This is a genomic window from Sedimentibacter sp. zth1 (assembly GCF_017352195.1).
Lineage (GTDB): Bacteria > Bacillota > Clostridia > Tissierellales > Sedimentibacteraceae > UBA1535.
Window position 1 is genome coordinate 2,537,544 of sequence record NZ_CP071445.1, and the last position, 230,686, is coordinate 2,768,229.

Annotated in this window: 208 protein-coding genes, 3 rRNA genes, 4 pseudogenes, 1 riboswitch and 2 other annotated features (2 of these 218 only partly in view); of the genes and pseudogenes, 163 read left to right on the forward strand and 52 right to left on the reverse strand. The window is 29.3% G+C overall.

The annotated features are described in order from the left end of the window. The 7 genes from JYG23_RS12120 to JYG23_RS12150 form a co-directional block, all read right to left on the reverse strand. Window positions 1-602 carry the beginning of a YfcC family protein gene (locus JYG23_RS12120; protein WP_207235930.1) on the reverse strand. It extends 817 nt beyond the left edge of the window, so 602 of the gene's 1,419 nt are visible here — the first part of the coding sequence; it begins with the start codon at window positions 600-602; the stop codon falls past the left edge of the window. A 117-nt stretch (window positions 603-719) separates the two neighbouring features. Further along, window positions 720-1,667 carry a carbamate kinase gene (arcC, locus tag JYG23_RS12125; protein WP_207235931.1) on the reverse strand — a complete coding sequence of 316 codons (948 nt, stop codon included), beginning with the start codon at window positions 1,665-1,667 and terminating at the stop codon, window positions 720-722. A gap of 15 nt (window positions 1,668-1,682) precedes the next feature. Continuing rightward, entirely contained in the window at window positions 1,683-2,675 is a 993-nt protein-coding gene (argF, locus tag JYG23_RS12130; protein WP_207235932.1) for an ornithine carbamoyltransferase, read from the reverse strand. Between the two features lie 24 nt (window positions 2,676-2,699). Continuing rightward, a complete protein-coding gene (gene arcA / locus JYG23_RS12135; RefSeq protein ID WP_242631570.1) occupies window positions 2,700-3,911 on the reverse strand; it encodes an arginine deiminase in 1,212 nt (403 codons plus the stop codon). 247 nt (window positions 3,912-4,158) lie between these two features. Further along, window positions 4,159-4,899: an AIR synthase related protein gene (locus JYG23_RS12140; protein ID WP_207235934.1), complete on the reverse strand. Its 741-nt coding sequence runs from the start codon at window positions 4,897-4,899 to the stop codon at window positions 4,159-4,161. Window positions 4,900-5,095: 196 nt separating this feature from the next. Then, window positions 5,096-7,252, reverse strand: a complete 2,157-nt coding sequence (locus tag JYG23_RS12145) for a heavy metal translocating P-type ATPase (protein ID WP_207235935.1) — start codon at window positions 7,250-7,252, stop codon at window positions 5,096-5,098. A 23-nt stretch (window positions 7,253-7,275) separates the two neighbouring features. After that, window positions 7,276-7,614, reverse strand: coding sequence for a metalloregulator ArsR/SmtB family transcription factor (locus tag JYG23_RS12150; RefSeq protein WP_207235936.1), 339 nt, complete (start codon window positions 7,612-7,614; stop codon window positions 7,276-7,278). Between the two features lie 160 nt (window positions 7,615-7,774). On the opposite strand from JYG23_RS12150, the gene JYG23_RS12155 reads away from it, so the two are divergent. After that, a complete protein-coding gene (locus JYG23_RS12155; RefSeq protein ID WP_207235937.1) occupies window positions 7,775-8,785 on the forward strand; it encodes an aldo/keto reductase in 1,011 nt (336 codons plus the stop codon). Window positions 8,786-8,839: 54 nt separating this feature from the next. On the opposite strand, the pseudogene JYG23_RS12160 reads toward JYG23_RS12155, so the two are convergent. After that, a pseudogene (locus JYG23_RS12160) lies at window positions 8,840-9,019 on the reverse strand (manganese catalase family protein); the annotation flags it as partial. 65 nt (window positions 9,020-9,084) lie between these two features. Here JYG23_RS12160 and JYG23_RS15055 point away from each other — a divergent pair. The 13 genes and pseudogenes from JYG23_RS15055 (at window position 9,085) to JYG23_RS14905 (ending at window position 23,578) form a co-directional block, all read left to right on the forward strand. Beyond that, complete coding sequence (locus JYG23_RS15055; protein WP_256440256.1) at window positions 9,085-9,207, forward strand: hypothetical protein; 123 nt, start codon at window positions 9,085-9,087, stop codon at window positions 9,205-9,207. A gap of 323 nt (window positions 9,208-9,530) precedes the next feature. Next, the gene (locus JYG23_RS12165) at window positions 9,531-11,285 is read left to right on the forward strand and encodes a peptidoglycan DD-metalloendopeptidase family protein (protein WP_207235939.1); all 1,755 of its coding nucleotides are present in this window, start codon (window positions 9,531-9,533) and stop codon (window positions 11,283-11,285) included. A 63-nt stretch (window positions 11,286-11,348) separates the two neighbouring features. Then, window positions 11,349-12,494 carry a DUF5050 domain-containing protein gene (locus JYG23_RS12170; protein ID WP_207235940.1) on the forward strand — a complete coding sequence of 382 codons (1,146 nt, stop codon included), beginning with the start codon at window positions 11,349-11,351 and terminating at the stop codon, window positions 12,492-12,494. Between the two features lie 436 nt (window positions 12,495-12,930). Continuing rightward, window positions 12,931-13,134 (forward strand): hypothetical protein, encoded by a 204-nt coding sequence (locus JYG23_RS12175; protein WP_207235941.1) that lies wholly within the window; start codon window positions 12,931-12,933, stop codon window positions 13,132-13,134. A 58-nt stretch (window positions 13,135-13,192) separates the two neighbouring features. Then, window positions 13,193-14,335 carry a hypothetical protein gene (locus JYG23_RS12180; protein ID WP_207235942.1) on the forward strand — a complete coding sequence of 381 codons (1,143 nt, stop codon included), beginning with the start codon at window positions 13,193-13,195 and terminating at the stop codon, window positions 14,333-14,335. 1 nt (window position 14,336) lies between these two features. Further along, a complete protein-coding gene (locus tag JYG23_RS12185) occupies window positions 14,337-14,882 on the forward strand; it encodes a class I SAM-dependent methyltransferase (protein ID WP_207235943.1) in 546 nt (181 codons plus the stop codon). After that, on the forward strand, window positions 14,846-15,439 hold the full coding sequence (locus tag JYG23_RS12190) for a hypothetical protein (protein ID WP_207235944.1): 594 nt from the start codon (window positions 14,846-14,848) through the stop codon (window positions 15,437-15,439). The genes JYG23_RS12185 and JYG23_RS12190 overlap by 37 nt, the downstream gene beginning before the upstream one ends. A 13-nt stretch (window positions 15,440-15,452) precedes the next feature. Then, window positions 15,453-16,523, forward strand: coding sequence for a hypothetical protein (locus tag JYG23_RS12195; protein WP_207235945.1), 1,071 nt, complete (start codon window positions 15,453-15,455; stop codon window positions 16,521-16,523). A gap of 17 nt (window positions 16,524-16,540) precedes the next feature. Continuing rightward, on the forward strand, window positions 16,541-18,592 hold the full coding sequence (locus tag JYG23_RS12200; protein ID WP_207235946.1) for a VirD4-like conjugal transfer protein, CD1115 family: 2,052 nt from the start codon (window positions 16,541-16,543) through the stop codon (window positions 18,590-18,592). A 47-nt stretch (window positions 18,593-18,639) separates the two neighbouring features. Next, window positions 18,640-20,724 (forward strand): DNA topoisomerase III, encoded by a 2,085-nt coding sequence (locus JYG23_RS12205; protein WP_207235947.1) that lies wholly within the window; start codon window positions 18,640-18,642, stop codon window positions 20,722-20,724. Window positions 20,725-21,081: 357 nt separating this feature from the next. Beyond that, window positions 21,082-21,564 (forward strand): hypothetical protein, encoded by a 483-nt coding sequence (locus JYG23_RS12210; RefSeq protein ID WP_207235948.1) that lies wholly within the window; start codon window positions 21,082-21,084, stop codon window positions 21,562-21,564. A 247-nt stretch (window positions 21,565-21,811) separates the two neighbouring features. Beyond that, window positions 21,812-22,810 (forward strand): annotated as a pseudogene (locus JYG23_RS14900) (DNA cytosine methyltransferase); the annotation flags it as partial. A 15-nt stretch (window positions 22,811-22,825) separates the two neighbouring features. Next, window positions 22,826-23,578: an Eco47II family restriction endonuclease gene (locus JYG23_RS14905; RefSeq protein ID WP_242631680.1), complete on the forward strand. Its 753-nt coding sequence runs from the start codon at window positions 22,826-22,828 to the stop codon at window positions 23,576-23,578. Between the two features lie 241 nt (window positions 23,579-23,819). Here the strand turns inward: JYG23_RS14905 and JYG23_RS12220 are convergent, their stop codons facing one another. From JYG23_RS12220 to JYG23_RS12250, 7 genes are all read right to left on the reverse strand, one after another. Further along, a complete protein-coding gene (locus JYG23_RS12220; RefSeq protein WP_207235950.1) occupies window positions 23,820-27,149 on the reverse strand; it encodes a reverse transcriptase domain-containing protein in 3,330 nt (1,109 codons plus the stop codon). Then, window positions 27,136-27,726 carry a hypothetical protein gene (locus JYG23_RS12225; RefSeq protein WP_207235951.1) on the reverse strand — a complete coding sequence of 197 codons (591 nt, stop codon included), beginning with the start codon at window positions 27,724-27,726 and terminating at the stop codon, window positions 27,136-27,138. The genes JYG23_RS12220 and JYG23_RS12225 overlap by 14 nt, the downstream gene beginning before the upstream one ends. A 468-nt stretch (window positions 27,727-28,194) precedes the next feature. Continuing rightward, complete coding sequence (locus tag JYG23_RS12230) at window positions 28,195-28,356, reverse strand: hypothetical protein (RefSeq protein ID WP_207235952.1); 162 nt, start codon at window positions 28,354-28,356, stop codon at window positions 28,195-28,197. A 139-nt stretch (window positions 28,357-28,495) separates the two neighbouring features. Then, window positions 28,496-28,798: a helix-turn-helix transcriptional regulator gene (locus JYG23_RS12235; RefSeq protein WP_242631571.1), complete on the reverse strand. Its 303-nt coding sequence runs from the start codon at window positions 28,796-28,798 to the stop codon at window positions 28,496-28,498. 327 nt (window positions 28,799-29,125) lie between these two features. After that, complete coding sequence (locus tag JYG23_RS12240; RefSeq protein ID WP_207235953.1) at window positions 29,126-29,281, reverse strand: hypothetical protein; 156 nt, start codon at window positions 29,279-29,281, stop codon at window positions 29,126-29,128. Further along, the gene (locus JYG23_RS12245; RefSeq protein WP_207235954.1) at window positions 29,259-29,786 is read right to left on the reverse strand and encodes a hypothetical protein; all 528 of its coding nucleotides are present in this window, start codon (window positions 29,784-29,786) and stop codon (window positions 29,259-29,261) included. Before JYG23_RS12245 ends, JYG23_RS12240 begins: the two co-directional genes overlap by 23 nt. 367 nt (window positions 29,787-30,153) lie before the next feature. Further along, window positions 30,154-30,678 (reverse strand): GNAT family N-acetyltransferase, encoded by a 525-nt coding sequence (locus JYG23_RS12250; protein WP_207235955.1) that lies wholly within the window; start codon window positions 30,676-30,678, stop codon window positions 30,154-30,156. Window positions 30,679-31,146: 468 nt separating this feature from the next. Here JYG23_RS12250 and JYG23_RS12255 point away from each other — a divergent pair, with 468 nt between their 5' ends. Beyond that, a complete protein-coding gene (locus JYG23_RS12255; protein WP_207235956.1) occupies window positions 31,147-31,569 on the forward strand; it encodes a MarR family winged helix-turn-helix transcriptional regulator in 423 nt (140 codons plus the stop codon). After that, window positions 31,570-31,779 (forward strand): DUF2798 domain-containing protein, encoded by a 210-nt coding sequence (locus JYG23_RS12260; RefSeq protein WP_207235957.1) that lies wholly within the window; start codon window positions 31,570-31,572, stop codon window positions 31,777-31,779. It begins immediately after the preceding gene. Window positions 31,780-32,689: 910 nt separating this feature from the next. Here JYG23_RS12260 and JYG23_RS12265 read toward each other — a convergent pair. Both JYG23_RS12265 and JYG23_RS12270 read right to left on the reverse strand, forming a co-directional pair. Beyond that, window positions 32,690-32,833 (reverse strand): hypothetical protein, encoded by a 144-nt coding sequence (locus JYG23_RS12265; protein WP_207235958.1) that lies wholly within the window; start codon window positions 32,831-32,833, stop codon window positions 32,690-32,692. 122 nt (window positions 32,834-32,955) lie between these two features. Next, window positions 32,956-33,333 (reverse strand): helix-turn-helix domain-containing protein, encoded by a 378-nt coding sequence (locus JYG23_RS12270; RefSeq protein WP_207235959.1) that lies wholly within the window; start codon window positions 33,331-33,333, stop codon window positions 32,956-32,958. 139 nt (window positions 33,334-33,472) lie between these two features. On the opposite strand from JYG23_RS12270, the gene JYG23_RS12275 reads away from it, so the two are divergent. Next, complete coding sequence (locus JYG23_RS12275; protein ID WP_207235960.1) at window positions 33,473-33,736, forward strand: helix-turn-helix transcriptional regulator; 264 nt, start codon at window positions 33,473-33,475, stop codon at window positions 33,734-33,736. A 49-nt stretch (window positions 33,737-33,785) separates the two neighbouring features. Here JYG23_RS12275 and JYG23_RS12280 read toward each other — a convergent pair whose 3' ends face one another. After that, entirely contained in the window at window positions 33,786-34,025 is a 240-nt protein-coding gene (locus JYG23_RS12280; protein ID WP_207235961.1) for a helix-turn-helix domain-containing protein, read from the reverse strand. Window positions 34,026-34,111: 86 nt separating this feature from the next. Between JYG23_RS12280 and JYG23_RS12285 the strand changes: the two genes are divergently transcribed. The 34 genes from JYG23_RS12285 to JYG23_RS12450 all read left to right on the forward strand — a co-directional run bounded on the left by JYG23_RS12285 (window position 34,112) and on the right by JYG23_RS12450 (window position 64,567). After that, the gene (locus JYG23_RS12285; RefSeq protein WP_207235962.1) at window positions 34,112-34,333 is read left to right on the forward strand and encodes a helix-turn-helix domain-containing protein; all 222 of its coding nucleotides are present in this window, start codon (window positions 34,112-34,114) and stop codon (window positions 34,331-34,333) included. Window positions 34,334-34,441: 108 nt separating this feature from the next. After that, window positions 34,442-34,666 carry a hypothetical protein gene (locus tag JYG23_RS12290; protein WP_207235963.1) on the forward strand — a complete coding sequence of 75 codons (225 nt, stop codon included), beginning with the start codon at window positions 34,442-34,444 and terminating at the stop codon, window positions 34,664-34,666. Window positions 34,667-35,213: 547 nt separating this feature from the next. After that, complete coding sequence (locus JYG23_RS12295; RefSeq protein ID WP_207235964.1) at window positions 35,214-35,645, forward strand: single-stranded DNA-binding protein; 432 nt, start codon at window positions 35,214-35,216, stop codon at window positions 35,643-35,645. Between the two features lie 16 nt (window positions 35,646-35,661). Continuing rightward, the gene (locus tag JYG23_RS12300) at window positions 35,662-35,907 is read left to right on the forward strand and encodes a hypothetical protein (protein WP_207235965.1); all 246 of its coding nucleotides are present in this window, start codon (window positions 35,662-35,664) and stop codon (window positions 35,905-35,907) included. 91 nt (window positions 35,908-35,998) lie between these two features. Next, the gene (locus JYG23_RS12305) at window positions 35,999-36,448 is read left to right on the forward strand and encodes a RadC family protein (RefSeq protein ID WP_207235966.1); all 450 of its coding nucleotides are present in this window, start codon (window positions 35,999-36,001) and stop codon (window positions 36,446-36,448) included. Window positions 36,449-36,525: 77 nt separating this feature from the next. Continuing rightward, entirely contained in the window at window positions 36,526-36,960 is a 435-nt protein-coding gene (locus JYG23_RS12310) for a DUF5348 domain-containing protein (RefSeq protein WP_207235967.1), read from the forward strand. Window positions 36,961-37,370: 410 nt separating this feature from the next. Next, the gene (locus JYG23_RS12315) at window positions 37,371-38,105 is read left to right on the forward strand and encodes a hypothetical protein (RefSeq protein WP_207235968.1); all 735 of its coding nucleotides are present in this window, start codon (window positions 37,371-37,373) and stop codon (window positions 38,103-38,105) included. 6 nt (window positions 38,106-38,111) lie between these two features. After that, window positions 38,112-38,627, forward strand: coding sequence for a DUF5697 family protein (locus JYG23_RS12320; protein ID WP_207235969.1), 516 nt, complete (start codon window positions 38,112-38,114; stop codon window positions 38,625-38,627). Between the two features lie 73 nt (window positions 38,628-38,700). Further along, entirely contained in the window at window positions 38,701-39,480 is a 780-nt protein-coding gene (locus tag JYG23_RS12325; protein ID WP_207235970.1) for a ParA family protein, read from the forward strand. Between the two features lie 10 nt (window positions 39,481-39,490). Next, window positions 39,491-40,489 carry a ParB N-terminal domain-containing protein gene (locus JYG23_RS12330; protein WP_207235971.1) on the forward strand — a complete coding sequence of 333 codons (999 nt, stop codon included), beginning with the start codon at window positions 39,491-39,493 and terminating at the stop codon, window positions 40,487-40,489. Window positions 40,490-40,491: 2 nt separating this feature from the next. Continuing rightward, a complete protein-coding gene (locus JYG23_RS12335) occupies window positions 40,492-40,782 on the forward strand; it encodes a hypothetical protein (protein WP_207235972.1) in 291 nt (96 codons plus the stop codon). Then, complete coding sequence (locus JYG23_RS12340) at window positions 40,772-41,008, forward strand: hypothetical protein (protein ID WP_207235973.1); 237 nt, start codon at window positions 40,772-40,774, stop codon at window positions 41,006-41,008. Before JYG23_RS12335 ends, JYG23_RS12340 begins: the two co-directional genes overlap by 11 nt. Before the next feature lie 20 nt (window positions 41,009-41,028). Next, entirely contained in the window at window positions 41,029-41,343 is a 315-nt protein-coding gene (locus tag JYG23_RS12345) for a PrgI family protein (RefSeq protein WP_207235974.1), read from the forward strand. Window positions 41,344-41,376: 33 nt separating this feature from the next. Further along, window positions 41,377-42,093, forward strand: coding sequence for a hypothetical protein (locus JYG23_RS12350; protein WP_207235975.1), 717 nt, complete (start codon window positions 41,377-41,379; stop codon window positions 42,091-42,093). 17 nt (window positions 42,094-42,110) lie between these two features. Then, window positions 42,111-43,958 (forward strand): VirB4 family type IV secretion system protein, encoded by a 1,848-nt coding sequence (locus JYG23_RS12355; protein WP_207235976.1) that lies wholly within the window; start codon window positions 42,111-42,113, stop codon window positions 43,956-43,958. A gap of 21 nt (window positions 43,959-43,979) precedes the next feature. Continuing rightward, complete coding sequence (locus JYG23_RS12360) at window positions 43,980-45,656, forward strand: hypothetical protein (protein WP_207235977.1); 1,677 nt, start codon at window positions 43,980-43,982, stop codon at window positions 45,654-45,656. A 1-nt stretch (window position 45,657) separates the two neighbouring features. Beyond that, window positions 45,658-47,082, forward strand: a complete 1,425-nt coding sequence (locus JYG23_RS12365) for a M23 family metallopeptidase (RefSeq protein ID WP_207235978.1) — start codon at window positions 45,658-45,660, stop codon at window positions 47,080-47,082. 26 nt (window positions 47,083-47,108) lie between these two features. Further along, a complete protein-coding gene (locus JYG23_RS12370) occupies window positions 47,109-47,303 on the forward strand; it encodes a hypothetical protein (protein WP_207235979.1) in 195 nt (64 codons plus the stop codon). A 61-nt stretch (window positions 47,304-47,364) separates the two neighbouring features. Then, entirely contained in the window at window positions 47,365-47,553 is a 189-nt protein-coding gene (locus tag JYG23_RS12375) for a hypothetical protein (protein ID WP_207235980.1), read from the forward strand. Between the two features lie 34 nt (window positions 47,554-47,587). Further along, the gene (locus JYG23_RS12380) at window positions 47,588-48,175 is read left to right on the forward strand and encodes a DNA methyltransferase (RefSeq protein WP_207235981.1); all 588 of its coding nucleotides are present in this window, start codon (window positions 47,588-47,590) and stop codon (window positions 48,173-48,175) included. Between the two features lie 64 nt (window positions 48,176-48,239). Beyond that, on the forward strand, window positions 48,240-49,544 hold the full coding sequence (locus JYG23_RS12385; RefSeq protein ID WP_207235982.1) for a hypothetical protein: 1,305 nt from the start codon (window positions 48,240-48,242) through the stop codon (window positions 49,542-49,544). Window positions 49,545-49,546: 2 nt separating this feature from the next. Further along, complete coding sequence (locus JYG23_RS12390; RefSeq protein ID WP_207235983.1) at window positions 49,547-50,194, forward strand: SAF domain-containing protein; 648 nt, start codon at window positions 49,547-49,549, stop codon at window positions 50,192-50,194. A 16-nt stretch (window positions 50,195-50,210) separates the two neighbouring features. After that, window positions 50,211-51,344: a hypothetical protein gene (locus JYG23_RS12395; RefSeq protein ID WP_207235984.1), complete on the forward strand. Its 1,134-nt coding sequence runs from the start codon at window positions 50,211-50,213 to the stop codon at window positions 51,342-51,344. A gap of 18 nt (window positions 51,345-51,362) precedes the next feature. Beyond that, on the forward strand, window positions 51,363-52,805 hold the full coding sequence (locus JYG23_RS12400) for an ATPase, T2SS/T4P/T4SS family (protein WP_207235985.1): 1,443 nt from the start codon (window positions 51,363-51,365) through the stop codon (window positions 52,803-52,805). 31 nt (window positions 52,806-52,836) lie between these two features. Then, window positions 52,837-53,787 carry a hypothetical protein gene (locus tag JYG23_RS12405; protein ID WP_207235986.1) on the forward strand — a complete coding sequence of 317 codons (951 nt, stop codon included), beginning with the start codon at window positions 52,837-52,839 and terminating at the stop codon, window positions 53,785-53,787. A gap of 8 nt (window positions 53,788-53,795) precedes the next feature. After that, window positions 53,796-54,503: a hypothetical protein gene (locus JYG23_RS12410; protein WP_207235987.1), complete on the forward strand. Its 708-nt coding sequence runs from the start codon at window positions 53,796-53,798 to the stop codon at window positions 54,501-54,503. Window positions 54,504-54,532: 29 nt separating this feature from the next. Continuing rightward, entirely contained in the window at window positions 54,533-54,691 is a 159-nt protein-coding gene (locus JYG23_RS12415; protein ID WP_207235988.1) for a hypothetical protein, read from the forward strand. A 10-nt stretch (window positions 54,692-54,701) separates the two neighbouring features. Then, a complete protein-coding gene (locus tag JYG23_RS12420) occupies window positions 54,702-54,848 on the forward strand; it encodes a hypothetical protein (protein WP_207235989.1) in 147 nt (48 codons plus the stop codon). A gap of 59 nt (window positions 54,849-54,907) precedes the next feature. Beyond that, on the forward strand, window positions 54,908-55,324 hold the full coding sequence (locus JYG23_RS12425; RefSeq protein WP_207235990.1) for a hypothetical protein: 417 nt from the start codon (window positions 54,908-54,910) through the stop codon (window positions 55,322-55,324). Beyond that, window positions 55,321-55,851 (forward strand): hypothetical protein, encoded by a 531-nt coding sequence (locus JYG23_RS12430; RefSeq protein ID WP_207235991.1) that lies wholly within the window; start codon window positions 55,321-55,323, stop codon window positions 55,849-55,851. Before JYG23_RS12425 ends, JYG23_RS12430 begins: the two co-directional genes overlap by 4 nt. Before the next feature lie 318 nt (window positions 55,852-56,169). Beyond that, window positions 56,170-57,420: an S-layer homology domain-containing protein gene (locus JYG23_RS12435; protein WP_207235992.1), complete on the forward strand. Its 1,251-nt coding sequence runs from the start codon at window positions 56,170-56,172 to the stop codon at window positions 57,418-57,420. Between the two features lie 12 nt (window positions 57,421-57,432). After that, complete coding sequence (locus JYG23_RS12440; RefSeq protein ID WP_207235993.1) at window positions 57,433-62,673, forward strand: Athe_2463 domain-containing protein; 5,241 nt, start codon at window positions 57,433-57,435, stop codon at window positions 62,671-62,673. Between the two features lie 94 nt (window positions 62,674-62,767). Beyond that, the gene (locus tag JYG23_RS12445; RefSeq protein ID WP_207235994.1) at window positions 62,768-62,938 is read left to right on the forward strand and encodes a hypothetical protein; all 171 of its coding nucleotides are present in this window, start codon (window positions 62,768-62,770) and stop codon (window positions 62,936-62,938) included. A 54-nt stretch (window positions 62,939-62,992) separates the two neighbouring features. Then, complete coding sequence (locus JYG23_RS12450) at window positions 62,993-64,567, forward strand: recombinase family protein (RefSeq protein ID WP_242631572.1); 1,575 nt, start codon at window positions 62,993-62,995, stop codon at window positions 64,565-64,567. Between the two features lie 34 nt (window positions 64,568-64,601). Here the strand turns inward: JYG23_RS12450 and JYG23_RS12455 are convergent, their stop codons facing one another. The 4 genes from JYG23_RS12455 to rsgA all read right to left on the reverse strand — a co-directional run bounded on the left by JYG23_RS12455 (window position 64,602) and on the right by rsgA (window position 66,986). Then, the gene (locus JYG23_RS12455) at window positions 64,602-65,039 is read right to left on the reverse strand and encodes a manganese catalase family protein (RefSeq protein WP_207235995.1); all 438 of its coding nucleotides are present in this window, start codon (window positions 65,037-65,039) and stop codon (window positions 64,602-64,604) included. A gap of 22 nt (window positions 65,040-65,061) precedes the next feature. Further along, complete coding sequence (locus JYG23_RS12460) at window positions 65,062-65,571, reverse strand: spore coat protein CotJB (RefSeq protein ID WP_207235996.1); 510 nt, start codon at window positions 65,569-65,571, stop codon at window positions 65,062-65,064. Between the two features lie 3 nt (window positions 65,572-65,574). Next, window positions 65,575-65,772: a spore coat associated protein CotJA gene (locus JYG23_RS12465; protein ID WP_207235997.1), complete on the reverse strand. Its 198-nt coding sequence runs from the start codon at window positions 65,770-65,772 to the stop codon at window positions 65,575-65,577. A gap of 149 nt (window positions 65,773-65,921) precedes the next feature. After that, window positions 65,922-66,986, reverse strand: coding sequence for a ribosome small subunit-dependent GTPase A (gene rsgA / locus JYG23_RS12470; RefSeq protein ID WP_207235998.1), 1,065 nt, complete (start codon window positions 66,984-66,986; stop codon window positions 65,922-65,924). Between the two features lie 453 nt (window positions 66,987-67,439). Between rsgA and JYG23_RS12475 the strand changes: the two genes are divergently transcribed. From JYG23_RS12475 to JYG23_RS12485, 3 genes are read left to right on the forward strand one after another with little or no spacing between them, the layout of a single operon-like run. Next, the gene (locus tag JYG23_RS12475) at window positions 67,440-68,438 is read left to right on the forward strand and encodes a nucleoid-associated protein (protein ID WP_207235999.1); all 999 of its coding nucleotides are present in this window, start codon (window positions 67,440-67,442) and stop codon (window positions 68,436-68,438) included. A 36-nt stretch (window positions 68,439-68,474) separates the two neighbouring features. Further along, window positions 68,475-69,254: a YdcF family protein gene (locus JYG23_RS12480; protein WP_207236000.1), complete on the forward strand. Its 780-nt coding sequence runs from the start codon at window positions 68,475-68,477 to the stop codon at window positions 69,252-69,254. A gap of 59 nt (window positions 69,255-69,313) precedes the next feature. After that, entirely contained in the window at window positions 69,314-71,005 is a 1,692-nt protein-coding gene (locus JYG23_RS12485; protein ID WP_207236001.1) for a methyl-accepting chemotaxis protein, read from the forward strand. A 65-nt stretch (window positions 71,006-71,070) separates the two neighbouring features. On the opposite strand, the gene JYG23_RS12490 is transcribed toward JYG23_RS12485, so the two are convergent. Genes JYG23_RS12490 through JYG23_RS14915 form a run of 3 tightly spaced genes read right to left on the reverse strand, consistent with a single transcriptional unit; the run spans window position 71,071 to window position 72,473 of the window. Continuing rightward, a complete protein-coding gene (locus tag JYG23_RS12490; RefSeq protein WP_207236002.1) occupies window positions 71,071-71,460 on the reverse strand; it encodes a hypothetical protein in 390 nt (129 codons plus the stop codon). Window positions 71,461-71,508: 48 nt separating this feature from the next. Beyond that, on the reverse strand, window positions 71,509-72,252 hold the full coding sequence (locus tag JYG23_RS14910; protein WP_242631573.1) for a TldD/PmbA family protein: 744 nt from the start codon (window positions 72,250-72,252) through the stop codon (window positions 71,509-71,511). A 17-nt stretch (window positions 72,253-72,269) separates the two neighbouring features. After that, window positions 72,270-72,473 carry a hypothetical protein gene (locus JYG23_RS14915; protein WP_242631574.1) on the reverse strand — a complete coding sequence of 68 codons (204 nt, stop codon included), beginning with the start codon at window positions 72,471-72,473 and terminating at the stop codon, window positions 72,270-72,272. Window positions 72,474-72,959: 486 nt separating this feature from the next. On the opposite strand from JYG23_RS14915, the gene JYG23_RS12500 reads away from it, so the two are divergent. From JYG23_RS12500 to JYG23_RS12545, 10 genes are all read left to right on the forward strand, one after another. After that, window positions 72,960-73,640: a peptidoglycan-binding protein gene (locus JYG23_RS12500; RefSeq protein WP_242631575.1), complete on the forward strand. Its 681-nt coding sequence runs from the start codon at window positions 72,960-72,962 to the stop codon at window positions 73,638-73,640. A 746-nt stretch (window positions 73,641-74,386) separates the two neighbouring features. Then, window positions 74,387-76,135 carry a methyl-accepting chemotaxis protein gene (locus tag JYG23_RS12505; RefSeq protein WP_207236004.1) on the forward strand — a complete coding sequence of 583 codons (1,749 nt, stop codon included), beginning with the start codon at window positions 74,387-74,389 and terminating at the stop codon, window positions 76,133-76,135. Between the two features lie 189 nt (window positions 76,136-76,324). Further along, window positions 76,325-76,858, forward strand: coding sequence for a class IV adenylate cyclase (locus JYG23_RS12510; RefSeq protein WP_207236005.1), 534 nt, complete (start codon window positions 76,325-76,327; stop codon window positions 76,856-76,858). A gap of 192 nt (window positions 76,859-77,050) precedes the next feature. Beyond that, window positions 77,051-77,341 (forward strand): hypothetical protein, encoded by a 291-nt coding sequence (locus tag JYG23_RS12515; protein ID WP_207236006.1) that lies wholly within the window; start codon window positions 77,051-77,053, stop codon window positions 77,339-77,341. A gap of 57 nt (window positions 77,342-77,398) precedes the next feature. Further along, window positions 77,399-77,650, forward strand: coding sequence for a hypothetical protein (locus tag JYG23_RS12520; RefSeq protein WP_207236007.1), 252 nt, complete (start codon window positions 77,399-77,401; stop codon window positions 77,648-77,650). A gap of 548 nt (window positions 77,651-78,198) precedes the next feature. Continuing rightward, window positions 78,199-79,710: ribosomal RNA gene (locus JYG23_RS12525) — 16S ribosomal RNA — on the forward strand. 462 nt (window positions 79,711-80,172) lie between these two features. After that, window positions 80,173-83,103 (forward strand): 23S ribosomal RNA (locus JYG23_RS12530). 309 nt (window positions 83,104-83,412) lie between these two features. Further along, window positions 83,413-83,529 (forward strand): 5S ribosomal RNA (rrf, locus tag JYG23_RS12535). The 16S, 23S and 5S rRNA genes sit together here, the layout of an rRNA operon. An 868-nt stretch (window positions 83,530-84,397) precedes the next feature. Beyond that, complete coding sequence (locus JYG23_RS12540; RefSeq protein WP_207236008.1) at window positions 84,398-86,311, forward strand: zinc ribbon domain-containing protein; 1,914 nt, start codon at window positions 84,398-84,400, stop codon at window positions 86,309-86,311. Window positions 86,312-86,341: 30 nt separating this feature from the next. Beyond that, window positions 86,342-86,836, forward strand: a complete 495-nt coding sequence (locus JYG23_RS12545; RefSeq protein ID WP_207236009.1) for a zinc ribbon domain-containing protein — start codon at window positions 86,342-86,344, stop codon at window positions 86,834-86,836. 6 nt (window positions 86,837-86,842) lie between these two features. Here the strand turns inward: JYG23_RS12545 and JYG23_RS12550 are convergent, their stop codons facing one another. Next, the gene (locus JYG23_RS12550; protein WP_207236010.1) at window positions 86,843-88,225 is read right to left on the reverse strand and encodes a PLP-dependent aminotransferase family protein; all 1,383 of its coding nucleotides are present in this window, start codon (window positions 88,223-88,225) and stop codon (window positions 86,843-86,845) included. 150 nt (window positions 88,226-88,375) lie between these two features. Here JYG23_RS12550 and JYG23_RS12555 point away from each other — a divergent pair, with 150 nt between their 5' ends. The 13 genes from JYG23_RS12555 (at window position 88,376) to JYG23_RS12615 (ending at window position 102,929) form a co-directional block, all read left to right on the forward strand. Next, entirely contained in the window at window positions 88,376-89,068 is a 693-nt protein-coding gene (locus tag JYG23_RS12555; protein ID WP_207236011.1) for an RluA family pseudouridine synthase, read from the forward strand. Between the two features lie 17 nt (window positions 89,069-89,085). Further along, on the forward strand, window positions 89,086-89,739 hold the full coding sequence (locus tag JYG23_RS12560; RefSeq protein WP_207236012.1) for a YitT family protein: 654 nt from the start codon (window positions 89,086-89,088) through the stop codon (window positions 89,737-89,739). Window positions 89,740-89,827: 88 nt separating this feature from the next. Continuing rightward, entirely contained in the window at window positions 89,828-90,094 is a 267-nt protein-coding gene (yabP, locus tag JYG23_RS12565; protein WP_207236013.1) for a sporulation protein YabP, read from the forward strand. A 46-nt stretch (window positions 90,095-90,140) separates the two neighbouring features. Then, window positions 90,141-90,746: a spore cortex biosynthesis protein YabQ gene (yabQ, locus tag JYG23_RS15175; protein ID WP_371818644.1), complete on the forward strand. Its 606-nt coding sequence runs from the start codon at window positions 90,141-90,143 to the stop codon at window positions 90,744-90,746. Next, window positions 90,655-91,107: a septum formation initiator family protein gene (locus JYG23_RS12575; protein WP_242631576.1), complete on the forward strand. Its 453-nt coding sequence runs from the start codon at window positions 90,655-90,657 to the stop codon at window positions 91,105-91,107. The genes yabQ and JYG23_RS12575 overlap by 92 nt, the downstream gene beginning before the upstream one ends. A 149-nt stretch (window positions 91,108-91,256) precedes the next feature. Continuing rightward, entirely contained in the window at window positions 91,257-93,554 is a 2,298-nt protein-coding gene (locus tag JYG23_RS12580) for a SpoIIE family protein phosphatase (protein ID WP_207236016.1), read from the forward strand. Between the two features lie 88 nt (window positions 93,555-93,642). Continuing rightward, entirely contained in the window at window positions 93,643-95,049 is a 1,407-nt protein-coding gene (tilS, locus tag JYG23_RS12585; RefSeq protein WP_207236017.1) for a tRNA lysidine(34) synthetase TilS, read from the forward strand. Continuing rightward, complete coding sequence (hpt, locus tag JYG23_RS12590) at window positions 95,018-95,557, forward strand: hypoxanthine phosphoribosyltransferase (RefSeq protein ID WP_207236018.1); 540 nt, start codon at window positions 95,018-95,020, stop codon at window positions 95,555-95,557. Before tilS ends, hpt begins: the two co-directional genes overlap by 32 nt. A 47-nt stretch (window positions 95,558-95,604) precedes the next feature. Beyond that, on the forward strand, window positions 95,605-97,428 hold the full coding sequence (ftsH, locus tag JYG23_RS12595) for an ATP-dependent zinc metalloprotease FtsH (protein WP_207236019.1): 1,824 nt from the start codon (window positions 95,605-95,607) through the stop codon (window positions 97,426-97,428). A gap of 50 nt (window positions 97,429-97,478) precedes the next feature. Beyond that, complete coding sequence (locus tag JYG23_RS12600) at window positions 97,479-97,859, forward strand: thioesterase family protein (protein WP_207236020.1); 381 nt, start codon at window positions 97,479-97,481, stop codon at window positions 97,857-97,859. A gap of 153 nt (window positions 97,860-98,012) precedes the next feature. Then, on the forward strand, window positions 98,013-98,924 hold the full coding sequence (locus JYG23_RS12605) for a chemotaxis protein (protein WP_207236021.1): 912 nt from the start codon (window positions 98,013-98,015) through the stop codon (window positions 98,922-98,924). A 209-nt stretch (window positions 98,925-99,133) separates the two neighbouring features. Beyond that, the gene (locus JYG23_RS12610) at window positions 99,134-102,307 is read left to right on the forward strand and encodes an efflux RND transporter permease subunit (RefSeq protein WP_207236022.1); all 3,174 of its coding nucleotides are present in this window, start codon (window positions 99,134-99,136) and stop codon (window positions 102,305-102,307) included. Window positions 102,308-102,320: 13 nt separating this feature from the next. Continuing rightward, on the forward strand, window positions 102,321-102,929 hold the full coding sequence (locus JYG23_RS12615) for a TetR/AcrR family transcriptional regulator (RefSeq protein WP_207236023.1): 609 nt from the start codon (window positions 102,321-102,323) through the stop codon (window positions 102,927-102,929). Between the two features lie 50 nt (window positions 102,930-102,979). Here the strand turns inward: JYG23_RS12615 and JYG23_RS12620 are convergent, their stop codons facing one another. Together JYG23_RS12620 and JYG23_RS12625 are read right to left on the reverse strand one after the other, a co-directional pair. After that, complete coding sequence (locus JYG23_RS12620; protein WP_207236024.1) at window positions 102,980-105,418, reverse strand: ABC transporter permease; 2,439 nt, start codon at window positions 105,416-105,418, stop codon at window positions 102,980-102,982. Continuing rightward, window positions 105,419-106,123 (reverse strand): ABC transporter ATP-binding protein, encoded by a 705-nt coding sequence (locus JYG23_RS12625; protein WP_305848854.1) that lies wholly within the window; start codon window positions 106,121-106,123, stop codon window positions 105,419-105,421. Between the two features lie 162 nt (window positions 106,124-106,285). Here JYG23_RS12625 and JYG23_RS12630 point away from each other — a divergent pair, with 162 nt between their 5' ends. The 5 genes from JYG23_RS12630 to mce all read left to right on the forward strand — a co-directional run bounded on the left by JYG23_RS12630 (window position 106,286) and on the right by mce (window position 110,653). Further along, the gene (locus JYG23_RS12630; protein ID WP_207236025.1) at window positions 106,286-106,753 is read left to right on the forward strand and encodes a MarR family winged helix-turn-helix transcriptional regulator; all 468 of its coding nucleotides are present in this window, start codon (window positions 106,286-106,288) and stop codon (window positions 106,751-106,753) included. 264 nt (window positions 106,754-107,017) lie between these two features. Further along, window positions 107,018-108,676 (forward strand): methylmalonyl-CoA mutase, encoded by a 1,659-nt coding sequence (locus tag JYG23_RS12635; protein WP_207236026.1) that lies wholly within the window; start codon window positions 107,018-107,020, stop codon window positions 108,674-108,676. A gap of 140 nt (window positions 108,677-108,816) precedes the next feature. Then, complete coding sequence (locus JYG23_RS12640) at window positions 108,817-109,215, forward strand: cobalamin B12-binding domain-containing protein (RefSeq protein ID WP_207236027.1); 399 nt, start codon at window positions 108,817-108,819, stop codon at window positions 109,213-109,215. Between the two features lie 63 nt (window positions 109,216-109,278). Beyond that, window positions 109,279-110,226: a methylmalonyl Co-A mutase-associated GTPase MeaB gene (meaB, locus tag JYG23_RS12645; RefSeq protein ID WP_207236028.1), complete on the forward strand. Its 948-nt coding sequence runs from the start codon at window positions 109,279-109,281 to the stop codon at window positions 110,224-110,226. A gap of 16 nt (window positions 110,227-110,242) precedes the next feature. Next, window positions 110,243-110,653, forward strand: coding sequence for a methylmalonyl-CoA epimerase (mce, locus tag JYG23_RS12650; RefSeq protein WP_207236029.1), 411 nt, complete (start codon window positions 110,243-110,245; stop codon window positions 110,651-110,653). A 104-nt stretch (window positions 110,654-110,757) separates the two neighbouring features. Here the strand turns inward: mce and JYG23_RS12655 are convergent, their stop codons facing one another. Continuing rightward, window positions 110,758-111,852, reverse strand: a complete 1,095-nt coding sequence (locus JYG23_RS12655; RefSeq protein WP_207236030.1) for an aldo/keto reductase — start codon at window positions 111,850-111,852, stop codon at window positions 110,758-110,760. A 201-nt stretch (window positions 111,853-112,053) separates the two neighbouring features. On the opposite strand from JYG23_RS12655, the gene JYG23_RS12660 reads away from it, so the two are divergent. Continuing rightward, the gene (locus JYG23_RS12660) at window positions 112,054-112,704 is read left to right on the forward strand and encodes a hypothetical protein (protein ID WP_207236031.1); all 651 of its coding nucleotides are present in this window, start codon (window positions 112,054-112,056) and stop codon (window positions 112,702-112,704) included. Window positions 112,705-112,793: 89 nt separating this feature from the next. Here JYG23_RS12660 and JYG23_RS12665 read toward each other — a convergent pair whose 3' ends face one another. Then, entirely contained in the window at window positions 112,794-113,417 is a 624-nt protein-coding gene (locus JYG23_RS12665; RefSeq protein ID WP_207236032.1) for a flavodoxin family protein, read from the reverse strand. Next, window positions 113,398-114,069 (reverse strand): tRNA pseudouridine(38-40) synthase TruA, encoded by a 672-nt coding sequence (gene truA / locus JYG23_RS12670; RefSeq protein WP_207236033.1) that lies wholly within the window; start codon window positions 114,067-114,069, stop codon window positions 113,398-113,400. Before truA ends, JYG23_RS12665 begins: the two co-directional genes overlap by 20 nt. Before the next feature lie 185 nt (window positions 114,070-114,254). On the opposite strand from truA, the gene JYG23_RS12675 reads away from it, so the two are divergent. After that, window positions 114,255-114,440, forward strand: a complete 186-nt coding sequence (locus JYG23_RS12675; RefSeq protein WP_207236034.1) for a hypothetical protein — start codon at window positions 114,255-114,257, stop codon at window positions 114,438-114,440. Window positions 114,441-114,607: 167 nt separating this feature from the next. Then, complete coding sequence (locus tag JYG23_RS12680) at window positions 114,608-116,098, forward strand: IMP dehydrogenase (protein WP_207236035.1); 1,491 nt, start codon at window positions 114,608-114,610, stop codon at window positions 116,096-116,098. Window positions 116,099-116,213: 115 nt separating this feature from the next. On the opposite strand, the gene JYG23_RS12685 is transcribed toward JYG23_RS12680, so the two are convergent. Next, on the reverse strand, window positions 116,214-116,333 hold the full coding sequence (locus tag JYG23_RS12685) for a transposase (RefSeq protein WP_242631577.1): 120 nt from the start codon (window positions 116,331-116,333) through the stop codon (window positions 116,214-116,216). A gap of 480 nt (window positions 116,334-116,813) precedes the next feature. Between JYG23_RS12685 and JYG23_RS12690 the strand changes: the two genes are divergently transcribed. After that, entirely contained in the window at window positions 116,814-117,692 is an 879-nt protein-coding gene (locus JYG23_RS12690; protein ID WP_207236036.1) for a stalk domain-containing protein, read from the forward strand. A gap of 206 nt (window positions 117,693-117,898) precedes the next feature. Here JYG23_RS12690 and JYG23_RS12695 read toward each other — a convergent pair whose 3' ends face one another. After that, on the reverse strand, window positions 117,899-119,272 hold the full coding sequence (locus JYG23_RS12695) for an aldehyde dehydrogenase (RefSeq protein WP_207236037.1): 1,374 nt from the start codon (window positions 119,270-119,272) through the stop codon (window positions 117,899-117,901). A gap of 22 nt (window positions 119,273-119,294) precedes the next feature. Continuing rightward, window positions 119,295-120,107, reverse strand: coding sequence for a TraX family protein (locus tag JYG23_RS12700; protein WP_207236038.1), 813 nt, complete (start codon window positions 120,105-120,107; stop codon window positions 119,295-119,297). Window positions 120,108-120,294: 187 nt separating this feature from the next. Between JYG23_RS12700 and pepF (JYG23_RS12705) the strand changes: the two genes are divergently transcribed. Further along, entirely contained in the window at window positions 120,295-122,094 is a 1,800-nt protein-coding gene (pepF, locus tag JYG23_RS12705) for an oligoendopeptidase F (protein WP_207236039.1), read from the forward strand. A gap of 63 nt (window positions 122,095-122,157) precedes the next feature. On the opposite strand, the gene JYG23_RS12710 is transcribed toward pepF (JYG23_RS12705), so the two are convergent. The 3 genes from JYG23_RS12710 to JYG23_RS12720 are packed head-to-tail and all read right to left on the reverse strand — an operon-like array spanning window position 122,158 to window position 124,017. Further along, a complete protein-coding gene (locus JYG23_RS12710; RefSeq protein ID WP_207236040.1) occupies window positions 122,158-122,961 on the reverse strand; it encodes a hypothetical protein in 804 nt (267 codons plus the stop codon). Then, window positions 122,961-123,656: an ABC transporter ATP-binding protein gene (locus JYG23_RS12715; RefSeq protein WP_207236041.1), complete on the reverse strand. Its 696-nt coding sequence runs from the start codon at window positions 123,654-123,656 to the stop codon at window positions 122,961-122,963. The genes JYG23_RS12710 and JYG23_RS12715 overlap by 1 nt, the downstream gene beginning before the upstream one ends. Further along, complete coding sequence (locus JYG23_RS12720) at window positions 123,649-124,017, reverse strand: GntR family transcriptional regulator (RefSeq protein ID WP_207236042.1); 369 nt, start codon at window positions 124,015-124,017, stop codon at window positions 123,649-123,651. The genes JYG23_RS12715 and JYG23_RS12720 overlap by 8 nt, the downstream gene beginning before the upstream one ends. A 222-nt stretch (window positions 124,018-124,239) precedes the next feature. Between JYG23_RS12720 and pepF (JYG23_RS12725) the strand changes: the two genes are divergently transcribed. From pepF (JYG23_RS12725) to JYG23_RS12745, 5 genes are all read left to right on the forward strand, one after another. Further along, window positions 124,240-126,036, forward strand: coding sequence for an oligoendopeptidase F (gene pepF, locus JYG23_RS12725; RefSeq protein ID WP_242631578.1), 1,797 nt, complete (start codon window positions 124,240-124,242; stop codon window positions 126,034-126,036). 27 nt (window positions 126,037-126,063) lie between these two features. Further along, window positions 126,064-127,089, forward strand: coding sequence for a dipeptidase (locus JYG23_RS12730; RefSeq protein ID WP_207236044.1), 1,026 nt, complete (start codon window positions 126,064-126,066; stop codon window positions 127,087-127,089). 151 nt (window positions 127,090-127,240) lie between these two features. Further along, on the forward strand, window positions 127,241-127,561 hold the full coding sequence (locus JYG23_RS12735; protein ID WP_207236045.1) for a PadR family transcriptional regulator: 321 nt from the start codon (window positions 127,241-127,243) through the stop codon (window positions 127,559-127,561). A 2-nt stretch (window positions 127,562-127,563) separates the two neighbouring features. Beyond that, entirely contained in the window at window positions 127,564-128,175 is a 612-nt protein-coding gene (locus JYG23_RS12740) for a DUF2812 domain-containing protein (protein ID WP_207236046.1), read from the forward strand. A gap of 50 nt (window positions 128,176-128,225) precedes the next feature. Continuing rightward, window positions 128,226-128,612 carry a PPC domain-containing protein gene (locus tag JYG23_RS12745; protein ID WP_207236047.1) on the forward strand — a complete coding sequence of 129 codons (387 nt, stop codon included), beginning with the start codon at window positions 128,226-128,228 and terminating at the stop codon, window positions 128,610-128,612. A gap of 112 nt (window positions 128,613-128,724) precedes the next feature. Here JYG23_RS12745 and JYG23_RS12750 read toward each other — a convergent pair whose 3' ends face one another. Continuing rightward, window positions 128,725-131,106, reverse strand: a complete 2,382-nt coding sequence (locus JYG23_RS12750; protein ID WP_242631579.1) for an ATP-dependent Clp protease ATP-binding subunit — start codon at window positions 131,104-131,106, stop codon at window positions 128,725-128,727. A gap of 295 nt (window positions 131,107-131,401) precedes the next feature. On the opposite strand from JYG23_RS12750, the gene JYG23_RS12755 reads away from it, so the two are divergent. Next, the gene (locus JYG23_RS12755) at window positions 131,402-132,712 is read left to right on the forward strand and encodes an aspartate kinase (RefSeq protein WP_371818603.1); all 1,311 of its coding nucleotides are present in this window, start codon (window positions 131,402-131,404) and stop codon (window positions 132,710-132,712) included. Window positions 132,713-132,767: 55 nt separating this feature from the next. Here the strand turns inward: JYG23_RS12755 and JYG23_RS12760 are convergent, their stop codons facing one another. Next, window positions 132,768-133,304 carry a DUF2179 domain-containing protein gene (locus JYG23_RS12760; RefSeq protein ID WP_207236048.1) on the reverse strand — a complete coding sequence of 179 codons (537 nt, stop codon included), beginning with the start codon at window positions 133,302-133,304 and terminating at the stop codon, window positions 132,768-132,770. A 137-nt stretch (window positions 133,305-133,441) separates the two neighbouring features. Between JYG23_RS12760 and trmB the strand changes: the two genes are divergently transcribed. After that, a complete protein-coding gene (gene trmB / locus JYG23_RS12765) occupies window positions 133,442-134,080 on the forward strand; it encodes a tRNA (guanosine(46)-N7)-methyltransferase TrmB (protein ID WP_207236049.1) in 639 nt (212 codons plus the stop codon). 1 nt (window position 134,081) lies between these two features. Next, window positions 134,082-134,354: a DUF1294 domain-containing protein gene (locus tag JYG23_RS12770; protein WP_207236050.1), complete on the forward strand. Its 273-nt coding sequence runs from the start codon at window positions 134,082-134,084 to the stop codon at window positions 134,352-134,354. Between the two features lie 104 nt (window positions 134,355-134,458). Here the strand turns inward: JYG23_RS12770 and JYG23_RS12775 are convergent, their stop codons facing one another. After that, complete coding sequence (locus tag JYG23_RS12775; RefSeq protein ID WP_207236051.1) at window positions 134,459-135,349, reverse strand: DMT family transporter; 891 nt, start codon at window positions 135,347-135,349, stop codon at window positions 134,459-134,461. Between the two features lie 183 nt (window positions 135,350-135,532). Beyond that, a riboswitch (purine riboswitch) is annotated at window positions 135,533-135,635 on the forward strand. A 12-nt stretch (window positions 135,636-135,647) separates the two neighbouring features. Between JYG23_RS12775 and JYG23_RS12780 the strand changes: the two genes are divergently transcribed. The 4 genes from JYG23_RS12780 to JYG23_RS12790 all read left to right on the forward strand — a co-directional run bounded on the left by JYG23_RS12780 (window position 135,648) and on the right by JYG23_RS12790 (window position 139,784). Then, the gene (locus JYG23_RS12780; protein WP_207236052.1) at window positions 135,648-137,057 is read left to right on the forward strand and encodes an NAD(P)/FAD-dependent oxidoreductase; all 1,410 of its coding nucleotides are present in this window, start codon (window positions 135,648-135,650) and stop codon (window positions 137,055-137,057) included. A 147-nt stretch (window positions 137,058-137,204) separates the two neighbouring features. Further along, entirely contained in the window at window positions 137,205-137,339 is a 135-nt protein-coding gene (locus tag JYG23_RS15060; RefSeq protein WP_256440261.1) for a hypothetical protein, read from the forward strand. Between the two features lie 200 nt (window positions 137,340-137,539). Next, on the forward strand, window positions 137,540-138,568 hold the full coding sequence (gene tdh, locus JYG23_RS12785) for an L-threonine 3-dehydrogenase (protein ID WP_207238028.1): 1,029 nt from the start codon (window positions 137,540-137,542) through the stop codon (window positions 138,566-138,568). A gap of 25 nt (window positions 138,569-138,593) precedes the next feature. Further along, window positions 138,594-139,784 (forward strand): glycine C-acetyltransferase, encoded by a 1,191-nt coding sequence (locus JYG23_RS12790; RefSeq protein WP_207236053.1) that lies wholly within the window; start codon window positions 138,594-138,596, stop codon window positions 139,782-139,784. 105 nt (window positions 139,785-139,889) lie between these two features. On the opposite strand, the gene JYG23_RS12795 is transcribed toward JYG23_RS12790, so the two are convergent. Continuing rightward, window positions 139,890-140,510, reverse strand: coding sequence for a TetR/AcrR family transcriptional regulator (locus JYG23_RS12795; RefSeq protein WP_207236054.1), 621 nt, complete (start codon window positions 140,508-140,510; stop codon window positions 139,890-139,892). 476 nt (window positions 140,511-140,986) lie between these two features. On the opposite strand from JYG23_RS12795, the gene JYG23_RS12800 reads away from it, so the two are divergent. From JYG23_RS12800 to JYG23_RS12810, 3 genes are read left to right on the forward strand one after another with little or no spacing between them, the layout of a single operon-like run. Next, window positions 140,987-142,174: a M20 family metallopeptidase gene (locus tag JYG23_RS12800; protein ID WP_207236055.1), complete on the forward strand. Its 1,188-nt coding sequence runs from the start codon at window positions 140,987-140,989 to the stop codon at window positions 142,172-142,174. A gap of 4 nt (window positions 142,175-142,178) precedes the next feature. Further along, window positions 142,179-142,877 (forward strand): DUF5058 family protein, encoded by a 699-nt coding sequence (locus tag JYG23_RS12805; RefSeq protein WP_207236056.1) that lies wholly within the window; start codon window positions 142,179-142,181, stop codon window positions 142,875-142,877. A 12-nt stretch (window positions 142,878-142,889) separates the two neighbouring features. Continuing rightward, window positions 142,890-143,597, forward strand: coding sequence for a hypothetical protein (locus JYG23_RS12810; RefSeq protein ID WP_207236057.1), 708 nt, complete (start codon window positions 142,890-142,892; stop codon window positions 143,595-143,597). 627 nt (window positions 143,598-144,224) lie between these two features. Here JYG23_RS12810 and ade read toward each other — a convergent pair. After that, window positions 144,225-145,949 (reverse strand): adenine deaminase, encoded by a 1,725-nt coding sequence (gene ade, locus JYG23_RS12815; protein ID WP_207238029.1) that lies wholly within the window; start codon window positions 145,947-145,949, stop codon window positions 144,225-144,227. Between the two features lie 419 nt (window positions 145,950-146,368). Here ade and JYG23_RS12820 point away from each other — a divergent pair, with 419 nt between their 5' ends. The 7 genes from JYG23_RS12820 to fabZ are packed head-to-tail and all read left to right on the forward strand — an operon-like array spanning window position 146,369 to window position 151,866. Then, window positions 146,369-147,322: a beta-ketoacyl-ACP synthase III gene (locus JYG23_RS12820; protein ID WP_207236058.1), complete on the forward strand. Its 954-nt coding sequence runs from the start codon at window positions 146,369-146,371 to the stop codon at window positions 147,320-147,322. 40 nt (window positions 147,323-147,362) lie between these two features. Then, complete coding sequence (locus JYG23_RS12825; RefSeq protein WP_207236059.1) at window positions 147,363-147,584, forward strand: acyl carrier protein; 222 nt, start codon at window positions 147,363-147,365, stop codon at window positions 147,582-147,584. A 4-nt stretch (window positions 147,585-147,588) separates the two neighbouring features. Next, window positions 147,589-148,533 carry an enoyl-[acyl-carrier-protein] reductase FabK gene (gene fabK / locus JYG23_RS12830; protein ID WP_207236060.1) on the forward strand — a complete coding sequence of 315 codons (945 nt, stop codon included), beginning with the start codon at window positions 147,589-147,591 and terminating at the stop codon, window positions 148,531-148,533. Continuing rightward, on the forward strand, window positions 148,521-149,438 hold the full coding sequence (gene fabD / locus JYG23_RS12835; RefSeq protein ID WP_207236064.1) for an ACP S-malonyltransferase: 918 nt from the start codon (window positions 148,521-148,523) through the stop codon (window positions 149,436-149,438). The genes fabK and fabD overlap by 13 nt, the downstream gene beginning before the upstream one ends. Further along, window positions 149,431-150,165 carry a 3-oxoacyl-[acyl-carrier-protein] reductase gene (gene fabG, locus JYG23_RS12840; RefSeq protein WP_207236066.1) on the forward strand — a complete coding sequence of 245 codons (735 nt, stop codon included), beginning with the start codon at window positions 149,431-149,433 and terminating at the stop codon, window positions 150,163-150,165. The genes fabD and fabG overlap by 8 nt, the downstream gene beginning before the upstream one ends. Before the next feature lie 28 nt (window positions 150,166-150,193). Continuing rightward, entirely contained in the window at window positions 150,194-151,420 is a 1,227-nt protein-coding gene (gene fabF, locus JYG23_RS12845; RefSeq protein ID WP_207236070.1) for a beta-ketoacyl-ACP synthase II, read from the forward strand. Window positions 151,421-151,449: 29 nt separating this feature from the next. Beyond that, window positions 151,450-151,866, forward strand: a complete 417-nt coding sequence (gene fabZ, locus JYG23_RS12850; RefSeq protein WP_207236076.1) for a 3-hydroxyacyl-ACP dehydratase FabZ — start codon at window positions 151,450-151,452, stop codon at window positions 151,864-151,866. An 84-nt stretch (window positions 151,867-151,950) separates the two neighbouring features. Here the strand turns inward: fabZ and JYG23_RS12855 are convergent, their stop codons facing one another. From JYG23_RS12855 to JYG23_RS12870, 4 genes are read right to left on the reverse strand one after another with little or no spacing between them, the layout of a single operon-like run. After that, entirely contained in the window at window positions 151,951-152,889 is a 939-nt protein-coding gene (locus tag JYG23_RS12855) for a M48 family metalloprotease (RefSeq protein ID WP_207236082.1), read from the reverse strand. Between the two features lie 12 nt (window positions 152,890-152,901). After that, window positions 152,902-153,456 (reverse strand): LemA family protein, encoded by a 555-nt coding sequence (locus tag JYG23_RS12860; protein WP_207236084.1) that lies wholly within the window; start codon window positions 153,454-153,456, stop codon window positions 152,902-152,904. A gap of 10 nt (window positions 153,457-153,466) precedes the next feature. Next, a complete protein-coding gene (locus JYG23_RS12865; RefSeq protein ID WP_207236085.1) occupies window positions 153,467-153,796 on the reverse strand; it encodes a hypothetical protein in 330 nt (109 codons plus the stop codon). Next, window positions 153,797-154,507, reverse strand: coding sequence for a PspA/IM30 family protein (locus tag JYG23_RS12870; protein ID WP_207236086.1), 711 nt, complete (start codon window positions 154,505-154,507; stop codon window positions 153,797-153,799). A gap of 205 nt (window positions 154,508-154,712) precedes the next feature. On the opposite strand from JYG23_RS12870, the gene JYG23_RS12875 reads away from it, so the two are divergent. From JYG23_RS12875 to JYG23_RS12885, 3 genes are read left to right on the forward strand one after another with little or no spacing between them, the layout of a single operon-like run. Continuing rightward, window positions 154,713-155,336: a histidine phosphatase family protein gene (locus tag JYG23_RS12875; protein WP_207236088.1), complete on the forward strand. Its 624-nt coding sequence runs from the start codon at window positions 154,713-154,715 to the stop codon at window positions 155,334-155,336. Between the two features lie 14 nt (window positions 155,337-155,350). Continuing rightward, window positions 155,351-156,385, forward strand: a complete 1,035-nt coding sequence (gene mnmH / locus JYG23_RS12880) for a tRNA 2-selenouridine(34) synthase MnmH (protein WP_207236090.1) — start codon at window positions 155,351-155,353, stop codon at window positions 156,383-156,385. Window position 156,386: 1 nt separating this feature from the next. Next, window positions 156,387-157,001 (forward strand): histidine phosphatase family protein, encoded by a 615-nt coding sequence (locus JYG23_RS12885; protein ID WP_207236091.1) that lies wholly within the window; start codon window positions 156,387-156,389, stop codon window positions 156,999-157,001. 464 nt (window positions 157,002-157,465) lie between these two features. On the opposite strand, the gene JYG23_RS12890 is transcribed toward JYG23_RS12885, so the two are convergent. Then, the gene (locus JYG23_RS12890) at window positions 157,466-158,413 is read right to left on the reverse strand and encodes a helix-turn-helix domain-containing protein (RefSeq protein WP_207236093.1); all 948 of its coding nucleotides are present in this window, start codon (window positions 158,411-158,413) and stop codon (window positions 157,466-157,468) included. A gap of 250 nt (window positions 158,414-158,663) precedes the next feature. On the opposite strand from JYG23_RS12890, the gene JYG23_RS12895 reads away from it, so the two are divergent. From JYG23_RS12895 to JYG23_RS12945, 11 genes are all read left to right on the forward strand, one after another. After that, complete coding sequence (locus tag JYG23_RS12895) at window positions 158,664-160,283, forward strand: hypothetical protein (protein ID WP_207236094.1); 1,620 nt, start codon at window positions 158,664-158,666, stop codon at window positions 160,281-160,283. 42 nt (window positions 160,284-160,325) lie between these two features. Continuing rightward, window positions 160,326-160,484 (forward strand): hypothetical protein, encoded by a 159-nt coding sequence (locus JYG23_RS12900; protein ID WP_207236095.1) that lies wholly within the window; start codon window positions 160,326-160,328, stop codon window positions 160,482-160,484. 125 nt (window positions 160,485-160,609) lie between these two features. After that, window positions 160,610-162,241, forward strand: coding sequence for a hypothetical protein (locus JYG23_RS12905; RefSeq protein ID WP_207236096.1), 1,632 nt, complete (start codon window positions 160,610-160,612; stop codon window positions 162,239-162,241). Between the two features lie 211 nt (window positions 162,242-162,452). Then, the gene (locus JYG23_RS12910) at window positions 162,453-162,608 is read left to right on the forward strand and encodes a hypothetical protein (RefSeq protein WP_207236097.1); all 156 of its coding nucleotides are present in this window, start codon (window positions 162,453-162,455) and stop codon (window positions 162,606-162,608) included. Window positions 162,609-162,702: 94 nt separating this feature from the next. Further along, entirely contained in the window at window positions 162,703-164,061 is a 1,359-nt protein-coding gene (locus JYG23_RS12915) for a radical SAM/SPASM domain-containing protein (RefSeq protein WP_207236098.1), read from the forward strand. Between the two features lie 42 nt (window positions 164,062-164,103). After that, window positions 164,104-165,030, forward strand: a complete 927-nt coding sequence (locus tag JYG23_RS12920) for a M55 family metallopeptidase (RefSeq protein ID WP_207236099.1) — start codon at window positions 164,104-164,106, stop codon at window positions 165,028-165,030. A 13-nt stretch (window positions 165,031-165,043) separates the two neighbouring features. Further along, the gene (locus JYG23_RS12925) at window positions 165,044-166,741 is read left to right on the forward strand and encodes an ABC transporter ATP-binding protein (protein WP_207236100.1); all 1,698 of its coding nucleotides are present in this window, start codon (window positions 165,044-165,046) and stop codon (window positions 166,739-166,741) included. Beyond that, a complete protein-coding gene (locus JYG23_RS12930) occupies window positions 166,716-168,050 on the forward strand; it encodes a radical SAM/SPASM domain-containing protein (protein WP_207236101.1) in 1,335 nt (444 codons plus the stop codon). The genes JYG23_RS12925 and JYG23_RS12930 overlap by 26 nt, the downstream gene beginning before the upstream one ends. A gap of 106 nt (window positions 168,051-168,156) precedes the next feature. Beyond that, entirely contained in the window at window positions 168,157-168,303 is a 147-nt protein-coding gene (locus JYG23_RS12935) for a hypothetical protein (RefSeq protein ID WP_207236102.1), read from the forward strand. 87 nt (window positions 168,304-168,390) lie between these two features. Next, complete coding sequence (locus JYG23_RS12940) at window positions 168,391-169,752, forward strand: radical SAM/SPASM domain-containing protein (RefSeq protein ID WP_207236103.1); 1,362 nt, start codon at window positions 168,391-168,393, stop codon at window positions 169,750-169,752. Between the two features lie 302 nt (window positions 169,753-170,054). Continuing rightward, window positions 170,055-171,674: a hypothetical protein gene (locus tag JYG23_RS12945; protein ID WP_207236104.1), complete on the forward strand. Its 1,620-nt coding sequence runs from the start codon at window positions 170,055-170,057 to the stop codon at window positions 171,672-171,674. A 263-nt stretch (window positions 171,675-171,937) separates the two neighbouring features. Here JYG23_RS12945 and JYG23_RS12950 read toward each other — a convergent pair whose 3' ends face one another. Further along, entirely contained in the window at window positions 171,938-176,188 is a 4,251-nt protein-coding gene (locus JYG23_RS12950) for a 2-hydroxyacyl-CoA dehydratase (protein WP_207236105.1), read from the reverse strand. A 220-nt stretch (window positions 176,189-176,408) separates the two neighbouring features. On the opposite strand from JYG23_RS12950, the gene JYG23_RS12955 reads away from it, so the two are divergent. The 7 genes from JYG23_RS12955 (at window position 176,409) to JYG23_RS12985 (ending at window position 183,140) form a co-directional block, all read left to right on the forward strand. Beyond that, a complete protein-coding gene (locus JYG23_RS12955; RefSeq protein WP_207236106.1) occupies window positions 176,409-178,211 on the forward strand; it encodes a methyl-accepting chemotaxis protein in 1,803 nt (600 codons plus the stop codon). A 150-nt stretch (window positions 178,212-178,361) separates the two neighbouring features. After that, window positions 178,362-179,039, forward strand: coding sequence for a metal-dependent hydrolase (locus JYG23_RS12960; protein ID WP_207236107.1), 678 nt, complete (start codon window positions 178,362-178,364; stop codon window positions 179,037-179,039). Window positions 179,040-179,060: 21 nt separating this feature from the next. Beyond that, window positions 179,061-180,215: a YibE/F family protein gene (locus tag JYG23_RS12965; protein WP_207236108.1), complete on the forward strand. Its 1,155-nt coding sequence runs from the start codon at window positions 179,061-179,063 to the stop codon at window positions 180,213-180,215. Window positions 180,216-180,315: 100 nt separating this feature from the next. Then, a complete protein-coding gene (locus JYG23_RS12970; protein WP_207236109.1) occupies window positions 180,316-181,164 on the forward strand; it encodes an alpha/beta hydrolase in 849 nt (282 codons plus the stop codon). A gap of 152 nt (window positions 181,165-181,316) precedes the next feature. Next, window positions 181,317-181,670, forward strand: a complete 354-nt coding sequence (locus JYG23_RS12975) for a hypothetical protein (RefSeq protein ID WP_207236110.1) — start codon at window positions 181,317-181,319, stop codon at window positions 181,668-181,670. 114 nt (window positions 181,671-181,784) lie between these two features. Further along, window positions 181,785-182,225, forward strand: a complete 441-nt coding sequence (locus JYG23_RS12980; RefSeq protein ID WP_207236111.1) for a MarR family winged helix-turn-helix transcriptional regulator — start codon at window positions 181,785-181,787, stop codon at window positions 182,223-182,225. 75 nt (window positions 182,226-182,300) lie between these two features. After that, complete coding sequence (locus JYG23_RS12985) at window positions 182,301-183,140, forward strand: DegV family protein (protein WP_207236112.1); 840 nt, start codon at window positions 182,301-182,303, stop codon at window positions 183,138-183,140. 8 nt (window positions 183,141-183,148) lie between these two features. On the opposite strand, the gene JYG23_RS12990 is transcribed toward JYG23_RS12985, so the two are convergent. Further along, window positions 183,149-183,928 (reverse strand): sugar phosphate isomerase/epimerase, encoded by a 780-nt coding sequence (locus JYG23_RS12990; RefSeq protein ID WP_207236113.1) that lies wholly within the window; start codon window positions 183,926-183,928, stop codon window positions 183,149-183,151. A 202-nt stretch (window positions 183,929-184,130) separates the two neighbouring features. Here JYG23_RS12990 and JYG23_RS12995 point away from each other — a divergent pair, with 202 nt between their 5' ends. Continuing rightward, the gene (locus JYG23_RS12995; RefSeq protein ID WP_207236114.1) at window positions 184,131-185,396 is read left to right on the forward strand and encodes a M28 family metallopeptidase; all 1,266 of its coding nucleotides are present in this window, start codon (window positions 184,131-184,133) and stop codon (window positions 185,394-185,396) included. Between the two features lie 124 nt (window positions 185,397-185,520). Here the strand turns inward: JYG23_RS12995 and JYG23_RS15180 are convergent, their stop codons facing one another. Further along, window positions 185,521-186,468 (reverse strand): CAP domain-containing protein, encoded by a 948-nt coding sequence (locus JYG23_RS15180; protein ID WP_371818604.1) that lies wholly within the window; start codon window positions 186,466-186,468, stop codon window positions 185,521-185,523. A 344-nt stretch (window positions 186,469-186,812) separates the two neighbouring features. Continuing rightward, window positions 186,813-187,014 (forward strand) — a binding site (T-box leader). Between the two features lie 50 nt (window positions 187,015-187,064). Between JYG23_RS15180 and tyrS the strand changes: the two genes are divergently transcribed. The 19 genes from tyrS (at window position 187,065) to JYG23_RS13095 (ending at window position 216,428) form a co-directional block, all read left to right on the forward strand. Continuing rightward, window positions 187,065-188,297 carry a tyrosine--tRNA ligase gene (gene tyrS, locus JYG23_RS13005; protein WP_207236115.1) on the forward strand — a complete coding sequence of 411 codons (1,233 nt, stop codon included), beginning with the start codon at window positions 187,065-187,067 and terminating at the stop codon, window positions 188,295-188,297. A gap of 155 nt (window positions 188,298-188,452) precedes the next feature. Continuing rightward, complete coding sequence (locus JYG23_RS13010) at window positions 188,453-189,163, forward strand: uracil-DNA glycosylase (protein WP_207236116.1); 711 nt, start codon at window positions 188,453-188,455, stop codon at window positions 189,161-189,163. A 227-nt stretch (window positions 189,164-189,390) separates the two neighbouring features. Then, complete coding sequence (gene nrdJ, locus JYG23_RS13015) at window positions 189,391-191,745, forward strand: ribonucleoside-triphosphate reductase, adenosylcobalamin-dependent (RefSeq protein ID WP_207236117.1); 2,355 nt, start codon at window positions 189,391-189,393, stop codon at window positions 191,743-191,745. A gap of 426 nt (window positions 191,746-192,171) precedes the next feature. Further along, window positions 192,172-193,881 (forward strand): phosphoenolpyruvate--protein phosphotransferase, encoded by a 1,710-nt coding sequence (ptsP, locus tag JYG23_RS13020; protein WP_207236118.1) that lies wholly within the window; start codon window positions 192,172-192,174, stop codon window positions 193,879-193,881. 2 nt (window positions 193,882-193,883) lie between these two features. Next, window positions 193,884-194,459 (forward strand): flavodoxin family protein, encoded by a 576-nt coding sequence (locus JYG23_RS13025; RefSeq protein ID WP_207236119.1) that lies wholly within the window; start codon window positions 193,884-193,886, stop codon window positions 194,457-194,459. Window positions 194,460-194,471: 12 nt separating this feature from the next. Then, on the forward strand, window positions 194,472-194,975 hold the full coding sequence (locus tag JYG23_RS13030) for a PaaI family thioesterase (protein ID WP_207236120.1): 504 nt from the start codon (window positions 194,472-194,474) through the stop codon (window positions 194,973-194,975). A 28-nt stretch (window positions 194,976-195,003) separates the two neighbouring features. Further along, the gene (rlmD, locus tag JYG23_RS13035) at window positions 195,004-196,392 is read left to right on the forward strand and encodes a 23S rRNA (uracil(1939)-C(5))-methyltransferase RlmD (RefSeq protein WP_207236121.1); all 1,389 of its coding nucleotides are present in this window, start codon (window positions 195,004-195,006) and stop codon (window positions 196,390-196,392) included. Window positions 196,393-196,586: 194 nt separating this feature from the next. After that, window positions 196,587-198,011: a Wadjet anti-phage system protein JetA family protein gene (locus tag JYG23_RS13040; RefSeq protein WP_207236122.1), complete on the forward strand. Its 1,425-nt coding sequence runs from the start codon at window positions 196,587-196,589 to the stop codon at window positions 198,009-198,011. Further along, window positions 198,012-198,659 carry a DUF4194 domain-containing protein gene (locus tag JYG23_RS13045; protein WP_207236123.1) on the forward strand — a complete coding sequence of 216 codons (648 nt, stop codon included), beginning with the start codon at window positions 198,012-198,014 and terminating at the stop codon, window positions 198,657-198,659. Further along, a complete protein-coding gene (locus JYG23_RS13050; RefSeq protein ID WP_207236124.1) occupies window positions 198,656-201,952 on the forward strand; it encodes an SbcC/MukB-like Walker B domain-containing protein in 3,297 nt (1,098 codons plus the stop codon). The genes JYG23_RS13045 and JYG23_RS13050 overlap by 4 nt, the downstream gene beginning before the upstream one ends. A gap of 3 nt (window positions 201,953-201,955) precedes the next feature. Continuing rightward, complete coding sequence (locus JYG23_RS13055; RefSeq protein ID WP_207236125.1) at window positions 201,956-203,173, forward strand: Wadjet anti-phage system protein JetD domain-containing protein; 1,218 nt, start codon at window positions 201,956-201,958, stop codon at window positions 203,171-203,173. Window positions 203,174-203,767: 594 nt separating this feature from the next. Beyond that, a complete protein-coding gene (locus JYG23_RS13060) occupies window positions 203,768-205,351 on the forward strand; it encodes a restriction endonuclease subunit S (RefSeq protein ID WP_242631580.1) in 1,584 nt (527 codons plus the stop codon). Between the two features lie 133 nt (window positions 205,352-205,484). Continuing rightward, window positions 205,485-206,966, forward strand: coding sequence for a class I SAM-dependent DNA methyltransferase (locus JYG23_RS13065; RefSeq protein ID WP_207236126.1), 1,482 nt, complete (start codon window positions 205,485-205,487; stop codon window positions 206,964-206,966). After that, on the forward strand, window positions 206,956-208,170 hold the full coding sequence (locus JYG23_RS13070) for a restriction endonuclease subunit S (RefSeq protein ID WP_242631581.1): 1,215 nt from the start codon (window positions 206,956-206,958) through the stop codon (window positions 208,168-208,170). Before JYG23_RS13065 ends, JYG23_RS13070 begins: the two co-directional genes overlap by 11 nt. Continuing rightward, entirely contained in the window at window positions 208,171-211,365 is a 3,195-nt protein-coding gene (locus JYG23_RS13075) for a type I restriction endonuclease subunit R (protein ID WP_207236127.1), read from the forward strand. A 963-nt stretch (window positions 211,366-212,328) separates the two neighbouring features. Then, window positions 212,329-213,363, forward strand: coding sequence for a nucleotidyltransferase (locus JYG23_RS13080; protein ID WP_207236128.1), 1,035 nt, complete (start codon window positions 212,329-212,331; stop codon window positions 213,361-213,363). Between the two features lie 3 nt (window positions 213,364-213,366). Further along, window positions 213,367-215,118, forward strand: a complete 1,752-nt coding sequence (locus JYG23_RS13085) for a ThiF family adenylyltransferase (RefSeq protein ID WP_207236129.1) — start codon at window positions 213,367-213,369, stop codon at window positions 215,116-215,118. Further along, window positions 215,108-215,611 carry a Mov34/MPN/PAD-1 family protein gene (locus JYG23_RS13090; RefSeq protein WP_207236130.1) on the forward strand — a complete coding sequence of 168 codons (504 nt, stop codon included), beginning with the start codon at window positions 215,108-215,110 and terminating at the stop codon, window positions 215,609-215,611. The genes JYG23_RS13085 and JYG23_RS13090 overlap by 11 nt, the downstream gene beginning before the upstream one ends. After that, window positions 215,592-216,428: a hypothetical protein gene (locus tag JYG23_RS13095; RefSeq protein ID WP_207236131.1), complete on the forward strand. Its 837-nt coding sequence runs from the start codon at window positions 215,592-215,594 to the stop codon at window positions 216,426-216,428. Before JYG23_RS13090 ends, JYG23_RS13095 begins: the two co-directional genes overlap by 20 nt. Window positions 216,429-216,520: 92 nt before the next feature. Here the strand turns inward: JYG23_RS13095 and JYG23_RS13100 are convergent, their stop codons facing one another. Then, a complete protein-coding gene (locus tag JYG23_RS13100) occupies window positions 216,521-217,009 on the reverse strand; it encodes an integrase core domain-containing protein (RefSeq protein ID WP_207236132.1) in 489 nt (162 codons plus the stop codon). A 95-nt stretch (window positions 217,010-217,104) separates the two neighbouring features. On the opposite strand from JYG23_RS13100, the gene JYG23_RS13105 reads away from it, so the two are divergent. From JYG23_RS13105 to JYG23_RS13135, 8 genes and pseudogenes are all read left to right on the forward strand, one after another. After that, window positions 217,105-217,590 (forward strand): flavodoxin, encoded by a 486-nt coding sequence (locus JYG23_RS13105; RefSeq protein WP_207236133.1) that lies wholly within the window; start codon window positions 217,105-217,107, stop codon window positions 217,588-217,590. A 325-nt stretch (window positions 217,591-217,915) separates the two neighbouring features. Beyond that, a complete protein-coding gene (locus tag JYG23_RS13110) occupies window positions 217,916-219,202 on the forward strand; it encodes an RNA-binding domain-containing protein (RefSeq protein WP_207236134.1) in 1,287 nt (428 codons plus the stop codon). A 241-nt stretch (window positions 219,203-219,443) separates the two neighbouring features. After that, window positions 219,444-219,557, forward strand: a pseudogene (locus JYG23_RS14925) (transposase); the annotation flags it as partial. 400 nt (window positions 219,558-219,957) lie between these two features. Further along, window positions 219,958-222,426: an AAA family ATPase gene (locus JYG23_RS13115; protein ID WP_207236135.1), complete on the forward strand. Its 2,469-nt coding sequence runs from the start codon at window positions 219,958-219,960 to the stop codon at window positions 222,424-222,426. Further along, window positions 222,419-223,453, forward strand: coding sequence for a 5-methylcytosine-specific restriction endonuclease system specificity protein McrC (mcrC, locus tag JYG23_RS13120; protein WP_207236136.1), 1,035 nt, complete (start codon window positions 222,419-222,421; stop codon window positions 223,451-223,453). The genes JYG23_RS13115 and mcrC overlap by 8 nt, the downstream gene beginning before the upstream one ends. Before the next feature lie 500 nt (window positions 223,454-223,953). Beyond that, complete coding sequence (locus JYG23_RS13125) at window positions 223,954-224,157, forward strand: hypothetical protein (RefSeq protein WP_207236137.1); 204 nt, start codon at window positions 223,954-223,956, stop codon at window positions 224,155-224,157. 82 nt (window positions 224,158-224,239) lie between these two features. Further along, window positions 224,240-224,386 carry a hypothetical protein gene (locus JYG23_RS13130; protein ID WP_207236138.1) on the forward strand — a complete coding sequence of 49 codons (147 nt, stop codon included), beginning with the start codon at window positions 224,240-224,242 and terminating at the stop codon, window positions 224,384-224,386. A 473-nt stretch (window positions 224,387-224,859) separates the two neighbouring features. Then, window positions 224,860-225,786, forward strand: coding sequence for a radical SAM protein (locus tag JYG23_RS13135; RefSeq protein WP_207236139.1), 927 nt, complete (start codon window positions 224,860-224,862; stop codon window positions 225,784-225,786). Between the two features lie 36 nt (window positions 225,787-225,822). Here the strand turns inward: JYG23_RS13135 and JYG23_RS13140 are convergent, their stop codons facing one another. Continuing rightward, entirely contained in the window at window positions 225,823-227,256 is a 1,434-nt protein-coding gene (locus tag JYG23_RS13140; RefSeq protein WP_207236140.1) for a hypothetical protein, read from the reverse strand. Between the two features lie 222 nt (window positions 227,257-227,478). Beyond that, window positions 227,479-227,718 (forward strand) — a binding site (T-box leader). Between the two features lie 141 nt (window positions 227,719-227,859). Between JYG23_RS13140 and JYG23_RS13145 the strand changes: the two genes are divergently transcribed. The 5 genes and pseudogenes from JYG23_RS13145 to JYG23_RS13165 form a co-directional block, all read left to right on the forward strand. Beyond that, window positions 227,860-229,179: a dicarboxylate/amino acid:cation symporter gene (locus JYG23_RS13145; RefSeq protein ID WP_207236141.1), complete on the forward strand. Its 1,320-nt coding sequence runs from the start codon at window positions 227,860-227,862 to the stop codon at window positions 229,177-229,179. Between the two features lie 337 nt (window positions 229,180-229,516). After that, a pseudogene (locus JYG23_RS13150) lies at window positions 229,517-229,936 on the forward strand (YoaP domain-containing protein); the annotation flags it as partial. A 65-nt stretch (window positions 229,937-230,001) separates the two neighbouring features. Beyond that, on the forward strand, window positions 230,002-230,211 hold the full coding sequence (locus JYG23_RS13155; RefSeq protein WP_207236142.1) for a hypothetical protein: 210 nt from the start codon (window positions 230,002-230,004) through the stop codon (window positions 230,209-230,211). 151 nt (window positions 230,212-230,362) lie between these two features. Further along, a complete protein-coding gene (locus JYG23_RS13160; RefSeq protein WP_242631582.1) occupies window positions 230,363-230,572 on the forward strand; it encodes a MerR family transcriptional regulator in 210 nt (69 codons plus the stop codon). Between the two features lie 12 nt (window positions 230,573-230,584). After that, window positions 230,585-230,686 carry the 5' portion of a GNAT family N-acetyltransferase gene (locus JYG23_RS13165; RefSeq protein WP_207236143.1) on the forward strand. The gene runs 681 nt beyond the window's last position, so the window shows 102 of its 783 coding nt (coding positions 1-102); the start codon lies at window positions 230,585-230,587; the stop codon falls past the right edge of the window.

Consider the following 230,686-nt stretch of genomic DNA (forward strand, 5'->3'; position numbering starts at 1 on the left):
AACTGTATTATCCTTATAATTATACCATCGCCAAGTGAAATGCCTGCAAAACCAGAAGCTATACCAGTTGCGAATGGGTTAACGGTTGAGCCTAAAACACCAACACCGGCACCTAACAAAATTACAGCAACTGCTGAGAGTGCATCATATCCAGCTGCAATAAACACCGGTATTAGTAAAGGATAAAAAGCTATTGTTTCTTCAGCCATTCCATATGTTGTTCCACCTAAACCAAATAAAGTCATTAGAATGGCTATCATATATTTCTCTTTACCCTTTAGTTTGTTAATTACGTTAGAAATACCAGCATTTATAGCACCAGTTTTCATAACAACACCTAAAAAACCTCCAACCATAAGTATAAATACAGCTATATCTACTGCATTGTAGAAACCCTCAAATGGAGATAATAAAACATCAGCTATACCTTGCTGATTAGGTTCTACTTCATGATATGTCCCTGCTATTGGTTCATTACTAGAACCATCAGACTCAACATAGTCATATTGTCCAGGAGGGATGACCCAAGTTAAAATAGCCATAACTATAATTATGATAAATAAAACGGTATATGCGGTAGGCATTTTAAATTTACTTTTCATTTTTATTCCTCATTTTTTTTTATGATTATCCCCCTTAAAAGTTACCACAAAGATTACTGTTAATAATGTTTATAAAAACTATCATACATGTAATCTCTGTGGATACATATTTTAAATTTAGCAACTGATAATAGTACCACTATTACCAGATAAAGAATCTTGTGCTTTGTTTAGTGATGTAATAACAGCTTTTCTGCCTGACTTAGATTCTGCAAATTTTATAGCAGCTTGAACCTTTGGTAACATGCTACCTGGAGCAAAATGACCTTCTTCCATGTATTTTTTTGCTTCCTCACAGCTTAAATTAGCTAATTCTTTTTGGTCTGGTTTATTAAAGTTTATACAAACTCTATCTACTTCTGTTAAAATCATCAAAATATCAGCATTTATATCTTCTGCTAATCTTTCAGCAGCTAAGTCTTTATCTATAACAGCTGCAACTCCTTCTAAACAACCATCTTGTTTCTCTATGACTGGAATACCACCACCGCCACAAGCGATTATTATTGTTGTATCCCAAAGTTGTTTGATTGTTTCTAATTCAATAATTCTCTTTGGCATAGGTGAAGGTACAACCCTTCTATAACCTCTGCCAGCATCTTCTTTAACTGTATATCCTTTTTCTTGTTCTATTTTTTTTGCTTCTTCTTCAGAATAAAATGGGCCAATAGGTTTTGTAGGATTCTGAAACGCTTTGTCGTTTTTATCAACAACTACTTGTGTTATTATACTGACAATAGGAACTTTTCTGTCTTTTTTACTCATTGCTTCTCTTAAACCTTGTTGAATATGATAACCTATATAACCTTGACTCATTGCACCGCATACATCAAAAGGCATAATTGGTGTAATATCCTTAGCTGCTTCAGAAGCAAGTAAAATTCTACCTACTTGAGGTCCATTTCCATGAACAATAGCAATCTCATAACCTTGACTACTTAAATCTGCAATATATTCTGCTGTTTTTTTTACTACTATTAATTGTGACTCAGCGGTTGAAGGCAATCCTTTATCTTCTAGGGCATTTCCGCCAAGAGCTACAACAACCTTTGTTACATTAGTCATAATTATTGTTCTCCTTTAACTCATCATAGAAACCAATACAGCTTTAATTGAATGCATTCTATTTTCTGCTTCATCAAATACAACTGATTGTTTACATCTAAATACTTCATCAGTAACTTCCATTTCATTTATTCCAAACTTTTTAGCTATGTCTTCACCAACTTTAGTATTAGTATCATGAAATGAAGGTAAGCAATGCATGAATATGGCATCTTTTTTAGCGTTTTTCATTGCATCTGAATTAACTTGATATTTAGACAATAATTTAATACGTGTTTCCCAAACTTCTGGAGGTTCACCCATAGATACCCAAATATCAGTATAGATTACATCTGCATTTGTAGTTCCTTCTTTAACGTCTTCAGTTAAAGTTATTGTGCAATCACTTTCGGATGCTATTTTTTTACATTTAGCAACTAACTCGTCTGTAGGCCATAGTTCTTTTGGTGCACAAGCTGTAAAGTTTAGCCCAAGTTTAGCGCAAGCAATCATCAATGAATTACCCATGTTGTTTCGGGCATCTCCCATATATGTGAAATTAATGCCTTTTAATTTTCCGAATTTTTCTTCTATAGTCATCATGTCTGCTAACATTTGTGTTGGGTGATATTCATCTGTTAGTCCATTAAATACTGGTACTCCCGAATGTTTAGCAAGCAATTCAACAACATCTTGGTCAAATCCTCTATATTCAATACCATCAAAAAATCTTCCAAGTACTTTAGCTGTATCTTCTAAAGATTCTTTTTTACCCATTTGTGAACTGCTAGAATCTAAAAATGTTACACTTGCACCTTCGTCATGGCATGCGACTTCAAATGCACATCTAGTTCTTGTAGATGTTTTTTCAAATAACAAGACAACATTTTTGTTTTTCAGCATTTGTTCGTGAACACCTGCTCTTTTTTTAGCTTTTAAATCATGAGATAAATCAAGTAAATATCTTATTTCGTGTGGAGTGAAATCTAATAATGTTAAAAAACTTCTTCCTTTTAAATTGACTGCCATTTTTTCTCCTTTTTTACAAATTAATTATTCTCTAATAAGAGGCATGCTCATACATCTTGGTCCACCACGACCTCTTGAAAGTTCGCAACTAGGCATTACGTGAATTTTAATACCATTTTCCTCTAATACAGCATTAGTTACATTATTTCTTGAATAAACTACAACTTCACCTGGTGCAATTGCTAAAGTGTTTGAACCATCATTCCATTGCTCACGAGCAGCATCAATGATATTATTTCCACCACATTTAATCAATTTCACATTATCAAGATTCAAGTGTTTCTTTAAAATATCCTCTAGACTACCATGTTCTTCATTTATAGATAATTTATTTCCATCCATTTGTAAAACATGTAAATTCATATCATTCTTTATATTAGGATGCATTGTAAATTTATCATAATCAACCATTGTAAATACTGTATCAAGATGCATAAATGTTCTTTGCTTTGGTATATCAATTGCTAAAATCTTTTTAAAATTTGAATCTTCTGTCAATATGTTTTTTGCAAGTTTTTCAATTGCATTTGGATGAGTTCTCTGTGAAATACCAACTGCAATAGTTTCCTTGTTTAAAATTAGGATATCTCCACCTTCTAAATGAGCATCTTCGGTTCTGTCGTACCATAGCTTAGTACCTTTATATAAAGGATTATAATTAAAAATATATTTGGCAAACAAAGTTTCTCTGTTTCTAGTTACTGTAAGCATTTTGTGTACAGATGCACCATGCCCAATAGATGCAAATGGATCTCTTGTAAAATATAAATTTGGTAGAGGGTCAGTAACAAATGGATAATCGTCTTCCAAAAAGTCCATAAGGTTGCTTTTTTCGTAGTCTTTTAGTTCTGATTTGCGAATACCTTCTATCATTTTTGCAATCATTTCCTTAGTATCTAAGGATTTAAAAAGCTCATATAAAATTTGTGATTTTGATGCGCTATTTACACCAGCTTCTTTAATAAATTCTTTAATAAATTGGTCTTTTATATCTTCATTAGAAATAGATTCCGCCACTAAGTCAGTTAAATAAACAACTTCTACACCGTTAACTTTTAAAATTCCTGCAAAAGCATCATGTTCCTCTTGTGCGATTTTAAGAAAGGGTATATCATCAAATAATAGCCTTTCTAAATATTCAGGCATTAAGTTTTCAAGCTCTTTACCAGGACGATGAAGTAATACTTTTTTTAGTTTACCTATCTCTGAGTAGATATTAATTGCATTATTGTTCAAAAACACACCACCTTTTAAATATAGTAAATTAATAATGCTAAAAATGTGTAGATAATATTGTCGTATTTTAGATAACATTATCGATAGTATTTTTTCTATAAAAGAATTTTTTATGCAAAAAATTAAACTCCAATAAGTGGATGAATTATATTTATATAATAAAAAAAGCAAAATAATTAATATACATATAATTATTTTGCTTTTAAAATTTTATGTTGTGATTTCATTGTGAATTCTCAAATTATAATTAATAAAATTTACCTAAAACTTCAATATTTATAGATATTAAAGCTTTTAATTTGTCTAAATTTTTTTCGCTTATACTTACTATACAGCTACATGAAGGACCGCCAGATTTATTTAAATCAATAGATATATAATCTGAGTATTTAAATTTTAAACTATTGCATTGACATAATGTATCCAATTCGTAAGAAATTCCTTTTGAACCAACAGGTACAATTTCATTTGTAAAGTCGCAATTTTTAAGTGTTTCATAATCTGTTATAGTCATTATTTTATCAGGATTTGCTATAACATCAGGACCTACAAGTGGAAGTCCAATAGAAACACATATATCGTTTTTTGATGTTTTTTTATATTTTAATTTAGCCTTGTCTATTATTCCAACTCCAGTTGTACCAATAGATGTTTGAACTGTCTTTGCATTTTCTTCCGTACTTCCTGTTAAGTGTACATTAGTGTTTTTTAATAAATTTATAGTATTATTAAAGCCCTTTATGATATTTTTACCAGTATCATTCATTTCAACTGCTAAACCATCAGATAAAACTAACGGTTGAAATCCCATACTTAAGAGTTCTGCAAGTACAACCTTTGCAGTCTGTTCTCCAACTATAACTGAGGAAGCTTTAATAGTGTCATGTTCTTTTTCTCCTATACCGCCACAAGAATCACATGAAATACCAATGTATCGTTCTTCGTCTATATCTATAAGTGTTAAATCTCTAACTTGTTTTATATTCATATTTTCCTCCATAATAACAATTATATTTATATTTTATGATAAAAATTGGTATAATACAATAAGTTTATTTTATATTAATCTTGTATACTTTTATATCAAATGTGCATAATAATAATATTAGATAATACTTTTTTAATTATCCTTCCAAAATTAATAATGTAAAGCAAACCCACACTATTGTGTGGGCTTTGTCATTTCATTTAAATTTTATTTTTAATAATCTCGATGCATTTAAAACTGCAAGTATTGCAACTCCAACATCAGCAAATACAGCTAAAGGCATTTTAACGTTACCGTAAACAGTAAAAATCATTACTAAAAGCTTAACACCAAGACAGAAAATTATATTTTGCCAAACAATTGATTTTGTTTTCTTTGCAATTTCTATACTTTGAATAACTTTAGAAGGCTCATCGTTCATTATTACAACATCGGCAGATTCAATAGCAGCATCTGAACCCATACCACCCATAGCAAATCCTATATCAGCTCTTGTTAGAACTGGAGCATCGTTTATACCATCGCCAACAAATAATAATTTAGCTTTTGGATGTTTGTTTTTGAATAAATCTTCAACTATATCAACCTTGTTAGTTGGAAGTAAATCGCTATATACTTCATCAAGACCAATTTGTTCTTTCACATAGTTAGCAGTTATTTTGTTATCTCCTGTAAGCATTATAGTTTTCTTTATACCTGCTAATTTTAAGTTTTTAACTAAATCTTTAGCATCTTCTTTAATTTTATCACTAATAACAATATAACCTACATAAACATTATCGTGAGACACATAAAGAACTGTACCAGGCTTATCTTTAGCTTGCTCATACTTAATATTATTTTTTATCATAAGTTTTTCATTGCCAAGCAAAGTAGCTTTATTGTCAATATCAGCGCTTACTCCATATCCAGCTATTTCTTTATAATTAGAAATGTTTTGTCGTAGTATGTTATCACTATATTTTTCTTTAATTGATTTTGCTATTGGATGATTAGAGTAATACTCTCCATATGCAGCAATTTTCAATAAATCATTTTCATTAAAGCCATTAGTAGCTTTAATTTCTGATACATTAAATTTTCCTTCTGTCAATGTACCAGTTTTGTCGAAAACTGCGATTTCAGCTTTTGATAATGCCTCTAAATAATTTCCACCCTTTACAAGTATACCGTATTTAGATGAAGTACCAAGTCCGCTAAAATAAGTTAATGGTATCGATAAAACTAATGCACATGGGCAAGAAACAACCAAGAATGTAAGTCCTATATAAAGCCAATCGTATAATGGCTGTTTTAAAACAATTGGAGGAATAATAGCTATCAAAGCTGCAACAAATACAACAATAGGAGTATAATACTTAGCAAACTTAGTTATAAAGTTTTCAGTCTGAGATTTTTTATTTGATGCTTTTTCAACTAAATATAAAATCTTAGAAACTGTAGATTCTTTAAACGTTTTAGTAACACTCATTGTTAATACACCAGTTTGATTTATTGATCCACTTAGAACTTCATCACCTGTAATTTTATCTATAGGCATTGATTCACCTGTTAAAGCTGATGTATCAATACTAGATGCTCCTTCTGTAATAATTCCATCAAGAGGAATTTTTTCTCCTGGTTTAACAATTATAATGTCGTTTATTTTAACTAAATCGGGTTTAACTTTTCTAATGCTATCTCCCATTTTTAAATTTGCAAATTCAGGCTTTATATTTAATAAGCTTTTTATTTGATTTCTAGATTTGTTAACTGCAATATCTTGAAAATATTCACCTACTCTGTAAAAAAGCATTACGCCTGCTGCTTCAGGATACTCACCAATAAAAATAGCACCTAGAGAAGCTATAGCCATTAAGAAATTCTCATCGAAGATTTGTCCGCTTATTAGATTTTTGAATGCTCTAATAACAATGTCATAACCAATAATTATATAAGAGGAAATTAAAAGCACCATAGATAACATTTTGTTAGACTCTAAAAATACTGCTGGTAAAAATAAAATTGTTGCAACTATTATTCTTACTAATTCCTTATTTACTTTTTTAATTGGATTTACTACTTCGGTTGAGTGATTGTCACATGCACAATCGCATTCGCAAACACAACTACATTCAGTATCAATGTTATCATCTTTTGATACTTGCACATCAGGCTCAAGCTTATGTACAATTTTTTCTATATCATTAAATATATTATCTTCAGATACATTACTGTATTCTACAGTTATTTTTTTATTAACAAAATTCAAGAATGCATTTTCAACATTCTCATGTTTATTTGCTAATGCTTCTATTTTTGATGCACAATGTGCACAATTTAATCCATCAAGGTTTATAATTAATTCTTTCATAAGGTCCTCCTTAAAAGTTGCTTTTAGTTATGATTTATATGTTCAAAACCTTGCTCAAATATTTTTTCAACATGGTCATCTTCAAGTGAGTAATATACTGTTTTACCATCTTTTCTGTTTTTAACTAGACGTAAATTTTTCAATGTTTTTAGTTGATGTGATACATTTGATTGAGTTAAGTTCAATTTATTAGCTATATCCTGTACACAAAGTTCGTTATGAAAAAGCGAAAATAAAATTTTTATTCTAGTGGCATCGCCAAAAGCTTTGAATAGTTCAGATAGATTATATAAGTCTGATTCAGTTGGTTGAGTATTGCATATGCTACATTTATTACAACCATATTTTTTACAATCAGTCATTATTTGACCTCCTTTATTATCACAAACATATGAACATATGAAATAATGTTCATATGTTCATGATAACATAATTGAATAATATGTCAAGTTTATATTTGATTTTTTTTATAAATATAATATAATTGATTTATAAAATATTTGAATTGAGAGGACAATAGATATGTTAAAAAACACTTTAGGTAAAACTGGTCTTAATGTTTCTAAAATAGGTTTTGGTGGAATACCAATACAAAGGTTAACTCAAGAACAAGCTACTTCAGTTATAAAAGAACTGAAAAATCAAGGAATAAATTTTATTGATACAGCCAATGGATACACAGTAAGTGAAGGATATATAGGAAATGCTTTAAAAGAAGTAGGTAGAGAAAATTTCTATTTAGCGACAAAAGCTATGGGTTATACATATGAATCAATGAAGGCATTTATAGAAAAAAGCTTAAATGATTTAGGCGTTGAATATATTGACTTGTATCAAATTCATAATTGTAGTAAAGAAGAACAATTTGCAAATGTAATATCAGAAAATGGAGCTTTCAAGGCATTGAAAGAAGCAAAGGATAAGGGACTTATCAAACATGTGGGGGTTACAAGTCACAATGTTACAATGTTAGAGAAATTTTTGGAGTATGATATAATTGAAACAATTCAATTTCCGTTTAATATAGTTGAACAACAAGCAATAGAATTATTTCAAAAAGCAAAAGCTAAAAATGTAGCTGTTATAGCTATGAAGCCTTTAGCAGGTGGTGCTATCACAGATGGAGAGTTAGCACTTAAATATATATTGAACTCAGGACTTGTAACGATTGCAATTCCAGGTATGGATAGTGAAGAACAGGTCATCAAGAATGCTTCTGTAGCTAATAACTTAGAGCCATTAACAGATGAAGATAATAAAAATATCGAACGAATAAGAAAAGAATTAGGCAATGATTTCTGTAGAAGATGCGGATATTGTATGCCATGTCCTCAAGGTATAGATATTCCAGGAATGTTTTTGTTTGAAGGATATGCTACAAGATATAATCTAAAAGATTGGGCTATGTCAAGATATAATGCACTTAAAATAAAAGCAGATGCATGTGTTAAATGTGGTCTATGCGAGACAAAATGTCCTTATGAATTACCAATCAGAAAAAAACTTGAAAATGTAGTAAAAGTAATGAAATAATTATAAATTTAAAAGCAATGATAAGTGATAAATATCATTGCTTTTTTTTGTTGTCTAAAAATATCTTTTCCTCTGATCCACTTCTTCTGCAAGTCTTAAGCCTTCACCAAATCTTTGGAAGTGAACTATTTCTCTTTCTCTTAAAAATTTCAATGTATCTTTAACCAATGGATCATCAGTTAATAAAATTAAATTTTCATAAGTAACTCTTGCTTTTTGTTCTGGTGCGATATCGTAAAGGCAACTGGAAAAATATTTGAGATAAAACAAAATCAACTACATAAATTAGAGCAGTTACAATGGAAGTAGCTGTTTTTTTTATTGCAAAATTAGGATTTTATCTAGATGGAATTAAATATGCAATTGCACAGTTGATGGTGTCCATAGTTAAGTGTTTGAATGCTAATGAACTTAATATGTAATATTATGTTGAATTATGTATTAATTTGTAGTAATAATCAAATTGCAAATTATGACAAAAGTGTTATAATTAAGATGTAAATTTACAATAATAATTTTGTATTATATATTACCTTATCTATTTGCTTCAATATTTAGTTACATTTAAAATCTTTTATTTCCCAGAATATTTTTGTACTAGATGAATTTTTATACATCAAATTTTAATTACACAATTTTATAATTTTCGGTATTTTAATATCTTCTAGGGGAGAAGAAGATTGTGATATTTTATTGTTTAGCATAGATATAAAATATATATTACATCATAAAAATGGAGGATAATATGAAAAATACAAACAAACTGACAAATTATTTGATTACTGTATTAACAATAGTTATTTTATTTTCAAATCTATCTGTTTATGCCAATACATCACCACAAAATGATATAGATACAAGCATAGATGCAGTAGAGGCTAATGAAGCAGAATACTTAAATATTCAAATGAATTTAACTGGATTAAACTTTTTTAACCCTATTTCTTTTGATTCTATTGGAGAAAATTTGTATCAAACTTCTTTATACAACAAATTTTTTACTAACGGTGATGTTAAACTATTAATAGTAGAAAATTACAATGGTGAACCAAGAGAAAATGAAGATAATACCGTATTTAATAGCACTATAAACAGCACTGATAGTATAATATTACAACTAGAAGATGACAAAGATTACTTATATAATATATTTATTACTAAAGATAATAAAGTAGTATCAACACATTATGGTCAAATGCAGGTTAAAGACGGAATTGTTAAGTGTAGTTCTGAATTTATTAGCGATGATAAAACTATTCAAACACAACAAAAGGTGCAAGAAAAAGAACACGAATTATCAATTCAATCAACTGCAACTGTTGTTAAAACTTATTCTTATTATGAAAAAGAAAGTAACAATACAAGAAGTGCTGCTAATACAATAAAAAGTGGTATGGATGTTTATGGAAGAATGGCTTCTACCAGTGACTATGATTTTTATAAGATAACTCTTGATAGAGCAGGATACGTTAACTTTTGGTTAGGTGATATATACAAAAACTGTGATTATGATTTATTTGTATATGATTCATTATATGGTGATGATTATATATACTCATCAACTAATAATGATCAAAGTCAAGAGCTAATAAAAAATAAATATTTAAGTGCTGGTACTTATTATATAAAAGTTGTGGTAAAAAAGAATACAAGTAAAGTAAATTGGGAATATTATTATTTTCTAAGAGCAAGAATTACTTCTGATAACTCAACTGGAATTGCATGGCCAACAATTGAAACAAAAATAAATGCTTGTTATCAATGTGATAATTATAAAATTGAATATGACGTTCTACATGGTGGAGTTGATATAGCTGGAAGTAATGCAAATCCAATAGTAGCTATGTCAAGCGGAACAGTATCTCATGCTGGTACATTTACAACTTATCCATCAAGTACATATGGAAAAGTTGTATTTATAAATCATGATACTGAAAATCCATATAAAACTGGTAGTAGCAACGCAAAATTTCAGTCAAGATATGCACATATGTGTGAAATATTAGTAACCAATGGTCAACAAGTTCAACGTGGCAAAATACTAGGATATATAGGTAATACTGGCGCTTCAGATGGAGAACATTTGCACTTTGAAATTCGCACTGGTTCTTCTTTCAGTTCATTAGCTAAAATTAATCCACTTACATTTTATCCAGGTTCATGGACATGTTCATGGTGTGGTAAAAGTTGCGGTGGACCTAATGGTGGTAGTACACAAAGCACAAATTCTGTTAAGTACTTTAGTGAAGAACCTATCAATGATTTATTAGTACAAACAACTATAAAACAAAATGGTTTTTATAATAATATAGAAATAAGAATTAATGATGAATATATATTAGATTATGAAACAATAATTTCTATGTCACCAGATGAATTGGAAAATTACGGTATAACAAAAGAAATAATTAAAAAATTAATAAGCAGAATAAATGAAAATAGTGAGCAAACCAAATACTGTGAAATAATAGATAATCTAAATAATATTTTCAATCAGTAGTATATATAATATAATATAGTTGATTTATGTAGGTATAAAATACACTTGAAAGGATTTAATATAATGTTAAAAAAAATATGTATCATTCTTTTATGTTTGATTGTTATTCTATTTTCATCTTGCAATACAGAACAAATTGACAACAATATTGAAGATAATGAAGCTGTAAGTAGTGAAAACAATAATAATCAGAATGTAAATAATAACAATACTACTCAAGATAAACATGAAGATACTTCTAATGAGGATACTGACACTCAAGATGAGATTTGCACTATAAATTATAGTCCAAACCAAGCTAATGGTGGTAATTTCAGTTATGATAAAGAAAATATATATTATTTATTAGATAATAAACTTCATTGTATGAGTAAAGAAAATAAAGAACAAAAAATATTATTTCCTAATTATAAGATTAGAGATTTTATGCTATACAAAAATAAAATTTATATAAAATACAATAAAGACAGTGAAACAAAATATTCAATTATAGATAAAGATGGAACCAATGAAAAACAGATTAACATAAAAGCCACAGGTTTTTTATGTACACCGATAATTTACAAAGATTATTTATACTTTACGAGGGAAACTAATGAAGATTTTTTATATGAAGTATTAAAATTTGATATTGAAAGTGGAAAACACCAAATTGATGATATTTTTAAAGATATAAGAACAAGTTTAATTTTGCCGATAACTTATAATGACAATTTGTTTCTTGTTGACTTTTTACAGCCGTATAATTTAATATCATATGATGGAGATAAAATCAAAAACCTTGAATTTAACGGAGCTATAAATAATGAAGGTGATTTTATAAGTAATATACAAATTGTTGATGATTATATATATTATTATTCAAAAAATTGTATAGCAAAAGAAAAACTAGGTGATCCAACAAGTGCGCAAGTGCTTTTTAGTGAAAAAGATTATATTATATCTAGAATAAATGTAACTAGTGATTATATATTCTTTACACACATAATTAATAATTATGATCAAGATAATGTAGTTGTAGAAATAAATAGAATAGATCATGATGGAAATAATTTAAAAAAAGTTTTTGAAGATAAAGTAAATCATTCTACAAATATGTCTAGTTCAGGAATATACATTATTGATGATGTTATATATTATAAATCAGTTGAAACTGGTAAAATTAATGCTTTTGATATTGATGGTAATATTGTTGAATTTAATAATTAATAATTAATAATTAATAATATTACCAATATGTCAGACTGCAGACTAAAGACACTTTATATAAGTTTTAAAGTGTCTTTCTTGTTGTTTATTAAAAACTAGGGGCTATGTTTGTATTTTTGGAGAGCTTATAGCTATTAGTAAAAGTAAAAAATTCTTTGTAGAATAATTTATTATAATATAATATGAAAGTCCAAATGGACAATTAATGTAAAAACAGCTGCTTAAATAGCTGTTTTTTTATTGCAAAAATGAGAAAGTAATGTTTAAAACTTCAGAGTATATTAAAACTTAACATTAAAAAAACATGAAAAATTCATAGTAAGAATAACAAAGGGATTTTTTTGAATAGTAAACATATATGTACCATATATTTACTATTCGAAAAAATTCCTAATACCGCATAGCGGTAACAATTAATTTAAAGGGGAGAGATTATTTGAATTATATAAATTATAAAGAGATTGATAAAGTAGTTGAAAAATACAAAAATAAAGGAAATTTCACACATAAACAGCTAAAAGAAATAAGAAGAGGTATTGAAGCAGAAATTAAAGTAGATGAGTATGCAAAAGATAGTATTTCCTCTAAGGATATGTTTGATAAACGTTGGGAGCTTATATTTAAAAAATTTAATAATTAATTATTTAAGGCATTTTATATGCCTTTTTATTATCTAAATAACTAGGAGGATGATCTACATGAAACAATTAAAGCGTGTAGTATTAAAAGAGGAATTAGTAGTATTAACAGGTGGTTATAAAAAAGCAATCATACTAAATCAGTTTATATACTGGTCAGAACGAGTATCAGACTTTGATAAATTTATATTAGAGGAAAAAGAAAGATGTAGCAAAAATGACATAGAAAATAACCAGGTACTAACAAACGGATGGTTATATAAGTCAGCAGAAGAACTATCAGAAGAAACTATGTTAGGACTATCAAAGTCTAATATGGGAACACATATAAAGTATCTAATAGAAAAAGGTTGGATTAGTGAAAGAAATAATCCAGTATTCAAGTGGGACAGAACAAAACAATATAGAGTAAATATTACAAAAATACAACAAGATTTAATTGAGTTAGGATATGCACTAGAAGGATATCCATTAATGAGAGATATAGAAAGTGTAACACCAAGTTATAAAACAGAACATGCAGAAAATACAGAAAATTTACCAAGTTCTAAAACAGAACATCGAAGTTCTGAAATAGAACATGCAAGTCACGAAACAGAACATCAAAATTCTAATATAGAACATCGAAGTACACAAAACAGAACAGCAATACCAGAGATTACTACAGAGATTACTACAGATATATTTAGTCAGTCAGTCAAGAAAGAAATAGATGGACAGACGGATGAAGAACTAAGCAATATATTAAACAAAGCAATAAGCTATATAAAAAATTACTACACGGGAGAAGAACAGCAGATACTTGAACAGTCCATGATAGATATAGCAACATCTGATAAGCTTATAAAGGATCATGATAAGCACGAAAGACTAAAAAATATAACAAGGCTGCTAGACAAAAACATAATAAACTATGCATTAGAAAAATTTAAAATAACTTGTACAAAATCTATAAAAAATCCTCAGGGATATTTTACAGCTATACTTTACAATATGCTATTTGAATACAGTGCAGTAAATATAGCAAAGAATAGCGAGAACAATAAACATTCCACATGCAATAAACCTAGTACAAATAAATTTCATAATTTTGATCAAAGAACTGATAAATATACTCCTGAAGAATTAAAGCAAATAGGCAAAAAGAATTTTGAAAGAAAACTAAAACAAATAGGCATAAGCATACCTAGGACAGAGGTATAACATGAAAAATCTAAGGGATGAAGAACTAAGATTTCCTCAACTAATACACTATTATTCAGACTTTATATTCTTTTTCCTAAAAAGATACTACAAAGAGCTTAATAATGAAATGACTGTACTAGATGCAGGATGTGGACATGGTAGAAATTTAAAACTATTATATAGTCTTGGATTTAAAAACATAACGGGCATAGACATCGTAAAACGACAAAATTTTAAAATATGTAATTATCATGAGCTAGACCTAGCCAAAGACAAAATAATCGGTAAATATGACATAGTACTTTGTAACTTTGTATTAATGTTTATAGACACAAAATATCAACTATCTGTAATTGATAAATTGATAAATACTACAAACAAATACTTGCTTATAGAAACAAGTCATTTAGATGGACAGTACAGCTACACATGCTATATACAAAACTTTTACAATTACATATTAGGAGCAAGAAAAGACGTTCAAATAATCTACTATAATAAAAGCAAAGAGAGGTTAATAATTAAAAAATGGCAAAGCAACCAAACGGATATATCAGACAAATAACAAAAAGAGATAAAAAACTACTTGTACAACTTGCAAAAACAGGTATGGCAACCGTGGAGCAATCAGAAAAATATGCAGAAGTTAAAATTAAAAGACTAAAGAGACTAGAACGTTCAAAATATATAAAACTAACAACACTTATAAACGGTGGAAAAGAAACAACAATTATACAACTAAATAAAAAAGGTAAAAATTATATAAGAGAAACATTAATGTATGATCAAAAGTTAGCAGTTGCAAGCCCAGATCATGTTAGTCATGATATACAATTAGCAGAAACATATTACAGATTAGAACCTGAATTTCAAGCGACATTTATATGTGAGCATGAGTTAATAAGTCAGATATACGAAGATAAACCATATCTAACAAATAAACTAGAAACATGTATAGATGCAGCCATAATTACAGTTACCGGAGAAACTATAGGCATAGAAGTTATAGGAAAAACATATACACAGTCAGATATAAACTCAAAAATACAAATTGCAAAGTCGCACTTAAATTGCACAAAAATAAACTGGATAAATAACACAGGAAAAATATTTAAATACTAAGGGAGTTGACAATTTGATAAAAAAAGTAAGAGACGATGTAATAAAATTAGAATCATATGTAGCAGCTGCATTTAAATACGATGAGGAATTAACAAAGATATTTGAAGTAGGAGGTTATTGTCTGGTATCACAGCTAAAAAGCAACTATGGAGAATCAAAAGCAAAGCGGATAATAGAAGATATGCAACAACATAAACTATTAGCTACAGAATACTACTCAAATTCAAAATATGCATATATAACACAAAACACACTAAAATACCTAGCGAATAAAGATAATCAAACAGAACAAATAAATATAAAAAAAAGGAATATAGAAAAGTACCCAGCTGAAAAAGTGTTAATAGCATCTATTCTAAAGTATCAAGTAGAACCAGGATATCCTGAAATAAGACGAACAGAATATATAAAACAAATGCAACAAAAAATTATTGAAATAAAAGGAATCAATAAACCAATACCACAAGAAGCATTAGAAAAAAGCAAAGAGAAATATATTAAAAGCAAAGAAGGAGTAACTAAGCTAATAAATCTAATTACCCAATGTGAGCCGGAAAATGAAACATTAAAAAATATAATACGTATGACACAAGATAAATATCAAGAGACATTAGTAAAATATGATGATCAAATAAAACAAGTAAAAAAAGCAGAGCAAAAGCTTGAAACATATACAAAAGGCTTAATAAACCTATATGATATATCAAAACAAATATTATTACCAGTAGACAACGAAACATTAAAATACTATATCATAGATTATACCAAGATAAAATCATTATCAAAATATTTTAGCAATATATACAAATTTGAAAAAACTATAGGCAAAATATTTAAAAACATAAATATATATGTCATAAGCTATAAAAGAGAAAGATATAGAAAATTTGCAAATAAGCTAAAGAAATATCTCAAGGAAAATAAAACAATTAGGAACATAGAAATAATAGAAATAGATACTTGCTATCATTTAGAAAGAATAATTGAAAGAACAAACTACATAGAAAAAGAAACACTAAAAATAAAACCAAAAGATAAACAAGCATACAAAAAAATAAAAGCAGAATTAAATAAAAACGACTAAAAGGAGAAAGTAAAAAAGTGAAGAAAAAAATTACAATAGTTACGATATTAATTATTTTGGCTCTGATATACGGAGCTATTTTTTATGTCATTGGAACAGTATCAAGTATACAAATAAGTAAAATACCAATATCACAATATATGAGCAATATATTGCTAAATAAAATTAAACCTTTAGATATAATTCAGAACAAATCAGAGTTGATACATATAATAAAAAATCCACTATTAGCAATAAAACAAGCATTTAGTATAAACAAAACTGTGTTTTTAATCATAATGATTATTGTAACTATCCTGGTACTTTATAGACTAGCAATGATAACAATATTTAATGAACAAATTTTTAATTATTTAGGATTTAATAAATTAATAAAGGATAAGAAGGGGACATTTGGTACATCAAAATTTGCAGATGCAAAAGATATAAACAAAATGAAAAAACAAAAAACACTAGAAAACGAGAAAGGCATAATACTAGGCAGTATAAAAAAGCCATACACATTAGAATCGCTAAAAAAATACAATACAAAATATAGAATAACCATAGGACCAAAAGTTAAAATGCTAAATGGACATGCAATAGTAGTAAGCGGATCAGGAGCTGGTAAAACATTTAACTTTGTACTAACCAATGCCATCAATGCTATACGAGATGGTGTAAACGTACTATTTACAGATCCAAAAGGAGAACTGTTTAAAACGCTTAGTAAATATTATGAGCAAAATGGATATACAGTAAGAGTATTAAACTTAATAAACACAGAAAAAAGTGATAGATTTAATCCACTTAGTATAGTAGAAAATGAGCTAGACGTAGTAACATTTATAGATGTACTATTTGAAAACGCACGTTCACTAGAATCAACAGGAGTAAATGACTTTTGGGACACAGGAGCAAAAGACTTACTAAAAGCAGTTATATTGTACATAAAAGCAACATATTCTGAAGAAAAACAAAACATGGGTGAAGTATATGACTTAATCATAGAATCAGCAAATATAGAGCAAATGGACTTGCTGTTTGATGATATAGATGATGACACAGCTATGAAAAGAGCATACAAGTTATTTAGAAATAGTGAAGATAAAGCAAGAGAAGGTATAATACTAGGATTGGGACTTAAACTACAAATATTTCAACATAAGGATATAAGAAAACTAACGCAATCGAATGATATAAATATGTACGATTTAAAAACAAAAAAATCAGCTTTTTTTATTATCATGCCAGATACACATAATTCATATAACTTTATACCAAGCATATTCATGAACTTTCTATTTATTAAATTACCATATTTACATGACAATACATCAGATGAAAAAATAAAAAATACTAAGCTTAGAATATTTGCAGATGAGATAGCAAATGTAGGTAAAATAGCAAACCTAAAAAATGTTATAACAACACTTAGAAGTAGAAAAATAGACTTTTTCCCTATATATCAAAACATAGCACAAATAAAAGAAGTATTCGGAAAAGGATGGGAGACTATAACAGGAAACTGTGACACGTTCATAACGCTAGGAGTAAATGACGAAGAAACATCAGAGTATATATCAGAAAAATTAGGAAAACAAACAATAAAAACAATATCTAAAAATAAGACTGATGGACTGACAAAAATAGCAAGTGTAAAACGCTGGAGCATATCAGAGCAACAAAGAGATTTAATGCAGCCATCAGAAGTAAAAAGGTTAAATAAATTCAAATGCATAGCATTTATTAGAGGTGAAAATCCACTACTACTATACAAATATCCATTTAGTGCATTAGACGAATACAAAGAGATAAAAAAGTTAGAAATAAATATAAATGACTATGTACCAGTATATCAGAGACAAAAAGAACCAGAAGAAACAAAACAAGAAAACAAACAATTCGTACTATCAAAGCAACCAGCAGAACCTACAGAAGTTATAGAAAAAGAAGACCAAAATCAAGAACAGCAGAAAAATCATACAGAACAAGAACAAGAAAAAGAAACACATCAGGAGCAACAAGAAAAGACAAATGAAGAAATAATATTAGACATCATGGAAGATGATGACGAAGATATAATATAAAAATTATTCTGTCCCCACTGGGGACAGTAATTATTTAGGAGGATAAAATGAAAGTAGTAATAGCAGAAAAACCAAGTGTAGCAAGAGATATAGCAAGAACAATAGGAGCGACAAAAACAAAAGATGGATATATAGAAGGCAATAATTATATAGTAACCTGGTGTATAGGGCATTTAGTTGGATTAGCATTTCCATCAAGCTACAATGAAAAATATAAGCAATGGAACATAGAAGACTTACCAATTATACCAGAACAATTCAAATTTGAAGTATTTAAAAATACAAAAAAGCAATTCAATATCATAAAAGACCTAATAAATAGTTCGAATACAACAGAAGTTATATTTGCAGCAGATGCAGGAAGAGAAGGAGAACTAATAAACAGACTAGTATACAGTCAAGCAAAATGTACAAAACCAATAAAAAGGCTATGGATAAGTAGTATGACAGAAGAAGCCATCAAACAAGGATTTAAAAACTTAAAAGATGGAAAAGAATACGAAAACCTATACAAAAGTGCAGAATGTAGAGCAATAGCAGATTGGTTAATAGGCATAAATGCAAGTAGAAAATACAGCATAGAGTACTCTAAACTAACATTAGGCAGAGTACAAACACCAACACTAGCTATGATAGTGCAAAGACAAGACGAAATAGACAACTTTGTATCAACACCATACTATGAAATAGAAGCAGAATATGACACATTTACTGGCAAATACGTAGATGAAAACGGAAAATATAAATTTACTGATGAAAAAGCAGTAGAAAATATACTAAACAAAACAAAAGGATTTAATGGCATAGTAAAAAACTTATCTAAAAAGCAAAAGAAAAACTATGCACCGCTACCATTTGACTTGACAGAACTACAAAGAGAAGCAAATAAAAGATATGGATATACAGCACAAAAAACACTAAATATAGCACAAACATTATACGAAAAACACAAAGCAACAACTTATCCAAGAACAGACAGTAGATACCTAAGCGATGATATGATAAGTACTTTTAAAGGTGTACTGGAAGCAGTAAAAAATAACTATCATGAACAAATAATAGATACAATCAAATGCTACAACAAACTAAAATGTATCAATAATTTAAAAATCAGCGATCATCATGCAATCATACCAACCAATAAAAAAGTAGATATAAACAATATGACAGAAGACGAAAAAAATATATATCAAATGGTCTGTACAAGATTTGTAGTACAATTTTTAGAACCATATCAGTATGAAGAAACAATATTAAACATAGATATTCAAAAGCATATATTTGTGTCAAAAGGTAAAATAGTACTAGCACAAGGATGGAAAGCTATTGAGTGTGACAGCAAACAAATAGAAGAAATGACACTACCAAAACTTAATAAAAACGATACAGTTGCAGTAAACAAAACATACAGAGTAGACAAAAAAACAACACCAAAAAAACAATTCACAGAAGCAACACTACTAACAGCTATGGAGAATGCAGGACAGTATGTAAAAGATGAGGAACTAAAAGAACAGTTAAAAGAAAAGGGTATAGGAACACCGGCAACAAGAGCAAGTATCATAGAAAAAATAATAAAAGAACAGTATATAGATAGAAAAAGAAAAAACCTAGTACCAACAGAAAAAGGTATAAATTTAATAACTATAGCACCAACAGAACTAACAAGTGCAGAGCTAACAGGAGAATGGGAGCAAAAGTTAAACAAAATTGCAAAAGGAGAAATAAACACTAATACTTTTTTAGATGAAATAAAAAACTTAACAAAAAAAATAGTAGAAACAAAAGCAACAAAACAAATAGAGTTCAAAACCAAAAATCATGAAAAAGAAGTTATAGGCATATGTCCAAGATGTAAAAGAAACATATACGAAGGAAAGAAAAACTTCTACTGTGAAGGATATAAAGAAGAACCAAAATGTACATTTGCTATTTGGAAAGACAATAAATTTTATGGTAAAGTTACCAAAACACAAGCAAAAAAGCTTCTAAAAGGTGAAAAAGTTCTATTTCAAAAATTAAAAAGTAAAAAAGGAAAAGAATACGAGGCATTTTTAAAGCTAGAGGATACAGGAAAGTATGTTAATTTGGTGTTTGATAGTTATAACACGTTGAAGAAAAATAGTAAATAAAAAATATGAAGACTAAAAAAATGACCTGTCCCCAGTGGGGACGGGTTTAAAATTGTGGTTTAACATTTTAGAATTAACAAAAATAAACCAAAACTAGAACTTATAAACTAAATTATTTATTACATAGTAAAATTTATAGTAATTGCATATCTGATTATTTGGTGTTAGTATACATATATAACATATATTAGCATAATGTAATCAAAAATAGATAAGTATTTAAAGCTGATTATTTGACAGAAGATGCTGTTAAAGTTCTTTATGCTGCAAAAACTAATCCGTCATATTAGCAAAGACTTGTAGATGATGCTATAGAACAAAATACAATAATAAAAATACATACGAGGAATTTTAAATATGAAAAAACTAAAAAAACTAAGCGTTATAATAATAGTAGCATTTATTATTTTTACTAGCTTATACCTTTATAAATTGATAAACAAGCCATATATTATACTGAAACAAGTATCAAATAGCTATATATATCAAATAGAAATTAAAGATAACGATAAACTTGTAACAAAAGATTTTTCTATAGATATGGCTGATAATAAGCAAAGTGAATCTATAATAGAAATTATTTACGACAATCTATTTAAGAAAGTTATTTTTATTAATGAAAAGAAAGTAGAAACAAATAATATACGCATTAAAGTTGCGGATATACCATTATCTAGTAGTGAAAAAATACATTCATCATTTGTAATCACTATTTATGAAAATGGATATGTTTATATTGAAAGTTCAGATGATGTTGGTTTAGAAACAGGTTATTATAAAATTTTCAAAAATAATTATAACAAAATTTATGAAAAATTAAAGGAAACTTGCTACAACTGACTGTCAGGTCAATTTGAGGTGCTATTTTAAATATGTATACTAGGCATTCAAATGGGTATATCTGTGTATTATTACCAGAAACTAGTTGTGAGGAATATAATATTTTATTAGATAGAGTTACGTTAGTAGGAACATTAGAAAATGATAAAATGGTTTTTTTTAGTTCTTATATATAGAATAATTTTATTACAAATAGTATTTATACGTGGTATAATAAAAAGGATATTTTATATAGGAGGAGCAAAAAGTGGCGTATAAATCATTAGAATTATTTGCAGGTGCAGGTGGACTAGCACTTGGACTTGAGCAGGCAGGATTTGAGCATATTGGATTAATTGAATTTGATAAATATGCTGCTGAAACATTAAGGTATAATAGACCTACATGGAATGTGTTATGTGAAGATGTTGAAGTTGTAGCTAATAGAGACTTAGAAAAAGAATTTGACGTTAAAAAAGGTGAGTTAGATTTATTATCAGGAGGAGCACCATGTCAGAGTTTTAGTTATGCTGGTAAAAGATTAGGTCTAGAAGATATTAGAGGTACTATGTTTTATCATTATGCGACATTTTTAATGAAACTTCAACCAAAGATGTTTTTATTTGAAAATGTTAAAGGGCTATTAACTCATGATGGTGGAAAAACGTATGAAACAATCTTAAACATATTCGAAGACGAAGGGTATAAGACGGTATATAAAGTTTTGAATGCTTGGGATTATGGAGTTGCACAAAAAAGAGAGCGATTGATAACAGTAGGTATAAGAAATGATTTATCTAATAAAATTAGTTATTCTTTTCCTCAAAAACACAAATACAAACCTGTTTTAAGAGATGTTTTGCAAGATGTTCCAAATAGTGAGTGTGCAAAATATTCTAAGTCAAAAGAAGCAATATTTGCTTTAGTACCACCAAGCGGATATTGGAAACATATAGATCCAGTTATTGCTAAAGAATATATGAAAAAATGTTGGGATATGGGTGGAGGTAGAACTGGTATCCTCAGACGACTTAGTTATGATGAACCATCATTAACAGTCTTAACTACTCCTCAAATGAAACAGACTGAAAGATGTCATCCAGAAGAGAATAGACCTTTTAGCATAAGAGAAAATGCTAGAATACAATCATTTCCGGATGAGTGGGAATTTAAAGGTAACATAAGTGCGAAATATAAGCAAATAGGTAATGCTGTACCATGCAATTTAGCAAAAGAAATAGGCATTTCGATAATAAGTAAGTTAAAAGAGGTTGAAGAAAATATGTATGATTTAGATTTTATTTCTCAAGAAAATTTTGAAAAACATGTAGCAAATACAATTAAAGAATATAAGGATGTTCTTAAATCAATTGACATAACAAAGTTTAATAGAAATATAATTGACCCAATTAAATTGTTATTTGATAAAAATGTTTTTAGGACAAGTTTCGAAGAAATTATTGATATAGAGCTCCATAGACAAAGAGATAAATCAAATAATAATTCTATAGGTTATTTTCATCAAAATATTTTTAAATATATAAATAATTGTACAGTGCCCAAACAAGGCTGGGATGTAATAGTTAAAATTCCTAATGAACCTATAATTTATGTTGAGATGAAAAACAAACATAATACTATGAACTCATCTTCTGCTCAAAAAACATATTTGCAAATGCAAAATCAAATATTGCATAGTCCAAATGATATATGTTATTTAGTAGAAGTTATTTCAAAATGTTCTAGAAATATTTCATGGGGGTGTTCTGTAAATCATAACCACCTAGAAGATGAAAGAATAAGAAAAGTTTCTATAGATAAATTTTATGAAATTGTTACTGGTGATAAAGATGCATTCTGTAAATTATGTATGCAATTACCTAAAACAATAGAAAAACTAATTAGCAATAGTAATGATTTATCAGTTCAGCAAGATACTGTGGTTGATGGATTGAAAAATATAAATCCAGATATGTTAAAAGCACTTTATTTACTTGCATTTAATACTTATGAAGGATTTAATTCACTAGGATAATTAAAAATATACGGTTTGAAAAATTAAAAGAACTATGTTAATATAAATAGCTCTTTATTATGGTTCTATAATAAATGCTGAGATGATGAAATTATTTTTCATGCACCCCAACATTTATTATAGACCCTTATATTTGTATAGTTGTCTTTTGTTTGACACTTACTATTAAATAGCAATGCTATTGGGCTTGGCTTGATGTTTACATATATAAAATAAACATTATGCTAAATTGGTGATTTGTTTATTTTATATATTCAAAAACAGTATCAAGATATTTTTGTGATATAGCGCCTGTATTTTGCATATGAATTTTCAAATATATATCAGTATCAAAATTGTTATCTTGATTTCGTGATAAATATTTGCTTATTGCTTGAAGTTCGTTAATCAACCATTCATTTTTGTTACACATCCATTTACACATAAAATTACATTGCCCTTTGCATTCTGATACTGCATTTTCCATTTTGCTAAGCATTTTCAAGCTTATTTCGTCTTTGCCACTGCTTAATTCATACTCTATATTCTTGCATTTTTTTGCATTTTCAATGGACATTAAATTCTGTGAATTCAGATACAAATGTACTTCTATTTTTTCATTAAAAAAAGATTTATTTAAATAAGTTACAATTTCATCATTCTTTTCTGGATTATAATAATATTTGCTTCTTATATTACAAGTATCAATTGCTGCATGAGAAATCCAATGAAATTGTGAAGTTTCATTCATTTGCTCTATATTAAGTTTCATAATATTTAAACTTACCCTATCCTTTGACATATCCATAAGATCTGCAAGTCTCAATAAAATCATTAAGAACTTAATATTAATAGCTTCACTTTGTCCTTTTGATTTTAGTCCATAAACATCATTTTCATCAAATCCATGTGCTGCTGATACGTTAGCAACAATATTTTTGATTGCACAGTCAATGTAATCCAAATCGCAAGTTTTTTTTATGAAATAAGCACTATTATTAGCATGCTTCGAGCGTATATCATTTTCAAAAAATGAATCTACTTTTTTATAGCAATCTAATATAAATTTCTTAACTAATAAATTTTCCGGAATATTCTTTTTTTCTTCTTGGATATTTTTGTATCTTTCTTTCCATTCTGTAAACAATACCTCTGCATCATATTCATTTATAATAAATGAATTAAAGTTAGGTTGCAATATCATTGATATGTCATGTAGATAGCAAGCCAAAAATAAAACATAATAGTCTATTGATTTAATTTTTAAAAAATCTATTGATTTACATATTGATACAGTGAAACGTATCAGTTCAACTGAATGTTCTTGATTATGCAAAGTATAAAAATATAAATGTTTTGAACCATTTTTCCAAACACTCATTATATATTTATGTGTAATGATTAATTGATCAATATAGTCAGGGTCTTTTACATAAGTTCTAAATATTGTTAGTACTTCCATTATTGAATAATCAATTTTATCGTAAGTATGATACTTTTTTGTGTCAATCATAATTGTTTCTATAAAAGATATTATTTTATTGAAATTCGAATATTTATTGCGCACATACATTAAAATTCTTAATTCATAATACTCCAAAGTTCTATTATCTAATTTGAGCATAATAGGTTTATTGGAAATACCAACAGAAAATATCTTCGAGAACAAACAATTCAAAGCTATTCTTTTAAATTCATTAGAATTATTTATGATAAATTTGGTATATTTATTAAAAGAATATCCAAAAAACATAATTGTATTATTCTTATCGGTAGTATAAATATCTTTTTTATCTTGTCTATCTTTTTTATCTTGTCTAATCATTTCTAAGACATCATCTAAAATACGTTCTCTAGAATATTTTCTATATTTTTTTATATATTTACAATCCATATATTGTAAAGAAGTATACTCATTATAAATTTCTGTAAGCTCAATATTAAATTTTAAAGTGTTAGAATAATATAAATTTTCTTCTGGTATTGTTTTTGACAGTTTATTTTCAAAATCAGATATAGATTTATATATTTCTTGCTTGTCAGAATTTGTGTTGGCGAATTTTAAAAACAAACTAGCTTCTGCAGCAAATATATCTTCATCAAATTTATTAAAAATATTTTTAACTTCTTCATCCGTAAAATCACTTTGTTTGTTAATATTATATTTTTTATAGTAATCATCCAAATCTGTATTTTCAAAATCATCGTGACTAAATTTTATTATTTTTAAGCGATACAAAAAAAATTTTTTATATCTTTTTAGCAATTTCAAATATGAAGTTAATGACTCAATTTCATTGGTAACTAAGGTAGTCGACTTAATATTATTAATTTTCTCATTTATAAATTCTATTTCTTTTTCAATTGCTTGCGAAAATAAATGCGTTTTTTCACGAATAGTCTCATCTTGCAATTCGTCTATTGCAGTTGCAATATCAAAAGAAACTGTAGATGTACCTAAATTTATTTGTTTCAAAAATCTTCTTCCATATTTTTTATCATGTTGCATGTCTGATGATATACTTTTACCGTTTTCATGTATTTTAATTTTATAATGATTGAAAGTATTTTCTTCACAATGTTCTTTAATAGTTTTTGTAAATATCTCATTAATTTTAGTATTAAGTGTAATAATAACACTTTCAAAATTTTTGCTTTTTGCATTTTCGTTGTTTGTATATATTACAGAGTCATCAACATAATAGAAAGCTTTGCCATCAAATTTTTTGCTAATTTCTTTTGCAATTTCAGCCATGCAAATATTTCCAAAATAATATGCTTGAGGTAGTCCTTGCGGTATACCTAATGAGGGATAAACCTTTTTTTTGATCAAGATATTCAGATTCGCAAGTTCATCTTCAAAATATGTTTCTCCTAGCGGGTAATAAGATTTGTAGCTTCTCTTAATATTTTTGATATTAAAAAATAGCAATTTTTTCAATATGGTTTTGAGGTCTTCAGCATCATCTTGAAACACTACTGATAGCTTATTAAAAAGAATATTATATATAATTTCTGGATTTATTGAAGGAAAAAAGTTTTCTAAATCTAAACAAACTTCATACTTATATTCACCTGTTTTTTCATAAGTGTTATAAGCATCAATAACATCTTGACTATATTCTTTATATTTAGCATGCCAATCATAGAATATATTTTTTACGTCAGTTGACGGTATATTACCATAAAAGTTTGATGGTAATAACTCGCTAATATCAGATAATTTTCTTTGACCTTTGGAATCATCAAATGCTATTATATTAAGCAAAGATACAATGCAGATTTGTGTTGTCAAATCTGCAGTATGAATTGGTCTATATTCGATTTTTTTGTCTTTATATTTTTTCATTTTAAAATATATTTGTATATCAAAAAGTTTGCCCGTATTTAATATCTCTTTTAGTTGATTTTTACAATTATTTATAACTGTGTCAATAAGATCAAAATTATATTTATCCTGTAATTGTTCAAATAGCTTTCTATCTGTTTTAGACATCAATCCCTTTTCAAAAACATATGAATTAAGTGAATAGATTGCATTATAGATATTTTGAGAAGATGTTACACTTTTAAAAAGTTTATTCTCTTTCATTATTTTTCATCCTTTCTATAATTTCATCACAATCATCTATAAAAAGTTGTATCTTTTTCCTCATTTGATTTTGTTCATCAGTATTGTAGAACAACATGTGAAAATTATTATAAAATAACCTTATAGTACTTGCTTTTTTAATACTATATAAATCATTGCAAATAATATATTTACTTGTTTTATTTTTTATTTCATTTAGCTCTGATTGTATTATTTTAGTTGATTGCAATAAACTACACAATTCAGCATAGCTAAATCCTTTGTTTTTAAACAATGATGTAGTGATGATATAGTCATCAATGACAGCAAACCAATACCCATTTTTATATTTTAGAGTTTTAAAACCATTGATCAAGCTATTACATACATCAAATTTATTTTTCAACACATCGATATTATTTTTGAACTTGTCTAACAAATCCAAAATATATGTTTTATTATAAAAATAATTAGGGTTTGATGTAAGAAATAAGTTAAACAATTTAATTATGGTATCATCAGATAAGTCTAATTTCATTCCATTATCAATTATTTTACAATCAATTGCTTTTGCATCAATACCATTTGTTTTATCCATTTTTATTTCCTCCTGATAACAATGATGTAAACAACACAATTACCTTTATGTTACTACTATATACATTTTTTAACAATAAATTATTTGTTAGAAATATGATTGTACATTCTAAAACAAGTAAAGAATTTAAAGTTGTCAAGTGCCACTGGGGATGCATACCTTTAGTTGTGTGAATAATTTTGTAAAACTTTAAGCTATTGAATATGTAATTTAATATTTATTTTGCTTTTTCAATTGCTTACAATGAATTAATATCATTTATGTCTAAATCAATTTTATTACCACCTATATGTCTCATGTAATATTTTTTCATATTTTCACTCATTAAATCATAAAGTATTTCATCTGGATCATCTACAACATAATTTCTACTTTGTATAGGATGATTTACTATATCTTAATTATATATTTTTATAGTTTTTTGCGTGCAAATAGTGTTTTCTATTTTCTATTTTCTTTTTTGTTTCTTTAATTTTTTCTCCATCCTATATTTATCCAACAGCACAATGTTTTCACATTTTGAAAATTTTCTTCAGTTTTTAGTATTTCTAGATATTCTAATAATTTTTTTTTATTTTCTTCAGTTAAATTATCAATATCATTAAGTAGTAAGTGGTCATTTTTCTTCATATATGCCCCTGATTTTGCAAAATGTGACATTGATAAGCGAAAAATAAACCTACAGCTTCTATTAGATGTAGGTAAAAATACGTTATGTTAAAGTATAAGCTATCAAATATATGTTTAAAACTTTATTTTGCTTCTTTATCTAAGTTTTTGTTATTTTCTTCTTTGGTTGAATTAATAATAAATTTATGTATTTAATAAATCTATCCTGACTCTTATCTGAAAAGTTTTCAAATTCTGATACTATTTTATCAGTATCGTATTCAACTGGTTGTTTATTTACTTCAGGATTATCTGTTCTGCCAAGCAAATAATCAACAGAACACTCAAGATAGTTGGCGATTTTAGCAAGATTTTCAGATTTAGGAGTTGAACCTCCAGATTGTATAGAAGATAATGTATTTTTGCTTAAATTACATCTATCTAAAAGTAATTTAATTTGCATATTCTTTTGTTTAGCAATAGCTTTAATTCTATTAGCAATAAAATTTGATTCATGTATAATAAACTCCTGTTCAAAATCCCAAAAAATTTGGATAAAATATAATTGTAATCAAACTAAACAATCATGTGATGCTATTATAAAACCACAAAAAATTTTCTATAAATCTATTGACTGTCTGCTGGAACAGATAGTTGATAGATAAAAATACAATCATTACCAAAAGTATAACAGAAAAATACTCAAAAGTGAATTATTTTTATTGACAAGTAATAATAAAAACTAACACTGTCCCCAGTGGGGACAGATAAAAAATTTATTTTTTTGCTTCTATGTTGTTTGCTTTTTCAAAGTTGATAGTTCTGTAATTGGGTAAAATTTTAAAGTTTTCTTTTTTATAGTTTCTTTTAAACTAGTTGAAAAATCAGTATCTTCTATTGTGCTGTGATTGAATTTTATAAACCTAAAAACTAAAAAAATCGACAAACGCTTCATTTTCTTTCTCACTCTCTTTCCTTCTAATTTCAATTGAAGAAAATACATTCTGTGTTTGTTGCGATGTTAATAATTCCTCAGGAGAATAAGATGTAATATCACCTTCATCATCTCTACAATATATATACTTATCATCAATATTAAATACTGATAGTTTAGGAGGAGATGGCAACTTCTCTTTAGATTTTAAAATCACTATGTCACCTTTATTAAATTTATTAATATTTTCATTTGGTGGGTTTTTATATGTATCAAATTCCTTTTTTAGTTTACTATGTTTTTTAATTAGTATAATTAAATTCCATAAAACAACTATACTTATTATTAAAAAGAAAATTATTATTGGTAAACTTATTGTGATACTTATAGTAGATATACTTTTAAATAAACTAAGTATTCTTGTTATAATAAAACCTACTATAATTAAAATTATATTTTTAAAATTATCTTTCACTAAATCTCTGACACTTTCACCTAGCAATTTTTTAATCTTCACATTTTACCTCCTTCACTACACTTAATGTTTAGTTCATATATGAATTGATATGAAATATTAATAATTAGTTTTAAAATTAAAGTATATTACCACTAAATAGTGCTCAATTTCACCTAACGGTCTGGTGTTCACGACGTTTCCCAACGTTACAGGTAGTTCTCAAACCTTAGATAACTCTTATCTTAGGTTTGAGACTGCCGACTCGGTTAGCTGGGGAATGTGGTGCTGACTTACCTTATCAACGTTCTTCTCGGCACCCTTGCGTGAACATATTGTTAGATGTTGGACTAATGTAAACTTCTTGACTCTCTATCATTTTTTATTTAATAGATTAACTTCATATTATGCTCATATATCGTATCAATAATTAAAACTCCTTCTTATAAATCAACATTCCATTTCCATAGGGATCATCCTCAGCTCCAAATTCTTTATCCACGAATTTGTATCCGTTTTTTTCTAAAACTCTAACAGAAGACTTATTACCATTCATTACACGACCATATAAAACATTTATTCTAAATGTCTCAATTATATATTCTGTCATTGCTTTTAAAACTTCTGTGGCATAGCCTTTCCCACTATACTTTTTACAAATTGTATAGCCGATCTCAACCTCTTCATTATTTCCTTCAACTTCGTTTACACCTGTATCTCCTACCAAGTCTCCTGTTTCTTTTAACTCAACAGCTAATACATATGGCAAATGCTTATTATTCACACAATTTATATAAAAATCAATAGCATCTTTCGCCTCAATAATATCCGCATAGCTTTCGTTTGGGATCCATTTCTTTACTTCATCTTCCATATGATTTTTATATAAAGATTGTGCATCCTCTATTTTGAATTTCCTAATTTTCAAATGCTCTGTTTCAAATATATAATCCATCTTTCTTCTCCTTAAAACTCTATTCTTATTATTTATAAATAATCTTTGCTAACTTAATAGCTATTTTAAATACTATAAACTATATTTAATTTATCCCTAAAAATACACTCTGAAATTACATTAGTCTTTCGTCTAACGGTCTGTGTTCACGACGTTTCCCAGCGTTACAGGTGTTCTGCGACCCTAGATAACTCCTATCTTGGGTTGCAGGGCACCGACTCGGTTAGCTGGGGAATGTGGTGCTGACTTTCCCCTAGCTGGCTTGTCTACTTTGACTTTCTCTACCAGGTGACGCTCCCTCTGGCACCCGTAGCTGTAACATGTTGTTAGGTGTTGAAATAGTATAAGCTACCTGACTATCATCCAATCAAAAAGTATTATCTTTTAACTTTTTATTTTTTAATTGACTTGTCAACTCAATTAAGATAAAATAATAATTGACTAGTCAATTCAATTGGAGGTTTTATTATGAATTACGTTAGTGCAAAACAAATTTCTATGTTATACAGAAAATTTCAAAAATATATAAACAATAATTTAAAGAAATATGATATTGGATCATCTGAATATTCATATCTTTTACTGCTTTATGAAAACAATAATATGTTATCTCAAGATGATCTACACAAACTATCTAATATTGATAGAGCAGCAGTTACTAGAGCTATTTCTTCATTAGAGAAAAAAGGTTATGTTATTAAAAGTTCAAGTAAAACTAATTCAAGACACAATATTATAGAATTAACTGATAAAGCAATTTCAATAAAAACCAACATATTTGATGTCATAAATAAATGGAATAAGCTTATTCACAGTGACATTTCAACAGAAAAACTTAATATTACTATTGATTCACTAAATAAAATGTTAAAAAACACGGAGGAAAATTAAATGAAAAAAAAATTACTTGTAGCATTTATAACTTCAATTTTAATGGCTATGCTTATGTCATTTGTAATGACTGTGTCTAAAATTGGTTTTAATAAAAACCTTATCACAGCATGGCTAAATTCTTGGTTTATCGGAATCATTGTAGCATTTCCTTTATCTTTCTTTTTACCACCTTTTATAAATAAGATAATTAACAAATTCATTGATTAACTAAATAGCAATAAGGATAGTGATATTTTGACTTAAAGTATTGCTATTTTATTATACTATTTTTTCACCTAACGGTCTTGTGTTCCCGACGTTTCCCAGCGTTACAGGTGTTCTGCGACCCTAGATAACTCCTATCTTGGGTTGCAGGGCACCGACTCGGTTAGCTGGGGAATGTGGTGCTGACTTTCCCACTGCTGGCTTGTCTACTTTGACTCCCTATCCAGCTAACGTTCCTCTAGCACCCGAAGCGGGAACATATTGTTAGATGTTGTAATTACAAGTGACCCTAGCAAAACCTTGTTAATGCAACTAACTCATATTTGTATATGTTTATAAATCTTTTTTTGAAAATTTACATTTCTTCCGTTTATTATATATTTTCTTCTAACTCATTTAACACTTTTTAACTAAAATATATAATTTCTTCTTTTATCACAGAATTTTAAAAAATTTCTTTTAAAGTTTGTAATTCCGCAATAACTTTTTTAATCATAAGTTTTATATTTCAATTTCTTTTCATTTTCCTTATTCTATGTTGAAATATAAATACTTATCGCTTCTTTCAAACAGCTAACTAACTAGTTTCAAACTTTATTATCCTTTTTGATACATAATATAATTTCATGTTCTTTCGAAATTCTATTATACTTTTTTAAAATTCATATAATCAAATTAGATCAATTCAATAAATTTTCAAAATCTATTATATCTGCTTTTATTTATAAACATCACTCTTCTATCTTTCTTTTACAAATATGTGTTTCGTTATACATGCCACTACCTTTAAATATTAAATTAAAGTATATACTTTTGTTGCCTAAAAGATTGTAATTATGTCATCTAACTACTACTTTCACAAACCAATGGTTCGCTAAAGTGGCTTAAATTATATTTATTGTGAATAATAGTTTCATAACTCATTATCGTTCTTATTATTTAATTCTTGAAAATTTTCTTCTTTTTCAAGTAACTTCAAGTATTTTAATAATTTTTTTTTATTTTCTTCAGTTAAATTATCAATATCATTAAGTAGTATGTGGTCATTTTTCTTCATATATGAACCTAATTATGCAAAATGTGACATTGATAAGCGAAAAATAAACCTACAGCTTTTATTAGATGTAGGTAAAAATACGTTATGTTAAAGTATAAGCTATCAAATATATGTTTAAAACTTTATTTTGCTTCATTATCTATGTTTTTGTTATTCTCTTCTTTTTGTTGAATTAATAGTAAATTCATGTATTTAATAAAACTATCTTGACTCTTATCTGATAAGTTTTCAAATCTTTCTATTATTTCATCAGTATCATGTTCAACTGGTTGGATATTTACTTCAGGATTATCTGTTCTGCCAAGTAAATAGTCTACAGAGCAATCAAGATAATCGGCGATTTTAGCAAGATTTTCAGATTTAGGAGTTGAACCTCCAGATTGCATGGAAGACAATGTATTTTTGCTTAAATTACATTTATCTAAAAGTAATTTAATTTGCATATTCTTTTTTTTAGCAATAGCTTTAATTCTATTAGCAATGAAATTCGATTCATACATAATAAACTCCTGTTTTAAATCCCAAAATATTTGGATAAGTTCTTGACAATCCCAAAACATTGGGATAAAATATAATTGTAATTAAAAGTAGCCATCAATTATATTGTAAAAATTGTTTAGTTGCTTTTAAGGTGGTGATATGTTGCATAATAAAATAAAAATAGAACGAAAAAACATATGTTTAACTCAATATCAAAAGGCAGATATGTTAAAAGTGTCATTAAGAACATATCAAAGGATAGAGAGTAATCAAACTAAACCATCATGTGGTGCTATTAAAAACTACAAAAATTTTTCAACAAATCTATTGACTGTCTGCTGGAACAGACAGTTGATAGATAAAAATATAATCGTTATCAAAAGTATAACAGAAAAATACCCAAAAGTGAATTATTTTTATTGACAAGTAATAATAAAAACTGACACTGTCCCCACTGGGGACAGATAAAAATTTATTTTTTTAGATTAGGATTATCTGGTTTATCAGAACGACCAGTTAGATAATCTAAAGATACATTAAAGTAGTCGGCTATTGAAATAAGTACATCAACTGAAGGTGTTGAAAGTAATTTTTCGTATTGACTAATGGCTTGCTTTGATACACCTACACTATTTGCTAAATCTTTAGCTAAAACATTATTGTCAGTTCTTAGTTTTATTAATTTACTTGAAAAAATATTTCTATTAAACAAAAATAGCCCCCTTGACAATCAAGTGAGAATTGACTATAATAAACATAGGTCAAGTGACACTTGACTAAAGTTTGAAAGGATAAAAAATGAAGTTATTAAAAATTAGACAAGAACGCATTAAAAAATGTTGGACTTTGAGTTATGTTGCTAAGCAAATAGGTACAACAAAACAAACTGTTCAATATTTTGAAACAGAAAAAATTAAACCATCGTATGAAGTTCTTGTAAAACTTGAAAATTTATTTAACCTTTCTCATAGGGATTTGTTCGAGCAAGTCCCTAATGAAAACATTTTATCAGAAAAATAGAAAAATTGAAAGAACAAAAAGTGTTAATGATTTTTATATCAACATATAGAAAAATAATTTCGACAATATATTACATCAAATGAGTATAAGAAAAAAGGAGTATGAAAATTGAAAAAAGAAAAAACATTAAGATATAACATATTACTTTTGAATTGCTTTAATTCATTAAAAAACAAAATGAAATCTAATACACATAAACATGAAATAGTTATTGGTGGGCTTGGTACAGGAAAAACATACAAAAATGTCAGAGTAGAGGAAGATCAATTTTTATTTGCAAATAAAAACAAAAACATACACTGTCCCCACTGGGGACAAGTAAAAATTATTTAACTTAGTTGCAATATTTCAATAAAATTACTTCGCATAGCTCCCCCAAATATTATTGCAATTAAATTAAACCTTTTTAAGTAAGTAATATAAAAAGGGTTAAGAGGACATTGATAATTTAATAGTTGTTTTAAATACGTTCTGCATGTAGCCTGCAAGATGGGAAGCTGTGTAGTAATTACGCCAATGGCACTTTTAGTACTGCGAATAAATGATTAACTACTAACCACATTTGACAAAGTGGTGCGATGATCTACATGTGGAAATAATGATACTTCCGTTTAGTCATGCTCTTTTAAAAGGATGAAATGAGGACGGCTCGGCATAAGAATGCAGAGAATGCTGGTTATAACGACTGACAGACGTTATAACCGGTGTTATGAAGTCAAGTCAAAGACTGTTTAAAACATTGATTATGTATTATCAACATAAATATTTCCTAAAACTATGCATTTAGCAAATATTTATGTTGATAAGTCTTAACTAAATTATTTATTAAAATACACTCTTATATTTAAGAGAAAACAACAAAACAAAGGAGTTAAGAATTATGAATAATGTACAATTAAGTGGAAGATTAACTAAGGATGTGGATTTAAAGTATTTACAAGATGGAAAAGCCGTATCAAAATTTAATTTAGCAGTTGATATGGGACTATCTAAGACAAAGAAAAAAGAATTAGAAAAAAAGAATAAGGCAACAGCAGAATTTATACCAATAATAGCTTATGGTAAAATTGCTGAAAACGTAGCAAATTATTTAGAAAAAGGTTCACAAGTATTAATTAATGCGAGAATTCATACAGCAAGATATGAAAAAGATGGAGAAAACAGATTTATAACACAAATAATAGCGCAGAATGTTGAGTTCATCGGTAGTAAAAAGAAGGATAACAATACATCAGATGATGTGCCTTCAATATTTGAAAGTAATGATGGATGTTTCTTGGACAATCCCAATGATGAAGGTTTTACGGAATAAATTGAAGGAGTAAAAAATGAAAAGAATTAATCTAGAGTGTAGCAATTGTGGGAGTAATGATTTTGAGGTAGAAATACAAGATATGATACCTACTGGATTAGCAATTTCTTGTAACGTTTGCGGTTGCATTACTCCTTTGGTTGTTAAAGGTAAACGTGAAATACTAGCAATAAACAATGAGAAAGCGTCTGATTTGTACGATTTATCATTTCGTGAAGATATTACAGATAAAATGATAAACAATATTAAAAATAATAAGTAGACAATAAGCACAAGCTCTATAGTTAAATTATACTATAGAGCTAATTTTTTTAAGAAAAATTACAACTCATAGATGAGGAAGGAAATTGAAAATGATGGAAATTACAAAATATAGAATAGAATTAGTAAGAGAAAATAGTAAGTTATATGATATAGCTAATGACAAAGCAACAACACCAGAAAGTGTATACGAAATAATAAAGGATAGGTTTAATATTAGTAGTTTGGCAGAAGAAATATTTGGGATATTATGTTTAGACACAAAAAATAACATTGTTGGAACATTTCAAGTGTCTCATGGTAATTTGGATGGCTGTACAGTACATCCAAGAGAAATATTCAAAAGGGCAATGTTAGTGAACTCGGCATCCATTATATTATTTCATAATCATCCAAGCGGTGAACCTGAGCCCTCTAAAGAGGATAAAAATGTAACCAATAGACTCATTGAAGCTGGAAAAATCTTAGGAATTAGAATTCTAGATCATATTATAGCATGTGATAGTTATTTTCTAAGCTTCAAAGAGCATGGATATTGTTAATAAACATAAAATTAGGCTCTTATATATAAAGATATGTAAGAGCTTTTCAACTTATTAAAATAAGGAAGGTTAATATTATGAAATCAAAAGAAGTTATGAATGATTTAAGTAAAATAGCTATATGTATAAATAATCTTTTTGAAAAAACTACTAGTAGTAGTTTTGATGATTTGGATGAAAATATTCAGTATGAAGATGATCCAAATGATAGAATGTTGAGCTGTGAAATATATTATATATTAGAGAAATTAGATGATGTTAAGCATACATTAGATTACATAAATAAGAATGTAAAATCTGAAGGCTGTCTAATGAAAAATTCAAATGATAGATACGAGTTAAATAATTTTGAATTTCATTGTGGTTATTCTATAGAAGCTTTAATATATGATAGTGACATCGAAAAAGATTGTTGGGTGCATAGTAGAATTGAACATGATGGAGAAAGATATTATTTAGTTGGACATAATGATTTAGTACTAGATGGAGTAAGAGCTAGAATAAGATACTAAATAATTTAGAGCAAATAAATAACACTTGTGTTATAATAAAGAAAAAGTGACGAAGTCACGTAGTCCAGAAGAAACGGAAACCATCACCCAGTGAACCGAGTTTGGGAGGTTCACGAAAAAGGGTGATAGGTTTTGAGCAAAAAAAAGTAAGTGAGGAACGAGCGGAACTTTTTAAGCGAATAGTTTCTTATGGACTACGGTATATTTTTGAAGGAACTGAAAAAAATAATATTTAAATTTTAACAAAATTTAAACAAAGACCAGTGTAAAAAGATGAACCGAACCCCTGCAAGGTACATGGTTCATTTTTTTACACTGGTTTTACTATAAAAGTAGCTCATAAGAACTGCTTTTTTTATTATAAAATACAATGTCTCCAAAGGAGACAATAGAAAAGGGAGTAAAGGTTTATGGAAAAAGTTAAAGAGAAAAAGAAAAAAATACTTAAAGGAATAATCATTGGTAAAGAAATCATCGGAGAAAAAATATATGCACATGTTTCATGTGTAGACGGATTTATAGGAAAGGTTTTAATAGAAGAAAATGAGTTACACGATTTTGATGTAAGAGACAAAGTTGGCTTATTATTAGGTGCAGAAATAGAATTTAAAATTGATAATAATTATGATGAAGAATTAGGAGCATATATAGGAAGTAGAAAACAAGCTAATGAAATTTTACAAAAACGACTTGAAAAATTATCCGTTGGTTATGAAACTAATGCATCAATAATTATTGTTGCAAAAAATAATATTATAGTAAATATATATGGTAATGATGTAAAAATAAAAGCGAAAGATTTAAAATTAGGTTGGATTGAAGATTTAAGAGAAAGGCTGAAAATCGGACAAGATATAAAAGTAAAAATAGTATCTATAGAACCTTTAAAATTAGAAGTAATTAATAAAAAGAAAACATTTCATGCTGATAAATATAAAATAGGAAATGAATACGTTGCAAAAATAGTAGGTGCACCTGAATTTGGCATTATAGCAGAAATAGAAAACAATAGACAAGTTTTGTGTTATCACGTTGACTGGAAGGATGAACCTAAAGTAGGTGAATATATTGTTATTCAGATAAGTGATGTAAAACCAGAAGAAGAAAAGACATATGGTTATGTTAAAAGAAGAATAAGGAGATAATTCTTTATGGAACTTACTAAAAAAGAAGGAGAAATACTGGATTTTATAAAAAAATATAAGTGCTGCAAAAAAGAGCATATACAAGCTTTTATTGATGTAGCACAACTTGATAAAAGGTTAATTCGTCTTGTATGGAGAAATGAAATAATTATTGAAGACGAAATAATCAAACTGAAAGAAAATAATGTTGATTTAGAAGGAATGCGTGAACAGCTAAATATGATAAAAGTTCTTGATGTTGTTACTCTTCTAAAAAATGAAGGTAGAATTAAAGAAATAGAGATTATGGATCTTCCATATTACATAATGGCTCGTTCTGCAAAAAAAGACGTTTATATGTATTTTACTTTCGTTAATAAGGGTTTAGAAATGATAAAATTAAAACTTATTGATAATGAAAATAAAGGAAATACAATGTTAATTCTAGAAAATAGCACACAGATAGAATATCTTAAAATACTTACAACAAAAGTAAAAAAGGTTATTATTTACGAGGATTTTTTAAAAACAAATCAAATATAACAACTCAAAAACATCCCTGCTTGGGACAGCAGAAGAGGAAAAAGTATAAGTATAATATAAGGAGATATAAAATATGAGTAAAATAATAAGCATTATTAATCAAAAAGGTGGAGTAGGAAAAACAACAACAACTATTAACTTAGGAGTAGCATTAGCAAAGTTAGATAAAAAAGTTTTATTAGTGGATTTTGATCCTCAAGCAAATTTAACAATTGGTCTTGGATTTGATCCAGATGAAATAAAAAATACAATATCAAGCATGATAAGAAAAAGAATTGCAGATGATAACTGTGAAATAAACATAGTTGATTACATATTAAAAGCTGAAAATTTAGATATAATACCTAGTGATATAGGTTTATCAGGAATTGAGATGTTGTTATTTAATACAATGAATAGAGAAAATGTTTTTAAAAATATCATAGAGGAAATAAAAGTTAACTACGATTACATACTGATAGATTGTATGCCTAGCTTGAACATATTACCAATAAATGCTTTGGTTGCATCTGACAGTGTTATAATACCTGTTCAAGCGCATTTTTACTCACTTACAGGTATGGAACAACTTTTTGAAACAATAAAAAAAGTTAGAAGGCAAATAAATAGAAATTTGGAGATAGAGGGTGTACTACTAACCATGTATGATAGTAGAACTAGCCTAAGTCGAGAAGTTGAAAAAACACTTAAAAGCATATATGGAGAAACAATAAACATATTCAAAAACAAAATAGTCATATCAACAAAAGCAGCAGAAGCACCATCACAAGGGAAAAGTTTATTAAGTTATCAACCAAGAGCAGAAGCAGCAAAAAATTATCATATGCTTGCAGAAGAACTGCTAAGTATATAGAGGTGTTAAAATGGAAGGTAAATTAGGATTAGGAAACAGATTAAAAAAAATAAATCCATTAGATGATGTGTTTGGTATAGAAAACAATCAAAGTGAACAAATAGAGCAAATACCTATTGATATGCTTGTACATTATATAGAACATAAATTCAAACTATATTCTGGACAAAGAAAGCAGGATTTAGTTCAAAGTATAAAAACTCATGGGATTTTAACACCAATAATTGTAACGCCAAGTCAAAATGAACAGTACATGATACTAGCAGGACACAATAGAACAGAATGTGCAAAAGAAGCAGGATTAAAAGAAATTCCAGCTAAAATAATTAAAAACATAACAAAATTACAAGCTAAGCAAATAGTGATAGAAACAAATCTATTTCAAAGGTCGTTTAGTGAACTACCAACATCAGAAAAAGCGGAGATAATCTCAGACTATTACGAACTAAAAAAAGAAAATGGCGAAAATATATCAGATATAGAAACGGAAATACAAAAACTATCTGAATTGTCCCCAGTGGGGACAGAAGATAAAAAAGCTAGTGTGTCCCCACTGGGGACAAGACAAATTGGACAAAAATACAGTTTGTCAAAAAATACAATAGCTAGACTTTTAAGAATACATAAATTAGTAGCAGAACTAAAAGAAAAAATAGATGCAGAAGAAATATCACTAAGAGCAGGAGTTGACTTATCATATCTTTTACAAAATGAACAACACATAGTAGTAGAAATAATAAATCAACATGATATAAAAATTGATATGAAAAAATCAGCACAATTAAAAATGCTAAAAAAAGAGTTGCAGCAATTAGAAGAACAGGATATAAAAACTATATTGCTAGCAAGTAGTAGCAATCAAAGTAATGTACAAAAAAAGATAAAACCTATAAAAATAAAAAGAAAGTTGATAGAAAAATACTTTAAAAAAGAACAAGATGAGGATGAAATACAGAACATAGTAGAAAAAGCATTAGAAAAATATTTTGAAGAAGGTGATATTTATTAGCAATGATATACGTAAAAAAACATGCAATTAAAAGGTACATAGAACGTATACAAAATACAGATGAAAGCACTGTTAGAAGGGAAATCCTTCAAACGGTGCTTTTTAGTACTAAAAAGATTAAACACAAAAAAGCAAATTGCTATGCTTATATAAAACAAAATGCAGTAGCAATAGTAAAATTAGCGGACAATGGGAAAGACAAAATAGTATTAACAATATTAAAAACAGAATATAAAGACTGTTGGTGGAGCGAAAATAATAAAAAACGAGAGGATAAAAAACATGTTAAATAATTCATTTACATTTGATGCATTTACAAACTTAACTGACACTGTAACAACAGTTATAGTGTGTATTGCATTTATGGTATCTATTATTACAGCAGGTATAGCAGCATATTTGAATAAAAAAGACTCAGACAAACGTGCTGATTATATGACAGAAATAATATGGACGATAGTAATATCGTTTGTAATAGGTGCATCGGTTACTATAGTTAAATTAATATTTGGAATATAAAGTAGGAGAATGATAATTGTATGAGAAGCTTTAAAGTACCTTATGGTAAAATATTGCCGGATAAAATAATTTATGGGAGACTGACACCAAAAGAAGCTATATTTTTAGGAAGCATTGTGCTTGTGTTTTTTTTCTTGTTTATGATGGATATAACATACATAGAAAAAGGCTTAGGAAATATAATCCTTAGGATTATATTATTGCTTATTTATTCAACCATAGCACTTGTTTTAGCATTTAAGAAAAAAGATATATATGATTTAGATGAATACTTAATACTTAGAATTAAATACAAATTTAGAAAATATAAAAATACAATTTATGAAAAGTATTAAAGCTTATACTTTTATAAAGAAAGGGAGAGGTAAATGTTTATAATCATTTTCTTTGCAATGCTTACAATAATTATAATGTTAGTAGGTTATATAATATTAGAGAAAACAGTTGGAAATAAGACAGAAAATAAACCATGTAGAAATAATACAGAGACATATGATCCAAATTCTCAACTGATTAAGGTAGTTAACTTAAAGAAAACATTGGGTATTAAAAGTATTAAAAATAATCTTATAACAACAGAGGATAGTAACTTAACATGCTTAATTGATGTCTCAACACCAGAATTTAATTTAATGACAGAGGAAGATCAGACATTATATGAGAATAGAATGATAGAACTTGTTTTTAAATTAAATTTTAGTATTAAAATTTTAACCATTATAAGAAATAAAAACTTGAAAAGTGTAATAAAAAACCTAGAACTAAATAGAGCTGATGTTAAAAATGAAAATTTAAATAGCTACAGCATGAGTTTTCAAAATGAATTAATTAAAGAACAAAATAATAAAACAATAAAAAAATATTATGCTATATACACAAAAGAGAAAGGAACATATGAACAAAAATTAAAAGAATTGCAAAAGAAAGCCAGCACTTTTATAAAAGGTATGCAGGCAACAGGTTGCAGAACACAAATTTTAACTACAAATGAATCTTTAGAACTTCTAAATACAGTAATAAAAAAATATGAAAAACTTGATATTCAGTCTTTAGAAGAAAATAACGTGTTTGATATAGCCATATAAAAAGATAGGTGATGATATTGAAAAAAAAGAAAAAGAAAATCAATATATTAGAAGAGAGTGATAATTTTTTAATTGAAGGTACTATTGGAAACTTGGATCTAATTCTTCCAGATGGTGTACTCGATTATGACGATTATATAAAACTTTCAAGTGATAAATTTGTGAGAATATTTGCTGTTTTAGTACATATGCATGAAAGTTATGTAGGATGTTTTGATTTTTTATTTGAAGAATTAGGCGAGAATATAGATTCTACAGATCATATTGAGCCAATAAGTAGTTCAAAAGCTATAAATGCATTAACACGAGAGATAACAATTGTAAAAAGTAATGAAAATCTAAAAAATAACAGTAATATGGATAACGATGAAGGAGCATTACAAGTTATATCAGACCTTGAAAATTTGAAAAAGCAAATACAACTCGGAACAGAAAAATTATTTTTTGTAAGAAAAATATTTAGAGTTTGGGGAAAATCTAAGCAAGAGTTAGAAGACAACTGTAAAATTTTTAAAGAAAAATGTGAAGGACGTTCTTTGATAGTAAAAGAGCTATTATTAAATCAAGCAGAAGGATTGAAGACATCATTGCCAAGCCCATATTTAGGAGTAATACCGAGTAAATTTAAAAAGAATTTTTCAGCAGCTTCACTAGCAGGAATACTTCCTGAAGGGATGACAGACTTTGGACATAAAAGAGGTATACCGTTAGGCAGCCTTGCAAAAAAAAATTCACCGTTTATATATAATTTCTTTGAAGGTCCACCAACATTACCAAATCCAATGGCAGTATTGATAGGCACATCTGGAAGTGGTAAATCTACATTAATGAAATTGATTAGAGCAAGAAGTTCAATACTAGGAGCTTGGAACATAGGACTAGACTTGGAAGGAGAATTTGAAAAAATAACAGAAAGAACAGGAGGACATTATATAAACATAAGAGCCGGAGAAAAAACTGGTATAAATCCTATGGACTTAGAAGTAGAAGAAGATGAAAAAGGCAGAAAATTTATAGATATACAAGGAAAAGTAGCAGAGATAAGAGAACTTTTAAATATATTTTGTACAAAATTTAATAATAAACCACTAGATGGTATGGAAATAGCCAGAATAGAAGATGTAGTGAGAGAGCTTTATTATAAAAGAGATATCAGATCCAATGAGCCAGATAGCTTATATATAAAAAGTACAGTAAATACAAATGAAGGTTTTATAATAACAGGCGCTAAAAAAGAAATGCCTATACTATCAGATGTAAAAAAAGAATTAGAAAAATATGATGAAACAAAAAAACTAGCAATTTTGATGAAGATGATAACAGGAGAAGGAAGCTTGGCATTATTTGATTGCCAAACAAGTATAGTAATAGAACCAGGAGTTGGTCTAACCTTTGGATTGAAAAACATAAAAGATAATTTCACAAAATTCTTTTCATTAATGAATATTATGACCTTTCTTTGGGCTACACTGTCAAAAGTTGAATATAAAACAATTGAGAAAATAGTTGAAATTGATGAAGGCTGGTTTATAGTTTCATACGAGGAAATAGGTGCAATACTTGAAAGCTTTGATAGAAGAGGTAGAAAATATAAAATATCACTTATAATAGGATCACAATTGGCAGATGAGTTTATATCCAGTAAAGCAGGAAAAGTAATAATAAGCATAGCAGAAACAAAAATACTCTTAAGACAGACGGAAACGAGTGCAAAGGGTATCATACAACAGCTAAATTTACCAAGTAACTATGCTTCATACTTACAAAGCTTTGATCCTGGAGATGCAATCTTTATATCTGGTGGTAAAAAAGTTTTAGCAGACATTCAATACTATGACTTTGAAAAAGAATATGTAGAAACATAAAATTATGAAGAAGGTGATTTGTTGAATACCGGAATAATAAAATACTTTAAAGCAGGTGGTACATTTCCGTTATTAGCAGTAGTAACAACTGTGTTTTTTATAATACTAATTACACTCGGTGTTCTTGCATACTTTGATAAAAAAGAAGGACATAGAGAAAAATTTATAAAGTCAATAATTATTTTGATAGTTTCTGCATTTGTAATTTCATCTGCTTATGCAATTTCAATGACATTTCATAAAGTAATAGAGGAACAAGCAACAATTGGGAATGTAAGTATAGGGGAAGCATTGCAAACTACTATAGGCGAATTTGGCAAAGCGGTAGGATTTTGGGAAAGAGCATTATACTCTTTCTTAGATATATTTGCAGAATCAGCTATATGGATTAGAGATTTTATAATAGGACAAAATGTTGGTATAAGACAAATACTAAATAAATGTGCTTCAAATCCAATAGTTAGTTTTAATGTTGAATATGGTGATGATTCAGTAAATTTATATAATCTAATATTAATATCAGCTAGTTTCCTATTATTTATAATGGTCGTAAATTCCGGATATAAACTTGCTAAGTTTTCATACAATACAAACAGTAGAGAAGAAGTTATAAAATCATTTACCAAGTGGTTTTATGTGTTGTTATTGATAATGATTATTCCAGCAACATTCATTACGGCAACAAAAGTAATGGATATAGCAATGAATATATTAAATAAAATTAACGATAGCTATGTGATTAGTACAGACACATTAACAGTAGAAGCATATGGACCACTTGCACCAATAGCAAAGATATATATTTCATATTTAGAATTTAAGGTGTATGTACTAATGCTATATAGAAAATTTATAATAAATGCATTCTATATAACGATACCAATAACAGTATATTTATGGGGGATTAGCGATAACTTTGAATCATTAACATTATGGACAAACACACTGTTAATGAATATTTTTTCTCCTATATTTTACTCAATATCATTTGTTATAGGTTCACTAGTATTAAGGTCATTAGAAAATGGTGAAAACCCCATAATAATGATTATTATATCATCTTTGTGCTTAAAGGTAGGAGATGAGCTTAAAAAAATAGTGAAATATAAAAATAATGCATCAGTGTTAGGTGGTTCAACAGATGTTAGCGGAATATCAAGGACAATTTTTACAGGTGCAATGATAGCAAGAACGTTGCATAGTATAGCTTCTAAGAAAACTTCAATTAGTAATAGTAGTAACACAGCTGCTTCAACAATAAAAACAGCTAATAATGCTGCCAATAATGCTAACTTTAAATCAAATGCATCAACTTCATCAACAGTAAATGATACAAATATGTTGGGAAAAAGTAAAAGCAATGAAAATACATATAAAAGTAAAGGCAACGGATTAGGATTAAACTATACAATGGGTAATGCAATAAAGGATTCAGTAAAATTGGCTAAAAGTATGGGGATAAATTCAAATTCTATGAGGAAAGGTGTAAAAGTAGTAGCAGGAGTTGCCGCAGGTATTTCAACTGCAAATCCGCTTTTGGGTTATGCAGCATATAAGGGCTCAGGCGCTGTATTAAATGGCGTAGGAAAAGCTACATCAGGTGTATTGAACACTGCAAGAAATATAAAAGGTGGAGCAAATAAGGTTGGTAGCTATTTTAAAGGCAATTCAGATGTAAAAGCTCATAGGAGAGATTGACATGGATGAAGATTTAAAAGAATTAGATGCTATGTTAAGAAAGATTGATGCAAAAGTTAAACGCAATGCCGGGTATAAGCTAATAAAAATTATAAAAAAAACGCTCCCGACATCTGCGTTCATTATTTTTGGAATAGTGTTATTTCTGTTAATAGTAATTGCTGTTGGTGCGATGCTTAATAGTTTAAAATTTTTTAAAATAGATGATAAAGTAGAGGATACATGTTGTGAAGAAACATCTGAATTTTTAAGTCCTAAAAAGATATCTATATATCAGGAAATTGAAAACAATAGCTATACTGAATATAAGGATGGAGAAGAAAATGTTACAGAATATCTTGATGGTGAGGAAACAAATCAATATACAAATGAAATTGATATAAATGTAGACATGGCAAAAGAACATAGATTGCATTGGCAGTTATTAGCCGCTATTGACTTGTTGAGTGGATTAGGTGGAGATCCTAAGGATAACACTGTTGAAAAGCTATCAAAAGAAATAACTCCAAGCTTTAAATATACAGAATATTCAGAAACAATAACATCCGAACAATATATTGAAGTAGAAGTTGAAAGACAAATACCAAGAACAAATAAAACAGTGATAGACACAGTGCAAAAATTACAAAAAACAGTAATAAAAAGACCACAGTTTGTTATAAAAAGTGTAAGTAGCGCATTATTTGATGTTGATTATGAGTATGAAAAAATAAAAATAACAGATGAATTCGGAAATACTAGAGAATGCTATACTATAATAAATGTAAATAAGAAGGTAAACAACAGACTAGAAAACTTTATAAACAACAGAAAATTTAAAGGTAGGCTAACAACAAAGAATATTTTAGAAATATATGATATGGGTGTTGAATTTCCTGAATCAAGTGATTTTGCTAACTATATGCTTGAATATATGGCTTTAAATACAAATATTAGTGTAGCAATACGAAATTACAACGGAGAAGGAAATTACAGTGTTACAGAAGATAATAAAACATATAGAGTTCCTATAAGATTTGAAAGAGAAAAATCAAATAACAATAAAGTATATATTTCTTCCTTCTTTGGAGAAAGATATTTAACCATAGCCGGAGTTACTAAAAAAAATTTTCATAGAGGACTTGACTTTGCGGTTCCGTCCGGTACCCCAATAGTGGCTGCTGCTGATGGAGAAATTGTTAGATCAGACTATAGTAAAAGCTACGGAAATGTTATTGAAATAAAACATAATGATACATACTCAACAGTATATGCACACAATGCAAGACTATTGGCTAAAGTAGGTGATAAAGTAAAAAAGGGAGACATAATATCTTTGTCTGGTAACACAGGAGTCAGCACTGGACCACATCTACATTTTGAAATAAAGCAAAACGGAAATCCGATAGATCCGTTTGATATGTTAAATTTAAAAGTAATTAATTAGTAAGTAAAATAAATAGAGGAATGAACATGGTAAAAACTATAGAAGATTTAAACAGAGAATATGAAGGTAAAGAAGAGGATGAATATTATTTTAATCAACAAGCTGTGTTAGGCTCAGAAGAAGACGCACAATCAGCATATGATGAAGATGGTAACTTCCACTGTATTAAGTGGTTTGATTGCAGCTGTTGTCCTGCATTCAATAAAGAGCATTGCTTATAACAATAAAATTTTTATTGCATAGAAATAAATCTAATAAAAATGAGTGAAACGAGGTAAAAATATGAAATGTAGTGAGTGTAAATACATAAATGTATCAGATGGTAATGGTTCTCCAGGAAGATGTTATTGTAAACATCCAAATAGACCGAAAGAAGTAACCGGTACAGAATTAGTAATATGTAATTCAGAAAGGCACACAAATAGAGTTCTTATAAAGACATCACCAAGATGGTGTCCGTTAAAGAAATAGGGTGTAAAACTAATAGTCAAAAGACTATAGGTAGGTGATAAAAATAGAAGAAACAATATATACGGTACATAGAGGTACAAATTCAAGATTGATTAAAAATGTTGTTGATTTGTACTTTAAACAAGGTGATAGCATAGCAGATGTTACATATGGTAAGGGTGTATTTTGGAAAGAAATAAATAAAAGTTTATATAAAATTGTTGGTTCTGATATCAAAACAGGTACTGATTTTAGACATTTGCCTTATACTAGCAGTACATTTTGCCATAGTGTAATTGATCCACCGTATGCACGTATTACAAACTTAAAAGGTATGGTTGATTGTTACAATACTACAAGATTTACAACACATAAAGAAATAATAAAACTATATGAAGAAGGATTACCAGAGCTAAAAAGAATTACTAAACCAGGAGGATATATTCTTTGTAAATGTCAAGATGAAGTTTGTGGCTGCAGGCAGAAATGGAGTCACATAGAAATTTATGATATAGCTTTAAATTTAGGATTATATGCGAAAGACCTATTTATTCTGGTAAATGATAAGATGCCTAAAGTTTTACATAAGCAACAACATGCAAGAAAACTACATAGTTATTTATGGGTTTTTCAAAATAATTAAGGAGTAAATCGAAAATTCATCTCCTTATAAGGAGCTAGCAAAAGAGGTGATTATAATAAATGACTTGAACAAAATAATTCTTGCTACTGGCAGCGAAGAACTAAATAATGCTGTCATAGAGTATGCATCAAATAAAAACAATTACAACTTTGAACAAGTACATTATAGAGAATTCTTATTAGAAGAAGGTAATGATTTTAGTATATGTGTGATATCTGGAGTGCTTCCTGGAGAAATAAAATTTGACCGCCTAATCTATATGCTTAGAAGTAAAGATATCAGAGTTATTTTAATATTACTTGAAGAAAACAAAACAGAGTTAGAAATATGTATAAAATATCATGTAACTGATGTTTTAACCCAACCAGTAAAACCTGTAGATATTATTGATGCAATAGAAAATCCGAAAACCTTTAAAGATATAGAATTTATATATAAAAAAATGGGTCTAAGTTTAGAGCTTGACATAGATAAAACAGATAGTAAAAAAAGTGCAAAAAAGAATGTAAAGAAAAGCAACAACACTGAAAAAACAGTAAAAGAAATAATAAAATATAAACAATCTATTATAGGAGTAAAAAATATAGGAGTTGTGTGTCTCTCTCATGGGGCGGGAGCTACATTTTTTACTTTAAATTTTGCTAAGGCTTTATCGGAGATTACTAAGGTTGCAGTAGTAGAACATCCACTTATAAACCCAAAAATATATAATACCATAGGGATAGCAAATTATATTGACGAGGCAAGAGATTTCGTCAGCTATGCACATAATATAGCATACAATAAGATAGATAAAAACAAAGCCTTTGCAAAAGACAATATAACGTACATAGTTACAGATCCAAACAGAGAAAAAATAAGCAGTGACGATTGGGACGAAAATAATATGTTGAGACTTCTATATGTATCAAAAATACCAATAAATATTATAGACTTAGGAAATCAGTTATTTGATACAAGCATAATAAATATTATTGAACAATTTAGTCTTGTAATAATTATTATAGATCCATACATACCAAATATATTAGAAAATCTACATACAATAGAAAAAATCAAAAAGCTTGAAGAAAACAAAAGTGTGAACATCAAGTATGTTATAAACAAATACAATGATGGAGTAGATAAATCAGAGTTACTAAACAATTTGGATATAGAACCAATAGCATATATACCATATTTAGATCCACAATATGTGTATAAAGCAACTAGCGAAAATAAGATACCATATAATTATAAGTATGTAAAAGAAAAGCTTGAAAAACCAATGACAAAACTAGCAAAAAATATATTACCTAAAGAAATAGAGTTTAAAAAGCAAAAACATAGAATAAACATACTAAGTAAAATAAAAAGTAAGAGGAGATAAAATTGAAAGCAAAGCATAAAACATTAATAGGAACGCTGCTGCTACTTTTAGCAATAGCGTTTTTTATTTTTTGGGAGTTTATCGGAAGAAAAACAGTTATGTGTCAAAATATCATAATATTAAGTCAAGATGTTGATAAGGGAACGCTTATAACAGAAGAATTGTTGACAACAAAAAAGATAGAAACTGAAAGCTGTATAACTGATGTAGTCGTAAGTAAATCAGTTATAGTTGGACTAGAAGCTAAACATTATATACCTAAACATACACAATTGGTAAAACAATACTTTGAAGAATCTGCATTAGTTCTAACAAAAGATGAAAAAATCATGAAAATACCAAAAGATTGGATATATACGTTTCCTGAAACACTTAGAAGGAAGGACAAAATATACATATATGCTGTTAAGAAAGATGAAACAACTACAAAAGTAACTAACTACAAAGATAATAAAGAACAATATATATTTAGCACAACTGTAGCATATGTTAAAGATAGTAGCAATAGAGAAGTAGAAAGCTTAGACGAAGACAGATTGACAGGAACATCTGTTATAAGTGATATAGAAATAGTAATAACAGAGAAACAATTTAAAATGCTAGAAGACTTAACTAGTAAAGGGTTTACATTAGCTATAATGTACAAATAAAGAAAGAGGAAATAATATGCAAATACATATAATAAGTGATGATAAAAAACTTATAGATTCTTTAAAACAAGTAAAATCAATAAAAGTAAAAGAAATTAAAAAACAAGATATAAGTGAAGATAAAGCAAATATTTTAGTTATAAGTGATAAACAGATAGATATTAATACATTAATATCACTTAAAAATACCCAACAAAAATGCTACTATCTATCAAGCAAAGAAAATTCAAATAAAATTGAAAAAGTAGATAAAAGTTTATTAGCAGTTAAAAACATTTATATAGTACCACCCAAGAGAACAATTCATCAAATACAAGAATATATATTAAAAGATACATTTGAAATAATTGATGAAAACAATGTATACACATTCTTTGGTGCAGATAGCAAAGTAGGGACTACTGGTATTATACAAAAGGTAGCAATAGACATAGCAAAAAGACACCCAAATATAAAAACAATAGTATTATATTTAGATGGTCAAGAAGGATTTGATTGGATAGAAGATACTCAGACAGAAAATAGCATATCAGATTTAAAAGTAGCACTTAAAAATAACTTGATAACTGAACAAAATTTAGAAGATTGTGTATACAAATATAAACTAAATTTGCATATGCTCAAAGGAGAAAAAACTATAACTGACAATATGTGTTATAGCCAAGATGAAGTAAATAACATCATATCATTGTGTAAAAATGTTTATGATATAGTTCTAATAGATGCTGGAAGTACAAAAAACATACAACTAATTATGTCATATGCAGCACTAATTAATTCAGATAATAAAATACTTGTTACTGATCAAGTGTCAAGATCATATGATACTTACAAAAAAGGCAAGGAGCAAATATTAGAACCATTAGGTATATCAAATTTTAAATTCTTGATACTTAATAAATATATAAATGATAGCATATTGAGCAAACCATGTGAACTGATGGAGAAATATGAACTTGTGATATTAAGCACATTACCATATATAGACTTTCATATGCAAGCAGCTACAGAAAAAAACATAACATTATTTGAGACAGAAAAGCAATATGAAAAAGGTATAAAAAATATAGTAGAGTATATAGAAAAAAAGAAAGGACTAGCAAGCACCAAAATTGTAAAGAAGCCTATATTTAAATTTTTTAAAAATTAAGAGTAGGAGAATGAGAGTTTGAAAGAGGAAAGTCAAAATAAACAGCAATACAACATAAAAGATATACTAGAACAAAATATAAAAGTAGAACCAGTGAAATTAACAAGAGATACTGAAAATATTGAATTTAGTAAATTATGCAAAAAAGTCAGAAATTATTTTAATAACCTGCAGATAGGTACAGATGATTTAGAGAGACAGAAAAAAGCTATCATAGGTTTCAAAGAAGAAGTTATGTACTATAGAGACAAGATAGAGCAGTACTTGAAAGATAATAATAAAAAGAACGAACAGTTTCCTGCTTGGTATGAGAGCTTGTCAGAAGCATTGTTCCATGAAATATGGGGTTTGGCTGGTATAGCAGAATGGTATAACGCAAAAACTCCTGAATTGAAAAATTCATCATCAGCAAAAATTATAGGTGACAAAATATACTTTATGATAAATGGTAAAACAACACTTATGCCACAGACTATAACAAAAGATAGAAGAAAACAGCTAATAAGAGCTTTGCTATCAAATGACTATAGAGTTAGATTAGATAATGATGTGCCGGACATAGAAATGGTAACAGGAGAAAGAATAAAAATATTTGGCCATGGTGTAACTAGAAAAGGAAAAGACACAATTATATTTAGAAAATTTCCTGTAAAAGACTATACGTTTGAAAAGCAAATAAAGCTAGGTACTTATCCTAACAATTCATTAAAACTACTTAAGCTATTAGCTAAAATAGGATATAACATGGCATTTACTGGAGCAGTTAGAACATCAAAAACAACACAATTAGCTACATGGTTAAGCTATGAAAGTCAAACAGAGGACGGACTGATGGTAGAAACAAGACCAGAAATACCATTAGATACAATTTTACCAACTGCACCAATCATTCCTTTGGTAGTAGATACAGAAGAAAAATTGTCTAGCATTAGATCATCAATTATGCGTTCTGATGCAGACTACGTTATTATGGCAGAAGCAAGAGATGCATATGCATATGATATAGCTTTGAAAAGTGCAAGTGTAGGAACAAGAAGATGTAAACTGACTGCACATGTAAACAGTCCGTATGACTTTCCATATGAATTTGCAAGAGAAATAACTAGGATATATGGTGGAAATATAGACTATGAAGCTATAAGCATAGCAAAAGCATATACATTGAATTTACACTTTATAAACTATCCACATAATAAGGCACAAAAGAGACTTGAAGGAATATATGTATTTGACTATAACCCAAGAACATATGAGATATGTATACACACATTATGTAAATATGATTATAAAAGTGATAGTTGGGGATTTAACTATTGTATAACAGGTGACATGGAACGAATAGGTATAGAACAAGATTATGAAATATATAAAATGTTGTGTGAAGAACTAAAAAAACTGTCGCAACAATGTCCTATACAAGAAAAATATAAACAGTCAATAAAACCGTTTTATAGTAGATAAAGTTTATTAATAAATGAAAGGGGGATGAAAGTTGACAATAATTAATATTATCATATACATAACTATAATATTAGCAATATATATGATATTTCAACACTCTATAAATAATAAGATAAAATCTATAATTAGACATATACATAGAAAAAGAAAAAAGACTGAACTATATGAGTACATAAAGAAAATATATTTATCTGTACAAAATATATCAGATGAAAAACAATTAGAGTCAAAAATCTATGGACTGTATATAAAAACAGCAGCTATATTTTTATCAGTATTTATAGTTATATTTAGATATAACATTATGATATATAAAACTTTATATGCTATTTGTATAACGGTAGTACCGGCAATTATGTTGTCTTTGCTACCGTTTGTTATGCTTAGAATAAAACTATATTATACACAAAGTAATAGTAGCAAAGAAGCACTAATTGTAACAACCGAGATACTCAACCAATACAAAATTTATAACAACAATATAGTTGAAGCAATAGATGCAACTATAAAAAACTTAGAAAATAATATCATATGTAAGCATTATTTGATGAGACTTTCAATGCGTATCAAAGAATATCAATCAGATGATGAGCTGTTGGATATACTAGATGAGTTTACATTTACTGTAAACACAAACTGGATTAGAATGTTGTCTGATTCAATATTTTTTTCGATGGTTAATAATATAGACATAACACTAAGCTTGGATGGACTGATAGAGCAAATAAAAGCTATAGACTATACTCAAAATGTAGGAAAGAGATTGAATATAGAGGGATTTGCTATGGCTAAATATTTAGCACCAATTCTATATATAACATTAGTAATCATTAGTGTAAAAGTATTTGATATAAGCTTAAGTGACTACCTATACTATCAATTTACAAGTGATGGACTTAAGTATTTTATTTCTATAGTTATATGGTCTTTTATATGCTACATATGTGAATACCTATATAGAAAAAGAAAATTTGATTTTTAGGGGAAAATATGAGTGATATAAAAATAAATATATGTCAAGTGATAGCAGTTATTATATTTGTAATATTAACATATTTAGGTACGAAATTTATATTTTTTAAGAAGAAAAAAAGCATAGATAAAAGATTTATAATTATGAATTTAAAAAATAACCTAAATAAAAAATTGAGTAAAAAAACATTAAAAGTAAGCTTTAGAAACATAAATAACCACTGGATACCATTTAGATTTATTGCAAAGCAAATAGATTTGAACTTAAAGAAAAAACAAGATATAGAACTATCTAGTATAATCATACAACTACAAAATATAGCAGTTTCTCAACAGGACGAACCAACTTCACTATCATATATGTTAACCAGGATAGTTAGGTTTACAAAGTACACTAAGACAGCGTTTATTAAAATGATATCATATGTAGATCAGGCGAAAGAAGAGGAAGCAAAAGTAGCATTTATAAATGAGATAGACACACCACTTGCTAGAGATTTAGCACATATACTTATACAACTAGATAGTATAAAACCTGTAGAAGTAGTAAAACAGCTGAATGCATTAGAAGAAAGAGTGAGAAATGATAATATAACTACAAAAAATCAAAAAGAAGAACTTTACTCGGATATTATGTACATAATGCCTACAATACTGTGCTTTATAATACTTATGAATTTTTTAAAAATAATACTAAATATAATTACAAATTTTACAAATATATAAAATTTATTAATAAAAGGGAGGAAGAAACAATGAAAAAAATAATAATAATTTTAGGAACAATAGTATTAGGAGTAATAATAGTAACAACTATGATACTAAGTGATACTGGACTAAAAGGTAGTGCAGATGATATCACAAACAATGCTGGAACAACTATAAACAAAATGATAACAGACATAAGTAAATAAGGTATAACGAATGAAAAAATTAATAATAATACTAGGATGTATTGTACTAGGCTGTTACATATTTACTATGTTACTTGGTGATCAAGATACAAGTTTTAAAAACTTACAAAAAGAAGTATTTGAACAAGAAGAAAGTAGCTATTCAACTATACCATAATAAAGTAAAAAGTAAGGAGAAAAGAAAGACCGTAAAAAGTCTTTCTTTAATTTTTAATTATGAAACAATTCATTGTATTATGTGCAGTATTTATATTGCTTTCAGCTATGTTTTTGCAAATACCGTTACAAATGATGAACTATGAAAGAAAACATGCAATTATGTTTTATGTGAACAATGCAAAAGAAATGGCAAAACAAGAGGGATACTACACAGATAAAATATTAGAAGAACTAAAAGAAAATATATTGACTAAAATGAACATAGACAAAAATCAAATAATTATATCAGAAAGCACAACTAGACAACCCAAATATAGACAAAGCAAAAGCTTAGATGGTGAGCAAATATATATAAAAATATCAGTACCTTTTAATAAAATTATAGCAGCACAGAGCTTGTTCGGTATAACCAATAAAAAGAGATACTATGTTATAGAAAATATGACTACATCAGAAAGGTTGGCTACACAATGAAAGCATTTATAGTTGGAATTGCACTTATTATACTTATGACACTAATGCTAGTATTTCAGTCTGATAACTATAATTGTAGATTAGAAACAGAGAACCTAAAGTACTGTTGTGAAGAAGCATCTGATTCAGCATCGTTATGTTATACAGAAATTCATGATAAAAAAGGTTACAAAATATATGATGAACAAGAAGGCATAAGAGTTATTGAAAGAACTATAAAAAACTACTTAAAAACAAATGAAAATTTAGAACCAATACCCAAAAGTTATTGGACAGAAAAAATAAACTATACTGCATATTTTTTTGATGATGACAAGACATGCTCTATATACAGAAATGGAGCAAAGATAAAAGAATCTGTTTTTAATTATCCATTCTTATTCACTGATGAAGAGTTACAGTATAAAAAGAGCATATCAAGTCCAAATGTTATAGTAACAATAAATGCAGGCAAGAGTAAATATAGACTATCATTTATAAAACCAAAAGACATAATACGTTCATCAGGATATGAGTATGAAATATAATATTGTCCCCAGTGGGGACAATAAAGAAAGGTTCTATCGATGAAAAGAGAAGATAAATTAAGTACGAAAATTTATAACATGGTAACATAGGAGTGATACATGCGGATAAAACTTTTTTTATGTTTATTGATTGTTGATAAAATATGCTATAAATGCTTAAAAATATTGAAAAACACACAAATATTTCAATATTTTTATTGATAATCATATCAAAATATGGTAAAATAGGTATATAAAGAATATGTAAAAAACTTTCATGACATACTTTTTTTAGCATGTCGAATGATTGATTAATGTAAAAGAGTGAGGTAAAAAATTATGAAGAGAATATTAAGTTTTATTTTTATTATATCAATGGTTTTAGCAATGTTTACTACAATTTATGCAGACGTAAATTTTACTGATGTAAAAGAAACAGATTGGTTTTATTCAAACGTAAAAGAAATGGTAAACTTAGGAATGATTGAGGGTTATCCTGATAATACATTTAAACCTAGAAAAGCTGTGAAAGCAGATGAATTTATAAAAATGGTATTGGTAGCATTTAATTATGATATACCCGAAACAGACAGTACATATTGGGCTGATAAATTCATTAAAATCGCAGAAAAAGAGGGTATTGTAAGTAAAAATACTGTTTCAGATTATCGTTTTGAAATAACTAGAGAACAAGTTGCAAGAATAGTTACAAATACATTATTCAAAACAGAAGCCAGACCTACATCAACGTATGAAGAATATATTAAAAATGCAATGTTTGATTATCACTTGATAGCTGATGAATACAAGCAAGATATGATAGATTGTTATTCTTTAGGAATTATGCAAGGTGATGATTTAGAAAAAGTGAATCCACAAAAAAGTATTACAAGAGCAGAAGCAACAGCAGTTATTTTGAGAATGATTGATAATAACAGAAGATTAGAATGTAATTTCAATGCTGATGTTGAAAATAGTGAGTTTACAATAAATGATATTGAGGGTAACCCACATACCTTTATAGCCCCAATATTTAATGGTGAACCAGCACAAGAAATGATTGATATTGCATATATACTTCAAGAAGAAATGCAAAAGACCAAAGGTGCAGAGTTTTTTTCTTCATCCATTGGGGGAAATGATATTGGATTTACAGGATATGAAACACAAGTAAAACAAGATTTTTGCTATGATGATAATAATTTGACTAATGAAAATTTAGCATTAATGAGTAAATACACTGATTTTGACTTTAATGTTGACTTTTTAGAATATAAAACAGAGTATAGCCCTTATGAATTGGTTTTGTGGAAAAATATTGCATGGGCTTCTGATGAAAAATATAAAGCACAGTGGGATTTATACAAAGAATATTTTTCAGAATATTACAAAGAGCCTTTTGAAAAAATGTTTAAATTATGGTTTGAAGATGAATTTGAAACCGCTTGGAACTTATTTATGACAGGACTTTCAAATACTGATGTAGAGTATACTGTTATTGAAAAAACAATAAATGAGAGAAATTTTTTTATACAATCTGATAATAGTTTTGTTACTTTTGCAGTTTCATTAAAAGGTCAACATAAATAAAGGGGTGTTAAAATGATAAAGAAAAACAAGCTAACTTCTTATATATCGTTTCTGTTAGTATTCTGTATTTTACTAACCAATTTTAATTATATAAATATAGCAAATGCAGATACATATGATATTGACTATATAGGTGTAATCGGTGCTGGCGGTTATGAATATGCTACAAAGGACACTATATTACCCGACAGTATATTTTGGGTAAATAATCAAAATTTAAGATTAAACTTAACAATACTTGAAGAAAAACATTTAATTGTTTATGGATATTATGGAAATGTAACTAACAATGATTTTAAAAATGCTACCAATCCAACAGGTGCAAATGATAATTCAACAGATATTCAAAATGCGGGATTTTACAGAGATAAAGACGGTAAAAAAGGCGAATATCGTTATCATGGCTATACTTTAGAGGGCAATTTATATACAAATGCTAATTTCCCTGTTGATGTTGGAATGAAAAAGCCCGCCGACCGATACAAATATATGTATAGACGTTGGGAAAAAGGTACTCCATATTATGATTATACAGAACCAAGTGGTTTGAATAGAATAGCAACAGGTGAGTTACATAGTACAGAAAATAAAATTGAAAAGGCAAAAGGCACTATTTCAGACGTATTAAAATATAGCGGTTTTAATGACTTAGGCATAGTTCCAAATGGAATAGGTGGCAAAAGTAAATATGCTTGCGATTATGCTAATCTTATGACAGTACCAACACACTTTTCTATTGGTGATGTAGAAATGCGACATTTAGCAAGCAATGGCTCAAAATGGTATGCGGACTTTACTTCTAAGCCTGTGCTGCCAAATAAAATTGCACCAAAAGCTAAAGTAACTTTAAGTGATATAAAACAAATTGATTTAAACGAAGTAACAGAAAATAGCAACGTTGATATTTCAGTAACTGTAAAGGGTAATATTGAAGATAATGCGTACTATAAACACCCTATTGATAAGAATTTATATTATACAAGAAATGATATAAAATCTTGGACTGTTAAGTTGATGAATACAACAAATAGCGGTGATATACAAGAAGTAAAACTATCTAAAGAGGGTAACTATGATAAGAGTGCAGTAATTGATAATAAGGTTGAACATACTTTTAACATTACAATACCTTATTCATGGTTAAGAGATAAAGTTGACAAAAACGGAAAATTTAATTTAGATGGTGTTCTAATTGCAAGTGTAAAAGCACATTATTACGATACTGATATTTTTTCTTTTGCTGAAACAAATGGCGGTGTAGGTGCAAAATTCACAGAACCTATTAAGAAAGATGAAGAACCCGAGTTTGAAGAAGAAGAAGATATAGACTATAAAGAAATATTAATAGACATTCAAGCACCAAGAGAAATGCTTGATACTGAAAAATTTAAACTTCATGACTATACAGATTATACAAACGTTGTAACAACAGAAGTATACGTTGAGGGTAATCTTTTAAGTGATTATGAAGCAAACCAATTTATGAATGGGCAATACCTATTTCCTTTGATAGCAACAGACAAAATATATAACTATACTATTGCTATGACAAATGAATTAGACATGACATGGACAAAAAATGATTTTGTAAAAGTGTATCAGACTAGACCAAATGCAAAAATTACTTTAAGTGGAACACAAAAAGAAAATAGAGCATTAGTTGCTAATAATGATATGGGTGCAAGATACTTAAATTCAAGCTATTTCTTATCAAGAGCAAGCTTATATACAGATAGTTTTACAATAAGCGGAAATGAAATATATGTAAATAGTCAAGATGATAGCAAAATTGAATTTTTAAGTAAAAGTGCTGATGAAAATATAAACATAAACTTAAACATTCATGCAGTAGTAAAACCACGATATATAGAAAGAAATGATATTCCCGAGTGGTATCATCATGGTGAGCATGAATATAATTTACACGTTGTACCCGACTATAAACCCGCAATAGTATCTAACATATGGAACTATGTATTAACAAGACAAGAAACATTAAGCTATATGCTTGATATTGTATCAGTTGACGGAGATAGTATTTCAGCACAATCATTTAAAATGTATTATGACAAAGATAATGACGAAGTACCCGAAACACTAATTAAAAGCGGTAATGTAGACAATTTAAAAGGATATAAGCCCGATAAATTAGGAAACTATAAAATAGTATTCTATGCAGAGGAAAGCTTTGGAGAACCTACATATAGTCAATTCATTACAAGTGCAGATAAAAGAAGTGCAACACTTGAAAAGACTTTTTATGTACAGAATTTAGCACCAAGTACAGAAATATATGTTGATGTACCTCAAAACTATCCCGAAGTAGATATAATAATGCTTAATGATGAAGCAATAACAAGGGAATTAAATAACAAAATAATATCAACAAGAGTTGATTTTATGAATGAGATAATAAGAAATAGCTTAAATCCAAGTGTGCAAGTGTGGGATTTACATACATATATAGATGAATTTGAGATGAAAGATGATAAAAATACGGGGAGAAGTTATCCACCCGCTTCAATAAGCTATAACAGTGGAGGGTATACGGGAACATTAAAAAGAGATAGTGTAACTAATAATTCTTATGAGGGTAAAATTGGTACAGAGTCTAAAGAAGTAAGTGATAGTTTTAATGCTAGTAATACAGAGTCTATCAAATATAATCAGTTTGGAGGTCAAATCTATCACAATAACCCTCAATTACCTGCAACAAAAACAAAAAACGGACACACTTATAAAAAAGGTGCGGGTACAAGAACAAGTGTAAAATATGGCTATTCTACTTATACAGATGAAGAAGGTAATGAGGTTGAATATACAAGCTCTAAAACAATAAAATGGTCTGTTAAATATTCCGCAACTTGGACAGAAATTGTAGATGTATATGGTACAATTAATGATTATACGGGATATTATAAAGGTATAGTATATAAACCTACAAAACAAGAGTTTAGACCTACATATAGAGATACAAGTAATAAATACATTATTTACTTTGCAAACAATAAAGTTAGTAATATTGCTGATTATCAAACAATATTAAGTAAAGCAGATAGTAAAGTTATAGTGATTGGTAATTCTACAGTAAAAAATGATAGTAGAATTAAAAAAGATTTATTTATTGATTGTTCAAAAACTCTTGAAGATATTCAAAAAGAAATAATTGAATTTATATCAAATGATAATCCACAAGAAAGGGGAATTGTAGTTTTGGTTAATGAGCCTTTTATGATCAGCTACGCTGATATAGATATTGAAGGAGATATAATTCAAGATTATGGTTTTCAAATAACTCATATACCAACATTTTTTGATAATTCAATGGGACAAGCAGAAAATACAAAAAGTGTATTTAGTGAAAACGGTTATACTTCAACTAAATTACCTACAGTATTAACAAAGTCGGGACTATATACGTTTTATCGTAAAGTAAAAGACATACCAATTGACAAACCAAATCAAAGTGAATTATCAAATGACGGACAAATTAGAATACAAGCACATAGAAAACCTATAGCACAAGCAACACTTGATTGGACTTATGACAATACAAAAGGTATATATTTAACAAATTGGGTAGATTTATCATATGACCTAGATTTACAATTTCAAGATAAAGAAAAACAAAAAGGTATAAGGGAAAGAAAAATCAAGTATCGTGAAGTTGGAACTACTGAATGGATATATGAAATTCCTCAAAGTTTAGAGCCAGCAAAGTATGAACTTGAATATACTGTAAAAGATAACTTTAATGTGTGGAGCGAACCGTTTATAATGAATTTTGAATTACCTTTAATTCCGCCACCACAATTAGAAGCAAAATTAAAAACAGAACTTTCACAATTTAGTTTGAATGGAGTTCCAGCAAGTGAAAATCTAATAGCATATGACATACATACACGTTATCCATTTGATTTAAAACTTGAATTGACTTTGATGAAAGACAATATAAAAATTGTACCAACAAAAACATTAACTTATTCAATAAGTACAGCAACAAAAACAGGACAAGACATAACTTGGAATGATATAAAATACAACATTCCTGCAACACTAAAAAGTGATAATTATTCAATGAGAATAAGAGCTGTTGATACAGCAGTACCAACAAGATACAAAGATGTATTTTTCAATGTAAAAGTTAAAACACCAATTAACTTGCAGGCAATGCTACAAGGTAAAACAACAGGTATTAAAATTACAGCAGATAAAAATTATTCAATGACAGCAACAACAACCAAGTATGTAAATAAAGCATATACAAATTCAAACGTAAAAGTAACCATGTTTAATGGAACACCGTATGCAAAAACATATACTTTAAATGGTGTATACACAAATTGGAATTTGATTACTTCTACTTCATCAACAGCACCAGATGGTAATTATACAGCAAAATATGTTGCTATACTTCCAAGTGGGGAACAACAAACAAAATATTTAGCTTATGAATATATTCACAATACTCCACCTGTAATTGATGATAGTGAAATAAAAGCAAATATCAATGATTCATACATATATGAAAATGATGATGTTTCGTTTTTACTTAAATTCCATGATGAAGACCTTACAAAATTAAATATAAAGGTTGAATTGTATAAACAGTCTGACTTAGTGCATCCATTCAAAATTATCTTAAAAGATGTTAATCCCAACGGTACAAGCTATGATGATTACAATATAAACTTAATAGATGACATACCTTTAGGAGATTATAGACTTATTGCAACAATAACAGATGATTACGGAGAAACAGCAGTTGTAACAAAAGATTTCACAGCACATGATTTATGGATAGAAGGACATGTAAATCATGCACCAAAATGGGACGAAAACAGAAGCATATACAATGAAAAATACCCAGATAAATTTAGAGATGACAACACATATTGGAATGGTGAAGCACTAATGACAAGTGCAGAGACAACAACAATTAATGAAAAAAGTTCAGTAATATGTGAACGTGTATCAGTAGAAATTATAAATGATGATAGACCGATAGATAAAAAATACAAGCAATGGCTTGATGCAGATAATATAACTAATGACAAGTGGAACTTAAGCTATTGGGATGAAGGATGGGTAAATGATAACGGTTATGTCATAATAAAATGGGGAAGTGATAAAAAGCAAGAATTAACATTAAGATTTACAGCATATTTCAATAATGACTGGGTTGAAACAAGCGATGTGAAGATATATATTGACAACCGTGAGGATTTTTGGCAACTTCATAGATCGTGGTAAATAAAAATAATTAAATTATAAAACACACATATTTTAATCTTATGTGTGTTTTTTTTATTTTAAAAACATATCTTATAATGAAAGAGGTGATAAAATGGCATCCAGAGTACAAGTCAAATGCAAAAATGTTTTCAAAAATAAGGATGATGTTTTACTAAAGGATGATTTTAATAAGAAATTTGTCGAATTAATTAATCAAATAGAAAAAAATAAAACGGGTATTATCTTTAAAGAGGATTTACAAGTCATTACTAGTAAGGTATAATTTTATCGTGTAGTAATGGTTTGTTTTATCTCTTTTACAAAGGAGATAGAATTAATGAGTATTGAAAAATATAATGATGATATGAAGGTTGCAATTTATTGTCGTTTGTCAGAGGAAGATAGAAATAAACAATTTGAAACAGATGATAGCAATAGTATTCAAAACCAAAAGTCAATGCTTATTCAATATGCTCTTGAAAAGAGTTGGGAAATTTATAAAATTTACAGCGATGACGATTATACAGGTGCAGATAGAAATCGACCTGAATTTAATAAGCTTCTTTTAGATGCAGAAAATCATAAGTTCAATATAATTTTATGTAAAACTCAATCAAGATTTACAAGAGAACTAGAGCTTGTAGAGAAATATATACATGGCTTATTCCCACAATGGGGTATTAGATTTGTAAGTATTGTAGATAATGCAGATACAGCCAACAAAGGAAATAAAAAGTCAAGACAGATAAATGGACTTGTAAACGAATGGTATTTAGAGGATATGTCTGAAAACATTAAGAGTGTATTAGTCAATAAAAGACAAAATGGATATCATATTGGTTCTTTTGCATTGTATGGTTATATGAAAGATCCTAATCAAAAAGGGCATTTGATTATTGATGAGGAAGCAGCCGAAATTGTAAGAGAAGTTTTTACTCTGTTTTCTAAAGGATATGGAAAAACTGCTATTGCTAGAATTTTAAATGACAGAGGAATACCAAATCCGACAGAATATAAAAGATTACATGGGTTAAGATATAAACAACCTAAAAATAGTACACTTTGGAAATACTTTGCTATATCTGATATGTTAGCTAATGAAATTTATATTGGTAATATGGTACAAGGCAAATATGGCAGCATTTCTTACAAAACTAAGATAAATAAACCAAGACCTAAAGAGGAATGGTATATAGTAGAAGGAACTCATGAGCCTATTATTGAACGTGACCTTTGGGATAGAGTTCAGGATTTAATTAAGCAAAAGGCAAAACCCTTTACAATAGGTAAAATAGGTTTATTTGCTAAGAAAGCACGCTGTATGCATTGTGGTTATACTATGCGTTCAACTAAAAATCATGGTTATTATTACTTGCAGTGTTGCAATAAGTATGTAGCAAAAGACGCATGCATTGGTTCTTTTATTCCTGTTAAAAAGTTAGAGCAAGTAGTTATAAATGAGATAAATAGACTTGCCAAAGAATACATAGATAAGGATGAAATAGAACAAAAAATAGAATTTAATAATAATTTAAACAAAGACAAAAGAAAATTAGAGCTTCAGATTGTTACTTATCAAAAAAAAGCAAATGAATATACTAAAGGGATACAAAATCTATATTTGGATAAAGTAAAGGGAATAATAAATGAAAAAGAGTATATTGATTTTTCAAAAAACTTTACTAAAGAAAAGGAACGAATAGAAAGATTAATAATTGAATATCAAAATCAAATATCAGATATTGACAAAAAAATTTCTAAAGGTGACAACAGACGTCAACTTATAGAACAGTATACAAATCTTGAAAAATTGGATAGGGAAATCGTTGAAAAACTAATAGACTATATTTTAGTTGGAAAACGTGATGAATTAACACATGAAGTACCTATAGAGATACATTGGAATTTTTAGGTTCTTTGCTGTTTTTTCGAGTGAAGAACCTAATTTATATATGTTGTTTAAACAAAAGCGCACCATCTCCAGCCATATCATTATATAAATCTGCTACAGGATTTCCTTTTGCTTGAGTGTAGGTTGCAGTCCAAGGCACTCCGCTTGAATCAGTATAAAAAGGACAAAATTCATGATTTGAATAGTATCCGTCAAAACCCGCGGCTATAAGTTCTTCCTTAGTTGCACCTTCGAGAAGCTTTTTGAATAGTGTAGCAATCATTTCCATATGACCTAACTCTTCGGTACCTATATCAGTAAGTAATCCTTTTAATTCATTTATAGGCATTGAAAATCTCTGGGTTAAGTAATTCATGCTTGCACTAGACTCGCCATCTGGTCCTCCATATTGATTTAAAACATTTCTAGCCATTCTAACATCCCGATTAGAAACTCTAACAGGATACTGTAATTTTTTTTCATATATAAACATACAAATTTACCTCTCTTTCAAATTAAAATTCTTGTTCCCAAGGCCATGGAGAATCTAAATATCTCCATGTTCCAGACATATCTGCTGAATAATGATCTAGTGGCCCATAATTTTTAGTGAATTCAGTTTTACATTGGGCTAATTTAGTACAATATTCATTATGTCTAATAATTGCAATTGGATCGTTAGGATGGGTGTCTAAAAATAATGCGCTATCCAATGTTGCAAGCTGATATTTCATAATTTTCATCATTAATTCTTTTCTATCTTTTTCAGCATCCATATCGTTGTTGCACATTGATTTTTTATCTATATATTTATTGTACATAGCTTTTTTACCTTTATCTTGTTCATACATATATCTGTATTGTTCTAAATTCTCAAATTCTTCAAATTCTTCATTATCTTTAATACTATACATTTCTTTTAATTTTTGCCAATCGTTTTTATTATTTGTTTTTTCAATGTTTTTCATCATATTCTTCAAATTATTATTCATACCTTTAATTTTAAAATTATTAGATTTAGTCATAAATTACACCTCTCTTATTAAATATGAACTATATGGAGTTACTAAATCAGGAAAAAGGGTTCCAAATTCAAATGCTTCGTCAATTTCTAAATATTCAGGATTAATTTGGTATGGTACATATCCATATCCAACTGTTGCTTTTTCAGGCATATATGGAACTAGTGGCTTATAAACATCATAAATATCTTTGTTTAATTTCAATTAATTCATTCCTTTCAAATTTTTGTTTTTTTATATACAATTTTGTATAACTTTATATAAACAATGTATTCTTTTTTACATAAAATGTTCAAGGAATAGCTAATTTTAAAATAAAAAAAGTATAGCAAAAATGCTATACTTAATAGAAATCATCTAATTTTATAATCACTAAATTTATTTTTTTTATTAATTTTATTTTGTCTTTTCTTTTCAAGTGCAGATTGTTTTCTAAGTTCTTTTATTCTTGCAAATTTAGATTCTTTTTGTAGCTTTAAATAAGTTTTGTATTTTTCTTCTGTTAAGCTACCATTTTTGATAGCATTTAATATTGCACAGCCTGGTTCATTTGTATGCGTGCAATTATTAAACTTGCAACGAGTTACTAATTCTTCTATTTCAGAAAATTCTTCTTGTAAGCCTTCGTCAACAGTCCACATTCCAAGTTCTCGCATCCCAGGTGTGTCAATTATCATTGTTCCACTTTCAAGCATGATTAATTCTCGGTGTGTTGTAGTGTGTCTACCCTTATCGTCATCTTCTCTAATGTCATTGACCTTCATAATTAAATCTTTTGCTAAATAATTTATTAGTGATGATTTTCCAACACCAGATGAACCCAAAAGAACAATTGTTTTTTGAGATTCAATATATTTTTGTAGTTTATCAAATCCCAAACCTGTGTATGAGCTAACACAAAATACATCTGTTCCAATAAAATAATCCTCTACTTTGGACTTGCACTCCAAATAATTTTCACACATATCAGCTTTTGTGAGTACAATTACCGGAGTTGCACCACTGTTAAAAGTAACTGTAACATATCTTTCTAATCTTTTAATATTTAAATCATTGTTTAGTGACGAAACAATAAATACATAATCAAAATTTGCTGCTACAATTTGTTCTTTACTATAATGAAAATCTATTCTTGAGAATTTACTTTTTCTATTGAGTACTTTGTAAATTAAATTGTCGCCGGTTTTATTGTCAAGTACTAATACAAAATCCCCTACAGTAGGGTAGGTAGTATTGTTAAAATTAAAAAACTCTGAGCCCTTTAACCTTGCTCCTTTAATTTCATTTTCAGTTTTTATAGTGTATCTTTCTTTTTGCACTTCTATAATTCTTGCTACAGAAAATTTATTGTTGTCTATGTCGTCAACTTGATTTTTGAAAAATTCTGTATAACCATAGTCGATTAAATCTTTGTTCATTCATTACCTCCAAAAAATTGTTAGCCTTTGTAAAATACATTTCTACTAAGTTTATTTTTGGCAATAAAAAACACGACCTAAGTCGTGTTATAACCATATTTAGTTTGGTTGTACATGAAAGGCTTTGTTTGCACAAAAACAAATAGTCTAAATACTATATGTTTTTGTAGTATTAAATTATAAAAAAATCACCTTTAAAATATTTTTCATAATAAATCAACTCCTTTCAAATTTGAGTGTATATACAATTAGTATATGATATTTTCCATAAATGTCAATAAAAAAGTTATAGATGTTGAGAAATTTATTTTAAATTGTTAAATGTAGGTGGAGTGTTTTAGGATATTTGTATTTTATGGGGTTGCGTAGCAACTTTTTTATTGTTTTATAATATTTTGTATAGTATATTTATAATGAAATAGTAAAAAATTATTTAAAAATTGAGGGGATAAAATGGAAACAAATATTATAATTCATAAGGCAATAGTTCATATTCTTGATATGTCAGTTAGCTCACCTATACTTAGCGATAATTTATTAGAGGTTGATGATGATATGTTTGTATATATTGCAAAGCATATAGAAAAAATTATGTTCAATCCAAGTAGTAAAAAGTATAAGCTTTCTAATACTACTGAAAACTGCGAGAAACTTTTAACTTTTGAAGCTGAAAAGTTTATAGAAATAACTCAGGAGTTAAGTAAAAATATTTTTGATATAATGAAAAAGTGTACTGATATAAATTCATGCGACTTGTTATTTTGCTTATATGAAACTGAAAATATTAAAAAACTATGTATGCTTAAATTGAGCTATAAGGAAAGCTACATTCATAGAATCGACGATTTAGAAGGAAAAAGATTAAATAGAATAATTAAATATAAATCTACATTGCCAAGTGCTTCGCAAAAATCAGATGAAAATTTTATTTATGAAATAGAAAATCAAACTTTATTTATAAATGAGAAGAAATATGAAATAGAAGAAGAAAGAGCAACTGTTTTTTCAAATTTTGTTTTTAATCAGCCGTTTACATTATCACCAAAAGAAACATATGATGCTATAGATAAAGTTTCTAAAAAAATGGTAAAAGAGTACTTTGATAATAATATAGAAAAGAAAATTAATATAAAAAAGGAAATAGTGGATTCATTTAATTCAAAAGGAACGATAGATTTAAATAAAATAACTGATACTGTATTTGAAGCAGATTCACAAGTAAAGCAAGTTTACAATGAGGAACTAAAAAGCACTGGCATTAAAGACGAAAAAGTAAAACTAGATTATAAATTAGATAAGAATATAAACAAAAAGCAAAAGATTAAAACAGAAGAAGGTATTGAAATAGTGATACCAGTAGAATATCTAGACAATACCGACAAAATTTCGTTCAATACAAATGAGGATGGAACTGTAAATATTGTGCTGAAATCATTAAATAATTTAGGATAGTCGGGTTTGAATATAAAAAAATAAGGTTGTGTGATAATGAAAAATAAAATTGTTAATTACGTATTATTTATAGTAGGTGCAGCTTTAATTATATACTATATAAAATTAACATCAGTTATGGGGCATATAGCCTTTAGTAAATATTTATGCTTAGGTGGAATAGCTTTGTGTATTGTATCTTTAGTTAATACTATTTTTGAAAACAATAAAACATATTGTAAAATTAGAAAAATACTCAATATTATATTATGTGTTTTTTTAATTATATTTTTAGTAACAGAAGCCTTTATTGGTTATTGTGGGTTGCAGGAGAATTATGAAAAAAGTGATTATACGATAGTTTTAGGAGCAGGTCTTCGTGGAGAAAATATGACATTAACATTAAAGCAAAGAGTGGATACAGCGCTCAAATATTTAAAATCTTCAAGAAATACTGGATATGTTGTTGTATCTGGAGGGCAAGGTCAATATGAGGTAATAGCAGAAGCAGAGGCGATGAAAAGATATTTAGCAAAAAATCATATTAATGAAAAAATCATATTGATGGAAGGTTTATCAACAAACACATATGAAAATTTAGAATTTTCTAAAAACATTATAGAACTTCATAGTGGTAAATCAATAGATTCCTTAAACATAAAAATTGTTACAAGCGGATTTCATTTGTTAAGAGCAAAAATAATATGTAATGAGTTAGAATTTGATAAGGTCACTCTTTTAGCAAGTCCTATAAACAAGATTTTTATACCTACATATTATACTAGAGAGTTTTTTGGATTTTATAAGATGTTATTATTTGATGTATTGCTTGATTAACTGAAAGATTTTTGGGTAAATAATATATATTGGAAAAATAATAGCAGTAGGAGAATACTATGAAAAAATTATTGAGTAATTTAAAAATGAGTAAAAAACTAAATGTAGTTTTTGGAATCACATTCGCGTTGTTTTTAGCCGTTGTTGTTTTTACATCGATTTTAGTTATCGGAATGGGAAAAGACAGCGAAGATTTTTATGGTAATGCATATAAAAACATGATTACACAGTTAGAAACTCGAAAGGATATGAATGCATCAGCAAGAGAATTATTAGTAGCAGTAACAAGCACGAATAATGCAGATAAACAAGAGGCATTGGCAGAGGTAGAAAAAAGGAAAATAGCAGTTGAAAAAAATGTAGATTTGTTGGAAGGTAATACTAAAAATATTGATAATGAGCTTGTTAATTTAGATACAAATTTTACTGAATTAATTAAATATCATGATGAAATAGTACAATTAATCTCATTAAGTAGAACATCACAGGCATTGGCAATTTACCATTCAAAGTATAAACCAAGTTTTGATATTGTAAGTGACATATTGTCAGACATTGGGACTATATTAACTGCAAGAGCAGATGATACTGTAAATTCTATATCGGGAGCTGTTAGAATTAACAACATATTGTCATTAATAGTACTTGTAATAATCTTTGGTGTTGTTTTATTTTTATCTAAAACATTGTCTAGTGTAATAGTTAAGCCTTTAAAAGAGATTACAGAGGTAGCTAAACAAATGTCGGAGGGAAATATTAAGGTAGATGTTACATATGAATCAAAAGATGAAATAGGAGATTTAGCAAGATATTTAAAATTAACTTTTGCTGGACTTAATAATATAATAGAGGATGAAAAATATCTATTAGGTGAAATGGCCAATGGAAATTTTGATGTTAATACAAATGCAGAAGAAAATTACATTGGCGATTTTGAACAAATAATTATATCAATTAGACAAATTAATACACAATTGTCTTCAGCATTAGGACAAATTAATATTGCATCAGAACAAGTAAACGGTGGCTCAGAACAAGTTTCTTCAGCAGCGCAAGCATTGTCGCAAGGCGCTACAGAACAAGCTTCATCAATACAAGAGTTATCTGCAACAATAGCTGAAATTTCACAACACATAAAAAATAATGCAGAAAATACTAAGACTGCAGAAACAATGTCATCACAAGCATCTACAGAAATAGGTTTAGGGCAAAAGCAAATGCAAGAAATGATTAAGGCTATGTCTGAAATCAATCAAAAATCTAACGAAATAGGTAATATAATTAAAACTATTGACAATATAGCATTCCAAACTAACATTTTAGCATTAAATGCTGCAGTTGAAGCTGCAAGAGCAGGTGCTGCTGGACAAGGCTTTGCTGTAGTTGCAGATGAAGTTAGAAATTTAGCACAAAAATCAGCAGAAGCTGCAAAGGATACAACAATGTTGATTGCAGGAACTGTAGAAGCTGTAGAAAGAGGTTCTGAAATAGTAAACAGTACATTTGATTCATTTAATTTAATTGTTGAAAAAGCACAAGTAGTAGAAGAGAATATTCAAAAAATTACAGAAGCTTCAATTTTACAGTCGAATGCAATAGAACAAGTAACAATTGGAGTTGAACAAATTTCAGTAGTAGTACAGACAAATTCAGCAACTGCTGAAGAAACTGCTGCATCGAGTGAAGAGTTAGGTTCACAAGCTGAAACACTAAATTTATTAGTAGATAAATTTAATATAAAACAAGAATAGAATATTAATATTGAAGTAAAAGGGAATGGTTACAGCAATGATAAATTGCTTGTAGCATTCCCTTTTTAATTTAAAAAATTTGCATTTTCACTTGATACAATTTTAGTATCAATTTTTTTAACAAATATTTCTGCTGAGTTAACAAAAGCGGATTCTAAAACATCGTTTTTAAACAAAGCCTCACTCATTTTTGTAGCTGACTCTTCTAGCGTAAAATTAGCTAAACAACTTTCAATATTTATATGAGGTTCATTAATTGGTTTTGGCAATTCAAAGTATGGATTAATTGCGAAAGATGCAGAGTAATACGCATCCGAAATACTCTCTTGTATATCTATGTCATTCATTTCAGAATTTATAACACATTGACTGTTGCCAGTCTTGATTAATTCTCCATCCTCTATATCCTTGTAAACAGTGACATCATATTTTTTGATTTTACTTAACCTATTCATATCTAAAGATTTCTTTATAAAAACAACTCTACTGATTCAGTATTAACTTCATTTATAAGAAACTTTAACCCATTCTTTATAGCCTTTTCCACAAAAGCCACCACCTTCAAGCTTAACTTCTGAAGAAACCATAGAAATGGATTTTAACAAATCTGGAACATACCCTGTAAGTACAATAGGTGAGAAAATTTTGCCTGTAAGTTTTCCATCCTTGATTTCTCTCGCTACGTTTACCATACATTGAATACCCCAGTTTTTAGGATCTTCCATTCCACTTGTAGCATTTTCAAGTAAAAAGCCGTATGAGATAGATGCGATCATATCTTCAAGCTTGTCATTACCAGGTTCAAAAAAAGTATTAGTCATTCTAGTATAGGCTTTTCTATCAAAACCTTGTCTTCGACCATTACCTATTGCTTTTGTATTTAAATGCATTGCACTTTGTATATCACATATACCTTGTTTTAGTATGCCCTTATCTATTATCAAGGTGTCGTGAGCAATAGTACCTTTATCGTCGAAAAAGTAAGAGGCAACCTGTTTATATGAATTAGCACCATGACCAAATGCTTCATGTGCTATCATACCAGTTACTTCTGGTGTACAAATACAATCATATTCACCGGGTGTAATTTGTGTGCTATCAAGCAGCTCTAAAGCGGATTTTGCAATATTTTCAATATCTTTTTCCATGCTACTTAATATTTCTGCTCCACCTAAATTTGAGTATCCTTTGAAGGTGCTTTTTACCTCATCTCCTGCAGAACACATGACGTTAATAGAACTGGTCATCCACATAATATTTTGTTCTAGGTCTTTGTTTTAGATAAAAATAACTTGCTATAGCATTGAAAACTTGCTGATACAGAACAGTCCAGTATTCTATCATCAAACTCACAGCCCAATTTTCTAATATTTTTTAATGTATTAATGATAGCTTCATCACCTAATTCTTTTGGGTCAACAATAAAGTCTGTACTTTTGGAAAAATGTAATGCTTCGTCGTCAATCATTCCATAATTGCTTTTTTTAATGCCATCTGGAAGTATAGATTTAAATGAAACAAGTCTATTGCTAATATTGTTTATTATTTCGGGTATTAAATCTTCTGTTATTTCATTAAAGGAATATTCGCAGTAGCTATTGTTGTCATATACCTTTATTACAAAACCTCTATTAGTAAGTAATTGAGCATAAACTACTCTAATAGCAGATTTTGAAGCAGAATAAACTTTACTTACGGAATCGTCAGCTAAAATAGAAACATATGAATATTTTGCTAATAACTCATTTAGTAATTCTTTTAATATGGGTTTTACTTTGGTTAAATAAGTACTAGATTTAGTTTTCGTTATTTATTTACTCATATTCCTTAAAATGTAAAATAATTTCATATCCAACAATATTACATTCTAATATATTTGTCAATGTAAAATAATTGATACACTATGCTATACGATGTTCATATAATAATTATAAGTAATTTTAAGGAGGTAAAAATGTCGACAAAGGTTTTAGTTTATAATGATGATAAGGAAAATATGGAATTGTACTATTTGCAAGAAAAAGACACTATGCCATATGTAACCAACGGAACACTAACAGTTGGAGAATTTAGAGGTAGTTCAGATTCACCTACAATTTGGACCAATAGGAGTGTAATGGAATGTTGGAATACATTAAGAGAACGATGGGGGAAACCAATTGGTGTTAAATTCGCATTTAAAAGAATCTGGGAAGGTGGGCATGGAAGTCAATCACAGCACTATGCAGGAACAGCAATGGATATGGCACAAACATTTACTAATGAGGAAAGAGATCAGTTGAGGATACTGGCTGAAGAATTAGGATGCTGGGAATACGTTGAACCGGCAGAGCTAACACCCGTATGGGTACATGTTGACAAGAGATTAACTCCACCAGCATGTGAAGCTGGTTATATTAAATTAGCGCTGGGAAGCGTAAATACTAATGTACTTGTATTGCAAGATGCACTTAATACGTTGGGATTTATTGGTGCTGGACTAGATGGTATTTTCGGTCCAGGAACAAAAAATGCAGTAAAAGAATATCAGGAATCAAGAGACTTAGATCCTGATGGAGTAGTAGGTTGCGAGACGTGGCAAAATATAACTAAAGAAGTAAAAGGTACTGGAATGACGGATACTACAATATTATAAAAAATAGCGCTTAGTATGAATTGAATACTAAGCACTATTTTTTTAGACTTTTAGTACACCTATATTTATTTATTTCTTCATTATATTTTTATAAAAGAATAAGCATTTTATTTCAAAAAGTTGAGGCAATAATCTCGCAAAATTATTTAACTATTATATATTAAATTGTATCTCCAGTTTGTACGCTATATTTAAATAACTTAATGATTCCTGTTCAATACAGAAACTAGCTACTTAATATTACAAAGTCTTATTTGAAATTCTCCTTGACAAATTGTACAATTTAGCCTTAAATGTAATAAGAGTCTTTTTATATATGACTAAAAACAATTAAGGAAAGGAAAAATTATAAAAATGATTTATTTAGCATTTGTATTATTATGCATAATATCTATAAATATAATAAAATATTATATAACTGAAAACATTATTCCATTTCAAATTTATAAACCGGAGTATTATGTAAAATCAAATAGATTTAGCAATAAGATTAATTTGCATGTATACCCGAAATAAAAATACATATCTCTTAAAAGCGCATATATAATTAGGCGCTTTTTTATTTTGAAATAATTATTAAATCAAGTCTGAAAAACGAAATACTAATAATTAAAAAATAACACATATTGACAAAAAAATTATAAAAATGTAAAATATAGTAAAACAAGGATAAAATATATGTGGTTTATAATAATCTAATAGTAATTTTTATACATAAATTTATATTTAAAATTTGGAGGTTAATTATGTTTAAAAATGTTAAAATCGGCATGCGTATTTTATATTGCTTTATATTTATTACATTGTTAGTTGCTGGAACAATGATTATTACAAGTATAGGTACTGTTACAGTTGCTAATAATTTAGAGACTTTTTATGAACAATCGTATAATGAAAGTAATTTGGCATGGAGTATGAAAGAAAAATTATCCATTGCAGAATCAAATATGTATAAGTGCGCTTTGTATAATGAAAAAAGCATTGTAAAAGAAAATATTCAAATAATAAATGAGCAAATGGCAAATGTAAATAAAATAAGCTTGAAACTAAAAAGTACTGATGTTTATAAAAATAGTGAAAAACTAATTAAATTTGATGAGATAATAAAAGAAAGCGAACCATTAAGCAAACAAATATTAGAAGACTTACAATCTAATATGAAAACAAGAGCATTAAAAGTAATTAATGAACAATATATTCCATTAATTACAGAAGCAAATCAAATATTAGATGATATAGTTTGTAGTTCTAATACTAGTGCAATTGACTTCGTGGAAAATTCTCGTAGTTTTAAAAATAGACAAATTAGTATATTGGTGCTAATAGTAATAATTGATATATTATTTATAATATTAACATGTATAACTTTGACAAGAAGCATAGTTAATCCACTGTCAGAAATCAAAAATTCTATAGCTGATATGTCAAAAGGAAAACTTAATACAAAAATTAAGTATAATTCAAAGAATGAAGTTGGTCAGCTAGCAAAAAATGTTAATGCAACTTTAGAAGCATTGAGTGCATACATTTCAAATATATCAGATATACTGGGAAATGTATCAAAAGGAAATATAACAGATAGTGTAGAAATGGATTATATTGGAGATTTTAAGCCTATAAAAGATTCGTTGATAGAAATAATTGATTCCTTAAATACAACTTTAATTAAAATAAATGAGACAGCCCAGCTAGTAACGGATGAGTCAGAACAGGTTTCAAGTGGTTCAATGGCATTATCAGAAGGAACAATCCAACAAGCAAGTTCTATACAAGAATTATCAGCATCAATATCTGAAGTAGCAAATAAGGTTAATAAAAATGCTGAAAATGCAAAAGAAGCAAGTAAAATGTCAGAAAAAACAGTTATCGAAGTAAAAAATGGTTATGATTTAATGCAAAATATGATGGAAGCAATGGAAGATATCAGATTAGCTTCTGATCAAATCCAATCAATAATTAAGGTTATAGATAATATAGCATTTCAAACAAATATACTTGCATTAAATGCAGCAGTTGAAGCAGCAAGAGCTGGAGCGGCTGGAAAAGGCTTTGGAGTTGTAGCTGAAGAAGTAAGAAATTTGGCAGCAAAAAGTGCAGAATCGGCTAAAAATACTTCTTTACTTATACAAAATGCTATAGATGCTGTAGAAAAAGGATCTCAAATAGCTCAAAACACATCTGATTCACTCAAGCTAATAGTAGAAAGTACAAAAGAATCAACAAAACTTATAAATTGTATATCAGAGGCTTCTAATGAGCAATCTAATGTCATATCACAAATAAATGAAGGCGTAGAGCAAATATCAGCAATTGTACAAACTAATTCATCTACTGCAGAAGAAAATGCTGCATCAAGTGAAGAATTATCTGCGCAGGCACAAACATTAAAAATGATGGTATCGATTTTTGAATTAAAAACAAGAAATACTGAATTTGAAGAAGAAAGCGCATCTGAATTAAAAAAAGATGATTTGATATCATCTCTAATGGATTAACAATAAAACGTAAAAAGGCATCTTGTGAATTGGTAAGTTGCATTATATATACATAATATATATATAATAAAGGTAAAATCAATAATAAATAGAACAAGTTATATTAATTGTATAGACATAGTATTGTATGACGTGTTAGTATAAACGAAATGTTACATTATTAACTAATTTATTTAAGAGGTGTATTTGATGAATGAAATTGAAGTAAAAGTTTTATATATAAACAAAAATGAGATAATAAATAAACTTGAAAAATTAGGTGCAAGACTAGTAAAAAATGAAGAACAAATTAACATAAGGTTTGACACAGGAAATAGCCATTTAAAAAATACATATCATGGGTATTTAAGAATAAGAATTACAAAAAACAACCTAGATGGTAAAATAACAAATACATTAACACTTAAAAAAAATTTATCAAGAGAAAAATTTAGAGTTAATGAAGAAATAGAAACAGAGATATCTAATGTAGAAGAAACTATAAAAATACTTCAATCATTAAATTTAATCAAAAAGAAACCTGCCAACAAACATAGAATATCATATATTTATGATGATATATTATTTGAAATAGATGAATGGGACAAAACAATTTACCCTTATCCATACTTAGAAATAGAAGTGAAAGATAAAGATAAATTAGAAAGAGCAATTGATTTATTGGATTTAGACAGAGAAAATGTTACTGCAAAACCAATTGATGAGTTATTAAAAGAACAATAAGATACAATTATATAGTAAATCCAGTATAGTTAGGTTATATTTGAATTATAAAAAAATATATATACTATATAAAATTAAAATATTTATTTTTAAAAATAATACAAAGAATTCACAAAGGAATAACTAATACATACATTAATATTACAGATACTAACTATTTCTGAATTGAAATACAGGTAGAGGTGATAGGGATTGATAGATCCTATGTTAACATTATTAGTCGTTCCTTTTTTAGCTAACAATAAACAGTTTAACACGTCTAATTTGCATCAATTGATTGACATAATGGATAATCTGAATGATTTTTCTTGTTATATGAATAATAGAAACAACAATTATAATAGTAGAAGGAATAATAACAAATATAGAAATTATTATAGAAATGGTGGTAAAAAGAATAATGTAAAAAGAGACAATGAATATTTCGACAGAGAAATATTTCGAAAAATAAAGGATTTTCTGAATGAACTTAATGGGGATTAAGTCGCAAAAATAAATTCTATTAATATTATAAGTTAAAATTAAAATGGGGGTATTAAAATGTTAAATAATTTGCAAAATTTATTTGGCAACGGTGATGGATTGGGGGGTTGTGATAACCTATTATTATTTTTCCTTTTATTTGTGGCAATTAGTTGCTTTTGCTGTGGTGATAATAACAACGGAGATAATAGCTTGTTAAATGCATTTAATGGAATGAGTGGAGGATGCGATAGCTTACTATTCTTCTTCTTATTATTAATCGTGTTGTTTTGTTCAAATGATACAAAGGGCGAATGTGGTGCTAATTAGATAAAATTAATAAAAAAGCAAACATGTCTTATAAAATGTTTGCTTTTTTATTGTAAATAATATTTAAATTGAATATATAAAAAAATTATGGCTAAAATATATCTTGGTGTAAAAGATTAATAAAAAGGCAAAATGTTATTGACAATGCCAATTTAATATGCTAATATATAAAAGTTGTAAAAATGACTTTTAGCAAATTTAATAAAAATTAAAAATTTAAAAAACAAAAAAGTTGTTGACAAAGATAATTAGTTGTGGTAAACTAATAAAGCTGTTGAGAGACAGCAAAGCATTGAAAAATGAACCTTAGACAATAAAACAGCATAAGAACAACCTTTGATTTCAGTACTCGCAAGAGTATAAGAAATAGAACAAAAACAGTAAAAACAAAAACAACAACAACTAACGAAGATAGTTTTGCTATATGCAAGGAACGCGATGAAGAACGAGCGCACGTACTAAAGTACGTAAGCGAGTGATGAAGAGTAGTGACACAGCAGATAACAAAAATATCGAGTTAATGCCAAGCGTAAGCTTGAGAACAGATATTAAACGAGAGTTTGATCCTGGCTCAGGACGAACGCTGGCGGCGTGCCTAACACATGCAAGTCGAGCGAAGAAAGTCTTTCGGGATGAGTATTAGCGGCGGACGGGTGAGTAACGCGTGAGCAATCTGCCTCGTACAAAGGGATAGCCTCGGGAAACTGGGATTAATACCATATAACACTTATTGATCACATGATTAATAAGTCAAAGATTTATCGGTACGAGATGAGCTCGCGTTTGATTAGCTAGTTGGTAAGGTAATGGCTTACCAAGGCGACGATCAATAGCCGGCCTGAGAGGGTGAACGGCCACATTGGAACTGAGACACGGTCCAAACTCCTACGGGAGGCAGCAGTGGGGAATATTGCACAATGGGCGCAAGCCTGATGCAGCGACGCCGCGTGAGCGAAGAAGGTTTTCGGATCGTAAAGCTCTGTCCTTTGGGAAGAAAAAAATGACGGTACCAAAGGAGGAAGCCCCGGCTAACTACGTGCCAGCAGCCGCGGTAATACGTAGGGGGCGAGCGTTGTCCGGATTTACTGGGCGTAAAGGGTGAGTAGGCGGTAACGTATGTCAGATGTGAAAGGCGAGGGCTAAACCCTCGTAAGCATTTGAAACTGCGTAACTTGAGTGCAGGAGAGGTAAGTGGAATTCCTAGTGTAGCGGTGAAATGCGTAGATATTAGGAGGAACACCAGTGGCGAAGGCGACTTACTGGACTGTAACTGACGCTGAGACACGAAAGCGTGGGGAGCGAACAGGATTAGATACCCTGGTAGTCCACGCCGTAAACGATGAGTGCTAGGTGTTGGCCGAGAGGTCAGTGCCGGAGCTAACGCAATAAGCACTCCGCCTGGGGAGTACGGTCGCAAGACTGAAACTCAAAGGAATTGACGGGGACCCGCACAAGCAGCGGAGCATGTGGTTTAATTCGAAGCAACGCGAAGAACCTTACCAAGGCTTGACATCCCCTTGACAAGTGCAGAAATGTGCTCTCTTCTTCGGAAGCAAGGGAGACAGGTGGTGCATGGTTGTCGTCAGCTCGTGTCGTGAGATGTTGGGTTAAGTCCCGCAACGAGCGCAACCCTTATCATTAGTTGCCAGCATGAAAGATGGGCACTCTAGTGAGACTGCCGGTGACAAACCGGAGGAAGGTGGGGATGACGTCAAATCATCATGCCCCTTATGTCTTGGGCTACACACGTGCTACAATGGTCGGAACAAAGGGAAGCGAAAGCGTGAGCTGGAGCCAAACCTAATAAACCGATCCCAGTTCGGATTGTAGGCTGCAACTCGCCTACATGAAGTCGGAGTTGCTAGTAATCGCGAATCAGAACGTCGCGGTGAATGCGTTCCCGGGTCTTGTACACACCGCCCGTCACACCATGGAAGTTGATAATACCCAAAGTCGCTGAGCTAACCATTTGGAGGCAGGCGCCTAAGGTAGGATTAATGACTAGGGTGAAGTCGTAACAAGGTAGCCGTATCGGAAGGTGCGGCTGGATCACCTCCTTTCTAAGGAGACAGAAAACAAAATGTATTAGTTTGCATTTTGTTTCAATGTCGCTTTTCTGGTTTGAACGCCAGAAAAGCATGTTCGAAACAAGGAACTTATGCTGTTTCATTGATACTCAAGTGAGAATTTGAGTATTAAGACTAATGCAGAGAAAATTTTGGCAACAAAATGTTCAAAGCAAGCTGAACTTTGAAAATTGTATAGGAAAAAACAAACGAGAAAAACATCAAAAAAAACAATAAAACTAAGTAAAAAATATAAGCGGAAGCAAATATTAATTACAAGAGTAACCAAAAAAATAGTTGTGTGAAGACGCACAATTAAACTGATGATTAACAATAAACGAAGTGATTTTTTATTTAGGCACGAAACGAGGAGCTAAGAAGCGGAGCATACGAATAGTATGTGAGCATTCGAAGTGACGAGAGACACAGCATAAATGAAAAAGAACGAGTTTAAGAGGTCAAGATATAAAGAGCGTAGGGCGAATGCCTTGGCACTAAGAGCCGATGAAGGACGTGGTAAGCTGCGAAAAGCTACGGGGAACTGCAAGCAAGTATTGATCCGTAGATATCCGAATGAGGAAACTCACATATGGAGAACCGTATGTAACGTATGATGAATAAATAGTCATACGTGGGGAACGAGGGGAACTGAAACATCTAAGTACCCTTAGGAAGAGAAAGTAAAAAAACGATACCGAAAGTAGCGGCGAGCGAAATCGGTAGAGCCCAAACCATGTTTCGGCATGGGGTTGCGGACATATCAACAAAGTATCCGAGACGATAGTCAAAGACTTCTGGAAAGAAGCTCCAAAGAGTGTGATAGACACGTAGACGAAAAAGTCAAAGAGCAAGATATGATCCAGAGTACCACAGGACACGAGAAATCCGGTGGGAAGCAGGGAGGACCATCTCCCAAGGCTAAATACTACTTAGTGACCGATAGAGAAATAGTACCGTGAGGGAAAGGTGAAAAGAACCCCGGGAGGGGAGTGAAAAAGAACCTGAAACCCTATGCTTATAAGCAGTGGGAGCACTACGAGTGTGACCGCGTACTTTTTGTAGAACGGGCCAGCGAGTTACGATATGCAGCAAGGTTAATAACTGAGAGGTTAGGAGCCGAAGCGAAAGCGAGTCTTAATAGGGCGAAAGTTGCATGTCGTAGACCCGAAACCAGGTGACCTATCCATGAGCAGGTTGAAGCTAGAGTAAAATCTGGTGGAGGACCGAACCCGTTAGCGTTTAAAAGCTATGGGATGACTTGTGGATAGCGGTGAAATTCCAATCGAACCTGGAGATAGCTGGTTCTCCTCGAAATAGCTTTAGGGCTAGCCTTAACGTAAGATTAATGGGGGTAGAGCACTGAATAGTCAAGGGACGTTATACGTTACCGAAACTTATCAAACTCCGAATACCATAAAATTAGCGTTGGGAGTCAGACTATGTGAGATAAGTTTCATAGTCAAAAGGGAAAGAGCCCAGATCACCAGCTAAGGTCCCAAAGATAGATTAAGTGGAAAAGGATGTAGGACTACACAGACAACCAGGAAGTTGGCTTAGAAGCAGCCACACTTTCAAAGAGTGCGTAATAGCTCACTGGTCGAGTGGACCTGCGCCGAAGATTACCGGGGCTAAAATCTATCACCGAAGCTGTGGGATTGTATTAATACAATCGGTAGAGGAGCATTCTGTACGAGTCGAAGCGCCATCGAAAGAGGCTGTGGATTGTACAGAAGAGAGAATGCTGGCATGAGTAGCGAAAGGTGAGTGAGAATCTCACCCATCGAAAGACTAAGGATTCCTGAGGAAGGCTCGTCCACTCAGGGTAAGTCGGGACCTAAGCCGAGGCCAAAAGGCGTAGGCGATGGATAACTGGTGGAAATTCCAGTACCACCGAAGATCGTTAAAAGAGAAGTGGGGACACAGAAAGATAAGTTAGCGTACTGATGGAATAGTACGTCTAAGTAAGTAGGGAGAAGAGATAGGCAAATCCGTTTCTTCAATAATCCTGAGATACGAATGGGAGCGAAAACAAGTAGTGAAGTAACTGAGTCTACGCTGTCAAGAAAATCCACTATCGAGATCAAGGTGCCCGTACCGTAAACCGACACAGGTAGTCAAGGAGAGAATCCAAAGATGAGCGGAAGAACTATTGTTAAGGAACTAGGCAAAATAACCCCGTAACTTCGGGAGAAGGGGTGCCCATGGAAGTGAAAGTCGAACGACCGGAGCTTTAGTGGGCCACAGAAAACAGGCTCAAGCGACTGTTTACCAAAAACACAGGTCTCTGCTAAATCGAAAGATGAAGTATAGGGGCTGACACCTGCCCGGTGCTGGAAGGTTAAGGGGAGCTGTAAGCGTAAGTGAAGCAGTGAACTTAAGCCCCAGTAAACGGCGGCCGTAACTATAACGGTCCTAAGGTAGCGAAATTCCTTGTCGGGTAAGTTCCGACCCGCACGAAAGGTGTAACGATTTGAGCACTGTCTCAACAATAGATCCGGTGAAATTGTAGTACTCGTGAAGATGCGAGTTACCCGCGGCAGGACGGAAAGACCCCATGGAGCTTTACTGCAGGCTGACATTGGAATTCGGTATTAATTGTACAGGATAGGTGGGAGACTAAGAAACATGTACGCCAGTATGTGTGGAGTCGCTGTTGGGATACCACTCTATTGATACTGAATTTCTAACATGATACTGTGATCCAGTATATGGACACTGTCAGTTGGGCAGTTTGACTGGGGCGGTCGCCTCCGAAAGAGTAACGGAGGCGCTCAAAGGTTTCCTCAGCACGGTCGGAAATCGTGCGAAGAGTGTAAAGGCAGAAGGAAGCTTGACTGCAAGACGTACATGTCGAGCAGGAACGAAAGTTGGACTTAGTGATCCGGTGGCGCCGAATGGAAGGGCCATCGCTTAACGGATAAAAGCTACCCTGGGGATAACAGGCTTATCTCCCCCAAGAGTCCACATCGACGGGGAGGTTTGGCACCTCGATGTCGGCTCGTCTCATCCTGGGGCTGAAGCAGGTCCCAAGGGTTGGGCTGTTCGCCCATTAAAGAGGCACGCGAGCTGGGTTCAGAACGTCGTGAGACAGTTCGGTCCCTATCCGTCGTGGGCGTAGGAAATTTGAAGGGAGCTGTCCTTAGTACGAGAGGACCGGGATGGACAGACCTATGGTGAATCAGTTGTTCCGCCAGGAGCACGGCTGAGTAGCTAAGTCTGGAATTGATAAGCGCTGAAGGCATCTAAGCGCGAAACAAACCTTAAGATAAGATTTCCCATTACGTAAGTAAGTAAGACCCCTGAAAGACTAACAGGTAGATAGGTCACAGGTGTAAGTGCAGCAATGTATTCAGCTGAGTGATACTAATAGGTCGAGGTCTTGACCAATAATGATCCTAACCCCATTTGATTCTCAAATGGATGGTAGGTCAGATCCAGCGAAATCCAAATCTATACGAACGTAAGTGAGTAAATAGATTTGTGATGCAGTCGGACAAATCTCAAAAAGTTTTTCCTGTACAATTTTGAAAGTTCAAACTTTCAATATAATAATAACTTAATATATAACATAACGAAGTAATTTTTTATCAAATCAAGAAATGCGAATGAATGAGGAAGGCACGTACATTAGGTACGCAACTGACGAAAGAATGAGTAATGACGTAGAGTTGATGAAAAAGAACGAGTTATAAATAATCTGGTGATAATAGCAAAGAGGACACACCCGTTCCCATCCCGAACACGGAAGTTAAGCTCTTTAGCGCTGATGATACTTGGTGGGTGACTGCCTGGGAAAGTAAGACATCGCCAGATTATTTTTATGCAAGAAAAAAGTAATCTGGCTCTTAAGAATAGAGAAAGTGTGCAGTTTCGTACAGCAAATCTATTTGCTCGCAAAGACCATGCTCGCATAGATTTGGTACTCATTGCTGTCTGACCTACCAGCCATTTGCTCTGAAAGATAGTATATAAGTATGCAAATGGGGTTAGGAGCAAGCGCAGTTTCGTACAGCAAATCTATTTGTTCGCAAAAAGCATGCTCGCATAGATTTGGTACTCATTGCTGTCTGACCTACCAGCCATTTGCTCTGAAAGATAGTATACTAAGACAACAAATGGGGTTAGGAGCAAGCGCAGTTTCGTACAGCAAATCTATTTGCTCGCAAAGACCATGCTCGCATAGATTTGGTACTCATTGCTGTCTGACCTACCAGCCATTTGCTCTGAAAGATAGTATATAAGTATGCAAATGGGGTTAGGAGCAAGCGCAGTTTCGTACAGCAAATCTATTTGTTCGCAAAAAGCATGCTCGCATAGATTTGGTACTCATTGCTGTCTGACCTACCAGCCATTTGCTCTGAAAGATAGTATACTAAGACAACAAATGGGGTTAGGAGCAAGCGCAGTTTCGTACAGCAAATCTATTTGCTCGCAAAGACCATGCTCGCATAGATTTGGTACTCATTGCTGTCTGACCTACCAACCATTTGCTATGAAAGAAAGTATACTAAGGCAACAAATGGGGTTAGGTCAAGCAGCCATCGCCAGATTATTTTTTGTCGTTTTATTATGTAAATTGTAATATTGTGTTGTTTTTGTACTATAATAAATATTGAAAAAAAAGGAAATGTGTATTATAATAGACTAAATAATATAATTTCAGTGCATTTTGGAGGTATTTATGTATTGTGGAAAATGCGGGACAAAACTAGACGACACTGCGAAATTTTGTGGTAAATGTGGAACAAAAGTATCAAAGCAAATAAATAACAATAACATAAATAACAATACAAGTAGTTTAGATAGTTTTATAACTAATATATCTAAAAGTTCAGATGAATTTTTAGGTAGTACTAAAGAATACAACACTACTAAGACTATTGTAGAGCCACCAACTAAAAAGAAAAGTAAGAGCTCTATTTCTATTAAAAGGATTGGTTTAAAAAAGAAAAAGTCAATAAAACAAAAGCATAAATCGAAGAATGCTAACAAACCAAAAAAAGCAGTAAAAAAATCTAAGCTTAAGAATTTAAATAAAAATAAAAAAGCAAATAAAAATAAGAAGTTAAACAAAAATAAGCGTAAAATAAATAAAAAAATTATTATTCCTTTAATATCTATAATTATTTTGATTGTTATTGCAGTATCTTTTGTGTTGCTAAAATATGGAGACAATATTTTTGCTAATAATTATGTAGTTTCATCACTTAAAAAAACGTATGAAAGTGTTAGCGATAACTATAGCCAAATAGAAAAAATTTCGGAGTCGTTTTTCAATGTGAACGAAGAGAAAAATACAGATAGTTCTGAAGCATATTTTACTATAAAGAGTGCAAAAGGCGGATTGATAAACGAAAATATACTAAGCAATTTAAATGGTATGTCAATAAAACTAAGTGATATTAAAGATAATACAAATGATTCTAGTAATATAAAGTTTACAGTTTATAATGCAAAGCAAGAAGAAACATATGTGCAAATATGTTCAACCGATAAAGTAGTCGCGTATTCTATTCCAAAGTTATATGAAAAGAAAATAGGTTTAAATTTAGTAGAAACAGAAGAAACGGTATTTTCAGATTACTATTTTAAGCTAAAGGATATGTCTGAGGTAGCCTTGCAGTCTAGGTCAAGTATGAGTAGAGCTGAGAATTCAATATCAAATATAACAAAACAATTTGCAAATGAGATAATTACAGATGTTGATTTTAAATTTAAAGGTGAAGATGAAGAAAAAAATAGATCATATTCTGCTATAATAAACAATAAACAGTTATTAGAACAATTAGTTACATATATAAATAATTTTGCAAATGATGAAGATATTTTAAATAGTGTGGCTTATGTTTTATACATTGCACAAGTTGATGATTCTATAATTCAGGGACAATCTAGCTTTAAAAAACAAGTAGGTAATATAGTTAAAGATATTAAAAATGCAATTGAAACTAATAGCGTTAATAACATGGATTTAAATTTAATAATAAACAAGCAAATATTGAAGAAACTTGAATTCACAACAGCTATAAATGGAGTGGACTTAAAGATAAGTATGGATATTCTCGAGGAAAATAATAATTTAAGTCTTGTTAATAAAATAGAAATATCTCAAACAGATATGCATATTGCTGCAAATATATGCACTTTGGTAAATAAAAATGATGATAATGTTTCAACAAAAACAAATAAAGTAACAATAACTGTTGGTGATAAGGATAGTATTGTATTAGAAAATAACAAACAATATATACCTAAAGATAACGGTTATTTTAGTACTGTTGTATTAAAATATAATTCAGAATATGATAAAGTTTTATACAAGTTTGATCTTGATGGTAAAGTAAGTAATACAGGTGCAGAAGAAACACTTAATATATCATCAATGAAGTTTAATATTCAAACAAATTTCTATAAATTATTTTTAGATTTAAACGGATATCTAAAAAAACAGATAGACTTAGAAATGTCAAATATAGATTTAAATGATATTGTTTATGTTGATAAACTTCAAGAAAATGAAGTTAAAAAGATTAGAGAAGAAATATATATAAATGGAATGGAATTTTTAGATTTATTTGTAAAATATAATTGGTAAAATAACACTAATTAGCAAAAGGAGTTTATTATGGGTTTGTTTAGTAAAGATACAGAAAAGAAATTAGAAAAACAACGTAATTCTAAGAATAAGAATAATGGTGATATTGAAAAGTTAGAAGAAAAAATTTTACAAGAGCAACAAGAGATAGAAGAAATATATAATCAAATAGGTAAAGTTTATTATGAGTGGCATAGAAGTGATAATGATGATAGACTTGTACCTTTGTGTAATGTTGTAAAAGAATCTAATAGAATAATAGCATTATGTGAAAAGCAGATATTATTTTTACAGGGAATTAAATTATGTGAAAATTGTAATGCACAGTTAAGTTTAGATTCATTATTTTGCAATAAATGTGGTGTAAAAGTAAATGACTTAAATGATTCTAGTAATGAAGCTAGACAAAATATTGACAATAGTAATAACACAATGGAAATGGCAATAATAAAATGTAGAGAATGTGGCAGTGATAATACAGAGGATACAATTTTCTGTACAAATTGTGGAGCAAAAATAAGTTAATGCGATTCAACTAATTGATTGCATTAACTTATCTACAAATGATGTTATTTGCTCAATTTTAATACCACTGTAATTTATAGAAAGTAACATCTTATTAGGAAACACATCAACAATTTCTACTAAAATGTTATTTTTTTTGCATGTTTCCAAAATGTCTTGATACTTTTTACAAGTTATTACCTCAACAACAATGTGAAATCCAGAGTCAGAATTAATAATTTTAACAGTGTTATTATATTTATCATTAAAATATGATGTAAGAGCAGTATTTTTCTTCTTGTATATTCTTCTTATTTTTCGTAAGTGTTTTGTTATGTGACCCTCTTTTATAAATAGCGAGAGAACAATTTGATCTATTTTTGAAGTAGATTGTGTATATTTGTATTTAATATTTTCATATGATTTAATTAGTTTCTTAGGAATAATCATGTAACTAATTCTTAAAGAAGGTAGCAATGTTTTAGAAAATGAGCCTAAATAAATCACACAATCATTATTATCAAGTCCTTGTAGGCATGGAATTGGCATGCCATCATATCTAATGATACCATCATAATCATCTTCGATAATCAGTCCGTTGACATTGCTAGCCCATTTAAGTAATTCTAAACGTTTATTAATAGGCATAACATTGCCAATTGGATATTGATGTGAAGGACTTACATATAATAAATTAGAATTTAATGTTTTTAAACAATCAATATTAAAACTATCACTGTTAACAGGAATATGATTTATTTTAAACATATAATCTTCAAATATGTACTCAGCCTTTTTATATCCTGGACTTTCAATTGAAACAGAATTATAGTTGTGCTTTATCATGCCTGCTAGAATACCTAATAAATATTGTATACCTGCACCAATAATTACTTGTTCAGGAGTTGTTCTTCCTCCTCTAATATTGTTTACAAACTCAGAAATTTCATATCTTAAATCATATTCGCCCTGTGGAGAACCATTTGTATATATATTTGTAAGCTTATCCGTTAAAACTCTATTGTATAGCTTTTTCCATAACTCAGCATTAAAACTGGTGTCATCTATACCATTATTATCATAAACTAATTCATTATAATTTGAACTACTAATTGATTTGAAAGAATTAAAGTCTTTGCTATAGTTGAAATTTCCAATATCATTTATAAAGTAGCCTTTTTTAGATATGTTTTCTATATAACCTTCTACAATGAGCTGATTATAGGCATTCTCTATAGTAGTTTTACTAATTTTAAGAATAGACGCTGCTTCTCTAATAGAGGGAAGCTTATTACTTGCTTTAAAGTTATTATTTACGATTTGTTCTCTTATATATTCGTATAACTGAATATATATAGGAACAGTACTGTTTTTATTTAATAAAATTGTGAAATTTATTTTTTTATCCATAATTACTCCATTCTGTACTTGTTAAAATGGTTAAATATTATAAATCCTATATGTACAAAAATTATATCATACAATTACAAAAAATATAATACTTTTCTTTCTTATAAGTTTCTGTTAGAATTATTTAGGTATTACATTAAAGGAGTATATATGAAGATAAAAATATTATTTGAGGATAGATATATAATAGTAGTTGAAAAACAGCAGGGGATTCCTGTGCAAAGTGATAAAACGAAAGATGAAGATTTAATGAAACTTGTATTGAATTATCTCAGGGAGAAAACGGGTTATGACGAACCATATTTAGGTTTAATCCACAGAATTGATAGACCTGTTGGTGGTGTAGTAGTATTTGCAAAGAATAGATTTGCAAATTCTAATTTATCAGAACAAATACGAAGTGGTAGTATTGGAAAATTATATTTAACAGTTGTTTGTGGACAATCAACTGTTATGGAGAAACAATTAGATGATTATATGAAAAAATTAGTTACAATAAACATGTCAAAAATAACTGATAAAACAGATAAAAAAGCGAAGTTGGCTTCACTTAAATATCATGTACTAGATACAATTGAAACGGATGAATATGGTGTGTTAAGCTTGCTAAAGATAGAGCTTTATACAGGAAGACATCATCAAATAAGGTTACAATTATCAAACGAAAAGCTTCCAATATGGGGAGATAATAAATACAATAAGATATTTGTCAAGAAAAAGGAATTTACAAATATTGCGTTATGGGCTGAAAGCTACAGTTTTAATCACCCGAAATCAAATAAAAGAATGGAGTTTATTTGTTTGCCGAAAAACATATATCCATTTACTCTATTTAACGTATAAAAATAAGGAGAAATGTAATGCATAAGCACAATTTGACATTTAGATATATAAAACTCATGATTGGACTATTTATTTGTTCAATTGGTATTAATTTATTTCTATACTGTAATTTAGGAATGAATCCTTGGAATGTATTTAATCAAGGATTATCAATACATTTACCAATAACATTGGGGCAGGCATCACAAATTGTTGGTATACTTATAATCACAATTTGTATTTTTTTTAAGATATACCCTGGTTTTGCAACAATTTTGAATATGTTTTTCATTGGTTTCTTTATAGATATAATTTCAAATCTTAATATAATATCCGTACCACAAACATTAGTAGGTAAAATAGCTATGTGTTTAGGAGGATTATTAGTATTATCATTAGGAATGTTTGTTTATATCACTCAAGAACTTGGTGCAGGACCCAGAGATGGCTTGATATTGGCCATAACACAAAGAACAAGATTCAATATTGGTATTGTAAAGAATGCAATTGAGATAACTGTTGTAATTGTAGGAGTTTTATTAGGAGGTAAATTTGGAATAGGTACAATTATTGCGAGTTTATTAGGAGGACCAGTTTTGCAAACAATATTTAAAATATTTAAAGTAAACCCAAAAGAATTAAAACAGGAAACGATAATAGATGTATGCAATAAACTAAAAGCTAAAGCTTAAAAATTCAAAAAATACTAAGCATAAATTATAACTATCATACTTTTGATAAAACCCTCATATAATTAATTATTTAGAGGGGGTGTAATTATTGGAAGATAAAATAATTCAAATCTTATCTTTAGAAAATAGAGAGAGACTAAATATCACTGGTGTAGAAAAAGTAGATAATTTTAATGATGAAGTCGTTATATTATCAACAAATAAAGGCAAGTTAACAATTAAAGGAATTAATTTAACAATAAATAAACTTAATGTAGATGAGGGTAAGATAACTACCAATGGACAAATTAACTCTTTAATATATACAGAAAATAATAAAGAGAAAGTCGGTTTAATTAAGAAGTTATTCAGATGATGAAAGGAAATAAAGCATGGTAGTGGTACCTTATTCTCAAGAGTTGATGTTTTTAATTGCCTTTTTTGGAGGATTACTGTTAGGTCTATTGTGGGATATTTATAGATTAATTCGCCACTATTTTAAGATAGGCAAGCTAGGTTTAGTTATCGGAGACATAATGTATTGGATTGCTAGCTTGTATTTAGGGCTGAATTTAGTTATTTACATAAGTTGGGGCAATATAAGATTTTTTATACTCATTGGATTTTGCTTAGGTGCTCTAATATATTTTTGGTTAATAAGTGATATAATTTTAAAATCACTTATTACAATAATCAACTTTATTATCAGTTCAATAAAGACGATTTTCCATATAATAATATTTCCTTTAAAAATTGTAATAAAAAGGTTGAAATTTTTTTTAGTTCCGTATAAAATAAAAGTAGACACTATAATTAAAAATAGAAAGAAACGGATTAAGTTTAAATTAGAAAATATTAAAAAAAGTCGTGAAGCTAAAAACAAGAAAAAACTCAAATTAAAAAAAATTAAGCGGCTAATGAAGGAGCAAAGGAAAAATGCAAAGAGGTTCAAAAATAGTAAAATTTCCACAAACAAAAAATCAAAGTCCTCTAAAAACAAATACAAAAAAGAAAAAAAGAAAAATTAAAGTATTTAATTTGGTTTTTTTAGCATTTGTTCTGTATTTTTTTATGACAGTAACTTCACAGAAACAAATGATTAATGCATTAGACAAAGAAATTGAAAGAAAAGAAGCTGACAGAAATCAGCTTAAAGTAAAAGCTGATAAGTTAAAAGAAGATGTTGCTCAAATAGATGATCAGGAAGTTTTGCTAGAAGTAGTAGAACGTATTGCTCGTAATGAATATAAAATGGTTAAACCTAACGAAATAATATATATTGATAAAAATAAAGCCAATAATAAGTTTATTATGGGAATAGGATATAATCAAAATAGTCAAGTTGATGAAAGTAATATAAAAATTGAAGAAATTAATAGTGATAATTAGTGAAGAAACTACATAATAATCTATGTAGTTTCTTTTTTTGATAAAAAGAGATATATGGGAAAAAAATTTTTTTTGCAAGCCCAATAATTTGACAGTATTTTACAACGTAACTATATATATTTAACCTATATAAATAGGGGTGTGAGTATATGTTACAAAGTACAAAAGAAATAAGAGGAACAAAAAATTACAAATCACTTTATAATTTCTTTTTAAAATTAAAAGACTTAATTTATGTGAATTTACAAGATTCAATATACTTCTTAATATGTATATGTTTATCAAGAAGTAGTATAATTGGGCAACTGTTTCCATGTTCAATAGCTTTTTTATGCGCATATTATTATATAAAAGGTCCCTCGATTGTAGCTCTTCTGCTTTCGGTTTTTTCGATAATATCAGTTAAATTAGACGTAAAGTATATAGCTATTTGTATATTTATATATATCTACTATGTAAGTATAAAAAATAAAAAACGTAGTAATTTGTTTGTTGATATCATTTGCTTTGCATCAATATTATTTGTAATTAACTGTGTAATTATGATGTATAACGGATACAAAATAAATATGCTTCTAATAAATGTTTTTGAAGCTTTGTTTATTATAAGTTTAACATTTATTATTAGAGAAGTAATATTTGGTATAAAGAAAGGTAGCTTCAATATAGATTCAACTGCATGTCTTTTATCCGTAATATTTATTTCAATATTAGGCTTTAAAGAAATACAATTACTAAGTTTTAAAGTTTTAATATTTATGACTTTTTTTACAATAATATTTGTTTCAGCATATATAAGTTCTTTTGCAGGTATGGTTTTAGGGTTTGCATTTGGTTTGTTTAATTTTACAACCGCAGCAGAAAGCGCATTTTATATGTTAGCATTAGGCTTTGGTGGTGTGTGTTGTGGTATTATAAAGAAAAAGTACAAGCCATTAAGTGGGTTTGTATTCATAGTTATTTCTACATTAATATTATTGTATTTTGACAATATAACACTTTATAAGGATAATATTAAAGAATTAGGTATGGCTATCATAGTATACACAATTATAAGTTTTTCTTTTAATGACAAACTAAATAAATTTTCTAGTGTTAATAATTTTAATGAAAAAAAGACTAAGGATGTTGTAGTTAAACTTAATAATTTATCTTCTGCAATAAATGAATTAAGTAGTGCCTATAATAGTTTTGGTAATATAAATAAAAAAATTGATTTTGACATAGAAGTATCTGTAAATAATGTATATGGTAAAATATGCTTAAATTGTCCTCAAATGAAAAAGTGTTGGAGACAAAATTATAACAAAACATATTATGCAATAGTGAAAACTGCTAGCAATATTGTTAAAAATAAAAATATGGCAGATGGTTATCTGAAAAACGAATGTGAGAACTATAAAGAAATAATTAAGGAAATATATATAACTGTTAAAAACAAAGAAAATATTGTAGAAACTACAGAAGATAAAAATAATAACACATTTTTATCTCACCTAAAGGAAACATCGAGCATAATAAGTGATGCTGCTAAAGAAATTCAATACATAGATATAAAATCTAAAGAAGCTAAAATCAATATAAATGAAATTACAATTAAAGAAAATATAATTATAAAAAACATAGAAATAACTGAAATGAAAAATATTCTAAGTGCAATTGTAACAATATCTACTCGAAAGACAATGTCAGATGTTTGTCCAATCATAACCAATGCAATAAATGCGGTTACAGGTATTTATATGAAATGTACCGAAAAAATAGTATCAGATGACAAGTATTTTATATTGAGATTTAATACTTTAAAAAAGATTAATGCAAAAGCTTACTATTCTAAACTTACAAAAGAGAATAGTCAAATATCAGGAGATAATTACACATTTGGTGTATCAAATAATAGATTCTATGGAGTACTATGTGATGGAATGGGAACAGGTTTAAAGGCATGCGATGAAAGTAAAAATGCAATCAGATTATTAGCAAAACTTTTGGATGCAAATTTCAACGAATTGCAAATGATAAATACACTTAATAGTCTTTTATTATTAAAATTAGAGAATGATAGATATGTAACATTAGATTTTAGTATAATAGATTATCTGACACATGAGTTAAGAATTTATAAAGCTGGAGCAGCACAAACATATGTTATAAGTAATGGTAAAGTAAAAAAATTGCAGTCAGGTAGTTTACCAATAGGTATACTTGATTCATTTGAGTGTTATCAAACTACAATTAATATAAGTTCAGGAGATACAGTTATTATGATGACAGATGGCGTAGTAGATTCAACGAATGGAAATGAATTAAAATCTTTAGATAATCATATAGATTTGATAAAAAATAAGGATCCTCAAAGTTTAGCAAATGCTATTATCACGTACGCTGTTAAAGGAACTACAAGAATAATTGATGATATGACTGTTTTAGTTATTAAAATATTATAAAAATATATCGTAAAATTAATAAATTGTGTTATAATAAAGTGAAAGGTAAATATGTACCTTTCATTTTAATTTAAAGGAAACTAAGTATATGATTACAAGTATAAAGAATACAATCATTAAAGAAAATCTAATAAATGAGAATGACAATATTTTAATTGCCTTATCAGGAGGCCCAGATTCTGTCTTTTTATTTCATATTTTACGATTGTTAAAGGATAGTTTAAGTTTCAACATTTATGCTTCTCATATAAACCATATGTATAGAGGGATAGATGCAAATCATGATGAAAAATTTGTTGAAGACTTATGTAACAGATATAATATAAAGCTATTTGTTAAGAGAAAAAATGCAACAGAATATGCAAAAGAATTGAAAATGACAGAAGAAGAGGCTGGAAGAAAACTAAGATATGATTTTTTTAGCGAAAATTTAACAAATATAGGTGGAGGAAAAATAGCTGTAGCTCATAATTTAAATGATCAAAGTGAAACCGTATTGCAAAGAATTATTAGGGGCACGGGTGTAGATGGACTTTCAGCAATGAGCTATAAAAATGGCAATATAATTCGACCTATAATAGACATTAACAAAAGAGATATAATAGGATTTTTAAATGATAACAAGTATGAGTATTGCAAGGATTATACCAACGACTTGCCGATATATGGAAGAAATAAAATTAGATTAAATTTGATACCATATTTGGAAGAAAACTTTAATCCTAATATTCAAAATGTACTTTTTAGAATGTCAAAAGTTATGAATAGTGATAGCAAAATAATTAAAAAACATATGCAAATCTTGTATAATGAATCTGTAAAGCAAGTTAATAGTGATGAAGTCGTTTTAGATTTAAATTATCTAAAAAGCTTAGATGAAAATGAACTTGGTAGAGTTATAAGAATTGCTATTAAGTCATTAAAAGGAAATACAAACAATATTGAAAATAAACATATTCAAAAATGTATTAAGTTAATTGAAAGTTCTATAACTGGTAAACAAATAAATATTAGCGATGGTATAATTGTTTCTATAAGTTATAATGATATAAATTTTAGAAAAGGTATTGAAAAAAAATTAAATTTTGAATATAATATCAGTATTGGTGATGCTACTTACATAGAAGAAGTTGGTAAAACTGTATTGTTGAGTATCAAAAATTTAAATAATTATATAAAAAAAGAAAATGAGTTTTATGTTGATTATGATAAAATTAATGGTCAAATAAAAGTAAGGAACAGAAAGAACTCAGATAGTATGATTCCATTTGGTATGAGTGGAAGAAAAAAATTAAAAAATATATTTATCGATAACAAAGTTCCAGCGAATATGCGTGATAAAATGCTGATTTTAGAAGATAGCGATAGAATTTTTTGGTTGGAGAATTATAGAATTAGTGAAACTTATAGAGTATCCATTTCTACAAAAAAAATACTTGCAATTAAGATTATGGAGGATGAAGATGGACAATTGTGTAAAAAAAGTACTTTTTGATGAAGAAACACTACAATTAAAAATAAAAGAATTAGGTGCTAAAATAACGAAAGATTATGAAGGCAAAGATTTATTGGTAGTATGTATTTTAAAAGGTGCTGTAATGTTTGTAACAGACTTGGTAAAAAGAATTGATTTACCTTTGCAAATGGATTTCATGGCAGTTTCAAGTTATGGAAACGCTACTGAGTCATCTGGAATAGTTAGAATATTAAAAGATTTAAATGAAGAAATTTGTGGTAAAGATATACTAATAGTAGAAGATATTATTGACACTGGTTTAACATTATCTTATTTAATAGATATATTAAAATCAAGAAATCCTAATTCTGTAGAGATTTGTGCATTATTAGATAAACCTGATAACAGAAAATCAGATTTAAAAATTAGATATACAGGATTTCAAGTGGCAGATGAATTTGTTGTTGGATATGGACTTGATTTCGCAGAAAAATATAGAAATGTACCATATATATTTGTTTTAAAAGAAGAAGTATATATGAAATAAATTTGAAAAAAATATTAAAAATATTTTAATATTATAGGAGGAAGACATTGAAGGGTTTTGCAAAGAGTGTAGCTATATATGTATTAATATTTGCTTTAATAATAGTTGTAGTCAATACATTAGTTAAGCCTATGGATAAGGCGGCATCTATTAGTTATAGTCAATTGGTAACAGAATTAGAAAGTGGAAATATAAAAACTATTAAATTTGTAGAAAATGATGTTACAGGTACCTTTAGGGATGATAAAGCTTTTAGAGCTTATATACCGAATATAATTATATTTACTTCAAACTTTTATGATAAATATATATCAGATCAGGTTGAAGGAGGAATTATATCAGTTGAAGGTGAACCAGTACCAAAAACATCGTTCTTTTTTCAAGCATTACCAACAATAGGAATGGTAATTTTACTTGGAGTTTTCTGGTTTATTATAATGAGACAATCTCAAGGTGGTGGTTCTGGAAAGGCTATGTCATTTGGGAAAAGTCGTGCAAAATTAAATAAAGAGGATAATCCAGATAAAATAGTTAAGTTTGCGGATGTAGCAGGTTTAGAAGAAGAAAAAGAAGAACTTATTGAAATAGTTGAGTTTTTAAAGAATCCAGCTAAATACACAAAGCTTGGTGCAAGAATACCAACAGGTCTATTGATGGTAGGACCTCCAGGTACAGGTAAAACATACTTATCAAAAGCTGTAGCAGGTGAGGCTGGAGTACCTTTCTTTAGTATAAGTGGTTCAGATTTTGTTGAAATGTTTGTCGGTGTTGGTGCATCTAGAGTTAGAGATTTATTTGAACAAGCTAAGAAAAATGCTCCATGCATAGTATTTATTGATGAAATTGATGCTGTTGGTAGAAAAAGAGGAGCTGGACTTGGTGGTGGTAACGATGAAAGAGAGCAAACTTTAAATCAGTTGCTGGTAGAAATGGATGGATTTGGAGCTAACGAAGGAATAATAGTTATAGCGGCTACAAATAGACCAGACGTATTAGATCCAGCGTTATTAAGACCAGGTAGATTTGATAGACAGGTAAGAGTTGGAGTACCAGATTTAAAAGCTAGAGTTGAAATTCTAAAGGTTCACTGTAGAAAAAAACCTATTGAAGAAGATGTGGATTTAGAAGTTATAGCAAGAAGAATACCAGGATTTACTCCTGCAGATATAGAAAATCTTATGAATGAATCAGCATTATTAGCTGCAAGACAGAATTTATCCACAATTCCAATGCAGATAATTGAAGACTCTATAACAAAAGTTATTGCTGGTCCAGAGAAGAAAAGCAAAATTATTAGTGAAAAAGAGAAAAAACTTACTGCATACCATGAAGCTGGTCATGCTGTTGTTGCTAGATTATCATCTAATTTGGATCCAGTACACATGGTAACAATCATTCCAAGAGGCGGAGCTGGTGGGTTTACTTGGTATTTACCAAAAGAGGATAGGAGCTATGCATCTAAGAGCGAAATGCAAGAAAATATTGTTAGATTATTGGGTGGAAGAGTAGCTGAAAAACTGATTTTAGATGATATATCAACTGGAGCATCAAATGATATTGAAAGAGCTACAAGAATAGCTAGAGATATGGTTACAGTATATGGAATGACAGATGCTTTAGGACCTATAAATTATGGTCAAGGCGATGACGAAGTGTTTATAGGACGTGATTTTAATAAAGTAAAAAATTATAGTGAAGAAATTGCTGCTAAGATTGATTACGAAGTAAGAGCTATTGTAGACAAAGCATATAATAGAGCAATTGAGATATTAGATAATAATACTGATAAGCTTGACAAAGTAGCAAAGAGTCTACTTGAAAAAGAAACAATTTCAGGAAAAGAATTTGAAGAATTAATGACTGAGTGTTAAAAAAGAGACGTAAGTCTCTTTTTTTAAAATAACAATATTAGGAGACCAAAATGGAATTGAAATTAAAGATAGGCTTGACAAATAAATTTGAAAAAGTTGTAACAAAAGATGATTCAGCGATTAAACTTGGAAGTGGAACATTAGAAGTATTTTCGACACCGATGATGGTGGCTATGATGGAATGTGCTTCAAAGGATTTAGTTCAACCTTTTTTACCAGAAGGTTTTTCAACTGTAGGTATAGGATTAAACATTAAGCACATAGCTGCTACAAAAGTAGGTAAAAAAGTATGGGCGATCGCTAAACTAGTAGAAATTGATAGAAAACGACTGGTTTTAAGTATAGAGGCATTTGATGAAGATAAAAAAATAGGTGAAGGAACACATGAAAGATATATAGTCGAAAATGAAAAATTCATAGGAAAGTTGTAAAAATTGTAATAAAATGATATAATGACTATTAAAGGTAAATATATAGCACATTAAATGTTTGAGTATTATTATTTTAGGTATATTAATAATAATTAACTATTTAAAGTATATAAGATTTAGCAGTATATTATTAAAACGAATGGAGCAAAGCAAATGGAAGAACTTAATAAAAGTAATATAATACTTGAATCAGGTACAAATGAAATTGGTATTATGGAATTTACTATTGCAGGCCAAATTTATGGCATCAATGTTTCTAAGGTTAGAGAGATAATGATGTATAGCAATGTCAATCCAATGCAAAGATCGCATCCTTATGTTGAGGGAGTATTTAAACCTAGAGATACACTAATGACAGTTATTAATTTGCCAAAGTATTTAAATTTACCGGAATCAGCCAATAAAGAAAAGGATATCTTTATTATTGCAGATTTCAACAATATGAGGGTTGCTTTTCATGTAAACACTGTAGTTGGAATTGAACGTATGTCTTGGGAAAATATATCTAAACCAGATTCTACAATATATGGTGGAACAGAAGGTGTAGCAACAGGTATAGCGGAATTTGAAGGTAGGTTAATAACAATTCTTGACTTTGAAAAAATAGTTGCTGATATAAGTCCAGATAATAGTATTAAAATTAGTGACCTAGATTCATTAGGTGAAAGAAAAAGAGTTAATTATCCTATTTTGATAGCCGAAGATTCAATGCTTTTATCTAAATTAATAGTTGATTCATTGCATAAAGCTGGCTATTCAAATGTTATAAAAACTAATAATGGAAAAGAAGCATGGAATTATCTTTGTGAGCTAAAAGAACATGGGGAAATTCATAATCATGTATCATGTATCATAACAGATATAGAAATGCCACAGATGGATGGTCATAGACTTACTAAACTAATAAAAGAAGATAATGAATTAAAACAAATACCTGTTATAATATTCTCTTCATTAATAAATGAGGAAATGAAGCATAAAGGGGATAACTTAGGCGCAGATGAACAAATATCGAAACCTGAAATATCAAAATTAGTAACAATTATAGATAGATTAGTTCAATAAATAAAATGAGATATAAATATCTCATTTTTGGCTTTTTGTTGATGTTTAAAATAAGGATTAATATGATTCTTGTTTTAACAAGGCAAAAAGCTTTTTTTGTTTAATTATAGAAATATATGTAATGTAAAAGGAATATTTTTGTATTGACAACAAAACATGTAAGTAATATAATCAGAACTGACCGGTCGGTCGGAAAAGGAGAGAATAATATGTTATCAAAATTCAGTGTAAAAAAACCATATACGGTTGTAGTTGCAATTGTTTTGGTCTTAATACTTGGTGTAGTATCATACACAAAAATGAGTATTGATTTAATACCAAGTGTAAACTTACCATATGCAGTAGTAACAACAACATACCTAGGAGCAACACCAGAAAAAGTGGAGCAAGTAGTTACATCACCATTAGAACAGGTGATGGCTTCAGTTAATAACATTAAAAATATTAATTCTATTTCAGCAGAGAATATGTCAATTATTATATTAGAGTTTAATGAAGACACTAATATGGATTCTGCTACAATTGAATTAAGAGAGAATTTGGATATGGTTTCTTCATTTTTTCCGGATGAAATAGGAAACCCTGCAATAATGAAAATTAACCCTGATATGATGCCTATAATGGTTATGTCAGCATCAATCGAAGGAATGTCTGATGAAGAATCAGCTACGTACATTGAAGACAAATTAGTACCATTAATTAAAAGTGTTGAGGGTGTAGCTTCAGTATCAACTACTGGTTTGGTTGAAAATATGATAGACGTTACATTATCAAAAGAAAAAATAGCTAATGTAAATGCTGATATAAGTGAATTTTATGCAAAAAAAGCTATGGAAATGATGGTTGGAAATCAAATAATTGATATTGAGCAATCACAAGAACAGTCTCAAATGCCATCAAATCAACAAGGCATGCAGAAGATGGAAATTACTAAAGAATTAGTAAGCAATATACTGAAAGGACAAAATTTTGCAATGCCTTCTAATTCTATAGCTTCAGAAGATGGAACAACACAACTTTTAAGAGTTGGTGATAAACTTCAAAGTATAAAAGAACTAGAAAACTTAGTAATTATGAGTATTCCAGAGTATGGTTCTATCAAATTGTCAGATGTAGCAAACCTAAATACATATGATAATTTAGATTCGATGTACTCAAAAATAAATGGCAATTATGCTATAATGTTGGCTATGCAAAAGCAACCACACTATTCAACAGCAGATGTCGCTAACAATATTCAGAAAAAAGCTGATGAAATTATTATAGATCACCCTAATATTAGGTTTGATGTATTAATGAATCAAGGACAATATGTAAATGTAATGATTGAACGTATAATTTCAAATCTGTTGCTTGGTTCATTGTTTGCAGTTATAATCTTATATTTATTCTTAAGGAAAATAAGACCAACGTTAATAGTTGGTGCATCAATAATAATTAGTGTTATAGGTGCTTTTGTGCTAATGTATTTTTCAGGAATAACATTGAATATGATTTCAATGGGTGGGCTAGCGCTTGGAGTAGGTATGTTAGTAGATAACTCCATAGTTGTTATTGAAAATATTTATCGTATGCGTTCAGAAGGAAAAAGTGCAAAGGATGCTGCTATAGAAGGGGCAAGAGAAGTATCAGGTGCAATTACTGCATCAACTTTGACAACAGTTATAGTGTTTTTACCTATAGTATTTACGCAAGGTATAACAAGACAGTTGTTTACAGATATGGCACTTACAATAGGTTTTTCACTACTTGCCAGCCTTGTAGTAGCATTAACATTAGTTCCAGCTGCATCAAGTGTTATGCTTAAAAGCAATATTGAGTCTAAAAAAACAATCATTGATAAATTAGTTAATGTATATACCAAAGCTCTAAATAAATCACTTAAATATAATTGGGTGTCATTGATTTTAGCAGTGGCTTTATTGATAGTAAGCATTACATTGGCATTTTCATCTAATGTTAGCTTATTTCCATCAATGGATAGTGGAAATATAACAGTATCTGTAAACATGCCAGATACATTTTCAAAACAAGATAGATTTGAAGCACTAGATAAGCTTAATGATACTTTATTGTCAATAGATGATATACAAACGGTTGGTATCATGGATACGACAAACTCTACAGAAAATTCAAATGCTTTTATGAATATGGTTGGTTCAGGAACTACTATATATGTATTGCTTGATGAAGATAGGGAAGCATCAACAGAGAATATTGTAGAAACAATTAGAAATAATACAAAAGACTTCAATTTTGAAGTAACAGTTAGCAATTCAAATATGGATATGTCAATGCTAACATCTGGTCAAATAGTTATAAATGCATACGGTAGAGAGCTTGATGAATTAAGAGAAATAGCAAAAAATATAGGAATGGAAATCAGCTCTATAAAAGGCGTAACTGAGGTTGATAACGGGTTAGGCAAGGTCGGTCAAGATATGAGAGTTGTAGTAGATAAAGATAAAGCCATAGAAAAAGGACTTACAGTTGCGCAGGTTTATGTTGCAATAAGCGATGCTATAAAATCTGATTCAGTTACTACTACATTAACAGCAGAAGATTTTGATTATAGTGTATATGTCAAAGACGATAGAGACATAAATATAACATCTGAAAAAATACAAGACATAACAATTCAATCACCAATGGGAGATAGCGTGAAAATTGGAGATATATCAGATATAGAAAATTCTGAAGGATTTTCAGCAATCAGAAGAAAAGGTCAAGAAAGATATGTTAGTATTACAGCTTCATTAGAAGAAGGTTATAATATAAAAGAAATTAATAGTTTAATTGAAGAAAAACTTGATAAACTAGATTTACCTAAAGGATGTAGATTTGAGATATCAGGTGAGATGGAATCAATCAAAGATGCATTTAATGATTTATTTTTGATGCTAGCATTGGCAATAGTATTTATATACCTTGTAATGGTAGCACAATTTCAATCATTATTATCGCCATTTATTGTAATGTTTACTATACCACTTGCATTCACAGGAGGATTCTTAGCATTGTATATATGCAATATGCCTGTAAGCATCATATCTTTGATAGGATTGATAGTCCTAGTAGGTATAGTTGTAAACAATGGTATAGTATTTGTTGACTATACTAATCAACAGATGAACAAAGGGTATAACAAAAAAGAGGCATTGCTAATTGCAGCAAAAAATAGATTAAGACCAATACTTATGACAGCATTAACAACTATTATAGCCTTAATTGCTATGGCATTTGACAGAAGTAGTGGAGCAGAAATACTTAGACCAATGGCTATAACAACAATAGGTGGAATGATTTACTCTACTATATTAACATTATTCATCATACCAGCGATGTACTATATATTTAAAAGAGATAAAAAAGAAAATAGATAATGAAGGTGTGAATATGCACGATAAAAAAGAGCAAATATTTGAAGCAACATTAAGTCTTTTTAAAGAAGGTAATACACTTAGCAATATCAAGGTAATAGATATTGCTAAGAAAGCTAATATAGGCAAAGGAACAGTTTATGAGTATTTTGATTCAAAAGATGAAATATTTGCAAAATCAGTAACAAGCTTTGCGCAAAAGCAAAAAAAAGTTCTAATTAGCGCTATTGATAGTGTTGAAAATTGTAGTTTTAAAGAAATTTTCTACAAAATAATGCAGTCGGTAAATAAAATAATCATTGAAAACAGACCGCTATTTGGTATGATGTTACTTAGTGCAAGAACTTATAAGCTCAATAGTGAATATGAAGACCTAATAAAAAGTGAACTTCTAGGAATTAAAAAAGAAATAGTTAATGTAATTATAAAGGTTGTTCTAAAAGGACAGCAAGAAAAGATTATTTCAACAAATGTAGAAGAAAAAGATATTATGTTTGCTTTTTTAGCAATAAGCTCTACATTAAATCATTATAATGAGAAAAAACAGAATTGTCTAAGAGAAGCAATGACATTTGAGCAAATATGCGATTTTTGTTATGAAAAGTTTGTTAAAATTCTTAGCTAGTATTTATTGAAAGGAGCACTTACTAATAAAGTGCTCCTTATTAATAAATTTTAATCATTTGCTTTCATGCTTTCAACCATATTTATTGCTTTAAGTTTTTTATTCATAAATATATTAACAACTATGCTAAACAACATTGTTAGTGCAAATGAATAAATATAGCTTGCAGGAGAAATAGTTCTACCAAACATCATATTTTCAACTTCAGCCGTAGCAACAACAAATCGATGTAAAAATATTCCAGCAACAAGTCCGCTCAGTGCACCAATAACACTTAATATTATTGTTTCTCTGTATATATATGCAGCAACCTCATTATCATAAAATCCTAAAACTTTTATTGTAGCTATTTCTTTAATTCTCTCGGTTATATTAATATTTGTTAGGTTATACAGTACAATAAAAGCTAGAAGTCCTGCACAGAATATTATTACAATAACGATGTAATCAATGTTATTTAGTAAGTTAGAATAATCAGTTTTTAGTAAATTTGTAAAATTAATTGTATTAACTTTATTTTCTTCTAGCAGTGTAGTTGCAATTTTATCTCTGGTTACATTATCATCATTAATAATATTACCTATTAAAATATCAAACGTAGGCTCCGTTTCAAAAGCATCTATATATGTTCCTTTAGATATGTATACGTAGCCATATACATAATTTTCAGTTATATCAGTAACTGTAAATTGAGATGCATGTTTATCATTATTTTCTAAAATAATGAAATCACCAATTTTTATATCTAACTTTTCAGCTAACTTTTCAGTAACTACTACACTATTATTATTTAATTTTATAGGTACGCCTGTTTTTCTGTTCCTTAATGAAATGAAATCATTTATTTTATTTAAGTCTTCAAAAACTGTTATACTTGGAGTAGCTGTATTGTTATTGTTTTTAGATGTTGCAGTAATTTTCTTTTGGTGTATTTTAGTATAATCAGATATTAAATTTTTGTTATTAAGAAGTTCAGTAAGTTTAGGAGAATCTTCTATAGAACTTTTTTCTTTTAAATTAACAATTAAATTGTATTTAAATATATCACCAAATTGTTTATAAATTATATCTCCAATACTGTCTCTAAGTCCAAAGCCAGTTAATAGTAAAGCTGTACAACCTGCAACACCAATAACAGTCATAAAAAATCTTTTTTTGTATCTAATTAAATTTCTTGCTGTAACTTTGTATGAAAATTTCATTTTGTTCCAAATAAGTGGAATGTGTTCAAGAAAAACTCTTTTTCCACCCTTTGGAACACGTGGTAGCATAAGTTGAGCTGGATTTTCAACAAAGGTATTATAGCAAGCAAAAATAGTTGCAATAATTGTGCACAATATAACTGAAAGTGATGAAAACAATGCATACTTTGTGTTAAATTCTGTAATCAAAGGAGGAAGTCTATACATCATTTCATATGCATTCCAAATAACAGTAGGAAAAAGCTTAAAACCCACTGTTAAACCAATAATTGACCCTAAAATGCTTGCAATTGCTGCATACAATACATACTTAGCTGCAATAATTACTTTCCCATATCCTAATGCTTTAAGAGTGCCAATTTGTATTCTTTCTTCCTCAACCATTCTTGTCATGGTTGTTAAGGACACAAGTGCTGCTACTAAAAAGAAAAATATTGGAAATACTTTCGAAATAGCTTCTACCTTATTTGCATTTTGATTAAAGCTTTCAAAGCCAGCGTTATAATGCCTGTCAAGTACGTACCACTTAGGATATTCAATTTCATCTATGTCTTCAATTATTTCAGCTGTTTTATTTATTAAATCATCATATTTATTAGAGAATGTATTTAATTCTTTAGCACCATTTACAGTTAGAAAAATATCAGTATATGCTTCTAGAGAAAAACTGTCTTCAATAGCATAAACTATTAAATTAACAGTTCCATTTCCAACTGTACTTACTTCTCTTTCATCAGAAAAATAATAAGATGAATTAACAAAGCCTACTATTTTAAATTTATTAACTTCTAAAACATTGTCTAAATTTTTATTAGATGCTGATAAAGTCAATATATCATTTAGTTTAAGTGTATTTTTCATATTTCTTTTGTATTCAACTAATATTTCATCTGCATTTTTAGGCATTCTTCCTTCAACAATTTCAATTTGATTTAAATATACAGAATTGCTTGCTGCAAGACTATGTATTTTTGTTACATATGTTTCTATATTAGGTCCATTTAAAAGAATATCATATGTATATGAAGGCATTATTTTATCTATACTATAAATCTTTTCTAACCTTTCAACATCATTTTGTGTAAGTCCAAGAGTACCTACTATTCTAATATCCATAAAATCAGTATTATCATAATAATTATCTGTAGAAATTCTCATATCAGGTGTAGTCGCCATTAGCCCAGCTAAAAATCCAACACCTAAAGCAACGATAGAAAGAATTGCTAAAAATCTATTGAATGTTTTATAAATATCTCTCCATATATTTTTTAAGTATGATTTACCCATTTACCATTCAATCCTTTCAATAGACATTGGATTTATGTTAATCTCATTCGATGAAACCATTCCATTTTTGATTTTTATAATTCTATCAGCCATACGTGTTATGGCTTGGTTATGAGTTATTACAATAACTGTTTTACCAGTGTTTTTAGATGTATCCTGTAAAAGCTTTAGTACTGATTTTCCAGTATTGTAATCAAGTGCACCAGTTGGTTCATCACAAAGTAGTATTTTAGGATTTTTAGCTAAAGCTCTTGCAATAGAAACACGTTGCTGTTCTCCACCAGATAATTGTGCGGGAAAGTTCTTAATTCTTTCCTTCAAACCTACTTGTTCAAGTGTTTTTTCAGCATTTAAAGGGCTTTTACATATTTCACTTGCAATTTCAACATTTTCTAAGGCGGTAAGATTTTGAATTAAATTATAAAATTGAAACACAAATCCTACATCATATCTACGGTACTTTGTAAGTTTCTTATTGTTGAATTTACTTATATCTTTTCCATCGAGTATAATACTTCCAGTATCACATTTATCCATACCACCAAGCATATTTAGCACAGTTGTTTTTCCAGCACCACTAGGCCCTACAATTATACAAAATTCGCCTTCATTTATTTCAAAATTGATGTTGGCAGCTGCGTTTATAGTTTGATTACCCATTTTATAATATTTACATACATTTGAAAACTTAACAAAGCTACTCAAAATAATCACTCCTTCTATATATAAATAATATTGACATTTGATTAAATATTTATTAGTATTAACATATATAATACTAAATATTAATAATCCTAATTAATATTATCCCAAGTTAATACTAATTATAATATATTTTATGAAATAATCAAGAGGAAGTAATAAAAAATGGTAAATAATTTTAAAAATTTTGAAAATTTTGAATCGATGCAACATGCAGTACAGTTAGCCAGAATGTATAATTTAAGTTGTAGATGGGCAAGTTTGAAGCAATTGAATATTGTCAACATATTGATTATGGTAGAACTTTATGCTGATGAAAAAGGAGTGGAAGCTTCACAAATAGCTGACCATTTGTTTTTGCCAAGACAGACAATGACTTATGCTGTTGATTCTTTAGAGCAAAAAAACTACGTTATTAGAAAAAGTCACCCGAGCGATAGAAGAAGAAAATTGCTTGTATTAACACCACAGGGCTATGATTTAGTAACAGGAATTATGTCGGAACTTGATGAAGAATTTAATAATTTTACAAAAGAACTTATACCAGATAAGACTAAATTTTATAGTGAACTTGATGAATTTATTTTATATTTAGAAAAAAAAATGAATGAGTATAAAGAAAATTATAAATAAAAGTAGTTGAAAAATCGCAAAAAAATTATGCGAATAATAGCAATTATAATTTGTTACTAATTTAATTATTTGTTGAAATTACGCAATTTTAGAATTTAATATAATAAGTCTTACAAGTTTTAATGCAAGAATTAAAATAAAGAAGTCATTTGTGCAAAAAAACTTGCAAAAATGCTTGAAATAGATTATATTATCAATGAACATGTTAAAATTTTATAATCAAAAGTCAATCACAAAAAGTATATAATAGGGAGGTACCAATTGATGTTTGACAAAGAAAAAAAAGCTGCTTGGGAACAAAATGTACTAGGCAAATTATTAGCTAAAAGACCTGAGAGTAAAGAAACTTTCAGAACAGGTTCAGGAGATGTAGTAAATAGATTATACACTCCAGAAGATGTTGAAAATATAAATTATGATGAAGAATTAGGTTATCCAGGACAATATCCATTTACAAGAGGATATCAACCTACAATGTATAGAGGTAAACCTTGGACAATGAGAATGTATGCAGGTTTTGCAACAGCTGAGGAATCTAACCAAAGATATAAATTCTTGGTTGAGCAAGGTTCGACAGGTTTATCAGTTGCATTTGACTTACCAACACAAATTGGTTATGATTCAGACCATTCATTAGCAGAAGGTGAAGTAGGTAAAGTTGGCGTAGCAATAGATACATTAAAAGATATGGAAATATTATTTGATGGTATTCCTTTAGATAAAGTTAGTACATCTATGACAATCAATGCTCCAGCATCAGTATTACTTGCAATGTATATAGCAGTTGCTGAAAAGCAAGGAGTATCTGCTGATAAATTAAGAGGAACTATTCAAAATGATATTCTAAAAGAATATATAGCAAGAGGAACTTACATATTCCCAACAGAACCTTCAATGAGATTAATAACAAATATTTTTGAATATTGCTCAAAAGAAGTTCCAAAATGGAATACAATAAGTATTTCAGGCTACCACATTAGAGAAGCTGGCTCAACAGCAGCTCAAGAAGTTGGTTTTACAATAGCAGATGGTATTGCATATGTAGAAGCAGCTATAAAGGCTGGTCTTGATGTTGATACTTTTGCTCCAAGATTATCTTTCTTCTTCAATGCTCACAATGATTTACTAGAAGAAATATCTAAATATAGAGCTGCAAGAAGATTATGGGCAAAAATCATGAAAGAAAGATTCGGCGCAAAAAATCCAAAATCTATGATGCTTAAATTCCATACTCAAACTGGTGGATGTACATTAACTGCTCAACAACCAGATAACAATATAGTTAGAGTTGCTATTCAAACATTAGCAGCAGTTTTAGGTGGAACTCAATCATTACACACTAATTCAAGAGATGAAGCATTAGCTTTACCAACAACTGAATCAGTTCAAATAGCACTTAGAACTCAACAAATTGTAGCTTATGAATCAGGTGTTACAAATACAGTTGACCCATTAGCTGGTTCATACTATATAGAAGCTAAGACAAAACAAATCGAAGACGAAGCTATGGAATACATCAGCAAAATTGATGAATTGGGTGGAGCACCAAGAGCAATTGATTTAGGATATATACAAAAAGAAATTTCAGATTCTGCTTACAAATACCAAATGGAGATAGAATCTTTAGATAGAATAGTAGTTGGAGTTAACAAATTCCAAGTAGAAGAAGCTGCACCAAAAGGATTATTAAGAGTTGATCCAATAGTTGGAGAAATGCAAAAGAAAAAAATCGCAGACGTAAAAGCATCTAGAAATAATGAAGCTGTTAAAGAAGCTTTAGAAGCATTGAGAAAAGCTTGCCAAGGTACAGACAATGTTATGCCATATATTTTAACTGCAGTTAAGGAATATGCAACACTTGGAGAAATTTGCGGTGTAATGAGAGAAGAATTTGGTGAATACGAACACGCTGTTTTATTATAGTTTAACACAATTTGTCGTAAACAAATTGATGTTAAGACTTAATATTGAAGGATAGAGTTTTTTAAAAAAATATTTTTATTTTAAAGTAATTTATTTGAAAACTTATGCTAACGATGAATAATAATTATGGAGGATATAAAATGAACAGACCAATTAGAGTATTAATTGCTAAACCGGGTCTTGATGGACACGACAGAGGAGCTAAACTTATAGCAAGATCATTAAGAGATGCTGGTATGGAAGTTATATATACGGGATTAAGACAAACACCAGAGCAAATTGTTGCTGCTGCAATCCAAGAAGACGTTGACGTTGTAGGAATGAGTATATTATCAGGAGCACACAATCATTTACTACCAAAAGTAGTTGACTTGCTTAAAGCTCAAGGTGCGGATGATGTATTGATTATCGGTGGCGGAGTTATACCAGATGATGATATACCAGCGCTTAAATCTGCTGGAGTAGATGAAGTATTTACACCAGGTACAGCAACAACTACAACAATAGATTATATTAATACACATATAAAAAGAAAATAATAATTGATAAATGAGAATCCGTCATAGACGGATTTTCATTTAAATTACATCGTGTGGGGTGATATGATGGAATTAACAGAATTAATTGAAAAAATGGTTACTGGAGATAAAAGATCTTGTGCAAGACTTATTACTATGGTAGAAAATGACGAAGAGGATGCTAAAAATATAATTAAGGCAATACATTCGCGTACAGGTCATGCACATGTTATTGGAATTACAGGACCTCCAGGAGCAGGGAAAAGTACACTTACAGATAAACTTGTAAAACAACTTATCAAAGATGGTAAAAAAGTAGGTATTGTAGCTATAGACCCGACCAGTCCATATTCAGGTGGTTCAATCTTGGGAGATAGAATACGTATGCAGGATTTAGCACTTGAGAAAAATGTGTTTATTAGAAGCTTAGGTACAAGAGGTTATCTAGGTGGATTATCTAGATCAACCAAAGATGTAGTTAAAGTATTAGATGCATACGGTGCTGATTATATATTTATTGAAACTGTTGGAGTTGGACAATCAGAGGTAGATATAATCAAAACAGCTGATTCAATAGTTATGGTTATGGTGCCGGGACTTGGAGATGACATTCAGTCAATCAAGGCTGGAATAATGGAAATAGGTGATATATTTGTAGTAAATAAAAGTGATTTATTTGGTGCTTCAAGAACAGCTACAGAAATAAATATGATGCTAGATTTAAATCAAAATATGGATAGACGTCCACCTGTTGTTATGGTTACAGCCAATAAAAATGAAGGTATTAATGAATTAGTTGAAGAAATAAAAAAACATACAGAATATTTGATAGAAACTGGAAAATTAAGAGAAAGAAAACATCACAATGCAAAAATTGAAGTTGTTGAGATGATTGAAACAGAGCTTAGAAAAATAGTAATTAAACATGCTGACAGTGAAAATAAGCTTGACCAAAAAGTCGATGAAATATTAGAAAAGAAAAAAGATGTTTATGAAGTTAGAGATGAATTCTTAAGCGTTTTAAATAAATAAATTTTGGAGGATTAATATGAATATTAATAGAGTAGATCATATTGGTATAGCAGTACCAAATTTAGAGGAAGCTTTAGCATTTTATGAAGGAGTATTAGGATTAAAATCTAATGGCTCAGAAGTTATTGAAGACCAAAAAGTTAAAGTTGCATTCTTGCCTTGTGGAGATAGCGAATTAGAACTATTAGAGTCAACAGAACCAGATGGACCTATAGCAAAATTCATTAAAAAAAATGGTGGAAGAGGTGGAATTCAACACGTTGCATTAAGAGTTGATAACATTGAAAAAGCTATAGAAGATATGAAAGCAAAAGGCATGAGAATGTTAGATGAAAAACCAAGATACGGTGCTGGTGGAGCTAAAATAGCATTCTGCCATCCAAAATCATCATTGGGTGTATTATTAGAGCTTACAGAAAGACAATAAATAAAAAACATATAGAAACAGGGATTAAATTATATTTAATCCCTGTTAGTTTGTTAACAAAAAGGCATTTTATATAACTTGTGAAGTGCCTTTTATAATATTTCTTATTTTTCTGATACTAATTGTCTTAACATTTGAGGAATATTGATATGTTGAGGGCATAAGCGAACACATTTTTTGCAATTCCTACATTTTTCTGCTATCTCGTAATTTATATCAGTTCCAGAAATCCAGTTGGTACTTTGATTCATTGATTTAGTATTCCAAGCTTTAAACAATTCTGGGATAGTAACACCAAATGGACATGGCATACAGTACCCACAACCTGTACACTTAACTTTTTGTAATTTTATAACATTCTTTTCAACCTTCAATATAGCTTCGTTTTCTTCTTCTGTTAAAGGTGAAAGGTTTTTAAATACTTCAATATTCTGTTTAAGCTGAGCCATACTGCTCATACCTGAAAGAATAGTAGCTATACCCTTTTTCTCTGCTAACCATCTAAATGCGTAGCTAACATTTGAGCCACCTAATTCTCTGAATGGAGCTGCAATATTGTCATTTAAATCAGAAAGTAAGCCACCCTTTAAAGGTTCCATAATTATAACCGGTATATTACGTTTTTCTAATTCTTCATACCCCTTAAGTCCAGGTCTGTCAATTATATCTAAATAATTAAGCTGAATTTGAACAAATTCAAAATCATATAAATCTAATACTTTTACTAAAAAGTCATAATCGTCATGCATTGAAAAACCAAGGTGCTTAATTTTACCTTCTGCAATTTTTTTCTTAGCCCAATCAATTACATTATAATTGATTATTTTTTCGTATACACTGTTGTCAAGTGCATGAAGTAAGTAAAAATCAATATAATCAAGCTGTAATCTTTCAAGAGCTTTATCAAAAATTATATCTAAATCTTCTTCGTTTTTTGCTACCCACAAAGGCATTTTATCAGTAACGTAAAAATCTTCTCTGTTTAGTTGCTTAAGTGCTTTTCCAAGTGCAATTTCACTATTACCGCCACCATAAACATATGCAGTATCAAAATAGTTTATGCCATTGTCATGAGCGTATTTAATCATTTTATCTACTTCATCTTGCACAATAACATTATCAATATTAGGAAATCTCATACAGCCAAATCCTAATTTTGAAAGGGTAACACCCATTTTATCTAATTGAGAAATTTTCATTTTGTAAACCCTCATCTTTCATTTTATATTATTACCATTATATATAAATTAATAGAATGTGTAAAGAGGTATATATAGTTGTAGCAGTAGTGTGAAACAGATTGTACTTTGTATTTGGTGTAGTGCATTGTGTTGAAATTCGCTGTATATTATGGTAAACTATTGTAGAAATTAAATTAGAAATGAAATTAGGAGGGTATTTTGAAGAAAAATAAGATATTTGATATATTATGGATAGCAGCGGTTGTTGCTTTTGTATTTTTTCTTACTACTAAGTTTTTCATAAAATTTACAGGTAGTCATACTTATCTGTCAGCATTTGTAAAATTTGCACTACTTGCTCCATTGGGAGAACTATTAGTCATAAGGTTGTCAAAAAAGGAATGGAAGTTACCAACTGGTTTCATATTTAAAGTGTTAATTTGGGGAGTGTTTGGTATGGGAATAGGTCTTGCATTTAAATTATTCAATACAGGTGTGAGTGGACTTTTAGTCGATAATGCTACATTAGCTGGATTTAAAGGCTTTGTTTTAGCTTTATTAACAAGCTCATTTATGAATTTAACATTTGGACCAGTAATGATGGGAACACACAAGGTAACAGATAAGTTGGTTGATTTAAAATGTAGTTGTAAAGATAAGGTTACAATAAGTCAAGCAGTAAAAGAAGTAGATTGGTACGGATTTATAACATTTGTAGTATTTAAAACAATACCATTTTTCTGGATTCCAGCGCACACAATAGTATTTTTATTACCACCAGAATTTAGATTAGTAGTAGCTGCACTTTTATCAATAGCATTGGGAGTATTGTTGACATTTGCAGGTAAAAAAACTAAAAAAACTAAATAACTTTTTGATTTTTCTTTAAATAGGTATAAAAAAAAGCGGCTAAGCATAAATTAGTCGCTTTACTTTTACATAGTATTACTTAAATATTATTATCTTATAAAGTTTGTTATGATTTTTTCTTCTTTTTCGGGAATATTAATACCTTGTTTTTTACCAGCTTCAATGCATTTTAGGAGCCAAGCCATGTTTTTGCCTAAAGTTCTCATGATTTGCATGCCCTCTAAGTCTTTTATAACCTCTTCAGCATTATTACCATGTACCATATTCCAGTACTGACTTGAAACTATAGGCATATTATTAATAGTAAAGTATTTGTTAAGCTCATCCAATGTTGTTGTAGTTCCAGCACGTCTTGCAGAGGCTATTGAAGCTGCTGGTTTGTATTTCAAATAATCACTAGCTGCATAAAAGACTCTGTCTAAAAGTGATATTAAGCTACCGTTTGCAGATGCATAATAAACGGGTGAACCAACAATTAAACCATCAATATCTTTAATCTTTTCGATAACGTTGTTAACTGTATCGTTGCCAAATACACATTTTCCTGTTTTAGAACAACCACCACATGCTGTACAACCACCTATAGGTTTATTGCCAATTTGGAATATCTCTGTTTCAATGTTTTCCTTATTTAGTTCCTTTTCAATTTCAGTTAATGCGGTATAAGTACATCCATTTTTGTGCGGACTACCATTAATAAGTAATACTTTCATAAAAAAACACCTCTCTAAATTTATTATTAATATTCAACCTTTTTAAAAATAATCCATGTGCAGGAGCATTTGGACCAGCTTCTTGCCTTTTACGCTCATTTAAAATTCTTTCAATATCTGTAGGAATTATATTTCCTTTACCTACCTCTAAAAGTGTTCCAACTATTATTCTAACCATATGCCATAAAAATGAATTCCCATTAATTTCAATGTCTATATTATTACCTTTTTTTAATATATCTATGGAGTATATAGTTTTTATAGTAGATTTTTTCTTAGATTTCAATGTAGTAAAGCTCTGAAAATCATGTGTACCTACAAGAAATTTACTAGCTTCTAACATTTTATCAATATCTAAAGGTTCTATTGCATTATATTCAAACCTTCTACTAAATATATTTCGATAATTTGAATTATATATTTTATATAAATAAGTCTTATTTAAAGCATTATATCTTGAATGAAATCTTTCACTACAATCTTTAATAGATTTAACCTGTATGTCATCGGGCAAATATTTGTATAAGTAGTCATACATTTTTTCGGTTGCCATATTTGAATTAGTATGAAAATTCGCAGTATAATTCAGAGCATGAACACCAGCATCAGTTCTTCCACAGCCAAATTCTATTAACATTTTTATATTTCTCATTATTATCCTCTTTAGTAGCTATTGTAAAACTAAATACATTATATAATAAAAATTAATATATTTCTATTATTTGATACGGATTAAAATAAAATTACAAGAATATTATGTAAAAAAAGCTTGAAAAATATGTAATTAGTGATATAATTCATTTTGCTATAAGAAATAAAACAAAAGTAGGGATGAAAATGAAAATAGATAAATTAAAACTTACTGCAATAGCAGTAACAACAATTTTCTTTTTGTTTTTAACATCTTGTAAATTTAATGATATATCAGACATATCTAGTCAAACACAACAAACTAATATAGAAGATAATACAAATATAAAAGTAAATGATGATAAAAGCACAGAAAATATATCTTTATTATAAAAGCACAGAAATGTTTTACATAGATGTCTATAAACAAATAATGAAAATGACACAAAAAAATATTATTATAAATATTTAGCTGTGTTGTGTTGACATACTTGTATTAATATGATAATCTATAAAGAAAATTATAAAGAACGAAAGAAAATAAGGAGTATTATTAAGCAATGGCAAAGATTATACAAGAACCATCAAGAACGTTTGGAGAGTATTTATTAATACCAAATTTAACTACAAAAGATTGTATTCCTGAGAATGTAGATTTATCTACACCTATAGTAAGATATAAAAAAGGTGAAAAACCTGAATTAAGTTTAAATATACCTTTAGTATCAGCAGTTATGCAATCAGTTTCTGACAATAATATGGCCGTAGCATTGGCTAAAAATGGTGGAGTTTCATTTATATTTGGTTCTCAAACTATTGAGGAACAAGCTGAAATGGTTAGAAAAGTAAAAAAATATAAGGCTGGTTTTGTAATCAGTGATTCTAACTTAACACCAGAAAATACACTAGAAGATGTATTAGCTTTAAAACAAAAAACAGGACACTCTACAATGGCTATAACAGAAGATGGTACACCAGATGGTAAATTAGCAGGAATTGTAACAAGTAGAGATTATAGAATAACAAGAGACTCATTAGACAAGAAAATTAAAGACTTTATGACTAAAGGTGAAGATTTAGTTGTAGGTCAAGAAGGAATAACTTTAAAAGAAGCTAATGATATAATTTGGCAACACAAGTTAAATTCATTACCAATAGTAGATAAGGATTTCAACCTTGTTTACATGGTATTTAGAAAAGACTATTCAGATGATAAAGAGCATCCATTATCACTATTGGATAAAAATAAAAGCTATATAGTTGGAGCAGGTATAAACTCTAGAGACTATGCAGAAAGAGTTCCACAATTAGTTGAAGCTGGAGCAGATATACTTTGTATAGACTCTTCAGAAGGATATAGTGAATGGCAAAAAGATACTATAGCTTGGATTAAAAATTATGATAAAAACATAAAAGTTGGAGCAGGTAACGTTGTAGACAGAGAAGGATTTAGATATTTAGCAGATGCTGGTGCTGATTTTGTTAAAATTGGTATAGGTGGAGGATCTATCTGTATCACTCGTGAGCAAAAAGGTATAGGCAGAGGTCAAGCTTCATCTGTATTAGAAGTTGCAGCTGCTAGAGATGAATACTTTGAAGAAACAGGAATTTACGTTCCAATTTGTTCTGATGGTGGAATTGTACATGACTACCACGTAACATTAGCACTTGCTATGGGAGCAGATTTTCTAATGCTTGGCAGATATTTTGCGAGATTTGATGAAAGTCCAACTGCTAAGGTTAAGTTAGGAAGTGGTTATGTTAAAGAATACTGGGGTGAAGGTTCAAACAGAGCAAGAAACTGGGCAAGATATGACCTTGGAAGTAGTAAAAAAGAACTTCAATTTGAAGAAGGTGTTGATTCATACGTACCATATGCAGGAACACTTGATGACGGTTTAGGAATCACTCTTCACAAAGTAAAATCAACAATGTGCAACTGTGGTTGTAAAAATATAGCTCAAATGCATGCTGAAGCAAGACTTTGTTTAGTATCATCAACAAGTATAAACGAAGGCTCAGCACACGATGTAATTCTTAAAAATCAATAGATTGATATAAAAATCCACATGAAAATGTGGATTTCATATTTTCAGTCAAAAAATTTAAAAAACAAGTAAAGTAGGTTGAAGGATTAAGGTCCTTTCACCTGTGAATTGCAAGCTTTTAAGATTCATTGTAGCTGATTGTTGAAAAATGCGTCGTTGGTTCATTCATCAGATATCCTAAAAACCATCTGTAGGCAATGTTTATTTTTACTTCTTCTGCGATTTCCTTTCCATACAAATGTTGTATTAAAACTATTTTGTCACCCTATTATGTTTCACCATATATTAGTTGAATTAGCTACAAGTTTTTGCTAATTTTTCAATGCTTTCAGTATGACTATTTAGAAAAGAAAACGGATTTAATTTTGTAACATTCATGTAGTGTAGCTGAAATTGTACGAAGTTAAACGTAATGTCCTTTGGTCAAGGTAGACTGACCTGTACCCCATCCCGCACATTTGACCATTATGGAGTGTACTGAAGTTACAATTTCCTACACGCAATGTGATTACAAAATTAATGTAGTTTTCTTTTTGCTTCATAGGCTAGCTTTATTTTTTGACAAGCTGAAATCAACATGAAAATGTGGATTTTTTTGTCTAAATTTATGTTATAAAAGTATATGAGATATTGCATACTGGTGCATTATAACATTAAGCCTTTACAATGGAAAACGTTTGTGCTATGATTTTATTATAAATAGTTTTGGAGGAAAAATATGAAGAAAAGTAAGAGAAATTTTATGATTGTCTTAGTCATTTCCTTAGTTGTTTTAAGTTTAACACCTGTATTCGGACAAGGAATATCTAAAACGATTAAAGCAATGTTTAATAGTGTTACTATTTTTGTAGAAGGAAAGCAAGTTTCAACAGATAACTTTGTTTATGATAAAACAACATATGTACCATTAAAATCAATTTCCGAATTAACAGGTTTTGATGTAAATTGGGATGATGAAACTAGAAGGATAGATTTAACGATTAAAAATAATAATATAAATAATCCTGAGGATAACAATAAATATAACTTTAAAAACACTGATGGTGTACACAAGATATTAAATTATAGTCCTATGCAGTATGAAGATGATAGCTACTTAATGTGGAATTATATGGATATAATGTTTGATGCTCCTACTAAAAATGTAGTTGATGTAACAAAAGTAGTTTTGTTAGACAATAAAGGAAAGAGGTTCGATGTAATATGTAAGCCTGGCAGCACAGATAAAAATGCATTTTTGGTAATTCCTCAAGAAGAACTTGAATTGAATACATATTATAGTGTGTACATACCTAAAAATTCAATTGAATTTGAAAATGGTGATTTATATGGAGAAGACATTCAAATGTATTTCAAAACAGCTACTAATGTTTTGAAGGGAACTATTGATAGTGATGAAATTTTATTGGATGAGGAAATAAAAATTTACAATGATAATAATTTTGAATGTATAAAAAGCATTATTGGTAAAAATGAATTTTATTTTACTAATTTACCTGATGGAGTATACTCAATTATCGTTAATGAAAAAACATATGACAATATATTAGTTGAAGCTAATAAAGTAAATGAAGTTACATTAATGGAAGCAAAATAAAAAAATTAAAAACAAAAAGCACAGAATGATATTTCCATTCTGTGCTTTGTTTTATTTAGTTCCTTTACATAGTTTTAACTAATTTTTACTGCTATGACTATCTAATTTCTCTGAATAATCTATGCTAAAAAGAAAACGGAATCCTACACGCAATGTGATTACAAAATTAATGTAGTTTTCTTTGCCGCAAAGACTTAAAGAGCCTTTTATTTAAGAATTTTACGTACTTTTTTTAATTTTTCCTCAGAATAAGGTGCATATCTTAACTTTATATCTATCTTTAGAGATTTTTTTATTACGCTCTTCTTATGAGAAAATGTGTCAAAGCTGTGCTTTCCATGATAGCCACCCATTCCACTTGAACCAACTCCACCAAATGGCAAATTATGATTTGCTAAATGAATTATAGTATCATTTATACATCCACCACCATAAATTACATTTTCAATAACTTTTTTTTCTGTATACTTATTTTTTGTAAATAGATACAGAGCTAAAGGATGTGGCATTGATTTAAATCTATCAATAAGGTCATTGATATCTTCATATTCAATTATAGGTAAAAGTGGTCCAAATATTTCTTCTTGCATAATTGGTGATTTGAATGTTATATCATCTACTATTGTTGGATTAATTTTGTTCAGTTCTTTGCTAAACAAACCACCGTGCAATACTTTTTCATCTTTTATGAGATTTAATAGTCTGTTAAAATGATGTTCATTAATTATTTTAGGTAAATGTTTACTTTCTAATGAGTTCTTTCCGTATAGTTCAGTTATACTATAAATTAAATTTTGAACAAGTTCATTCTTAACAGATTTTTGAACAACTACATAGTCTGGAGCAACGCAAGTTTGACCAGCATTTAAAAATTTACCCCAAGCAATTCTTTTAGCAGCTAGTTTGATGTCAGCAGTTTCGTCAACAATACAAGGACTTTTTCCGCCTAATTCTAAAGTAACAGGTGTAAGATGTTTTGCAGCTGATTCCATGACTACTTTCCCAATTCTTTCACTGCCTGTAAACATTATATAGTCATACTTTTCATTAAGAATTTCTTCGTAGCTAGTTTTACTGTTCATTTCAATGCAATAAAGAAAATCTTTTTTAAAGTGTTCATTAATTATTTTTTCTATGACACGTGATGTGTTTTTACTACTCCTTGATGGCTTTAAAATAGCACAGTTACCAGCAGCAATAGCTCCAACAAGTGGGGCTAAGCAAAGCTGAAGTGGATAATTCCAAGGAGATAAAATCAATACAATGCCGTAAGGCTGTTTGTAAATTATACTTTTACTTGGAAATTGTGAAATAGGGGTTTTAACTGTTTCTTTTTTTGTCCATTTTTTTATATGCTTTATTGCATAATTAATTTCGTCTATAACCATAGATGTTTCAGTTAAATAACCTTCCATTTTATCTTTATTTAAGTCTTTATAGAGTGCTTCTAGTATTTCATCTTCGTGCATAATTAATACTTCTTTTAAGTCTAATAATGCATTTATTCGTACATTGATATCTAATGTTTTGCCACTATTAAAATAACTTCTTTGTAATTCAACAATTTCAGAAATTTTCATACGCCCTCCTAATTAATATCTATCAAATTAATGTAGATAAAATATATAAAATGTAAATATGTAAAGGATAGAATACATAAAATAAGTATTTATATCCTTTACCTTTTTGATTATTATAAAAATGCATTGGCACAACAGCAAAAATCATTAGCCATTGAAATCTTAACATAAATAAATTTGTAAAATTAAAACCACCGTCTGCAATAGCTACAAACATTAAAAGTGACGAAAAAACAACATAGAACAATAATTGTTTAGACCTATCATGGCTAAGTAGTGCCATGAATACACCTAAAATAACAAAATCTATGCTACCCTCAACATAAAAAATACTTGGAATTATAGTAACAATAACTTTAGAAACCGAAGTATCACTTAATACATTTGCTATATAACTTGATGCAAAAGGGATTATAAATAATATAATACTTAAGATTTTTTTATATGTTGGTGTTCTGCCAGAATTATCTGTTATATTTCTAATACAATATGTATAGTAAGCAATTAAAAATAGTGTGCCAAAAATATTATTTGATAGTGATAGGTTATTTAAGCTTGGAAATTTATTGGCTACTATTATATTAAATATTCCCATAAATAAAAAACTTATATACAATCTTAGCATGTATAAATATTTGTTGTGAGTATGGTTAATACCTTCTACTAATGTAAATATAAAAAGTGGAGCACTAATCCTTCCTAACCATCTAAACCAAATTGGAATGTTTAAAGCAGGGCCCAAAAAATATTGTATATGATCTAATAACATTAATATGAGTGCTATAATTTTTAAATTTGTAGAATTAAAACCTTTTTTAGACTCTAATGAATTCATTAAATTCCTCCTAAATTTTCTACTAATATATATAGTTTAACAATTAATATAAAATTATTCAATATATATATTTTTTGAGTAAAAATAAATTTAATCATTGATAAATCATATAAAATATTTGGTATAGACTTAAATAGCTTAAAGTATTATAATATTAGTTAAGATACTTTTGAAAAGGAGAAAAATAATGGAAAAGACAATTAAGAAACGTTCGCAAGTTGATCCTAAATATACTTGGGCAACTGAGGATTTATATGCTAGTGATAGTGACTGGGAAAAGGATTTTATAGATACAGGTAAGTTAATAGAAAAAATTCAAGATTATAAAGGTAAACTTGGAAGTTCTGCAAATGCATTAGTAGTGTACTTTAAATTATTAGAGGAAATTGTTCTAAAAATGGATAGAGTAGCAAATTATGCACAAAGAAAATCTGATGAAGATACTAAGAATACTACATATCAAGATTTAGCAAGTAGATTAATGAATATTTATGTTGCATTTCAAAGTGCCAATTCATTTGCAACAAATGAATGCTTAAACATTTCAGAAGATATTCTAAATAAATTCTATAAAGAAAATAAGGAATTATTAGATTACAAACGTTATATTGATGAGATAAGAAGACAAAAAGAGCATATATTATCAGAAGAACAAGAAAAATTATTGGCTGAGGCAGGAAACTTAGGAGATGCACCTTCTACTATATTTTCGATGCTTAGCGATGCAGATATGGAATTTCCAGATGTTATAGGAGAAGACGCAAAACCACAAAAATTAACACATGGTACATTTATTTCATATTTGGAAAGCAGTAATAGAGAAGTTAGAAAAGATGCATTTATGAAGCTATACCATACACTTGATAAGTTCAAAAATACATCAGCAGCTACATATTTTGCTCAAATAAAACAATTAATGTTCTTTGCAAAAGCAAGAAAGTATAACTCTACATTAGAAGCAGCACTTGATAATACAAATGTGCCAGTTAGTGTATATAAAAACTTAGTAAAAGCAGTAGAAGACAATATGCACTATATGCACAAATATGTTAAGCTTAGGAAAAAACTTCTTGGCTTAGATGAGTTGCATATGTATGATTTATATACAACTGTTGTAAATAATGCAGAGGTTAAAATATCATTTGAAGAAGCTAAGAAAAATGTTATGGAAGCTGTAGCACCACTTGGTAAAGACTATCAAGCGATTTTAAAGGAAGGCTTTGAAAACAGATGGATAGACGTATATGAAAATGAAGGAAAAAGTAGTGGTGCATATTCAGCAGGAGCAAAAGTTCACCCATATGTATTATTAAATCATACAGATAGCTTAGATAGTGAATTTACACTAGCTCATGAGATGGGACACTCAATTCACTCATATTTATCTAACAAAACACAAAAGCCTCTTGATGCAGAATATGTAATATTTGTCGCAGAAGTAGCATCAACTTGCAATGAAGCATTACTTATGGAATATTTACTTAATAAAACTACAGATAAACTTGAAAGAGCATATTTAATTAATCATTTTCTTGAACAATTCAGGGGAACAATATATCGTCAAACAATGTTTGCAGAGTTTGAAATGATTACAAATGAGATGGCAGAAAAAGGTATGACTTTGACTGCAGATGCATTGAGCAAAGTATATTATGATTTAAATGTTAAATATTATGGTGAAGATATAGTAGTTGATAAAGAAATAGCAATTGAATGGGCAAGAATTCCACACTTTTTCTACAATTTCTATGTATTCCAATATGCAACTGGTTACTCAGCTGCAATAGCTTTATCAAGAAAAATACTTGATGAAGGTGAAGAAGCAGTTAAAAACTACAAGAAGTTTTTAAGTGGTGGTTGTTCAAAAACTCCAATTGAATTATTGAAAATTGCTGGTGTAGATATGACAACTGCACAACCAATCAATGAAGCATTGAAATTATTTGGAACATTGATTGATGAATTAGAAGAATTATTAGCAGACTAGAATAGAATTAAAAAAAGGATTATCCAACTAACTAAGAAGGATAATCCTTTTTTGTTATAAAAATTATAAATTAATTTTATGTTCTAATAAATATCCAGAGCTAATCATAAGTACTAATGAAACTACTGCGTTGTATACTATCATAACCATAAATAAAGTAAACATATATTTTGATGGATAAGTAATGTTAATATTATTGCTAATGTTAATTTGTTGAATCGTATAGTCTAAATTCACTCCTCTAGATAAAAGCTCTCCAAGTTTTCCAATAATTAAATTAAGTACAATGAAGATGATAAAGCTTAATACACCACCATATTTTGTGTTTGAAAACAAACTTTTCCTAATTGTTATTGAAGAATAAACGGTTAGCGTAAATACTATTGAACTAACCAATATCATTAGTACAAACAATAAAACATCACCAATATTCATGTTTAGTAATTGTTTAGCTACTTCGTTTAGTTCAATAAGCAAAGTCGTAAAGCCCTCTTTCAATTGGCCTAATGGAAAATTTCGAATAACAATAATTAAACCATTTACACCTACAAACATAATATATCCAATAAAAAATATAAGTCCTACTAAAAGAGTAAAAAGTAATTTAGAGCCAATGATTTTATAACCACTATTAGGTGTCATAAAAGTCATATAACCAGTATTTTTATTTAAGGCATCACTATATGTTTTGATAAGTTCATATATATATAATATTCCTAGTATAATCGGTGATAGGCCTAAAAATATTGCAATGCCACTCATATCGTAAATTAATCCCAAAGCTACATTTGCTAAAATTGAGCTTACCAAAAGTATTAAAAATAATTTTGATTTTTTTATAAATTCATATTTTATTAATTTAATCATTATCCATAAATCTCCTTATAAATATTTTCTATTGACTTTCCATGCTCAATTCTCAATTGTTCAGCATTACCTTCCAAGGCAACTTTTTGTTCTTTGATAAATACTACATCATCAAATAGTTTTTCAATTTCATCAACTATATGACTAGATACTATAATAATTTTATCTTCGCCACAAGAATTTACGATACAGTTAATTATATCTTCCCTTGCTAAAATATCAATGCCATTTAATGGTTCATCAAACATATAAACAGAAGCATCTCTTGAAAGCGTAAGTGCAAGTTTTAATTTTGCAACAAGTCCTGATGACAATGATTTAACGGTTGTATTGATGTTAACCTTAAGAGTTGATAGAAGTTTAATAGCTTTTTCTTCATCAAAATCTTTGTACATGTCCTTATAGAATTTTAATACCTGTTTAATTTTAAAGTTATCAATTAAAAAGTTTTCAGTTGGCATGTAAGCAACTATGCCCTTTGTTTTATAAGATATAGGTTCGCCATTGATTAAAATACTTCCTTTTGTTTGCTTATGCAATCCAGCTACAACTTTCATAAGTGTAGTTTTACCACTGCCATTTGGTCCGAGCAAGCCGTAAATTTTTCCACTATTAAATGTTAATGTGATGTCGTCTAACGCAACTTTATTGTAATATTTTTTTGTTAGGCCATCAATTTTTAATAAATTATTCATTATAATCTCCTTCAATATTTTCTTTTAATATACTAACTATTTGCTGATTGTTAAATCCTATTTTCCGCATTCCAAAAATAAAACTAGACAATAAATCCTTTGCGTAATCTGTTTTAATAGATGAAATTTTTTCAAGTGATTCAGTAACGTAAGTTCCAATTCCCCTTTTAGTAAAAACTATACCCTCTATTTCAAGTTCCTTGTAAACTCTAGCTACAGTATTCAAATTAATTTTAAGCTCAGCAGACAAGTCTCTAGCAGATGGCATTTTATCACCATTTTTAAGCTTGCCTGTGATTAAATCTTGCTTTATTTTGTTTATCACTTGAATGTATATAGGAATGTTGTTATCAAATTCCAAATGTAAACCTCCTTACTTGTATTAGTAACATAGTTAAATAGTACACTAATATAATGTGGCTGTCAATACTTTTTTTAATAATTTTAAAATAATTTTTTAAAACTATTTGTTATAACTATTAAACTCAGCTAGTAACATATGTGTTAATGAGGTATAGACGAATTCTATTAATTGATATATACTATTTGTAAGTAAAATTAAAATTACGAGGAGAGATTGAACATGGATATAATAAAAAAAAGAAGTGAAATGGATCCTAAATATACTTGGGCAACAGAAGATTTGTATGCGAATGATAAATTGTGGAATGATGATTTTGATAATGCACTAAAAATAGTTGAACAACTATCCTCATTTAAGGGTTCATTAGGTGAGTCAGCAGATAAATTGTTTAGTTATTTAAAGCTAAATGATGAATTGAGTATAAAAGTAAATAGAATTTTTAATTATGCTCAGAGAAAGTTTGATGAAGATACTAAAAATGCTACATATCAGGATTTATCAAGTAGAATAAAGAACTTAAGTGTTAAAATAGGAAGTGCTACAGCATTCGAGACTCCTGAGATTTTAGCTATACCAGAAAAAACACTAGATAAATTTTATAAAGATAATAATTCTTTACTCATATATGAGATTTTAATTAATGAAATTAGAAGAAAAAAGGAACATATTCTTTCAGAAAAGGAAGAAAAAATATTAGCAGCAGCAGAAGACTTGGCGTCATCTCCATCTAATATTATGTCAATGTTTAGAAATGCAGATTTAGAGTTCCCAGATGTAACAGATGAAAATGGAAACTCAAGAAAATTAACTGCCGGTACATATACATCGTTTATAAAAAATAAAGACCAAAGAGTTAGAAAAGAAGCATTTATGAACTTACACAATACACTAGATAAATTCAAAAACACATCTGCTTCTTCGTATTTTGCACATGTTAAGCAATTAATGTTTTACGCAAATGCTAGAAATTATAATTCCACTCTTGAAAAATCTCTTGATGAAAGCAATGTACCAACACAGGTGTATAAAAATTTAGTTGAAGCAGTTCATCAGAACATGCATTATATGCATAAATATGTTAAACTTAGAAAAAAACTTTTAAATTTAGATGAATTACATATGTATGATTTGTATACTCCAGTTGTAAAGGGTACAAGTGAGAAAATAACTTTTGAAGAAGCAAAGAAAAACGTTTATGAGGCGGTTGCCCCATTAGGAAAAGAATATCAAGCAATATTAAAAGAGGGTTTTGAAAACAGATGGATAGATGTTTATGAAAATGATGGTAAAAGAAGTGGTGCGTATTCAGCAGGGGCAAAGGTTCACCCTTTTGTATTATTGAATTATGCAGATAATATAAATAGTGAATTTACACTAGCACATGAAATGGGTCACGCAATCCACTCATATTTATCAAATAAAACGCAACCAACACCGTATACACATTACAAGACATTCGTTGCAGAAGTAGCTTCAACATGCAATGAAGCACTTTTAATGGAATATCTATTATCAAAAACAACTGATAAAGTTGGTAGAGCAAATTTAATAAATCATTTTTTAGAGCAATTTAAGGGAACTATATTTAGACAAACTATGTTTGCTGAGTTTGAAATGTTATCACATCAAATGGCTGAATCAGGTAAGAGTTTAACTGCAGATGTATTAAATAAATTATATTATGATTTAAATGTAGAATATTTTGGTGATGATATAGTAGTAGATAATGAGGTAGCTTTAGAATGGTCAAGAATCCCACATTTTTTCTTCAATTTCTATGTATATCAATATGCTACAGGTTATTCGGCTGCGATAGCTTTAAGTAGAAAAATATTAAATGATGGAGACAAAGCTGTTAAAAGATATTTGAAGTTCTTAGGTGGAGGATGCTCACTTACTCCTATAGAATTATTAGAAGTTGCTGGTATTGATATGAAAACTTCTCAACCAATTAATGATGCATTAGAATTGTTTGGAAGCTTAATTGATGAATTAGAAGAATTATTAGCAGATTAAAAATATGAATTAGTTTTGGAGGACATTATGAATTTTATTGATTTTCACATTGATACATTAATGAAATACTACAAGGATAAAGTAGAAGGAAAGTTAGACAAGGAAGATTTGTATAAAAACAATTATCACATTGATATTGAACGACTTATAAAAAGCAATTATTTAGCTCAGTTTTTTGCTACGTTCATTTACATGGATAAAAGTGTTAAGACAGAGGAAAATTCATATTTAAATGCATTTAAAGATGAATTTTCTTCTAATAAAGATTGTGAAGTTGACTATTATAAAATTGCAATGAATGCGTTTGACTTGTTTTATCAAGAGTTAGATAAAAACAAGGATAAGGTAGCTTTTGCAGGTAACTACAATGATTATATAAATAATAAGAATAAAAATTTATTATCTGCATTTTTAACTGTAGAAGAGGGCGGTATAATAGAGAATAAAATTGAAAGATTAGATGAAATGTTCAAAAAAGGTGTTAGAGCTATTACTCTTACTTGGAATTTTGAAAATTGTTTAGGTTTCCCTAATCACCAGTTAAAATATCAAAACAAAGGACTTAAGCCTTTTGGCATAGAGACTATTGAGAGAATGAATGATTTAGGAATTATTGTTGATGTTTCTCATCTATCAGATGGTGGATTTTATGATGTTTGTAAATATTCTAAACGTCCGTTTATGGCAACTCATTCAAATGCAAGAAGTATTCAAGGACATCCAAGAAATTTAACTGATGAAATGATAAAAATGCTTGCAAACAATGGAGGAATTACAGGACTTAATTTCTGCGGTGCATTTTTACAAAATGATGAAATAAGTACACTTGATGCGATGATGAAGCATATTAGACACATAATAAATGTTGGAGGGCTTGATATATTAGGTCTTGGAACTGATTTTGATGGGATTGGTGGAGAACTTGAAGTGAAAGGAGCTCAGGACATGCATACGCTACCAGAGACAATGGAACATTATAAATTCACTTCTAAAGAAATAGAAGCTGTTTGTTATAAAAATGCGGAAAATTTCTTCAAAAGATATTGGCAATAAAAAAATGGGCATTGTGCAATTGTAATGTGTAAATTCAATGATTTTAGAATTAGCACATGATATTTCGGTATCGTGTGCTTTTTTTTATTGACATTTATTACGGTTAGTGATATATTAGTATTACAGTAAACGTAATAAATGAGGTGATGTTTTGAGAGATAACGCAAAAAGCGGTGCATTAACTGAAGTAACCTTTTTTATTCTTTTATCTTTGCATACACCTAAACATGGATATGCTATTATGCAGTTTGTTGAAGAAAAAACAAAAGGTAGATTAAATTTGGGAGCGGGTTCATTGTATGGTGCTCTTAATACATTATATAAAAAGAAATGGATTGCATTGTGCAGTAGTGAAGAAAATAGAAAAAAGGAATATTTGATTACTTCGCTCGGAAGAGAAATTGTAGAAAAAGAAATAGAACGATTGAATGAAATTCTTATTATTGCAAACGAAATCACGAAAGGGGAATGATTATGAGTAAAAAAATTGTCAGATATTTTTTTTGCTTTATTGAAAGTCAGCAAAAGTGGTTAAATGAAATGTCATCAAAAGGATATAGGTTGATAAATGTAGGTAAGTTAATTTATGAATTTGAAAAATGCAAACCAAATGAATATCAATATTATATTGATTTTGTTGCTGAAAAATCTGTTAGTGAATTAAATAATTATAAGAATTTTTTAGAACAAATAGGATATACTGTTTTTTCTAAAAATATCAATTTGAATTGGTCATATGGAAAAATTGTTTTTAGACCGTATGGTAAGGGTATGGGAAAATTGGCAACATCTCCCGGAACATACAATAAAGAGCTTTTAATTGTAGAAAAAAAACATGATGGAAAGCCTTTTGAATTACATACAACTAAAGAAGATAGGATTAATTTTTACAAGAAACAACGCAATGCCTGTCTAACAGTGTCTTTTTTGACATTAATATTATTTGTTATGACTTGCATCTATTCAAAAAGTTTGAATGTTTCAAATATTGTAGCGTTTTGTTTCTTTGTTATAGCAACAATTCTATCAATAGTATTGCAGATAAAATTATGTGGTATCAAACGAGATTTTAATATCAACGAATAAAAAAAGGAATTAATACATAGAGAAAAAAATTATTTTATGGAGGAATTATAATGAAAAGTAGATTTGCAATTTTTAGCGTAATGTTAGTTTTAATTTTATTTTTGTGTGGTTGTAGTGGTGGCTCATATATAACTACTAAGTCAGTTGAAAAAAATAATGCTAATGAAATGTCAATGAAATATGAAAAATTCAAGGGGTATAAGTATTATAAGCTTAAAGTAAAGGAAGGAGAAGAAATTATTGTAACAGTAGATATTAAAACAGAAAATGGAAAAATTAGTGCGTATATTGCAAAAGATGATGATGTTGAAAATGCTGTTTATCGAGGCACCAATATTCCAACATCTAATTTTACTGTTTCAATTACAGAGAGTGGTACATATACAATCAGAGTTGATGCGGTAAATCATAAAGGTAGTTATTCGTTCAAATGGTAAAATTACTAGTTATTTCGCAATTAGATTATGTTTCAATATTAACCAAATAATCTGTATCATTGCATAAAATCCCCATAGCACTTTCAAAGTTGCTATGGGGATTTTTTATTAATTATTTTATATCTAAAATTGTTTTTTCATCTTTAACTGTTATATCAACTGTTGAACCTTCTCTAAGTTCACCTTTAAGGAAACTTTCTGAAATTTCGTCTTCAACATATTTTTGAATAGTTCTTCTAAGAGGTCTTGCCCCGTACTTAGGATCATATCCCTTTTCAAGTATGAAATCCTTCATTTCTTCTGAAACATTAATTGTAATGCTTTTTTCGTTTGCTTCTTCTATAACTTCTTCAAGCATTAAGTCTACTATTTTTCTAAGTTCTTCTTTTGTAAGCTCATTGAATACTACAATTTCATCAACTCTGTTTAAAAACTCAGGTTTGAATGTTTCTTTTAGAGCTGCTTGAATTTTAGCTTCTAGTAAATTGTATTCTTTGTTTGAACCATATCCAAAACCAATTAAGTTTGAAGAACCTGTATTTCCAATATTTGATGTCATAATAATTATTGTGTTTTCAAAATTTACGGTTCTTCCCTGGTTATCTGTAAGTCTACCATCCTCAAGAATTTGAAGTAGTATATTAAATACATCAGAGTGAGCTTTTTCTATTTCATCAAGTAAAATAACTGAATAAGGCTTACGTCTAATTTTTTCAGTTAAAAAACCAGCTTGATCAAATCCAACATATCCTGGAGGTGCTCCAATCAATTTAGATACAGTATGTTTTTCCATATACTCAGACATATCTATTCTAATCATAGCTTCTTCATTTTCAAACATTTCATAAGCAAGTGTTCTTGCAAGTTCAGTTTTACCTACTCCAGTAGGACCCACAAAAATAAATGATGCAGGTTTTCTTTTCTTTCTGAAGCCAGAACGACTTCTTCTTATTGCACGAGACAATCCTTCAACAGCTTTTTGCTGACCAATGACTCTTTTATGAAGCCTATCTTCTAGGTGAATAAGTTTTTCAGCTTCTACTTCAGTTATTTTTTGAACAGGAACTTTTGTCCAAGATTCTATAACGTACGCTATATCTTCTTCAGTTAATTGAATATTTTCGCATTCATTAGATAATTTTGCAATATTACCCTCAAGTCTTAATTCATTTACCTTACATTCTGCGGCTTTCTCATAATTATCATTAGTAGCAGCTTCTTCTTTTTGAAATTTAACTTGATTCAACTCACTTCTTAAAGCTTCGAGATCTATAAGACCTTTGTTCTTAAGGTTTACTCTTGATCCTGCTTCATCTATAACGTCAATTGCTTTATCTGGTAAAAATCTATCTGTTATATATCTTTCTGACATTTTAACTGCAGTTTCCACAATTTTTTGGCTGATTTTTACTTTATGATAATTTTCATAATAATCTTTAATTCCCATCAATATTTCAATTGAATCACTAATTGAAGGTTCATCAACTATAACAGGTTGAAATCTTCTTTCAAGTGCAGTGTCTTTTTCAATATGCTTTCTATACTCATTGAGTGTAGTAGCACCAATAACTTGAATTTCTCCCTTTGCTAGCGCAGGTTTTAAGATGTTAGCGGCATTCATTGCTCCGCTTTCAGCATCTCCAGCACCAACAATGTTATGGATTTCATCTATAATTAATATGATATTACCAGCTTTTCGAGCTTCATCTATCAATGCTTTCATTCGAGATTCAAATTGACCTCTAAATTGTGTACCAGCAACAAGAGCAGTTAAATCCAATAAATAAATTTCAGTATTATATAATTTAACAGGAACTTGTTTATCAGCAATTTTAACAGCTAAACCTTCTGCAATTGCAGTTTTACCAACACCAGGTTCTCCTATAAGAACAGGATTGTTTTTAGAACGTCTATTTAGTATTTGAATAACTCTATCAATTTCTTTTTCTCTTCCTACAATTCTATCAATTCCACCTTCTAAGGCTTTGGTTGTTAAATTGATACCATATGTGTCAAGATATTTTCTTTTCTTTCTTTTTGACTTTTCTTTAACTTTAGTTCCACCTTTTGAGGTGTCATTATTTAAATTTTCTATATTAGCTAAATTTTGATCTTCTTCATTGTTTTTATTGGTTAAGTTACCTGAAAAAGCAGTGTTCATAAAATTCATTAAATTTCCTAAATCCTTTTTGTCAAAACTTTCTACATCTCCATTTTCAATTGATCCCATATTATCAGCAAGCTGATCTAAATCTAAATCACCCATAACTTCTGTCAATTGATTATTTATATTGTCAAAATCTTCAGGCATAAAACCACTTTGTTGCATTATTTGATCCATTGGGGCTAGACCTTGTTTTTTAGCACATGGTATACATAAACCTGTAGATTGCATTTTGCCATCAACAATTTTATTTACAAATATAACGGCAACATTTTTTTTACATACAGAACATAACATTTTATCATCTCCTAAACTATTGTAATATATCATTTATTCGTATAATTTTCAACTATTCTTTTGTTTCTCTACTAATTTCGCTAATACTTCAAATAAATCCTTTATATTTGTTGTAATTTATGTAATGTATGAAAAATTAACAAAATACTTTATCATACATATATGTATGTATATATAACCAAATTGTTAGTTGCGAAATAGTTATTAATAATTTTTTTCATTTATATATTAACACAAACATGAACTAAGGAATATTATAATATAAAATTCTTAAAAAATCATTAATAATTTAATCATTAGCTAAGCAAAAATATTAAGGGGGATTAAAGTGATTAAAGTAGCTAAATTTGGAGGAACCTCTTTAGCAGATGCAAATCAATTTAAAAAGGTATATGATATAATTAAACACGATACTTTAATAAAATATGTTATAGCGTCTGCCCCTGGTAGTATAAACAATAAAAATAATAAAATTACTGATTTACTATATTTATGCTATGAAAACAAAAAGAATAATACTTCATATAAAGAAATATTTGCACAAATATCAGAAATATTTAACAATATTGTCGATACACTTAAAATTGATATAAAAATACAAAATGAATTAGAGCAAATATTATTGGAATTACAAGATGGTTGTAGTAAAGATTATTTTGTGAGTAGAGGAGAGTATCTTAATAGTATAATTTTATCTAAATATTTAGATTTTAAATATATTGATGCTAAGGATATTATTTTTTTTGATGATAATGGTGTATTAGATGCAAATAAAACTAATACACAGATATGCAATGCATTGAAAGGTATAGAAAATGTAGTAGTACCGGGATTTTATGGTTCAATGTTTAATGGAAGAATAAAGACTTTTACAAGAGGTGGTTCTGATATCACTGGAGCAATAGTTGCAAAGGCTGTAAATGCTGATGTGTATGAGAATTGGACTGATGTTTCAGGATTTCTAATGGCGGACCCAAGAATAATAAAAAAACCAAAAAAAATAGAAGTAATTACTTATAGAGAACTAAGAGAACTTGCATATATGGGTGCAACTGTGTTGCATGATGAGGCTGTTTTTCCTGCGAGACAATCAAATATACCAATAAATATTAGAAATACTAACTTTCCTTTAGATTGTGGTACTTTAATAGTAGATCAAATTAATGATAAAGAAGATCCAAAAATAATAACAGGAATAGCTGGTAAAAAAGAGTACACTATTTTTTCTATATGCAAGGAAAACATGGCTGCATCTGTTGGAATTATTAAAAGGGCTCTAGAAGTTTTTGAAGCAAGAAAGATAATTATAGAACATGTGCCAACGGGCATAGATAAATTTTCAGTTGTTGTTGCAAGCAAAAATGTAAATCAAATTGAGAATCAAATTTCTGATGAACTTAAGTTAAGGTGTAAAGCAGAAAATATAGAGGTGTCTAACAACATTGCGCTAATTGCATCTGTAGGAAGACATATAAAAAATAAGTCGTCAATTTTCAAGAGACTTTTTGGAGCATTGGAAAAAGAAAACATAGATATAAAATTAATTAGTCAAGGATTAAGTGAAATAAATGTAATTATAGGTGTGGATAATAAAAACTTTGAAAAAAGTATAACTGCAATTTACAATGAATTCGTGTAATTATATTAAAAAAGAAGTGTAATAAATAAATTTAGTTTATTACACTTCTTTAGTTTTATTTTTTTATATATCCACCATGTAGATTTTTAACATCATTTATAGTAATTAGTGCATTTGGTAATTCTTCGTTGATTATAACTTTAGCTTCTTTTATTCTTTTCCTCTTTAGCATAACAATTAGGATATCTTTTTTTACATCATCTATACCTTTACCATCAATTATAGTAACACCGTAATGGTTGTTTCTAAGTGTAGTAGCTATTTTAAAGCCTACATCTTCTGGAACAATAACTTGCATAGAAGAAAGACCAACAGCTAATTTATTTTCAATAATTACACCAAGATAGTTACCTATTGCAAATGCAGAACAGTATACTAGTATTTTTATTGGATCTTCAGCTAAATTGTTAAGTACAGAGCTCACTACTATAATCCAAATAAAAACTTCAAAAAATGCTATAATAGCACCTATTAACTTTTCACCTTTATTGATATAAACAACTCTAAGGGTCATAAGTGTTACTTCAACAATTTTAGCTAAGAATATAATAATATATAGAAGTGGACCACTTAATGATTGTATATAGCTCATATATAAACCTCCTAATTATATGTATTTTAGTTATAGTACAATATTAAATATAAAATTACAAGGTTTATTAAAAAATATTTTGTTTAATTTAGTTTTGTAGTGTATAATTGTATTTAATTAAATAAGGAGAAGTTTTAATGAGATTAAGATATGTTGAAGGTCAATATGACTTTGTAAAAAATCATCCCAAAGGAATAGTTGAGCCTACAGACTACAAATATACAATAAAGGATAAATTCAATAATGATAATCCAATACATGTTGAACTTGGTTGTGGCAAAGGACAGTTTATTAGAGGAATTGCGTTGAAAAATCCAGATGTAAATTTTTTAGGCTTTGAAAAAAGCATAAAAGTTGCATATAGATGTGTAAAATGTTCAAGTGAAGATGATGCGGAAAATTACTATATAGTTTATTCGAATGGTGATATTTTAACCGAGCTTTTTCCTGAAAAATCAGTTGGAAGAATATACTTAAATTTTTCTGACCCGTGGCCAAAGCCATCGCATTATAAGAGAAGACTTACACATAAAGGATTTCTTGATATTTACAGAAAAGTATTAGTAGATAATGGTGAAGTTCATATGAAAACTGATAATAATGATTTGTTTGAGTATTCTATTGAACAATTTACATTGGATAATTGGGATTTAATTATGGTAACAAGAGATTTACACAATAGTGAGTACAATCAATGTAATATTATGACCGAATATGAGGAAAAATTCTCAATGAGTGGTAAAAAAATAAATAAACTAATAGCAAGGAAGAGATAATATGTGGTATTTGTTGTTATATTTATTAATAATTAATCTTGTGGCATTTATAATGTTTTATGTAGACAAAAGAAAAGCTATAAAGGATAAATGGAGAATTAGAGAAAGCTCATTATATTTAGTTTCATTCACTGGTGGAGTGTATGGAAGTATACTTGCTATGTATTTATTTCATCATAAAACTAGGAAAGTTAAATTTTGCATAATAACTGCCTTAGCTTTGATAATAAACATTGCAATTATGGTATTGATTATTAAGTATGTGTACTTTTAAATAAAAAACATCTAACGGACGAATCACCATCGCACAATAAAGTGCGATGGTGATTTCTTTGTGCATATGTAGATTATTTAATCTTTAGTAGTGATATTTTTTATTTAGTAATTACTTATATTAGAAGATTTTTCTTTTGTTGCTACGAAAACCGATAAGATTACAAGTGATGTTCCTAATATTTGAATTAACGAAACTTTTTCATGTAAAATTATTACACTCGCAGTAACTGTTATAATAGGCATTAAATTAATGAAAATACTGCAAATTACAACATCTATATGATTTAATGAATAATTGTAAAGCAAATAACAAACTGCTGAACATAGTACTCCTAAGAAAAGAAGATTTAAAAGGCCAACAGAGCTGAAATTAGCAAAATTTGTTCTGCTAAATGGCAAACAAATTAAAAAAAATAGAGTACCAAATACCGTTTGATAAAATGTAATCTTTATGGTTGAATACTTTTTTTGTAATGGTATCGATAAATAATTATATGCAAGCCAAGATACCAAAGATACCATGATTAATATAATTCCTAGTACTAAGTTCTTAGAATTTTCTTCCGAATTGAAACCTGCTACTAAGCATGCACCTACAATTGAAATTAAAACACTAATTATTTTAACTTTAGAAATAGGTTTTTTTAGAATAAAAAAATCTCCTAAAACAGCAAAGGCTGGCATAAGTGCAATTAAAACTGAAGCTAGAGAAGCTGACATTAAGCTTAAAGCTAAGTTTTCAAATGTAAAGTATAAAAACATTCCGGTAAATCCCATCAAAACTATTTTAAAGATATCAGTTTTATCAATTTTTAAATTTTTTTCAGTTAAAATCAGGATTATAAACAAAACTATTGTTGCTATTAAGAATCTATAAAAAGCAAGTGAAATTGGTGTGAACCATTTCAAACATATTTTTGTACTTATAAAAGACAATCCCCAAAAAAAAGTTACGAGAGTAATAGATATATACGATTTAATTTTATTATTCATAAGTTAGTCCTTCCTAAAATTATAATTATTGTGTCATTTAACAAGTATACACTAAATCTAACATAAATTCAAATTAATTATAACAAATATTTTGTTCGTAATTAATGCTTAATTATTAAAAAAGTATTGATATATATGTATATATATTGTATTATATATATATAAACACGAACTAAAAAACAAAAAGAGATAAAAACATTCACTTATATAGATTTTGAAATATGGTCAAAATGTTTCTACCAAACTACCGTAAATAGTTTTTGCTATAAGTAACTAATAAACTAAAAGGAGAATTATAATGAAGTATGATGTTGTTATTGCTGGAGCAGGCCCTTCAGGAATATTTACTGCTTTAGAATTAGTTAAAAATAATAGTCAAAAGAAAATATTACTAGTTGAAAAAGGAAAAAGTATTGAAAAAAGAAGTTGTCCGAAAGATAAAACAAAAGAATGCGTTCATTGCAAACCATATTGTAATATAACTACAGGATTTTCTGGAGCAGGTGCATTTTCAGATGGAAAGTTATCATTAAGTAGCCATGTCGGTGGAGATTTGCCAGATTTGATTGGGTATGATGTAGTAGAGGAGTTAATCAAATATACTGATGAAATATACTTGAAATTTGGTGCAGATACTAAAGTCGAAGGTGTTGGAAATTCAGAAGATGTTAAAGGTATTAGAAGAAAAGCAATAGAGGCAGGACTAAAACTTGTTGACTGTCCTATAAGACATTTAGGAACTGAAAAGGCACAGGAAATTTACTTAAAAATTGAACAGTATTTGATAAGTAACGGTGTTGAAATAAGATTTAACACTTTAGCAAAAGATTTTATAGTTGAAGATAATAGCATAAAAGGTTTAGTTATTGCTAATTCTACAAACCATGATACTGAAAAAGAAGTATATGCGGAAAAAGTTATTGTTTGTGCTGGAAGAAAAGGCGCAGAATGGCTAAAAGAATTATGCGTTAAACATCATATAAATCATAGTGCTGGTACAGTAGATATTGGAGTAAGAGTAGAAGTTAGAAATGAAGTTATGGAAGAGGTAAACAATATATTATATGAATCAAAATTGATTGGTTATCCTTTACCATTTAAAAATAAAGTAAGAACTTTTTGTCAAAACCCTGGTGGATTTGTTAGCCAAGAGAATTACGATAACGATTTAGCTGTTGTAAATGGTCATTCATATAAAAACTTAAAATCTTCAAATACAAATCTTGCTATACTTTGTTCACACAATTTCAGTAAACCATTTAACGAGCCAATAAAATATGGTATTAAAGTTGCTGAATTGACAAATATGTTGGGTAATGGACATATAATCGTACAAAGATATGGAGACATATTAGAAGGTAAAAGGACGTGGCAAAAGGAACTTAATCAATCAAATGTTATTCCTACACTTAGTGATGCTGTAGCAGGAGATTTAACAAGTGCTATACCATATAGAACAATGGTAAATCTTTTAAATTTTATTGAGCAAATGAATAAAGTTGTTCCGGGTTTTGCTAGTGTTGAAACATTGCTATATGGACCTGAAATTAAATTTTATAGCAATAAAATTAATATCGATGATAAATTTGAGACTAACATAAAAGGATTATACTGTTTAGGAGATTCAAGTGGTTGGACTAGAGGATTAATGATGGCTTCTCTTATGGGAGTTAGAATGGCTAAAAACATTTTAAATGAAAAAAAGTAGAAAAAAATCCTTTAAATTTTAGTTTATTAATGCGTTTTTTGCAAATAATATATTTGTCAGCACAAAGTTGATAATATAAAAGAAAGGAATTAATTTATTATTTAATGAATTGCAAAAACCAAAATAATTAATTAAAGGGATAAAACAATGAATAAATATCAAAATGACAACAATAAAAAGAATAACAAAGTCAAAAAAAAGAACAATAAAATGAACAATAATCAAAATAACGAAAATAATAATGAAAATAACAACGAAGATTGCAAAAGAGACAAAATGTAGAATAAATTTATAAAGAATAAAAGTCTAAATATCAACAAATATTTAGACTTTTATTTCTGTATGCATACGGTGAGTAAGTGTGTGTGATATAAGTACAAAACGATAAATTTGTTTTAAATATCTTGACACGTTTTGCAAATAATAGTATCATAATGTTAATGTAAATATTATATAAAAAGGTGGTAATTTTAATGGCAAAAATGGATGCTTTAGTAAAAAAATATGCTGAGCCAGGACTTTGGTTAGAACAAGTTGAAATACCAAAAATTAAAGATGAAGAAGTTTTGATAAAAATTCATAAGACAGCTATTTGTGGTACGGATGTACATATATATAATTGGGATGAATGGTCACAAAAAACTATTAAAACACCAATGACTATAGGTCATGAATATGTTGGCGAAATTGTAGAGATTGGTAAATTAGTTAAAGACTATAAAGTTGGTGACATAGTTACTGGCGAAGGACATATTGTTTGTGGTAAATGTAGAAACTGTCGTGGTGGAAAACAACATTTATGTAAACATGCTATAGGTATAGGCGTAAATAGAGATGGTATATTTGCAGAATATGCAGCTATACCTGCATCAAACTTATTCAGAACATCTAAAGATGTTCCAGAAGAATTATATAGTATTTTTGACCCATTTGGTAATGCAACTCATACAGCTTTATCATATAACATGGTTGGAGAAGATGTTCTTATTACAGGTGCTGGTCCAATAGGAATTATGGCTGCAGCTATAGCTAAACATGTTGGAGCAAGAAATATTGTTATAACTGATATTAATGATTACAGACTTGACCTTGCTAGAAAAATGGGAGCAACAAAAGCTGTAAATACAAAAAATGAAAACTTAAAAGAAGTTATGTCAAACTTAGGCATGGTAGAAGGCTTTGATATAGGACTTGAAATGTCAGGAAATGGTATGGCATTTAATCAAATGCTTGATAACATGATTAATGGTGGAAGAATTTCATTATTAGGAATTCAACAACCAGGAACAAAAGTTGATTGGGACAAAATTATATTTGGTGGATTATTCTTAAAAGGAATCTATGGTAGAGAAATGTTTGAAACATGGTATAAAATGAACTCTATGATTCAATCAGGACTTGATATAACACCAATAATTACACATAGATTTGACTATAAAGATTTCAAGGAAGGTTTTGAAATCATGAGAAGCGGACAATCAGGAAAGATTATATTAAACTGGGAAAAATAAATAAATATTAAATGGAGGATATAATATGTACAAGAATTACCAAAAACATTTTCAATGTGTTTTAAATGACATCAAAGACTCAGGTCTTTGGAAAGACGAAAGAATAATAACAACTCCACAAAGCAACAAAATTGATACAACTAAGGTTGACGGTGTAATTAATATGTGTGCTAACAACTACTTAGGATTATCAGACAATAAAGAAATAATAGAAGCTGCAAAAGGAAGTTACGACAAATGGGGATATGGATTGTCATCCGTTAGATTTATTTGTGGAACTCAAGATATTCACAAACAATTAGAAAGAAAAATTGCTGAATTTTTAGGTATGGATGATACAATTCTTTATTCATCATGTTTTGATGCAAATGGAGGATTGTTTGAAACTATAACTACTGCTGATGATGCAATTATAAGTGATGAATTGAACCATGCTAGTATCATAGATGGAGTTAGACTTGCAAAAGCTAAAAAATACAGATACAAAAACAATAATATGGAAGACTTAGAAGCTAAACTTATCCAAGCTGATAAAGATGGCGCTAAATTAAAAGTTATAGCTACTGATGGTGTATTTTCAATGGATGGTATCATAGCTGACTTAAAAGGAATATGCGATTTAGCTGATAAATATAATGCTTTAGTTATGGTTGATGATTCTCATGCAGTAGGATTTGTTGGTAAAACTGGTAGAGGAACTCATGAATATAATGATGTAATGGATAGAGTTGATATAATAACTGGTACATTGGGTAAAGCATTAGGTGGAGCAAGCGGTGGATATACAAGTGCTAGGAAAGAAATCATAGACTTATTAAGACAACGTTCAAGACCATATCTATTTTCAAATACATTAGCACCAGCTATAGCTTCTGCTTCAATAAAAGTTTTAGATATGTTAATGTCTGATACAAAATACAGAGATAAAGTTGAAGAAAATACTAAATACTTTAGAGAAAAAATAAAAGAAATAGGACTTGAAACTATTGATTCAGTACACCCAATCGTTCCAATTATGCTTGGTGATGCAGTATTATCACAAAAAATGGCTGAAATGATGCTAAAAAAAGGTATATATGTAGTTGGATTCTTTTTCCCAGTTGTTCCAAAAGGAAAAGCTAGAATAAGAACACAAATTTCTGCTGGTCATACAAAAGCAGATTTAGATAAAGCAATACAAGCATTCAAAGAATGTAAAGAGGAATTAGGAATATAATTCACAAAAATATAAGAGGCTAACGTTTAATAAATTTTAGTTATAAGAATAAATAAAAAAACACATTAAGTAATTAATGTGTTTTTTGTTTTTAATTATTAAAGTTTATCTATATATATGCTTAAGACACTTGCTAAATTTTCTTATCATTTCTTCTACTTCTGAAACTGTATATTCTTTTTTTGTTAAAGTTTCTAACATTCCGCAATATGTATAAACAGTTAAATCACTTATAACAGAAATTTCTTCGTTGGTATATATTGAACTACCGTGTTTTATATAATCGTTATTTCTAAAGAAAAGTTCACCTAGTTGTAGCATTGTTTGCATAGTTTCACTAACATTAAATATTTCAGTATCAAATATGTAATAATAATTCTTTATAATGTCATAAACTTGAGTTCTATATGAACCTAAAAACAAATGAGAAAATATTCTAGGATTATAGAATGAAGATGAAGCTAATACCTCCCACATTTTAAGTGCTGTATCAAGTGAATTACTTGATTGAGTTTTAATAATTTTATATTCTTCAATATAACGTTCTAAAAAAGCAATACATGCATATGTCATAAGGTGGTCTAGATTATCAAAATGTCGATATAAAGCAGCACTACTGCAATCTAACTTGGTTGCAATTTTGCGAATTGTAACATATTCAAATCCTTGTTCCCATATCATTTCATAGGCAGTCTTAATTAACAATTTTTTAGTTAATGGTTGCATATTGTTCCTCCGATTAATGCGATAACATATTAAGAATAGCATAATAATTTTTAAAGGTCAATAAATTAAAGATTTGAGTTTCCTATTTTTAGTTTTTTAATTGTTATGAAACTGCTATTTTAAAATATTTGATAATATTAAACAGCTGCTTTTAATTTAAAGTACTCTTCAATACGCCATTTCATAAATAAACTTTGGTAATTTACATAAAAAAATAGAAAAAACATGTGAACTCGATAACTTACTAAATTAAATTGTATATACATTGTAAATTCAATATATTTAGTGTGATTTAGTAAATATAATAATTATATTGTTGACAACATATAAATTGTATGCTATTCTTTTGTTATCATGATTACATAATTGTTTGATAATAACTTAAATATTATATATATATAATATTAGTTATATAAAACTTATAAATTAGATGAATTTTAATTGTAATCGTATTAACAAAATATTAGGAGGCACTTATGAATAGAAATGAATGTATTGATATGTACAAGGAAGAATTAGTTAAATGGAGAAGAGATTTTCATATGCATCCAGAAACTGGGTTCGAAGAATTGAGAACTTCAAGAAGGATTGTGGAAATTTTACAAACGTTTGATGTGGAAATCATAAGTAATTTTTGCAAAACAGCTGTAATTGCTGTAGTAAAAGGGGACAAGCCTGGACCTGTAATTGGAATTAGAGCTGATATGGACGCATTGCCATTAGTAGATCAAAAGCAAGTGGAATACAAATCACAAAATCCTGGTGCATGTCATGCTTGTGGACATGATGTGCATGTCACAGTTGCTCTTGGGTTGATTAAGTATTATGCAAGTCATAAAGATGAGTTATGCGGAACATTAAAAGTTGTGTTTCAACCTGCTGAGGAAGGACCAGCTCCTGGAGGAGCAAAACTTATTGTTGATTCTGGTAAAGTAGATGATATTGATATAATGCTTGGTTATCATACTAATCCTGATCATCCTGTAGGAACATTGCTATTAAGAAGAAATGAAATGTTAGCAAGTGCTGATAATTTTAATATAATTATTAAAGGGACTGGAGGACATGGAGCTTATCCACATCAAATAAAAGATGCTTTAATGGTTGGTGTTGAAGCATATAATGCTTTTCAAAATCTTTTAACAAGAGAAGTAGATCCTGTTAAACCTGCAGTTTTGTCAATATGCTCGTTTAATGCTGGTACTCCTAAAGGTACCAATGTTATACCTCCTTCTATTAGTATGAGTGGGACAGTTCGTACTTTTGATAATGATATTAGAGATTATATTATTAAAAGAATGAAAGAAATATTAGATGCTATTTGTGAAATGAATGGTTGTACCAATGAATTAAGTATGGCAACAGTAAGTATTGCATTATCGAATAATGATGATTTAGTAGATGTTTTTGAAGATGCTGGAATTGAAGTTTTAGGAGAAGAAAATGTTTCGTATATGAAAGTACCTGAAATGGGATATGATGACTTTGCATACTTTGGATTAAAGTCAAAAGCTGCATATTTTTATTTTGGGACTACAAATCCAGATGATTTGGGGAAATTTACATTCCATCAACCTACATTTGATGTTGATGAAAATTGTTTATGTACTGGTATTAAAATCCTAGTTAGAATACTAGATAAAATAACAAACATGGAGGATTAATATTATGAAAAACTACTCAGAAATAGCTAATAGTCCAGTATTATGGTTTCTAACAGCATTGGCTGTAGGACTTGTATTACTTCAGACAATACGTTTTTTGAAGAAAAGTTTTCTAGCAGGTAAAGAAATGGGAATTAGTAATGAACGAATGAAAACAGCGTTTGTGACAGGTTCAATTTCTGCCATAGGACCATCTATAGTAATTGTAATTGGAATGGTGTCATTGTTAATAGTCGTTGGTGGACCAACTGCTTTGATGCGCTTGGCTTATATAGGTAATGTTGCATACGAATTGTTGGCTGCAGAATTTGCAGCAAATGCATATGGAGTTGCATTAACAGATGCTGTAATTCCTCGTGAAGTTTTTTCTACTACTTTGTGGATAATGGCTTTTGGTTGCGTTGGTTGGATAGTAGTTACTGCTTTATTAACTGATAAAATGGATAAATTTAAAAATAAATTAGCAGGTGGAGCAGCAGCTATGATTCCGGTTATTTCAAGCGCTGCTATGTTAGGTGCATATGGTTATTTAAATGCAGGGTATGCAATAAGTTTAGACAAAAATACGATTGCATTAGTAACAGGTTTTTTAATAATGTTAGCAGTTACTATAATTTATAAGAAGACAAAGAAAAAATGGCTTAACGAATGGGGATTAACATTTGCAATGGTTGGTGGCGTAATAGTTGCTGCTTTAATATAAGGAGGTAATATTATGAATAATAATTATTATAATCAAAAATATATTCCACAAATAATAAGAACAGGAAAAATAACTTGCTGGGTAGGAACGTTATTAGTGTTTTTACCTGCGATAATAGTTACATTTGTGTTTGGAATTGTTCCATCTAAAGGACCTTTAATGGTAGCGTTAGTAGCGCAGCTTTCTATTAATGCAGTTTGGTGGTTTGTTGAACCAATATCATTTTTCCCAATATTAGGAATACCCGGAACGTATATTTCTTTTTTATCAGGTAATATAAGTAATTTAAGAATACCTTGTGCTGCAGCTGCATTAAAAGCTACAGAAACTGAAGTTGGATCTGAAGAAGGTTCTGTAATATCTACAATAGGAGTTGGTGCATCAGTTTTTGTGAACATTCTACTATTGGTTGTTGGTGTTATTGTCGGTACAAAATTAATATCAATGCTTCCCGAATCAGTTACAAAATCATTTTCTTTGTTGCTACCAGCTTTGTTTGGTGCAGTATTTGCACAGTTTGCTGTAGATGACATAAAAAATGCAATATGCGGTATGTCTTTAGGTATAGGTTCATTATTGTTGTATAAAATGGGACTGTTTAACTGGATTCCTTTTGATCCTTTCATTGTAAATATTCTTGTTCCTATATTTGGAACAATGTTATTCGCAAAATTAACTTACAAAAAAAATAATGCAGACGAGAAGACTGCAGAAAATTAATTAGTATTTTAACTATTGTAGTAAGTTGTTTTTATGTAGTGTTTCTGTTAATATGAAAAACAACTTTATGATAGAAAATCATTTGATTTAAATATATATAATATAATAAACATTTAATGTTACACTAAGGTACTTATTATTTTGTTTAAATAGGAGTATTTAATAACTATATATTAAAAAATAGTTTTAAATACTCTATTTTTAATGTTAATTCTACGGTATCATCTATAGAAAAATTAGAAATATTTTGTAATACGTTTTAATACTATTGTTTACAGCATCTGATGAAAAACCACCTAAGAAAGTTAACTGATATACCTTAAGGTCTTTTACATTTTCTATATATTTGTGTAATTAATGTACTCGCGTCTCAAAACTATGTGTAAATTAATACCTGTTGTTTCGACAGTTAATTGTTCCAATTATTTTATTACCATGTCCATTAGGAAATTTTAATACAATAGAAGGGTAAAAGCGAGTTGCTACTATAGCAACTCGCTTTTGAGGGATTGTTTAAGTTTTTTTAAATTTAATACCTAAATTAATAGGTTACAAATAAATCTGCTAAGATCTATTATATATACATAATACAGTTTTTAACACTAAATGTCAATACAATTTTAGAAATTATTTGAAGATACTTACAGATTTAAAATTAACAGTATCAATATAACCTTTGTTTGTAAGTCTAAGTTCTGGTATAACAGCAAGTGCTAATAATGCACTAGTCATAAATGGTGAAATTAAATTACAACCTAGCTTTTTCCAACCCAATTCAATTTCATGGACTCTTTTTGCTACAATTTCAACATTATCTTCACTCATTAGGCCTGCTATAGGAAGAGGATTAATAGCAATTACTTTGCCATTTTCTACAACAATCATGCCACCGCCACACTCAGCTAGCTTATTGCCTGCAAGTGCCATATCGTCGTCATTAGTTCCAATTATCATTAAATTATGAGCATCGTGAGCAACGGTAGATGCAACAGCTCCTGATTTAAACCCAAAGCCTTTTACAAAGCCTTTGCCTATTAAGCCTGTTTTTTTATGGCGTTCAACAACCGCAATTTTGATTAAATCTCTTTCAATGTCGGATTTAATTTCATTATCAATAACTTGCATATCAAAAAATCTTTGAATTGTAGGTACTTTAGCTTCTATGATTTCCATAATACGCACATTTTTTGACATACCATCAGCACATATTTTGAAATCATTTGGTTTTAAAGGGTTTTTTATATTCATAGTGTTTTTGCTAAAGTCAGGATATTTTATATTTTCTACATTTACCAATAATTCTTTATTATCAACAACAAGTTCACCATTGAAAATAACCTTATCAACATTTACAGTTTTTAAATTGCTTATTAAGTTTATATCTGCCCATTTTCCAGGAGAAATACTACCTAAATCATTTTGCATACCAAAGCATGTGGCAGCATTTAGGGTAGCCATTTGTATAGCAGTTAATTCATCTACACCTTCTTCTATGGCACGCTTTATTATATGGTCTAAATGGCCATCGTTAATTAAGGTATAAGGGTGGGTATCATCGCTTACAAGAACTGCAAACCTAGAATCTATATTATTTTCAGTTATACTTCTAACAGTTTCTTTAACATCGTGCCATGCAGAGCCTTCTCTCATTTGTACATACATGCCAAGTCTAAGCTTGTTTATTGCATCTTCTTTTGATACTGATTCGTGACAACAGTTGATGCCAGTAGAAATGTAGGCATTTAATCCTTTTACTTCAGAGTTAGAATAGTGCCCAGTTGCAATTTTTTTGTCTTTAAGAGTGGAGGCAATGGATTTATGTACTTCAGTGTCGCCATAGATTACACCTGGATAATTCATCATTTCACCAAGTCCTTTGACATTTCTAAACTTAAGAGCTTTTTTTATATCCTTTGAGCTTAACGTTGCTCCAGTATCTTCAAAACCTGGGCAAGCTGGAACACAAGAAGGAACAGTCGAATAAACTCTCAATGGAATATCATAGCCGTCTTCTATCATAAGCTTTATTCCTTCTAAACCTAAGACATTAGCAATTTCATGTGGATCCATATAGATAGTTGTAGTTCCGTGCTTGATAACGCATTTAGCATATTCTTTAACAGTAATCATACTACTTTCCACATGTATATGAGTATCTATAAATCCTGGAGTCGCAAAATATGGTGTTCCATCAATGATTTTAGTATTCTTTCCAATTGTATGAGAAGCATCACCGACAAGAGCAATTCTACCTTTTTTTATAGCAATGTCAACATGTTCTATAATTTCCTTTGTATTAACATTTATAAGTTTTACATTTTTTATGACCATATCTGCTTTTGTGATTCCCATAGCAGTTTTAGCTAAATCTATAGTTATTTGATGCAGTTCATATCTTTTTTTCAAAACAATCCTCCATAAATATTTTTAACATACATATTAACATAATATATGTAAAGTTACAATAATTATAATTTATTTATAATACTTTGACATTCAAAATATTTTAGTTGACAAAACTGAAAAAATATAGTAACATAAAAAATATTTTGATAATCAAAATAATATATTTGACAAAGCTAGTAAAATATAGTATTATGTTACATAGTTATTAAAACTACGTATCACGGTATTGATTAATTCGCCAATATAAATAGATATATAAATTTTTATAGTATATTAAATATTAAATATAGTATATTAAATATTACATTATGTTTAGCTTTGGTAAATTAATTAATATAAATATTAAAAGAAGTTGGAGATAAAAAATGAGTTTTAGAGTATTAGGTACAGGTAAATATGTCCCCTCTAAAGTAGTAACTAATGATGAACTTTCTACATTGATTGATACTTCAGATGAGTGGATAGTTAAGCGAGTAGGCGTAAAAGAAAGACGTATTTGCACTACGGAATCTGCATCAGATTTAGCGTATCAAGCAGCACTTAATGCACTTGAAAATGCTAATGTTAAGCCTGAAGAGCTTGATATGATATTGTGTACAACTGTTAGTGGAGAAACAGTTTCACCATCAATGTCTAGTATGGTTCAAAAGTACTTAGGTGCAACTTGTCCTGCTATGGATATCAATGCAGCTTGTAGTGCTTTTATCTTCATGTTAGAAACAGCAGCAGGATATTTCGCAAGAAAAAAAGTCAAGAAAATGCTAGTCATTGGTACCGAACAAATGAGTAGAATAGTTGACTGGGATGATAGAGCTACTTGTGTTATATTCGGAGATGGTGCAGGTGCGTTAGTTCTCGGAGAAGGAGATAACTTTTTAAACTCTAAGTTGAATTCCTTTGGTGGTAATGAAGTAATTAACATACCGAATTTTGTTGGCAAGTCACCATTCTATAAAAAAGAGGCTCAAGATCCTTATATTTTTATGAATGGGCAAGAAACATTTAAGTTTGCAGTTAATGCAATGTGTAAGGATTTACAGTATGTTGTTGATGATTTAGGTTTAACATTTGATGATATTTCAATGATTGTACCGCATCAAGCAAATACACGAATTATTGATTTTGCTGTAAAAAGGTTAAAGGTTGAAAGAGAAAGAATCTATGTAAACATAGATAAATATGGAAATACTTCATCAGCAAGTATTCCAATAGCTCTGGATGAGCTAAATCGAGCAGGTAAATTAAAGCATGATGATCTTATTGCAATGACTGCTTTCGGTGGTGGATTGTCAAGCGCAGCTTGTATATTAAGATGGTAAAATAATAAAAAATATAAAATTAAAATCATGGAGGATTAAAATGAATTTTGGAAAATTAGCAAAGATTATAGCAGAACATATTGAATGTGATGTAGAGGAAATTAAAGTAGATTCAAAATTTGAAGATTTAGGTATTGATTCACTAGATACTGTTGAAATGGTTATGGAGTTAGAAGAAGAATTAGGTACTGAACTAGAATTAAATGAAAAACTTGCTACTGTTGGAGACTTACTAGCTTTCATTCAAAAAAAGGTAGGATAGTATTATGATTAAGACACCAATTTGTGAACTTTTAGGCATAAAATATCCTATATTTCAGGGTGGAATGGCTTGGATAGCTGATGGAAAACTTGCAGCAGCAGTATCAAATGCTGGCGGACTAGGAATTATATCTGCCATGAATGCTGGTACTGATTATTTAAAAGAACAAATTGACATTGCAAGGAATTTAACTGACAAACCTTTTGGTGTAAATATAATGCTTATGAGTCCACACGTAGAAGAAATAGCGCAAATAGTAGTTGATGAAAAAATACCCGTGGTAGTAACAGGAGCCGGTAATCCAGGTAAGTATATAAAACAGTGGTTAGATGCAGATATAAAGGTTATTCCAGTAGTAGCTTCAGTAGCTATGGCCAAATTAATGACTCGTGCTGGGGCAAGTGCTATAATAGCGGAAGGTGGAGAAAGTGGAGGACATGTAGGAGATGTAACTACTATGTGTTTGATTCCGCAAGTTTGTGATTCTACAACACTTCCAGTTATTGCAGCTGGAGGAATTGCAGATGGTAGAGGAGTAAGCGCAGTATTTATGTTAGGTGCTCAGGGAGTTCAATTAGGAACTAAATTTTTAGTTGCTAAAGAGTGCTCAGTACACCAAAATTATAAAGAAAAAGTATTAAAAGCTACGGATATTTCCACAATAACTACTGGAAAAAGATTAGGGCATCCAGTTAGAAGTATAAAAAATCCATTTTCTAGGGACTATTTCAAAGCTGAATACTCAAGCATCTCTGAGGAAGAATTGGAGGCTATGGGTGTTGGTTCGCTGAGATTAGCAGCTATAGAGGGTGACGAAAAAAAAGGATGCTTCTTATCAGGACAAATTGCTGGAATGATTACTAAGGAGCAAACTGCAAAGGAAATTATAGAAGAAATATTTGAAGAAACTGAAAAAATATTGAAGGGGGCTAATAAATGGGTAAAATAGCTTTTGTGTTTTCAGGTCAAGGCGCACAACATGATGGTATGGGTTCTGATCTTTATAATAATATAGACCTTGCTAAAAATTTATTTGAGCAATTTGAAGAAATAAAACCTGGAACTAAAAATTTGTGTTTTAACGGTACAAAAGAGGACCTTTCTCAAACTGAAAATACGCAACCTTGCCTGTATGCTGTGGATTTGATAGCAGCGCTATGCCTAAAAGAAAAAGGAATTATACCAGATGTATTAGCAGGATTTTCATTAGGAGAATTAGCTGCATTAAGCTTTGCTGGAAGCATGAGCTATAAAGAAGGCTTTGAAATTGTATGCAAGCGTGGACAGTACATGCAGTTATCTGGTGAAGAAAATGATAGCGTTATGATGGCAGTAGTTAAACTGGATAATGAAACAGTGGAAAATTTATGTAAAAAATATAATCAGGTTTATCCTGTTAATTATAACTGCAATGGGCAATTGGTTGTTTCTGGACTTAGAGAAGAGATGGATTTATTTAAAGTTGATGTCAAAGAAGCTGGTGGTAGAGCATTGCCACTAAGTGTAAGTGGTGGCTTTCATTCACCTTTTATGTCATCGGCAGAAAAAAAATTCAAATCATATTTGGATACTATGAAATTTAACAAACCAGAAATCCCTGTGTATGCTAATTATACAGCTGAAGTTTATACAGAAGATGTTGGTAACTTGTTAGCAAAACAATTACTAAATCCTGTATTATGGCAAAAAACAATTGAACACATGATTGAATGTGGTGTTGATACATTTATAGAAGTTGGTGTTGGTAAAACATTGTGTAAGCTAATACAAAAAATATCTGATAAAGTTAAGGTATACAATGTTGAGGATATGGCAAGCTTAGAAAAAACCTTATCGGAGGTAAAAAATGCTTAATGGTAAAGTTGCAGTAATTACTGGTGGTTCAAGAGGAATTGGTAAGGCAATTGCAATGAAATTAGCAAGCTGTGGAGCAAAAATAGCATTAATTTATGCAGGAAATAGCGAAAAGGCAGAAGAAGCTTGCACAGAAATTCAAGCATTAGGTGCAGAAGTTTTTTGCTTTAAGTGCGACGTAAAAGATTTCAATGCTACAAAACAAACAGTAAAAGACATCAAAGAAAAATTCGGTAATATTGATATATTAATTAACAATGCTGGAATTACAAAAGACGGACTTATATTATCTATGAAAGAGGATAATTTCGATTCAGTCATAGATACAAACTTAAAAGGTGCATTTAATATGATAAAACATACTTCAAACATTATGCTTAAAAAAAGAAGTGGCAAAATTATCAATATTAGTTCTATTGCGGGAATAATAGGAAATGCAGGTCAAGCTAATTATTCTGCTTCAAAAGCAGGTCTAATAGGTTTGACAAAATCAGTAGCTAGAGAGTTTGCGTCTAGAAATATTTGTTGTAATGCAGTTGCACCAGGTTTTATAGAAACGGATATGACCAAATTAATTGATGACCAAAATCCTTTGCTAAAACAAATACCCCTTGGTCATATGGGAAAACCTGAGGATGTTGCTGAACTAGTAGCATTTTTATCAAGTGATAGTGCAAGATATATCACGGGAGAGGTAATAAAAGTAGACGGTGGTTTAGCTATATAAGCCCAATCAAAGTCAATTAGGAGGAAAAATGAAAAGAGTTGTTATAACAGGGATTGGAGCAATAACACCTGTTGGAAATGATATAGATACACTTTGGAGTAGTTTGATAACTGGAAAGTGCGGTATTGGACCTATAACACGATTTGATGTGACAGAACATAAAGTTAAAATAGCAGCTGAAGTGAAAGATTTTGATGCTACGCAATACATAGAAAAAAGCCAAATTAAGAAAAATGATTTGTATTGCCAATACGCTATAGCAGCTGCAACTCAAGCAATGAATGACAGCGGAATAGAAAATCATGTTGAGCCTGAGAGATTAGGAGTATATTTTGGTTCTGGTATAGGTGGTATAATGACCTTTTCTACAGAAACTGAGAAGCTTTTAACAAAAGGTCCAAGAAAGGTTTCTCCACATTTTATTCCAAAGCTTATTGCAAATATTGGAGCAGGAACGATTGCTATAAAATATAATGCGAAAGGTCCTTGCATACCAATAGTTACAGCTTGTGCAACTAGCACAAATACATTAGGAGAGGCATTTAGAGCAATAAAACATGGCTATGCTGATGCTATTATAGCAGGAGGAGCAGAAGCAGCGATAACACCTGTTGGTCTTGCCGGTTTTTCTAATATGCTAGCACTTGCTACAACTGAAGATGTTACGACTGCATCAATTCCATTTGACAAAAGACGTAGTGGTTTTGTTATGGGAGAAGGAGCTGGAGCACTAATATTAGAAGAATATGAGCATGCGAAAAATAGAGGTGCAAAAATATACGGAGAAATATGTGGATACGGTTGTACGTGTGATGCACATCATATCACAGCACCAGATCCAGACGCAGCAGGTGCTACAAGAGCAATAGCTGACGCAATAAAGGAAGCTAATTTTGATAATTTAGACAATATTTATATAAATGCACATGGAACAAGTACTCCACTTAATGATGTATCAGAAACAAGAGCGATAAAACAGGCTTTGAATGAAAATGCAAAGACTGCAATAGTAAGCTCTACAAAATCTATGACAGGACATATGCTTGGTGCCGCTGGTGCTGTAGAAGCAATAGTTTCTTTATTGGCACTTAGGGAAGGAATTATACCGCCTACAATAGGATTATATGAGCCTGATCCTGAATGTGATTTAGATTATGTTCCTAACCAAGCAAGAAAAGCAGATGTAAAATATGCTTTATCTACATCATTGGGTTTTGGTGGACACAATGCTTGCATTGCATTTAAAAGAGTATAGATATTATATATTATAGCTAGGAGAGAAATATGAACAAAAAAGAAATCGAAAATATTTTACCTCATAGGAATTCTATGCTTCTTCTAGATGAAGTGATAGTAGATGATAATAATATTGCACATGGTATCATCAATATTAGAGGCGATGAATGGTTCTTAGATGGACACTTTCCGGAAAATCCGGTAGTTCCAGGTGTTGTGCAATGCGAAATGTTAGCGCAATCTGTATGCGTACTTATGCCTAAGGAAAAAATAAATGGTTGCACACCATATTTTACAGGACTTAATAATGTAAAATTCAAAAACCCTGTTAAACCCGGAGATAAGTTTGAAACTGAATGTGAGATAGTTAAAGAAAAGGTACCTTTTGTATTTGCAAAGGGTAAAGGATATGTAAATGGAAAGTTATGTGTTGTAGCAGAGTTTTCGTTTGCACTTATAAAATAGCAATTATAATTTTATTCATACTATAATAAAAGCAGTAAATTAGTTTAATACTAACTAAATTTACTGCTTTTGATATTCAATATCTTAATACATATTTCTTAAAATTTCTATTCTTTTTTCAATTGGAGGGTGTGTAGAAAATAATCCAATCTTGTGTTTTGGATTGAAAATATACATACATAACATTTCATCTCCACCTAATGAATCAATTTGATCTCTAGAATATTTAGGTGAATAATTTGATATTTTAGTTAAAGCATTCGCAATTCCTTCTGAATATCCACAAATTCTTACAGCGTTGGCATCAGCCATATATTCTCTTTTCCTCGATATAGCTAAATTTACTAGGTTTGCTATGACTTTTATAAACACTGATAATATTAGTCCTGCTATAGCTAAAGCAGCAAATATTGCCGCTGTATTGTCTTTAGAATTGCTTCTTCTACTTCTATGACCAAGTCCATATCTACTCATTCTTAAAAGAATTGTTCCCAGTAAAATAACTGCACTCATCAAATATATTGAAACAGTTGACACTAGAACATCTCTGTGTGTTATATGTGAAATTTCATGTGCAATTACACCCTCGGTTTCTGGTTTATCAAGAAGTTCTAATAGTCCTCTTGTAATACCGACATATGAGTTTTTTAAAGATAATCCACCAGCAAATGCATTTGGGACATCGGTAGGAATGATATAAACTCTTGGCGTATCCCTTAGTCCAGCTGATATTGCTAACCCTTCTACCAAATGAAAAGCTTCTCTTTCTTCTGCATCATCCATGTTTGCTTCATGCCATCTAGTGTTTGCTCCTATAGTGTTTTTACCTGTAAAAATCTGTATAGGCAATAACACAAAAACTATAAAACATCCTATTGCTGCACCCATAGCAATATTATCGTAGAAGTAACCAATGGTAAATGATAATAGAAAAATTAATACTATATATAATATTATTAAAATTACTGTTCGTATTTGATTTTTTCTTACCTGTTCATAGGTAATTACAGTATCACTTGACATAATTAACTCCTATTAAAGTTGATTTATTCTTAAATTATCAGAATAATCTCTTTCTACATCACTAATCTCATAAGTTTCTTCAGCTTTAAAATTAAAAATTCCAGCAAATAATGATGCAGGGAAAGTTTGAATAGATGTGTTGTACTCTGTAACAGTTTTATTATATCTTGTTCTTGCATATGCAATTTTATCTTCTACATTTTTTATATCTTCCATCAATTTCAAAAAAGACTGATTAGACTTTAATTCAGGATAACTCTCTGACATAGCGAAAAGTGAAGGTATCATCTTAGATACACTATCATTTGCCTTCATAGCTTCACCCTTGTTACCTGATAAAAGCATTGAACGCATACTTATGATTTTTTCCAAAGTTTCACTTTCATATTTTGTTTGCATTTTTATAGTATCAACTAAATTAGTCAATACATTTGATTTCAATTTAAGCTGTACATCTATTGATGACCAAGCCTCTTTTATGTAGTTTTTCTTTCTGATAATGCCATTATACATGCCTATAAGAGCTAAAACCAAAATAACTACAATAGCTAAAATAACATAACCCATAATAATTCTCCTATTCCATAATAAAATTTTCTACTTCTTTTTCATTGCTAAGTATAAATGCAGTAATTTCATTGCTTATGCATTCTTCATAATGATTTAATTTTGAGTGAATATATTTTGCCATGTAATATTCACCATCAATTTCTATATAAAAATTAGCTTCTTTTTTTAACTTAGTTTTATTATAATTTAATTTTACGTTTTTACTCTCAATACTTCCTACTTTTTCATCTTTTTTTATAGGCAATGCGCTCAAAAGCATATTGATAAACTCATAAGCTTTATCTCTGTCAATACTTGAAATATATTCTGCAACATAAACCTGTGACAATTTAATCAACTACCCTTCGATTTCTTTTTTTAATGCATCTAAATCAGATTCAACATTTGTACCAAATACTTCTGCTTTAAGTGAAGCTAAATCATCATTGGTTACGCTATTATTATCATATTTTGCAAAATCAGCATCTTTACTTGAATCTTTTTCTAATTCTCTTAATGATTCTATTTTGAATTTTTTAGAATTAACCTTTTCTTCCATTCTATCTAATTCTTCAAACACATTATTTTTAGCTGTTTTAGTTAATACCTTATTTACATTTTCGTTTGCTTGGTTAACTCTATCTTGGGCAACAATATTTTCTTTTCTTCTTTTTGCTTCTTCTATTCTGTCATTTATTTCATCTAGGCTGTTTCTTAGTAAAGTAACTTGTTGACTTTGTTCATCCAAATTTGCTTTTAATTTTTCAGATTGTGCTTTAAAATTATTTCTTTCTTCCAATGCTTGTTTAGCATCATCTTCATTGTTAGCCTTTAAAGCATTTGCAGCTCTATTGTGCCATAAAGTAACCTTTTTATTAGCTTCTTCGCATAAAGCTTCAAGTTTTTTTTCTTCAGCCATACATTTTGCAACAGCTTCAGTTGTTTCTTTCTTCACATTTTCTAAATCTCTAATTGCTTGTTCTACTACAATTTTAGGATCCTCTATTGAATCCAATGCATTATTTGCATAACCCTTTAACAAATTACTAATTCTATTGAATACACCCATTAAAATTACCAACCTTCCTAATATATATTATTTATATTAATAATTGTACAATAAAATAATAATAAATGCAATATGTAAAGTAAATTAAATTTACCACTGTGATATGTTTTTATAAATAATATAAATGTAGGGATAAAATCAACTTACTGTTTACTACAATCATGTTGTGGTATATAATATAATGATATTATGCGTGGAGGTAACTATGATAACAATATATATAACCAGACATGGACAAACATATTGGAATATTGAAAAAAGGCTTCAGGGGCAGGGTAATTCTGAACTAACTGAAAAAGGAATTTTAGGAGCAAAATTGCTTTGTGAAAGATTCAAAGACACAGATATAGATTGTATAATATCAAGTCCTCTAAAAAGAACGATGGACACCTCTGAAATTGTAAAAGGAGACAAAAACATACCCATATATACACTCGATAGTTTAATGGAAATAGATATAGGAACTTTTAGTGGACATACTGTTGATGAAATGAAACTAATTGATAAAAAACTTGTTGAAAATATTTTATCCAATCCATATGAGGTTTGTTATCCAGAAGGTGAAAATTTATTACAGTTTTATGATAGATGCGTCAAATCAATTAAAGAAATTATTGATAACTATGATGGAAAAACAGTTTTAGTTGTTGCTCATGGAGGAGTGCTAAATTGCATTGAGCATTATATGCGACAAGAAATAGTTCCACCTAACTGGGAAGATCAAATTGTTGAAAATTGTAGTTTGACTAAATATGAAATAGATGGTGAAAATATAAAAGAAATACTTTTTAATGATATAGAGCATTTGAGAGTATCATTTGCGCAATAATTTTGGGAGAAAAGATGATTAATGAATTAGAATTTAAAGATTTAAAAAAAGATTGTATTTTAATAGATGTTAGAAGTCCAGGCGAGTACAAAGATGGAACAATAGCAGGAGCTATAAATATACCAATACTTGATGATGAAGAAAGAAAAATTGTTGGAACAACATATACTCAATCAAGTAAAAATGAAGCAAGAAGACAAGGTGTTAAATTTGTTTCACCAAAGTTACCAGAGATATTTGATAAAGTTCTTGAGCTAAAGAAAAAAAATACATTAGTAGTAGTGTTTTGTGCAAGGGGAGGATATAGAAGCACGGCATTTGCATCTATATTTAGTGCAATAGGTGTTAATTTGTTCAAGTTAAAAGACGGTTACAAAGGTTATAGAAAATATGTATTGAACAATATGCCTAATTTAAGTAAAGATATAACATACATTGTTATGCATGGAAACACAGGTGTAGGCAAGACAAATATACTTTATGAACTTAAAAATTCAGAATTTGATATATTGGATTTAGAAGGATGTGCTAATCACAGAGGTTCACTTCTTGGAAGTGTTTGTATAGGAAATTGTAATACACAAAAAACGTTCGAAGCAAATTTATATCAAGAGTTAAGTGATATAAAATCCAAATATGTATTTGTAGAGGCTGAAAGCAAAAAGATAGGAAAATGTGTAGTGCCTGAATATATATTTAGCAGTATGAAAAATGGCATACATATAAATGTTGATGCATCAATACCTTATAGGATTGAAAGCCTTAAAAAGGATTACGTACTAAATGAAAACTGGATTGAGGAATCTATAGCTGCAATTGATAAGCTAAGAAGATATATATCTAATGAAAAAGTAGATGATCTTCAAAACAAGTTAAGAGAAAATAATTTTGATGATGTTGCAGCGTTTTTGATGACAAATTATTATGACCCAATGTATATGCATAAAGCAAATGAATATGATTATGCAGGAAAGTTTATTGCTGAAAAATCAGCCTATAATACTGCATTTGAAATAAAAAAATGGTTTAACGAATATTTTGGAGGATAATATGATTTTATATATTACAAGACATGGTGAAACAGAATGGAATGTACAGAAAAGATTTCAAGGACAAACTAATTCTGAACTTACTTCAAATGGTATAGAAGGTGCTAGAAAACTTGGTGAATTTTTAGTTGGCGAAGATATTGATTTGATTATAGCGAGTCCTTTAAAAAGAACAGTAGAAACAGCAGATATAATAAAGAAAAATATTGATATACCAGTTGTTTATGATAAGAGATTAATGGAAATATGTGCAGGAGATTTAGAGGGACAACAATTTGACATTGCTAGGAAAAAATATGGGACAGTTATGAAGGAGATAAGAAGCTATCCGTTTGTTACACCGTATCCTAGTGGTGAAAGTATCATGGATGTGTATAATAGAATATCACAATTTATAGAAGATATAAAAAAGAAGTATAAGGATAAAAATATTTTGATAGTAACTCATGGTGTGGTTGTTAAATGCATGTATTATTATTTAAATTTTGGACAAATTACAAAATGGGATAAACCATCTATAGAAAATTGCAGTTTAACTAAATTCAAAATAGAAGACAATTGTAACGAAAAAATAATTTTCAATGATGTAAGTCATTTAAGTTTAGTAACAAATTAAAAGCTGTGCAAATTTTAGTGCACAGCTCAGCTTGTCGAAAAAGTCTGCTTTAAAAAGCAGACTTTTTTGATTTCAATAACTAAAGCTAGCCTATGAAGCAAAAAGAAAACTACATTAATTTTGTAATCACATTGCGTGTAGGAAATTGTAACTTCAGTACACTCTATAATGGTCAAATACGCGGGACGGGGTACAGGTCAGTCTACCTTGACCAAAGGGCATTACGTTTAACTTCGTACAATTTCAGCTACACTACATGAATGTTACAAAATTAAATCCGTTTTCTTTTCTAAGTAGATATATTGAAAGCATTGAAAAATCAGTAAAATTTTGTAGCCAATTCAGCTAATATATAGTAAAATATAATAAGGTGATAAAATTGTTAAATAAAGAAAAACAAGCGATAGGATAAATGGTTTTGTTTGCATATAGTTTATTAAAATTTTTGGAGACTTTTTGCCATGTTAATTTGAATTTTGGTCAAATATTTTAGGAAATTCTTTTTTTGCTTTTTCTTCCATCTCGATTGCTATTTTTTCTTTATTGGAGTTTTTATATAGAGTTATGGAACATTGATATGCTTCTCTAGCACCATTATAATCACCTAATTTATATAATGTAAGATATTTTAATTGAAATAAACTTGCAATAAGTCTAGACATATTATTATCAAAAGAATAAGATAGACACTTTTCTATATTTTTTAAAGCTTCATTATAGTGGCCTAAATTGTAGTTAGTATTTACTATTTGGCATAATATTGTTTGATATAATTTTGTAATAAATGAAATAGAGTAATAACTTTGATAAGATTGAGAGAAATAAAATTTTTCAATAGAGTTTAATATAAATTGTGCAATAGTTTTGCTTTCTTCAAATTTATCTAGTTTTCTATAACAACCACAAATAAGATTTAACATTGAATATCCTATATCTGAATATATATTGTTTGCTACTTTTTGCAATGTAAAATTAGGTGATTCCTCTTGTATTCCTTCGATACATATTTCAATAGTTTTATAGTATTCTTCATTAATGTAAAATTCATAAGCAGCTTTTCCATAACACAGATGTGCAAAATTAGTACCTTTTTTAAAATTAGGTTTTTTTTCAAGTTCTTTACAAATAGCATATAGAGTAGTAAAATCTAATTTTTTTATACAACTGATTATATTGTTACAATATTCATGGTCTTCAAAACATTCATAATGATAAAAATTTTTGTAAAATTTGTTTAAATCTATATTAAATTTTGCAGACAAATGATGTAATATATATACCGATGGTTCGTTGATGTTTTTTTCTATTCTTTCTAGCTGCTTTTCAGAGCATATACCTGAACATAGTTTTTTTCTAGTAAGTTTATAAGAATTTCTTAAATTTTTCAGAAAATCTCCAAAAGTATTTTCCATAATTATCCCCTATTAATAACAAAAATAAATATAAATTGATGTCAATAGACACATGTGTCTATTGACTATAATCGACAATATTATACAATAATATTATAAAAGTGTCAAATTAATACAAGATTTGGAGAATATATGAAAAAAATGTAGAATAAAAATGTATTTTGGAAATTTTCCAAAAATGTCATGATAAAATGTAAAAAATTAAAATATAATAAATAACAAAATATCAATATGTATTAGGGGAAAAAATATGAAAAAACTATTACTATTACTATTAATAATATCAACATTAGTGTTTAGTGCTTGTGGCAAAGAGGATTTACCATACACTACTGAAAAAATAGAGGCACCAGAAGAATCTGCATCAAAATATGTCATGTATGATCCAATTGATAAGATTGAAGATACAAAATGGAGAGATATGACTTTTGAATCATTTAAAACTAAGAATATAACATATTGGTTTGACAACTCTGTTGAAATGGATAAAAGAGTAAAATATGTATCTGATACATATATGGCTATAAATTATTTAGTAGAAAAATATAACTTAACTGATATACCTGAGTACTACATAAGTTCTGATTTCTATAACCATATTGAAAAGGATGCTGTATACCTTAAATTAGACGAAGAAAGTAGTTGCATAGAAGAATTTATAATTCAGACTATGTTTAAATTAACTGATACAAAGTGCAATTATGGCTTAATATATGGAATTTCAAAGTCTATTGAAGATGAATTAAATACAATTGCAAGTAAGCAGGAGATTATAGAAAATTCAGATATATCAACATTTATAGAAAAAAATACAGAGGTTATGGATTTAACATTACCTGTATTTATAACAGAATATTACAAAGAAGAAGATATAGAAAAGACAAAATATATAGCAAAAGAATTAGTAAAATATATGTCTGAAAAGCATGGAGAGGACAAGCTTGAAGAGCTTCTATTAAGCTCATCGAAGTTAACACTTGACTTTGATAAGGAATACAAAAAATATTGCGATGAATGGCTAAAAAGTATAGGTTGCAATGTAGCATTACAGGACGAAACATTGCCTGTCAGATATGAGATATATGGAGATGAGCATTATCCAATTGCAATAGTAACAGAATGGATGACATACTGCTTTCATAGAGAATTTAAGGATAGAGATTCAGAAATGACAGGGTATAACGGAACATATCAGGATATTAAGGAATGCATACATACACTTGAAAAAGATATGAAAGATGTAAGAGACTATATTCCGGTTGAATTTACAAAAGAAGATGCTGATGGATATAAAACCTTTTTTAATAATTTTGTTGAACTTAATAATTATGAATCTTTAAGCTGTTACGATAAAATAGATTGTCTTACTTTATTGGATTATATTCATGAATATGCACATACAGTATCATTGGTAAATCATAGATTCTATTCAACTGATGAACTATTGATAGAAGGAATAGCTGAATATTGTTTAAATAAATTTAGCAATTATAGTAAAGAAATAGATAAAAGTTGTTTAAATGAGTTTAGTAAAAGCCAAGATGCTAATAATCAATTAATATATAAAATTTATAGTCAATTTGCTAATGAGAATAAGGGTAAAGTGGATGATTTTACTTTATGTGAGATATTTTTTTATCAAAATTACAAAAATTCTAATATAAACGTAATGGAGGATGATTATTTTTATCTATATTATTTTGGACCTATATTTACTAATTATTTAATATCAAACTATGGTATCAATAAATATATGGGAGTGTTTAATGATTTTGCTGAATTTTCTACGTGTTACAAAAAATCATTTCCCAACATGAAACAGGAAGTCTTAAATTATTTAATTGACAAATATGATATATATGCAAAATAAAACATATTTTGATTTATATATAATTTGATAAAGGAGGAATATATGGAAAATTTAACTGATGTAATATGGAATAGTGAAGAAGAAACAGAAGATTCTATTAATCGAATGGCTGAACCTGTTGATCCTGTGTTAATATTGGATTGTATGATAGTTACAACACCTGGTAGAATATACAAATGTAAATTTTCATGTAGATTGTAAGCTAATTCTTCATTATAAAGGAATTCAATAAAACTATATATTATTTTATATAGTTTTATTGAAATAGTCATAGTATTTCAAGTAAAACTCAAACGTATATATTAAGTGTGAAGGATAGGATAAATATGAAAAAACTAATACTTTTAATAATAATAATATCAACATTAGTGTTTAGTGCTTGTGGCAAAGAAGATTTACCATACACTACTGAAAAAATTGAAGCACCAGAAGAATCTGCATCAAAATATGTCATGTATGATCCAATTGATAATATTGAAGACACAAAATGGTGTGATATGACTTTTGAATCATTCAAAACTGATAATATAACATATTGGTTTGACAGCACAGTTGAAATGGATAAAAGAGTAAAATATGTATCTGATACATATATGGTTATAAATTATTTAGTAGAAAAATATAACTTAACTGAAATTCCAGAGTATTATATAAGCCCTGAATTCTATAACCATATTGAAAAAGATACTGTATACCTTAAATTAGACGAAGAAAGCAGTTGCATAGAAGAATTTATAATTCAGACTATGTTTAAATTAACTGACACAAAGTGCAATTATGGATTAATATATGGAATTTCAAAGTCTATTGAAGATGAATTAAATATAGTTGCAAGTAAGCAGGAGATTATAGAAAATTCAGATATATCAACATTTATAGAGAAAAATACAGAGGTTATGGATTTAACACTACCTGTATTTATAACAGAATATTATAAAGAAGAAGATATAGAGAAGACAAAATATATAGCAAAAAAATTTGTAAAACATATATCTGAAAAGCATGGAGAGGACAAGCTTAAAGAGCTTCTATTAAGTTCATCAGAGTTAACACTTGACTTTGATAAGGAATACAAAAAATATTGCGATGAATGGCTAAAAAGTATAGGTTGCAATATAGCATTACAGGACGAAACATTGCCTGTCAGATATGAGATATATGGTGATGAGCATTATCCGATTGCAATAGTAACAGAATGGATGACATATTGTTTTCATAGAGAATTTAAGGATGAATGTGCAGAAATAACAGGATATAACGGAACATATCAGAATGTGAAAGAATGTATACATACCTTTGAAAAAGAGATGAAGAATGTAAGAGACTTCTGGCCCGGTAAGTATACAAAAAAATATGTAGAAGGTTATGTGAGCTATTTTAATAATTTTAATAGTTTTAATGAAATACACACACAATCAACTAGCCATTTAGATAAAATTATATGTCTTAGATTAATAGATTATTTACATGAATATACTCACACAGTATCACTTTCTGAATTTGGTTATAGTGGAGTTACTGATAAATTTATTTATGAAGGATTGGCACAATATTGCTTATATGAACTAAGTAATTATTATCGTGAAGTAGAATTAGGGCATTTAGTAGAAACTAAAAATGCAAATGACGGTCTACTTAAAAAAGCTTATTATATATATAGCAAATGCTATGGAGAAGATATTTCTGATTTTAACACATTAAATTTTTGGGAAATTGTTTTTTATGTAAATTACAGGCAAAAAGGTAAAATGCTATTAGAAAAGAAAAATTATTATTATTTCTATAGAATTGGTCCATTATTCACCAACTATTTAATATCTAATTATGGCATTGACAAATACGTATCAGTGTTTAAAGATTTTGCAGATTTTTATATATGTTATCAAAAATCCTTTCCAGATATGAAACAGGAGTATATTGATTATTTATTTGAAAAATATGAGCCATATTATGAATAATTGTAAATAGTTTTATATTGTGTGTGCTTACTTGTTGTTAGTTAATAATTAGCATTTTAGGTTGTATTTATTTAACATCTAAATTGTATGGCTTTGTGTTGATTATTTTCTATATATTGATTTTGAATTTGCCATGATCATAAATTGCAATAATGCAATATTTTTGGAATATAAATTATGGCTGTATTAAACAATGATAGGAGGTGAAAACATGGAAACGTTAACATCGTTAATTTGGAGTGATGAAGAACAAGGACAAGAGATTGTACCTAATATTTCAACTACACCAGAAATTGTGCTTAACTGTTCAAAAGTTGTCCACCCTGGTGGTGTAGTAGCTTTGTGTACTTGGTGGAGTGCTCAATAGGAATCGCAATAAATATAAAAGCTTTTATATTAAATATAAAAGCTTTTATATTTATTTGAAATAATACTTACTATTATACCAGGGAGATATAAAAATGGTTATATTAAAAAATATAATAATTAAATTTGAAGATAAAGTTCTAATAATGAATTTAATATCATTTAGAAGAAAATTTATTTCATATGATGAATTGGATTTACTCATTTCTATAGATACAAAATTAAAAAACAATGAAACAAGTTTTAGTAATGAAGAAAAAACTTTATATAATAATTTGATTAATGAGAAACAAATATTAAATGAGGAAATAATAGAATCATTTGATAAGCAAATGAATGAAATTAGAAAGCAAAAAATAAAAGATATTGATTATAATATTGGTGAATCTATACAAATAAATATTACAGAAGAATGTAATTTTAATTGTGACTATTGTTACCAAAAAAAATATTCTTTAAATAATAGAAAATTAAAAATTGTTGATATTAAAAATATTAGAAAAGTTTGTGAAGAATATGTTAAAAATAATAATTATAAATATCAAATAAGCAAAGTGATAATTAGTGGTGGAGAATCCATTTTAGAGAGTAATATACCAATAATTTGGGAAATAGCAAATACATTTAAGGAAGCTAAGCTTGAGCTATTAACAAATGGTTTCAATTTATCAAAATTCTTTTTTGATTTACCATTATCAAGAATAGAAAAAATGCAAGTAAGCCTTGATGGTGATAATAATATAATATCAAATTTATCATTAAATGGGAAAAACGTAAATGTTTATGACAGAATAATAAATGGAATTAAACTAGCATTAGAAAATAATATAAATATTACAATAAATTCTATGATTAATTTAGAAAATGCAAATAATATTGAAAATTTTATAAAAAATTTGGAGAAAAACAATATATTAAGTAAAGTAAGACTTGTTTTTACTCCTATATTTAGCTTTTGTAGTGAAATAGAAATAGATACTAATTTCTATGATGAAAATGAATTTATTACTTGTTATAAAAAAATAGGTGAAATTACAAAGAAATATAATAATATTATTATGCAGAACTTTAAGTGTTTATCACCTTTAGAGAATCTACTTCTAAGGGAACTTAACCTAAAGCCTACTTACGGTTTTTGTCGTTGTAACTGGGACACAGGCTTAGTGTTAGTATTTGGTGCTGATAGAAGAATATATTGGTGTGCTAAGACAGATGATACAGTTGGTGTCGTTGGTGAATTTGGAGATAGTATATATATTGATTCTGATAAAGTGAAAACAATACTTAATAGGGGAATATATAACATAGAAGAATGTAAAAAATGTGACTTTAGATATGTATGCAATGGAGGATGTATTTTATATAGTTATAGTAAATCAAAAAATATTAATACTCCATATTGTGGCTGCTTTAAAAATGAAAAAATTTTAAATAATCTGCCAAAATTACTATAATAGAAACACTTTTTATAAGTTATATAAAGGGAAGGCAATAAAATGAAGGAAAATATACTTATATTAGCAGACATGGAAGGAATAATAGGTATTTACGATATGTCTGACAAGGATAAATGCAAAAGTTATATGGAAACAGAAATAAAATTATTACTTGATGAGTTAATTAGTAATGATGAATTTGAAATATATTTTTGTGATATACATGACAATGGAGAAACAACTTCTGAACTATATTCATTGTATCCAACAGTAAATTTTATAAAATGTTATTGGAATATTGATTTTAAAATAAAATATGACTATGCAATGTTAACAGGATTACATGCGAAAAGTGGTATTGGTGTTTTGGCACATTCATTTAGAGATGAGATAAAAAATGTGTTTTTAGGAGAAAGAATTGTTGGAGAAATAGAAGTATTTATTAATTTATTAGCCTATTATAAAATACCAACAATTTTTGTAAGTGCTGATGAGCAAGCAATGAATGAAATACCTAGCTATGTTGTTTCTACAAACATTAGCAAAAGTAGCCTTGATAAAGAAAAAGTAAAAAATAATTTGACTAAAAAGTATAAAGCATATGTAAAGAATTTAAGATATGGGTTATCACATAGAGATAGAGCTAAATATAAATATAACTCAGATAGTGTGCAAATAGAGTTACAAGATAATAATTTACTACAATATTTAGAAGATAGTGGAATTTATACTAAGTCAAATATGATATATATAAATGATAATGTTAAAATAATGGATAATTTATTGAAAGTAGCAAATTTAATGAATACTTATTATAAAAATGAATATGTGAAACTATTGAAAAAATTAAGAGAAAAGTTTAGAAATTGTGATTTTAATAATATAAAAAGTAAAAAGATGAAAAGGATATTATCTATTCCTTTACAAAACTTAAGTCTTGATGATCTGAAAATTGTAAACGCAGAATTAGAAAAAATATTTTATTAGAATTAGAGGTTATATGATAAAAATAATTAAGGTGTTTAGATGTTGCTTACAGCATTTTGTTATGTATAAATGGCAGTTTATATTCTCAAATTTATGCATTTTATTGAGATTGGCTATTTCTATAATACAACCAATAATTTATGCAAAATTTGTTACATCTTTATATGCGATGGACAAAAATGGTATGATATTAAATTTACTATATATTATAGGGTTTTATTTAATAGGTATGTTTTTCATGTATATTGGCAGTAAAGTAGATATAAAAATTAAAAAAAATGTTGCAATTGATATCAAACGTAAATTAATGAAATGTACTTTAACATCCAGACAAACAATTTTAAATGACTATGCAATGGACAAGCTAATGTCTATAATGTACAATGATTCTCTAACTGCTAGAGATTATGTATATACAATATGTAGTTATATTAAAGATGTTCTTAACGTAATAGTTGTAGGTTTTATAATAATGAAAATTAATTTTGTATTATCAGTAATTGTAGTATTAGCTTTTCCATTAATTATATTTATTAATAAAAAGTATGCTGCAAAAATAAATAAAATTAGTAAAGAAATATATAAAGATACAGACAACTTAGTTGGCATAATTAATAAAAATGTAATGAATATGAATGATATAAAATATAGCAATTCAATAAGAACAATACTCAAACAGTTTGAAGAGAAAACAAAAATATTCAATATAAAATCAATATATTGTGATAATTTAAAATTAAATAATTCAATTTTATCTAGTTTAATAAGTTTTATTGGTAATATGGTATTTCTTTTTTTAGGGGTATATTTTATTACAAATGATAAAATACAAGTTGGCATGTTTATAGCATATTTGTCATATTCCAAAATATTTACAAGTTCATTGTTTTCGATAACGACAATGAATGCAAATCTGCAACAACAAGTAGTTTCAGCTGAAAGAGTAAACTGTTTTTTAGACAAATGTAAAATAGGTATAAGTAAAAATGAATTAGAATTAATAGATGTTGATAATGTTGAAAATATAAAAATAGATGATGTGGTATTAGTAAAAAAAGGTAACACAATATTCAATAAACAGTCATTGAATATTAATTCAAATAACATAGTAAAATTAATAGGTCAAAATGGGTGTGGAAAAACATCTCTGCTAAATTTAATTGCTAATATTTATGACGCAAATGGTGGAAAAATTAAATTTAATGATGTAAATGTTAATCAAATCAAATTCACAAGTATAGTTAAGAATATAACATATGTAAGCCAGATACCTATAATGTATGAAATGACAATTAAACAGAATCTTTTAATGTCAAAGGAAACTGAAAATATAGACGATAAAAAATTGATGGAAATATGTTCTGAATTTTCAATACTTGATGATATTTTAAATATGCCAAATCAGTTTGAAACGTATATAACTGAGGATTTTAATTTATCAGCAGGACAGAAGAAAAAAATACAATTAATAAGGTGCATATTAAGAAATACATCAGTTATCCTCTTTGACGAACCTCTTGCAAATACAGATAATGAATTCAAAATTCATTTTAATGATTTAATAAATAAATATTGCAAAAATAAAATAGTAATAGTGGCAACACATAATAGTGAATATTTAAATGATTATGATACTTTAGTAAATATAAATAATAAAAATATAATTGTTAACTATGGGGGTAAAAATGAAACTAACAAAATATATGGTTAAAATAGACTTGAAAACAAAGGATAATAAATATTTAATAATTAATACAATATATGGTGCCGTAAATGTTGTAGAAAATAAATATTCAAATATAATAGATAAATGGATTGAAGAAGATAATATTGTTCCAAAATCTGATGATGAAATAAAATTGTATGAATTTTTATCCAAGTCAAAATATTTAGCAAGTGAAGAGGAAGAAGAACAGCAAAAAAATGCGCTGTTAACAAAGTTGCGATCAAAACACATAGAAAATATGAAAAACATAAATTCAGTTACATTTATATTAACATATAATTGTAATTTTAAATGTCCATATTGTTATGAAGGTGATAATAAAAATCGTATTAAAGTTATTACAAAAGAAATGGTAGATAGAGTATTTGAAATGCATAAAAATATAGAAAAAATAAACTTTTTTGGCGGAGAGCCATTACTGCTTAGTAATATAGATATTATCAAATACATTATTTCAAAGGCTCCTAATGCAACATATTATGCATTTACAAATGGGTATTATTTAAAAGAATATATGGATGTTTTAATAAATATCAAAGTTGAATTTATACAAGTCACATTAGACGGAGATTCAAATATACATAATAAGACAAGAATATTGAAAAATGGTGGTCAAACATTTGATAAAATAATGGAAGGTATTGATTTATGCCTAAAAAATAACATTTCAATTAAAATAAGAATGAATATCTCTAATGACAATGTAGACAGTTGCTTAAAATTAAGAGAAGAAATGTTAAATAAATATAAATGGACAGACTTATTAAAGTTTGAATTGCAGCCTATTTATCAACTTGAAGAAAAAGAAAGGATAGAGGTTGAAGATAAAATTTATTGGAATAAGAAAGATTTAGAAAGTGGTAATGATAAGTCTTTAAATATAAATAAAAATATTATATTAAACACAGCATCGCCTTTAATTAAAGCATTGTTATTGAAATCAGGGAAAATATATCCCAAATATTGTAATTGTGGTGCAGAAGAGAATAATAGGTATTATGATGCAGAAGGAAATATATATACATGTTTAATTGCAGTAGGTGATACTAAAAAGGCTGTGGGAACATATTACCCTGAATATAAACTAAAAGAAAATAGCTTTCTAAATCGAAATATTGAAACTATAAAAGAGTGTAAAGACTGTAAACTTGCTTTTTTGTGTGGTGGAGGTTGTGGGAATGTATTAAAAGAAGATGATAATTGCTTAAGACCTAATTGCAGTCAAATTATGAAAGAGTTGTATGTAAATATTCCTAAAATCTATAATAACTTTTATGAGGTAGAGAAAAAGTAGTCAAAAAATATTAATATTTAAATAGTAGATTTATAATATATTATCTGAAATATATTATTTTGAAATATATTATTTTCTAAATCAAAATTGTTAAGGAGGTATAAGAATGGAGACATTAACTAGTTTAATTTGGAAAGATGAAGAAATCGAGACAGATGGTATTGATGATCCTGTAATAGTTCTAGATTGTACTCATCATAATGGTGGAACAATTGGCACCAATCCCGTTTGTACGTGGTGGTCAAAAAACTAATTAATTGTACAAAAGCTTTTATATTCAATATAAAAGCTTTTGTATTGTAATAAGGTTAATAGATAAAAAAATTATGGAGAATGAAAAATGGTTATTTTAAAAAATATTATTATCAAATATAAAGAAAAAGTTTTAATAATGAACTTAATAACATTCAGAAGAAAATTTATTTCATATGGTGAGTTAGATTTGCTAATTTCTATATATACAAAATTAAAAAATAATGAATCACATTTTAGCTATAAAGAAAAAACTCTGTATGATAATTTGATTAATGAAAGACAGATATTAAGTGACGAAATTATAGAGTTATTTGATAAAAAAATGAATGAAATAAGAAAACAAAAAATTAAAGATATTAATTATAACATTTCTGAATCTATACAGATAGATATAACAGATGAATGTAATTTTAATTGTGTATACTGTTATCAAAAAAAATATTCTTCAAAAAATCGTAGATTGGAAATTAAAGATATAAAAAATATTAGGAAAGTCTGTGAGGAATATGTTAAAAAAAATAATTATAAATATAAAATCAATAGAGTAGTAATTGCTGGTGGAGAATCTATATTAGAGAACAACATACCAATAATATGGGAAATAGCAAATACATTTAAAGATGCAAAGCTGGTTTTGTTAACAAATGGTTTTAACTTATCTAAACTTTTTTATGATTTGCCATATACTAGAATAGCAGAAATACAGGTAAGTCTTGATGGTAATAACAACATAATATCAAATTTATCACTAAATGGACAAAATATAAATGCATATGAAAGAATAGTAGATGGAATAAAATTAGCGATAGAAAATAATATAAATATTATAATTCATTCTTTAATTAATATAGAAAATGTAAATAATATAGAAAACTTTATTAATGATTTGGAACAAAATAATATATTGAATAAAATAAAACTTGTTTTTTCTCCTATATCTAATTTTTGTAGTGACGTGGATATAGATACTAGTTTCTATAGTATAGATAAGTTTATTGATTGTTATAGAAAGTTGGGAAAAATACAAAAAATGTATAATAATATTATTTTAGAGGATTTCAAGAGCTTGGTTTTATTAGAGAATAACATTATTAGAAAAATAAATGAAAAACCTAATTATAGGTTTTGTCGTTGTATCTGGGAAAAAGGTTTAGTGCTAGTCTTTTCAACTGATAAAAATATATATTGGTGTACAAAGACAGATGATAATGTTGGAGTAGTTGGAGATTTTATAAATAATATGTCTATTGATATTGATGCAGTTAAAGCAATACTTAATAGGGGGATATATACTATAGAAGAATGTAAAAAATGTGATTTTAGATACGTATGTAACGGAGGATGTATTTTATATAGTTATAATAAATTAAAAAATATTAATACTCCATATTGTGGTTGTTTAAAAAATGAAAGAGTACTAAATAACCTTCAAAAGCTTTTGATTTAAACATGTATTATTATGATTTAGTTAATATTGATGTAAATGTTAATTTCAAAAGGAAATCAAAATGTATAAATTTTACGAAATGCTATAAAAATAAACAATCTATTAAATTACGGGATAATTAATATGATTATAATAATTTTATATAATAATTAAAAAACCTTGACCAAAGGGCATTACGTTAATTCGTAGAAAACATAGAATAGAAATTTGTTGTTAAAATTTTCCAAAAACATCATGGTAAAATGTAAAAAAATTAAAATATAATAAAAGACAAAATATCAATATGTAATAGGAGAAAAAATATGAAAAAACTAATACTTTTAATATTAATTATATCAACATTAGTGTTTAGTGCTTGTGGCAAAGAAGATTTACCATACACTGCTGAAAAGATTGAAGTACAAGAAGAATCTGAATCAAAATATGTTATGTATGACCCAATTGATAAGATTGAAGACACAAAATGGAGAGATATGACTTTTGAATCATTTAATACTGATAATATAACATACTGGTTTGACAGTACAGTTGAAATGGATAAAAGAATAAAATATGTATCTGATACGTATATGGTTATAAATTATTTAGTAGAAAAATATAACTTAACTGAAATTCCAGAGTATTATATAAGCCTTGATTTCTATAACCATATTGAAAAAGGTAATGTATACCTTAAATTAGATGAAGAAAGCAGTTGTATAGAAGACTTTATAATTCAGACTATGTTTAAATTAACCGATACAAAGTGCAATTATGGCTTAATATATGGAATTTCAAAGTCTATTGAAGATGAATTAAATACAATTGCAAGTAAGCAGGAGATTATAGAAAATTCAGATATATCAACATTTATAGAAAAAAATACAGAGGTTATGGATTTAACATTACCTGTATTTATAACAGAATATTACAAAGAAGAAGATATAGAAAAGACAAAATATATAGCAAAAGAATTTGTAAAATATATATCTGAAAAGCATGGAGAGGACAAGCTTAAAGAGCTTTTATTAAGTTCATCGGAGTTAACACTTGACTTTGATAAGGAATACAAAAAATATTGCGATGAATGGTTAAAAAACATAGATTGCAATATAGCATTACAGGATGAAACATTGCCTGTCAGATATGAGATATATGGTGATAAGCATTATCCAGTGGCAATAGTAACAGAGTGGATGACATACTGCTTTCATAGAGAATTTAAGGATGAAAATACAGGTATAACAGGATATAAAGGAACATATCAAAATGTGAAAGAATGTATACGTACCTTTGAGAAAGAGATGAAGGATGTAAGAGACTTCTGGCCCGGAGAGTATACTAAAATGGATGCCAAAGAGAATATAACTTTTTTTAACAACTTCAAATTACCTAATAATCATAGGTCAGAATATAAATTTACAAGAATAGACTGTACAAACTTAATGGACTATATACATGAGTATACTCATGCAGTTACATTTAAAATAGACAGAATAAAGACAGATGAAATTATAACGGATGGAATAGCGCAATATTGTGCTTATAAATATAGTAACTATCGAAGAATAGAGGATTTGAAACATTTGACAGAAAGTATAAATTCTAAAGAGTATCCATTTAAAGACTTATATCAAATATATAGTCAGTACTACGGTAAAGATGTTTCTAATATTGATGTTATTAGTTTTTGGGAAATTGTTTTTTATGTAAATTACAGACAAGATGGTAAAATTATATTAGAAAACGAGTATATTTATAATTATAGTTTCGGACCACTATTTACCAACTATTTAATATCTAATTATGGCATTGACAAATATGTATCAGTGTTTAATGATTTTGCAGATTTTTACATATATTATCAAAAATCCTTTGAAGATATGAAACAGGAGTATATTGATTATGTATTTGAAAAATATGATATGTATTATGAAAATTAATTTAAATATATTTAGTTTTGTAAAGATTTAGATTGTGATGTGGACAAGTTTATTTCTTGTATAATTTTTAAAACTTAATGGAGATTTTAAAGATAATATGTGTTACTCTAATAGTTAATATTGAATCGTAAGTGACTTTTATGTAAATAAAAAAATGCAGAGAAGATGAAATTATTTTTCATAACCTCACATTTATTATAGAACCCAAATTAAAAGCTGTGCAAATTTTATTGCACAGCTTTTAATATATATTTATGTTTTCTTTAAGCTTCTTCGGTAGCTTTTTTCTTTAGAGTCCTTCTTGCTGTAGTAAGCATAAGTTTAATTCTATTAATTTGATTAACTTCACTTGAACCAGCATCATAGTCGATTGCAACTATGTTTGATTTTGAATAATTATCTTTTAGCTTTTTAATCATACCTTTTCCTGTTATATGATTAGGTAAACAAGCAAATGGTTGTAAGCAAAGTATGTTATCAACACCACTATCAAGTAGCTCTAACATCTCTCCAGTTAATAGCCAACCTTCACCACATTGGTTACACAATGATAAAAAGTTTTTAGCTTTACCTGCTATCTCTTCTATAGAAGAAGGAGTAGTAAATCTATCTGATTTGGAAAGCTCCTTGACAAGTGGACGTTTGTACATTTCAATTGCTTTTAAAGCCAAATTGTTTTTAGTACGAGCTTTTTTTGTTCCATATATATTATTATCATATTTTATAACACCATTAAGTGCACTGTATAAAGCAAAATCAATTAAATCTGGAACTATAACTTCAGCACCTTCATCTTCCAATAGTCCATAAACATTATTGTTTGCGGTAGGATGGAACTTAACAAGAATTTCTCCTACAACTCCTACACGAGGTTTTACTATATTTTCGTTGATTGCTATTTCACTAAAATCTTTAACAATTCCACTTACGGCTTTTTTATAAGCAGCAAATGAACCACTTTCTACAACCTTATTACATTTTATTACCCATGAGTCATATAACTTATTTACAGAGCCTTTAACAACTTCGTATGGTCTTGTTCTGTATGTAACTCTCATAAGTAAATCACCAATTACAATACCTAAAATCATTCTGTTAATAAATGGTATAGTAAACTTAAAACCAGGTTGTTTGTCAAGTCCAACCAAATTTGCAGAAATAACAGGTATATAATCTAATCCCATGTCAGAAAGTGCTTTTCTGATAAATGCAATGTAATTTGTTGCTCTACAACCACCACCGGTTTGAGAAATCAATAATGATGTATTATGCAAATCATATTTGCCTGATTTAATGGCATTAATCATTTGACCAGTAACTATTATTGATGGATAGCATGCATCATTATTTACATATTTCAATCCTTCATTTATAGCATCTCTATCAACTGATGGAAGAACTTCAAAATTATAACCTGATTTTTTCGCAGCTGTATTTACAAATTGAAAATGTATTGGTGACATTTGAGGAACCAATATAGTATGAGTTTTTCTCATTTCTTTTGTAAAAATAGCTTTAGGTTTAACTTGTTTTTTGTCAATATTTTCAATATGTTTATTTTTTCTATCTGCAATAGATGCAATAAGTGACCTAATTCTAATACGGATAGCACCTAAGTTATTTATTTCATCAATTTTTATTAGTGTGTATATTTTATTGTTTTCTTCAAGTATTTCATTTACTTGGTCTGTAGTAACAGCATCTAATCCACAACCAAATGAGTTGAGTTGGATTAATTCTAGATTCTGCGATTTAGTAACAAATGAAGCAGCAGCATAAAGTCTAGTATGATATGTCCATTGGTCAATTACTCTAAGTGGTCTTTGAATATGTGCTTTTTCTCTAATACTATCTTCGCTTAAAACTACCAATCCATAGCTTTCAATCATTTCAGGTATTCCATGATTAATTTCAGGATCAATGTGATATGGTCTTCCGCACAATACAATACCTTTACAGTTGTTTTTTTCTATATATTCCAGTGCTTTGTTACCTTCATTAACAACATCTTGTTTATAATTATTAAGCTCATCATAAGCTTTATTAACTGCATTAGTTATTTCATCTTCAGAGATATTTTCATTTTTAAATGTTTTAGTTAGGTTAATTATAACTCTATCTTTTTCATTTAAATTTAAAAATGGCTTATAAAATGTTATATCACTCATATCAACATTAGCACTAATTGTTTCTGGATATGATGTTACAACTGGACAATTGTAATGATTTCCTGCTTCCTTATCTTCTTGAATAGCATAAGAAATACATGGGTAAAAAATTTTAGTGATTTTCTTATTTATTAAGTCCATAACGTGTCCGTGTGATATTTTTCCTGGATAGCAAACTGATTCAGATGGTATGCTTTCCATTCCTAATTCATATATTTTTCTTGTAGATTTACCTGATAAAACAACTCTATAACCTAAATTGGTAAAGAAAGTAAACCAAAATGGATAATCCTCATAAATATTTAAAACTCTAGGGATTCCAATAATTCCTCTTGGGGCATTATTCATTGATAAAGGAGTATAATCAAATAATCTTTTATATTTATATTTATAAAGATTAGGTATTTCTTTTTTCTTTTCAATATGTATGTATTTTTCCGCACCACGTTCACATCTATTTCCAGAAATGTAGTAACTTTGATCAGGAAATTTGTTAACTGTTAGTAAACAGTTGTTTCCGCATTTTCCGCACCTTTCCATAGTTGTTTCGAATGTAAATGATTCCAACTCTGACAAGTTAATAAGTGTAGAAGTAAAATTATCTCTATATTTTTCTTTTGCAACAATAGCAGCACCAAAAGCACCCATGAGTCCTGCAATATCAGGTCTTATAGCTTGTTTACCAGTTATTATTTCGAAAGCTCTTAAAACAGTATTATTGTAGAATGTACCACCTTGAACAACTACTTTTTCTCCTAATGAATCAGAGTTTTTAAGTCTAATTACTTTGAATAAAGCATTCTTTATAACTGAAAAAGAAATACCAGCAGATATGTCTTTTAATGTAGCACCTTCTCTTTGTGCTTGTTTAACCTTTGAGTTCATAAAAACAGTACATCTTGTTCCTAAGTCTACTGGGTTTTTAGAAAGAGTTCCTTCTTGAGCAAAGTCTTTTACACTCATATTAAGTGATTTCGCAAATGTTTCAATAAATGAACCGCAACCAGATGAACATGCTTCATTAAGCATGATAGAATCAATGACACCATTCTTTACACGCATGCATTTCATATCTTGTCCACCAATATCAAGAATAAAATTAACATCATTTAGAAAGAAATTAGCTGCTTTATAGTGTGCAATAGTTTCAATTTCACCTAAATCAACCTTTAAAGCTGCTTTAATTAAGTGTTCACCATATCCTGTAACTGTAGAGTAACAAACTTTGATACCATCATGCAATTTAGTATGCATATCTTTTAGGGCATTTATGGTAGATTTCAACGGATTTCCTTCGTTGCTTCCATAATATGTATATAAAATTTCTCCATGCTCAGTTATCAATACGATTTTTGTTGTAGTGCTACCTGCATCAATTCCTAAATATGCTTTACCATTATAGGAATTGATTGACTTAGTTTTAGCCTTGTTTTTATTATGTCTATTAATAAATTCATCATAGTCCTTTTTATCACTGAACAAAGGATTTAATGTTTGCTTATCTAAATTATTAGAATTTGTAGCATTAGCTTTTGTTTTTTCGTAAAAATCGTTGAAGCTTGTTTCTTCAACTTCTTCTGCACATAAAGCTGCTCCGAATGCTACATAATAGTTTGCATATTCTGGACAAATAATTTCATTGTCCTTTAGATTTAGTGTTTCTATAAATCTTTTTCTTAGTTCTGGTAAAAAGTATAGTGGTCCGCCTAGAAAAGCGATATTGCCTTTTATAGGTCTTCCTTGAGCTAATCCGCTTATTGTTTGGTTCACAACAGCTTGAAATATAGAAGCTGCAATATCTTCTTGCCTTGCACCTTCGTTTAATAGTGGCTGTATGTCGGTTTTTGCAAACACTCCACATCTAGATGCTATAGGATAAATAACTTTATGAGATTTAGATAACTCATTTAATCCATTTGCGTCAGTTTTTAAAAGTATAGCCATTTGATCAATGAAAGCACCAGTGCCACCGGCACATGAACCATTCATTCTTTGCTCTAGGTTACCTTTAAAGTATGTTATTTTAGCGTCTTCACCACCAAGTTCAATAGCTACATCAGTTTCAGGTATATACTCTTCAACTGCTCTAGTACATGCAACAACTTCTTGAACAAATGTTATATCAAAAAATTTTGCAACATCAACTGCCCCTGACCCGGTAAGGGTAATTCTTATTTCTTTATTTTTTAAATGTACTTTAGAATTATTAATTATTTCTAAAACAGTACTTTTAATATCCGAATAATGTCTTTTATATTCTTTATGAACAATATTATTATTTCCATCAAGAATAGCAATTTTAACAGTTGTCGAACCTATGTCAAGTCCGATTTTAAATGAAGCCATAATATTACCTTCCTCAAATTTAGTTTGCGTTTATACTTTACACTATATTATAACAAACTTATAGTATATTTCAATAGAATTTATTTTTGAAAATTTTCAAGTTATTTATTACAATATGTAACAATTATTGACATTACACTTTTACAATGATATTATATAATAGAAATAAATATAAATAATAAATTTTTTTACATTGTATCTAATTTTGAGGAGTGATGATATGGCGAACAATATTTTTAAAAATAACAAAGAAAAAAAAGTTAAAATTAAAGAGTTCAAAGTAAAAGAAGTTAAATCTATGAGTGACAAATCTAATAAAAGTACAAAATCTTTTGCACAGGGTTTCAGAAATTTAAATGTTGGTAAAAAATTATTTGTTGGATTTACATTAGTGCTATTATTTTTTGCAATTACTGTAGGAGCTTCATTGGTTAATATTAGAAGTATAACTAATTCATTAAGTGATTTTTATGATGGGTTATATTCTGTATCAAATTCGTGTATTGAAGCTAGAAATGCTCTTTCAGGTATAGAGAGTAACATGCTTAGAATGATAAGTACTAGAGATAAACCAGAACAGTACATAACAAATGTAAATGATAATTCAGATACTTTGAATGATGCTGTAAGTACAATACAAACTAAGTTTGATGGGGATGAAAATTTGATAACTGAGTTTATAGCTGTATTGGATAAGTCTGAATCATCTAAAAAAACTATAATGACATTAGCAAAAAGCAACGGAAAGAGCGCAGCTAATATACTTAATGCAGATTATTTACCGCAAATTGATGAAGCATCATTAGCACTAGAAAAAATTGAAAATGCCGTAGATGACAAAATTAACACTACAATAAATGAAAGTAAGTCATTATTTATAAAATCGATACTACTTATAGGAGCATTCTTTGTAGGTGGATTTATAATTGCTATATTTGCAATTTTAGTAATTACCAGAAATATAGTTAAACCTGTTAAGCAAATTCAAAAAGTTGCAGCAGATATGGCTGTAGGTAAGTTGGATACTAAAATAGATTATAATAGCAAAGATGAATTAGGAAAATTATCAAATAACTTAAATAAAACAACTGAAACATTGTCAAATTATATTAATAGCATTTCTAATGTGTTAGAACAAATTGCAACAGGAGATATGCAAGTCGAATTTTATATTGATTATGCAGGCGATTTTGCACCTATACAAGAATCAGTCAAAAAAATAGCTCAAGAATTAAGTGATTCGTTATATATGATAAATGAATCATCAGAACAAGTTTCAAGTGGAGCAGAGCAAGTAGCAAGTGGATCTCAAGTATTGTCGACAGGTTCAATTCAACAAGCAGGTGCTATTGAAACATTATCTTCTTCAATAAATATTATTTCAAAAGAAGTTAAAAACAATACTGAAAATGCGGAAAATGCAAGCAAATTTAGTAGTGAAGTACAACAAGAGGTTGAAAGAGGATATGAGTTAATGCAAAAAATGCTGGAATCAATGGATGAAATATCAGATGTTTCTAGTCAAATTAGTAAAATAGTTAAAAATATTGATGATATTGCTTTCCAAACAAATATACTTGCTTTAAATGCTGCCGTTGAAGCTGCAAGAGCAGGAAGCGCCGGAAGAGGTTTTGCAGTAGTAGCAAATGAAGTTGGTGTGTTAGCAGGTAAAAGTGCTGAATCAGCTGAAAATACAACAACGTTGATTAGCAATACTATAAAAGCAATTGACAAAGGTACAAAATTAGCAGATGAAACTGCAAAAGCTTTAAATGCAATAGTTAAAGGAACTAAACAGTCAACAGAATATATTAATCAAATAGTGGTAGCATCAAATGAACAAATGAAATCTGTTGAAAATGTTGTAGACGGAGTTGAGCAAATTTCTGCTGTTGTACAAACAAACTCAGCAACTGCGGAAGAAAGTGCTGCTGCAAGCGAAGAATTGGCAAGTCAAGCAAGTACTTTGAAAGATGAAGTTGGTAAGTTTAAATTAGTTGATCAAGCAACATCTGAGGCATAGTATAAATTTTGATTTAGAAAAAATAGAGTACATTTGATATTATTTATTCTTAATATCGAATGTACTTTTTGTTTGTAAATTAGTTATGGAGTACTTGTATTTTATTACTTTAAATTATATAATTATAAAAAGGGAAGAGAGGAAAACCATATGAAAATACAATATTTAGGACATTCTGTATTCATTATTAAAAACGACAGTTTCAAATGTATTATAGATCCATATATAACTAACAACCCGTTTTATACTGGACTTTTGGATGATATTAAAGGATTAACACATATATTTATAACACATGGGCATGGAGATCACATTGGGGATTGTGTAGAATTAGCAAAGAAAAACAATGCTTTAGTTATAACAAATGCAGAAATATCAAGTTATTTAAATAATAAAGGAGTTCATACACATGCTATGCATATAGGTGGAAGATATAAATTTGATTTTGGTACTGTCAAACTTACAGTAGCATTGCATGGTTCAAGTATAAATGATAACGGTAATATCATAGATGGTGGTAATCCATGTGGCTTTTTATTGAAAATAGATGGAAAAACTATTTATCATGCAGGAGATACAGGACTAACAATGGATATGCAACTTTTGAAAGATGAAAAAATCGATGTAGCGATGTTGCCAATAGGGGGTAATTATACAATGGATATTAGAGATGCTGTCAAGGCGGTTGAATTTATAAAGCCTAAAAACGTAATTCCAATGCATTATGATACATTTGATGTTATTAATGCTAACCCAAATGAATTTAAAAATCTTAATAAATCATGTACTACTACAATTTTGAATTATGGTGAAAATATTGAAATATAGAAATAAATAGTAGAGGTAAATATGAAAAAAGTAATAATAATTGTTATAATGTTACAAATGATGTTTGCATTAGGTACTTTTGCTTTTGCAGAAATGGTTGAAAGCATGAATTCTGATAATATATATAGTGAAAAGGCATTAGTTTTAGAGGTGGAGTCTCAAGATATTCTATCTAATGACAATGAGTTTGATGATAATTTTATATATGATGAGATTCAAATAGTAACACTCAAAGTACTGACAGGTGAATATAAAGGACAAATAGTAACGGTAGAAAACTATTTGGGAGGAAATAAAGTAAGCGATATAAGAGTTGAAAAAGGTCAACGTGTTATTTTGTCATTTGATGAATTTGAGGATGGAAGTAAAAAAGCATATATAAATAGTTACGAAAGAGACAGATCAATTTATATACTTTTAGTAATATTTATATTGGCAATACTTGTAGTTGGAAAGATGCAGGGCTTGAAAACATTGATAACATTAGCAATAACAGTATTAATAGTATTTATGTTTACAATACCTATGATATTAAAAGCATACAATCCCATAATTATTTCGGTAGTTAGTTGTGTTTTTATAACAATTATAACATTATTTATTATATCGGGAATTAATGAAAAGTCGTTTTCAGCTATTATAAGCACTGCTATAAGTGTTGTCATATCAGGAGTTTTAGCATATGTTATAGGGCATTTTGCAAGACTTACTGGTATGGATATGACTGAAGGTACAATGCTTATACATTTGCCTCAAAACATTGATTTTGACTTTAGGGGATTATTGTTTGCGGGTATTATTATAGGAACACTTGGAGCTGCTATGGATATGTGCATGTCTGTAACGTCATCTATGCATGAGATTATGAGGCATAATGAAGGTATTTCCTTAAAACAACTATTTAACTCTGGCTTAAAGGTAGGGAAGGATGTTATGGGAACAATGACAAATACATTGATACTTGCTTACACAGGCTCAGCTTTGCCAATATTATTGGTGTTTATGGCATATCAAACTCCTTACTTAGATATTATCAATTTGGATAATATAGCTACAGAAATTGTGAGAAGTATTGCGGGTAGTACAGGTGTTGTATTAAGTGTTCCAATTACTGCTTATGTTGTAATTGCTGCTGAAAAAATAAAAAGAAAAAAGACGAAATTTGAAAAAAATTAGAAATTAGTATGTTGAAAAGGTTAAAAAATTTAAAAATTAAAAATAAATATTAAATAAATATTAAATAAGTTAATATAATTAATATAGGAGGACAAATTAAATGTACGAAGAATTGATGCTCAAAACAGATGATAATGTAGACATCTTTTATCGCAAAGATATTCCAGACAATGCAAAGGGTATAGTTGTTATTGTACATGGATTTGCAGAACATTTAAAAAGATATGATTATGTAGCGGAAGTTTTAAATAAGAATGGGTATGGATGTTATAGATTTGATATTAGAGGTCATGGCAAGAGTGGTGGAAAAATTTTAGATATAGAAAATTATAATGTTTATTTAGAAGATGCAGATATTATAGTTAATAAAGCAAAACAAGAATATGATAAACTTCCAATTTATATGTTAGGTCACAGTATGGGAGGCTTTATTACAGCACTATACGGAGAAAAATATCCAAATAAGCTTAACGGTCAAATATTATCAGGTGCAGCGACAGACCAACCATTACAGGTAAATCCTTTTTTGATTAAAATTATAAAAATTGCAAATAAAATATGTCCTCAATTAAGAATTAAAAACGATATGTCAGATTTAATATCTAGGGATAAGACTGTGGTGCAAAAATATAAAAATGACCCATTAATTCATTCTAAGGCAACAATGAGGTTTTTTAATCAATTTGTTGTTACAGGAATGGAAGATTTAAAGTCTAACACAAACAAATACAAATACAATTGTCTAATATTGCACGGAAGAGATGATAAAATAATTAGTTATAAAAGTTCACATAATTTTTACAATAATATTGCATCAATTGACAAATCTATAATAGTATACGATAATTTATATCACGAGATATTTAATGAAAAAGAAAAAAATACTGTAATAAATGATATGTTGAATTGGTTAAATGAAAAGAGTGTTGCTGTATCTTTTACTAACTAATTAGTGAAAAAGATATATTATGCTAATATAATAATATACAAAATTAGAATATATTGAAAAACAAGTTGACATTATTAAAAAAAGTAATTAGAATATGTATAAGCAGATAATTTTTAAATTAACAAACAAAATCTAAAGATAGGAGAAATGCCATGTACGCTATATTTTTAGTTTTAAATGATGTATACAAATTGGATGAAGTTCATGAATTGTTTTATGAAGAAGAAATAGGTGCTACAACTATAGATAGTCAAGGTATGGGTAATGTTTTATTAAATCACCATGTGAATGTTCCTATGTTAGCTAACGTTAGAAAGCTAATTGAAGGAAGAAAACCATATAATAAAACTATTTTTACTGTAGTGGACAGTGAAGAAAAAAAGAGAAGTATAGTTGATAAAATAAAGGGCTTATTAGACAACTTTGAAGAGCCGGGTTTAGGATTTATGTTTGTTGTCCCAGTCGTTGAATGTTATGGAACTAAAAAAGATATAGAAAAATATTAGTTACTAAAAGAAGCCTTTAATGGCTTTTTTTTATTTTACAGAAAACATTTTTTTTGTTGACATAGTCAACTTGTTAATATATAATTTGATTATCAAAGTATTTGAGGTGAGAGATTGGAGAATCATGAATCTATAAATAATATATTGGTTAGATTGTTTCGTAATATATTAGATAGCGAAGAAAAATGTGTTTGTAGTGGCGATTTTAAGGATTTATCAATAACTGAGATTCACATTATAGAAAATATTGGTATTGGTTCTGAAAGAAATATGTCTGATACAGCTAAAAATGTAAAAGTAACATCGGGAACGTTGACAATAGCAATCAACAACTTAATTAGAAAAGGATATGTTGAGAGAAGAAGATCTGAAACGGATAGAAGAGTAGTTAAAATTAAACTAACTGAAAAAGGTGATGAAGCATTTCGATTACATGATAGCTTTCATGTAGATATGGTTTATACTGTAATAGAAGGATTAAATGATGAGGAACAGCTTTTATTAGTTGATGTATTAAGAAATATTGAAAGACATTTTAATAAAAAATATATGTAGGAAAGTCGATAATATTTTTTTAAATATATACTTTGATAATCAAATAATTTAATTATAAAAGTAAAGGAGATTTCTATGTCAATTAAAATAGTAGTGGATTCAACATCGGATATATCAAATGAAATTATCAAGAAATATGATATTGAGGTAGTTCCATTAACAGTAAATTTTGAAAACGAGAGCTTTTTAGATAAAATAGAAATAAGCAATGCTGATTTCTTTGAAAAACTACAAGCGTGCGATAAACTTCCAACAACATCACAAGTTTCTCCCGGTGCGTTTATTAAAGTGTTTGAAAATATTTTGGAATCACATGATGAAATAATAGGAATATTTTTAAGTAGTAAATTTAGCGGTACCTGTGAGTCTGCAAAAATAGCTAAAAATATGATTGGATCTGATAAAATACATATTATTGATTCAGGAACTGCAAGCTTAGGAACTTGTTTATTGGTTGAAGAAGCACATAAAATGTTGCAACAAAAACACACTTGTAAAGAAATAGTAAATAGAATAGAAGAAATTAAAAATAAAGTGATTATTGTAGCAGGAGTTGGTACACTTAAATATTTAGAAAAAGGTGGACGTATGTCGAAAGGAACTGCAACGATTGGTACTATATTAAATATAAAACCAATTATAAAGGTTAAAGACGGCGTAATTAAAGCTATAGCAAAGGTAAGAGGTAAAAATAAAGTTAAGGCGTGGATAAATGAGTGGATAGATGAAAATGCAAATATTGAAAATAAAACTATTACAATATATCATTCTACTGATTATGAAACATGCAAAGAATTAACAGAAATGGTAAAAAACAAATATAAACCTGCTAAAATAATAACAGGAGATATAGGTAGTGTAATTGGAACACATACAGGTCCAAATTGTTTGGCAATTGCTTATTTTGAAGATTAGGTTCTAAATTAACTAATGATTTTTTTTATGATATTATTTGCTTTATTTAAAAATTCTATTGGTGACAAACTTTTTTCATTTAGATAAGGATAAACTTCCATAGAGAAACTTTCTACGGAAGTTTCTTTTATTATATTAATAATATTTTTAAAATCAATACTACCCTTTGTCGGTAACCAATGTCTATCTTTCAATCCATCATTGTCAGATAAATGAACACACATTAATCTATTTTTGTATTGATTTAATATTAATCCTTTGCTTTGTCCATTGACAAAATCATGAGATGAATCATAGCAAAATCCAAGCTTTGGTGATTTGAATTCGTCAAGTATAAATTTTGAATATTCAAAATGTTTAGTATTCTCTATTGCAACATTTAAATCAATATCTTCAGCAAGCTTTACAATCTCATTAAAAGATTCAAATCCCATTTTATAATTTAAGCTTATATTTTCTAAATCATTAGTATGCATAACCACTTTTTGAACGTTTGACTTTTTGCAATCACATAACCATGTTAGAACGGTAGTAAGTTTTTTATTCCTTTCGTTCTTTTTATCTGACCATAATAAATTAGTATCCTCAAACGGTAAATGAACGTTATCAACTGCAAGTCCAATACTATTTGCGAGACTAATAAAATTCATTTTATCTACAAAATAAGGAATTGTCTCATCTTCCCACCATAACATAACAGAATCAAAATTAGCTTCTTTAATCAGTTCTAAACGCTCTTGAATAGGAAGAATATATCCGAACCAATTAAAAATACCTGTTTTATACATATTAGCGCCTCGTTTCAAAATGTAATAATTTATTATAACAGTAATAAATTTTGTATGCAATATATCTTGTTAGATACAGAAAAAATATTATTGAATATAAATTTTTTGATACCTTAAAGAGTTAAGTAAAATTACATAATTTGTAATTACTTATAAACCATGATACTATTAATTATACTAAATTAACTATGGAGGAAAGTATATGAATATTTGTGCTGAAAGGGAATTCAAGTTATTAAAAAAGATTGGATTTGTTAGAACAAGTGGTAGTAAAGAAGAAAAAATGGCAGCAGATATATTAGTGGAAGAAGTAAAATCTATAGGGGTAGAAGCTAAATTAGAACCTTTTAAGGTTGAATATTATAATATATCAAAAGTAAAATTAGAAGTGTTAGAACCATTTTACAAGGAATACACAGTAACAGGTTATGGTATGAGTGGGAGTACAATAGAAGATGGCTTGGAATGTGAATTTGAATATGTAGAGGATGCAAGCAAAGTTAATCTAATCAATGCTAAAGATAAAATAGTACTAGTAAATGAAAGAGTTACTGTAAAAGCATATGAAAATCTTGTTAAAGCTGGAGTTAAAGGATTTATATCATTTAGCGGTAGTGTTTTTGATGATGAAGATAAAACAGATTTAGAAACAAGAATGCTTAGAGCAAAACATTTAAAGCATGGTAAAATTCCGGGAGTAACAATTAGGGCAAATGATGCATTAGATATGCTTAAACAATCTCCTGCAAAAGTTAAGATGACACTCATTCAGGAAGAAGGAGAATGTGATTCACATAATGTTATAGCATCGATAGAAGGAAGTACATATAAAGATGAAGAAATACATTTTGTAGCGCATTATGATAGTGTACCATTTAGCAGAGGAGTATATGATAATGGTGCTGGTTCTGTTATAATAATGGAGTTGCTTAGATATTTCAAAGAAAATCAACCTAAAAGAAATTTAAAATTTATATGGTTTGGTTCTGAGGAAAGAGGCTTGCTAGGAAGTAAATACTATACAAGTATACATGAAGATGAATTAAAAAATGTAGTTATGACAGTAAATGTTGATATGGCTGGACCAATTCTTGGTCAAAATAGAGCATTTGTTACAGCAGATAACAGCTTATGCAACATGGTAGAGTATTTATCAAAAGAAATAGGTTTTCCTATGAAAGTTGTACAAGATGTATATTCTAGTGATTCAACTCCATATGCAGATAAAAAAGTTCCAGCTATAAGTTTTGCACGTTTTGCTGCAAAAGGCGGAGCTGGATTACACAACAGGAATGATGTATTAAATACATTGTCAATGAATAATCTTAAAAATCTAACAGATTTTATAAAAGTATTTAGTGAAAGAACAGTTAATGCATGTTTATTTCCAGTGCCAAGAGAAATACCAACCAACATGGTTAAAGCAGTAGATAAATACCTTATGAAAGAACCTAAAAAAGAAAAATAGAAATATTTAAATACACAAAATTATTTGCACGGCCTATTTACACAATAAAAAATCCACAAATATTTATAATTTGTGGATTTTTTTATAGCAATTATATTTTGTATGTGAATAAATTATTAACAATTTATCTAGTAAACATTTGTGTCCAGTATGCCTTTCCGCTAGAGTTAGTAGCGTATCCAACACCTATTTTTGTAAATGTAGATGATAATATATTTGCTCTATGTCCAGAAGAGTTCATCCATGCATTTACTACCTCTTCGGGAGTTCTTTGTCCTGCTGCAATGTTTTCGCCCCATGCTGTGTATGAAATATTGTATTTTGTTAGCATATTACCAGCACTACCGTAAGTTGGCGATGTATGACTAAAATAATTGTTAGTAGCCATATCTTTTGATTTTATTCTTGCTACATTTGAAATTGAAGTATCAAGTTTTAATGGTGTTAAACCGTTTTTTGTTCTCTCAACATTTACAAGCTCAACAACTTTTTTTTCAAAGCTTGAAACAGATGTATTTGTATTTTCAGTGCTAGGCTTGTCTTTTTCCGGAACAGTTATGCTAGGCTTGTCTTTTTCCGGAACAGTTATGCTAGGCTTGTCTTTTTCCGGAACAGTTATGCTAGGCTTGTTTTTTTCCGGAATAGTTATGCTAGGCTTGTCTTTTTCCGGAACAGTTACACTAGGTTTATTATTATTTGGAACAGTTACGTTAGGTTTATTATTGTTTGGAACAGTTATGTTAGGTTTATTATTGTTTGGAGTAGTTACGCTAGGCTTGTCATTTTTTTGACCAAATCTAGATTTTAAAGAGTTTAAAATAGATATATATTTGTTGTTGCAAGATTTGTCAGTCATATATTTATTTATAAAACTAAAAATGTCTATATTACAATTAGATTGAGAAAAATTTTCACAGTTTTTATTACTTTCTACTCCTTTCGTCAGAATGTAGCAGTTTGAATTAAAGTTATTCAATACATTGCTATTGCAGTTGTCATTAGTATTTCCGAAAGCTGGAAAAATTGACATTGCTGTAATTAGTAAAGATAAAGTTATCACTTTATTCTTCATATAATCACGCTCCTTCTTATGAAATTTTGTATTTTAGGGAACTTGATTTGCGTTTCCCCCGATAAATAAAGTATACAGGGGATACCATAAAAGATAAACCCTCAATAATATGAACAAATGTTAAATATGTTCATATTATTGTTTATACAGTAATATTTATAAATATTTACAAAAATAAATTGAACATTTTACTTATAATTATAATATATGTAATAGAAAAAGCTTAAAATATACAATAAATAACAACTTATACATATAAAAATAAATAAAAAAAGTAAAATGTTTTCTTGACATTTAAAAAATTGTGTAATAATATAATACATAATAATTAATTAATGAAGACAAAGTATACTTTGAAGGAAATAAGTAATATTGTTAATGCTTTTCAGAGAGTAAGTCGGTTGGTGCGAGGCTTATAGTATAATAATATGAAATACGATTCTGGAGTATCTATAGGAAACTATAGCGGGTAACTGAACGTTATTCAGTCTGAGGCACTTGATAGAGTGTAAAATAAGGTGGTACCACGGTTATTTCGTCCTTTAGGATGAGATAGCCGTTTTTTTATTTTTGTAAATTAATAATAGGAGGTATTTATGGAAAAGCAAAATGTTTTTGACGTATTAAAAGAAAGAGGATTTATTGAGCAATGCACTCATGAAGATGAGATTCGTGAAGCTCTAGGCAAAGAGAGAGTGACATTTTATATAGGGTTTGACGCTACAGCAGATAGCTTGACAGCAGGACACTTTTTAACAATTATGGCTATGATGCATATGCAAAGAGCAGGGCATAGACCTATAGCTTTACTTGGTGGAGGAACTACAATGATAGGTGATCCATCAGGAAAATCAGACATGAGAAATATTATGACTAGAGAAAAAATAGATTATAATGCGAAAAGATTTCAAGAACAATTATCTAGATTTATTAGTTTTGACAATGATAATGCAATAATCGCAAACAACGCAGACTGGTTATTAAATTTAAATTATGTAGATTTTTTAAGAAATGTAGGAGTTCATTTTTCTGTAAACAGAATGCTTACAGCTGAATGTTACAAACAAAGGATGGAAAAAGGACTAACATTCTTTGAATTCAACTACATGTTGATGCAATCATATGATTTCTGGAAATTAAATAAATTATATGACTGTACTATGGAACTAGGTGGAAATGACCAATGGTCAAACATCATAGGTGGTGTTGAACTTATAAGAAGAAAAGAACAAAAGCCAGCATTTGGGTTAACATTTAAATTGTTAACTACAAGTGAAGGAGTTAAAATGGGTAAAACTATGCGTGGTGCTTTGTGGTTAGATCCTGAAAAGACTTCACCATACGAATTCTATCAATACTGGAGAAACATAGAGGATGTAAAAGTAGAAGAATGTTTAGGATTATTAACATTCTTACCAATGGATGAAGTTAGAAGTTTAGGCGCATTAGAGGGTTCTGAAATCAACCGTGCTAAAGAGGTTTTGGCTTACGAAATAACTAAAATTGTTCATGGAGAAGAAGAAGCTACAAAAGCACAAGCAGCAGCAAGAGCATTATTCGCTGGTGGAGTTGATATGGAACATGTTCCTACAACAGAAATTACTAAATCAGAAATAGGTGAAGGAATTAATGTGATTGACCTACTAATAAAATTAAACCTAATTAAATCAAAAAGCGAAGGAAGAAGACTTATAACACAAAAAGGTGTAAGAGTAGATGATGTAGTAGTAGAAGACATAACTAAAGTAATCACTTTTGCAGACTTTAAAGAAAATAGTATTATGATTAAAAAAGGTAAAAAAGTTTTCCATAGAGTTATTGTAAAATAAAATAGTAAAATAAATCAAGCTTCAATGCTAATTTATGATATAGCATTGAGGCTTCTATTTTGTTTTATAGTTCTTATATATGCATTTTGTTTTATTGAACTTTTTTATATATTATGTTATGCTTTTTAGATATTATAATTAAACACGGGGTAACTATGAAATTATTAAATAGCTATCATTCTTCATGGAATGAGTTTTTAACAGAAGAAAGAATAAATGAGATAAATCAAATAGAAAAAGAAATAGGGGATAATATAAATCCTGAAAAAGAGAATGTACTTAGATTTTTAAATCTAAATTTAGATGAAATAAAAGTAGTAATATTAGGGCAAGATCCTTATCCTGAAAAAGGCAGAGCAACTGGTAGAGCCTTTGAGGTTGGAGATTTAAATGATTGGAATCAAAAATTCAGACAAGTATCTCTCAAAAATATCGTTAGATTAATACATAAAAATTATAATAATATAGAAAATTATGAAGATATATTTAAATTTTCCAATATTCAAAAGCAAATAAGGGATAACAAATTCAATATTAGGCAACCTAATGTACTGTTTAAATGTTGGGAAAATCAAGGCGTTATGCTACTTAATACTTATTTTAGCGTAGAGGCAGGCAAACCCGGTAGTCATATAAAAATATGGCAGAGTTTTAGTCAAGAGCTACTAAGGTATATATCAAGCAAAAATCCAAGTATTAATTGGTTTTTATGGGGCAAGCAAGCAGAAGAAAAATCTCAGTATATTATTAGTGGTACAAAATATATCAGCAGGCATCCAATGATGTGTTCATCAAAGTACGATGACGATTTTCTAAAATCAAGCTGTTTTAAAAAAACAATGCAAACTATAAATTGGCTAGGATAATATAAAAATATTAAATATATTTAATATTTTATGTAGAAAAAGTTTACAATGAAAAAAACGTGTAAAATTGACTATTTTAAGTTAATATTATCGAAGAACTAAAAAAAATAACATTGAAATATCAATGCTATCCCTATATGTAGTGTATATTTGACTAAAAAGCCAAACGATGATACAATATATAGTATAATAAAAAAACAAGCTTTTATAAAGGGTTGAGGTGGGTAATGATAAAAATACTAAAGAGAACTGGTAGTTCAGCTGATTTTGATATTAACAAAATTGAAAATGCCATTAATAAAGCAATGAAGGAAACAAAAAAGGGTGTAGATTTAAGTATCGTTAAAGAGATATCAGAATCTATAGAAAAAGAATTAGAGTTAAAAAAATATCCTGTTCCTGTTGAACTTATACAAGATATGGTAGAAGATAAGCTTATGGATAGTAGCAGAAAAGATGTAGCAAAAAGATACATACTGTATAGATATGAAAGAGATAAATCAAGAGATTCTAGGAAAAGAAAAGATACAAAGCTTTTAAGTGAAGAATTTTTGAGCAAATACAAACATAAAGAATCTCCAATGAACCAGTTGGGTAACTTTGTATATTATCGAACATATTCGAGATGGTTAAATGAAGAAAGAAGAAGAGAGTATTGGTGGGAAACAGTAAGAAGAGCAGTTGAATATAACTGTAGCTTAGTACCAACAACCAAGGAAGAAGCAGAAATATTGTATGACAATATATTTAACCTAAGACAATTCCTTTCAGGAAGAACTTTTTGGGTTGGTGGAACACCAGTAGCATATAATTATCCTATGGCAAACTATAACTGTGCATTTGAGGTTATAGATAACTATCATGCATTCAGAGATTTATTTTACTTATTGATGATTGGTTCAGGTGTTGGAGTAAGAATATTAAAAGAAGATGTAAATAAGCTTCCAAAAATCAGAAGTAACTACATGATAATACATGAAGCATATACTCCTATAGACAAAGAACATAGAGAAGATAATACTAGTCTTGAATTCTATAAAAATAATTCAGCGATGATTGTTATTGGGGATAGTAAAGAAGGTTGGGTTCAAGCACTTGATTTCTTTTTAAAACTAATTTGCAATACAGAGTACAAAAATATTACATCTATAGTTATTAATTATGACAATGTAAGACCAAAAGGAGAGACATTAAAAACTTTTGGTGGTACAGCTAGTGGACATGAAAGCTTAAAAGGTATGTTTGCTAAAATAGACAAAGTAATTCAAAAACGTTCTAGTATCGAAGGAAAAGATAGATTTAAATTATTATCTATTGATTGTCTTGATATAGCAAATATCATAGGCGAAAATGTTGTGGTTGGTGGAGTAAGAAGAACTGCTGAAATTATGCTTATTGATTATAATGATAAGGAATGTGTAGAAGCAAAATCTAAATTATATAAACAAATTGACGGTCAATGGATAGTTGACAAAGATATAATTCATAGACAAATGAGCAATAATTCAATATATTATAAAGAAAAACCTACAAGATCTCAATTACATTGGCAAATAGAACAAATGAGATACTCAGGTGAGCCAGGTTGGGTTAATGAAATAGCTGGAGCAAAACGTAGAAAGAATATGAATGGTGTTAATCCTTGTGGTGAAATATTATTAGATTCAAAAGGACTTTGTAATTTAACTACACTAAATGCATTTGCATTTGTAAATCCTGATAATACATTAGATGAAGAGGGTATATTGCAAGCACAAAAATTGTCTGTTAGAGCTGCATATAGAATGACTTGTGTTGAATTAGAATTACCAGATTGGGATACAATTCAACAAAGAGACAAATTAACAGGTTGTTCATTGACAGGATGGCAGGATATGGTGAATGCCGTTAATCTTGATATTGACGGTCAGGCAAAGCTATTAAGAAAATTAAGAAGTATTGCTGAAGAAGAAGCAAAAAAATATTCGATTCAAATTGGTGAAAAAGCACCAATATTAGTAACTACAGTAAAACCAGAAGGAACATTATCACAATTACCAACAGTTTCAAGCGGGGTGCATTATTCACATTCCCCTTATTATATTAGAAGGGTAAGAATAAATGCGCATGATCCGTTATTAAAGGTTTGCAAAGAATTAGGATATCCAATTTTCCCTGAGGTAGGACAAGATGAAAAAACTTGTACAACAAAAGTAGTTGAATTCCCTTGCAAATCACCTGAAGGTAAAACAAAATATGATGTAAGTGCGATAGAACAGCTTGAAAATTATAAGCTATTTATGGAAAACTATGTTGACCATAACTGTTCAATAACAGTACATGTTAGATCAAATGAGTGGGAAGAAGTTGAAGAATGGGTATGGAATAACTGGGAAGATGTTGTTGCACTATCATTCTTATCATTAGATGATAGCTTCTATCAATTGATGCCTTATGAATCAATAACAGAAGAAGAATATAATAAACGAATAAAAGAAATGAAACCATTTGTTCCTTCTTTATTGGGAAGATATGAAATTAAAGAAGAAGAGCTAGATATAGGAAATGAAGGCTGTGAAAGCGGAGTTTGTCCTATAAGATAAAATGAAATTAAGATAAAATTTTATAATAAAATATTCTAACGTTGTGTACAATATATACGATGTTTAGAATATTTTTTTATTAATACACAATTCTATAAAATTATTGCAAAACCTTTGAAAAAAGAATATAATTGTTCTTAGAATAATCATTATGGAGGAAAATCATGATGCACAATTTCTTATGTTATTTGTGTAAAAAGCAACATGATATCAACGATAAATCCATAATAAAAGCAAAGAATTTAAACTCTCATAATATGTATTCAAACTATAAAAATTCGCTTTTATCATGTTTTATTAATATGATAAAAGCTGTAATCGCTTTCCTGAACAAACTATTTTGTTATCTAATTTATCTTCAAAGATTTAAAACTTGTCGGATATAAAAACATAATTAACTAAAATTTAAATCAAGAAAGGTATAAAATGAAAGGTATAGGTGTATCTCAAGGCATTGGAATTGGAAGAGTTTTCAAGGCTGAAAAAAATGACGTAAATATAGAAAAAAGAAATGTTGAAAATACATTAGAAGAAGTTAAAAAATTAGAAGACGCATTAGTAGAATGCAAAAATCAACTTGATGAAATATATGAAATAACGTTAAAAAATGTTGGAAAAAAAGAGGCTGAAATATTTATGGCACATCAAATGATTTTAGATGATGATGCTGTATTTAATGAAGTTACTTTAAAAATTGAAAAAGAAAAAGTAAATGCTGAATTTGCACTTGTAGAAATATTAGGTAAATATATAAAATTATTTGAAAATATAGAGGATGAATATTTAAAAGAAAGAGCACTTGATTTAAAAGATTTGATGTATAGAATTGCTAGAATAATATTAGGAATCAAGACAAAAAAAATATCAAATATAGAAAAAAACACTGTTCTAGTAGCGGAGGATTTAACTCCATCAGATACATCACAAATAGATAAAGAAAAAGTCAATGCAATAATTGTAGAAGTAGGAGGAAGAACATCACATGCTGCAATCATTGCTAGAACTATGGAAATCCCGACAATTGTTGGTGTTGAAAAAATATGTAGTTCAGTAGAAGATGGAGATGAAATAATATGCGATGGTTCTACTGGAGAAATAAGCATCAATCCAACACAGAAAGTTAAGAGCTTTTATGAAGAAAAAAGTGTTAAAGAAGAAGAACAAAGAAAAAAACTTAAAAATCTTATAGGCTTAAAATCTGAAACTAAAGATAATTATAAAGTAAATATAGTAGCAAACATAGGTATACTTAATGATGTTAAATATGCCTTGCAAAATGATGCTGAAGGTATAGGCTTATTTAGAAGTGAGTTTTTGTACATGGAGAGAAACAAGGTGCCATCTGAAGAAGAACAATTCCAAGCATACAAAGAAATAATTGTTAAAATGCAAGGAAAACCAGTTGTAATAAGAACACTTGATGTAGGTGGAGACAAAGATTTACCGTATTTAAATATACCAAAAGAAATGAATCCATTCCTTGGTTATAGAGCAATAAGGCTATGTTTAGACAATACGGATATATTTAAAACACAATTAAGAGCAATACTTAGAGCAAGTGCTTACGGTAATGTAAAAATACTTTTTCCTATGATTTCAAGCTTGAATGAGCTTAGGGGAGCAAAAAGGCTTTACGAAGAGACAAAGCAGGAATTAATAAGTGAAAATATAGAAGTAAATCATAATATAAAACTAGGTATAATGATTGAAATACCATCAGCGGCAATTATAGCAGATGTATTAGCAAAAGAAGTAGATTTCTTTAGTATTGGAACAAATGATTTGATACAATATACTCTTGCTGTAGATAGAACTAATCCTAAAATAAATCATTTATACAATCAATATCATCCAGCATTATTAAGGCTTATATATAATGTTATAAAAAGTGCACATAAAGCCAATATTGAAGTTGCAATGTGTGGAGAAATGGCAGGAGAACCAACACTTATACCTGTGTTAATAGGTATGGGATTAAATGAATTTAGTATGAGTCCTTCTTCAATTTTACAATCAAGAGACATAATAAGAAGTTTTTCAAAATCTGAATGTGAACAAGTAGCGAAAAAAGTATTAGAATTTGATTTAGGAATAGATGTAGAAAAATATTTAGTAGGATTACTTGATAAGGAGTAAGAATGAAAAAAGTATCAGTAGTATTTCACAGCGTTTGTGGTAACAATTATTTGATGGCGAAGAATTTTTATGATTCTTTTGTAAGTAAAGGTGCAGAGGTAAACTTATTCAGGGTAAAAGATGATGATTATGAAAAACTATCAGAAATGTTTGAAACAGCAAAAGAATTTACCAAAGAAATTAGCAATGTGCCTATATATGATTTTAATAAGTTATTAGAAAGTGATATAATAATTATTGGTTCTCCAACGTATTTTGGCAATGTATCTGCTGAAATCAAAGTATTTATGGACGAATTTGCACCATATTGGGTAGATGCAAGTTTTTATGGGAAGAAACTATTTGCGTACACTACAGCTGGAACGGTTGAGGGTGGTGGAGATATGTGCCTTAGAGCTATAAATACATTTGGGCAACATCTTGGAATGATTAGTATCCCAGTTCCATGCAATTTAGTTAAAAATGAAAGCTATACCGCTTATGGTTTTATTCATTGTGTTGGAGATCTAGCTGACAATAGACCAGGTTTAAAAATAAAGAATGCAATAGATAAAATGTGTGATATATTGATTAAATAAAAGGTGGAATATATGAAAAATAAAGTTTTGAAAACACAATATGTAAGCAAGGATTGCTTCATTTGTGGTGTTTTAAATGATGCAGGCTTAAAGGTAAAATTTTACGAGATGGAAACACAAGAATTAGTAGGAATATTTATAGCAAAGGATTGTCATCAAAGCTATCCGAATAGACTACATGGTGGAGTATCAGCCGCGCTTTTAGATGAAGTAATGGGAAGAGCAATAATGATACATGAACCTGATACATGGGGTGTAACCGCAGAATTGATGCTAAAATATAAAAAACCAATTCCTCTAAATGAAGAGTTAAAGGTAATAACTAAGATAACCAGAAATACTAGAATAATATATGAAGCAGAGGGCTATATATTATTAAACAATGGTGAAGTAGCAGCGACAGCACATGGTAAATACATGAAAATGCCTATTGAGAAAATAGCAAGAGATATTGAAAATAAGGATAAACTAATAGTTTACGAAGAGGATAAAGGACCAGAGTATATAGAATATTAATATACATAAACAGTTGAAAGGAAAAACAATGAGAAAAGGCGATATAATACAAATTACAATAGAAAATGTACTTTTCCCAAACAAAGCAGTAGGAAAATACGAGGATTACACAGTTATAGTAAAAAATGCATTACTAGGGCAAACAGTAAATGTAAAGGTATCAAAAATCAAAAAACATGAAATCGAAGCAAAACTTTTTGAAGTAGTAAAACAGGCTGATTTTGAACAAGAAGCAATATGTGAACACTTTGGTATATGTGGAGGCTGTCTATATCAAACAATTCCATATCAAAAGCAAACAGAGCTTAAGCAAAATCAAGTTAAAAATATCATAGATGAAGTAACAACAGACTATGAAATGTTACCAATCATAGAAAGCCCAAGAAAAACAGAGTATAGAAATAAGATGGAGTTTTCATTTGGTGATGCAGTTAAGGGAGGACCATTAACTTTAGGACTTCATCGAAAAAACAGATTTTATGAAATAGTTACAGTAGATAAATGTCAAATAGTAGATAACGACTTTAGAGTTATATTAGACAAAGTGTTAGAATATTTTCAATCAATCAGTGAAACATTCTATCATAAAATGAGAAAAATTGGTTTTTTAAGACACCTAGTAGTTAGAAAATGTGCTAAAAGTGGAGATATACTATTAAATTTAGTAACGTCATCACAAGGTAATCTTGACAGAGAAAAATTTGTGGAAGCAATTATGTCCTTAGAACTTGAAGGTCAAATAAAATGCATAGCTCATTCAATCACAGATTCAGTAGCGGATGTAGTTAAAGCAGACCAAATGCATATAATTTATGGTGAAGATAAAATAGAAGAAGAAATATTAGGACTTAAATTTAATATATCAGCGTTCTCATTCTTCCAAACAAACTCATTAGGAGCGGAAGAACTGTATAGTGTAGTAAGAGATTTTATAGGAGAAACAAAGGATAAAGTAATTTATGACCTGTACTCAGGAACAGGAACCATAGGTCAGATAGTTTCAACTAATGCAAAAAAAGTTATAGGCATAGAAATAGTAGAAGAAGCAGTAAAAAAAGCAAATGAAAATGTACTTTTAAATGACATAGGCAATTGTATATTTATAGCAGGTGATGTACTTGAGAAAGTTGGAGAACTAACACAAATAGATGGAGCAAATAAACCAGATATCATAGTTTTAGATCCACCAAGAGAAGGTATCCACCCTAAAGCTCTTAAGAAAATCATAGACTATAAACCAGAAACATTCATATACATCTCATGCAAACCAACATCAATGACAAAGGATTTACCAGAGTTTTTAAATGCGGGTTACAAAGTTAAAAAGGTAAGATGTGTAGATATGTTCCCTATGACTCCGCATGTGGAGGCGGTTGTGCTAATGTCAAGGGTGGAGTTGTTGATGGAAAATAAATAACGTGACAAAAAAATAAATAATGTGAAAAATTGATATTGGATTGACACATACCTCACTTGGATATAATATGTAATTAAAGTGAGGTATTTTTTTATGGGTAGAAAAAAATTAAATTTAACTGAAGCAAATGTCACAGAATTTTCGTAAAAATAGTTGGATTGTAATGAATGAAAATAACCAAGAGGAGGTGCAAAATGATACTGTTTGATAATGCGGAGTATGATCGATTTTTCAATCCGCTTTGTTGCAAGAACAAAAGAATATATTATGAGTGCATTTTGCAGCTCATTGAAAAGTCTAAGGCTGTTCCGCTTCTTTACGAAACTGATGCTAGGGATACTTTGATTTTGTATCTTCGTAACTGTGCTTATGCAGTGGAAGATGAAGATAATACTGGCAATGCTGATAAAGTTATTAGTAGTAAGAAATCAGAGACTGAAAACGCCAGTGCGATTCTTAGATATTTCAGACATTGTGGTTGGATTTCAGAACGTGAGATTGGAAGAAATGGTGACAATATTGCAACGGTTATGCCTTATTGTAGGAAGATAATTGATTCTATTGAGAGAATCTTTAATCGTGATAATAGTGCTGCTTTGACTAACCATATTTTCTTAATTTTTGATATTTTGCATTCTGCATTTATTGAGGATCATGGAAGAACACATAGGCCATATTCCAATATTTTGGCTCCGGTAACGGACAGTGTATCGGATTTGAAAAATGAACTGTTGGTGCTTAAAGATAGCATCAGGTCTATTATGCGCATGATTATAAAGATGACAGAAACCAATGAATTAGGACAGTTCCTTATCAAAGACGAAATGATGGATTCTTTTTTTAATGATTATTTTTTTATAAAAAAGGATGGTTTGATACCTGGATATATTTCAGAAATTGAGAAGATGATTAGACAGATCACTAATACAGAAGTCTATGAGAATATAATTAAAGAATATCAGCACTTAAATAATATAGATGAAATCGTAGCTCGGGAAATAATAGATAGTCAACTTTCGGAGGTGCAGAGCTTCATTAGTTATGATTATGTCAAAGAGATGGATTACATTGATAAGAAGATCAATAACTATTACAGCCTGTATTCAACCAGAATTCTCATGGTATTAAGCAATAATGTTAATATGCAGACATATTTGAATGACTTGCTGATGACAATCAAGGATTTTGATCCAGATGATAAGAAGATAATCATTGATTCCATATCTAAGTGTTTTGGTTTGCAGTCATATAAATATGTTGGAAGAAAATCAATTAAACGTAGAAAGAAACGCAAACCGAATACGAAGAGCGGTGCAATTATTACAAGTTCACTGTCTTATGAAGATAAAGCAAGGCTTACAGAAGAATTATTATATGAATATCCAGATCGGTATGGTGTAAAGCAGGCTGTAGGTTACTTTGATAGCATGTTTGAAGGTAAGGAAAGTGTAATACCAGATGAGACGATGGTAAAAACTAGGAATGACGCTATGATGGTGGTGGCCAGTGTCATATATTCTGGAACTGGAGATTTTCCATATGAGGTCGAAGTCTTGGAAGGAACTATTGAAACAGAAGCTGCAACGATAAGCAATATAAGAATTAAGAGGAAGAAATAAATGAGTGATATCAAATTAAACATTTCCGTAAAAGAAGAGAATAACATATTGTTCAAACGTTGCATCCGTAAGTTGTTGGATTCAACGTTCATAGTTGGCGACAAGAATGAAAAATTATATACATTTATATCAAGAGAATCAAACAGACAGGATATTTCAGATTACCTGCGCATGATTGGATTTGATGTGTTATTAGATACAAATGTAAGAGTTGCAATGCTGAAACCTCATGAGTCGGATGAAGAAGTAGTAGGGTTAAAACGAGCAAATGTTGTGACTTTCACAACAGAGCAGTATCATTTGCTACTTGTGCTTTGGGAGGTGTATTTGGAGAACCTGGGTTATAGCGATGAGAATGTTGTAATGCGTGGGGATCTGATTGATAAAATAAAAGCATATGAAGTAGATATGGATAGTAATAAACTTTCAGCTGCTATGAAGATTTTTAAGAAGTATGATTTGGTTGAATATAATCCAAAGGATAAGTCGGAAGATGCAATCATTACATTATATCCGTCATTGCAGTTTGGCTGGGATGTTGCACAGTTTCAGACGGTTTCTTCAGAATATATGAAGAATAGCCAGTCAGAGGACGATATACAAGAACCGTTTTCAGATAGTGAAGAAGATGAGGAGGATGTAGAATGATAATATTGAAATCGATTCGATTGATCAATTGGTATGGATTTAGCCAGATTACTGTTCCTGTAGGCTTCTTCACTTTGATTGCAGGTAAGAATGGAAATGGTAAATCTGTATTATTGGACGCTATAAAATATGCACTATATGGGGACACAGTATTTAATAAATCTACAGAGAATAAAGGAAGCAGAACGGTGTCTTCTTACACAAGAGGATTGCTTGATGCAACTGCAGGAACTTATATGAGACCGGCAGATCAAATGCCAAATGTATACACCCATATTGTGCTTGAAATGGAGGATGTAGAACTTGGAAAGAGTTTTATCCTTGGAACCGTTATAGACACAGACTCTAGTAACGGATTTGTAACTAGAAGATATGTCGTAGAGAATAAAACACTCGAGGGTGTTGTCCATACATATGAGGAAAATGGTCAGACTATTCCGTATAGTACATCTGAATTGCAGAAGGTTCTGGGTGTAAAAATGATGGATGTAAAAGAGGGCATGCTTAAGTTTATGCAGAGAACAGGACTGCGTTTAAATGAACAGCAGTTAGCTTCTTTCCGAAGAAAACTTCGGAGCATTATGTCTTATGATCCCAATGCCAAGATTGATCAGTTTATTAGGGAAAGTGTATTAGATAAGAAGAAAGTTGATTTCTCCAAACTGGTAAAAGCAAAAAATAATATTGATTCATTGAATGTGAATTTTGAAACCATTGATGCTGAAATTAAAGAACTTGAGTACATACTTAAGCTTTTCAATGGTTTGCAGAATGCTAAAAATGTTATCTTTACAGATAATGTAAAAATTGCATATAAGCATTTATTGAAGTGCAAAAAAGATATAGAAGAAGCAGTAAGGAAAATGGATATTGCGACTAGACAGATTGCAGAAGATGAGAGAAAGCTTGAAGCTATCGCTACTCGTGAGAAAAAACAACGTGTGGATTATAATAAGGCAAAAGATAATTTAAGTTCGATGGACTGTGCAAAGGCAATTGACGAAGCTGAGCAGGCCTTACAGAATGCTAAGTCTGAAAAGGAAAAACTTGAAAAAGAAAAGAGTGCACTTAACGAATTCCAAACCAGAGTAAGTGAATTGTTAGCCTTTTTTTATGAAGAGAATTTTAGAATAGAACAACAGGATGTATTGTCTTCATTAACTTTGGATAATTTTACAAAGATTCAGAAAGAAAGTAGTATCGATTATCTATTACAGGAAATCAAAAGGCACAGAGATGAATTTCTTGCTGAAATAACGAGAGCTGAGGATTCTTTAAAAGAAAATCAAAAACAACAATCCAAGTGGCAGCAGGTAATTAATGATAGTAATTCCAAGAAGACAACATTTTCAGAAATACCTGATTATGTAGCGTTAAAGAATGAGATTAACAAAGAATTTGAAAAGAGAGGTATAAAATCAGAAGCCTATTTTGCTTGTGAATATGTTATTGGGTTAACGGATGAGTCATGGCGTGATGCTATTGAAAGCTATCTTGGCAGACGTAGATATACCATACTTGTTGAGCCTGAATACTATAATATTGCTGATGATGTGCTTAATGGTTCAAAAAATAAATATGCCCATTTATTCAATACAAAGCTTTTAATGAAAAAAGAGGTTACGCCTAAAGAAGATTCCATTGTTCATTTTATTGAAGTGAAGAATCCAGTTGCAAAGCAATATTTTGATTATCAGCTTGGACGTTTTCACGCAACTACTAAGGATAAGGTTAAAATTTACGAGAATGCTATATCAAAAGAGGGCAGGGTATCAGTTGCTATGGATAGTTTCTTCCTGCGTTTTGATAAGATTAAATTCTATTGTTTAGGACAGGAAACAATAGAACTTAATAGAATTAAAGCTACAAAAGCATTGGAATCTTTGCTTACCGAATATAAGGAATCTCAAGAACGATTGCAGCTTAAAAAATCAAAGAAGTCATACATGGAAACAGCTATGGAACTTTTTGGAGAGTATAATTTTGATGCTTGTAGACTTTATGATGTAGCATTAATGGGGCTCACTAAAAAAAAGGATGATTTAGAACGCCTAAAAGAAGCACAAAAGAATAATCTGGAGTATATGGAGCTTGATGAACAAGTAGGAAGACTCAAGAATGATCTTGAAGCTATAAATATAGAGTGTGACGCTATTCGTGGCGACAAATCTAATATGCAGATGGAATATAAAGAGAATGAAAGCAAGCATAAGGAAAAGACTGACAGTATTGGTGCTATAGAAAGTAAATTAAAAGAATTAGAAACCACAAATAATGTTGTCTATGCGAAGACAATTGAAGATTATGAAAAGCATATCACAAATGGACCAGACAGTGCAGGTGGCACGTTGAAGGATAGAGCACGTTCTGAACGTTCATTGAGAGAAGCAGGTGAGAAGCTTACAGTAGCCCAAGCTTCATATAATGCTACCAGGACAGTAGATAATCGTTTGACAATGTCTGATAAGTCCAGAGCGGAATATGAGGCAAGAAAATCAAGAATTTGGATGGATGATTTGCAGGAGATACAGCAGAAGTTAAAAGAGCAGACTAGACGATATGAAGAAATCTTCAAGAATGAATTTGTACTTATGGTGCTCAAATCCTGTGAAGCAGCAAGAAACGATTTGAAACTAATAAATGCTGAATTAGCAAGATTGAAATTTAAATCTAAGTATGAATTTGATGTGAAATACGTTAAGGATGGTTCTGATTATGAAGAAATCCTTGATTATGCAAAGTATTTAAAAGAATGTGGGGAACTAGGGACTACATCTGAACAGATGACATTGGATGCGTTGACATCATATTCAAATGATAAGGGAGAGGAACTGGAAAAGAATATTCGAAATATTATCAACCGAATTATTGAAAACAATGATAAGGATCAAATCGAGCATTATGCTGATTATCGTAACTATATGACATACGAGATATTGCTTACAAATGATGTCCTCAGAAAAGCTAAGCTTTCACAACAGTCTGGCTATAATTCAGGGGCTGAAGTTCAGATTCCATACATGCTAATTTTGTTATCTGCATTGTTGATGATTTACAATGATAAACTTAATTCAACAAGACTTGTTTTTATTGATGAACCATTTTCAAAAATGGATCCAACTAATGTCAAAATCATGCTTGGATTTATGAAGGAGCAGAATCTTCAGATGATTTTCTGTGCACCTGATAAGACTGAGTTAATTGGTGATGAATGTGAAGTTGTAATGCCCGTTATTAGAACTCAAGCTGACTTGATGGAGATTGGTATTGTTAAAATGCACAAGGGAGTGTAGTGAGTGAAATACGAGGAGAAGATACTTAAGCTTTTGGTTGAAAAATATCGTAAGAGTAAAAAGGACTTTGGTGATAATAAAACCAATAGAAGAACTCAGGTCAAACCGGAAAAGTTATATAAAAAATATAACGCTAACGATGGTGATTTTGAAGAAATATCAAGACTTAATAAAATGGTAAATGAGTTGACAGAGAAAGGCTTTGTTTATAGTGATATAGAAATCTTTGGAACACAAATACAGAGCATATATCTCGTTGATGAGCGAATTCAGGATATTGAGAAATATCTAATAGATAAGTATGGATATGTGTCGAAAGACATGCAGATTGAGCAGTTGCAAGCTCTGATTGACTGCTACATAAATGCTTCACCTATATGTGAAAAAGAATGCGTACTGTTATCGGAGAGTATAGATAATAGAAGAATTCCAAAGAACATAGAGGCACTTGATGATGTTTTCAAAGCGATTTCGTTTATAGAGAATAATTTGGATGATTTATACATCAGAGAAGTTTCGATGAAAGTTTATGGTGATTCAAAGTTCTTTGAGACTGTAACGTTACAACAGGTGTGTACTTTGTTATGTAAGTATTCAGATAGAACAAATGAAGACAATGAGCTGATTGATGAAGTCCTGGTGGATTATCATATTTATAAAGAGCCTCAGAAACTTTGCATTAAAGGAAACGTGGTTATAACTATTTTTGGCATAGAGGTGGATGTAAGTGTTTTCTCTGAAGGAATAGAGTTCATGGCATCAGATTTTGAAAACATTCAGTCTGTAAATATACGTACTACGAAGTTCATGACTATTGAGAATAGGACAGCATATTTAAGGTACAAGGACGATGATATTGTTACCTTTTATCTTGGAGGTTATGCAAACAGATATCAACGAGAATTTATAAAGCTGATTTATGACTCAAATCCAGAGAAAAAATATTTACATTTTGGAGACATTGATGCAGGCGGTTACTGGATACATCACAATTTGTGTGAGATTACAGGGATTGCTTTTGATTTGTTTTGTATGTCATCTGACGAGCTTAAGAATAAAGAGTATGAGTCTTGTTTACATGGACTAACGGAAAATGATATAACAAGACTTCAGGAATTAAAAGAGATGGATGAATATGCCGATACAGTGAATTATATGTTAGATCACAATGTAAAACTGGAGCAGGAAATAATCAGTTTGGCTTTGATGAATAGGAAGTGACATCTCGAGAAAGTGCTCAGAACGACAACTGGGGACGTCAGATTACGCAAAAACCCAGTCTGACGGTTCTATCTTGATTTTTATAGAGTTGTTCTAAAAATTAACCATAACAAAGTTTATAGAATAGTTTTATATTATTTATGATGTGAAAATCATTAGAAGTATTGTGGCTGTCAATTAATATATGATTAAATGTAGAGTTTATGCTTGGAGATAATTTTAAACAATATAATTTGTTACATTTATTATTATCCAAAATATATTATTTTTTTATAAAATTAAAAAATTAACAAGAGATTTTGTTACATTTATTATTATTTATTTGTTACAATTATTTTTATATATCAACAATAGCCTAAAATCAAAGAATTTTAAGGTTTTTGAGCAAATATTGAAGTGCGTTTTATTTTCCCGCAGACTAAGGTTTGCGGGAATTTTTAATGTGGGGGTCTTATGAATATTAGGATTTTGTTTTATAAAATAAGATTTAACAATATTTAAATTAAAAATATTAAAACTTAGTATTGACATACTAAAATATTCAATGTATTATTTGAAGTGTATTATAGTAAAAAAATTGAAAGGAGGATTAACTTGGATATTAACATAGATTTGGCATTGAATCGATTATACCAAAGGGAGATAGTTACTAGAGAGCAGTTACTAAATGAAATGTTAAGAGTTAAGCTTACGCAAAGACAATTGCAGTCTAGTGCAAAAGACATTAAAGATAAAGAAAAACTATTTCAGTTTATGAAAAAAGTGACAGAAGATGAGCTAGGATTTTTTCCTGCTGATAGAGACGATTTTATAGTGATATATGAAACACTTAAAGGCGTGGATTTGATTGAGTTTGCCTTAAAAATATTTAAGGATGATAAAATGGGAACAATCGTGTCACCCAGTTACCTAACGGAATTTATTCGAGATACGGCATTAGGAGTTAATCCTAAAAAAATACTAATAACAGAAGCTGAAAAGCATCTTGCGGCGTTAGGGAGATTTATTGATACATTTGCTGACTCTCAAATTACTTTAACAACGCAATCAAAACCAATGTACTTATTACTTCAATTAGCATTCGGCTATGAAAATAATATCAAAATAATATTTGAATCCATTTATACACAATGCTTGAGTGGTGAGAAATATGATTATATTTACTCTATTCCAACTTTTGGATATAAACCGGATAACTTTAAACATAAGTTTTTTACAAGGGATAGCGAGGGGATAGCAGTTGAAAATCTGCTGAAACACCTAGAGGAAGATGGTTATTTGAACATAATCATACCAGCTAAAATAACTTTTTCTGGTATGGGCTATGAAAGATTAAGAAAATTTATTACTGAATATTATTGTCTAAAAAACATCTTCATTTTACCTGAAGGTACCTTTAGACCAGCAACATCTATTAAAACGTATTTATTTGTAATTACAAAAGCACTTCATGACAAGATTGAAGTTGGTACATTAAACTTAGATAAAGAGCGTTTTTATGTAGATGTTAAAAAACAAATTGATATGAAAGAGTTCATAATTCATGAAGACTGGCGTGTTGAGTTGCTACTCTCTGATGATGATGCTAATATTAAGAAATTTAAGAATTCAAGCTTAGAAAAGATTAAAATTAAAGAAATTGCGGAGGTATTTAGAGGAAAGTCTATCCTTAAAAAAGATACTTCTGTTGGAAATGTTTCAGTACTTAATATTTCTAATATTGAAGATGGTGAGATTAACTACTTAGATATGGATACCATTGATGAAGAAGAACGAAAAATTAAAAGATATGAACTGTTAAATAATGATGTAGTACTTTCATGTAGGGGAACAGCAATCAAATCAGCAGTTTTTAAAGAACAGGATAAGTTGGTAATTGCTTCTGCAAATGTAATTGTTATTAGACCTAAAGAAAAAGTATTGGGAGAATATATCAAAATATTTTTTGAAAGTCCTATTGGCATGGCTATTATTAAAAGCTTTCAACGAGGAACAACAGTAATGAATATCAACCACTCTGACATTATGGAGATGGAGATTACATTATTGACCCTGCGAGAACAAGAAAATATGGTAAAAAGGTATGCTGAGGAATCGAGTATTTATAAAGAGGCAGTCAATATAGCTAAAAAAAGATGGAGCAGTACAAAGATAAATCTTTACAATCAATTAACTTAGGAAGTTAAGCGTATGGAAGAAAAAAGTATTTAAAGGTCAGATAATTATGAAAAAAAGTTATCCAATGTTGCTAGGATAATAGAACTTAAAGCTTATGTAAAATTATAAGTACAAAAAATGGAGGACTAAAATAATGTCAGTGAGTTTAGAGTTTGAAAACAAATTGTGGGAAATGGCAGATAAGCTAAGAGGAAATATTGAAAGTAGTGAGTATAAGCACGTGGTACTTGGGTTGATATTTCTAAAATATATCTCAGATGCATTTGATGAAAAGCACGCAGAGCTAGTAGCCGAAGGGGAAGGCTTTGAAGAGGATAGAGATGCATATGCAGAAGAAAGTATATTCTTTGTGCCGCCAAGTGCTAGATGGGAATTTATCAAACAAAGTGCAAAACAAAGTACAATTGGACAAATAATTGATGATGCTATGATCACCATTGAAAGGGAGAATGCTACACTTAAAGGGGTACTTCCTAAGAACTATGCAAGACCTGAGATAGATAAAACAAAACTAGGAGAGCTCGTAGATTTATTTTCATTTAATTTAGGAAGTAAAGAAGCAAGAGCGAAGGACGTATTAGGGCGAGTTTACGAATACTTCCTAGGTAAGTTTGGAAGCTCTGAAGGTGAGTTCTATACCCCTCCTACTATTGTTAAATTGCTAGTTGGAATGATAGAGCCTTTTCAAGGTAGAGTATACGATCCATGTTGCGGATCAGGTGGTATGTTTGTACAATCAAAAAAGTTTGTTGAAGAGCATCGTGGGCGAAAAGATGATATTCATATCTTTGGTCAAGAATTCACCGCAACTACTTGGAGACTTTGTAAAATGAATCTGGCAGTACGAGGAATAGATGGTGACTTAGGAGATAGAGATGCTGATACCTTCAGTAATGACCTGCATAAAAATCTTAGAGCTGACTTTGTTCTTGCTAATCCACCATTTAATATTAGTGATTACACATTAATTCAAGATGATGTTCGTTGGAAATATGGAATTCCACCACAAAATAATGCTAACTATGCTTGGATTGAGCATATGATTAGCAAGCTATCTCCTAGAGGTATAGCAGGATTTGTACTTGCCAATGGCTCTATGAGTACATCTATAAAAGCAGAAGCGGAGATTAGAAAAAATATTATCGAAGCAGGACTTGTAGATTGTATAGTAACTATGCCTACAAATTTGTTTTATAATGTGACAATTCCAGTTTGTTTGTGGTTTATATCTAAGAAAAAAGAAAATAGAAAAGACAAAATCTTATTCATAGATGCAAGAAAAATGGGCACGATGGTTACCAGAAAACATCGAGAATTATCTGATGATGAAATAAAAGCAATCTATGATACCTACCATAACTGGCGAGAAGAAAAAGAAGAATATGAGGATGTACAAGGCTTCTGTAAATCTGCAGACATTGAAGAAGTAAGGGGACATGAGTACATCTTAACACCTGGTAGATATGTTGGGATTGAAGAAGTAGAAGAGGATGGAGAGCCATTCGATGAAAAGATGACGAGATTGACAGGAGAACTAGCAGAAATGTTTTCTAAATCCCATGAGCTTGAAGATGAAATAAAGCAGCGATTGGGGGCGATTGGGTATGAATTCTAAGGACATGTCAGATTGTGGATATTTGCCTTTACCCGATGTCTTGTCTTTTATTGTTGACAATAGAGGCAAAACTGTACCAACAGCTGAATTTGGTATTCCTCTTATTGCTACGAATTGCATCAAGAATAATGAACTATATCCTGTTTTTGAAAAGATTAGATATCTTTCTGAAGAAACTTATAAAAATTGGTTCAGGGCCCACCCGATACCCGGTGATATTATTTTTGTTAATAAAGGAGCCCCTGGTAGAGTTTGTCTAGTGCCAGATCCTGTTGGATTTTGTATTGCGCAAGACATGATGGCATTTAGAGTAAATGATAAAATCATTAACAATAAATATTTATTTGCGGTATTAAGGAGTCCACAATTTCAAACACAAATTGAGCAGTTTCATGTAGGAACACTAATTCCTCATTTCAAAAAAGGTGATCTTGATAAACTGTTAATACCAGTTCCATCAATGAACGTACAGAAGTTTATCGGTGAAACCTATTATGATTTGTGTTCTAAAATCGAAGTTAACAATCGAATCAATAAAAACCTTGAAGAAATGGCACAAGCTATTTTCAAAAGCTGGTTTGTAGATTTTGAACCATTTCGAGATGGTGAGTTTGAGGACAGCGAGTTAGGAAGGATACCTAAGGGGTGGAGAGTTGGTGCTTTGGGTGAATGTATGCAATTATTTGATTCGAAAAGAGTCCCTCTTTCCAGCAGACAGAGAGCAAACATAGAAAAGAAATATCCATATTACGGTGCCACTTCCCTGATGGACTATGTTGACAACTACCTCTTTGATGGGTTATTTGTTTTATTAGGTGAAGATGGTTCAGTAATTGATAGCAAGGGATATCCTATTTTACAATATGTATGGGGAAAATTTTGGGTAAACAACCATGCACATATAATGAAAGGCAAAAACGGCTTTGATGAAAATAGCTTATTTATGTTATTAAAAAACACTAACGTTCAAAGTATTGTTACTGGGGCTGTACAGTTGAAAATTAATCAAAGAAATTTGAATTCATTGTGTGTAATTATCCCTTCAAAGGAGAGCCTGGAAAATTTCAACGGACTCTTGTCCCCTTTGTTTGAAGCCAGAAGAAACAATGAAGAACAAATCTCACGATTAATTAAAATTCGTGACTCCCTACTACCAAAACTTATGAGCGGAGAAATCAGAGTACCAACAGCGGAGGTGAAATAATTGCCAAGGAACAATTTTTGTGAATCCCATTTAGAAGAAGCTACACTTGAATGGTTTGAGGAGTTAGGCTATGAAGTAATCTTTGCACCTGATATTGCACCAGAAGGAGAATATCCAGAGCGTGAGGATTATAGTGATGTAGTATTAGCTGAAAGGTTAAGAGATGCACTTTCAAGGATTAATCCTAAAATGCCAAGCAATGCAATAGAAGAAGCTTTTAGAAAGATTACAATACCACAAAGTCCAAGCTTTTTGATGAATAACAAAGCATTTCAGCATATGATAACTGACGGTATAGATGTTCAAGTTAAGCAAAATGATGCTAGTTATAAAACAGAGAAGGTATATGTTTTTGACTATGAAAAACCACTAAATAATGAGTTTATGATAGCAAATCAATTTACTGTAGTAGAACATGGTAGAGAAAAAAGACCAGATGTAATTGCTTTTGTGAATGGCATACCACTTGTGGTCATTGAGCTAAAAAGTGCTAGTGACGAAAATGTGGATATTACGGATGCCTACAATCAATTACAAACTTATAAAATGACAATACCTTCTTTATTTACTTATAACTCATTTTTAGTGACAAGTGATGGTATCAATGCAAGAGCTGGCACTCTTACTTCTGATGAAGATAGATTTATGGCATGGAGAACAATTGATGGCGACGATATTGCGCCTATGTCTATCCCTCAACTCGAAGTACTAATTAAGGGTATGTTTGAAAGAAATCGATTTTTGGATATTATCAAGCAATTTGTCTTATTCCAATCGGATGGAAAGGATACTTACAAAATACTTGCAGGATATCATCAATACCATGCAGTAAACAAGGCGGTAGAAAGTACGGGAAGAGCCACCATGGAAAGTGGTGATAGAAGGATAGGTGTTGTTTGGCATACCCAAGGAAGTGGGAAAAGCTTATCTATGGTATTTTATGCTGCTAAGCTTGTTATAAGTTCTGAGCTAGGAAATCCAACAATAGTAATTATAACAGATAGAAATGATCTTGACGACCAGCTCTTTGGAACATTTTTGAAATGTAAAGATATATTGAGAACAACTCCTGTTCAAGCAACAGACAGGGCTAACTTGAGGAAGCTTTTAAATAACCGCACTAGCGGAGGTATTATCTTTACAACTATTCATAAATTCGCACCTGAGGAAAAGGGTGATGCTGCACCAGTACTTACAGATCGTAAAAATGTGATAGTTATGGCTGATGAGGCGCACAGAAGTCAGTATGGCTTTGGAGCTGATATTGTAAAAGGTGATGAAAGAGCAGATGTTAAGTATGGTTATGCAAAGTATATGCGTGATAGCTTGCCAAATGCTTCTTATATTGGATTTACAGGTACGCCAGTAGAATTAACAGATAAAAACACCAGGGCAGTATTTGGAGATTATATTGATATTTACGATATGACTAGAGCGGTTGAAGATGGTACAACGGTTAAGATTTTTTATGAAAGCAGAATTGCTAAACTTGAGCTACCAGAGAAAATGAAACCAGTAGTTGATACAGAATATGAAGAAATCACAGAATATCAAGAGTTAGGACAAAAAGAGAAGCTTAAGAGCAAATGGGCAAGACTTGAGGCGATTGTTGGAGCTAATGAGAGAGTTAAACTGATTGCAAAAGACATCGTAGATCATTTTGAAAAAAGACAGCAAGCTCAGGAAACTGAGGGTGGTAAGGGTATGATTGTAGCAATGAGTCGTAGAATTGCAATTGATTTGTATAAAGAAATTATAGCTTTACGACCAGATTGGCACAGTGATGACCTAATGTCAGGAAAAATAAAAATAGTAATGACAGGAAGTTCATCCGATCCATCAGAATGGCAACCTTTTATAGGTACCAAAGCAAATCGTGAGACATTGGCAAAACGTATGAAGGATAAAAATGATGAATTACAACTAGTAATTGTCCGTGATATGTGGCTCACTGGATTTGATGTACCAAGTATGCATACTATGTATATTGATAAACCAATGAGAGGACATAACCTAATGCAGGCTATTGCCAGAGTAAATCGAGTATTTAAGGGAAAACAAGGTGGGCTTGTTGTAGATTATATTGGGATAGCCGAAAACCTAAAAGAAGCACTTTCTCAATATACTGAAAGTGACAAAAAGACTACTGGTGTAGATACAGAGGTAGCATCTATGGTACTTCTTGAAAAGCATGATTTAATCAAAGAGTTACTTCATGGACATGACTATAGTAAATTCTTTAATGGAAGACCTAGCGAGAAAATGCAAGCAATCGTTGAAACCATGGATTTTATCATTGGGCTTCGTGAAGATAGAAAGAATGATTATATCAAGCTGGTAACAGAACTTGCTAGAACTTATTCTCTCTGTGCGACAACAGATATTGCAGAAAGATTAAATGTAGAAGTTGGATTCCATAAGGCAGTTAAAGCAAGTATAGTGAAGGTTATTAGTGATGATAATAAGAAAAAGACTACGGCACAGCTTGATAGTGAATTGAATCAACTTATTTCAAGGTCAATTTCCTCAAATGAAGTAGTAGATATATTAGGGTCAGTAGGTTTAAATAAGCCAAATATTGCAATTCTTTCTGATGAATTTTTAGAAGAAGTTAAGGATATGAAACAGAAAAACTTGGCTGTAGAATTGCTTAATAGATTACTTAAAGGAAATATAAAGTCATTCTCTAAACGCAATTTAGTTCAGTCAAAGAAATTCTCAGAACTACTAGAGGCTTCGATTATAAAATATCAAAACCGTACTATAGAAACAACGCAAGTTATAATGGAACTAATTGAACTTGCTAAAGAAATAACAGAGGCTGAAAAACGTGGAGAGTCTACCGGATTAACTCCGGATGAGTTAGCATTCTATGATGCTTTGGCAGATAATGAATCTGCAAAAGAAATAATGGGCGAGGATATATTAAAACAAATCGCAAGAGACTTAACAGTTTCTATTAAAAGTAGCATAAGTGTAGATTGGGCTATTCGTGATAGTGTACAAGCAAAAATGAAGATGACTATAAAACGACTGCTTAAAAAATACGGGTATCCACCAGATAAAACATTAAAGGCAGTGGATATTGTAATGGAGCAAACAAAACTTATGTGCTCTAATGAAGTAACATATATAACTCCAGCTATGGAAAGTCATACTTATGATAAGGTAGCTGAAATTCCAACGGATTATTAAAAATAAAATGTACTGATTACTCTAGACAAGAGTTAGTTGGTACATTTTTTTACAGTATTATGGATACTATTGCCAAAATCTTCTTTTGTTCATATACAATAAGGGGAAGTAGTACCGAAGTATTTGCCTGTTGGCATTAGAGATGAGATAGATGCACTTTGTGTAATACAGGAGGAGATGATGATGACGTAAAACTAAATTTGTCAAAGATTAGAAAATTATGGATAAACTATCTTGCAAAAAGCTTTCTATAAGAGTACAATTAAAATAAACAATATTATCCATTAGCAACAAATATAGAAGAAGGTTTGTAATTATAATTATCAACAAAAGGTTTAATAAGTTTAGCAGCCGTTTTAGCATAGTACGTCCACAATGAGGGCATAACAAAACTAAAAGTGAAGTAACAAAGGTATGAGAACAAACTTTGCATTGAAATTGACCATTGCCACCATTGTTGTCGTAAAGAAATTGATGAGGAGCACCACACACAGAACAAACAGTATCCTCAGGAACATTTCTATTAGAATTTTTACGAACTTGAACAGGTTTTAAAGGTTTATACTACTTTAGAAGATAGTATTCAAGTAAGAATTGGTAGTCCTGTTTTTTAAACTTTTTGAATATGGGAAACTTATCAATTTTGAATTTTTGATACTTTGGATTAACAGAGTCCTCATGAATGAACTGTTTAAGAGAAATATATTTTACAATAAAAAATAAAAGTTGATTAATAATTTTAATTAATTGCTAATTTTGTATAAGTAAATAAGTTATAATTTGAGACATGACAATGACTATCCTTTTTGTTGATTTGCGTTGTGCAAACTCAATTATAACATGAAATAGGGGGTCATTGTTTTTTTATTTTAAAAAACTTTGTAACCCTTGATAAATAAATGTATAAATAAAAAATTTGGGGTGTCTACTTGACACTACCGTAATTAATGAGGAGGATCTTTTATGAGTTTACAAGCACAATTTATTAATTTTAATGCTAAGATAAGACTTGACTATAACGTTAATTCTGAACTGAAAGATAAGAGAGATATTTTGGTTGATATCTTACGAAATAGCGGAAAGCTGCCGGGTTTTACAGTACTTAACCAAGGAAGCTATAGTATGCATACAGGAGTTGAATCTATTGATAAGGAGTATGATATTGATGTAGGATTGAGATTTGATGTCAATAAAGATGATTATGAGCCTATGGGATTAAAAAATTCAATCTGTGATATTTTAGAGAATCATACAGTTTATGGCTCAACCATAAAGAAACCGTGTGTTACTGTTACATATAAAAAGGATGGCGAGCCTGCTTATCATGTGGATTTGGTAGTGTACACATATGAAGACAAAAGTGATCATAATAGTCAAATGTATTTGGCAAGGGGAAAGGCAAGTACACCTGACGAGATTTGCTGGGAAGAATCTGATCCGAAAGGATTAGTAGACTATATCAATGATGCCGTTAATGCAGGGGATGATCGTGATCAATATCGTAGGGTTATTCGATATATTAAACGTTGGAAGAATCTTAAATTTGATAGTAATGGACATGCAGAGCCAGCAAGTATTGGAATAACTTTGATTGCGGCAGACTATTTTGAATTATGTTTCTCTGATGACGGGTATGATGATTTAAGTGCTTTAATTTCGTTGGTAAAGAAAATTCAAAGTTTATTTACTTATGTTGGAGTTTCAGATAATGGACGCTTGCTATATCGAATAAAGTATCCGATGCCATGTGAATTAATGTTTAAAGATGACACGGATACATTTGAAAAAATGACTGATTCACAAATGACAGATTTCAAAGATAAGACCGACAAATTTGTCAGAGACTTAGAAGCTGTTCAAAATGAAGCAGATGAAGTGGAACAATGTAAAAAGCTGCACAAGATATTTGGTGATGATTTTGAAGTACCAGAGGCAAAAAATGTGTCTAAGACTCAAATGAATTATATTCCATCATCAAGTGCATCAGGAGTGCTTTAATCGATGGATTTGATGACTATTCAAGATTCTCTTTTGGATAACAGAAAAATTGCTGCAGTAATGTGTAAGAAAAACGCAACATATTCAAACAAAGCATATGCGTGTCTTGTTACTTGTGAAATATCGGTTTTGGATATGTGGATTCCAGTAATAATTGGTATTCCATATAACTGGAAACTTGATTTGATGGATGTATATGTTGAAGATAAGGATAATTTTCCATTTATTCCTCACATAGACACAAAGGGAAAAGTGTGCCTGTTTGACCTTGAGGGGATTCTGATTGATCCAAATTTATGTGGTTTATTGAATCAATGCATAGAACGAGCAATTCATGTTATATCCGATGGGCTAACTGGGAAAAATCGAAGCGATTTCTTGAAAGAGTTTGATTTGTATTGGTGTCAGTTGCCTGGAATAAGAGCTATAAAGTTCAGTGTTCCGCATGAAAAACAAATGCAGATAATCCATTATGCTGAAAAACGTGGAAAACAACGTTCAAAAGAAAGCTATGCAAAGTATTTGCAACGAACTAATAGAACAGGTCTGTTTGGTACGGCAAATCATTTGGACTTTACAACGTGGAATATATTGGACACCAGAAAAAACGGAATATATGTCTATATTCAGGCTAAAACATATATAATGCCCCCGGATGCAAGAAAAAAACTTGGCATTGATTATATCAATAGCTTATTATGCTTGGCTGATTCACATACATTTTTTAGTGTTGTTAGCAAAGTAGGAAATGATAAAGTACTTTTGTTTGAAGTTAGACAACCCAATAATATTAAGATCTGCATTGGAGTTATGATTCGAAACGGGATTTTTTCAAAGACGGAGGATGATAAAATTTATGTGAAGAGCTATTCCATTTTACAACCTTTATCTGTAAGGAGGGTTGATAAAAAGTATTTAATGAGTCGAACGTCAGACGAGTGTAACATTTTGCAAGCAAAAAAATATTTAATGATTGGCTGCGGTTCTATTGGTGGATACGTTTTAAATGAAATGGTTAAGTCTGGTTGCGAGGATATTACACTGGTTGATAGTGATTTATTAAAAGAAGAAAATGTATTTCGACATTTACTTGGTATAGAATATGTTGATGAATATAAGGCTGAAGCATTGACCAATTATTTTGGAAAGAATATTTCAGGGATACGTTTAAAACCACTGGATGGTGAGATTGAAAATTTAGTTTATGATGGAGATGTGGATTTATCTGATTATGACATAATAATATCCGCAGTGGGAAATAACAATGTGAATCGTTGGCTTAATGGATATTTATGTGAAAATGCATTGGAGATATCTGTCATTTACGCTTGGAATGAGCCACTTGATATTGGATGTCATGTTGCATATATTAGAATAAGCCATGAAGGATGTTATGAATGTTTCTTTGGAAGAGATTATAAAACGCAGGAATTATATGACATGACGGCATACTGTGAGAGAGGACAGCAGATTACAAAGAATCTGTCTGGCTGCGGAGGTTCTTTTATTCCATATGGTTCAACAGTCTCCCTTAAATCAGCAATGATGTCCATTGATTTGTTGAAGAAAGTTGTTAGTGGGAGATGTGTTGAAAATGTTCTGATTTCTGTAAAAGGAGAAGGCTATTATTATGAAAAAGCAGGATTGAAAACATCAGATGTTTTTAAAAATCAAAGTGAAAGTATTCTGACGGTTAAAGGAAATGAATTCGTTAATATAAACTGTGGAATATGTGGTAGCTGCTATGGTATTTAATTTTGAGGGTCGACAAATAAAAATATGTGATAATGTTCTTGAGATTATTATGCAATATCTGCAAAAAGAAAAAGATGCGTTCGAGGCTGGTGGCATTATTATCGGGCGAGAGAATATATCAAATTCTAATCTTATAATGGAATTTGCGACGGTTCCAATGCCTGGAGATGAGAGAAAAAGATGCAGGTATTTACGAAAAGATAAGCAACATGTTCTTTATTATGAAAGCCTATATAAGGGAAGTTCTGGAATATATACATATATAGGAGAATGGCATACACATCTAGAATCTGTTCCTCAGTATTCGAGCGTAGATATAAAGAATTGGAAACGTATAGGAAAAAATGCACCGACAAACAATAAACAGTATCATCTGATTGCTGGATATGATGCTTTTTGCATTTGGAAATATTCATATAGAGAACGGAAAGCAAGAATAATTGCGACTGTAAAATGGAACGAGGTGAAATTTAATGAAGATATTGAAGAATAGAATTTTGGATTGTATAAGTCAGCTACTGCAGGTAGTAATACTATTAATTGCGTTTGCGATACCAATCTTGCTTGATGGAGCGACAAAAATCCAGATGCTCTTTAATGGAGAAAATCCGGATTTTGAAACCGTACAATATTATTATCTGGTGAAGATGGGAAACGAAGTAATAGGTTTAGTTTTAATGCTTTTCATTTTATTCAAACTAATTCGCCCGAGTAATAAAGAAAAAATTATGAATACAGGAAATTTATATCATGATCACTGTTATGCTTGGTATTGGTTTTGCTCGAAGGTGTTGGGTTATTGTAAATGTAGTTTGGTTCGGGTACCGGTAGCCACGCAATTTAAGTTGATAATTCGTGACACATTTAGTCAATATGATTTGAGATTGGATGATGATTATAAACTTATAGATATAGAATCCGTTACAGTTGAAGGAATATCAGATGATGGTTATACGGAATCTGTTAATATTGTATTAGCAGATACATATCCAATAACAAAAAATTTGATGCCTGAAAGTACGAAAAACCTGTCAACAATTTATATTCAACGTGAAACCAATAAAAATGATGCAGTTAGGTGTTATAGCAAAGATTTTATAGAGAGTGTTTTGAATACGGTAAGACATTTACCAAATAACGTGCATGCGATTAATCTTTACCCAGCAACTAATCCAAAGCATAATTATTGTATTGCAAATGGTGTCTTTAAAATGGCTAATAGAAGTAATATCGATAGATTGGTTATCTTTCCACAAAAAAGGAAAAGTGGAAATTGGAATTTTTTTGAGAAGGGAATTACTATATACTAAGGAAGACCAACTACAAGAAGTTAATAGGAAATTGAAAGAACATTTGAAGATGAAAAAAATTAGAGTTGAAAATAATTAGATCCAAAGAGGTTCTATATTTTAGGGGACGGTTTGGAGTGACCCCTTAAAGGTGTACAATTTAGGTACACATAATATAATAGATTTTTTAAAACTATATTATAAGCATTTCTATATGAAATAGGGGTCATTCCACCTAATTTCTTTTGCGGACGAAAATTTGTATAGTACTCAGTATATTCCTCTGTAACATTAATTACATCTTGAGGATATCTTATTTTATTTTTCATAATATAGATACTTTCACATTTAAAGTGACTGAAAAAACTTTCAGCAACAGCATTGTCCCAACAATTGCCTTTACGAGACATGCTATGTGTTACACCTAAACTTTCTAGTAATTTTGCATATTCTTTATTTGTGTAATGTACACCTTGATCACTATGAATTATACAACCATTTAAATCATATTTAGCTGCAAGAATATTAATGGTATCTATACTAAGAATTCTATCTTGTTTATATTTTACTCTTACAATAGAACGTATACCATGTAATTTCATAATTCTTTGGATTTTTTTATGATTAACCGTTAAATATGCAATGTATTATAATAAATTTAAACACTTTTTAGTACATCAAAAGGAGAATTATTAATATGAAAACATTAGTTATTTTTTATTCATTAGAAGGGAACACAAGATTTATTTCCGAAATAGTTGCCAAGGAATTACAGGCAGATATTATTGAATTAAAGACTGTAAAATCATTTCCGTCCACTGGAATTAAAAAATTCGTTTGGGGTGGAAAAAGCGTTGTGCTAAAGGAAAGACCAGAATTAAAAAATAAAAATATTGATTTAAGTGACTATGAAAATATTATTATTGGTACACCAATATGGGCGGGAACTTATGCTGCACCATTTAATACTTTTTTTAAACAATATAAATTTTCAGGAAAAAAGGTTGCGTTTTTTGCATGCCATGCAGGTGGAGGAACTGAAAAATGTTTTAAGATGTTTAAGAAATCACTCCCTGATAATACTTTTGTCGGAGAAATAGACTTTATTGATCCATTAAAAAAAGATAAAAAAGAAAACAATAGTAAAGCAATTAATTGGGCTAAAAGTTTAACATTTGATTAAATATTATATTATCTGTTTGACGGCAAAAATTAAGCAAAAATATAGATGATATAGATATTTTCAAGAGAATTTCATAGTATTAGGCTAAGTGGTAGGTCAGTTAATGATCTGCAACTTAGCCTTTTTATATGTCATATAACTGATATCATTTTATAAGGAGGTCCACTGTTGTGCTCCTTTTTATTGCATTAAAGATTGTATTCTTATAAAGGATAATGAGATTATCTATTTGTCGTAATCTGTCAGACGGTTCTCCTTGCTTTCTATCACTCGTTATGTTACTATTGTGTTATAAGTGATATAAACTGATAGAAGGAGTGGTATTATGAGATTATATGAAAGCGAAACAGTTGAATTAAAAGAAATCTATACCTTTGATTTAAAGAAAGAAATTGTTGCCTTTGCAAATACAAATGGTGGTACAATCTATATTGGTGTACAGGATAGCGGAGAAATTATTGGTGTCAATGACGCTGATCTTGTCATGCAACAAATTTCCAACTCTCTAAGAGATAGTATCAGACCTGATGTTTCTATGTTTACTAATATTGAGTTATTACAAGAAAAAAAGAAGTTTTTTATTAAACTAACTGTTAGCCAAGGCACGAAAAAGCCGTATTACTTATCAGATAAAGGACTTAAACCAACAGGTGTATATGTTAGAAGTGGAACAACGTCTGCCCCAGCATCTGAGGATGCTATTCGTATGATGATAAAAATGACAGATGGTGATTCATTTGAAGCGAATCGTTCTCTAGTTCAGGAGCTGACTTTTAATAGATTAGAAGAGGAATTGCAAAAAAGGGGCTTAGAATTTACTGAAGTACAGATGAAAAACTTAGGTATTCTTTCTTCTGATAATATTTATACAAATATGGGGTTGCTTGTTTCAGACCAATGCAAACACTCTATCAAATTTGCAATTTTCCAAGGCACAGATAAGTTAGTGTTTAAGGATAGAAAAGAGCTTACCGGTTCCCTATTTGCTCAGCTTACAAATGCTTATAAAACCATTGACTTTTATAATGGTACAAAAGCGACTTTCCATGATTTACTTCGTACAGATGAGAGGGATTATCCGGAAGATGCTGTTCGTGAAGCTTTACTGAATGCTATCGTTCATAGAGATTATTCCTTTAGCGGTAGCACATTTATAAATCTTTACTCTGACCGTTTAGAGATTATCTCCTTAGGTGGGTTGGTATCTGGGTTATCATTAGAGGCAGCTATGCTAGGGGCATCCCAACCTAGAAATGAAAAATTTGCAGCTCTATTTTATAGAATGAAGCTAATTGAGGCATATGGAACAGGTATTAGCAAGATAATTAGCTGCTATAAAGGTTTAGCGGTACAGCCTAAATTTGAAAATGTAGAAGGGGCATTCCGAGTTGTTCTACCTAACACGCATGCACAAGAGTTAAGTGCAGAAAATGAAAAGTACTTGGCTATCTTAGGATTGTTTGAAAATCAAAAAGAGATTACTCGATCTGATGTTGAACAAGCTCTGGGTAGCGGCACTACTCATGCCATTAATATGCTTAAAGAAATGCAGGAAAAAGAGCTTATCACAAAAGTTGGTAGCGGTAGGCTGACAAGATATGTAGTGAAGTAAAATATGAAGTTAATGAAAGAATTTAATAGTGTAAGTGGGTATAATGATGTATTTATTCCGGCGGAATAATTTAGGACGGTTATTTTTGATTGATAAAGTATAAAAATGGTAGTACTATAGTAAAAATAGATATTAGGGGACGGTTCCTTTTGATTGACAGATAAGCAAAAGGGATAAATAAAGAGAAAATATTTCAGAAAGAAGTACAGAAAAATAAAATAATAGAAATAATCAAATATATAATAGAAGAAATGGACATGTGTTTCAAGACAGATTTAGAAGCGAAGTAGTAGAAGATGATACTTATATGTTAAGTGTTCTGAGATATATACATAATAATCCCATCAAAGCAAAAAGTGAAATATTGAAGTTATTTAAAAATAAGAAAGATTAAAAAAAATTTCATAATAATAGTGACGATAATAGATATATATTGATACAAAAGAAGATAAGCAAGATAATATTGAAAATATAGTAAATACTACAATTGAAAATTTTGCAAATGGAAATCAAATTACAGATCAAGCTCAATTTTCACAGATGAAAAGAGAAGAATTAGCAGCGAGACTTTTAGAATTAAATGCTATAACATACAGCAATATAGCAGGCTTATGTAATTTAAGTATATATAGAGTATCTGAAATAAAGAAACAAAAATAACCGTACCTAAAACATGAAATGCCACACCAAGATATAATGATGGTAGCAGAAGGTTCGTCAGAATATGGAAGAAAATAGAGAAGGAGTGCTAGAAAATGGATAATAATGATTTGTTTCAATGGACAAAGTTTTATATGGAATTTGCAGGTAAGCTTTTACTATATAAAAATGATAGACAATCGTTACTTAACTTATTAAAAAATGTATTTGATGAAGTTGGAATAAAGTTTCCGTATACTGAAAATGGTGAAATTATTTATGACATATGTCCATTTACAGTTTTTGGAGCATTTAATCGCGGAATAAAGGATGAAAATAGAATTGCTATTATCACAGCTCTAAAAAATAGATTAGAGATGTCATCTATGGTGCCAAGTTCTTTTGAGGGTATTCCGGTTCTAAATAATATGAAGACATGGTTTTTCTCATACAAAAAAGATCAGGGAGAAAAAGATATTGATAATTTGTGGCGAATGTTTGAATATGCAATAAAATATTCGGATACTCCATCAGCTGATGGCAAGAGTGATTTTATTGAAATGTATGATATTGTTTTGAAACAGAATAATGTTAAGTGGAATTTGACAATGGCATTATATTGGTGCAGACCATATACGTATATAAACTTGGATAATAGAAATCGCAAATTTGTTTTAGAGGATGGCAACTTACCACATTATTTTCAAACTGTATTTGCTGGAATTGATAAGAAAATGCCAGATGGAAATAAGTATTTATTTATGTGCGAACAATGTTCAAATGCAATAAGCAAGGGAGATTTTGGCTATATGAATCTTCCGGAATTATCTTATATTGCATGGCAGGATACAATTAAAAAAGGTGATAAAAAGTCTAATGCAGAGTTCTTAAAATGGTTTGCCCCAATTATATCAGCAATTAAAAAGTTAGGTGGTAAAGCAAGTCCTAAAGATGTAAGAGAACAAATAGCAAAGGATATGAACCTGTCAAAAGATGAACTTAATGAAAAGAGAGGGAAAACTAATACAAATAAATTTGCAAATGAAGTTGCATTTGCAAGAAATTATTTGGCTTATGAAGGAATTATAGATAAATCAGAACGAGGTATATGGGCATTAACTCAAAAGGGAATGTCCTGTGATATGACAGAACAATTAGCAAGCGATATTTTTCGGAAATGGGTTGAAGTACTAAAAAGCAAGCGTGAAGCCGATGAAAAAGATCTGCCTGTTGATGAACAAGTTCATTTCTGGGTGTATGCAGCAGGTGAAAATTCAAGATTATGGGATGAGTTCTACCAAGAGAAGATTATGGCTATTGGGTGGGATGAACTTGGTGATTTGAGTGATTATGTAGATAGAGAAGAAATGCGTACAGCACTGAAGCAAAAGGGAGAATTGGATAAAGCTTATAAAAATGATTCTTTAGCAACATGGCAATTTGTAAACACATTGAAGATTGGTGATATCGTATATGTTAAAAGAGGATTATCTAAAATAGTTGGGCGTGGAATTGTTAAATCAGAGTACCATTATGATGAATTAAGAAAAGAATATAAGAATACGAGAGCTGTAGAATGGACTAATAAAGGTGAATTTGAGCATCCAGGACAAGCGGTTATGAAAACTTTAACTGATGTTACTCAATATACAGAATATGTATTAAAACTAGAAGAAATATTTTCTGAAGATACTGGCACTGTAGTTGATTTACAAAAAGAAATAGAATATGCAAAATATACAGAAGAAGATTTTATGAATAATGTATTTATGGATGAAAGTTCATATGAGCAGATTTCAAGACTTTTACTTAAGAAGAAAAATATCATTTTGCAAGGAGCACCAGGTGTTGGTAAAACTTACGCAGCAAAACGATTAGCATATTCCATTATGAAAGTTAAGGATACTAGCCGTGTAATGATGGTGCAATTTCATCAAAGTTATAGCTATGAAGATTTTGTAATGGGTTATAGACCAGCAAAAGAAGGATTTGAGCTATCAGCAGGACCATTTTATGAGTTTTGTAAAAAAGCGCAAGATGATGAAGATAGAGAATATTTCTTTATTATTGATGAGATAAATAGAGGTAACCTAAGTAAGATATTTGGTGAATTGCTAATGCTTATTGAAACGGATAAAAGGGGTGAAAGTTTACGCCTTTTGTATTCTAATGAGTTGTTTATGGTACCATCCAATGTTTATATTATTGGAATGATGAATACTGCTGATAGAAGTTTAGCAATGATAGATTATGCGCTTAGAAGGAGATTTGCATTTTTTGAATTGAAGCCGGCATTTACAAATGAGAAATTTGATGAAATGAAAGAATTGGCATCAAATTATAAGTTTGATAAGCTTATTGATATAGTAGTAGCACTTAATAAGGTAATAGAAAATGACGATTCTTTAGGTGCTGGATTTGTAGTAGGACATAGTTACTTCTGTATTTCAGAGCCAGTATTAGATAGCGACCTGAGTGCAATTGTTGAATTTGAATTGCTCCCATTGCTCAGAGAATATTGGTTTGATGAGCAATCAAAAATTGCTGAATGGGAAGAAAAATTGCGTGGTGCTTTAAATGATTAAGGTTAGAAATATTTATTATATGCTGAGTTATGCGTTTAGAATATTGAGTGAAGAAAAGTATCAAGATGTGGAGACAGAAGAATTTGAATATGCAGCAGACCTATTTGCGTCAATTTTAGGCAAAGGAATATCTAATCAAATCAAACGTAGTTTGGGTAAAAACTATATTGAAAAAACAGATAATCTTTCTTCGCCGCATGGTAAATTAGATATTTCAAATTCTATCAAAGTAAGAACAATGCTAACCAAAAAGCTTAGTTGTGTTTATGATTCTTATGAAGAAAATACATATATGAATCAAGTGTTGAAGGCTACGTCATTTTTGCTTATTAAAGCACAAGATGTGAAAATTGATAGAAAAAGAGCATTAAAGAAAGTAATGCTTTATTTTGAAAATGTTGATTTTATCCAGCCTAGATCAATTGTGTGGTCAAACATTCAATACTCACGGAATAATTCAACGTATAAAATGTTAATGAATATATGCTATCTTGTTATAAATGGACTTTTAATATCAGAGGAAGAAGGTTCATATAGGATGTTTAGATATGTAGATGATAGACAGATGCACAACCTCTACGAAAAATTCATATTGGAATATTATAAGAAGCATTATCCCGAGTTTAGAGTAACAGCAGCACAGATAGATTGGAATGTTGATAATGGATTTATTGAACTGTTACCTGCAATGAAATCTGATATTACACTTGAATACAAAGGAAAAACAATAATCATAGATGCAAAATACTATTCAAGAATGCTACAGTACAATCAGATGTTTAATAGTAGAACTGTGCATTCAAATAATATGTATCAGATTTTTACATATGTAAAAAACAAAGATACAAAGGCGAACGGGTTGGTTAGTGGAATATTGTTATATGCAAAGACAGATGAAGAAATAGCACCAGATCAGGAGTATTTAATGAGTGGTAATAAGATAAGCGTAAAGACACTAGATTTGGGAGCAGAATTTAAAGAAATAGCGGGACAACTCAATACTATAGCAGAAGAATTGAAAGGATAAACAGAATGGCAGATATTAAATATGACAAATATAATTTTAGGGACGTTTTTTCTATTTGACAGATAAAAAAAGGAATAAAAAAAGAGAAAATATTTCAGAAGGAAGTACATAAAAATAAAATAATAGAAATAATCAAAAATATAAAAGAAGAAATGGACATGTGTTTCAAGACAGATTTAGAAGTGAAGCAGTAGAAGACGATACTTATATGTTAGGTGTGCTAAGAAATATACACAATAATCCCGTCGAAGCAAAATATCTGAAATAAAGAAACAAAAAGATGAATAGAGTTAAATTTCAGACAAAAAGAACCGTCCCTAAAAACATAGAAGATTTGGTAATACGTATGAATAAAAGCAGTTGAGAAATTAAAATCTAAAAATGGTAAATTATATCTCGTATTATTTTGATTTAGCTACCAAAACTATTAAAGTAGTATTTAAATTTTTTCAAATAAATTAATTAATATGTTAAATAAAAGCTAAAACGGAGGTAGTATAATGGCAAAAGCAGGTATGAGAAGACCAAGTCCACATGACAATAAAAATCATGGTACAGAAAATAATCAGTCTATGCATCATAAAAAAAATGCACAAACTCCAGTCTCAGAAATACAAGGCGCTGCTAAAACTGGTAATGCTAAGGCTGGTCCAGTAAATGCACCTAATTGGGCAAGGGATGATTATAAGACTGGAAAAAAATAGGTGTTCACAATGGTGGTAATGAAAAAAGCGAATAAGTGAAAATGATGTCTATAAAATACAATAATTAATAGGTGGTGTAGAAATGATTATAAAAAGCAATGATATTGAATGTAATGAGGTTGAAAACTTTCTTGGTGGAAAAGGAAAAGTATCAAAAAAAGTTTTCTTAAGAGAAGCGAGACTTCATGGAAATGGAAGAACATTTGTAATTTATAGCTCTTGTACTTAATTCTAATAATAAATAAGAACCTTAACTCATTTACGCTATCAAGATATGAATATGTATCCTATAATTTTGTTGCTTACACAATAAAAGTAGCGGCATTTGACTTTTTAAATCTATCGAATGCTGTAACTAAACTTATACTTGTATTTGCCTTAGATAGGTAAATATACAAAATTATTTATAGGGCTGAATTCTTAGCACTTTTGTAGTATTTATCAATTATTTTTTTCTGGTTTATTGAAATAATAGATTAAATTAAAGAACATGATAAATGTCAAATTATTTCATGTAAGGAGGACATTTAATGTTGCAATCTTTATTGATTTATATATTGCAAATAGTTATTGACATATGTCAAAAAAGGTATACAATAAAAATATAAAGAGTATATGTTTAAAGCTATAAGGAAATGATTGTAATGTTACTATTTAATTTTATATTATTAATTGAATAACATTACAGAAAGGAAACAATTAATGAAAGATACAAAATATGTATATGGTCCAGTCCCATCCAGAAGACTTGGTATATCATTAGGAATTAGTCCTATTCCGAAAAAAACATGTAACTATTCTTGTGTTTATTGTCAGCTCGGAAGAACAAATTGTATGACTAATACTCGTCAAATGTTTTTTACAGTTAAAGAAATCATGGACGAATTTGATGAAGTTTTGAAAAATGATATTAAGTTTGATGTTATAACTATAGTTGGAGAAGGTGAACCAACATTATATCTCGGACTTGGTGAAATTATTGATGAAATACATAAAAGATCAGATAAGCCTGTTGTTGTAATCACAAATGGAGCACTTCTTTATGATAAGCAATTACAGAGTGAATTAAGTAAAGCTGATATTGTAATGCCAACAATAGATGGTTATGATAAAGAATCATTTAGAAAAATTAACAGGCCACATGGTTTATTGAATTTTTCACAAGTTATAAATGGATTAGAAGATTTTTCAGAAAAATATCAAGGTCAACTTTGGGTTGAAATTATGTTAATTAAAGATATAAATGATGACAATGAAAGTTTAAATAAATATGCTAAAATGCTTGGTAGAATTAAATATGATAAACTATATTTAAATACACCAGTGCGACCACCATCAGAGTTAGATATAGAGGCTGTAAATCATGAAAAGATGAATGAAGCAGCAGAATTTTTAGATGGTATTTCAATTGATTTATTAGAATCTGAAGGTTTTCATAGTGAAATTAAAGATGATTATGAAGCAGTTCTAAGTATAATTAAGCGTCATCCTATGAATCAATTTGAAATTGAAAGTTTTTTAAAATTAAGAGAATGTATTAATTTTCAAGAATTGATAAATCAATTGCAACAGGATGATAGAGTAGCAGTAATAAATTATAAAGGATACAATACATATAGGTTGAAATAGTATAAATTACAATAATTAAGAACGGTTCTTTAATAATTAGGGACGGTTCTTTTTGATTCTCTGTCCTGTCGTTAAATCTATCATAAATACTCTGCTTGTTGAAATTAAATACAGATGATCATTTGGAGCTATAAATACATTGCCATCAACAAAAGGATATATCTTGGTTAAATTATCATTCTCATCTAAGTAAAAATATCCATCATTTACCGCACTTACCTTCCCCATAGAATCAATAATACCTGGATTAGCAAACCATGTAGCTTTAATGATTAATTTATTATCTATAGTTCCTATAGTTTCCATACTTAAATAATCACTGTATTTATCATTGATTATATTGCTTTTCCCATGACTATCAATTTTCATTATTGTACTCAACCCATTACCAAATCTACCTACAACGTGTTTCCCATATGAGCACAAATAATAATTTTCACCTATCTTATAAACGTTATTCAAATAATTTTTTGTATCCCAACAATCATCAACTTTGCTGACTTTTCCTTCTTCTTCTATATATATGAATTGAACAAATGGTTTATATGGTGCTGGTATTTCATCAGTTGTGAAAATTCGTACTTCATAAAAGCTTTTATAACCTACAATCCATTTAGCTGCATATATGCTAGGATTTTTCATATCAATATTTGATAAATCATCAATTTTCTGTCCATTCAGCAGTAATATATTATTTTCTATAGTAAATATGCCATCATCGCATCTGATATAATTTTTGTTAAAATTATCATATCGCACAGCTTTATCACACAGACCATCATATGTCAATTCATTGCTCTTTAAATCAAGCTTATATTGATTAGTCTCTTCTTTTCCAGTATTAATGTACGTTGTACTTCCGTCTTCATTTTTTTGTTCTGTATATATATCCCTATTAGTCTGCAACAATACATAGTTCTCATTGATTGCTGATAAATACATATTTAGTCCTGGATTATCACTGTTAATTTTTAGCCCATTTTTGCTATCCCATGCAATATCCCAGCCAAACTCGTAGTACACATTTTCCCATGTAAGAGGTAAATATGTGACGTTTTTAAAAAGTAGGACAGGATATAAATATTCTTCTAATTCTGAATTAATATTTACTCCGTTTAGCAAAACTGAGAAGTTTGGAATAGTAGCCGTATAGTTAGCTCCTCTTTTGAAGTTTCCTCCCAAGTCAGGTTTATACCCAAAAGAATAATCTTTATATTGTGCAAGATACAAGCCTTTTTTTATGTCCCAACCTGTTGTAACCCCTAATTCTCTGCATAAATTGTATGTGAGCGGCGCATATGTTATATCGTTATATACAATAAACGGATATGCAGCATGTTGATTATCAAAAATTACATTGTTGATTGTTATATCAAAGCTTGGAATTTGAACATTTACTATCTCTGTAGCATACACATAGCTGCTCATAATCATAATTAAGATTACAATAAATAATACTATTTTTTTCAAATTAACACCCCTTAACATATTTTAAACATTTTTCACAAATTTTACTATAATTGTAATATATCATTTATACATAAATAAATCAAATATAAAAGCAATAGAGCAAATGTTGCAAATAAAACTTAACTAAATATTCTGAGCATGGAATATTTTATATGTTGACTTTTAATAAAATATAATCTACAATAATGAACTAATCAATAATATTTTGATATAAAAAATAAAACAAAGGCTATGAGCAGGAAAAGTAAACTATGCAAATCAAACAGAGAGAAACTCGAATTGCTGAGAGAGTTTTATGAGAGAGTATATTTGAAGTGCCCCTGTTAGCTTAAAACCGAACTATAGTAGGCTTTTACGGGTTCTCCCGTTACAGAGATATAGTATAAATTGTACTAGTATAGAGATGTGCATTAAATTGCATAATCAGAGTGGAACCGCGGAAGTAAACCTTCTGCCTCTTGAGTTATTTAGAGGCAGAAGGTTTTTTATTTCATTATTAACTTGGCCAAGTTAAATAAATATAAAACACAAAATAAGGATTAGAAATTCTTATCAAAATTCATGATTTACTAAATCAAATTAGTTATAACCAAGGAGGTTAAAATGTATTTACATTATATTACTATAATAGTTTTAATCGTTGTATTTTTATTGTTATATTTTCTAAAAAGGAAAGATTTAAATTTTGGTGGAAGAGTTTTAATAGCAATGTTTCTTGGCATTTTAGCAGGAGCAATATTTAAGAAAGACGTATTAATCATCGAGCCAATTGGAAAAATATTTATTGGTCTTATTAAAATGCTGGTAATTCCACTTGTAATGTCATCTTTGATTTCAAATGTTACATCATTGAACAACACCACTCAACTTAGAAAAATTGGTGTTAAAACATTTTTATTACTTTTACTTACTACAGGAATTGCATCTGTGATAGGGATCTTTACAGCAAATATAATGAATTTGGGAGTAGGTGTCAAATTTGCTGAATCAACATCTTTTGAGGCTAAAGAAATTCTGGCTTTTAGTAAAGTTCTGTTAGATATGATTCCGCTAAACCCAATATCTTCAATGGCTAATGGACAAGTAATACCAATAATTATTTTTTGTCTTTTTATTGCAATAGCTATCATTATCGAAAGTGAAAAAAATCCAAGAGCAATTAAGCCCTTTAAAGATTTTATCGATTCATTTGCTAAAATAATGTTCAGCTTAACGCAGATTATAATAGAACTAGCTCCTTATGGAGTATTCAGCCTTATGGCTTCTGTTGCAGCTAAGAATGGTATCTCAACTTTGCTCCCACTTGCAAAATTTATTGTTGCTATTTATGTAGCGTGCACTATTCATATTTTGGCTACACATGGAAGTTTACTTATGTTTGTTGGTAAAGTAAATCCAATCAAATTCTTTAAAAAGCTATATCCTGCTCAGGTGGTTGCATTCACAACTCAAAGTAGCTACGGCACACTGCCTGTTACGTTAAAGGTATTAACAGAAAGAGTTAAAATTTCAGAGAAAATAGCAAGTTTTGGAGCATCAATTGGTACTACTGTTGGGCTCAATGGTTGTGGAGGTATATATCCTGCACTTGTAGCAATTTTTATTGCAAGAATGTTTAATATTGACTTTACCCTAAATCACTACCTAATTTTGGTTTTGACAAATATAATTAGCTCTATTGGTATTGCTGGAGTTCCGGGTGCTGCCACTATGGCTACTACCGTAGTACTGGCGAATCTTGGTCTTCCTGTAGAGGGATTGGCAATGGTTCTTGGTATTGATGTAGTAATAGACATGGCTCGAACCATGACAAACGTTACTGGTGCTTCTGTAGTTTCTTTTTTAGTAGCAAATTTTGAAAATGAATTTGATAGAGAAGCATTTAATAAAGATGATAAAACGATAACTTCAGCAAAAATCTAAAAATATTTTATGAAAAGCATAGACAAAAGAACTTGACGAACATAGTTATGATAAACCAAATCAAATTAATAGAAATCAGAAAAAAAAAGACGTGAGTGCAGAGGTTCTCACGTCTTTTTTAATCCATATTTAGAAAAGAGTTTTAGGTGAATAAGCTTAGGATAATAAATAATAATTATTTATAAGTAAAATATATTTACTTAATTTAGTATTAGATTTATAATTAAGTATACTATTTAAGGTGATTTTTTAAAAAATAATATTCCTCCACCAAGAAACCACCAGCTATCCACGACATCTTTTTTGTCTACTCAAGGCATGTGGAGACGGTAGTTGAGGCTTTTGTATGCTCGAAGCAAAAAAACAAAAAGCATGGCTTTCCGACCAATCATTTGCGAAGAAGTTCGGTTTTGATGTTGTAGGTACTACCGATAATGGATATGAACTGCTTGCACTTTCTTTTGATGAAACAACACCAAAGTTCACACAAAATGCTAAAACCTCCAAAATTGAAAGCAAAGAGCTGATAATTTATTATGACAAGCAATGCCCCTATGTCTATCAAAACATTGAGATGATAAAACAGTATTGTGAAATAAATGATGTTCCTGTATCTTTAATTAAAGTGGATACGCTACAAAAAGCAAAGGAATTGCCTTGTGTTTTCAATAATTGGGGTGTGTTTTATAAAGAAAATTTTGAGACAGTTAATTTGTTATTAGATGTCAACTACTTAAATAGAATACTCAAAAAATGAAAATACATATCAGGTTACTTAGTTCTTGGACTGGAAAATTATGAAGTTAATCAAGGAGGTCAACAATGAGCAAATACGATGCACTTTGGAACTACATACAGAAAAATGTCGAGTCTCCCATCAAGCTGACTTTCGATGAAATCGGTAAGATTGCTGGTGTAACCATTGACCATTTATTCCTTACATATAAGAAAGAATTACTTCAGTATGGATGGAAAGTTGGTAAGATAAGCATGAAAGAGCAAACAGTTGCTTTTGAAAAGGTGGTAGATTAATGGCATCAAGTAAAGAATATTTTAACTTGCTATCATATAAATAATGAGGAAGTTGAAGGTGTTAATGATATGAAGTAAGAAGCAAACAATAGTGATTTATGTAGGATATATTTCTCCGATGAAAGAAAAAAACACTTGACTATCACGTTGGGTGTTAGTCTATGATTGTATCGAGGTGATAAATATGCTAATAAATGAAGTCAGTAAACTAACTAATTTAACGAAAAAAGCAATAGAATATTATATTTTACAGGGGTTGATTACTCCATCTATTTTAGCCAACGGATACAGAGATTACAGCGATCAAGATGTAGAAATCTTAAATAAAGTTGGTTTTTCGTTTAAATTTATATTTGGATAGGAGATAGATGAAATGATTGAAATTATAGAAGTTAAAGCCAAGGAAACAGCAAGTAAACTAAAAAGTGAGTATATTGAGGGTTTAAAAACTCCAATAGATGGTTTTTGGCAGAAT

What these genes read in the sequence shown, in the direction of transcription:
- JYG23_RS15060 (WP_256440261.1), top strand. Translation starts at nt 137,205, where the DNA reads ATGAATAAATATCAAAATGACAACAATAAAAAGAATAACAAAGTCAAA.
- JYG23_RS12450 (WP_242631572.1), top strand. Translation starts at nt 62,993, where the DNA reads ATGAGTATTGAAAAATATAATGATGATATGAAGGTTGCAATTTATTGT.
- JYG23_RS12640 (WP_207236027.1), top strand. Translation starts at nt 108,817, where the DNA reads ATGAACAGACCAATTAGAGTATTAATTGCTAAACCGGGTCTTGATGGA.
- JYG23_RS12345 (WP_207235974.1), top strand. Translation starts at nt 41,029, where the DNA reads ATGAGAAGCTTTAAAGTACCTTATGGTAAAATATTGCCGGATAAAATA.
- pepF (WP_242631578.1), top strand. Translation starts at nt 124,240, where the DNA reads ATGGATATAATAAAAAAAAGAAGTGAAATGGATCCTAAATATACTTGG.
- JYG23_RS12710 (WP_207236040.1), bottom strand. Translation starts at nt 122,961, where the DNA reads ATGATTAAATTAATAAAATATGAATTTATAAAAAAATCAAAATTATTT.
- JYG23_RS12180 (WP_207235942.1), top strand. Translation starts at nt 13,193, where the DNA reads ATGAAACAATTAAAGCGTGTAGTATTAAAAGAGGAATTAGTAGTATTA.
- JYG23_RS12190 (WP_207235944.1), top strand. Translation starts at nt 14,846, where the DNA reads ATGGCAAAGCAACCAAACGGATATATCAGACAAATAACAAAAAGAGAT.
- JYG23_RS12520 (WP_207236007.1), top strand. Translation starts at nt 77,399, where the DNA reads ATGTTAAATAATTTGCAAAATTTATTTGGCAACGGTGATGGATTGGGG.
- JYG23_RS12855 (WP_207236082.1), bottom strand. Translation starts at nt 152,889, where the DNA reads ATGTCAAGTGATACTGTAATTACCTATGAACAGGTAAGAAAAAATCAA.
- JYG23_RS12150 (WP_207235936.1), bottom strand. Translation starts at nt 7,614, where the DNA reads ATGACTGATTGTAAAAAATATGGTTGTAATAAATGTAGCATATGCAAT.
- JYG23_RS13135 (WP_207236139.1), top strand. Translation starts at nt 224,860, where the DNA reads ATGAAAGATACAAAATATGTATATGGTCCAGTCCCATCCAGAAGACTT.
- JYG23_RS12435 (WP_207235992.1), top strand. Translation starts at nt 56,170, where the DNA reads ATGAAGAGAATATTAAGTTTTATTTTTATTATATCAATGGTTTTAGCA.
- JYG23_RS13090 (WP_207236130.1), top strand. Translation starts at nt 215,108, where the DNA reads ATGGTATTTAATTTTGAGGGTCGACAAATAAAAATATGTGATAATGTT.
- JYG23_RS12420 (WP_207235989.1), top strand. Translation starts at nt 54,702, where the DNA reads ATGAAAAAATTAATAATAATACTAGGATGTATTGTACTAGGCTGTTAC.
- JYG23_RS12210 (WP_207235948.1), top strand. Translation starts at nt 21,082, where the DNA reads ATGAAAAAACTAAAAAAACTAAGCGTTATAATAATAGTAGCATTTATT.
- JYG23_RS12320 (WP_207235969.1), top strand. Translation starts at nt 38,112, where the DNA reads ATGGAACTTACTAAAAAAGAAGGAGAAATACTGGATTTTATAAAAAAA.
- argF (WP_207235932.1), bottom strand. Translation starts at nt 2,675, where the DNA reads ATGGCAGTCAATTTAAAAGGAAGAAGTTTTTTAACATTATTAGATTTC.
- JYG23_RS13030 (WP_207236120.1), top strand. Translation starts at nt 194,472, where the DNA reads ATGAAAAATAAAGTTTTGAAAACACAATATGTAAGCAAGGATTGCTTC.
- JYG23_RS12885 (WP_207236091.1), top strand. Translation starts at nt 156,387, where the DNA reads ATGATTTTATATATTACAAGACATGGTGAAACAGAATGGAATGTACAG.
- mnmH (WP_207236090.1), top strand. Translation starts at nt 155,351, where the DNA reads ATGATTAATGAATTAGAATTTAAAGATTTAAAAAAAGATTGTATTTTA.
- JYG23_RS12370 (WP_207235979.1), top strand. Translation starts at nt 47,109, where the DNA reads ATGGTAAAAACTATAGAAGATTTAAACAGAGAATATGAAGGTAAAGAA.
- JYG23_RS12955 (WP_207236106.1), top strand. Translation starts at nt 176,409, where the DNA reads ATGGCGAACAATATTTTTAAAAATAACAAAGAAAAAAAAGTTAAAATT.
- JYG23_RS12920 (WP_207236099.1), top strand. Translation starts at nt 164,104, where the DNA reads ATGAAGGAAAATATACTTATATTAGCAGACATGGAAGGAATAATAGGT.
- JYG23_RS12915 (WP_207236098.1), top strand. Translation starts at nt 162,703, where the DNA reads ATGGTTATATTAAAAAATATAATAATTAAATTTGAAGATAAAGTTCTA.
- JYG23_RS12295 (WP_207235964.1), top strand. Translation starts at nt 35,214, where the DNA reads ATGAATAATGTACAATTAAGTGGAAGATTAACTAAGGATGTGGATTTA.
- JYG23_RS12265 (WP_207235958.1), bottom strand. Translation starts at nt 32,833, where the DNA reads ATGAAGAAAAATGACCACATACTACTTAATGATATTGATAATTTAACT.
- JYG23_RS12575 (WP_242631576.1), top strand. Translation starts at nt 90,655, where the DNA reads ATGCAAAGAGGTTCAAAAATAGTAAAATTTCCACAAACAAAAAATCAA.
- JYG23_RS12800 (WP_207236055.1), top strand. Translation starts at nt 140,987, where the DNA reads ATGAATAGAAATGAATGTATTGATATGTACAAGGAAGAATTAGTTAAA.
- JYG23_RS12730 (WP_207236044.1), top strand. Translation starts at nt 126,064, where the DNA reads ATGAATTTTATTGATTTTCACATTGATACATTAATGAAATACTACAAG.
- JYG23_RS12750 (WP_242631579.1), bottom strand. Translation starts at nt 131,106, where the DNA reads ATGATATATTACAATAGTTTAGGAGATGATAAAATGTTATGTTCTGTA.
- JYG23_RS12225 (WP_207235951.1), bottom strand. Translation starts at nt 27,726, where the DNA reads ATGGATAAAACAAATGGTATTGATGCAAAAGCAATTGATTGTAAAATA.
- JYG23_RS13105 (WP_207236133.1), top strand. Translation starts at nt 217,105, where the DNA reads ATGAAAACATTAGTTATTTTTTATTCATTAGAAGGGAACACAAGATTT.
- yabQ (WP_371818644.1), top strand. Translation starts at nt 90,141, where the DNA reads ATGTTTTTAATTGCCTTTTTTGGAGGATTACTGTTAGGTCTATTGTGG.
- JYG23_RS12350 (WP_207235975.1), top strand. Translation starts at nt 41,377, where the DNA reads ATGTTTATAATCATTTTCTTTGCAATGCTTACAATAATTATAATGTTA.
- fabG (WP_207236066.1), top strand. Translation starts at nt 149,431, where the DNA reads ATGCTTAATGGTAAAGTTGCAGTAATTACTGGTGGTTCAAGAGGAATT.
- JYG23_RS12870 (WP_207236086.1), bottom strand. Translation starts at nt 154,507, where the DNA reads ATGGGTGTATTCAATAGAATTAGTAATTTGTTAAAGGGTTATGCAAAT.
- JYG23_RS12970 (WP_207236109.1), top strand. Translation starts at nt 180,316, where the DNA reads ATGTACGAAGAATTGATGCTCAAAACAGATGATAATGTAGACATCTTT.
- JYG23_RS12220 (WP_207235950.1), bottom strand. Translation starts at nt 27,149, where the DNA reads ATGAAAGAGAATAAACTTTTTAAAAGTGTAACATCTTCTCAAAATATC.
- JYG23_RS12560 (WP_207236012.1), top strand. Translation starts at nt 89,086, where the DNA reads ATGCATAAGCACAATTTGACATTTAGATATATAAAACTCATGATTGGA.
- JYG23_RS12745 (WP_207236047.1), top strand. Translation starts at nt 128,226, where the DNA reads ATGAAAAGTAGATTTGCAATTTTTAGCGTAATGTTAGTTTTAATTTTA.
- JYG23_RS12330 (WP_207235971.1), top strand. Translation starts at nt 39,491, where the DNA reads ATGGAAGGTAAATTAGGATTAGGAAACAGATTAAAAAAAATAAATCCA.
- JYG23_RS12475 (WP_207235999.1), top strand. Translation starts at nt 67,440, where the DNA reads ATGGAAACAAATATTATAATTCATAAGGCAATAGTTCATATTCTTGAT.
- fabZ (WP_207236076.1), top strand. Translation starts at nt 151,450, where the DNA reads ATGAACAAAAAAGAAATCGAAAATATTTTACCTCATAGGAATTCTATG.
- pepF (WP_207236039.1), top strand. Translation starts at nt 120,295, where the DNA reads ATGGAAAAGACAATTAAGAAACGTTCGCAAGTTGATCCTAAATATACT.
- JYG23_RS12510 (WP_207236005.1), top strand. Translation starts at nt 76,325, where the DNA reads ATGAATGAAATTGAAGTAAAAGTTTTATATATAAACAAAAATGAGATA.
- JYG23_RS12760 (WP_207236048.1), bottom strand. Translation starts at nt 133,304, where the DNA reads ATGAGCTATATACAATCATTAAGTGGTCCACTTCTATATATTATTATA.
- JYG23_RS12675 (WP_207236034.1), top strand. Translation starts at nt 114,255, where the DNA reads ATGAAAATAGATAAATTAAAACTTACTGCAATAGCAGTAACAACAATT.
- JYG23_RS12940 (WP_207236103.1), top strand. Translation starts at nt 168,391, where the DNA reads ATGGTTATTTTAAAAAATATTATTATCAAATATAAAGAAAAAGTTTTA.
- JYG23_RS13100 (WP_207236132.1), bottom strand. Translation starts at nt 217,009, where the DNA reads ATGAAATTACATGGTATACGTTCTATTGTAAGAGTAAAATATAAACAA.
- JYG23_RS12905 (WP_207236096.1), top strand. Translation starts at nt 160,610, where the DNA reads ATGAAAAAACTAATACTTTTAATAATAATAATATCAACATTAGTGTTT.
- mce (WP_207236029.1), top strand. Translation starts at nt 110,243, where the DNA reads ATGAATATTAATAGAGTAGATCATATTGGTATAGCAGTACCAAATTTA.
- JYG23_RS12170 (WP_207235940.1), top strand. Translation starts at nt 11,349, where the DNA reads ATGTTAAAAAAAATATGTATCATTCTTTTATGTTTGATTGTTATTCTA.
- JYG23_RS12165 (WP_207235939.1), top strand. Translation starts at nt 9,531, where the DNA reads ATGAAAAATACAAACAAACTGACAAATTATTTGATTACTGTATTAACA.
- arcC (WP_207235931.1), bottom strand. Translation starts at nt 1,667, where the DNA reads ATGACTAATGTAACAAAGGTTGTTGTAGCTCTTGGCGGAAATGCCCTA.
- JYG23_RS12715 (WP_207236041.1), bottom strand. Translation starts at nt 123,656, where the DNA reads ATGAATAATTTATTAAAAATTGATGGCCTAACAAAAAAATATTACAAT.
- JYG23_RS12635 (WP_207236026.1), top strand. Translation starts at nt 107,018, where the DNA reads ATGTTTGACAAAGAAAAAAAAGCTGCTTGGGAACAAAATGTACTAGGC.
- JYG23_RS12275 (WP_207235960.1), top strand. Translation starts at nt 33,473, where the DNA reads ATGTTGCATAATAAAATAAAAATAGAACGAAAAAACATATGTTTAACT.
- JYG23_RS12910 (WP_207236097.1), top strand. Translation starts at nt 162,453, where the DNA reads ATGGAAACGTTAACATCGTTAATTTGGAGTGATGAAGAACAAGGACAA.
- JYG23_RS12945 (WP_207236104.1), top strand. Translation starts at nt 170,055, where the DNA reads ATGAAAAAACTAATACTTTTAATATTAATTATATCAACATTAGTGTTT.
- JYG23_RS13155 (WP_207236142.1), top strand. Translation starts at nt 230,002, where the DNA reads ATGAGCAAATACGATGCACTTTGGAACTACATACAGAAAAATGTCGAG.
- JYG23_RS12235 (WP_242631571.1), bottom strand. Translation starts at nt 28,798, where the DNA reads ATGCAAATTAAATTACTTTTAGATAGATGTAATTTAAGCAAAAATACA.
- JYG23_RS12805 (WP_207236056.1), top strand. Translation starts at nt 142,179, where the DNA reads ATGAAAAACTACTCAGAAATAGCTAATAGTCCAGTATTATGGTTTCTA.
- JYG23_RS13065 (WP_207236126.1), top strand. Translation starts at nt 205,485, where the DNA reads ATGTCAGTGAGTTTAGAGTTTGAAAACAAATTGTGGGAAATGGCAGAT.
- JYG23_RS12600 (WP_207236020.1), top strand. Translation starts at nt 97,479, where the DNA reads ATGGAATTGAAATTAAAGATAGGCTTGACAAATAAATTTGAAAAAGTT.
- JYG23_RS12250 (WP_207235955.1), bottom strand. Translation starts at nt 30,678, where the DNA reads ATGGATTATATATTTGAAACAGAGCATTTGAAAATTAGGAAATTCAAA.
- JYG23_RS12430 (WP_207235991.1), top strand. Translation starts at nt 55,321, where the DNA reads ATGAAAGCATTTATAGTTGGAATTGCACTTATTATACTTATGACACTA.
- JYG23_RS12445 (WP_207235994.1), top strand. Translation starts at nt 62,768, where the DNA reads ATGGCATCCAGAGTACAAGTCAAATGCAAAAATGTTTTCAAAAATAAG.
- fabK (WP_207236060.1), top strand. Translation starts at nt 147,589, where the DNA reads ATGATTAAGACACCAATTTGTGAACTTTTAGGCATAAAATATCCTATA.
- JYG23_RS12655 (WP_207236030.1), bottom strand. Translation starts at nt 111,852, where the DNA reads ATGAAAATTTCTCAATTAGATAAAATGGGTGTTACCCTTTCAAAATTA.
- JYG23_RS13095 (WP_207236131.1), top strand. Translation starts at nt 215,592, where the DNA reads ATGAAGATATTGAAGAATAGAATTTTGGATTGTATAAGTCAGCTACTG.
- JYG23_RS12975 (WP_207236110.1), top strand. Translation starts at nt 181,317, where the DNA reads ATGTACGCTATATTTTTAGTTTTAAATGATGTATACAAATTGGATGAA.
- JYG23_RS12665 (WP_207236032.1), bottom strand. Translation starts at nt 113,417, where the DNA reads ATGAAAGTATTACTTATTAATGGTAGTCCGCACAAAAATGGATGTACT.
- rsgA (WP_207235998.1), bottom strand. Translation starts at nt 66,986, where the DNA reads ATGAACAAAGATTTAATCGACTATGGTTATACAGAATTTTTCAAAAAT.
- JYG23_RS12425 (WP_207235990.1), top strand. Translation starts at nt 54,908, where the DNA reads ATGAAACAATTCATTGTATTATGTGCAGTATTTATATTGCTTTCAGCT.
- JYG23_RS12820 (WP_207236058.1), top strand. Translation starts at nt 146,369, where the DNA reads ATGAGTTTTAGAGTATTAGGTACAGGTAAATATGTCCCCTCTAAAGTA.
- JYG23_RS12790 (WP_207236053.1), top strand. Translation starts at nt 138,594, where the DNA reads ATGTACAAGAATTACCAAAAACATTTTCAATGTGTTTTAAATGACATC.
- JYG23_RS12950 (WP_207236105.1), bottom strand. Translation starts at nt 176,188, where the DNA reads ATGGCTTCATTTAAAATCGGACTTGACATAGGTTCGACAACTGTTAAA.
- JYG23_RS12995 (WP_207236114.1), top strand. Translation starts at nt 184,131, where the DNA reads ATGAATATTTGTGCTGAAAGGGAATTCAAGTTATTAAAAAAGATTGGA.
- tilS (WP_207236017.1), top strand. Translation starts at nt 93,643, where the DNA reads ATGATTACAAGTATAAAGAATACAATCATTAAAGAAAATCTAATAAAT.
- JYG23_RS12485 (WP_207236001.1), top strand. Translation starts at nt 69,314, where the DNA reads ATGAAAAAATTATTGAGTAATTTAAAAATGAGTAAAAAACTAAATGTA.
- JYG23_RS12610 (WP_207236022.1), top strand. Translation starts at nt 99,134, where the DNA reads ATGTTATCAAAATTCAGTGTAAAAAAACCATATACGGTTGTAGTTGCA.
- JYG23_RS13010 (WP_207236116.1), top strand. Translation starts at nt 188,453, where the DNA reads ATGAAATTATTAAATAGCTATCATTCTTCATGGAATGAGTTTTTAACA.
- JYG23_RS12605 (WP_207236021.1), top strand. Translation starts at nt 98,013, where the DNA reads ATGGAAGAACTTAATAAAAGTAATATAATACTTGAATCAGGTACAAAT.
- JYG23_RS13050 (WP_207236124.1), top strand. Translation starts at nt 198,656, where the DNA reads ATGATAATATTGAAATCGATTCGATTGATCAATTGGTATGGATTTAGC.
- JYG23_RS12480 (WP_207236000.1), top strand. Translation starts at nt 68,475, where the DNA reads ATGAAAAATAAAATTGTTAATTACGTATTATTTATAGTAGGTGCAGCT.
- mcrC (WP_207236136.1), top strand. Translation starts at nt 222,419, where the DNA reads ATGATTAAGGTTAGAAATATTTATTATATGCTGAGTTATGCGTTTAGA.
- JYG23_RS12990 (WP_207236113.1), bottom strand. Translation starts at nt 183,928, where the DNA reads ATGTATAAAACAGGTATTTTTAATTGGTTCGGATATATTCTTCCTATT.
- JYG23_RS12305 (WP_207235966.1), top strand. Translation starts at nt 35,999, where the DNA reads ATGATGGAAATTACAAAATATAGAATAGAATTAGTAAGAGAAAATAGT.
- JYG23_RS12700 (WP_207236038.1), bottom strand. Translation starts at nt 120,107, where the DNA reads ATGAATTCATTAGAGTCTAAAAAAGGTTTTAATTCTACAAATTTAAAA.
- JYG23_RS13125 (WP_207236137.1), top strand. Translation starts at nt 223,954, where the DNA reads ATGGCAAAAGCAGGTATGAGAAGACCAAGTCCACATGACAATAAAAAT.
- JYG23_RS12795 (WP_207236054.1), bottom strand. Translation starts at nt 140,510, where the DNA reads ATGCAACCATTAACTAAAAAATTGTTAATTAAGACTGCCTATGAAATG.
- JYG23_RS12545 (WP_207236009.1), top strand. Translation starts at nt 86,342, where the DNA reads ATGGGTTTGTTTAGTAAAGATACAGAAAAGAAATTAGAAAAACAACGT.
- JYG23_RS12310 (WP_207235967.1), top strand. Translation starts at nt 36,526, where the DNA reads ATGAAATCAAAAGAAGTTATGAATGATTTAAGTAAAATAGCTATATGT.
- JYG23_RS14905 (WP_242631680.1), top strand. Translation starts at nt 22,826, where the DNA reads ATGTATGATTTAGATTTTATTTCTCAAGAAAATTTTGAAAAACATGTA.
- ptsP (WP_207236118.1), top strand. Translation starts at nt 192,172, where the DNA reads ATGAAAGGTATAGGTGTATCTCAAGGCATTGGAATTGGAAGAGTTTTC.
- JYG23_RS12825 (WP_207236059.1), top strand. Translation starts at nt 147,363, where the DNA reads ATGAATTTTGGAAAATTAGCAAAGATTATAGCAGAACATATTGAATGT.
- fabF (WP_207236070.1), top strand. Translation starts at nt 150,194, where the DNA reads ATGAAAAGAGTTGTTATAACAGGGATTGGAGCAATAACACCTGTTGGA.
- JYG23_RS13110 (WP_207236134.1), top strand. Translation starts at nt 217,916, where the DNA reads ATGAGATTATATGAAAGCGAAACAGTTGAATTAAAAGAAATCTATACC.
- JYG23_RS14915 (WP_242631574.1), bottom strand. Translation starts at nt 72,473, where the DNA reads ATGATTGACGACGAAGCATTACATTTTTCCAAAAGTACAGACTTTATT.
- JYG23_RS12300 (WP_207235965.1), top strand. Translation starts at nt 35,662, where the DNA reads ATGAAAAGAATTAATCTAGAGTGTAGCAATTGTGGGAGTAATGATTTT.
- JYG23_RS13080 (WP_207236128.1), top strand. Translation starts at nt 212,329, where the DNA reads ATGAGTTTACAAGCACAATTTATTAATTTTAATGCTAAGATAAGACTT.
- JYG23_RS12340 (WP_207235973.1), top strand. Translation starts at nt 40,772, where the DNA reads ATGTTAAATAATTCATTTACATTTGATGCATTTACAAACTTAACTGAC.
- JYG23_RS12890 (WP_207236093.1), bottom strand. Translation starts at nt 158,413, where the DNA reads ATGGAAAATACTTTTGGAGATTTTCTGAAAAATTTAAGAAATTCTTAT.
- JYG23_RS12580 (WP_207236016.1), top strand. Translation starts at nt 91,257, where the DNA reads ATGTTACAAAGTACAAAAGAAATAAGAGGAACAAAAAATTACAAATCA.
- JYG23_RS14910 (WP_242631573.1), bottom strand. Translation starts at nt 72,252, where the DNA reads ATGACCAGTTCTATTAACGTCATGTGTTCTGCAGGAGATGAGGTAAAA.
- trmB (WP_207236049.1), top strand. Translation starts at nt 133,442, where the DNA reads ATGAGATTAAGATATGTTGAAGGTCAATATGACTTTGTAAAAAATCAT.
- JYG23_RS12810 (WP_207236057.1), top strand. Translation starts at nt 142,890, where the DNA reads ATGAATAATAATTATTATAATCAAAAATATATTCCACAAATAATAAGA.
- JYG23_RS12230 (WP_207235952.1), bottom strand. Translation starts at nt 28,356, where the DNA reads ATGAAGAAAAATGACCACTTACTACTTAATGATATTGATAATTTAACT.
- JYG23_RS12455 (WP_207235995.1), bottom strand. Translation starts at nt 65,039, where the DNA reads ATGTTTATATATGAAAAAAAATTACAGTATCCTGTTAGAGTTTCTAAT.
- JYG23_RS13045 (WP_207236123.1), top strand. Translation starts at nt 198,012, where the DNA reads ATGAGTGATATCAAATTAAACATTTCCGTAAAAGAAGAGAATAACATA.
- JYG23_RS13115 (WP_207236135.1), top strand. Translation starts at nt 219,958, where the DNA reads ATGGATAATAATGATTTGTTTCAATGGACAAAGTTTTATATGGAATTT.
- JYG23_RS12960 (WP_207236107.1), top strand. Translation starts at nt 178,362, where the DNA reads ATGAAAATACAATATTTAGGACATTCTGTATTCATTATTAAAAACGAC.
- JYG23_RS12315 (WP_207235968.1), top strand. Translation starts at nt 37,371, where the DNA reads ATGGAAAAAGTTAAAGAGAAAAAGAAAAAAATACTTAAAGGAATAATC.
- JYG23_RS12260 (WP_207235957.1), top strand. Translation starts at nt 31,570, where the DNA reads ATGAAAAAAAAATTACTTGTAGCATTTATAACTTCAATTTTAATGGCT.
- JYG23_RS12550 (WP_207236010.1), bottom strand. Translation starts at nt 88,225, where the DNA reads ATGGATAAAAAAATAAATTTCACAATTTTATTAAATAAAAACAGTACT.
- JYG23_RS12460 (WP_207235996.1), bottom strand. Translation starts at nt 65,571, where the DNA reads ATGACTAAATCTAATAATTTTAAAATTAAAGGTATGAATAATAATTTG.
- JYG23_RS12780 (WP_207236052.1), top strand. Translation starts at nt 135,648, where the DNA reads ATGAAGTATGATGTTGTTATTGCTGGAGCAGGCCCTTCAGGAATATTT.
- JYG23_RS13145 (WP_207236141.1), top strand. Translation starts at nt 227,860, where the DNA reads ATGTATTTACATTATATTACTATAATAGTTTTAATCGTTGTATTTTTA.
- JYG23_RS13070 (WP_242631581.1), top strand. Translation starts at nt 206,956, where the DNA reads ATGAATTCTAAGGACATGTCAGATTGTGGATATTTGCCTTTACCCGAT.
- rlmD (WP_207236121.1), top strand. Translation starts at nt 195,004, where the DNA reads ATGAGAAAAGGCGATATAATACAAATTACAATAGAAAATGTACTTTTC.
- tdh (WP_207238028.1), top strand. Translation starts at nt 137,540, where the DNA reads ATGGATGCTTTAGTAAAAAAATATGCTGAGCCAGGACTTTGGTTAGAA.
- JYG23_RS15055 (WP_256440256.1), top strand. Translation starts at nt 9,085, where the DNA reads ATGGAAGTAGCTGTTTTTTTTATTGCAAAATTAGGATTTTATCTAGAT.
- tyrS (WP_207236115.1), top strand. Translation starts at nt 187,065, where the DNA reads ATGGAAAAGCAAAATGTTTTTGACGTATTAAAAGAAAGAGGATTTATT.
- hpt (WP_207236018.1), top strand. Translation starts at nt 95,018, where the DNA reads ATGGACAATTGTGTAAAAAAAGTACTTTTTGATGAAGAAACACTACAA.
- JYG23_RS12540 (WP_207236008.1), top strand. Translation starts at nt 84,398, where the DNA reads ATGTATTGTGGAAAATGCGGGACAAAACTAGACGACACTGCGAAATTT.
- JYG23_RS12410 (WP_207235987.1), top strand. Translation starts at nt 53,796, where the DNA reads ATGAGTGATATAAAAATAAATATATGTCAAGTGATAGCAGTTATTATA.
- JYG23_RS12680 (WP_207236035.1), top strand. Translation starts at nt 114,608, where the DNA reads ATGGCAAAGATTATACAAGAACCATCAAGAACGTTTGGAGAGTATTTA.
- JYG23_RS12695 (WP_207236037.1), bottom strand. Translation starts at nt 119,272, where the DNA reads ATGAAAATTTCTGAAATTGTTGAATTACAAAGAAGTTATTTTAATAGT.
- truA (WP_207236033.1), bottom strand. Translation starts at nt 114,069, where the DNA reads ATGAGAAATATAAAAATGTTAATAGAATTTGGCTGTGGAAGAACTGAT.
- JYG23_RS12895 (WP_207236094.1), top strand. Translation starts at nt 158,664, where the DNA reads ATGAAAAAACTATTACTATTACTATTAATAATATCAACATTAGTGTTT.
- JYG23_RS15180 (WP_371818604.1), bottom strand. Translation starts at nt 186,468, where the DNA reads ATGAAGAATAAAGTGATAACTTTATCTTTACTAATTACAGCAATGTCA.
- JYG23_RS12900 (WP_207236095.1), top strand. Translation starts at nt 160,326, where the DNA reads ATGGAAAATTTAACTGATGTAATATGGAATAGTGAAGAAGAAACAGAA.
- JYG23_RS12415 (WP_207235988.1), top strand. Translation starts at nt 54,533, where the DNA reads ATGAAAAAAATAATAATAATTTTAGGAACAATAGTATTAGGAGTAATA.
- JYG23_RS12615 (WP_207236023.1), top strand. Translation starts at nt 102,321, where the DNA reads ATGCACGATAAAAAAGAGCAAATATTTGAAGCAACATTAAGTCTTTTT.
- JYG23_RS12875 (WP_207236088.1), top strand. Translation starts at nt 154,713, where the DNA reads ATGATAACAATATATATAACCAGACATGGACAAACATATTGGAATATT.
- JYG23_RS12155 (WP_207235937.1), top strand. Translation starts at nt 7,775, where the DNA reads ATGTTAAAAAACACTTTAGGTAAAACTGGTCTTAATGTTTCTAAAATA.
- JYG23_RS12740 (WP_207236046.1), top strand. Translation starts at nt 127,564, where the DNA reads ATGAGTAAAAAAATTGTCAGATATTTTTTTTGCTTTATTGAAAGTCAG.
- fabD (WP_207236064.1), top strand. Translation starts at nt 148,521, where the DNA reads ATGGGTAAAATAGCTTTTGTGTTTTCAGGTCAAGGCGCACAACATGAT.
- JYG23_RS12935 (WP_207236102.1), top strand. Translation starts at nt 168,157, where the DNA reads ATGGAGACATTAACTAGTTTAATTTGGAAAGATGAAGAAATCGAGACA.
- JYG23_RS12270 (WP_207235959.1), bottom strand. Translation starts at nt 33,333, where the DNA reads ATGTATGAATCGAATTTCATTGCTAATAGAATTAAAGCTATTGCTAAA.
- JYG23_RS12440 (WP_207235993.1), top strand. Translation starts at nt 57,433, where the DNA reads ATGATAAAGAAAAACAAGCTAACTTCTTATATATCGTTTCTGTTAGTA.
- JYG23_RS12775 (WP_207236051.1), bottom strand. Translation starts at nt 135,349, where the DNA reads ATGAATAATAAAATTAAATCGTATATATCTATTACTCTCGTAACTTTT.
- JYG23_RS12630 (WP_207236025.1), top strand. Translation starts at nt 106,286, where the DNA reads ATGGTAAATAATTTTAAAAATTTTGAAAATTTTGAATCGATGCAACAT.
- JYG23_RS12930 (WP_207236101.1), top strand. Translation starts at nt 166,716, where the DNA reads ATGAAACTAACAAAATATATGGTTAAAATAGACTTGAAAACAAAGGAT.
- JYG23_RS12985 (WP_207236112.1), top strand. Translation starts at nt 182,301, where the DNA reads ATGTCAATTAAAATAGTAGTGGATTCAACATCGGATATATCAAATGAA.
- JYG23_RS12505 (WP_207236004.1), top strand. Translation starts at nt 74,387, where the DNA reads ATGTTTAAAAATGTTAAAATCGGCATGCGTATTTTATATTGCTTTATA.
- JYG23_RS13130 (WP_207236138.1), top strand. Translation starts at nt 224,240, where the DNA reads ATGATTATAAAAAGCAATGATATTGAATGTAATGAGGTTGAAAACTTT.
- JYG23_RS12925 (WP_207236100.1), top strand. Translation starts at nt 165,044, where the DNA reads ATGATAAAAATAATTAAGGTGTTTAGATGTTGCTTACAGCATTTTGTT.
- meaB (WP_207236028.1), top strand. Translation starts at nt 109,279, where the DNA reads ATGATGGAATTAACAGAATTAATTGAAAAAATGGTTACTGGAGATAAA.
- JYG23_RS12365 (WP_207235978.1), top strand. Translation starts at nt 45,658, where the DNA reads ATGGATGAAGATTTAAAAGAATTAGATGCTATGTTAAGAAAGATTGAT.
- JYG23_RS12395 (WP_207235984.1), top strand. Translation starts at nt 50,211, where the DNA reads ATGCAAATACATATAATAAGTGATGATAAAAAACTTATAGATTCTTTA.
- JYG23_RS12690 (WP_207236036.1), top strand. Translation starts at nt 116,814, where the DNA reads ATGAAGAAAAGTAAGAGAAATTTTATGATTGTCTTAGTCATTTCCTTA.
- JYG23_RS12375 (WP_207235980.1), top strand. Translation starts at nt 47,365, where the DNA reads ATGAAATGTAGTGAGTGTAAATACATAAATGTATCAGATGGTAATGGT.
- JYG23_RS12620 (WP_207236024.1), bottom strand. Translation starts at nt 105,418, where the DNA reads ATGGGTAAATCATACTTAAAAAATATATGGAGAGATATTTATAAAACA.
- JYG23_RS13085 (WP_207236129.1), top strand. Translation starts at nt 213,367, where the DNA reads ATGGATTTGATGACTATTCAAGATTCTCTTTTGGATAACAGAAAAATT.
- JYG23_RS12335 (WP_207235972.1), top strand. Translation starts at nt 40,492, where the DNA reads ATGATATACGTAAAAAAACATGCAATTAAAAGGTACATAGAACGTATA.
- ade (WP_207238029.1), bottom strand. Translation starts at nt 145,949, where the DNA reads ATGGGAATCACAAAAGCAGATATGGTCATAAAAAATGTAAAACTTATA.
- JYG23_RS12555 (WP_207236011.1), top strand. Translation starts at nt 88,376, where the DNA reads ATGAAGATAAAAATATTATTTGAGGATAGATATATAATAGTAGTTGAA.
- JYG23_RS12185 (WP_207235943.1), top strand. Translation starts at nt 14,337, where the DNA reads ATGAAAAATCTAAGGGATGAAGAACTAAGATTTCCTCAACTAATACAC.
- JYG23_RS12965 (WP_207236108.1), top strand. Translation starts at nt 179,061, where the DNA reads ATGAAAAAAGTAATAATAATTGTTATAATGTTACAAATGATGTTTGCA.
- JYG23_RS12285 (WP_207235962.1), top strand. Translation starts at nt 34,112, where the DNA reads ATGAAGTTATTAAAAATTAGACAAGAACGCATTAAAAAATGTTGGACT.
- JYG23_RS13025 (WP_207236119.1), top strand. Translation starts at nt 193,884, where the DNA reads ATGAAAAAAGTATCAGTAGTATTTCACAGCGTTTGTGGTAACAATTAT.
- JYG23_RS12770 (WP_207236050.1), top strand. Translation starts at nt 134,082, where the DNA reads ATGTGGTATTTGTTGTTATATTTATTAATAATTAATCTTGTGGCATTT.
- JYG23_RS12145 (WP_207235935.1), bottom strand. Translation starts at nt 7,252, where the DNA reads ATGAAAGAATTAATTATAAACCTTGATGGATTAAATTGTGCACATTGT.
- nrdJ (WP_207236117.1), top strand. Translation starts at nt 189,391, where the DNA reads ATGATAAAAATACTAAAGAGAACTGGTAGTTCAGCTGATTTTGATATT.
- JYG23_RS12500 (WP_242631575.1), top strand. Translation starts at nt 72,960, where the DNA reads ATGTCGACAAAGGTTTTAGTTTATAATGATGATAAGGAAAATATGGAA.
- JYG23_RS12325 (WP_207235970.1), top strand. Translation starts at nt 38,701, where the DNA reads ATGAGTAAAATAATAAGCATTATTAATCAAAAAGGTGGAGTAGGAAAA.
- JYG23_RS12255 (WP_207235956.1), top strand. Translation starts at nt 31,147, where the DNA reads ATGAATTACGTTAGTGCAAAACAAATTTCTATGTTATACAGAAAATTT.
- JYG23_RS12490 (WP_207236002.1), bottom strand. Translation starts at nt 71,460, where the DNA reads ATGAATAGGTTAAGTAAAATCAAAAAATATGATGTCACTGTTTACAAG.
- JYG23_RS12140 (WP_207235934.1), bottom strand. Translation starts at nt 4,899, where the DNA reads ATGAATATAAAACAAGTTAGAGATTTAACACTTATAGATATAGACGAA.
- JYG23_RS12205 (WP_207235947.1), top strand. Translation starts at nt 18,640, where the DNA reads ATGAAAGTAGTAATAGCAGAAAAACCAAGTGTAGCAAGAGATATAGCA.
- JYG23_RS12860 (WP_207236084.1), bottom strand. Translation starts at nt 153,456, where the DNA reads ATGGGTTATGTTATTTTAGCTATTGTAGTTATTTTGGTTTTAGCTCTT.
- JYG23_RS13040 (WP_207236122.1), top strand. Translation starts at nt 196,587, where the DNA reads ATGATACTGTTTGATAATGCGGAGTATGATCGATTTTTCAATCCGCTT.